Source organism: Mucilaginibacter pocheonensis (assembly GCF_031456535.1).
Taxonomy (GTDB): domain Bacteria; phylum Bacteroidota; class Bacteroidia; order Sphingobacteriales; family Sphingobacteriaceae; genus Mucilaginibacter; species Mucilaginibacter pocheonensis.
Genome location: NZ_JAVDUU010000001.1, coordinates 229,854 through 460,539 on the forward strand (window position 1 = coordinate 229,854; position 230,686 = coordinate 460,539).

Genomic DNA, 230,686 nt, shown 5'->3' on the forward strand with positions numbered 1-230,686 from the left:
TACTTAACCTGAGCTTTGATAAGTTAGAGGGCAAAGGTTTTTTTACCAAAGAATTAGAAGAAGAATTATTGGCCGGTACCATTGATATTGCGGTACACTCGCATAAAGACCTGCCAACTGAAAACCCTCCGGGACTCATCATCGCAGCAGTTTCAGAAAGGGAAGACCCCTCTGAACTGTTGTTGATCTTGAAAGATTGTGTTGATGTGCGCCAAAAGCTTTCTGTAAAATATGGGGCTATTGTAGGTACATCGTCAAACAGGCGTAAAGCACAGCTATTGGCCTACCGGCCCGATCTTGAGATAGAAGACCTTCGCGGCAATGTACCTACCCGTATAGGCAAACTGCGCGATGAAAAATATGACGCCATTATGCTGGCCAAGGCCGGTGTAAGCCGTTTAGGCCTTGACCTGAGCGAATTTCATGTAGAGGAGTTAACCCCAGCCGAACTGATACCTGCACCTGCGCAAGGTGCGCTGGCTATTCAGATCCGCGAAAATAACCAGGAAGTTTTTAATATCCTGCAATCACTGCACCATCCGGATGTGGCCGAAGAACTTGCTGTTGAAAGAACCGTGCTAAAGCTTTTTGGCGGCGGCTGCCACCTGCCATTGGGTTGTTATTGCCGCCGCGACGATGGTGTTTTCCAGGTATTTACCTCCAAGGCCGAAACCGGTGAAGACTTTCCGGACAGGCTGTTTTTGGAAGCGGAAACTACGCAAGGGCTGGCCGAAAAAGTGGTGGCTAAATTTACTAAAGGTCGTAAGTTCCCTTCAAAAGTATTTATATCCAGGGAGTTGTCTGATCAAAGTTATTTCCGCAAAGCATTAGAGCATCATGGCATTGAAATAGAGGCCCGCTCGCTCATACGTACTGTGCCGGTAATTACCAGGTTTGACTCTTATATATTAAAGAATATCGACTGGGTGTTTTTCTCCAGCAAAAACGCGGTGGAGTATTTTTTTCAGCTGAACCCTTTATTCCCTAAAAAAGTAAAGTTTGGGGTAATGGGCAGCGGATCTGAAGAAATGCTGCGCCGTAAAGGTTACTTTACCGATTATGTAGGTGAAGGCACCGATACCGCCGAAGTAGCCGAAGAGTTTGCAAAGCTGGCCAACGGCAAGATCATATTGTTCCCCGGTGCCGAGAGCCCGATGAGAAGTATACAGCAAGGACTGTCGGCCGATACCAAGATCATTGATCTGCCGGTATATGAAACTGTACTGGAAGAAGATGTTGAAGCCAGCGGGGCCGATGTGTTGGTGTTTACCAGTCCGTCAAACGTAGAGGCTTACTTTGTTGATAACCTGCTCGATCCTTACCAAAAGGTAGTGGCCATAGGTAAATCAACAGGAAAGAAATTTGATGAAATGGGCGTAAAGTATGCCCTGCCTTATTCTCCTGACGAAGTTGGGCTGGCCGAGGCTGTGTTTGGACTTTAGTCTTAACGCCCTGAAGGGGAATTTATAACGGGTTGCTAATATTATAAAATAAAGAAATTAAAAATTTTCCCTTTTGGGGGATGGGGGGCTTATGTTACAAAGACCACGTAGAAACCGGAAAAGTGAAGTGATACGCCAAATGGTGCAGGAAACCCATGTTAGTGCTGCTAACCTGATATTCCCGCTGTTTATAGTAGATGGTACGTTTCAAAAAACAGAAGTGGCCTCCATGCCGGGTATTTATCGTTATTCGATTGATAACTTGCTGCGCGAAATAGAAAGTTGCCTTAAACTTGGTTTAAACTCGTTTGACCTGTTCCCGAATGTTGATGAATCATTAAAAGATCAGTTTGCTACCGAGAGTTACCGTGAACAGAGCTTATATCTGCGGGCTATCCGCGAGGTAAAAAAGAACTTTCCGGAGGCTTGCGTAGTTACTGATGTAGCGATGGACCCATACAGCAGCGATGGCCATGACGGTATAGTTAAAGATGGCGTTATATTGAATGATGAAACGCTGGAAATATTAGGGAAGATGGCCCTGGCTCATGCGCAATGTGGTGCAGACATCATCGCCCCGTCTGACATGATGGACGGTCGGGTTGGATATATTCGCGGGGTACTGGACGAAAACGGTTTTACAAACGTTTCTATCATGTCATACTCGGCTAAGTATGCCAGCGCGTTTTATGGCCCGTTCAGGGACGCTTTAAATTCGGCGCCTAAATTTGGCGATAAAAAAACTTACCAGATGAATCCGGCCAACCAGCGCGAAGCACTTATTGAAGCCAATCTTGACGAACAGGAGGGGGCCGATTTTTTAATGGTAAAGCCGGCGTTGCCTTACCTGGATGTAATTAAATTGATAAAAGATAATACCGAACTGCCTGTTGCAGCCTATAACGTAAGCGGTGAATATGCCATGATCAAAGCGGCCATTCAAAAAGGCTGGCTTAATGAACAGCGTGCCATTACCGAAGTGCTTACCAGTATCAAACGAGCCGGCGCTACCGCTATATTAACTTATCACGCTAAAGAAGTGCTGGAGAATAAATGGCTTTAGGATAAGCCAAAATAAAAAGTGAAAATTGAAAACAACAATTGAGTTTTCTTTTTTACAAATAAAACAATTCTGGTTCAGAAGTATTTTGACTTTTGGGTTTTGAGTTTTGAATTAAAAGCATGTTAGATTCAATAAAAAAAATATTTTCGGGTGAGGCCAATGAGCCTGTAAATACAACAGGAAAGCCTGATATCAGCAGGGAAAAATCGGCTGAGTTGTATGCTAAAGCAAAAACTTATTTTCCCGGGGGTGTTAATTCACCGGTAAGGGCGTTCAAGTCTGTATATGGTACGCCATTGTTTATACAAAAAGGCGATGGCAGCCATATATGGGATGCCGATGGCAATGAGTTTATTGATTTTTGCTGCTCATGGGGACCGCTTATTTTGGGCCATAACAATACTAAAGTACGCGAGAAAGTGACCGAGGTAATGCAAAACGGAATGTCGTTTGGCGCACCAACCGCTTTGGAAAATGAACTGGCCGAGCTGATCCTGAAAAACAACAAACTTATTGAAAAGCTACGTTTTGTAAGCTCCGGCACCGAAGCTGTAATGTCGGCCATCAGGCTGGCGAGGGGTTACACCAAACGCGATAAAATATTAAAATTTGAAGGTTGTTACCACGGGCATGTGGATGCCTTGCTGGTTAAAGCCGGGTCTGGCCTGGTAACTTTTGGCGAAACCTCGTCGGCCGGTGTGCCCAAGTCATTTGCTGACGAAACCATAGTGGTATCCTTAAATGATAAGGATGCATTAACAAAAGCTTTCGAAGAGTTTAAAGACCAGATAGCCGCTATCATTATTGAACCAATCCCGGCCAATAACGGTTTGTTGCTGCAAGAAAAAGAGTACCTGCAGTTTTTACGCGATATTTGTACCCAAAACGGTACCCTGCTTATATTTGATGAAGTAATATCAGGCTTCCGGATAGGTTTTGAGGGTGCATCAGGTTACTATGGTATAAAACCGGATATTATTACCTATGGCAAGATCATAGGCGGAGGTATGCCGGTTGGAGCTTACGGCGCATCGGCTGCTATTATGGGCAACATATCACCCGATGGTGCGGTTTATCAGGCCGGTACACTGTCAGGCAACCCGGTAGCAATGGCTGCAGGCATTGCCCAGTTAAGTGAGCTGCTGCGAATGAGTTTTTATAAAGACCTGAATAACAAAACGGAGGAGTTCAGAGATGCGGTACAGCGCTTTGCAACCGCTCGTAATTATAAATTTAAAGTTTTCGGCATAGGCTCTATATTCTGGTTTGCTTTTACAGATAAAGAGTATATTCGTAAAGCGGAAGATATTGATGCCTCCAGCATGGAGAAATTCAAGAAATTTCACCGCGAATTAATAAATCGGGGTATTTACCTGGGTCCTTCTGGTTACGAGGTGGGTTTTATATCATCGGCACATACTAAAACAGACCTGGAAAAAGCCAAGCGGGCAATATTTGATAGTCTTGACCTTGTATTTAACGGAAAATAAAATGTAACCTAAACGCTCTGTTAAGAGAGGGTTTTGTATTAGGGATATTAAAAAAATAAAATAAACACCTCCTTATCGGGGAGATCTACAGGAGATAAAAAAATGAAAAAGCCATTTATTATTTTTTATGCGCTGATCATATATGCCGTTTCCGAATTGGTTTGGTGGGGCTATATGCTCATAAAATTGCAGCCCGAACGCATTGGGATGATCCTGGGCGAAGGCTCGATGTTTGCGTTGATACTTGTTGTGGGAGCTTATAGCTTGCACGCCTCTATTAATAAAGAACGCAAGCTGCAGGAGCAGAAAAAGAATTTTTTACTTTCGGTAACACATGAGTTAAAATCTCCGCTGGCATCAATCAAAATATTGTTGCAAACCATTCAAAAGCGTAACCTTACCCGCGAGCAACTGCTTGATTTTGTGAGCAAATCATTGCTGGATGTGGAGCGTTTGGATGATATGGTTGAAAATATGCTGCTGGCCTCAAAAATTGATAACCGCTCATATTCTTTCCCTAAAGCAAGCTTTAATCTTTCGGTATTGGTTGATAGTATTGTTAACCGTTTGCAGATCACTAAATGCGACTGTAACCAACAGATAATCGATGCGGAGATTGAACCAAAGATAGAGATCACCGGTGATAAGTTTGCCTTAACATCTGTGGTTACCAATCTTATTGAAAATGCCGTTAAATACTCCAGCCCATGTTCTGCTGTAGGGGTGAAACTGTTTTCAAAAGATGATAAAGTATACCTGGAAGTGGCCGACCAGGGAATTGGCATAGCCGATAATGAAAAAACACGTATTTTCGATAAATTTTACCGTGTTGGCAGCGAGGATACCCGTAATACCAAAGGTACCGGACTGGGGCTTTATATTGTAAAAGAAGTGCTTGATAAACACCATGCCAGCATCCGCGTTAGAGATAACCGGCCTGAGGGCAGTGTTTTTGAAGTTGTATTTGGATTAACCTAAATTAAAAAGTAAAATGCCAAACAAAAAAAGGATCTTATTAGCTGAAGACGAAGAACATTTGTTAGAAGCTATCAAACTTAACCTTGAGCTGGAGGGTTATAAAGTTTCTACAGCTAAAAATGGAAAAAAGGCTTTACAATTATTTAAGGAAGAGCGTTTTAACCTGGTGATATTAGATGTAATGATGCCCGAAATAGATGGCTTTGTAGTTGCTGAAACTATCAGGCTTGAAAATACCGAAGTGCCTATTATGTTTTTAACTGCTAAAAACACCAATGAGGACAAAATTTCGGGTTTAAAAAAAGGTGCCGATGATTACCTGACCAAGCCTTTTAACCTGGAAGAGTTGATACTAAGGGTGAATAACCTGATAAAGCGCAGCTTAAAAGGGGAAGAGTTGAAGGAATTTAACAGCTATAAAATTGGTGAGAAAACTATTCACTTTAACTCATTTGAGCTGGTGAATGAGGATGAGTCAATTACCCCGCTCACCAAAAAGGAGACTATGCTGCTTAAGCTGCTTATTGAACGCAGAAACGATGCCGTATCCCGCGAGCAGATCCTGGAAACGGTTTGGAATTATGACGTATATCCTTCAACCCGTACTATTGATAACTTTATCCTAACCTTCCGTAAGTATTTTGAACCAGATCCTAAAAACCCGGTTTATTTTCACTCTATCCGTGGTGTAGGTTATAAATTTACCGATAATCAGCATTAATGTTCAGTAACAGGGTACGCATATTTATCGCATTTGTTTTCCTGTTGTCATTCGGTTTGCTGTGCTATCTGCACATTTATGAACTGGCGGCAGTAGCGGCAATGATGATCTTATTGCTCATTTGGGATTACTTTAAACAAGGTACCCTTATTGTAGCTGCCAAGTATTTTCATGCCAAGAACTATGATAAAGCCGAAGCCGCGTTAAAAGAGATTACAAGGCCCGAATGGCTTAGTAAAAAGCGCAGAGGTTTTTATGAGTATATATCGGGTGGTATTTGTATCCAAAAACAAAATTTTGAGGAAGCAGAAAAGCATTATGAGCTGGCGGCGCAATACCCTCTGCATACGGTTAATGACCACGTAGCGGCGTTAGTTACGGTTGCAAATATCAATATCAGGTTTGGCAATTATGATAAAGCCAAAGCCTATTTACAACTGACTGAAAAACATGCTGATAAAATTTCGGCTAAGATGAAGGAAGTAATAGGCCGCCTGCATCAGGAACTAAAGAAACACTAATAATCAGAGGCGCATGTAATGCGTCTTTACAAATAAACTATAGAGACAGATTACATCTGTCTCTTATACAATATGAGAGATTCGTTATTAATAAAAGCAGCTTTTTCCGAAAAAACAGAACGTCCGCCGGTATGGATGATGCGCCAGGCTGGTCGTTTCATGAAAGAATATTGGGATATCAAAAACAAATATTCTTTTCTGGAAATGTGCAAAACACCGGAACTTGCCGCTGATGTTACCATGCTGCCGGTAAACTTATTGGGTATTGACGGTGCCATCCTGTTTTCTGACATACTGGTTACCGGCGAGGCGATGGGAGGCGATCTGAGCTTTCAAAACGGTGTTGGTCCTAAATTTGCCAACCCCGTACGTACACAGGCCGATATTGATAACCTGCAGACCGATGTAGTACACAAGCTGCAATATGTAGCCGACGCCATAAAAGTGATACAACAGCGCCTTAACGGCAGTATTCCGCTTATTGGGTTTGCAGGGGCTCCATTTACGGTAATGAGCTACCTGGTGGAGGGCGGATCGTCAAAAGATTTTAAGCTTACCAAGCTCATGCTGCATAATGAGCCGGAAATGGCCCATCAACTGTTGTCAAAAATTGCCAGCGTTACCGCCGACTATTTGAACATGCAAATTGCGGCCGGCGTAAATGCTGTGCAGATATTTGACAGCTGGGCACAGGCCCTGGCATGGGATGATTATAAGGAGTTTAGCCATCGTTATATTAATGAGATCATTAGCAAGCTTAACCGCAAGGATATTCCGGTAATATCTTTCTGTAAAGGGAGCTCGGTATTTGCGCCTTTAATGGCCGAGGCTAAGCCTGACGTGATCTCTATTGACTGGAATGTTGACCTGCTTGATATTAAGAAACGTTTACCTGCAGGCGTAGCCGTACAGGGTAACCTTGACCCGCATATTTTATATGCTGATAAAAAAGTAATTAAAGAACGCATATACCGCCTGTTCGACCGGATGAAGGACGAAAAAGGCTTCATCTTTAACCTGGGTCACGGCATTATGCCTGATATCCCTTTTGACAATGTGAAGTACGCGGTTGAGGTAATAAAAGAGTATACCCCTTTTAGGGGATAGGGCTGTATGTATCAATATGTTTTAGCTATACACATTATTTTTGTAGTTTGCTGGATGGCGGGCCTGTTTTACAGCGTAAGGTTATTTATTTATCATACCGAAGCGCAGGATAAGCCCGAACCAGACCGCAAGATACTATCTGAGCAGTTTACCATTATGGAGCGTAAACTGTGGAATATCATTACCATCCCTTCCATGATCCTAACCGTGGCGGCGGGTATTACCATGCTGATATTACGCCCTGTATGGCTTCAGTTTGGCTGGATGCATATTAAACTCACTTTCGTTGTCATCTTAGGCATCTATCATCATATGTGCCAGAACAAGATCAAGCAAATGGCCAATGGGGTATTTAAATGGACATCAATCCAGCTACGCCTCTGGAATGAGCTGGCCACCATATTGCTGTTCGCTATAGTTTTCCTCGTAGTACTTAAAAGTTCCCTTAACTGGATATTTGGCGTTACCGGCCTTGTTGCCTTGGCGGTGATATTGATGATAGCGGTAAAAATATACAAGCGGTACAGAACCAAAAAATAGGAAATTATTCTTTAAGAAAGTTTTACCGGCTGTATGAACGCGGCCGGTTTTTTATGCTTATATCTGCCGTAATTCAAATATATTTTTGCGGCCGTGCAACCATTTGATAAGGCCTTACATCTTACTGTTATAAATGATGTTTTTGGAACCACCGTATACTATTCAACAATTGATTGACCGCTGTAAGGCAGGCGAACGCAAAGCACAGGAATTGCTGTATAAACAATTTGCTGCAAAAATGCTGGCGGTTTGTATGCGTTATGCCACAGATAGGATGGAAGCTGAGGATATGCTGCAGAACGGTTTTATAAAAGTGTTCCAAAAAATTAATGATTACCGGGGCGAGGGCGCTTTTGAAGGCTGGGTAAGGCGTATAGTAGTTCATAGCTCCATTGAATATTACCGCAAACATCATAAAATGCTGCAGGTAATTGATGTTGTTGAAATGGCAAATGAACCATCTGTTAACCCGGTTGCGGCCTCAAACCTTGATGCGCAGATACTAATTAACCTGATACAGCAATTGCCGCCTGGTTATCGTATCGTATTTAATCTTTACGCTTTGGAGGGTTATTCGCATAAAGAAATTGCCGATATGGTTGGCATTAGTGAAGGAGCCTCAAAATCGCAGTTATCAAGGGCCCGGAATGTATTAAAAGAACAAATTGCAAAAATGGAGGGTAAAAGCTATGGATATGCAGGATAACGAGTTGGATAAGCTGTTCCGATCTGCACTTGATGATTTGGAAATAGAACCGTCTGCCAAGGTTTGGACAGGCATCAACAGTCAGTTAAATGCAGACAAACGCCGGAGGTCGCTCGTGCCTTTTTTAAGCGTAGCAGCGGGTATTATATTATTGATCACTGTAGGGCTATTGTTTATGCCCGAAATAACTAAAGTAAACCAACAACAAACGTCAGCTAATAAAGTAACTGAAAATCAGCCCGTAGCCAAATCGTTAGCTGCTGTTAAAGCAAGTCCAGCTGTAACAACAGCCAACAGTACAAACAAAAAGGTTGCAGCCAAAGTTATAGCATCGGCCGGCAGCTTTGCTGCTGTAAAAGTCAATAATGAGCAGATTCGGCACAAAGCGGCGAAAACTCCGGAACTGAAAGAAATAGTGGCAGGATCAAATGAAGGCTCGGCGCCGGTTTTGGCTTCCCGCGGCAATGATTTGATAAACCCAGCTGCCCCTGACGCCCGCAACGGAATAACAGGCGGACCAGAGGTTGATGATCTCGCATTTAAAGGCAAGCCGCAATTGGCAGCTGCACAACTGCCCGATGTTGACAAATTAAAGCCGGCGCCTGTTAAAAAGCATCGTATCCGTAGTTTGGGCGATGTGTTTAACGTAGTGATTGCAGCTGTTGATAAACGGGAAGATAAGATCATTGAATTTAGCAATACCGACGAGGATGACGCTACTATTACGGGTGTTAACCTGGGGATCATTAAAGTAAAGAAAGAAAAATAATATATTTTAAGCATTATATGAAACGCCTGATTTTTACCATTATCATATGCGTTGGGACAAGCGCGCTGCTTGCTCAAACCACCCCTGCAGATTCAACCCATACTGCAACAGATACCGTACACAAAAAACGACTGAGAATGAAGCTTGGCATGGGCGAAGACGCCACGGTTATATCAAGCGGACCTGATACAGCATACCACGCACGTAAAGCACCCGGCTTTTCATTTGGTGTAACATTCTCCAGGATAGATCTTGGTTTTGCAACGCTGATTGATCATGGCAGCTTTACTTTATCGCCTAATAACCAGTTTTTAAGCTACCGCCAGTGGAAAACCAGCAACTTTGGTTTTGATCTTGTACAGTTTGGCTATCGTTTTAACAGCGCTTTTAAAATATATGTTTCGGGAGGGTTCGACTGGACGCATATCCGCCTGCGCAGGGATATAACCATACAAAGAAATGCCCCGGTCTTAACTTATACCGAAGATGATATTAATTACAGTAAGAACCGTTTTTCGTCAAGTTATCTGCGTATCCCCTTATCCTTTTACTATCGCGGGCCCGAGGATGCCAGTGGTAATCATTTCAGGCTGGTTGCAGGTCCCGAAATTGGAGTGTTGCTTAATGGACGGGTGAAGCAAATAAGTGAAGAGAACGGCAAGCAAAAATTCAATGATGATTATCATTTTACCAAATTGCGCAAAGGGGCCTTTGTACGCGTAGGTTATGGTTTAATGGGCATTTACGCTAAATACTACTTCAGCGATATGTTTGAGAATAGCCCGGCACAGGCTGGCTTAAAGAATTTTTCTTTCGGATTAACATTAGGGTTTTAATACAATATCAGATCGTTGATTGTTGTTAAACTGAAAAAAATCAGTAAAATGAGTCAATCATAAAAATCAACGGTTTATCTTTGCCCTTCATGTCAGATACTCCTTTTTTGCAGGCCATTGCGGTAAGTAAGATATATCCGGGCAAACATCAGGCCGGGGTTAAAAAAACAGATATTGTTATACAACCCGGCAGGATAACCGCTATTATTGGCGAAAGCGGCAGCGGGAAAAGTACTTTATTAAAATTACTGTACGGTTTGCTTTCGCCGGATGAAGGTTTGGTGCAATTTAAGGGTGAACGTATTTGGGGACCCGAAGAAAAATTAATTCCGGGTCATGATGCCATGAAAATGGTTACCCAGCATACAGATGACCTTAACCTTTTTGCCAAAGTATGGGATAACGTTGCTGCTATGCTGCCTGCTACCGATCTGAACGCCAAACAACAGAAAACGGAGCAGGTTTTAAAACAGCTCAATATGGCCGCCATGGCCGATAAACGTGTAGCCGATTTGAGCGGCGGCGAGAAACAACGGGTAGCCATTGCCCGCGCTATTATAACCCGTCCGCAAATTTTATTACTCGATGAACCTTTTAACCAGGTAGATACCTCTTTTAGGGAGGGCCTGCAGCACGATATCAGGCAGATAGTGAAAGAAACAGGCCTTACAGTGATCATGGTATCTCATGACCCGGCCGAAGTGCTATCCATGGCCGATGAACTGATTGTGCTTAAGCAGGGCGAAATTGTAGAACATGGTCACCCCAAAACCTTATACCAATCTCCGCAGAACCTTTATACCGCGCAATTACTCAGCAACTGTAATATACTTACCGCTGCTGAAGCCAAACTTTGCGGTATTAAAATCAATGAAGAACACGCGGTAATATACCCCGAATGGATAAAACTGAAACTAATTACCCAGGCAAGAAACTGGGTAGTAAGGCAAGTATTATTTAAGGGATTTTATGAAGACCTGATACTTGAGCAGAACGGAACGATACTACGTGTAGTAAATGAAGAATCGGGTAAATACCTTGAAGGTGATAAGGTTGCGGTAAGGGTAGGGAAGTGGCTGGAATATTAGCACGAATATTTCTCATGCTGAACGGAGTGAAATATCCTCTGGTAGCTTTTAAAAAAGGTCATTGAACAGGAAGAGGAATGAGGGAGGCGCGAAAGAGAAATCTTCAACACCGTGCAAGTCAGCATGTATAGCGTACAAGATTTCTCTCTGTCGTTCGAAATGACATGCTTTTTATTGCTCAGGGTCCTCTGTGAGAGACCCTGAGGGAACCGAAGTTTATTTCGGAAGATTTTACACCAGGTATTCAACAAGGTACTATCGTTGTTGAGCTCCATACCCAATCGATTTTTCGCTACGTTTAGAACAAAGGATAAAAGGCAGGATCTATATCCAAGTGCAACCGCAAATAACCATTCTCCACTTTTTTCTGATCTTCGGTAAAGTCTTCTGCTATCACTGCGGTAAATTTGGCTTCCAGGTTATAACCACCAGATGTCGCTTTATTAAAGCTAATGATCTCAAACGTAGATCCTTGTTGAAATCCAGGTTTGAGTTTGCTGATGTGGCGCAAATCATGCGTAGGATAAGAAAAAAATGATTTGTCATCAACTCTTAAACTCAGAGCTATGCCATCCTGTAAGTTTTCGCGGCCAAAATCTTCCGCATATGGATGTTTGCCAACAGCATATAATTTGAGCATTTCCTCAAACTTCGGATAGTATAAAAAAGCTATTTTTATATCCTTTTTATTATACTTTTTTATAAATGATATGCTAAGGCCTCCATCAGTGGAGAATATATTAGTTACCCGGTAATACAACACGGAGTCTGGATTCCCAACAATTTCATAATCACTGCCATTTTTAATATTCACAACTTTTTGATCAACCTGCTGATTGCCTGAGATGGGGTTACTAAAAGATTTAGAGTTAACCATATATGTTTTGCCATCCACAGTATACGAAACCGAATCATGCACCGCGGCAATTACCGGAGGTTTGTTTTCAGATGTGTCTGATTTGGTAACATGATCTTTTTGACAGGATGTAAATACGGATAAAAGTAGAAGCGTGTAAATAAGGCAGAGTTTTTTCATAAATAGTTCTAAGTGCAAAAATAACCTAATCTGGCTAATTTTATTTGTATAATATTGATAATATTTATGGTGAGACATTGATTTCATATAAAGGTTTATTGAGATGGATAAATATTATTTTAATCAATAAATAGCAACCTGTTAGCGTGGCGCTTTTGCCTTTTTAGTTCTCTCAGTGTCTCTCGCAGAGGGCCCCGAAGGAACTAAGTAGTTTTTAAAAATGTCATTTCGATAGAGCAGGGAGAGGAATGAGGGAGGCGCGAAAGAGAAATCTTCTACGCCGAGCAAGTCAATAGGTAAAGGTGTACAGGATTTCTCTCTGTGGTTCGAAACGACAAGATGCTTTTTTGTCTTATTTTTAGAAGCGTTTAGGCTATTAAACACGAAACTTACGAAGTTTTTAAAGCTTCGTAAGTTTCGTTGAAAGTATATTTCGAAGATTTTTACACCAGGTACTCAAACAAGGTGCGGTCTTTATTAAGCTCTATTACATTAAAGCGATGTGCTAACATGCGTTTTAATAAGGCAGGATAGTCATCAGCCGATTTCAGTTCGATACCTACCAGGGCAGGGCCATTTTCTTTTTCGTTCTTCTTGATAAACTCGAACCGGGTAATATCATCATGCGGCCCCAGTACATTGTTCACAAACAGTTTTAACGCACCCGGACGCTGTGGGAATCGCACGATAAAGTAATGCTTAAGCCCTTCATATAGCAAAGATTTTTCTTTGATCTCCTGCATACGGGCAATATCATTATTGCCACCACTAATGATGCAAACTACCTTTTTACCCTTTATCTTATCCCTGCAGGCATCCAGAACAGCCACCGATAAAGCGCCCGCGGGCTCAACAACTATGGCGTCCTCGTTATACAGTTTTAATATAGTAGTACAAACTTTGCCCTCGGCTACCAGCAACATATCATCCAGCACCTCACGGCAAATATCATAAGTTAATGCTCCTACACGTTTCACGGCAGCGCCATCAACAAAACGGTCAATTTCGGGCAAAGTAATAGGTTCTCCCTGTTCCAAAGCCTTCAGCATGGATGGAGCCCCTTCGGGTTCAACACCTGCTAAATAAATACCGGGTACATGTTGTTTTAAATAAGTACCAGTTCCGGCCGCTAATCCGCCGCCTCCTATGGGCATAATTACAGCTTCCACATCGGGCAGGTCCTGCAATATTTCCACGCCAACAGTTCCCTGACCTTCAATAATGCGGTAATTATCAAATGGCGGAATAAAAGTCATTTGATGCGCTTCGGTATAAGCTAAGGCCTCGCGCAGGCAATCATCAAAAGTATCGCCGGTTAAAACCAGTTCTACGCTGCCATGGCCGTGCATTTCTGTTTGGGTAACCTTTTGCTTGGGGGTAATCTCAGGCATAAAAATTACGCCTTTGGTACCTAATGCGTTACAGCTGAAGGCAACACCCTGTGCATGGTTGCCGGCACTGGCGCAAACAACGCCTCTGCTAAGTTCTTCGGCAGTTAACTGGCTTATCATATTGTAGGCACCACGCAGTTTGTATGAACGTACTATCTGCAGGTCTTCGCGTTTAAAATATATTTCGCAATCATATTTTGCCGACAGACCGGCATTATATTCCAGCGGGGTACGTTTTACAACGCCTTTTAAACGTTCGTAAGCCGACTCAAAATCAAGCTGGTTTTTAGTATCAGTTTCCATTATTAATTTTTTACCAGCTTATGTGCTACTAAAGCCAGCAGGTCATCGTCGTTGATGTCAAGCTTAGCATCGGCAAGGGTTAAAAAGTTGTTATAAGCTTCGGCCAGTTCTTCTTTATTCAAATTAAAGCCAAGGCGCTCCAGGTGAAATTTGAGCGCATGCCTGCCGCTGCGCGCGGTAAGTACAATACTCGCGCTTGGGAAGCCAACATCTTCGGGCCGTATGATCTCATAATTCTCGCGGTTTTTCAGAAAGCCATCTTGATGTATACCAGAGCTGTGCGCAAATGCATTGGCGCCTACAATAGCTTTATTAGGCTGTACAGGCATGCGCATTTGTGTACTGATCATGCGGCTTAGTTCAAAAAAGTTTTTGGCGTTGATGTTGGTATGCAAACCAAGAGCCTGGTGTGTTTTCAGGATCATCACCACTTCCTCAATAGATGTATTGCCTGCACGTTCGCCAATGCCATTAATGGTGCCTTCTATTTGGCGTGCGCCGTTTTGCAGGCCAGCAACAGAGTTTGCGGTAGCCAGGCCCAGGTCATTGTGGCAATGAACAGAAATAATAGCCTGATCAATATTTTTTACGTTCTCTTTTAAGAATTTGATCTTGCTGCCGTACTGATCAGGCAGGCAATAACCGTTGGTATCCGGAATGTTCACCACGGTGGCGCCTGCTGCAATTACAGCCTCAACCATTTTAGCTAAAAACTCCACATCGGCACGACCAGCGTCTTCAGCATAAAATTCAATATCTTCAACGGCACGTTTAGCATATTTTACAGCTTCAACGGCGCGCTCCAATATTTCTTCGCGGGTACTGTTGAATTTATGTTTGATATGCATATCAGACGAACCTATGCCAGTATGTATACGCGGGCGTTTGGCATATTTTAACGACTCAATAGCGGCGTCAATATCACCTTTGTTGGCACGTGTAAGGGCACAAACCGTGGGCTCTTTTACAGCCTTTGAAATTTCAACAACGCTGTTAAAATCGCCCGGACTTGATATCGGGAAACCCGCTTCAATAATATCCACGCCCAGCAGCTCCAGTTCTTTTGCTATCTCAATCTTTTCGGGGGTTGTTAACTGGCAACCCGGTACCTGCTCGCCATCGCGAAGCGTGGTGTCAAAAACATAAACGCGGTTGGGATCGTGTAACATATCTTTTTTAGATTTTTAGATGTCAGATAGGAGAGTTGAAACCCATATCTTTCATCAGTTAATTATTCTTTTGTTTTTTTTAAGCGGGGATTTAGATCAAGTGTAATCTCAAATCTCACCTCTCATATCTAATTTTATTCTTTAACAGCTACAAACCTTAGCCTTTTATAATCAGCGTACCATTGGCCGCCTTCGTTATAATAGGGTTCAAGCTTGTGGGTTATTTCTGTTAGTATCTGTTGTTTTTCGTCTTCGGGAATAACTTCCAGGTATTGTGCACCAAACATGGTTACCCATTTGGCTACACCCTGATCGCCATCCTGCAATGGCGTTTTACGGTCGTAATGAACGGCATACGTTACTTTAAACCCATGCTCTTCCAGTTTGGTGGCATATTCGCCAATTGACGGGAAATACCAGATTCTGGCATCTGCCTGTTCATGATAACCGTGATTTTGCAATACCATTTGGGTAGCTTCAATTAAGCGGGAAACATTGCCTTTGCCGCCCATTTCGGCTATAAAGCGGCCGCCATGTTTAAGGCTGTTGTACACACTGCGCATCATTCCGTTTTGGTCCTTTACCCAATGCAGGGCCGCGTTTGAAAATACGGCATCGTATGGTGTATCTGTAAAGAAATCAGCGGCATTTTCAACCACAAAATCAATTTCGGGATACTTTTCTTTAGCCTGGGCAATCATATCGGGCGACAGGTCGGCACCCTTTACTTTAGCACCCTTACTTTGTATCTGTTTTGTTAAATGGCCTGTACCGCAACCCAGATCAAGGATATATTCGCCTGCTTTAGCATCCAGCAATTCCAGCACGTCCTCACCGTATTGAAATACAAAGGCGTGTTTTTGATCATATAAATCAGCGTTCCATTTCATATAAGCTTCGTTGTGTTCATGAACCACGGTCAATGGGCCATGAGCTATTTTCTATAAATACTCCAGCACTTTTTGCCCCATGGCTTTTGTGCCTAAAATTTTGGTTTTATCGGTATTGGCGTCGGCAATATCGCCTGTGCGGTAACCTTCTTTTAACGCTTTGTCAATGGCTGAGGTTATCAGCTTAGCTTCTTCTTTCAGTCCGAAACTGATCTCCAGCATTAAAGCCACAGATAATATAGACGCCAGCGGATTGGCTTTGTCCTGCCCTGCAATATCATGTGCCGAACCGTGGATAGGCTCAAAGAAGCCTGTACCATCACCAATTGAAGCCGAGGCAAGCATACCCATTGAGCCGGCAATCTGCGACGCTTCGTCAGTTAAAATATCACCAAAAAGGTTGGCGGTTAATACCACATCAAACTTTTTGGGGTTTTTAACCAGTTGCATAGCGGCGTTGTCAATAAACATATGCTCAGTTTCTACATCGGGATATTGTTTCGCAATCTCCTGAACCACTTCGCGCCATAACCTGGAAGCTTCAAGCACATTTGCTTTATCAACAGAGCACAACCTTTTGCCGCGCACCCTTGCTGCTTCATAAGCTTTTATAGCAATGCGTTCCACTTCATAGCGGGAGTAGATCATCAGATCAGACGCGGTATTGCGGTCTTCGCTGCGCTTTTTCTCGCCAAAATAAACGTCGCCGGTCAGTTCCCTGAAGAAAAGAATATCAGTCCCTTTCAATATCTCGGGTTTCAGGCTCGACGCGTCCAGCAGTTCATCAAATAGCATAATGGGGCGCAGGTTGGCATACAGTCCCAGTTCTTTACGTATTTTTAATAAACCCTGTTCTGGCCGTACTTTGGCCGATGGATCGTTATCATATTTTATATGGCCAATAGCTCCGAACAAAATGGCATCGCTGCTTTTTGCCTTTGCCAAAGTTTCATCAGGCAGCGGGTTACCGGTAGCTTCAATACCCGCGTGACCCATCAGGGCCTCGTCAAAAGTAAATTCATGGCCAAATTTTTGACCAATTGTTTCCAATACAGCTTTACCCCAGGTTGTTACTTCGGGCCCGATACCATCACCGGGTATTACTAATATGTGTTTTTTAATTCCCATTTGTTTTCAATTCGTCATTGCGAGGTACGGAGCAATGACGCGTGGATAATTATTTAGATTCTTCAAACTCCTCAATTAATTCCTTTTTGCTCAGTATATAGTCAATATCATCATAACCGTTGGTCATACAGGCTTTTTTGTAAGGATTAACCTCAAATGTTTCCTGTTCGCCAGTGGCTACAATTTTAATGAACTGGTCAACCAGATCAATTTCAACTACCGCGTTATGGTCTGCATATACCGCGTCAAAAATTTTCTTCAGGAACGCTTCGCTCACCTGCACAGGCAATAAGCCATTATTTAACGCATTGCCTTTAAATATATCGGCAAAAAAGCTGCTTACTACGGCGTCAAAACCATAGTCGGCAATAGCCCAGGCAGCGTGCTCACGGCTGCTGCCGCAACCAAAGTTTTTACCGGCAACCAGTATTTTGCCACTAAAATTTGGATTGTTGAGCACAAAATCTTCTTTGGCATTATCATTCTCATCAAAACGCCAGTCGCGAAACAGATTATTGCCAAAACCTTCGCGGGTAGTAGCTTTCAAAAAACGAGCGGGAATGATCTGGTCCGTATCGATATTTTCGATAGGCAAAGGAACCACGCTGGTTTGTATATGTTTAAATATTTTGGTTGCCATATTTAGATATGAGATATCAGATATGAGATTGGAGACATGCTTTGGGTAGCCTCAAATCCCACATCTATTTAAACTAATTCTTTCTCTTTCAAAAATTCCCTTATATCCGTTACCCTGCCAGTAATTGCCGATGCCGCTGCTGTTAGCGGGCTGGCTAAGAAGGTGCGGGAGTTTGGTCCCTGGCGCCCTTCAAAATTACGGTTGGAGGTGGATACACAATATTTACCCGCAGGTATCTTGTCTTCATTCATGCCCAGGCATGCGCTGCATCCCGGTTCGCGAAGCGGAAATCCGGCTTCGTTAAATATCTTATCAAGGCCTTCGCGGATAGCCTGTTCCTGTACCTGTTTTGATCCGGGAACTACCCACACGGTAACGTTGTCTGCCTTGTGCTTTCCTTTTACAAATTCGGCTACCTGGCGCAGATCTTCAATGCGCGAGTTGGTACAGCTGCCAATGAATACATAATCAATTGGTTTACCCAATAACTGTTCGTCATCATGCAGGCCCATATAATCAAGGGCTTTTTTGTATGATCCCTGTTCTTTTGCTTCAAAGGAAGCAGTTTCAGGAACGTGTTGTGTAACACCAATGCCCATACCCGGATTTGTTCCGTAGGTTATCATTGGCTCAATATCTTCGGCTTTAAAGGATAATACTTCATCAAACTGCGCATCCGCGTCAGAGTATAAAGTTTTCCAGTAAGCTAATGCTTTATCCCACTCTTCGCCTTTTGGGGCAAATTCGCGGCCTTTAACATAATTAAAAGTTGTTTCGTCGGGAGCAATCAAACCGCAGCGAGCACCCATTTCAATGCTCATGTTACAGATGGTCATCCGGCCTTCCATACTTAACGACCGAATGGTATCGCCAGCATATTCTACAGCATAACCTGTACCGCCGGCGGCAGAGATCTTTGAAATAATATAAAGGATAATATCCTTTGCGCCCACGCCTTTTTGCAGGCTGCCGTTAACCTCAATTTTCATTCGCTTGGGGCGCGATTGCAGCAAACATTGAGTAGCCATTACCTGTTCCACCTGTGACGTGCCTATACCAAACGCAATGGCACCAAAGGCGCCGTGTGTTGAAGTATGACTGTCGCCGCAAACATAAGTGCCACCCGGGCGGGTAATGCCCAGCTCGGGCCCTATAACGTGTACTATGCCCTGGAAAGGATGCCCCAGGCCATACAGCTCAATGCCAAATTCAGCACAATTTTTGGTGAGCATATCAACCTGGTAGCGTGAAAGTTCTTCTTTTATGGGAAGGTGCTGATCAATGGTAGGAACGTTATGATCGGCTGTGGCCACTGTTTGTTTGGGCCTGAAAACCGGTAAACCTCTTTTGCGCAAACCATCAAATGCCTGCGGACTGGTTACCTCATGTATGAAATGTGTGTCGATGTATAAAATATCAGGAAAACCCTCGTTGCTGCTGACGACGTGTGCATCCCAAATCTTATCAAATAATGTTTGTCCCATGGTGTTATGTAATTTTTTAAATATGTCATTGCGAGGAACGAAGCAATCGCGAACCCTGCATTGGTTAAGCATAGTTTGCGATTGCCACGCTACGCCCGCAATGACATGTGGCTTGGGGGCTTTCGCCTTACCTTTCGGTTTTCACCTATCCCTTATGCTTCTACAGCCTGGTTTTCAGGGCGTAAGCTGCGTACAGTTTTACCTGCCTGCCATAATTCGCTGTCGCGTAATTCTTTTAATTCCGCATCAAGTTTTTCGCGGTAATCAGGCTGGCTGTTTGAATCAATTGAACGTTGTGATTCTTTACCGGTAGCAACGCTTTCATATAATTCTTCAAATACCGGTTTGGTAGCGTCACGGAATTTTTTCCACCAATCCAATGCACCGCGTTGTGCTGTTGTTGAACAGTTGGCGTACATCCAGTCCATGCCGTTTTCAGCAACCAGTGGCATTAATGATTGGGTTAATTCTTCAACAGTTTCGTTAAAGGCCTCAGAAGGTGAATGACCTTTGCTGCGCAATACATCATACTGAGCTGCAAAAATACCCTGGATACAACCCATAAGTGTACCACGCTCACCGGTTAAATCGCTGTAAACTTCTTTTTTGAAGTTGGTTTCAAACAGGTAACCGCTGCCTACAGCAATACCCAATGAAATTACACGTTCAAATGCCTTACCTGTTGCATCCTGGAAAATAGCGTAGCTTGAATTTAAGCCGCGGCCCTGTAAAAACATACGGCGTAATGAAGTGCCTGATCCTTTAGGAGCAACTAAAAATACATCAACATCAGCAGGGGGCACAATGCCGGTTTGCTCATTAAAAGTGATACCAAAACCATGAGAAAAGTATAATGCTTTGCCCGGGGTTAAGTGTTTTTTAACAGTTGGCCACAATGCAATCTGGGCTGCATCGCTTAATAAGTAGCAAATTACAGTTCCTTTTTCAAGAGCTTCTTCAATTTCAAAAAGTGTTTCGCCAGGTACAAAGCCATCACTTACCGCTTTATCCCAGGTTTTAGTGCCTTTACGCTGACCAACAATTACATTAATGCCATTGTCTTTTTGGTTTAATGCCTGACCCGGACCCTGAACGCCATAGCCAATTACTGCTACAACTTCGTCTTTTAGTACTTCCTGAGCTTTTGATAAAGGGAACTCCTCGCGGGTTACTACATTTTCTTCGGTACCGCCGAAATTTAATTTTGCCATTGTTTTGTTTTTATTTGATGATTACGCCAGTTTTTTAATTTTTACTGGTGTTGTTTTATTTAAAGTTTTATAATTAATTACGCTTAATAGCTAACTTTTAGTGTTTACCTACATTGTAAATACCTTTTGCCCCTGGTTAAGGTATTCGTTCTCTATCACATCCTCGCCAGGTTCAAGCCTTTCAAATTCGCGCAGTTTGCGGTTAAAGCCATCGCTATCTTTAATAATGGCCACACGCGCGCTGCGTACAAATTCTATCAGGCCGTAAGGTTGCAATATGCTGATCAGGTTATCGGTTTCCTCGCGGTGACCGGTGGTTTCAAATACGGTATAGTCCTTGCGCAATACCACCACACGGGCTCCGTTTTCGCGCAGCAGGCGTTCAACACTTACCTTTTCGGCAATAACATCAGTTGATACCTTATATAACGCTAATTCCTGCCATATAACGTCCTCATTTGTATGGTAATATACCTTTAAAACCTCCACCTGCTTTTCTATCTGGCGGGTGAGCTTACGTACAACCTCTTCCGACTCATTGATCACAATATTAAAACGGTGAATGCTCTCTATTTCTGATGGAGAAGTATTCAAACTGTCAATATTGATTTTTCGGCGTGTAAATATAATAGCTATCCGGCTTAATAAACCAATTTGGTTTTCGGTATAAACCGTTATGTTGAATTCCTGTTTCTCTGTATCTTGATTGCTCATGACTGATATTGTTAAATTTGGTGACCTTATTTAAGCCGTATTTCGCTTACACTACATCCTTGCGGAACCATCGGGAACACATTGTTCTCTTTGGTAACCATTACCTCTAAAAGGAATGAACCTTTGCTGTTCAGCAATTCATTTAATGCCGAAGGAAGTTCGGTACGGTTATCAATCCTTTTTCCCGGGATATTGTATGCGGATGCCAATGTTACAAAATCAGGGCTTTGAATATCAACAAATGAGTAACGGCGTTCATTAAATAATTCCTGCCATTGCCTAACCATTCCCAGGAAACGGTTATTCAGGATAATGATCTTTACATCAACGCCGCATTGCATAATGGTACCCAGTTCCTGAAGTGTCATCTGGAAACCGCCGTCGCCAATAATGGCAACAACCGTGCGGTCCTGAGCGCCAAATTTAGCGCCTATGGCAGCAGGCAGGGCAAAACCCATAGTACCTAAACCACCGCTGGTAACGTTGCTGCGTGTATTATTGAATTTGGCATAACGGCAGGCTACCATTTGGTGCTGGCCCACATCGCTCACAATAACAGCTTCGCCTTTGGTAATGTCGTTCAGTTGTTTGATAACCTCGCCCATGGTCATTTCGGGCGTGGTTGGGTTTAATTCGGTATGAATTACGGCTTCAACCTCCTGCCTGGTATAATCATTGAATTTATTGATCCATTCGGTATGCTTCTTTTGCGTTATCGCGTTGGTTAGCAATGGCAGGGTTTCTTTACAGTCGCCCCATACCGGCACGGTTGATTTTACGTTCTTGTCGATCTCGGCCGGGTCAATATCCAGGTGGATCACTTTGGCTTGCTTGGCATATTTATCCAGGCGACCGGTTACACGGTCATCAAAACGCATACCGATAGCAATAAGCACATCACACTCATTAGTTAATACATTGGGGCCGTAATTGCCATGCATGCCCAGCATACCCACATTTTGCGGATGATCTGTTGGGATGGCGCCCGCTCCTAAAATGGTCCAGGCAGCAGGGATGCCGCTTTTTTCAATAAAGGCTTTAAATTCCTGCTCGGCACTGCCCAATATTACACCCTGTCCCCAAATAACAAACGGCTTTTTAGCCTGATCTATCAGTTCGGCAGCTTCCTGTATGTATTGCGTGCGCACTATAGGTTTTGGCCTGTAGCTGCGGATATGATTGCAGGGAGTATATCCCTGATAACTGAATTTTTGTATCTGAGCGTTTTTGGTAATATCAATTAATACCGGACCGGGCCTGCCGCTTTTGGCGATGTAAAAGGCCTTCGCCAGTACTTCAGGGATCTCCGTAGCATCGGTTATTTGGTAGTTCCATTTGGTTACCGGTGTGGTGATATTGATCACGTCGGTTTCCTGGAAAGCGTCAGTTCCTAAAAGATGCGCAAATACCTGCCCGGTAATACATACCAGAGGAGTGCTATCTATCTGTGCGTCGGCCAAACCGGTAACCAGGTTAGTAGCACCTGGGCCGCTGGTTGCGAATACAACACCAACTTTGCCTGATGTGCGTGCGTAACCTTGCCCGGCATGGATACCACCCTGTTCATGACGGACCAGGATGTGGTTCAGTTTATCATTATAATCAAACAAAGCATCATAGATGGGCATGATAGCGCCACCCGGGTAGCCAAAGATGGTATCAACACCTTCAACAATTAATGCCTCCAATAATGCTACTGATCCTGAAACTTCTACCGCTGTTGTTGGAGCGGGTGTAGTTAATGTTTCCTGTGCAACTTCCATAGTGTTGGGTATTATGTTGTATGTTTATTGTGTTACGTAGTACGTTTTACGGTATACGTTTTATTTTATTAATAATTTTAACAGTGTATTGCCTTACGGCATTTCGTCGGTAACGCAGCCTTCGGCGGCCGTAGTTACGGTTTTGGCATAGCGATATAACACACCCTTGGTAACCTTCAGCGCCGGTTGTTGCCATGCGGCACGGCGTGCGGCTATTTCCTCGTTTGACAGCACTACATTTATGGTGTTGGCAACAGCGTCTATCTCAATTACGTCTTCGTCTTTAACAATCGCTATCAACCCGCCATCAAAAGCCTCGGGTGTGATGTGACCGACGACGAAGCCATGCGTACCGCCGCTAAAGCGTCCATCTGTGATCAATGCAACTGAACTACCCAGGCCTGCGCCAAAAATGGCCGAGGTTGGTTTTAGCATCTCGGGCATGCCCGGTGCGCCTTTAGGGCCAACGTTGCGTATTACCACAACATCGCCTTTTTGCACACGGCCGCTCTGGATGCCGTGGATCAGCTCAAACTCGCCGTCAAATACCCGGGCAGGACCGGTAAAGCGTTCACCCTCTTTACCGCTGATCTTGGCAACGCTGCCGCCTTCGGCAAGGTTTCCGTACAGAATCTGTAAGTGACCTGTAGCTTTGATAGGGTTTTCAGTTGGTTTAATGATGTTTTGGGTGTCAAAATTCAGTGATGGTACATCCGCCAGGTTTTCGGCAATGGTTTTGCCCGTAACGGTAAGGCAATCGCCATGCAGCCAGCCTTGCTCCAGGCAGTATTTCATTACAGCCGGAACACCACCAACGTTGTGCAGGTCTTCCATCATGTATTTACCGCTTGGTTTCATATCGGCCAGTACCGGAATGCGGTTACTTATTGCCTGAAAATCATCCTGGGTTAATTTTACATCAACGCTTTTGGCCATTGCAATAAGGTGCAATACCGCGTTGGTTGAACCGCCCAATACCATAATTATTACAATGGCATTTTCAAATGCCTCGCGGGTCATGATGTCTGACGGTTTAATATCTTTCTCTAACAATATCTTTATTGCTTTACCAGCGGCAAGGCACTCCGCTTTTTTATCTTCGCTTAGCGCGGGGTTTGATGATGAGTAAGGCAAGCTCATACCCAATGCCTCGATAGCCGCGGCCATGGTATTAGCAGTATAAACACCACCGCAAGCACCGGCGCTTGGGCATGCGTTTTTAATTACGCCCATAAAATCAACATCATCTATCTGGCCGGCTATTTTTTTACCCAAAGCCTCAAATGCTGATACAATGTTCAGGTCTTCGCCTTTCCAATGACCGGGTTTAATAGTACCGCCGTATACCATAATTGACGGACGGTTTAAACGGCCCATAGCCATAATTGAACCGGGCATATTTTTATCGCAGCCGGGCAGGGTAATTAAACCATCATAATACTGAGCGCCGGTAACAGCTTCAATAGAGTCGGCAATAATATCGCGGCTCACTAATGAGTAGCGCATGCCTTCGGTACCGTTGCTCATGCCATCACTTACACCAATAGTGTGGAATATTAAACCCACCATATCCTCATCCCATATACCTTGTTTAACAAGCTTTGCCAAATCATTCAGGTGCATGTTGCAGGTGTTGCCATCATACCCCATACTTGCCACACCAACCTGAGCTTTGCGCATATCATCGTCGGTTAAACCAATACCATAAAGCATGGCCTGCGCGGCCGGCTGGGTTGGATCCTGGGTGAAAGTTTTGCTATACTTATTCAATTCTATAGCCGCTGTAGTATCTGATGATGAACTCATTTTATTGTATATGATAGACTAATTTGTAAATAATTTTGCTTGTTGATCCTGGTTTATCTGACCTATGCGAATCAGTATCTGTAAGGTAGATATAGCGGCAAAGAATAACAATAGCCGAAATGAAAAACTTGAAAAAAGTATTTTATTTTGATTTTTTCATTTATAACAAATTTAATTCCTATTTATATGTAAATATAGGAATAATAAATTGCATGAAATATACCAAAGTTCAAAACGGTATTCGGTACATATTTTATGCATGCATAGTAAGTTGTCAATTTTCTTCCTGAAACGGCCGAAACTCGCTTAAAAGTTGTTAAAAAAGTCTGCTATGTTCCACCTAACCCGGGGGCTTAAATCTATCGTTTTACTTTATAATATTTCCTTGAAATGGAGCTCCAATTAACTTTAGTTGTAAGCGGGTAAAAAATCGGTTCATTTTGTTCAGTGCTTAAGTAGTTTTACTGCACAGGGTTTCGTTGTAAAATACTCACCGAAAAAAACAGCAAAAAAAAACGCCCGGGGGTTATACCCGGACGTTTCTTATAAATATTGGGTATAAGTTTATTTGTGCTGAATGCCTTCAGCCAGAATAATCACTTTGTTGTCTAAAACCTCAACAACACCGCCTTTAATAAAAAAAACTTCTTCTTTAGCAGCGCTACCGCCACGCACGGTTAGCTTACCATCCTGTAAAGTAGAGATGATAGGGGCGTGGTGGTTTAATATTTCAAATAATCCCAAAGCACCCGGAACGGTTACCGATGTGGCTTCGCCCTCGTATACTTTTTTATCGGGTGTAAGAATTTCTAATGTCATGTTTGATTAGATTTGAGATGTTAGATATGAGATTTGAGACGAAGCGCCTCTGTTCACAGATCTTATCTCTTGTTTTTAGTATGAGATATGAAAATTGAAAGGTGAATCTCAAATTTCATATCTCAAATCTCATATCTATTTAAGCGTTGGCTTCTGCTAACAGCTTTTTGCCTTTTTCAATGGCATCTTCAATGCTTCCAACCAGGTTGAAGGCTGCCTCAGGATACTCATCAACTTCGCCATCCATGATCATGTTGAAACCTTTAATGGTTTCTTTGATGTCAACCAAAACACCTTTTAAACCGGTGAATTGCTCGGCCACGTGGAATGGTTGCGACAAGAAACGCTGAACGCGGCGTGCGCGGGATACAACCAGTTTATCTTCTTCTGATAACTCGTCCATTCCCAGGATCGCGATGATATCCTGCAGTTCTTTATAACGTTGTAAAGTTTCTTTAACACGCTGAGCAGTATTGTAATGCTCGTCGCCCAAAATAGCAGGGCTAAGGATACGTGATGTAGAATCCAGAGGATCCACAGCAGGATAAATACCCAACTCGGCAATTTTACGTGAAAGTACGGTAGTAGCATCTAAGTGGGCAAATGTTGTTGCCGGTGCAGGGTCAGTTAAGTCATCCGCAGGCACGTAAACCGCTTGTACGGAAGTAATTGAACCGCGTTTTGTTGAAGTGATACGCTCTTGCATGGTACCCATTTCTGTTGCCAGCGTTGGCTGGTAACCTACTGCCGATGGCATACGGCCCAATAACGCTGATACTTCAGAACCAGCTTGTGTAAAGCGGAAAATGTTATCAATAAAGAAAAGGATATCACGGCCTTTACCATCTTCTTCGCCATCACGGAAATACTCAGCAATGGTTAGTCCTGATAAAGCCACACGTGCACGCGCACCTGGAGGCTCGTTCATCTGACCGAACACGAAAGTTGCCTTGGAGTCTTTTAAAGCTTCGTTATCCACTTTTGACAGATCCCATCCGCCTTCTTCCATAGAATGCATAAATGCATCGCCATATTTTATAATGCCTGATTCAAGCATCTCACGTAAAAGGTCATTACCCTCACGTGTACGCTCGCCAACACCCGCAAATACCGATAAACCGGCGTAAGCTTTTGCAATGTTGTTGATCAGTTCCTGGATCAATACAGTTTTACCAACACCGGCACCACCAAACAAACCGATTTTACCACCTTTTACATAAGGCTCTAACAGATCGATAACTTTGATACCAGTAAACAATACTTCGGTTTCGGTTGACAGATCTTCAAAACGAGGAGGAGTATTGTGAATAGGACGGCCATTGGCTTTATCTAAATCAGTTATACCGTCAATAGCATCACCTACTACGTTAAATACACGGCCTTTGATATTTTCGCCAACGGGCATTTTAATAGCTGATTCGGTATCCAAAACTTTCATGCCGCGTAGCAATCCGTCAGTTGAATCCATCGCGATCGCGCGTACACGATCTTCGCCTAAATGCTGTTGAACTTCTAAAATGATTTTTTGGCCATTATCTTTCGTGATCTCTAACGCGTCATAAATTTTAGGAAGATGAGCGTCATCAGCGAAACTTACGTCAACTACCGGACCAATGATCCGTGATATTTTTCCAATGTTTGGCATATATAACCTGGTGTTTTAAAGAATTTTTCCTGAAATAGTTGTAACTAATAAACTATAAGATGCTATTTCAGAGGCGCAAAGTTAAGATTTCTATCCAAATATTTAAATACCAAAGTCAACATTTTTATATGATATTTTCTGCACGCTTATTTTACCCTTTTTAATGCTCAAAACTGAGTATAATTTTGCCAATATGCGCGCTGCTTTCCATTAGCTCATGGGCTTTGGCAGCTTCTTCGGCTTTAAAAATGGTGTGTATCACAGGCTTTATAACACCTGATGCCAACAACGGCCAAATGGTTTTTTGTAAATTTTGAGCGATATTCCCTTTAAACGCGGTATCTCTTGCACGTAAAGTTGAGCCGGTAATAACCAACCTTTTCATCATGACCAATCCCAGGTCAACCTGTACGTCTTTACCTTTCATTGTATTGATCATCACCAGCCTGCCCTCAGGGGCAAGTGCCCGCAGATTTCCGGGCGTATAGTCGCCGCCTATCATATCCAATATCACATTAACGCCTTTGCCCCCGGTTAGCTGCTCAATAACGGTGCTGAAGTTTTCTGTTTTATAGTTAATGGCCCTCGCAGCGCCCAATTGTTCGCAAAAGCGGCATTTTTCGTCAGACCCGGCGGTAACATACACGGTATGCCCCAATGCTTTTGCCATTTGAATAGCCGTTACCCCTATACCGCTTGAGCCGCCGTGAACAAGCAGCGCCTCCTTATCCTTTAAATTACCGCGATCAAACACATTGCTCCAAACGGTAAAAAATGTTTCGGGCAGGGAGGCGGCTTCTATAAATGAAAGTCCGGGTGGTATGGGCAGGCATTGGGCCGCGGGCGCGCTGCAGTATTCGGCGTAACCGCCGCCGGCCACCAGGGCGCAAATATTATCGCCTGTTTTCCAGTTGGTTACGCTGGTTCCGGTTTCTACAATAGTGCCGGCAATTTCCAACCCGGGGATATCCTGTACCACACCCGCAGGTGGCGGATATTTACCTTCGCGCTGTTTTATATCGGGCCGGTTCACACCCGCCGCCATCACCTTGATCAATACCTCGTTCGCGGCACAATTTGGCCTGGGCCTTTCGGCTATTTGCAGAACGGAGGGAGCGCCGGGTTGAGTTATAACAACTGCTTTCATGGTTGTAAACTTAAAACTTTTTAAAGTTCGAATTTTAACATACATGAGCCCGAAATGTTATTAAAAAACTGTTAAAAAGCCGGTAAAAAGTATTCAAATAAATCAATTTTAACACTTTTTTAATCGCTTTTTATGGGTTTTAAAAGTGATGTTTTAATAACAGTATTTTTGGGTCTGTTATTCATTTTTTAAACTATCAACCGGGTTAGCCATTGCCGCTTTCACCGACTGAAAACTTATCGTAATAAAAGCAATAATTACTGTTGCCAAAGCTGTAACTACAAATACCCACCATTGAACATTTTGCCGGTAGGCAAATTCCTGCAGCCATTTATTCATGAGCAGCCAGGCCAATGGCGCGGCGATTAAAAATGAAACAAGTACCAGTTTTATAAAATCTTTAGAAAGCATGGCCACAATGGCGGATACACTTGCACCCAATACCTTGCGGATGCCTATTTCCTTATTGCGCTGCTCGGCAGCATAAGCAGCCAGGCTAAATAAACCTAAACAGGCAATTATTACTGCCAGCGTGGTAAATATTAAAAATAAGGTGCCTGTGCGCTGTTCTGTGCGGTAGGCTGCGTCAAAGTCGGCATCCATAAAGGAGTATTCAAAATGCTCATTGGGGTTCAGGTTTTTCCACATTTGTTTTATCTGTGGCACAAACGACTGGAAATTGGCGGTGTTCACCCTGATGCTTAACGCGCCGTTATCGGGTGCAAGAAACATGACCACCGGCGTAATGTTTTCGCGCAGGGAATTAAAATTGAAATCTTTTACAATGCCTAATACGCGGTATTCCTGCGAACCCTTTGGCGTTGGGCGGTAAACTTTTTTTGTTAAAGGATCATTATAGTAGCCCAGCATTTTTGCTGCGGCCTCATTAATAAGTACGCCTGATGAATCTGTACCGAAAGCCTTCGAAAAATTACGGCCTTTTATTACTTTCATGCCCATGGTGCTTAAATAATCCTCATCAACGTTCCATATCTCGGTAAACAGCGCGCTTTTGGGATCAGCGGCCTGGCTTGAAAATACGGCATCGGGCGCCCGGTTGCTTTTGGTAGGTAAAAAGCCGCTTAACGTGGCATTTAATACCCCCGGCAATTGTTTAACCTGCTGCTGTAAAATTTTGGCCTGCTTGCCTAAAACCTGCGCGTTTTTTACAATGAGCACCTGGTTGCGGTTAAAACCCATATCCCGGCTTTGTATATAATGCAACTGGTTGTAAATTACCACCGTGCCAACAATCAGGAATATGGATATAGAGAATTGAAATACGACCAGGAAGTTACGCAGTTTGCTGCCTTTGAACCCGGCTGACAATTTACCTTTCAAAACATCGGCCGGCTGAAACGCCGAAAGAAAAAAGGCGGGATATGACCCGGCAAGTATGCCTATTGCCAAAACAATAATTATCAGCACAGGCAACAGCCACATGGCTATTTGCGGGGTAATGGATAGGTTTTTATTGGCTACCTCATTAAACAAAGGAAGCAATGCCCATGCAGCCAGCACCGCTGCTATTGTTGCTATTAACGTTACCAGTACCGACTCGGTAAGAAATTGTTTGATCAGGCTTGCGCGGGATGAGCCCATTACTTTGCGTACGCCAACCTCACGAGCGCGGTTTGCCGACCGCGCGGTAGATATATTCATGAAATTAATGCAGGCCAGCAATAATATAAATAAGGCTACCGCGCTAAATATATAAATATATTGTATGCTGCTGTTGGCGCCCAGCTCGTACTGCCTGTTGCTTCGCAGATGGATATCAGTAAGCGGTGTTAAGTTCATGCGTACATAATCACCATGCTTTTCCATTACATCCAGGTTATTAGCGGCATTATTGGCCATGCCGTTAAAAGTGCGTTTAACCATGGCTGGCAGACGGGCTGTTAAAGTTTGAGGGCTTGCATTGGGTTTAAGCAATATATAAGTGCTTACCACATAGTTTAGCCAGTTTTGGCTTTTGTCTTCGGCCTTGGAGGCCATGGATAAAAAGAAATCGAAATTAAAATGTGATGCCGAAGGAATGTCTTTTATTACACCGGTTATTTTATAATTATTGGTGTTGTTTATTACCAATGTTTTGCCAATTACCTGTGTGCTGTTAAAATACCTTTTGGCGGTCGATTCGGTAATTACGGCCGTATTTGGCGCCTTGAGGGCGGTTTTAGGGTCGCCAGCCATCATAGGCAAGGTAAAAATGCTAAAGATACCCGGGTCACTGTATGCTACCCTGTCTTCCTGTATGTTTTCGCTGCCCTTTTTTATGCGCACGCCAACATCGTGCAAAAGCCTGGTCGCGCTTTCAACTTCCGGAAAATCATTAACCAGAGTAGCCGCCAGCGGCGGCGGGGTAATGGCGTATGATGAGGCATTGCCTCCAAATTTAATATCCGTATTTACCCGGTATATACGGCGGACATTGGTGTTGTAATGGTCATAGCTTAATTCATCGGTTACGTAAAATACAATGAGCATGGAAACGGCCAGCCCCATGGCCAGGCCCAGAATGTTAACGGCGGTAACACCTTTGTTTTTTAAAAGGCTTTTAAAGGCGAGTTTGATGAAGCTTTTAATCATGGCAGGAGGTTTTTTTGACGGGTTGTAAACTATTGATAAGCAGGATGTTTATAGTTACGAATTTAAGCGTTTACCCTGTTCGCAGATGTTAAATAAAGTTAAACAGGAATTGCTTAACCACGAAGATATTCTTCGCCCTGCTGAGCGCTGACTTTTCTATTGAAAAAGATCTTCACTCCGTTCAGTATGAAAAAGCGGGGATAAATATGAAAGTCTTGTCATTCTGAGCGATAGCCAAGAATCTTCTTAGCCGTGCCCGTGCCGACTTGCTATTGAAGAAGATACTTCACTCCGTGCAGCATGACAAAGTGTGGATAAACATAAAAGCCTTGTCATTCTGAGCGATAGCGAAGAATCTTCTTCGCCCTGTCAAGAGCAGGCTTTTCTATTGAAGAAGATGCTTCACTCCGTTCAGCATGACAAAACGGGGATAAATATAATAGCCTTGTCATCATGAGCGATAGCGAAGAATCTTCTTCGCCCAGCCCGTGCCGACTTTCTATTGAAGAAGGTGCTTCATTCCGTTCAGCATGACAAAGTGGGGATAAATATAAAAGTCTTGTCATCCTGAGCGATAGCGAAGGATCTTCTTCGCCAGGCTAAACGCTGGATACCCATAGAGGGCCGGCCTGTCACCCTGAGCTTGTCGAAGGGCGCGCGCAGAGGCCTTTCCCCGCTATCCTTCGACAAGCTCAGGACGACAGCCCTTTTTTGTGTCATTCCACTTTCAAAGTCCGCGGATTTTAAAACTCAGGATGACAAATACGTTTCTAACGCGACATGGGTATCTATAGCGAAGGATGATTAAGCAGGACCCAATCCGGAGTTAGTTATTTTCCGGTTACCACCTTTATGGTGTGGTCAAACATCAGCGTATCGCCCTGCCAGCCCTGATGACCGGGGATAACGTATTTGATGTCTCTGAACTTATTTTTTAACCGATCAACTGATAATGGCCATTCGGCTATGTTGGCATCGCCTATGAAGCCGCGCGAATCTGTATCCATGCTTTTGATAAAGCAGCCGCCAAACAATACCTTGCTTTTTGGCAGCCATACCACTATGTTATCCCTGGTATGGCCCTCGCCGGGGAAATAGGTTTGTACCGTTTCGCCGCCGACTTTAAAAACGGTGTCTTTGGCGAAGGTGAATTGCGGTTGTTTCTGGCGGTTTTGTTTGGCCAGCTGTTTGGTTAATACGCTGGTATAAGTTTTAATACCGTTCTTTTTCAGCAGGTCAAGACCTGCGGTACGGTCGCTGTGAAAATGGGTTGAAATGCAAAGGGCAATATTTTGATGATAACGTTGCTTTAAAGTGTCAATCAATTGTTGCGTTTGGTTTTCATCCCAGGGGGTATCTATCAATACAATACCGGCAGGTGTTACCACATACAGGCCATTAGCCGGGAAAGGCGTTTTATCATCGGGCAAGCCATAAGAAATATATACATAAACGTTACCTGTTAAATGCCGGGTACTGAGGCGGAAGGGCTTGGTTTGGCCCCGGGTATAAGCGGATAAAAGCATTAAAGCAGCAAACAGTATATATTTCATGCCTCAAAATTATTAAAACATGTTTATCAATTGAATATTTCGAATAATGAATTAACGGGTAAAAGCATTCTTCATTTTATTGAAACGCGGTAAAAAATTATGGCTGGAATAACAATTAATTACCTGCCGATTACCATTTACAAGCGGTATTTATTTTTATTTGCAGCAAAGAAATAAACTATGTCATTACAACCAGGCCAAAAGGCACCCGAATTTATATTAGTATCATCATCCTTAAAAAGCGTATCGCTGGCCGATTTTAAAGGCCGTAAAGTAGTTTTACATTTTTTTCCTTTAGCATTTACAGGCGTTTGTACCACGCAGTTGTGTGCCATGCGCGATAATTTTGGTTATTACGATGGCTTAAACGCTACTATTTTAGGTATATCTGTTGATTCGCCTTTTACACTTGCAAAGTTTAAGGAAGAGAACAATTATCAGTTTGATCTGCTGTCTGATTTTAACAAACAGGTATCGGCCGCCTTCGGTGCGTTGTATGATGAGTTTGTTTTAGGCCTAAAAGGGGTATCAAAGCGGGCCGCGTTTGTGATTGACGAGAACCAGGAAATTATTTATGCCGAAGTATTGGAAGATGCCGGCCAGTTGCCTGATTTTGCGGCTATCGCCGAAATTGTAAAGTAGGGCGTGGGTTGATGAGGCGTGCAAGTGATTAAACAGGAGTCGCTTAGTAATCACCAGATCAACCATTTGGCGGTTTATAAAAATTAAATCAGAAAGATATTTGAAAAAAGTTTGCAACGGATGGGTAAAAATTCTATTTTTGCAGTCCGTTTCAAAAAGCACTCGTAGCTCAATTGGATAGAGCATCTGACTACGGATCAGAAGGTTAGGGGTTCGACTCCCTTCGAGTGCACCAAACGTTAAGCCTTTCTGTGTTGTACCGAAAGGCTTTTAATTTATTAAGAGCATGCTAAATCTGGTATTGTTTGGTCCTCCCGGAGCGGGAAAAGGGACTCAGTCGCAAAAGCTTATTGAAAAACACGGTTTGATACACCTTTCAACAGGCGACCTTTTACGCGGCGAAATTGCACAGGGAACAAAGCTTGGTTTAGAAGCAAAGAAACTGATGGATGAGGGGATGCTGGTTCCGGATGAGGTAGTTATAGGCATGATCAGCAATAAGCTGGATGCCAATAAAGATGCCCAGGGGTTCATATTTGACGGCTTTCCGCGGACTGTTGCACAGGCCGAAGCACTGGATAATTTACTGAAAAGCAAAAGTTCGGCCATATCAGGTATGATTGCGCTTGAGGTTGATGATGATGAGCTGGAGAGACGTTTGTTGCACCGTGGTAAAGAATCGGGCAGGCCTGATGATGCCAACCCTGAGGTGATCCGTAAGCGTATCAAAGAATACAATGATAAAACGGCCCCCGTTGCCGGTTTTTATAAAAAACAGGAAAAGTTTAAAAGTATAAACGGTATAGGCTCAATTGACCAGATATATGGTGCTATTGATGCTGTTATTGAAACATACTAACTATTGGAGGGTTTCGGATTTCGGATGTTCGATTCCGGAATTAAAACTTTGGATTTTGAGTATCCCGAACTAAAAATCCAAAATCGAACATCCGAAGTCTGAAATCAAAAATTATGTCGCAGGGTTCCAATTTTGTTGATTATGTGAAGATCTGTTGCCGCTCTGGCCACGGAGGGGCGGGCTCTACCCATTTGCACCGCGATAAATTTACGGCCAAAGGCGGTCCTGACGGCGGCGATGGCGGCAGGGGCGGGCATGTTATTGTAAAAGGTAACGCGCAACTGTGGACACTGTTACACCTTAAATTCCGTAAACATGTAATTGCCGGCGACGGAGAGTCGGGCGGCAGCTCGCTCAGAAGCGGTAAAACCGGGCGTGATGAGATATTGGAAGTGCCGCTGGGCACTATTGCCAAAAATGCGGAAACAGGTGAGGTGCTGTTTGAAATAACCAACGACGGCGAAACAAAAATATTAACCGATGGTGGTCGCGGCGGGCTGGGAAACTGGCATTTTAAAACGCCAACGCTGCAAACCCCTCGTTTTTCGCAGCCGGGCGAAGAAGGTAAAGAAGAGTGGAATGTACTGGAACTAAAGATACTGGCCGATGTGGGTTTGGTAGGTTTCCCCAATGCGGGTAAATCAACTTTGCTGTCAGTAGTATCGGCGGCCAAGCCAGAAATAGCTGATTATGCTTTTACTACCATTGTACCCAACCTGGGTATCGTGTCATATCGCAATAACCGTTCGTTTGTAATGGCCGATATTCCGGGCATTATTGAAGGGGCCTCACAGGGAAAAGGATTAGGGTTTAGGTTTTTAAGGCATATTGAGCGCAACTCGGTATTGCTGTTCATGGTGCCTGCCGATACCACCCGCACGATAAAAGAAGAATATGATATATTGCTGAACGAATTAAAGCAATACAATCCCGAACTGGCTCATAAACCGCGCGTTTTGGCCGTTACCAAATCAGATATGCTGGATGATGAACTGCAGGCCGAAATGAAAAAAGAACTGCCGGCTGGTATTCCATCGGTATTTATATCGTCAGTAGCGCAAAAAAATATTGATGCTTTAAAGGACCTGCTTTGGACCGAGATCAATAAGTAACCTCACTTAGCCGAATACAGCACATAATCATTACTTAGCATTTCCATCTTGAACCCGGTGTAATCCGGAAAGCATTTTCGTATAATGTTTGATTTTGGGCCCATATAGCTCGCAGGAAGTAAAATAAATATTGGCCCTGCGTGGCCATGATGTACATAGCTGTCGTAATCAATGGCAATGTCGTCATCAATAGGGTCCAACGTAACAATACGGTTGTGGTTTATCTCCAGGCCCAGGTCGGGGCTTACAAATACAAAAATAGCGTTGTTGGTTTTCCGGTCAAGGTCGGTAATATAGTTTAGCGATGCCTGGTCAATAAATATTTGCGCCAGGCCCGAGCTGCCTCTTGCAGTAATTTTATTTTGCTGAAAGCCCAGCACAAAATAAGTAAAGCTTAAAAAAGCGGTTGCCAGGCAAATAAAGCTAAAAGCCGCTCTCATGGTAAGGTTACTTTTGCTTGCCAGGTACACAACGCCGGGAGTTATCAACAGGCCTATAAGGCGCAGGTGCCTTGCTTCGTATGATATATTGGCCTGGCGTAAAAAGTTATAGCTAAAAAATGCTACCGAAACCGAATAAAAAACAATAACCGTCAAAGTATAATTCTTCGCGGGTATTCTGCGTACAATATTGATAACCAGTAAAATACTCAGTATTGCCGATAGCTGCAGGGTGATTATGGACCAGAACCGGTTAATCATAACGGCATCATCATGATATATTAAACCGTTTACTATATCATCAACAGAAAAGCCTGCCAGCACGGGCGAGGCCAGCGGAAAGCTAAAAGTTTCCCATGTTAACTTTATGCCAAGGCCCTCTGATGCCGGGTTTTGACCTTTTGACAGGTAAAAAACATATATCGTAGCCAATGATAATATGGCTGGTATACCTATCCAGAATCCCTTTTTTATCCAGCCCCAAATATCGGGCTGCCCCATTGATAATTTGAGCCATAAATAAATGCAGCCCGCGCCGAACATCCATAAAAAAGATGATTTACAAAAAAAACCAAAGCAGCCCGAAAGCAGCAGGAATACGACAAGTTTCCACCCGGTTTTGTCAATAGCTGCACAGCCATACAGGAACCATCCCGCAAAACCAAAAATTAAAACCTCGCCGCCGTTGTAAAAAATATAGGGAACAACAAAGGCTTGCTGGCAGGCAATAACCGCTACGCTCACAGCGGCGATGACGGGGGTAAAGCCCGCTTTGCGGAAAAAGGAATAAAAACCGGCTATCCCCAGCAGGGTAAAAAAGGTTGAAGTAACCGCCGACGACTGACCAATATTAATACCGAAAAGCGACTGGAAGAAATAAGGAACCAGGTATTGCCCCGGCGACCACCATGATAAAAACTCGGTATAATTTTTAGCGATATCAGACGGATCGGGCTTTACGGCCATGTTGAAACCTCCGCCCATCTGCATTTTGCGCAATACCTGAAAACCCCAGCACGAGTCAGGAAAAATGGATGCAGGATATATAAAGATCATTACACCCAGTATTATTACTATTGTAGCTAAAACGGCAAGTATAATTTGATGGGTACCGGGTTTTTTAAATGGCATATATCTAATTAATCGAAATTTTTTAAACTAACGTGTTTGCGGTCGAATGGTTTAACGCTGATCGGAAAAAAACTTGTTGTTGCCCAGAAACCGCTCACCCTCATCTGCATAACACATTTTTTCTCTCCGCTAAACACATTAAACTATTACGTCGATGTTGCGTTCACGAACCTTTATGGCCGGGTTACCCTGGTAAACACTATAAGGTTCAAGGTCGCGTGTGGCTACCGATCCGCTGGTAAGCACCGCGTGGCTTGCCGCGGTTATCCCGGGGGTTACAATAGCGCCCGCGCCTATCCATACTCCATCCTCCAAAGTTAGCTCTTTAGTTATCAGGTTAAAAGCGGTGCTTTTATAGTTATGACTGCCGGTAAGCAGCACCGCTCCCTGCGACAGGCATACGTGCGCGCCTATGTGTATGTTAACCAGGCTGTCTATCCATACATTTTCGCCAACCCAGGTTTGATCGCCAATGCTTAAAAACCAGGGGTATTTTATATTTACACATGGTTTTATGGTTACGTTTTTACCGATTTTTGCGCCGAATGAACGCAATAAAAATACTTTGAACCTGCTGGATGGGATGGTGCTGGTTTTTAAAAAGATGGCATTTAAATAATACCATAAAAATCTTTTCAAGGCGTTTCCTCCCGGATGGAATGGATAATTGTTATAGGTGGACAGGTCGGTTTTATGCATGTTTATTAGTGGCCCGGTCTTTATGTTTAACCCAAAAGTAAAGGCTTATCATGATCAGTATGTAAAGAACGATGTTGAAGATGGTATGATGATCAACTATTTTACCGGCCTTTTTGTTCCAAAACAATACCAATAAAATAAACCGTAGAATGTTTAAAACTTCAATGGTAACAATACCTCCCAGTATAAAAGCGATCCTGGCTTTTAATGATGCCGGGTAAGCTATAACAAAAGCCGCGAAAAAACTGATGAGCCCAAAACCCAGGCAGGAATAAACCAGGCGGATAGCGCCCCGGCCGGCAACAAGCAAGTCATTTTGATTTGTAATGGCTGTAAACCCCATTAAATTAAGCAATTGTTTGCAGCAACTAAGCAGAAGTGAGCGGAGCGCCTGTATGTAGTTTAAATGGTTGGCTAAAAACGCATTATAATGATTGCCGGGACTGGTGAGCCCAAAAAATAAAATGTTGAAATAATAAAAGGCAAGAAACAACAGCAAGAACCTCAAAACAAATTTAACCGCCGAATTTTGATGCGCCCCAGTTTGTGCCTGCAGCTGTTTACTTTTTATGATCTCGTCAATTTTTACATCTACTATCAGCCTGAACCAAAAGGCCTGTAAAAAATGAAAAATTATGCCTGTACGGCCGTCAAGCACCCCAAGCTGGAACACCATACGGTATATAAAGTAAAAAAAAGGGCGTATATACCGTGGCAATTGCCACCACAATTGTTTAAGCCAGGCCGTACGTTCATCGGGCGAACCCAGCAGGTTAGGTTTAAGCGTTTGCTGCCGTAGGTTTTGCATCCGCTCAACCTCTTCGCGCGCCAGCAGATCGCTGTAACGGTTATGCTTGTCTATCCAGAAGGAGATATTATTCTCCTTTAAATTTTCTTCAATAATATGACCTTGTTTCCAAATCACGGTTTTACCGGGAACGATAAACCTGTGATCCATGTTTTCATTCAGGTCTGAATACCCGGCATTATACCTGAACATTTTAAGCAGATAAAAAGGATAATACCCGCCATGCTTTATCCACCTGCCTTTAAAGAAGTTTTTCCGGTTAAAGTAAATGCCATTAACATGCTGATGGTCTTCGTCCTTAAAATTTGTAAGCAGTTGTTTAAGTTCAGGTGTAACCACCTGGTCGGCATCAAGGCAAATAACCCAGGGTGTTTGGATATCAAAATTCCGCAGCGCGAAATCCCATTGTTTGGGGTGATTTTCAAAAGTGTGCTGCAGGAGGGTAGCGCCGGCTTGTTGAGCAATGCTGACCGTATGATCTGTACTGCCGGAATCAAGTATAAAAACCGGGGCGTTTAACCCCGTAATTGATGCCAGTAAACGCGGCAAATGATGCTCTTCGTTATAAGTAAGTATAATGAAAGAATAGGTCGCGCTCAATTTAAGGTTGATTTAATGATCATTGATTTCCAGCAATAAGGAATATTTCCGCAGCCTTTAAAACCTACAACGCTAAAACCTGCTTTAGTTAAAGCGCCGGTAAGTGTTTTTCTGGACCATAGTTTAATGTGCCCTCCCGTCCAGAGTGGATCCATATGGGTATCCCATTTGTTAAAAATGCTTAGTAAAAGATTTTTTAAATATCCGTGGTATGGTGTAGTTATAATTAACTGTCCGCCGGGTTTTAGCTGTTGCCTGCAAAAGGTAATAAATGTTTCGGGGTTATATAAATGCTCAATAACCTCTGTTGATATGATGGTATCAAACGGAACACCCTGCAATTGTGGCGGCAAAGCATCTGATGAAAGATCCTGAACAAAAAAACGACCCGGATTGGTTCTGCCGGCAATAGCTATACCTTTTTCAGATGCATCGGTACCGTATGCGTTATATCCCTGTTCAATTAAATAGTTTGCCAGATAACCGTTGCCGCAGCCTAAATCAAGTATATAACGGTTATCTGTTTGGTTAAGCATGGAAAGCAGCGGCTGCAGTGTGTATTTAAACGCATGGCAGGCATTGTTATCAGTATATCCATAATCCTGGTATGCACTCATATTGATATAATTTGCTGATACATGTCAAGGTATTGTTTGGTAAGACCGTCTTCATCAAAATCACAGCGTATGGCTGTGGGGGTTGTGCTCCTTATCTGTTGCAGACGGTTTTGTTCATGCTGCGCTATATTTTCAATAGCATCGCTTATTGATTGCGGATCATGCTGGCATACCCAACCAAAATTATTTTTTCTGATATAACCGGCTAAGCCAACACCTTCGCTTACCAATACCGCGGTACCAACGCTCAGGCTTTCTATTACCGCATTGCCGAAGTTTTCGTCGTATGATGGCAGTACAAAAAGATGATGCTGGCGCAGGAGCTCAAATTTGGTTTCGTTTACAAAACCGGCCCAGGTTATTTTATGCTGAATGTTATAGGTTATAGCTAATAATTTTAAGTGGTCAATATAGTCCTCATTGCCGGTACCTGCAATAGTAAGGTGAAATGAAACTTTAACCGTGCTGAGCGCACGAAACAGGATATCCAATCCTTTTTTTTCTTCTATCCGCGAAAAAAAGATCAGTTTGAAAGTTTCCGATACGGGTTTCTCCGTTGATTGACGAGGGGCCGGTAGCTTTACAAAATTTGGTATATTGATAATACTTTTAGCGCCAAACGTATTAACCGCTTCGCTTTCCCTGTTTGATGTTACATGAAAATGGCATCTTTTTAACAATGGTTTCCCCAATATACTATGAATGACAGACTTGATGCCCCTGTTTTTATTGTTAAAGGAATAGGGGCTTAAAGTGCCCCTTGCCGAAACTATTACAGGTACCTTATGCCATAAGGCTATAAGACATGAAAAAACGGAAACCAGGTTCCACCAGGCATGGATATGAACGGCATCATATTCTTTAGCGGTTTTCCATACTGTTTTTAGCAGGGCTGGCGAAAAGTGCGTATGGTCTTTAGTAATGCGTTTGAAATAGGTTACCGTTACGCCATCAATATTAACAGGTTCATCGGCCAATATATCAAGTTCATTTACGCCGTTGGCGGTAGTTGTGTATACATGAACAGGGCAGCCGGTTTTTACCAATTGTTCGCAAAGCATGGCAACTGACATTGTTGGCCCCCCGTATATGTAGGCAGGTTTATATGCTGCCGAAACCTGTAATACTTTCAAACCTCTTTTAAAATATTTGCCGATGTTAATATTTTGTGGACGGCCAGCATGGTAAAATAACTCCAGAAAATGGAATTGATCAAAAACTCGAAACTGAGCCCCCGCCAAAATACCTGAAATAACCCGCTGAAAATAAGCGCGGTACCCAAAATATACCCTCCGAAAAGTGTTTCTGCTTTTTGGGCTATTAGCTGGGCAATGGCGCCGTAAGCAAACAAGCATAAAAATATGCCCACAGCACCGCCCGAAAGGTAGGCGTCTACCACAAAAGCGGGTTTTGCCGAAACGTTTGACAGCCGGTTAATTACACCTGCATCATAGACCCGTTCCATGATCAGATCTTCGGTGCTGGGTTTTCCCGGCCAGAATACGCGCGGGATAATAGCCATTCCTGATTGCTTAAATAAGGTAAAACCATAGTAGCCCACCTGCTGCGGAGTTGATTGTACAAACTTGGTAAACATATCAATTTCGCTTAACCGGTTAACTAAAAAGCCCCAGTTTGAATCGTCATCTTCATTGTTATTATTTAATGTGGCCTCTAACGCCAGCTGGCCGGCCTCATCGGCATTAGTATCGCCAGACCAGGCATTTTGTCTGAAAACCCTGTTGTAGGTGGGCAAAAGTATAAACAACAGGAGCAGCATGGGGACAAAAGTAAAGGCAATTAGTTTTTTATAGCTGGGATACAAAAAAACGCCAAGCACCAGCACGCTGATAATTATAGGCTCCTTAAACCCTGAAATGAGCGACTGATAAAAGTTAAACATATAAAACCCAAGACATATCAATGTGTTGCCCGGCTTTTTTAACGGGATGGCAAATGCCAGTGCCAATGTGCCCGCTATAAAACTAAGCGAATTTAACTGGTAGTAAAATTGTGATAAACCGGGGATCTTTAAAAACAGGATAGAAACCGGAAAACTGATCACTGCAAATACCAACAACAGGTTGGCCAGTTTCTCAATCTCGGTATAATACCGCTTTTTAACCGGATAATCCATAAAAACCAGGATGCCTAAAGCAAGGGCCGCGTGGGCTAAGCAATAATAACGCTGGCACTGCGCGGTGAGCTGCAGCTTTTCCTGATCAACAAGCGTGTAACTTGTTTTTACAAAGTCTTCATAGCCCATTACATCCATAAAGTAAAATATGGATGTACAAGCCATATACCCGGCAAAAATTATCTGCACCAAAAAAATTGGCCGCATTAATTGCTCGGCTACGCCTCTGTCTGCAGGAATGGGTTTAACCCACCCGCTCAAGGTTAAAACAAATATAAGGAACGAACCCAACCAGGCTATAAAATAGGAAAGCACCGGGTCGCCACTCAATAGAAGGGAAAGTGCCCAGGGTAAAAATAGTACTATAAAACGCTCTAAAGGAGGCTGGTCAGTTTGCATTGATGGTCTTTAGTCTGTTTATTATAGCAGCAACTTGCACGTCAAAGTTCCAGCAGGCTATTTGTTTTTTTGCATTAATGCCTAAGGTTTTTAATTGGGGCCTGTCATTGATAAGCACCCTTAGTTTTTTGGTAATATCCGATAAATTTTCTGAATCAAAAACATCACCGGTAAAACCAGGTATTACCAGATCGACAGCACAGCCCACCTTGTTTGATACCAATACAGGCCTTCCCGCCGCCATAGCCTCATTTACGGCAAGCCCCCATGTTTCACCCGGCCCTTTTGAGGGCAAACAAAATAAATCACAAGCCTGATAAATTGCAGGCATTGCTAACTGATTTTGAAAACTCATGAAATGGATGTTTTTCCCGGCACTGGCCTGGGTCTTTAACGGAGTTTCCAGGATGCCATCGCCAACAAACAATAAATGTATGCCGGGCTCGCTTAAGGTTAAAAACGCATTCAGCAGTATCATCGGCGATTTTTTCTCTTCAAACTTACCGGCAAATAGCACCAGGACATCACCGTCCGCAATGCCTAAGCTTTGTCTTAATTTTAAAGCTTCATCGTTATTTTTGGCGGCAAAGCGGTTGTTATCAACGGCATGCGGCGCAAAGGTTAGGTGCTCATCCGCCAGTCCGTGTTTTTTGAAATAGGCTTTATTATTGGTGCCAACATAAAAAGCATAGTCAATGTGGCGATAAACCCATCTCAACAAAACAGATCGTAAAAATGATTTGATCCCATTTGGTACATCAAGCAGGGTTGAATCGCCCCTGAAATAAACCGGCAGCTTGTTTTTATAATAACGCATCACCTTAAAATGGCTTTGAAAAGCCCACCCAAAAACAAGCAGGGCATTGGGTTGCCAAAGGTTAATGCAATCAATTAGTTCGGGATTAACAACCCCACTGAAATGATGCGTACCCGGATCAGCAGACGTATTTTTTACCCATTCATAATCGTACCCCTGTAGCAATGGAACATCCCAGTTGATATTTTTTCCAAAACCGGGATCAAACTTGTCTTTAGCTTTTTCGCCCCAGGTATAAAATACCCTGATACTGACACCCGGCTGTTCATTTAACAGCTTAAAAACCGGCGCGTAATATTGTATAGGATGCGTGGTTATAATGGCTAAGCGCATAAAAAAAGTAAATGGCCCATCATTTAACTACCTGGTTAAAAAGCTCGCATTGATTCACGGTCATTTGTTGTGCCGAGTACTTATGGATTGCCGCTGTGTTATATGTTTGCGGTTTAAGCTGAGCGCTATTTAATTCCGAAAAAAAGTTGTTAACAGCTGCTTCCGTTATTTTTTCATAATCATACACGTGCTTTACGCCATACTCTTTTAATATGGCAATTGCCGAACTGTCTTTGTTAAAAATAGCCAGCATAGGCTTCTGAATTAGCAGGTAAGTATAAATCTTTGATGCGGTATACTTAGGGTCGTCAGAACCGGGTATAAAAAAGGCGTCGGCTTGCTGTAAAGTGAGCAGGGTATGGTAATAGCTTATACGGTCGGTAATTTCAATAACATGCCCTGCCACACCATATTGTTCGGCAAGCGGACGTATGGTGGGCTTGCCTAAACCCGCGGGGGCATAACTGGTACCAATAAAGTAAAACTTTAACCGTTCAATAGCATAGCTGTTATCAACCAACCCCTGTTTAAGTGTTTTAAAAAGCGGGATAATTGCCTTGCTCATATCTGCCCCGCCGCGGCCTACATAAACTATATTGGTGAAATTAGGGTTGAGCAAGCCCTCAAAATTTTGACTGTTGCTGGCGGCAATCTGTAAATCGGGTTCAAACGAGCTAAAGGTAACCGTAGCGGCAGGGATATTTTTAATTGCCGGGTACCTGGTTTTGAGATCATGAATATAGTCAGCAGAAACGCTGATAAGGCCATCCGCGCTTTTCATGGCGATGGGTTCCAGGTATTTATTTAAGCGATAGGAGAACCAATATTTAGGCGGTTGCTCAGCACGGGGTTTATCCTGATAATAGTTGGAATGCCAGGGATCCTGCATATCGATCACGTAGGGGATACCAAACCGTTTTTTCCAATACGCGCCTAAAATACAAACCGGGAATTGCGTGGTTGAAAAGTAAATCAAATCAAATTTGCCGCTTTTTAATAACTGGTTAACCTTTTTACGATAAAACCAAAGTGACCGCAGCGCAATACTGCCAAGACCAAATTTTGAGGTCCATTGTTTTTTAAACGCCTTAACCCGATGTATTTTCACAGCTGCCGGAATGCTCTGCAGCAGTAAAGCATCTGTGTTCATATCGGTATATTGTTCATCCACGGTCACTATTTCGGCATTCCATCCATAGTCGGTAAAATAGGGCAGGCTCATGCGTACCCGCTGCATATCGGCAGCATTTACAGGTGGGAAGTAAGGCGATATGATCAGGACATTTTTCAATAGTTATTTAAAAAGAGTTTTCCACCAACGGTTGGCGGCGATTTTTTCCCGGGCTTCTGTCCAGTCGCAAACTTCGTCTATAATATCATAAAACCCTTGTTGAGCTACCGGCAAATCATTAGTTTCCACCTGTTTTATCAACTCCGGCAGCTTTTTATAAAATCCTGTGGTACGATAGGGCGGGTGCAATGACCAAAGACCGGTAGCTGTGCCTAAAAAATCGATCCTTTTAAAATGATGTTTCTTCATGAACGACAGGATGAGGTGTTCGGGCAGATCAGCATTGGGGTTTCCCTGAACCATTGCTTTGAGCTGACTGCGTGCGGCTGGTTTAACAAACGTTAATTTATGATCCTTAAAAAGCGCTTTATTTATCATAAAAACGCGCGTGCTCATGCCATCAAGCTGGTAAGTGTGGTTGTTCAATTTATTTATAACCAGTTGATCAATGAGTTTACCATCAGGCTGCGGCGGACCGGGAAGCGGGGAAATAATGAGGCATGACGGATCATTTTGGAAAAAGTCGCAGGCTTCCTGCACCCAGGTTTTACTGCCGCCGCCTAAAAACATATCCGAGTCGAGGTGAAATACCAGGTTGTGAGTAGCCGAAAATAACCCAAAAAAGTAGGCGTAAAAGGGCCCGCCCCTGAAATCCTTTTCGGGCATGTGATCAGTGCCGAAGAAATAGCGGGCAATTTTGGTTCGTACAGTAGCTGAATAATCAACCGGAATGATTTTAACGTTAAAAGATGGCTCAATTTCTTGATGCAGGTACTCGTTTAAAAGTGCTGCATACTTATTCCATCCTTCCGAGAACCTGCCTTTGCCGGGCCTTGTATCCAATGTTAAAATAACTTCATCAACCTGGCCGGTTAATGTTTTAAGCTGATGGGGCAGAATATGCCGGGCATGCGGATAATCACCGGGGGCAAGGTTTATTTGTAAGCTAACCTTATTGTTCAAGCGCGTTATGTATGAGTTGCACTAATTTTTTTGATTCGATTTCCCAGGAATATTTTAATTGGTAAGCTTTTACAACCTCAGTTCTCAGTTGATTCAGTTCATTCCGGGCAAATTTGCCGCCTAAGTTGTTTAATATATCAACCAGGGCCCGTTCATCGTTTTGTTTATACAGGAAAATGATCTCTGGGTTTTCAAGACCTATCTCTGCCTGGCCCTCGGTATAAGAGGCAATTACCGGCAAACCCGCAGCCATACAATGAAAGAGTTTGTTTGATATGGTGAGGTTTTTATTAGGCGGATCATTGGGCTCAAGAGCAAGACCGATGTCATAATAGGGAATGCCTTCTATCAGTTCCGTATTGTTTTGCATTGGCAATAAAACCAGTTGGTTTTTAGGCGACATCAGTTTGTTCAGATGTTCGCTATACGTTTCAGAAATGTCACCCCGCAGGTTAAGCTCCCAGCTGCAATCGCTTTTTGAAAGGCAATTTATAAAAAACTCCAGGCCCCGGCCCTCACCGATAGTTTGTGAAAACCAATATAAACGTGGGCGGTCGTGATGCTGAACAGACCCATCAGTATTTTTAATGAGATCAAATGAGTTATAAATAACTGCCGGTTCATTACCTGTTTTATAGTATGTTTTTAAACCTTTTGCCATTGCCTTTGAGGTGGTATAGCAGCATGCGCTTTTTTCAATGGCTGTTTTTTCGGCTTGTTTTAATAGCTTAGCAGGCCTTGCTTTGCGGGCACCGGGTAAAAGATCTTCAGAATACCAGTCCTCCAAATCAAAGGCAACCTTGTACTTTTCGGTCATTTGGCTGCCAATAACGGTAGCCAGCTCCTGGTGCATGATATACAGGTGGGCCCGGTGGTTTTTAATATGTTTTTTTAAGCCGATGGCGTTATATCCCAGGCTGTGCCTGCTTTCCATATTTAATTTGGTTTTTAACAAAACCGATAACTTTCTGATAAGCCTGGACATAAATGAATTGAAGCCGCCTTTGCTTAAATCGCTATAAAAATGAAGCCGGATAGTGGTATGGTTCAACAGTTCCAGGTCTTCCTGCAATAATTTATCTGAATATATGGCTGTTAATATGGTTATGCTGTAACCGGCCTTTGAAAGTGCAATGGCTTCTTTTAAAACCCTGGGGTTTCGGCAAAGATGTGATTGGGTAACTATGCAAATGGTTTTACTCATTCATGAACCAAGCCCGAGCGGCCGGGACGTTTACGATAAAGTATTTGAACGGCTTTGGCGGTTTTCCAACCAAACAGGTTGGCAATATGATTAATAAGCCGGCCACCCATTACAGGTTTGTAATTGTATTTTGGCAAAGTGCCCAGCTCATATTGGAGTAACTTATATAATTCGGGTTCCTGTAAATAGCACTTTATACTCAGGTCGGTTAGTTGAAGGTATGCTGCTTTTTTGGCAGCCTGGCTTGTGCTGCTTTTTAAAAGGTACTTTTTTTTTAGTAAAGCAGATGTTACGGCGCTTTCCAAAGCCCGCCTGTTTTTTTGCGACGACAGGTTTTTAAAAGTGGTGAACTTTCTGTAAAAGTTTATGCCTTCGGTTTTTACAATTCTTTTTGCGGCCAGTATTACCCTGGCAAAAAACTCGCCATCGTCATCAAGGGTTAAGTTTTCATTCCAGGGACCTGCAGCATCTATTAGTTTTTTAGGAATTAGCCAGGCATTGGTTTGTACCATTGAAGCCTTAAAGTCATAACCACCATACAGGCGGATCAAAAAATCAACCGGATCATTTGTTGTATTAATGAACCCCTCCTCATAAGATGAGGGGGCAGATGCGGTATGTGGTTCGCCATCGAAAAAATGAGTTGTGCTGCATACTGCTATGCTATTTAAATCATTTTTTAAAGCGTGCAACTGTTTTTCAATTTTATCATGGCTTAGCAGGTCGTCGGCATCTAAAAATTGTATATAGTCACCTTTGGCCAGGTGCAAGCCAAAATTTCTGGCTGCGCTTGCACCTTTGTTTTCACAGGAAAAAACGCTCACTGCATCACTTGCAAAACCTTTTGCAACCTTTAGCGACTGATCGGTTGAACCATCGTCAACTACGATGATCTCTTTATTTGGCCACGTTTGGCTTACCGCAGATGTAATACTACCGGCCAGGTATTTTTCCGTATTATATACCGGGATGATAATGGATACCAATGGTTGCTTATCCATTAAATGAGGCTTTCCCATGCCGTTTTGTAATATCCTTCTTTTGACAAATCAACATAGTGGTGTAAAATGCCGTTTTTCTGTTTTATTGTTGTTTTATCCGGGGCAACAATATATTGGCTGCTATCTAATTCTACGGTGTTTGCATCGCCTATCAGCATGGCTGTGATAGCCTGTTCTAGGTAATAAGAAGTACCCTCTTTTTCTTCTAACAATTTAACCCAGTGCTGAATGTTGTGCCAGTTTATATGGTTGCTGTTTAATCCTATGGCGCCAACATTAACCAGTGGTTTTACTGCTGTGCAGCATAAACTCTCCATCAATGGAATTGAATAGCCATAGGATTGCTCACAGTCCACCATATGCAGGGGGGTATCCGGATCCATCAACCAGTTAATGATCTTTGTGGGTTCATTCCAAAATAACATATCAGAATCAAGTACCAGCTTCCAGGGATCTTCGGTTATGGTATGTATATCGGTTAGTTTTTTAATATGCGGATAGACGGCCCTTTTTTGATGCAGTTGTTTAAAAGTCGCTTTAGGCAGTTTTTCTTCGAGGTTCTTGTTTATAGTCGAGGTATCGATCACTTTTACGCCGGGCAATAGCCGGTTTATATGTTCAATTAATTTAACGTCAAAGGTGCCATCATCCACTAAAACAAAACGGAATGGTTTTGAAGTAGCTTTAGTTAATGACTGGATGCAAAATAGTGTTTGGTGCAGATATTTTTTACCTGTTAAAAAATAAATGGGTAAGCCCTGAGGATGCGAGATCACCGGTTTAAGTTTCAGGGACGAGCTTTTCATTTGTTTTTGCCCTTTCATCATCAGGTAATAATTAAAGAGGCCGCCAAAACGACGAAGTTTTTTGACCTGTGCTTTAGGATACCGGTAAAGAAGATTTATAATGGATTGTAACAATTATAAGCTATCGGCTAATCCTTCAAACGTTCCGCAGGCTCCTTGCCAGCGAATAAAATTTACCTTGTTCTTCCACGCTTTATAAGTAAACCAGGCCTTTATTTTTCTTAGAGGAACCGTCCAGCGCGCGATTTTATTCCAGGGATTGATGCCGTGACTATCCAGCACCTGTACCCATGATCTATTGGTGTTATTTACCAATTGTGCCATATATCCGGTTTCCATACGTTTGGCAGGTATAACATGCTGTAATGTAAGCGCCGGATGATAAGCAACCAGCCATCCTGCTTTTAACACCTCTATCACCATATCGTTATCACCGCCGGAGCTTAATGAGAGGGCTGTGCGGTCGGTGGTTTTAACTTTGCCCACCAATGCTTTATCCATGTAAGTTTTAAGCGCTGTTTTCCGCAGGGCCATCCCAGCACCTATGGGGGCGCTTTGGGGATATTTATTTGACCAGCCCTCCATTATAACTTCATCGCCTAAATCGCGCAAGGCCAAATTGCTGTAAAAAGTGCTTAACCATTCAGGCGGCGCGGTTTCAAAAAGTGGTATTGACTTGCCTCCCACCGCACCCAATTTGGACTCCTTATTAAAAATATGCAATACCTGTTCAAGGTAATCAGCGGCTAAAATATTATCATCATCAACAATGACAATGATTGCTCCCCGGGCTTCTGCAAAGCCTTTTAAACGGGCAAAGGTTAGGCCTTGTTTGGGTTCATGAACAATATTACTGTTAGGTTGCCAGGCAATATCCACCTGAGAAGAAAAGCCCGACGATGAATTGTTGTCAACAACAATAAGCTCCCAGTGGTTAAAGCTTAAGGTTTGCTCTTTTAACCCATTCAATGTTTTATTAAACCTTTCGGCATCGGGGTTATATGTTGGAATGATCACTGAAAGGCTAATCATTATACAATATATCAACGGTTAGCGGTTTATATGTTAATCCCAGTTGCCTTAAAACAGCATTTTCTGCCATATCTGCTGTTATAAGCCGCATGCACTTTTTGTCATGATCGCATTTGTTGTGCAGCCAGCACGGCGAGCATTCAACTGCCGAGTACAGATTTTCGAAACACGTGTAACCAGATTGCTCCGGCTTTTCGCGGCCTCCGTAAATTATAACCGAGCGGCAATCAACGGCCCTTGCCAGGTGCATCATGAACCCAACATGCGATATCATCAGCGCGGAATTACTTAGTATTGCCGCGCTCTCCCTTAATGATGTTTTTCCGCGCATATCCATTACACCCTCAAGCGGCGCGTCGGCGGCTGAACCTAATTGAATAAAGGTGTACGCATTGCCGAATGTATTAACTATCTGCTGATATTTTTCAATAGCCCATTCTTTGTTAGTCATGGGGAATTGCGCCCCGGTACTTGAGGTGGAAATAACTATTTGATTTTTTGCCAGTTTACCTTTTAGTTTTTCATGTTCATTCAGTTTAATAACCGGCTTATTGGCTATAGCGCCCTTTAAGTTTACCGCATCGGCCATTTTTAACATGATATGTTTGTTGGGTATCTCATCACCGTCAGTTTCCTGATGATAAACGGTATAACGGGGATATGCTGTTTGTACTTTAAAAGCATTTAAAATAGTGCCTGATAATAAAGTTTGATAAGGCATAACGAGCTTTACATAAGGGTTATGTTCAAACAGCGCATGCCGGTCGCATTTTATCCAGATATTTTTATGTCCTTTTTCATAAAGTTCTTTGGCTAAAACAGTAAGCAACAGGTTGTCGCCCAATGAATCACCAAAAGATAAAATGTAAGCCGGAACGCCATATTTATAGATCTTATAAAGCGTAGCGGTTATTGTTTTGATAAAAGTGATCAATGGATTTATAGGGTTACTTTGGTCAACTGCGCCTTTGATTTAACCTCTAATTTTTTAATCAGTCGTTTGCCCATGTTTTGAAAAGGTACTTCGATCAACGTATAGGTAACCCATGATATGCAAACGCTTATTGAAAGGATGATCATGAACCTGATAAGCACCTCTGCCGATGCATTGGCGCTGTAATGGTTTAAATGGTATTTAACCAGTAAATGCGATATTATTAAATGGGTTAGATAAATACTATAGCTCAGTTTACCTATCCAAACGGTAAATTTATTCACCAGAACAGGAGATGGGTATCCGGATAAACCATAAGCCAGCAAACCAAAAGCTATGGCAAACAGGTAATGATCCTTTAATATGTTGCCGCCTGCCAAATGGAAGATCACTAAAAGCCCCACAAGGCAATAGCTTTTATACAACGCGGGCTGCTCGTTTTCGCTCTGTTTATGTTTGGAAAAAAGATACAGGCATATGCCTGTTAAAAATACAGGCAGCTGCGATACTATGTTCTCATAGGTGAAAACGCCCCATAAAATGCCGTCAGCAATAGGAGGGTTTTTAAACATCAGGCTGGTTACCACTTTGGCTATAAGCATAAACAATAGCGTAACATTTATGGCTTTAGGCACAGATTGTATCCTGAAGAACATGAATGGAAATACCAGGTAAAAAAGTACCTCGATACCAACCGACCATCCCCCGGGTACAGTTGAGTTGATCCAGTTTGGGCTTAACCCGTGTATAAAAAGTACATTGGCTGTTATTGAATTAAGCGACGGAGAGTTTATGCGGACAAGCAATATCAGTATAATGGTGAAGTAATAAAGCGGTACTATCCGGAAGACCCGGCGTAAAAAATAATTGCGTACCGGGCTAATTTCGGTTTCCTTTTTCCTGTCAAGCGAAAGACAAAGCGTATAAGCACTCATTAAAAAAAATAGTGTTACCCCTTTATCGCCATTTTGTAGAATGAAATCAAAAAAAGCCGGCAACTTAAAATTATTTATACCTGCAAAATATGGGTGCGAATGGTGCAATACCACCAGCATAATGGCTATCCCTCGTAACGCGTCAATGTATTTTATTCTTTGCAATTAAATTTGATGGTTGAATGATATTTATGCAGATGGTTTTAAGCCCCAATACACCATCCTTAAAAAGGTTTTTATCCTGAATTTTAAGCTCAGGCCGTTTGATGCTGTAATGTAAAACAGGAGATTACGCCAGGCAAAGCCCAGATCTTTTTTTTGCCGGGCCAGGTAAAGGCAGCAGTAAATTGATGTATCCAAGCATTTTTGTTTGTTGTCAATTTTATCTATCCCGTTGTTCATGACCAAAAATTTATAGTGATAGCTAAAAAACTTATAGTCATATGTAGTTGAACTTAAGCCGGTTTCGCCATAGTGGGCAATATCGATATCGGTATATTTTGTTTTAAAGCTATTGTTAAAAAATACTTTAAGGGTAAAATGATAATCAGCGGCTACTTTAAATCCGATGTCGTATTTGCCAATAGTGTTGAATAGTTGCTTTTTATAAAACACACTTTGGTGGTGAATGCCCTGCGATAGTACTTTATCAATGGTATCATAAACATACCTGGTGTGCGAATCAACCCCTTCTACATTGCCATATACAAGGTCGACAGACTCATTTTCAATATCGGTTGAAACCTGGTTTAAAACATCAGGAGAATAAAAACTATCATCGCTTCCCATAAAATAAAGCCAATCACCTTTGGCCAGATCTATCCCCTTGTTCATGGCCTCGTAAATGCCGCCGTCGGGTTCTGAAAGCAGCTGGATGCTCATATCATTGTGCAGGCTCCTGAAGTTATTAATGAGCTGCAGGGTATTGTCTGATGAGGCACCGTCAATTAAAACAAGCTCATAGTTTTTATACGTTTGGCTAATTATGCTGTCAAGGCAAGTGATAAGCGTATTGCCGCTGTTATATAATGGTATGATGATGGAAAAAAAAGGCGTCAATTTAAATTCGCTTTTAAAACCTTATTGGTTTCATTAACCCATATTTCAAACCCGAGTGTATTCCAGTGGGCATCACTACGCGAGTACAAATTTCTTTTATCTGCTTTAAAAATGTTGTAAACTGATATTACCGGTAAACTGGTTTTTGTTTCAACACGCTCCAACAAATGGTTGTAAGTTGCCCGTTTACTATCATAAACAGAAACAGCGTTGGGAATAAGCGAAAGGAACACCTTTTTAAATCCCATTGAAAGATAACGTTCCTGATCTGCAGCGAGGTCATGAGTTAACTCATTAACCGCGGTATCAGACCATGGCCTGAAAACAGATTGAGGAGAATTGATATCAACAGTTGTATTTAATAACAGCCGGTTTTTATCTGTACTTACAGCTACTTCTTTAGGCAGCCGCATTAAAAAATTATAATTAACCCATGCCTTAAACTCTTTTACTGGCGTGAAAATTTTATCATCGAAAAGCAACAGCTCGATATTCCTGCTTAGTTCTTTATTGAAGATGATATTACCCAGCCGGCTAAAAAGCGATACCGGTTTAACAGTAGCAGTAGCTACGCCAGCGGATAATATTTCGGTGGAGTTTTTTGAGGAATAGGCGCTGACATTTAATTCTGAAAATTCCATTATCAGGAAATTTTCTTTTGTGGTATCCAATTGGATAGGGCCAAACGGAAACCGGCGATCGAGAAATATCACTTTATCAAAACCTGTAAATGCCTGGTTGAGTAATTTATCCGCTGTAAAGCTATCGCCAATAATATATAACACGCGGTTAGTTGTGCTCGCCGCGCTATCGGATCTGTCATTGTACGTCCTGAACGGGATCAGCTTGAGCCTGTATTGTGGTAAATAACATATACCATACAGGTCACCGTAACCCCACCGGTCTGACCGGATAAAGATCTGCTGATATGATGATTGTGAAGAAGCATCTTGTGGTGTTAAATGTTCAAAATAGCGATCCTGCTTAACTTTATTTATAAAGCCCTGGTTCATGGCAGTTAATAAAACCAACGAGCTTATAATAATGATGAGTATGGCCAGTATTTTACGCATTAAAACTGAAAATAAATAAACTGAGCTTCATTAAACACGCCTAAAAAGTAGCATAATATGAATAGAGTAACGGATGCGAGCACTTTTTTACCAATGGTCATATCGGCAATTTTATACAACTGTCTTTCGCCAGCCATGAGTATAATTATGATGCAGATGCAGTAATAAATTTCTTTAACATTCATTAGCCGCCCCGCGGTGTACATGAGGTTATTTAAGGCAGATATTTTAGTAATGATAAAGAAAGCGTCATGGATTGAGTGTGCCCTGAAAAATATCCATGAAAAAAGCAGGTATAAAAAAGTAAAAATAACACTGAGCCGATTGTATATAGCAGCTGGGATTTTTTTTGAAATTTTGCTGCGGAATTTTTTAGTATATAACTCATACGATATGGCCAGGGCATGTAAAAGCCCCCAGATCACAAATGTCCAGCCGGCGCCATGCCAAAGGCCGCTTACAAAAAAAGTTACAAAAAGGGCAAAGTAAACAGCACCTTTTCCCCAGTCTCTTTTACTGATCAGTATGGGGGTAAATAAATAGTCATTAAGCCAGGTAGATAAAGAAATATGCCATCGTCGCCAGTATTCAGATATGGAGGTACTGCTGAATGGGAAATTGAAATTTTTCATCAGTTCAATACCTAATGTAAGGGCGGCGCCGACAGCGATATCGGAGTAGCCGCTAAAATCGCAATAGATCTGAAACGCGAAGAAGAATATGCCGAGAATAAGGTCTAAGGCTGAATGCGCGTGAGGATTTGCAAATAAAGGGTCGACATACAGGCCCAAACGATCGGCAATCACTACTTTTTTAAACAGCCCTATGCTTATTAAAAATATACCGGTTACCAGGTTTTTGTTGCTATATAAATTGATGCGGTGCAATTGGGGGAGTATATGTTGCGGGCGTTCAATAGGCCCGGCTACCATTTGCGGATAAAACATTACATACAATGAATATAGGCCAAAATGTTTTTCGGCCTTTTGGTTACCCCGGTATACCTCAATGGTATAGCTCATAGCCTGAAACGTGTGAAATGACAGACCAATGGGTAAAATAAAATTTAACAGCGGAAGCTCCGGTGCCCTAAATGATGAAGTAAAAAAGTTGACGTTTTGCGCCAGAAAATTAAAGTATTTAAAAAACGCCAGTACTCCAATATTAGCCACCAAGCTTAGCACCAGATACAGCTTCCTGCGCCGGCCCTGCGAGCGTTCAATAAGGATGCCTGCGCAATAATCAACAATAATGGTAAAAAAGATGATCAGGATGTACTCGGGCTTAAAGTACATATAGAAGTAACAGCTTGCCGCCAAAAGCCAGGCCCACCGAATTTTGGGCGGCATTAAATAATAGGCAGGGGTAACTATCAGGAAAAAGAGTAAAAAAAGAAGCGAATTAAACAGCATTAAATGGGTTTAGGATTAGGGTGGTTACAGTTGTGTTTTAGACGCTATCATATTACACATGTCGCCGATGTTTTTCCATTTATAAATTTCGCTTGTAGTGAAGCGTACCTTAAAGTGTTTTTCAATAGCTACAATTAATTGAATATGGTTCAATGAATCCCATTCATCAACATCATTGGCTGTGGTACCTTCCGTTAGTTTGATATCATCATTGTCAAGCACATCCTTAAAAATATCGTTTACTTGCTGTATTATTTCGTCGGTATCCATATTATCGTTTCTGCTGAATAAAATTTTCTTTTTCAATAAGCCCGTCAACCTGCAATTCCCAGGTTTCGCCAACGGGTGTAAAGCCCAGGTTTTTATAGTGGTCTTTCACGAGTCCGTTCTTGGCCGTAGGGATATACTCGCCCATGATTTTTGCAAAACCGGATGAGCGCGCAATTTTTATGATATGATTGAGCGTAAAGTTTTCCATACCTCTTTTTAGTACCCTGCAACTCATGATCCAGGTATCAATAAACAGGGTTGATATGTCTTGTTTTTTTAGGATGACCACAGCTATTAAGCCATGGTCGCCAAGTTTATCCTCCAGGGTAAAATGAAGCGTAAAATACTCGTCAGAACTACTTATGGCAGCGATAGCAGTTTCAGTATAGCGGATGGTCCTTAAATTAAACTGATTAGAACGAAGTGTTAACTGGGCAACACGCGGGATGCTAAACTTATCAAAACTATCAACCTTTGACAGCATGTTAAGGCTTTTTAAATAATCCTGTTCGTTGTTAAACGACTTTTGTAAAATGCTACGTTTGGCCTCCTGCTGGTATTGTGTTGTACGGTGTTTATCATCTTCGGTATAAGATGCCGTATCGAATAAATTTAATGAACGCAGAAACAGGAGATAGTCGGCCGGATCGGCGGGCAGTTCTGGTACGGTTAAATCTGGGATCGCAAACCTGAGCATTTCTCTTTCAAATGGATTATCATCTAAAAAAACCATCGCGTCAAACCCTATATTTAATATTTGCTGAATGTACCTGATGTTATCAACCTTGTTTTCCCAATTGGCCACAAAAACAGTGATATCATCTAAAGTAAGTATCATATCGGGGTGATCAGCAAACGGCTCTTTTGCTATATGTTCGGTGTTTTTACTGCAAACTGCTAATATTATTCCCCTGTTTTTTAATTCTCTGCACCACAGCTGCAGTTGAGTGAAGGCTTTGCCAATGCCTAAATTACCAATCTGTATGCCTTCCATACCATCATCGCCAATTATCCCCCCCCAAACAGTGTTATCAAGGTCAAGGATCAAACATTTTTTTGAATTTCCGAGTGTTGAGCCGATTATCTGAATAATGTTTTGAGCAATAAGCGGAAGGAAATCAATGCTGAAAACCATGTCGGCACTGATATACATTTTGGGATCAAAGGTGTGGTCATAACCTTTAACGGATGACAGGGATGCGAGATCAGTGATATGGAGATCTTTATTTTCGCGGGAGATATCCATCAGCCCGATATTTATTTTTCTGAGCTGGTATAAAAATGAAGTAGTTGTTTTTGAAGCATAGCTACCAAACACCTGGTCATTAATTTCGACATAGGTGTTGATTACCACCTTGGCCGATAATTTTTCGGTTAGGTGTTGGTATATATTTCCCGTTTCCGATAAAATATTGTTGTAAAAGCCTGGCCTGTCGTCTTGTTTATAAAATTTGTTAAGCAGATGCTCTGTTGAGCGGATAATAATAACATAAGCAGGTGCAAAAGCATACAAATCAGATGCAGGGTCATACACCTGCTGTTCTATCTGGTCATAATCAGCTTCATAAATATTCAGATCTAAACCTAATTCAATTCCATAGCCTTTTATTGCTGTGTGGATGAATTGAGAGGCAGTATCGGCTAATAAAGCAATTTTAAGATGTTTTAAACCGGTGGTCTCTTTTTTTAAATTCTTTTTCAGATCTGAAAATGATAACATGGACGTCAGGTTTTTCGCTATATGTTTTTATTACCAATGGTAACCCTGGTCTTGAATAAATGGCTTCCAAAAATCAAAGTTATATTTCCACCATGCGTGGCAACCCATAGGTAAATTATTTTTATTGATCTTAAAAAGCCGGTCGGGATTTACTTCAAATGAAAATTTTATGGCTTCATCAATTGGTGCAATATGTAAAGGGAATTGTTTTGCAACGTCCACACAAAATAACCTGTCTTCAGAACATCCATCATAATTGTACTGTAAAGTGTAATTCTCGTGCCAAAGCATGTTCATTAACTTGCGATAGGGGTATTTTATAATAGCTATAATTTTATTTCTGTTCCCTGTATTGTATTCCTTCGGATTTTTGTAATAAAAAGTTTTTAATACCTTTTGCATGGTCTTTGTTTTCCTGAGTGAAAATCCCGAATTTCCTACGCCGGTTATTTTATTTTCACTATGTGGCTTATCAAATCCTTCAAACCAGGGAGCACCTATGTAGTCATAGTTTTTATTGCACCATTCATTTAGCCGATCAAAAAAAACAAATGCATCAAGCTCATAAGTTAAAATGAAATCATATTGATTAAAGAGGTTGTAAAAATACCTGCTGTATTTTAATTTATTATAAGTTTTTAAACTGGCGAGCCAGGAAGGAGAGATAAAAATGACCTCAAAATCGGGAACTGCTTTTTTGTACTCCGTAATATCTAAATGACGAGGAGCAATAACTTTAATGGGATGATTCCCTAATATTTTAAAGCATTGCCTAAAGGAAATTATTTCATAAGCAGATGGTTTTGAGCTATGAATGGGTATAACAACAATGCATTGATCTTTAGTCATGGCCGGTTATTAAAACCTTGACAGATCGTTTGACCCTTGAAAAAACCTTAAGTATCAATGACCTTTTTGCAACGGGTTTTGAATCAGTTAACCCGTTTAAGCCGGGATAATAATAAACGGCAGACTTACTGATAACTTCGATATTGTTTTTTTTTAACAAGCTGTAATATAGGTTGAACAAAGGGAGCAAATCGGGCCTTGAAGTAAAACTATACCTTGTAAGGTAGGAGCATATTATATGGGGTTTGTAATAATTATAACTGCTGAAGTGGAAAAACCTTAGCGGATATTCATTATTTATCATAAACGTTTGATCAATACTTTTTGAAAGCTGGCGCTCGTGCAGATTCCAGTTAGCAACGTTATAACCCGGGTGTTTTAGTATATGGAAGTTATCATAAAAACAGGGCACAAAATTTATCCATAACTGGTCATAAAACATACTTCTTCCAAAATCTGAAAACCCATATTTTATTACCCGTTGATGCCACCAATCTAAAAAGTCTTTAACTTTTGAATAATTACTTAGAGCGATAAAACCCAGGTTGAAAACTCCGCCCCTTAAGGTATGGTAATCTGTAGGAGCATAATCATCATCAATTGGTGACAAAATATGAGGGGTTATGACAATGTTTTTTGATTCGAGGATATCTGATACTTCAGTGAGTGAACTTTGAATAAGTATATCAGGATCAATATAAAGTAGTTTTTGAGGGCTGTATTTTTTGAATATATAATGGAAGTAGCTGGGTTTTACCGCCGTATTTAGTTCAGTGATATTGTATTTTAAATTCAATGAATCAAACTCCGGAATGTTTAAGCTGTCGACAGGGATAAGTTCAAAGTCAGAAAACAACGAATTGTCTAATTGAGCGTTAAATTTATCAACTAATCCAATTATAAATTTTGAACCCGGATGATACTGTAAAAATGAATCGCCTAATGTTTTTGCGTGGGCTAAATAGTTATTTGAACAAATAGTGAAGGCTATCATTCTTATTTCACTTTTTAAAAAGGTTTTTTAACATAGAAAGCGGTTTTAGCATGAAATTTCCAACCTTGTATGATCTGGAATTTAATATACTATCCACCTTTTGCTCCAGGTGACTTACGCGAAGTACGTTTTGTAACGGTGTGTTGAACTGCTGCTGATATTTTTCTTTGTTATTGAAAACCAGGCGCCACTCCAGTTCGTCATGAAGCCGGTTTGTGATGCTTTTTAGCATCGATTCGTTTTTAATCCTGTAATAAAAAAACACTTCCGGAATCTGATAAACTAATGATGTGGGGTTCAGTATCTTAATCCACAGATCCCAATCTTCCCAGCTTGTTAATAATTCGTCATAACCGCCAGCCAATTCCCAGTCACGCTTTCTGTAAACGGCCGAACAGAAGATGCAGTTTTTAAGCAGTAAATTTTGAAAGGAATAGTCTGATAGGTTCCATGGGCCTTCTTCTACTCCAAATTTTTCCGCTTTGCAATAAACCAAGCTTAAAGCAGGATTATCCAAAAACGCCTTTAGTGCGGTTTCAATATATTTTTCATGTATCAGATCGTCAGCATCTAAGGGTAGTATAAATTCTGATTTAGCTAATTCTATACCGCGGTTTCTTGCGCTTGACAGCCCACCATTTTTTTTGTGTAAATATTTGATCCGATTATCCCTTTTTAAATATACCGAAGCAATTTGCGCTGTATCATCAGGCGAACCATCGTTAACAATAATACATTCCCAGTTAATATACGTTTGTGCTAAGACGCTATCAAGTGCTTCGGCTAAATATATTGCCTGGTTATAGCAGGGCATTATTATTGAAATTGCCGGGGTGTCGATCATACTTTTTGTGCCAGCCACAACTGGTATATTTCAATTGGTGGTGCGTTTTTTACAGGAGGTATTGAAAAACGCTTAAGGGAAAGGGTTTTAAATGACGCTGCCACCAATAACTCTTCAAGCGATTTTTCTGTTAGCCAATCTTCTACCGGCTGGTTGGGGTCACTGTATTTTTTCCACTCGGGTTCCGCGTCTTTTCTTGGAGTAGTTATGATCAAAAAACCTTTCCGTTTTATAGCAGCATTTATTTTATTAATAAAATGAACTTTATTGTTGTCAGGGATGTGCTCAACAACCTCTGAACAAACAACAAGGTCATAATACTCTGTTTTACCCTCAGCTATAATATCTTCTATTGTCCCTTTTTTAATTGTCAACTGTTGAAAAAGCTTGTTGGCATACTCTACTACAGATTGTACAGGCTCAATCCCTGTTACATTTCCATAATTTGATAACAGGTTACTAAGCCAGCCGCGGCCACATCCTAAATCCAGGATTTCCATTATGGAATTATCATTTGATAGGGCGCGGAGATCTTTTATTTGTAAAATGAACGATTCAATAGTTGCCCATCTGAGCCTTTCTTCTTCATTTGGAGCAGCGCTATTCCATGCGGCGTTATGAATAAACAGGTCGGTATAAAATTCATCGTCGCTGACCTTATGTTTCAGAATTTTTTTGATGGCGGTTTTTATCCGGCTTATCATATTGGTTTAGTTAACTGTTGGTGTTTTTATAAATGAAGTAATTTATAAAGCTTTTGCCTTATCCGGTTTAAAAAAATAATTCTCTTCCATTCATGTACAGTTCCGTGAGCTTCAGTCGACCAGATCTTTAAATGATCTTCATGCCATTTTTGCTTCATTTTTGGGTCGGAGGTTTTGGCGTCATCATGTACGTGCGCAACTGATAGTGTTTTTTTTACTAAACGCCGGCTGCGTCCCTTAACTAACCGCAGCCACAGCTCAAAATCAAGGGCGCAATGTAGCTCCTCCCAAATAGGTTGGTGGATGCCGGCACTCCAGAATGCAGAAGGTTGTATAATGCCCGGGATCTTTATAAAGTAATCCCGCACTGGTAAAATCTTCACTAATTCTAACTCGTTCTTAACGGTATTAAGGTTGTACCCATACCCATAAACAAAGTCAGTTTGTGAACTTAAAAACGCACTTGCAACAGTAAATAGACTATCTTTTGTATAATAATCATCACTATTGATCCAGGCATAATGATTGCCTGATGCCAGGCTAAAACCAAGGTTTATGGCATGTCCCTGACCTTCATCCTTTTCACTCTGCCAGTAGCTAATCCACCTAGAATATTTTTCAAGTATCTGTTTAGAATCATCAGTACTGCCACCATCAATAATGATATATTCCAGGTTTGGATAATTCTGTAAAAGTACTGATCTGATCGTTTGCTCAAGAAACTTGTCCTGATTGAAAGATGGACTTACAATAGTCAACTTTGGCCAGCTGCCCCTTATACTATAAACTTTAGGATCGGTCTCCTGCGTCCATGGCCAGCCAGTTTGGTTTAAATTAGGCTTCGGCAATGCATTCAACAAACCTTTTTGCTCAAATGGAACTGATGGTAACGGCAGGGATATGCCCTTTTTTTCAAACGTTGAACGGTACTGTTTTAAATCAGGGAGCTGCAAATCAGGAAATATATTTATGAATTTTTAACACGTTTTCTATTGCAGTATACACATCTTTCGGCAAAACAGTGTTTATGCTATGCTTAGACCATTCCGCATAATGAACATCATTAGCCTTCAGATCATTAGGGTAAATACAGGTGATATTGTTTGCTACGTGACCTGGATATGGAATAAACCTGCCGTAAAGATCGCCTTTTGAAATGCAAATTGCTGGTACACACAAAGCTGCGGCGATATGAATAGCTACCGTATCGGCCGAAATAAGAAGTTTTGCACTGCCGATTAATTCGCACAATTGTACCAGGTTTAACGTGCCAATTTTATTAAAAAAATTGTCGTGTGCAGCAAGCCCGTCCTCAATTTTGAACCCATCTTGGACTTCATCTTTGCCGCCTGCCAGTATAACACGACTATCCAGATTTGAAAGTATCATTTTGCAAAGCACATTAAAGTTCTTATTGTCCCACTTTCTGCTGCTATCACTGGCTCCGGTAAAAATTACGATATTATTGTCCGGGGTGAGGTTTAAACGGCTTTTATCTATGTAAGGCCTTGTAAGACTGCATTTTTCGCCTGTAATTATTTCAAATAACTGTTTGTTCCTTTCAAACTCATGTACCGGATTAGGAGGCATTTTGATCAGTTGCGTGTAGTACTTATCGGTTTTTTGTTTCAGGTTTGCAGCTTGATTAACAAGGTCGCCATCTACGCCGGTTTTGTGTTTGGCATTAATGTTTTTTACTATCCAGTCAACAGCATATTTCCGGGAATAATTGGTGTAAATTATGCTGTTTAATTGCAAAAGTTGAAGGTTTAACAGCAATTTTAACAATTTCCATTGCAAAAAATAACCATCAGCGTACCAAAAAAAATCATCGACGGTGTCTGAGTCAAAATGCTCTGCCAGATCTTTACTTGTTGCATTGGCGAGCACATAAATTTTATAGTGCTTATGTTTTTGCGACTGCTTTAAAAAGGATAGATAGTTCCTGAATAAAATATAATCGCCAATGCCATCAGTTTTGATGATCAAAAGGGTATCCTTTTTTCGCGGCAGAAAACCAAATACAATATTGATCAACCGCGGCGCAGCAACCCGGATGATCAAAAATTTAAACTTATCTATCAGCCGCCTAATCATTTATTCATGATGTGTTGTAGCGCCCTGGCTTTGGCAATGGCCACATCGTTTTGGGTAAGGCTTATTACGCCGGATTTTGCGGAAGGGCTCAAAATATGGATCAGCTTATTCCTGATTTTGTCAACTAACGAGGTCCTTTGTTTTAAAGGATCGTCATTGAGTTTTTTGGGGGTAAACAAATGAAGGCCTTGCCCGTCGGAATACAAGTTCATACCATATTTTTCGGCTATCAACGCCAGTGATCTCATGGTATAAAAAGTAATATGCTGCCCGGTTTCCGGCGCAAAATACCACCAGTCGGCCGCCGAAGTAATACTTTGGTTTTCGGGTATAATAACTGTTGAAACCAGGATATTTGAAGAATAGCTTAACAGTTCTTCAAATAACTTAAAGGGGTCGGCCACGTGTTCAAAAACTTCAAAGCAGGAAACCAGTTCAAACCGGCGCTCATTTTCTTTTAGATCAGATATGTCATGATTGACAGCGAATATGTTTTGACAATAAATATCCTGACGATAGAAGTCAAGCCCTTTATCGCGCAGTAATCTAACGAGTACGCCGTAGCCCCCGCCAAAATCAAGGAACTTTTTACTGCTGTCAAATGTTTTTGTTATCAGGTTAAAAACCTTAGTGCTCAGATCTATATTTCTGGAAAGCAAGCCGATATCAGTTGCGGTAATGGCGTTTTCATAAGCCTCGGACAGCCAGTAAGGCTTTTCTGTTTGTATTGTACCGCATACCGGGCATTTATAGTAGCTGATATTATAGCTGAACATTACCTGGGCCTCAAATAATGCCGATAATTTATTGGTACATATCACACAATTTATATCCTCTGTGGTCATTGTGCTTTTTTGCCGATTGTTTTTAAGTAAACGCGTTTAATGAGCGGTATTTTTTTACCTATTTTAAATTTGATCCTGTCAAAGCCGGTAGTTCCGCGTCCAAAAAGTTTTTTAAAAGTATAAGCATCCGCTTTGGTATTAATTTTTATCACCTCTGGGTGTTTAATCTCATTTATGGAATTAAGCGGTATGGCTGTGACGTTTGGATCAAACGAATGAGTATGCGTGGCTTCGGGTCCAAAACCAATGTTTGATATCAGGTTTAAGGCCGGTGTAATACCTATGCCGTTGTTTTTATAAACACTATATGACCATTGTATGTCCCAGGTATCAATAGCTTGACCGGCCATTGCGGTGAAGCTTTTTGTCCAAAAATCAAACTCCGCGGTTTTTGGAAATTTTTTTTTCAGTATACCGGTAAATGATTGGTCAAAATGATGCGGAATGGCAAAATCATATAATTCCCACGCGCGTTTCCAGGTGGCCCATCCCCATATATGTATGTAGTTGCTAAAATAATAGCTGTGCTTAATGTTTAAGTTTTTGTTTTGAAAGTTAGCGCCACCGATGTGCATCACCTCATTGTTATGTCTGTATCTTTCTAACAGGTTTTCACAGAAACAGAAAAAAGTGTTATCAGGCAGGCAGTCGTCCTCTAAAATTATACCCTCTTCCACATGATCAAAAAACCAGGTAATAGCCTCCCACACTGCTTTGCCACACCCGAGGTTTTTATCCCTGAATAAGGTTTTAACTTCGCAGGGCCAGTCAATATTATTTAAAACCATCTGCCGGGTCAATGTGCAATTCTCTTCTTCGCCGGGATAATTGGCCCTGGGGCCATCAGCCGCTATAAATAATTGGGCGGGTTGCAGCTTTCTTATTTCATTAAATACGCGTCCGGTAATATCAGGCCGGTTAAAAATTAAGAAAAGTACAGGGGTTTTAAATGACATTACCGATAATCACTTATTATTTTGCGACTCCGTTATTTGAATTAGACAAAGGATGTTGCATTGCTGTTAGTTGGCCGTGTTTGAAGTATTTGTTTGATAAGCTGGTGGTGTTTGATCACTTTTTCCCTGTTTTTTAAAAGCGACCAAAATGTTCCGCGCATGGAATTAAGCGTAATTATTTGTTCGACAGTGGCCTTCTTACGTTTGATGAATCTTTGAACGATCAGAAATATCCTGAATTTGATAAGTGTTTGGGTTGCCGAGCGGAGCCATTGTGCATTTACCTGCTTAACCGGTCTTGCATCATTATTTAAAATGGTAAAATAGCTGTTTAGCAACACCGTTACGTAGCTGTGCCAGTAATGCAGGCTTAAAACGTAATTGATGTTTTGCCTTTTCATGGGTACAAAATGCTTAAACTTTAAACTATCGCTGGCTATAATTTTATAACCCATTAAGTAGGTCATAAAACAGATCTCCACATCATCTCCCGAGAGCATTTTTTTGCCGGTACGCCCAGTAGTTATCTGTTGCCAGCCTTTTTGTTTCAGCGCAGTAAGAACAGATTTTTTGTAAACAGAACCCGCGCCATATACCCAATGGTCGGTTTCGGCCCATGTTTGCGCGCCGTTCACGTAAGCGGTTTTAAATTTCTCCGCATCGGCCCATACCGGTTCTTCGGGCTCAAAAATTCCGCAGCCGCCTAAAACACCTATCCCGCTATCGGCGTTCATCAGGGTAAAAGCGGTAAAAACATAGTTGTCAAAAAGCCAGTTATCATCATCGCAAAATAAAAGATACTCGTAACCGGCTGTTTCAATTCCCTTATTGCGCGCATGGCTAAGGCCCGCAAGGGGTTCATTAACAATTTTAAATTCAACCCCGGTCAGTTGATATTTAACCCATTCGGTTTTTGCTTTTGCCCGGGTATCGTCCGTCGAAGCATTGTCAACAACGATCACTTCCCAGGGAATATCCGGAGGTACCTTTTGCAAAGCCAGATGTTTGATGGTTTCGGCAAGGCGCTCCGCGCTGTTAAAGCAGCAAACAATAACCGATACGCCTAATTCCATCCTATAGGTTCCATGTATTTAAAAACGTGGGTTTTCATATTCTTTGGCCGGGCAGCATCATGGATAACAAATTGTCCTTTTCACTAAGGTCAAGGCAAAACCTGTTGATCATCTTTTGGTTAGCCTCCATAATTTCGGCATCCACGGCGGTTTTATTGTTATCGATCTTTTTTATCAGCCCGATGAGCTCATTAAGATTAGCGCATGAATTGATCAACCCCGAAGATTCCCCTTCAAGGCTTGGATCGGCATTATACAATATGGTTTTATAACCGTTCTTAATGCTTTCCAGGGCAGAGTAGCCTACAAAATTCCCAATGGTAAAATTTATAAAATACCCTTGCTGCACCTCTTCGCTTAATTCGCTAATAGGGATTGACCTTTTGGTAAACGCGATATTTGGCAAAACGTGTAAACGGGTAGCCTCCTCAATAATGTTTTCGTAAACCGCCATGCTATATATACTGCCTATAAACAAAATATGCACCTGCGTAATACCTTGTTTGTTCAACTCATGAAGTGCAAATATCAGATCAGGGAATGAATTTTTATCTGCAGCAATACGCGCAACCACATTGAGTTTAATCATTTATAAATAACCTGAACAGTTTAATTTTACATTTCAGCACTTCCGGCGCGTACGAGCTTTTCAACTCATCAACCTGGTAAGTATTTACACAAACTACGGTATCCTGCTTGTCGTCAAAATAGCCTTCAGGGAAATTATAAGTACCGCCTTCATTCTGTATGGCATTGGTTACGTGCCAAAGGTGCCTGTGTTTATGCCGAATGCTATTTTTTACGCGGTATATGTTGTACAAACCTATCACGTGAACACTTTCATATAATTTGTTTGCAAAAAACCTGAGCTTGACCGACCAATACAGCGATTTAAACATTTTTAAAGGTGCCCTCAAATGTTTAATACTTTGCAGCCGCGTCCTGATCACCCTGACGTTGTTCTGTTTCAATATCTGGTCGTAATATTGCTGCTCATAACTGTCCAGGATCAATACTTCGGGTACAATATTGTTTTTTTGGGCAAATGCAGTCAGTTCATAGATCAGCTTTTCAGCTCCTCCCATGGTTAGCGAGCCATTAATGATCAATATTTTAGGCATAAAAGGCACGTACCTGTTTAACAATGTAGCTGGTTTCTTCCTCCGTCATACCGGGGTTAAGCGGTATGCTTAAACTTGTTGCTGCCAGATCTTCGGCAATGGGGAAATCGCCTTTTTTAAACCCCAGCTGCCGGTAGGCTTTTTGCAGGTGCGGCGGTATTGGGTAATGGATGGCCGTACCTATGCCGTTTTTATTTAAATGCTGTTGCAGTTCATCCCGTTGTGGCGTGCGTATTACATATAAGTGATATACATGTCCGGCATTTAAGGCTGTGGCAGGCAAATGCAACCCGGCTATTCCTGCAAGCCCCTGGTTATAAATAGCGGCTATGGCTTTTCTTTCGTTGGTCCACGTTTCAAGATATTTTAATTTTACAGACAGGAACGCCGCCTGCAGCTCATCAAGCCTGGAATTAAAACCAATCACCTCATTATAGTACTTCGTTTCGGACCCATAATTGCGCAATACCGATGCCTTAGCGGCAAGCGCGGGGTTATTGGTAGTCAGGGCGCCGGCATCGCCAAAGGCGCCCAGGTTTTTGGTTGGATAAAAGCTGGTTGCATTAATATGGCCAAAGCTGCCTGTGAGCTGGCCGTTATAGCTTGCGGCCTGCGCCTGGGCGTTATCTTCAACCACATATAAATTGTGCTTTTGAGCAATGTGCATAATAGCATCCATTTCACAAGCCTGGCCGTAAAGATGCACGGGCATAATGGCTTTTGTTTTTGAGGTAATGGCGGCTTCTATTTTCTGTGGGTCTAAATTGTAAGTTGCGGCGCTGGGCTCAACCGGTACTATGGCTGCGCCGGTGTGTGAAACTGCAAGCCAGGTAGCTATATAAGTGTTTGAGGGTACTATCACCTCGTCGCCCGCGGTAATGTCAAGTGCTCGTAAGGCAATGTGCAGGGCATCAAGGCCGTTGGCTACACCAATGCAATGGTTTACCTGGTTAAATGCGGCGTAGCTTTTCTCGAACGCCGTAAGTTCGTTGCCAAGTATGTACCACTTATTTTGAAAAACCCGCTCAAACGCGGTCCTTATTTCATTTTCAATCAACTGGTTCTGACTGTCGAAAGATAGAAATGGGATGTTCGTGATCTGCAAATTAATTAAATGTTATAACAGTGCCGCCCCAGGAGTAACCTACACCAAAGCCCGCTAACAGCCATTTATCGCCGGATGTTAGGTTTTTTTCTTTTAGGGCCTCATACAGCGCAATAGGGATGCTTGATGATACGGTGTTGCCTACCCGCGCCATGTAAATATAAAAGCGTTCGGGCTCAATGCCCATCTTTTTACGCAGGTGCTCCAGCATATATTGATTGGCCTGGTGCAAAATAAACTGTCCAATATCATCCCTGGTTAAGTTGTTTTTTTCAAGCGTATCCGTTATCAACGCCGGGACCTCACGCGAAGTAAAGGCAAATATCTCCAGCCCATCCATATACAAATTCCCGGGTGACTGCTCATTGCCGTACCCATCATTCAGTGTATCGTTATTTTTTTGTGGATAGCGAACAGCCCCTTGTTTTACTATCAGGTTTTCGGCGCCTTTGCCATCGGTACCCAGCTCAAACCCGCCTATGGCGGCAAGGCCGCTGGTGCTGATTAAGGTAGCCGCCGCCGCATCCCCAAAAATGGTGCGGTTGCCTTTATCTTTTGGATGGATGAATTTTGAATAGGTTTCTGACGTGAGCAGTAAAATATTTTTGGCTATGCCGCCTGCTATTAAGCCTTTAGCCAAAGCCAGCCCATAAATGTAACCCGAACAGCCGAGGTTAAAATCAAGCGCGCCGGCTTTTACCGGTATGTTGAGCTTTTCCTGAATGATGCAGGCTGTTGATGGTAAAAAATAATCTGGGCTTTGGGTACAGTACAGTACAAAATCAATATCGCCCGGTTTTATATTATGTTCTGTGAACAGCTTTTGGCCCGCGGCTATGGCCATATCAGATGCAAATTCATCATCGGCCGCGATGTGCCTGGTATTGATGCCAATCTTATTTGCTATTTTTTCAACAGCCCATTCCGGGAATAAGGCAGACAGTTCTGTATTGCTCAGTTCTTTTTCAGGAAGATAATAGGAAATCGCCTTTATATAAGCTGTCATATTATTGGGCGGTAAAGCCCCCGTCAATTACCAGGGTGCTCCCGGTTGTCCAACTGCTTGCTGACGATAACAGGAACAAACAGGCCGAAGCTACATCTGTAGTTGTACCGTACCGCGCCAGTGGATAGTTTTTTTTATCCTCTTCAATACTTTCGGCGGTAACTTGTTCGCCAATTCTTTCAACTCCTTCTGTTTCAACCATACCGGGGGCCACACAATTGATCCTGATGTTGTTTTTTGCGAGCTCAAGCGCCGCCGATTTGCAAAAGGCCTGTAAACCGCCTTTTGTTGCCCCGTATATGGAATTGGCGCGGCAACCTATAACAGCCCCGGTGATTGATGACAGCAAAACAATTGACGACGAGGGATTGAGTTTTTTTAGTTTAGCCAGCGTAGTGGTAAACAGTATTGGTGCTCTTAAGTTGATCGAAAAAATATCGTCAATAATTTCGGCGGTTATAAATTTTAAGGGTATGAGCCTCATCAAACCAGCCGACTGTACAACGCCATCAAGCGGCGGCAACTGTTTGCAGGTATCAACAATAAAGTCTTCATTCCGTATATCACCGCAAAATATCTGGTGCCCGTTACCTTGCATCATATTTAAGGTTGCGTGCAGCCGCCCTATATCGCGCCCCAGCAGATAAACAGTAGCACCTGCCATGGCACATTGAATGCTTATTTGTTTGCCGATACCTGATGATGCGCCGGTAACCAATATTGTTTTACCCTGAAAGTTGAACGAATTATCCATGGTATATCAAATGGGGGATGATGAGGTTTTTTGTTGAGCATTTTACACTGCCCCATGACAGCCCAACTCCAAACCCACAGGCTATTATTTGCTTGTCGCCATTTTTTAATTCAGCCGCGCTTTGTGTAACCATGGTTAAGGGAATACTCGCGCTGCTGGTGTTGCCAAAGTCTTTTAAAGAGTAAGGTACTTTTTCTTCAGGGAGCTGAAGTTTTTTTCTGATCCGCTCATTCATCATCTGATTAGCCTGGTGAAAGAAAAAATAATCAATGCTATCCTTATTTATGTCGAATTTACTGATGAGTGAATTTACAGTTTCCGGAGCTTTAGAGATACCGAACGAGAATACATCCATGCCATCAAGTGTAAGCTGTAAATTATTCCTGCTGATGCCGTCTCCGATATGCTGCATTTCTAACGAGGCATTATTGTATGGGTTACGATAGCTGCCGTCATTAATAATGATGGATTTATAACCGCCGCCATCGCTGCCCAGATGAAACAAGAAACCTTCATCATCATCACTATATTCAAGCGCTGTGGCAGTGCCGGCATCGCCAAACAGGGGATAAGTAATTTTATCATCAGCCGAGCACACTTTTGTGGAGGTATCGCCTACCAAAAGCAGGGCTTTTTTGATGCCCCCCGTTTGCATATAGCCCGCCAAAGTACTTAGTCCGTAAATATACCCCGAACATCCCAATGAGATATCGAGGGTAAAACAATCATGCGGCAACCCAAGACGGTTCTGAAGCAGGGGCGACGTAGCCGGTAAAATGTAATCAGGTGTTTGTGAAACAAATACTAAACCTTCAATATCATTTTTGTCCCAATTTAACTCTTCAATAAGTTTTTGGGCGGCCTCAAAGCAAAGGTCAGATGTGCAGGTTTCTGGTTTAGCCATATGCCGGCGTTCAACTCCTATAGTTTTTATCAATTTTTCGAGGTCAGGGATATTGGTAATGCCCGCATTCTCCTCAATTTTTGACGGTACACAAGCGGCGACACCTCTAATACTTACATTTTTGATGTGCAGAAAAGCCATGCTTAAGCGGTTACCCTTGACGCAACAATGTCATAAATGTCCTGTATGGTTGATGATTTGCGAATATCATCGCCGGTTAGCCTAACCGAGTAGCTGTCATCAACCAGGGCAATTACCGACAGGGCAGTCATTGAGCTCCATTCATCATTTTCCTTAAATTTGGTATCGATGCTGAAATCGTCGGTTGGTATTTCATCAAATTGCTCAGCAAACTGGCGGACAAATTGTTCAATATTCATAAGCGTTATATTTCTGGTTCAATTATACTGGTGAGGTATTTATACTTGCGTTCATAAGCCTTTTTGTCCATTATCAAATATAAATTATTTTCATCTTCGCTTAGTAACGTGGCAAACATTTTATGAAAGCGCACCACCTTTTTATTGGCTTTTCGTACCTCAAATAAGCATTGCTCAAAGCCAAGCTCATTTATAGCGAATGACGAAATGAACAGATCGGATTTAATGGCTGTAAAATCATCGCTGCCTGGTTTTACCAGCCAGCTGCCGCTGTTGTAGGTTTTGTTGATAAAATTATACAGGCGTACTACGCCTTGGGGTTCATGGTCTTCGTTTTCGAACAAAAAATAATATTCAAGGCCCTGTGTTTCTCTTTCTTTATAAGCGCAGATCCAGGCCTGTTGTTTGGCCAGGTCATCGTCGGTTGGTGATAAATGCCGCGAAAGTTTTGGATCAGTTCTTAACCCTAAGATAAATGCCGCATCGCTTACCTCTACCATTCTGAATGTCAGGCCGTATTTTTTTATGGGTAATGTGATCATAGCCCTCTGAAGGTCTTAAATTCAGAATAGTCTCTCAAATACCCGTCCTCATCATACAGCATTGATGCTAACACCAAACAAATGGCGCCAGATGAAAAGTTGGATATATTGCACCATATGGCCGGTTTAATATGCAGGCCAAAATAGGGACGGTTTAGCTGCACGGTTTTTTTGTTGATGCCATCGTCAATGGTAATATCAAAACTACCGCCGGCTGCTACAATAAATTGCTCCAGTTCCTTATGCCCGTGCGCCGCCCTGGATTCGCCGCCAGGTATATCGTATAAATAAAACACCCGCTTAACATCAAAGGGTACATGGATATTATTTTCAACGGGGGTAATATTGCCTGCCCGGTTATGGATGCGGCGCAGGTGAATGATATTGCAATCAAAAACGGTTGAGTTTTTATCCTGCATGTTTTTTGCTTTTAAATTCTTCAAAATCCCTGATGTAGGCAGTTTCGTCATATGGGCTGTCGGCCAGTATCAGTGCCAGAGAATTGGTTGAAAAGTTTTCAATTTCGCGCCACATCATCGGCGGAATGTACAGGCCGTAATAGGAGCGGTTTAAGTTGAAGCGCATTTCTTTTTCGCCATCGTGCAGTACCACGTCAAAGCTGCCGCTGAGGGCCACAATAAATTCATGCAGATTGTTGTAAGCATGGCCGCCTCTTCTTTCACCGCCGGGTACATCATAAATCCAATAAGTTCTTTGAATTTTAAACGGGATATGGCGGTTCTCTTCAATAAATGACAGATTGCCCCGGTCATCTAAAAATTTGGGCAGCTGGATGATGGAGGGAGTTTGCATTTGCTTAATTCGCCTGGTAGTTAATGGTATATGCTAAAGCCGGACTAATTACACCCGGCGCAAGGTAACTGTTGGTACCTCTGGATTCGTTCTCCACTTCAAAACTTATAAAATCATCAATGCCATATAACAGGTAACGTTGGTTTTCGCCGAATATAAGTTTAAAAGTATAATGGCCCGCGTTGAGCAAATGCGCGGGTAGAATTCCTTTTACGGTGTAAATGCCGGTTTTTGAATCATTATTGGTTGAAATTAATGCACCATGATGGAAAACAGGTATTTCATCGCTGTTTTTTAACTCAAAAGTTGAATCAAGGTTGATGCCTGCTTTTTTATTGAAGAAGGTGAGCTCAAAACTCAATCCGGTTGATATGGATATGCTATCGCCTTTAAGCGATTTGATTTTGAAACCTAAAACGCGTATGTTTTCATTGCCGGGCGCCGCTTCCAGATCGCCGGTATGTTCAAACTGCGATTGGGTGGTATTGTTAAGCTGGTAAAAACTTACTGCTTCCAGCTGCTTATTGTTAAATACCAAACTACCATTTGCCAGCACAATGCCCCTGGTGCACAGGGTTTTTACCGCCGCCATGTTATGGCTCACAAATAAAACCGTACGGCCCTCGCCTTTGCTTACAGCACCCATTTTGCCGAGGCACTTTTTTTGAAACTCAGCATCGCCAACGGCTAAAACCTCGTCTACTATTAAAATTTCCGATTCCAGGTGGGCGGCCACTGCAAAGGCAAGGCGTACATACATGCCCGATGAATATCTTTTTACCGGCGTATCTATATACCTTTCAACGCCAGAAAAATCCACGATCTCATCAAACTTTCTTTTGATTTCGGCTTTACGCATGCCCAGTATAGCGCCATTAAGGAAGATATTTTCCCTGCCACTAAGTTCGGGATGAAAGCCTGTGCCAACTTCCAGTAAGCTTGCTATGCGGCCCTTAACTTTAACCGAACCGGTTGTAGGGGAGGTAACACGGCTTAATATTTTAAGCAGAGTGCTTTTGCCGGCACCGTTACGGCCAATTATGCCCACGGCGTCACCCTGTTCAACGTCAAAGTCCAGGTCTTTTAGGCTCCAAACTATGTTGCTCTTACTTTTGGTTGTACGGTCATTTGTTTCGCCTATCTTTAAAAAGGGATCCTCTTTGCCTCTCAGCCTGGCCCAGTAGCGTTCCAGGTCGCGTGATATGGTACCTGTGCCAAAATCGCCCAACTGATAGGCTTTTGAAAGATTTTCGACCTTAATTACTTTTGCCATTTATACGGTATCTACAAATGTTTTTTCAACCTGATTGAATATGACCGTACCGGTCAGTAAAATTAAAACTGTAGTTATGAGGCTATAACCTATCAGTTCCCAGCTGAAGCTGCCTCTGCCCAACAGGCCATACCTGAAGGTTTCAATAACAGCAGTTATAGGATTGAACTTTACCAGCCAGCTATAGGCCGGGTACCTGGCTTCGGCAACTGACAATGGAAAGATAACGGTTGTTGTATACATTAATAACGGCACGCCAAAAGAAACAACGAAAGAAAGGTCACGATACTTTGTGGTTACAGCCGACACGATCATGCCCATGCCCAGCCCTAAAGCCGCTATCATCAAAATAAGTAATGGCAGCAGTAACAGAACAGCATTGGGCAACAGCGCGAATCCTTTGAACAGATAAATAAAATATAACACCACAAAGAGTAAAAATTGTACCCCAAACCTAATGAGGTTTGATAAAACAATACTTAAGGGCATTATAAGGCGCGGAAAATAAACTTTGCCCAGTATAGCCGCGCTATCCCTGAAAACGGTTGAAGTTTTTGTGAGGCAGTCTGAAAAATAATTCCAGATAATGGTGCCTGCCAGGTAAAATAACGGTTTGGGCAAGCCATCAACAGGTATGCCAGCCAGGTTACCGAACACCAGGGTGTAAAAAAGGATGGTTATTGCCGGTTGAACAAAAAACCAAACCGGCCCCAGGATCGTCTGCTTGTAAAATGAAACAAAATCGCGCCTTACCAATAACAAAAGCAGATCGCGGTATTGCCAAAGATCTTTAAGTTTTAAGTCAAAAACGTTGTTTTTAGGGTTTATTTCAACGTCCCATTCTTCCTCTTTTGATATGCTCATTCGGTTAACAGCAATTGCAGTTTATTTATATAATCGGTTTCGTTAAAATGCATTATGCAGCGGTCCTGCAGCTCTTTCCGTTTTAAAGCAGTTAACGGGGTGGCCAGGCAGGCAACTATACAGTTAAACAGCTCGTCGGCATCATCGGCGTTAACTCCTTTACCCAGTTCTCCATTGCGTATGGCATCAATACTACCATCGGCATTACCGCAAATAACAGGCAGGCCAAGGGCCAGCGCTTCAATAAACACAATGCCGAAGCCTTCCTTTTTGCTTGGCAAAACAAACAGATCGGCCATTAAAAAATGGTCAGCAAGTTCAGTTTCTTTTATAAAGCCTGTCAGTATCACCTGTTCTGTCAAATCATAATCGACCAGCAGTTTGCTAATCCGGGCTTGTTCCAGTTGGTCATACTGACCTGATAGCACATATTTTATACGAGGGAATGTGCTTTTTAACCTACTTACGGCATTAATTACCTGCTCATAACCTTTATATTTTTCGGTAGAGGCCATGCGGGTTAATGTAAAAATAATTGGATAATTATTGTTGAGCTGGTAACGGTCAATAAGGTGTTGTGGCTTAGTGAAGCATTCAGGCAGCTTCATAAACGGATCAATAGCGTTATTGAGTACCTGGCAAACGCTTTTATCTACTTTATGCCACTTTATCATTTGCTGTTGGGTATAATTGCTTACACAAATTATTTTATCGCAACGCTTCAGAAATTGTTTTTTTGTAGATGACAGTGGTCGCCAAACTTCAATACCATGAGCAATAAGCCAAACCTTGCAGCCCGGATTAAGCAGCTTAATGATCATGCCAACACTTGCCAAATTGATATGACTTAATATGATCACGTTGAACTTTAAAGAACTGCGTATGGCTTTTAATGCAAATGCAAGCTTATTTGTACCAAAGCCTTTAAAGTTTTTAGCAGGCAGGTACTCGGGCATGAGTGTTCCGGGACTGTCATAAGCCGACCATAGTTCAAAGTCCCAGTTATTTGTTTGTGCCACCTTATGTAAAGCGTGCCCAAGTGTACGGGTCATTTTTTGAATGCCCCCTGTTGTGCTAAAAGTTTGTAAAGTAAATAAAACCACTTTTTTATACATGGGCCTGTATCTGGTAAAGCGCAAAAGCCTTTGACCAATGCATGGTTTTATTTTTAAACTTTTTAATGGTGCTTTGAGCCAGTTTGCCTTTATATAACTGGCTATTGCTTATTTCTTTATGCGCTGTCATCCATTGCTGCAGCGGAAAGGTAAAGCCCATTTTTGGCCTGTTCCAAACAGCGTTTGGCAATAGTTTATTGAAGCTGTCTATCAGTAGTTTTTTAGGCCGGCTGCTGTTAAACCGTATTGCCGCGCTAATGCTGATAACGGCATTGGTAAAATCCTCATCCAAAAACGGTACCCTTACTTCCAGCCCGTGCGCCATGCTCATAACGTCGGTATCGCGAAGCAGCTGATTCTGCATATAAAGGTTAGTTTCGAGCCAGGAGGCATGTTCCTTGTTGTATGTGTTCATCTCTGGCAATGGATCAATGTCAAAAAGAATATTTTGAACATTTTTACTGTCGGTATCAAGCAATTGAGCAATATCCCCGGGCGAAAATAACCCTCGCAATAAAAGATGATCAGCCAGGTAATGGTCGTTGGCCAAATAGGAAAGCTTTTTATAATGATCAGGTAAGATACCGGTAACTGCCGAAAATACGGAAGGCTTAATTTTGCGTAAATGTTTCAAATAATTTATCCGGCTAAATGATGGGTACCCCCCAAAATACTCGTCGGCGCCAACACCAGATAATACTGCCTTTAAACCATCATCATGCGCATATTTACTAATAAACCAGCTATTGATGCCGTCGGTAGTAGGCATATCCATAGCGTTGATGATCTGCGGCAAAAATGTTTCAAAATCATGCTGTTGCACCAGGTGTAAAAAACTTTCGCCCTCAATTTTATCTAAAACTATGCGTTGGTATGCCTGCTCGTCATAGTTCTTCTCGTTAAAAAAGATAGATACAGTTTTAAGCTGTTCCTTTTTTTGCCGCGAGGCCAGTAAGGCGATCAGGCTTGAATCAATACCCCCGCTTAAAAATACGCCTATCGGGGCATCAGCTATCAATTGCCGGTTAACAGCTTTTGTTAATGATTCCTGCACGAGCTGCAGGACACCATCAATATTTGTGATCTGATCTTTTGCCGGTATAGTGGCATAAGCATTTAGGGTATAGGTTGACGATGTGTTGTCCCAGCGTAAAAAATGTCCTTTTGGTAAACAGCGAACATTTTTTAAAGTGGTGTATGGTTCGGGGATATGGCCAAACGCTAAAAACCTTACAGGCCAGTCGGGGTCTTTTTCTGTTATGATACCCGCGGCCGTAAATGCCCTGATCTCGGAGGCAAAGGTCAGCACCGCGTTTTGTGCAAAGTAAAACATTGGCTTTATGCCTGCGGTATCGCGTACCAGGTAGGTAAGCGCATTAACGCTGTCATATAAAGCGAAAGCGAACATGCCCCTTAATTTTGAAAAGGCGGCGGTGCCCCATTGCAGATAAGATAACAAAATAACTTCGGTATCGGTAGCCGACCTGAACTGAGCGCCCAACTTTAGCAACTCATCCTTCAAGTCCTGATAATTGTAAATTTCGCCGTTAAAGGTTATCCAAACTTTTTGGGCGGCATCGGCCATAGGCTGGTGCCCCTGCCTGCTAAGATCAATGATGGAGAGCCGCCGGTGTCCAAATACGGTGTGAGCGTTATCCTCTGAAAATATACCTTCATCATCTGGGCCGCCATGCTGCTGTGCTGCGCACATAGTCTTTACTTTTGCCCTGATATCCTCTGGCAGCAGTTGTTTGCTAACTATCCCTGCTATCCTGCACATTGTTCATTACTTTTCACAGCTTCGCCCCGTAAGTCACGTTTTTGTTTTGTAACTTATTAATTAACAGTAATTTATGAGTGTTCTAAAAAAATTACTGTTGGGTTTTACAGCTTATAACAAGCTGTCATTTCCGGTGCGCCAATAACAATTTGATTAAAAGCGTTTAATGTATGAAGCTGCCACATGTACTATGATGGAGCAGCCAATACTTTCGAGCCTTAATATCAATTGTTTTTGCGACCGGTATGATATTACCTCACCGGTCATTCCTTTTAATGGCCCTGCCTTTATCAGCACTTTTTCGCCTGGTTCCAGATGTTCTTCTGTAATTTCCAGTTCAACCGAACTCGCCATTAATAATTTTAACTCATTTATCTGGCGGTCGGGCATAGCAGCAGGCTTACCCGAAAAGTATAAAAAGCGGGCTACTCCTTTGGTCATTAATACCTCGGCCTGCTCATGCTCGGCAATGTTTACAAATATGTAAGATTTAATAAAAGGTTCTTCAACCCATTTTTTCCGGTCGCTCCATTGCTTAAGCTGGCGGTGCAGCGGAAGATAGGTTAAAATTCCTTTATTTGTTAGCGCCTCGTAAGCTTTTTTTTCGGCACGTGCATTAGTATAAACGGGGTACCAATTCATTTTTTAAAGCACTGTTATTTAAACCATCGTCTAATATCCCACCATTTGATCTTATTATCATCGAGATAATAACCTGAACCTTCGTATCCGCTATAATCAGAGTAATAATAATAGCGCGCGCCAGAACTGTCGCCGGTAAACTTGGTTGTATAATACCTGGAATGCAGCAGTTCTTCTTCATACGCGTTGAGCACTATTACTGTATTATCAAGATTATACTCCTGGGCTATACGCTGAGGTACAGAGGCCGAATAAAATTTTGACCGACCCGACCGTATTACAAAAACATTGATATCACTCATCCTGATGAGCGGTATAGCATCAGATACCAGGCCTATGGGGGCGGTATCAATCATCACAATATCATACTTTAATTTTAATTGCGCTATTAAAGTGATCATCCGCTCGCTATGCAAAAGTTCGGACGGGTTGGGAGGAACCGGTCCTGAAATTATAAAATCAAGATTTTCATATTGAGAGTGAAGAATGATCTCTTCATGCTCAATTTGATGGGCCAGGTAATTGCTTAAGCCAATATCATTTGATACCCGGAAGGTTTTGTGCAACCTGGAACGCCGTAAATCGGCACCGATAAGGATAACCCGTTTATCAATAAGTGAAAGGGTGCTTGATAAGTTGACCGCCACAAATGATTTTCCTTCGCCGGCTACTTCTGATGTTATACAAATAACCTTGTTTTGTTTCTCAGATGATAGGAAACTTAAGTTGGTGCGCACAGATCGTACCGATTCTGCAAATATTGACTTTGGCCTGAGGAGCGCTAAAATTTGACTGTTGCTTTCGTCAACCGGTTCAGGAAATTTCCTGATAACCCCAAGTATAGGTATCGATGTAAGGCTTTCAATGGTTTCCTTATCATAAATATAGGGGTTTAATATGCGCACAACAATGATAAGGCCCAGGCCTATGGCCAGGCCTAAAATTATGGCTGTACGATGTATATTATGCTCATCGGGCGATACCGCATTTAAATTTGGCTGAGCGGGTTCAATAAGCGTAGCGCCAGGCAATATACCGGCCCTGCTTATTTGAGCTTCTAATTTTTTTTCAGATAAAAAAGAGTAAACTTTATCATTGATCTCAAAATCACGCTGAAGGCTCACCATGTCGCGCTGGGCTGCGGGGAGCGCCATAATTGCCTGGTTAACCTGCGCAAGCTGACCGTCAAGAAAGGTCATTTTTTTTTCAATGCCCTGTCTTACAACTTTAATATTATTTAACGCGGTTAATTTGATTTGTAATATCTGCTGATTAATGTCGCGTATGGGCTGTGCATCATTATTGTATGTTTTTAGCAGGCTGTTTCTTTCCTGTATCAGGTTATCCAGTTTAATAACCATTGTTTGTAATGTGGTGTTGTCTGCCCCGCCGGTAGTAAAATTTAGGTTAACGTTATCTTTTTCCTTTGTGATCTGATCTTTCAGCTGGTCAAGAGCTATCAGCTGTAGTTTTAGCTCTGATTTATTTGTTTCTAACTGCGCGGCCTTAGAAACAGATGCGCTTGAAGCGGTACTGATATCAAATATTTTTGATTTTTGGCGATATTTTTCAAGTGAATTTTCCGAGCCTTTTACCTCGGTTGATAAAAATGACAGCTGGCTATCAATAAAATCGATCATTTGTGAAGCAGACTGTGCTTTTTGATTACGGTCAAAAATTACATACTCCCTCATAATACTGTTTAATATATCGGCCGCGAATTGCGGGTTGGAGTCTGTTTCCTGCAGCGCTATAATATTTGAGTTTTTTGCTGTTTCGCCTGCCTGCAGGCCGCCCCTTACCCGGCCCACAAAATCTTCGGGGATATTGAACTTAAATAAATAAACAGTGTTTTTACCCAACGGGCCCGGATATTTTATGGTAAAGCTTGTTGGCCCTATAGTTACAGGTTCATTATAATTAAAAGTGTTTTGAACCTCCTTGTTCCCAATTTTATAGGAGAGCTCAAATGAACGGCGGTTAACCGGCGTAAACCCTATCTGATCATGATAAAAATTTAAGCTGTCAAACCTGATGAGTTCAATATTGAGGGGTTTTGACGGGTAAATTTCAGTGGTGCGTACCCGTCCCATAATGTAAAAGCTTATACTATAATCAAGGTCCTTTATGGCGCTTAGTATAAGGTTGCGGCTTTGCAGTACCGTAGTGATGCTTTGTATTTTTGATGGTCCGCGATCCGGAACGCTGATCACGGAAATAATATCAGATATCTCCGATTTTTTTTCTTCAATTTTTAATGTGCCCGATGACGAATAAGTTTTTGGCGTATACCATAAGTAGGAATAGGAAATAATTACAGCTAAACCTACCGACAGGGCTATCCAATACCAGCGGCTTAGTAATATTTTGCAGATCTTGAAATAATCTATTTCCTGTTTAGGTAGTTTCCGCTGAATTTTTTCTGTTTCTTCCATTAGCGATGCGAAAGCGTGAAAATAATTAAAGCAGTATTGAGCAACAGCAGCACAGGCTGGGTAATAACCGACAAGTTTTGTAAGTTATCATTACGTACAGCGCGTTTGTTTTGAGCTATATAAACAATATCGCCATTTTGAAGAATAGCACGCGGGTCATTTATGGATTGAATATTCCTGAGATTAATTACCGTTACCTGCGGATTTGCCTGATCACCCCGTATAATTTCAATGTTTCTTTCATTTGCCTTGTCTGTAAGGCCGCCAGCTTCACCAATCATTTCAACTAAAGTAGTCCTGTCTTTTGTTAAAGGGTAATTTCCCTGGCCTTTAATTTCGCCAAGCAACGTTACCTTCAGATTTATAATTTTTAATTCAATTATTGGGTCTTTTAAAAGGCTTTTACGGTAAAGGTCCTCAATATGTTTTGCCGCTTCGGCGCGTGTAAGGCCTGTTACGGTTACATGACCTATAACAGGTAATGCTACTGTGCCATCATCTTCAACCTGGAAGGTTTGGCCGCTCGATACATTACCACCCGATGTATTGGTGACAGTTGCAGGAGTTTCATCAACTATGTATTTAACATTTTGCAAATTCCTGATCTGTAAAACATCCTGGGGTTTTATGCGGTAGCTGGTTGTACTTAATGATGATTTTTGAATCAGACTATCTGCAACGTTGTTTTTTTGTTCAAAAAGCAGCTGGTATTGTTTGTTGGAGCATGAGGTTAAAACAAAAAGTATCCCGAAAAATAAAAGAGTAAAAAATAAAAGACGCATATGAACAGAACGGTGCTAAATGATTTTAATAATTAGGCATTCATTTCAAAAATACATAATTTGGGGGGACATAAATTGTTTTCTTTTTCAACTTGTACGGTTTGAAGCTATCCCTGGTTACAATAGTTTATAATGCTCAGGACACAATTGGGCAATGCATTGAGTCTGTTATCAGCCAAAATTATCCTGATCTGGAGTATATCATTATTGACGGAGGATCAACTGACAATACCGTTGAGGTAATAAAAAAATACCAGCCTTCCATTAATATTTTAGTTTCTGAGCCTGATAACGGCATTTATGATGCCATGAATAAAGGTATTAAACTGGCCACCGGTCAAATTGTAGGGATGCTAAATGCCGATGACCGGTTTGCCGATCATGAAGTTTTACAAACGGTAGCCAAAGCGTTTGAGCAGCAGGGAACCGATGCTATATATGGCGATCTGGATATTATTGATGAACATGACAGGATCATTAGGAAATGGCGTTCAGGGCAATGGCGGGGCGGCTCCTTCAACCTGGGGTTTATGCCACCGCACCCAACGTTTTATTGCAGGCGGCAATTATTTGAAAAATTCGGTTTCTATAGTCTTGAATTTGGTTCAGCTGCCGATTATGAGTTGATGCTGAGATTTATGCACGGGCACAAGATCAATAGCATCTATCTTAAAAAGGTGATGGTAAAAATGCAGACAGGGGGAGTTAGCAGCAAAAATTTAACGAACCGGATAAAGGCCTGGCAATATGATTTAAAGGCCATGCGAAAAAATAAAATCAGGTTACCATTGGTAACGCTAATGCTAAAACCTTTTAGAAAAATATTTCAATTTATTTAACCTCAAGTTAAACTAATTTTTTTTTAACCCGTATAAAAGCCATATATAAACTGTTTTAAAAAGCCTCAGCTAAAGTAACAACAGCACATTGTATGGTTGAACTTTTAGGATCTTCTCACTTAATTTATAACGTTTTAATAGTTGTAATATCAGCGTTTATAACATTGTTAGCAATCCCTTCCATTTTGCATGTTGCCCGGGCAAGGCACTTGTATGACGATGTTGGGCATTTCAGAAAACAGCATGATCATGGCATACCACGTTTGGGTGGCGTTGCCATATTTGTGAGCTTTATAATTACCACGCTTCTGTTTAACATTATTGATAAGGCGCTTCCAATTAGTTACCTGCTCATTTCATGCATTATTATGTTTACGGTAGGATTAAAGGATGATCTTTCGGGTGTAAATTCAAGTACAAAATTCCTGATACAATTTATTGCCGCAGCTATTTTGGTAATACTGGGCGGTATACGCATAACCAGCCTGTATGGTGTTTTTGATATTTATAACCTGCCTTATGTGCCAAGCGCTATATTTTCAACGCTGTTAATTATGCTTGTTATCAATTCATTTAATTTGATTGATGGTATTGATGGTTTGGCCGCTATGACCGGCATTATTGTTAATGGTACTTTTAGTTTGCTTTTTATACAGTTAAAGCAGTACGAGCTGGCTGCCGGTTGTTTGGCCGCGGTTGGTGCGGTTGCCGGCTTTTTACGTTATAATGTTACACCCGCCAAAATATTTATGGGCGATACAGGCGCATTGCTTATCGGTCTTATATCGGCCGTGATGGCCATAAAATATACCGAGATCAGTAAGGTTACGGGCATAGAAATCCCTCATGTTTATGCGGCGCCTGCATTAACGGTTGCTATATTGATAGGGCCGGTTTTTGATACATTAAGAGTATTTGTCATAAGGATATTTAACAGGCAATCGCCATTTGAGGCCGATCGTAACCACATGCACCACCGCATGTTAAAACTGGGGTTTAGCCATTTGCAGGCAACACTGTGTTTATCGGCACTTAATTTAACTGCGATAGGCATGGTGTTACTATTCCGGAACCTGAGTAATTCCCTGCTAATAGCCCTGATCATTTTAATCCCGGTGATCTTTAATTGGTTCATTACTTTTTGCATCAGGTCAAAGGAGCGCGAAAATGTGGCTTTACGCAACCTGTTCGCTTAGCTTTATAAGCACTTGTTTGTAATGTTTGCGTAGTATTAAGCATAGTAAATAATCTGTATCATAATTTAGCCATCCATCTTCGTTAACTTTGAATGTTTTTAATGACAAACAATGAAGATTGCTATAAATGGATTTGGCCGCATAGGCCGCATTTTTTTAAGGAATATTTTAGATAGGCCGGGCATACAGGTTGTAGCCATAAATGATCTTACCGATACACAAACCCTTGCTCATTTATTTAAGTATGATTCTGTTCACCGCGGTTTTAAAGGTACTGTGCATTTTGACGCCGATAACCTTTATATAAATGACCGGCAAATAAAAGTACTTGCAGAGCGCAATCCGCAGGCTTTACCGTGGGCAGCGCTGGATATTGACCTGGTGATCGAGTCGACAGGAAAATTCACATCCGGGGAAGGGGCGGGGCTGCATTTGGCTGCGGGTGCCAAACAGGTAATTATTTCGGCACCATCAACAGATAAAAGCGTACCAACTGTGGTGCTGGCCGTTAATGACAATTTGGTCGATCTGAGTTCACCTATATTATCAAATGCATCATGCACTACCAATAATGTAGCAGCCATGGTAAAAATACTTGATGAAAACTGGGGCATAGTTGATGGATATATTACCACCGTACACTCCATGACCGGCGATCAAAGCCTGCACGATGCGCCGCATAAGGATTTGCGCCGCGCAAGGGCCGCCTCGGCTTCTATTATCCCAACAACCACCGGCGCGGCAAAGGCCATAACAGCAATATTCCCGCATTTGGATGGCAGGTTGGGCGGCGCTGGTATCCGTGTACCGGTACTTAACGGCTCGTTAACTGATTTTACCTGCAGCCTTAAAAAACAGCCCACCATTAACGAGATTAATATTGCTTTTAAACAAGCGGCGGATGGCCCGATGAAAAATGTGCTGGAATATACCGAAGATCCTATAGTGTCAACTGATATATTGGATAACCCACACAGTTGTATTTTTGATGCCCAGCTTACCTCTATAGTAGGTGGCCTGGTTAAAGTTGTGGGCTGGTATGATAATGAAATGGGCTACAGCAGCCGGCTGGCAGACCTTGTTCAAAAGATAGCTGAAATTAAAAAGCAGCCGGCCTAAAGCCGGCTGCTTTTTAATTATTTTTTGTAAACGACGGTAGCTGTTGTTACCGAGGTATCAGAGTTTTTGCCATTGATGTAGCAATATGACGAAAAGCTGATTGACTCATTTGTCTGCTTCATTATGTTGTTTTGTGCTTCAACAGCAAGTCCCGCCTGTTTATAGGCCTTAGAGAATACCAGTAATCTTCCCAATACCAGACTGGTGAAATTTTTGCCATCAATAGTTATGGTTGAGGCTGATTTAATAACCACATTGTTAAGGTTTTCTTCAAGATAATTGGTGACTAACTTACCGTCCTTATTAATAGTGGTAAAGCTAAAGTTAGCAAGGCTTGATTTTGAAAAATCTTCTTTAAAATGTACAGCAGATGATTTTTCATAAACTTTAGGGTCGAGGATCAGACTTACGGTTTCAGTATAACTTAAATAAAGAGTATCATTACTTACTTTAGTAATAACTTCCTGGGTAGGTATATCAAGCTTTACGTTTATTGACGATGAAGCAGGATCACTGTCTCCATCTGGCGAATTTGGTTTTATTTCCGTTAGTTGTTTTTTACAGCTAAAAAGGGTAGTAGCAATGAGGATGCAGGTAAGGAACTTTTTCATGTTAATTATCAGGATTTTACAGGCTGTTTTGCAACAACTATGCCTTACTCGCTTTTTGTGAGGTAATAATTAATAGGAAAATTTTATTTAACTGACAGATTGGGTGTTTAACCAATGCATTTAATGTTTAACTAAACGATAAAAATTGATGTTACTATATTTTGATTCTGTTGGGATAAAATTCCCCAATCGGGAATTTTTGCCATTTTTGTCTTATGATCAGGTTTATAAATGTTGAAGAGTTATTGTCCATCCGTAATGAAGTATTACGCGAAGGCAAGCTTACGTTGGATGAATGCCGTTTTCCTACCGATCATATAGAAGGGGCTTTCCATTTAGGGTATTATCAAAACGATGAGCTTGCTTGCATAGTATCATTCCACCCACAAGGCTATGGTGATTTTGAAGGAAAAGCCTACCAGTTACGCGGAATGGCCACTATTGAAAAATATCGCGGGAAAGGACTGGGTAACCAACTGGTTAATTTTGCCCTGGTTTATCTGCGCGGCCAAAAAGCTAATTATGTATGGTGTAATGCACGTAAAAAGGCTGTGCAATTTTATCATAACGCGGGCTTTGAAATCATTTCGCCGGAGTTTGAAGTACCGGGTATTGGGCCACATTTTGTTATGTATGTTAAATTAAAGTGAAATTTGGTGTGATTTTAAACACCTTTTTCACTTTTTCGTTAAGAATTAAGAATAAAATGTTGAATTTGCGCGCCTTATAGTAAATGATACATATAATCATATGAAAACAGTAGATCAAATTAGTTTTGCAGGCAAAAAAGCCCTGATCAGGGTTGATTTTAATGTGCCTTTGGATAAGGATTACAATATTACTGACGATAACCGGATGACGGCTGCTTTGCCAACTATAAAAAAGATCTTAAAAGATGGCGGTAAAGTTATCCTGATGTCGCACCTGGGCAGGCCAAAAGGTGGTCCTGAAGAAGCATATTCTTTAAAACACCTGGTACCACATTTATCTGATCTATTGGGTCAGCAAGTTGAATTTGCTGATGATTGCATTGGCCAGCAGGCCATTGAAAAATCAAAGGAACTTGAAAAAGGCGAAGTGCTTTTATTAGAGAACCTTCGTTTTTACAAAGAAGAAGAAAAAGGTGATGTTGCCTTTGCCGAAAAGCTTTCAAAATTGGGCGATGTTTATGTGAACGACGCCTTTGGTACTGCTCACCGCGCGCATGCTTCAACAGCCGTAATTGCACAGTTTTTCCCAGACGCCAAAGTTTTTGGATACCTGATGGCTGCTGAACTGAACAATGCCGAAAAAATTCTGAATGGTGCAGCAAAACCATTTACGGCTATAATGGGTGGTTCAAAGGTTTCTGATAAAATAGAGCTTATTGAAAAACTATTAGATAAGGTAGATAACCTGATCATTGGCGGCGGTATGGCCTATACCTTTGCCAAAGCTGATGGGGGCAATATTGGCACCTCATTGGTTGAAGCTGACAAGCTTGACCTGGCCATCAGCCTGAAGCAAAAAGCTAAAGACAAAGGCGTAAAGCTTTATTTGCCGGTTGATAACGTGATTGCTGATGCTTTTGCCAATGATGCTAAAACCGGTGTTGCTAAAACCGGCGAAATCCCCGACAACTGGATGGGCCTTGATATTGGTCCAGAAACCGTTGCTTTATTCAGCAAAGTGGTTGAAGAATCAAAAACTATTTTATGGAATGGCCCAATGGGCGTTTTTGAAATGGAAACGTTTTTAGTTGGTACCAAAGCTATTGCCGAAGCTGTAGTTAAAGCAACAGAAAATGGAGCGTTCTCGCTGATAGGTGGTGGTGATTCTGCAGCGGCAGTTGCCAAGTTTAACCTTACTGCCGATGTAAGTTATGTATCAACAGGTGGTGGTGCTTTGCTTGAATATATGGAAGGTAAAGAACTGCCCGGCGTAAAGGCGATCAATGAATAATTACTACTTACAGTTATAAATGCAAAAGCCTCCTGGTTTAAACCGGGAGGCTTTTTTTGAATCTGGATAACCAGAATTTATACGTTTTATTGAATTTTTACAGATGTAACCACATCATTCGCGTTAGGGAACAAAGTGGTGAAGTTGGCTGTATTTGAAGTACGTATCCATGATGTACCGCCAAAATTGTCGTTTTTGTACATGGTTACCTTCCATCCTGTTGGCATTTTTACTGATGATGCCCAGTTATCTATAAAACCATAAGCCTGTAATTGAGCCAGTGTGTAATTACCTTTCGGGATAGATGCTGTTACAGCTCCTCCGTAATTGCTATCCTGGTAAAAAGTAACCCCTGTAGGCGGTGGGGTAGTGCCTCCTGTATAAACGGTTGTTTTACCATAAAGCGCATTGGAAAAACCCGACAGATATGTATGCACATCGGTATTTGGCAGGTTGTAACACAAGTATATCCCATAACCGTTGTTTACCGTTTGTGTAGCTAATGAAGTAGCGGTTGACGAACTGGTGCTTTGAATGTCAATTGCTGCAGGCCCAAGGTTACTTTTAGCCAGCCCGGGAACATTAGGTACCGAATAAGTGCCATAAATAGCATTCCAGCTGTAATCAACTTTTGAGCCAACAGTTACGCCATTGTAACTTAACCTTGACGCTGCCGGGCCATAAAAGTAAAACGAGATGAGCTTGGTAGGCATCAGCTGGCGCAGGGCGGTTACCAGGTAAACAAATGAACTATCATTAGGCTGACCGGTTCCATTGTTACCATAATCGGCATACTCATCGTCAAAGTCAATACCATCAAGACCATAGGTTGTAACCGCGTTGCTTAGCTGCAAGGCAAAATCCTGAGCGGCCGCCTGGCTGGTGAAGTTACTGATACCGGCACCCTGATGATTGCCTAAAATAGATAGCATTACCTTAATACCCTTAGCCTGCAAAGGCTGTATATAGGTTGATGCATTGCTTAATACATTAGTTACCTGTGGGTTAAAATACAACTCGGCTTTTTGCGTGGTAGTATTATAATTTATATTGGCAGCGAATATAATGCCGATATCAAAAAGTTGCTCGCCGGTTGATAGGGTATAATTGCCTACATTACGAATGTCGTTATTGTTTACTTCAACGTAGCACACAGCTTTTGGGCCGGCTACACCGATGGCGTCTGTGCCTAATTTTGATGATGTATTGTTAGGTGCCTCAGGCGCCGGGGCCTCGTTTTTTTTACAGGCTGCAGTAAACATCAGGGCAATGCCTAATATCGCGAAAGATATTTTGTTAAAGTGTGATCTCATAAGTTTTTTTGAATTTGGTTAATAATTTTTCAGTGATTAAATAAGCGTTTGATTTATCCATAGGCGCAATAATTTCAATTTAAAGGGGTAGTCACAAGAGATAAATATCTCATTCAAGAGTATGATCTGTGAAGGTTTATAAGGATGTAATATTGGTTTAAAGGTTTAGACATCTACTTATACGGAAGTAATAATCCTTTAGGTTACAGATTATAAAGTAGTTTAAGAAAAATATCTTCAAACGCAGGCTCTCTTTTTATGCTTATGAATGTGCAGGTTTTAAATTGTTACGGTTGTCGGTTTTATTTTATTAAAGTACATTTAAACCTTTGATTGACTAATAAAATGAAAAGAGCCTTACTCATTAATTTAATATTGATAACTGTTGCAATCGGTGTTTTTGCTCAACCTAAAGCTCCTGATGCCGAATATATAAAAGCCAGTTATCAGAAATATGAATACCAGATACCGATGCGTGACGGTAAAAAATTATTCACCTCGGTATATATACCTAAGGACCGGTCAAAAAAATATCCGATCATGATGGACAGGACACCTTATAGTGTTGCACCATACGGCGGCGATGTTTATAAAGGTAGCCTGGGTCCTTCATCGTTGTTTACCCATGACGGTTTTATTTTTGTTTACCAGGATGTACGCGGCCGGTGGATGAGCGAAGGCGTTTATGAAGAAATGACCCCTGAAAAGGAAGTGCATAAAACCAAAAACGATGTTGATGAAGGTACCGACACTTATGACACCATTAACTGGCTGCTTAAAAACTTGCCCAATAACAATGGTAAAGTGGGCGTATGGGGTATATCATATCCCGGTTTTTATACCACAACGGCATTGCTGAGCCGTCACCCGGCGTTGGTTGCCGCATCGCCGCAGGCTCCTATTGCTGATCTGTACCGTGATGACGCTTTTCACAATGGCGCGTTTATGCTGGTGGCCAACTTTGGTTTTTATCCGTTTTTTACCAACCGCCAGGATGATAAGCCAACGCAGCGCAAGACATCTGGTTTTGAGCCTGGTACCCAGGATGGTTATGATTTTTTTCTGAAAATGGGTTCGGTAAAAAACTCTAACGATAAATATTATAAAGACACTATCCGTTTATGGAACGAGATGCTTGACCATCCCAACTATGACCAGCACTGGAAAGACCGAAATGTATTGTATCATCTGCATGATATTAAAACAGCGGTATTGGTTACGGGTGGCTGGTATGATGCCGAAGATCTGTATGGGGCTATAAACACCTATAAAACGCTGGTTAAGGAAAATCCAAAAACGCCTGTTTATTTTGCTATGGGCCCCTGGGTACACGGCGGCTGGGCGCGCGGCGACGGCGACCATTTGGGCGATATTGATTTTGGCGGCCCAACCGGCCCGTTCTATCGCGAAAAAATTGAGTTTGCTTTTTTTAGTCACTATTTAAAAGGCACCGATTTGAGCCTGGCGCCTATATCGACATTTGAAACAGGCACCAACAACTGGAAAACCTATAACACCTGGCCACCAAAAGAAGCTGCCGAAAAGAATTTATATCTGCTACCAGGCGGTAAACTATCCTTTGATGCACCAGCGCCAGCAGGTGATAGTTTTGATGAGTTTGTATCCGATCCCAATAAGCCGGTACCGTTCATCAACAGTATTGATATCAATATGAAACGTGAATACATGACCGCCGACCAGCGCTTTGCCGCGCAAAGACCCGATGTGCTTGCCTATACTACTGATGTGCTGGATAAAGACGTTACTATTGCCGGTAACATATGGGCCAATTTAAAAGTATCAACCACCGGTACAGATGCCGACTGGGTAGTAAAGGTAATTGACATATATCCTGATTCAGCTCAGAACAATAAATGGACAGGCAAAGAGGTTTACCTGTCGGGCTACCAGCAAATGGTGCGCAGTGAGGCCATGCGCGGCAAGTTTCGCAACGGGTTTGATAAACCGGAGCCCTTTGTACCGGGCCAGGTAACCCCGGTAAATTTTGAACTGCAGGATGTATTGCACACCTTTAAAAAGGGTCACCGCTTAATGGTGCAGGTACAAAGTACCTGGTTCCCGCTGATCGACCGTAACACCCAGCAGTTTCAGGATATTATGAAAGCGAAGGATTCCGATTTTAAGAAAGCAACACACCGGGTTTATACCTCAAAGGATAATAGCAGCTATTTAAAAGTGAGGGTGGTGGAATAATAGCTTCAAGAATGGTGGCTGTTGATGCTGCGCTCTTGCGGGGTGATGTGGTGGATAAGTTATAGAAATGCGTATGAAAGTCATTCTATTAGTAACAATATTGTGCCTGACTATTATAATGCCGGCCAGGGCACAGAAAAAAGCATTTAATAAAGCCCTGGCCGATAGCCTGAATAGTTGGGCGCTTTTGGATCAGGTTGCTGCCAAGGCTCCGGAAGGTAAATACAAAGCTATGGGTTGGGAAAAGTTTGGGCAATTTCAGGATAGCGTATTTGACGCTCACCAACTTTTATTAAGTAAGGTGTTTGATCTGTATGGGTATCCGGGCTATGATCTGGTAGGCAAAAAAGGCTCAAATAACTTTTGGCTAATGGTTCAGCATTGCGATAAACACCTGGCATTTCAACAAAAAGTATTGAACGCCATGAAAGAGGAACTGGCTAAAAACAACGCGGATAGTAAAAATTACGCTTACCTAACCGACAGGGTAAAAATCAATACCAAACAAAAACAAGTTTACGGTACGCAACTCACTTATAATACAGATAGCTGTCAGGCAATTCCAAAGCCGTTGGCAGATAGTTTAAATGTAAATCAAAGGCGTAAGGAGGTAGGGCTTGAACCGATTGAAAAATATTTGAATAGTATGTCCGAACTTCATTTTATGATGAACAAGGCAACATATGAAAAAAAGGGAATTACCAGGCCAAAGCTTTTGACTGTTCCAAAGGAGAATAATAGCGACAAGCCGTAACGCAGGTCGGTGATGTGAGGACTAACTTGTGCTTTGCGTAATCATAGATATGGATGACTTACGTTATTCTCCTGGCTGAATTATTGTAACTTGGTGTAAAACCTGCATTTATGAAAAAGTCATTATTATTTCTCCTATTAATAGCTGTTTGTTCCGCGTGTAGCCAAAAAAGCCGTCAGGCTGCTCCGTGCAATCCGGGTATGTGTACCATGATGTTTACTACCATTGGGATTCATTTTGTTGATAACGCCGGAAAGCCGGTAGCCATAAAAGATTTTAAGGCTGTTAACTTAAGGACAAATAAAGATATCAAAACTGAACCGATAAACGGTTCGGAGGCCAACCGGGGTTTTCATGTCATTGCTACAGATGGTAACATGAAGGAGTTTACTAATCAGGGAGATGACGTAAGAGTTACCGCTACTGATTCGGTTAGCAATCAAACCAAATCTGTTACCGTAAAGTTGGCCGGAGGTTGCGCCTGCCATATATCAAAGGTATCGGGTCCAGATACGCTTGCTTTTGATTAGCGCATCTTTTGTAGCGTTTGCATTCTTCTTGTCGTAATGGTATAAAACCTTGATTATGACCAGAAAAATATTATTGTTGCTGCTTATTACAGCTTGCTTATCGTGTAAAAAAAACCATCAAAAACCAGGTTGTTCCATAGGTAAATGTACACTGGAATTTGCAAGTGTGGGCATCCGTTTTGTTGATAAAGCTGGTGAAGGCGTTATAGTAACAAACTTTAGCGCTAAAAACCTAAGAAGCGATTCATTGATTGTTGCAGGCGCGGTTATAGACCCGGGTTTTTCACCTGCATACAAAACTATTGCGACAGATAATAACCTGAAACAGTTTTCTACCGAGGGCGACAACGTACAGATCACAGCTACGCATCCGGATACCCATCAAATTAAAACAGCCGTTGTTAAAATTGCCGGCGGGTGCGCGTGTCATATCAGCAAAATTTCAGGGCCGAATACGGTAACCTTTGATTAAATCAAACGCCCGATAATACAACAGGTAATGCATTAGGATTGGCCTGGTATAAGGCATAAGTTCCCTTTTCATCAGTTATTGTATTAACCGTTTGCTTTTTACTGCCTTGTACAACAGTCGCTTTTTTCCAGCCGGTAGGCACATAAGTTTTAAGCGTGAGCGGCATGGCATAAAAAGTTTTGTTCAGCGGGTGACTTACTTTTACAGTTATTTTTCCATTGCCCAGGTTGCTTTGCACTTTAGCACTTTGTCTTTCACGCATGTATTTGGTTACATCGCCAAAAGTCGCTACCCAAAGCTTGTCTTCATGATTTTTGATGTAGGTAAAATATTCATCCAGTTCCTGGCGCGGCAAAGCTTCCCAGCCAATTCCGTCAACGCCGTGGTGGGTTAGTACCAGCCAGGTATCTTTTCTGTTCATGGTGGTATCCACCCAGGCTTTCATCAGGGGCAGTGGTGTTTTGGTGGTTGCTCCGCGCTGATATTGTACATACTCTTTACCAGTATTACCTGGCGTGTCCTTGCTTCCGCGATCAATTTCCTTTAGCCAAGGCTCGGGCATCCGGTTGCGCAGGGCAGGGTAGACTTTGGCCAGATAGGTCACCGCGCGTTCGTTTTCCGTTCCGAACGGTCCTTCGGCACTAAATGTATACTGTATTCCTAAATGGTTCAAAATATCCAGGCGGCTCTTTTCCATTTCATACATCATGTTGGGTTCGTCAAGGGCGGCCAGGCGCGGGTGGGTTACCATGTGGCTGGCAAATTCGTGGCCCTGGGCAGCATATTTTTTAATAGTAGCCCAGGTAGTACCGTGCGCGTCCCTGTACTCGTCGTTATGCTGTATACCAGGTTTAAATTCGTTATTACGCACTTTGCGGTAACATTCGTCAATTGCCTTGTAAGCTTCTTCTGTTTTACCAGCATCAATCAATGAGCCGGCTTTGTAATGATAATCAAGCGGACCGATTAAGCCAAGATAACCAGCTGCCGAGGCGCGCTCAAAAAAATTGCTCTTATTGGTAGGGATGGTGGCTGTTTCTTTAATGATGTCTTTTACCGGGCGGCCAATGAATTTACCATGATATTGTGAGCCTGGTATTTGTCCGGTAATGATAAAAAAGGTGGATTTGATACCCAGCTTGTTCAGTATTGGCAAAGCAACCCTGAACTGATTAATAGAGCCGTCGTCCCAGGTAATTGATACCGCCCCGTTGCGGTCATACTGCCATTTGGTAACCTGCGTTTTACCCGGTTGAGCCTTAACCAAAGTAACAAACAGTAAGACGACTATAGAACACAGGAACAGTTTTTTCATAAAATAATTGGTTTATATAGGACTAATATAATGAAGTATGTGCTGGATTAAAGGGTTTTATGCATTTGTAACGAAATAGTTAAGAAGTTAATTAGAATGTTATTTAAACTAATTCTAAATAATGTTTGTGAATTACAATTGTGTTGTTACTTTTGCGCTTAATTAGACTTAGTATAAATAATATGCCAAATATCTTACACAACCCATTCCAAAAGATCTTCTTTATTTTTCTGTTCCTTTTTGCTAATGCCATAAATCTTAAAGCTGACGAAGAAGGCAATGGTGGTAAAATAACAGGTTTTGTTAAAACCATTGATGGCAAGCCGGCCTCATATGTTAATGTTGTAATAAAGGGCTTAAATAAAAGTACTATGACCATTGACGATGGCTCATTTACCATTGCTAATATTAAACCGGGTACTTATACATTAATTACCAGTTATGTTGGTACTAAAAGCGAAGAGCAAACGGTTACCGTTATTGCCAATCAAACCACACGGGTTAATTTCACCCTGCACGAAAGTGCTGCACAGATTGATGAAGTGGTGGTGTCATCCACAAAAACCATTAACCGTAAAAAACTGAACATTGGTAAAATGAATGTAGCGCCGATGGACCTGCCTCAAAGCGTTACGGTAATCGGTCGCGATGTACTTGATCAGCAGCAATCATTGCGTTTAAGCGATGTTACTAAAAATATTAATGGCGTGTACCTGTACAGCGCGCGTGGTAATACACAGGAAACATTTGGCGCCCGTGGTTACAATTTTTCAAGTACAAACATGTTTAAAAATGGCTTCAGGATTAATTCAGGTGTAATGCCTGAGATTAGTTCATTGGAACGTGTTGAGGTTTTAAAAGGAAGCGCGGCCCTGCTTTATGGCAACGTGGCTCCAGGCGGTATACTTAACCTGGTTACTAAAAAACCAAAGTTTGAGCAGGGCGGTCAGGTTTCCATGACCTATGGCAGTTATGACCTCTATAAACCCGCGTTTGATGTTTACGGCCCTATATCATCCAAATTAGCATATCGCTTAAACGGAACCTATGAAAATGCTAAAAGCTATCGCGATAATGTAAAATCAGAAAGAGAGTATATCAACCCGTCGTTTCTGTACAAGATCAGCGATAAAACTAATATTATTGTGGAAGGTGATTACCTGAACTATGATTTTACCCCCGATTTTGGAACCGGGCAAATAAACAATGTAATTGCCAAGGTGCCCCGCAACAGATATTTGGGTGCATTGTGGTCAACCGGTAATACCAAACAAACAACCGCCACAGCTACCGTTAATCACCAGATAAATAGCCTGTGGCAATTGAGCGGAGGCTTTTCATACCAGCACTTTGATCGCCAGTATCAAACAACTGAACGTGTGCTGCCTGACACGCTTACCGGCGATTGGGGGCGTACCTTAAACCGGGCTAAAACACTGGAGGATTATTTTACAGCTCAATTTAATATAACCGGTCAATTCAATACAGGTTCCATCAAACATAATATTTTAGTGGGTGTTGATGCCGATTGGTATAGAAACACCAACTATACGTATGTGACAAATGTAAATAAAGTATCAAGTTACCTTGACCAGAATAACGCGCTTCAAAGTTCGGTTTATGATAAGATCAATATTTTTGACCTTAATAAATACGCCCAGCGTACTGATAAGCCAACCATGAATCCTTTTTATAATGTTTTAACACCAACTAACCGTTTTGGCGCTTATTTTAATGATCTGATCAGCTTGTCAGAGAAGGTAAAAGTGCTGGCAGGTATTCGCTGGTCATACCAATATATATCGCCTACAACGGTTACTACTTATTACAACACCACACCGGCATTGGTAACGCCTTCAGCTGGTAAAGAGGATAAGGCGTTTTCGCCAAGGGTTGGCATTGTTTACAAGCCATTGGCTACCACCGCGTTGTTTGCCAGCTACTCCAACTCGTTTGTGGTAAATACAGGCACTGATATTAACAGCAAGCCGCTTGATCCTTCATTATTAGATCAATATGAGTTTGGTGTTAAAAATGATTTCCTGAATGGTAATCTTTCTGTAAATGTTACCGCATATCGTATCCTTAACAACAACCTGGCCCAAACCGCTCCGTTCCTGGCAGATGGTTCCGCTAATACCAATACAAATATTAAGGAACTTGTTGGCGAAACCAAAAGCGATGGGGTTGAACTGGATATTGCCGGGCATCCGGTTAAAGGACTTGATCTGTTAGCCGGTTATAGTTATACCAATGCTAAATATACCAAAACATCAACAGCAGTAGGGAGCAATATGGCCGGCCAGCCCTTATTGAATGTGCCTAAGCATACCGCTAATACAAGCTTATTCTACACTTTTTACAATGGCGATCTGAAAGGTTTTAAAGTCGGTGCCTCCGTTTATTACCTGGGCGATCGTACTGCCGGCAATGCCAATACCGTTGGACAAACACCAACAGCAACACAACCCAGATCAAGACTGGTTAGCGTTTCGGGCTTTACTACCGTTGATGCATCAGTAGGATATACTTACAAAAAACTATCTATTATTGGTAAAATATCAAATATTGGCAATGTGCTTAATTACAATGTTCATGAAAACTACAGCATTAATCCAATACCTCCAAGACAGTTTTTAACTACACTCACGTATAAATTTTAATTTTTAATCTCCCCAGATAAAGAGCCAGGTATGTTTTTGCATACCTGGCTCTTTCAATTGCTGCTTCATATGAGCTCCGCAACTGGTATGATGATCTTCGCCCGTGCTATAACAGGTACTGTTAGTTTTTTGAAAAGGAGATAAAACATACACCCCCGGGATAGCCCGGTAGGGTTATAGATTATCAGTGAGGAAGGGATAATTTAAAAGCTGTTTTTGAATGCCCGTTAATAATTGCTGTGGCCTGAAAGGCTTTAACAGGCAATCGGCGAAGCCGCTTTCAATAAGGTCGGCCAGCATTTTTTGATCAACAAGGGATGCCGTAAAGGCTATAACAGGTATTTCTGGATATAATTTTTTGACTTCATATATCGCTTCGTAGCCAGTCATTACAGGCATCTCCAAGTCCATTAAAATTATATGATAAGCCTGGTCTTTTTTTAGTTCATCAAGTGCTTCCCTGCCATTATAAACACCGGTTATACCGGCATTAAAGCTTGATAAACATTTTTGAGCAACCATCATATTGATTTGATTGTCCTCAACCAGCAATACCCGTATCCCCGAGAGGGGAGAGTTTGTTTTGCTTTTTTCTTCTCCCGGCTTTTGCTGTGTTGAAAGAGCAAGCTTAAGGTTAAAGCTAAAAGTGCTGCCAACACCTTTCTCGCTCACCAGCATAAGTTTGCTATCCATTAATTTGAGCAACCTCACACATATATTGAGTCCTAACCCGGTTCCGTGCAACTGCCTGATATTTTGATCATAAACCTGCCAGAAACTTTCAAATATTTTTACCTGGTCTACCTCATTAATTCCTATCCCCGTATCCTGAACGCTAAAGCCAACCTCCATAAATTGTTCAGTTTTGGATATGCAAACAGCTTTTAGTTTAATGTACCCGTGGCTGGTGAATTTTAAAGCATTGCTTAACAGGTTATTAAAAACCTGGATAAGGCGCAAGTCATCGGCAAGTACCAGTTCATCAAGTTCAGGGGCTATTTCAATTTTTAGTTCCAGGCCTTTTTCTTTAAAAACCGCGGTAAAAGGCGTGCCTGCGTTTAACAGGAGTTGCTTCAAATTCAGTTCGGCGAGGTGTATCTCCAGTTTATCAGCCTCTATCTTATTAAAATCAAGGATGTTATTTACCTGTTGCAGCATATGGTCTGAGCAGTACTTGAGCGTTTGCATATACTCTTTGTATTGAGCAGGTGTATGCGGGTGCTTAAGTAAATTTACTGTACCAATAATTCCGTTTAAAGGTGTGCGCAACTCGTGGCCCATGGTAGCCAAAAACTGGGTCCGGGTATCAATAACACGTTGGTTTTGCTCCATTAACTCGTTGATATACCTTTTTTCAAAAAATATATAGGCCACAGCAAATACTATAGTCGAAAAAATGGCAATTATCCGGTTAATAAATGCCAATTTATTTATTTGAGAGGGTGTAAAATCCTGAAGCGGGGTTACATAGCGGCCTATCAAAATACAAATGCCGAATGACACTATAATTATTGAAATATATATAAACGATTGGCGATACTGCGTTTGTTTAAGATCAACAATAATAGGAACTGAAACAAGCAGGGGAAAAAAATAAAGGAACTGCTCAGACTGCAAGCCTTCAAGCGCTGCAGCCATCATCAACATACTACAAATAAGCGAGATAATAGAAATAGTTAGGTTTTTAATGTCGCCATTATATTTCAAAAGGATAAACATTAAAATAGCAAAGCAAAAACAGGCTACTAAAAAAGAGGAGACATACAGGCCTATAAATGAATCGTAAATGGAAAGGCCTATACCGGTAAACAATGATGCCAGGCCAAGCTGATATGATCTTTTATGAACATTTTTCATGTCAAAAAGAGGATTCATAAGCCTGTGATCATTATTGATCAACTTGTGATATTTATCAGTAATGTTGCCCATTCTGCCTGTTCACAATGCTCTTTTGCATTGGGAAATTAACTTACAAAGTTACGCTAATAAATAACTCAGCGTTAATAAAATGAACAATTGACGATGTTGAGCTATACTTTAATTCAATTAAAACGGTATATAAATATTTTAACTTGAACAGCTGTAAGGCGAATTTTTTTAATTAATATATAATGAACCGGCTTCAACAAATTATTTCATGCATATGCATAACTGTTGAAACCAGTTCATAATCATACGCAGAGCACCTTATTTTACCAGATATTGATAGGTTATGGTATAATTACCTTCATTTGAAGCTACCTGCGCGCTAACCGGAAAACCAACAGCGTTATATTTATAAAGATAAAGCCTGATTATATTGTCATGGCTCATTGCTATAACGTTATTTACAAGAGTTTGAGGTTCCTGCTCGGCCAGGTACATTAAATGAATATTTTTAGCACCAATCATTGATAAGGGATGTTTACTGGTATCGTACAAATAAGAATATTGCGGTCCGCCAATGGTTTGAAAATCTGTAACGTTTGATTTGCTATCGTACAAATATTTTATAGAGGGATCACAAGACAGAGAAGTAACCTGGTTTTTTGCGTTGAGTATAAGTGAGCAGGAGCCGGCACTTGTACTGTCTGCCCTGAAATTATTAACCGTTATCGCGTTGGTAGAATAAGTAAAAGTTTGAAAGCCATACAAAGTAGTGCCGTCCAGGCGATATTTATATGCAGACACTAAATTATCGTTGTCATCATAGTTATATCTGTATACAACGGCGGAGCGTTGCAAAAAAACGTAGGTCAGCCGGTTCTTATCGTCATAGTGATATCCATTATTGGCAATTTTACCGCCAATTAAATATGTGGCTTTGTTCAATAAATAAATGGGTGACGTAACAGCGGGCGACGTTTGAGCTGTATTTGTCGACGATGTTTGATTAATAGTTGAAAGCTCTTTTTTACAGCCGGCAAATAATAGTATGCAGCCAATAATAGTAAGTGATAATGTTTTCATATTTAGGTTTTTACCTTAAAGCTAATTAAAAATATTTAATATCCAGCAAATAAATATTTAGTAAGTTATATCTAAGCGTATACAGGACGCCGTAAACCAGCGAAATAGACAATATTTAGGGAAACTATTATTAAATATGATATGAAATTGCCATCTGAGATAGCGGTACAATATACTTTGTAGATAACGGGAAGCATAAGGAAATATAGAGCTTTGTTTTGACTTCATGCTCTTTTGTGGCTTATCAGCTTTACCTCATGTAAGAAATTGTTTAAGGTACTGAGCAATATTTACCACAATTTGTTTGAACTGATCCAATTCCCTCAACCCGGCACCAGCCGGGTTTTTGTTTTTACTGGCATAGTAAAATACCCTCCAAAAATGTTGAAAACTTTTTGGTGGTAAAAAGTGGTAGAAAGTGGTAAAAGAAATTTACTTTTACCTATTAAATTATGCCATAGTCTCGAAATGTCTCATTTAACCGGTGAATTTGAATGTAAGCTGGATCCTAAATCAAGGATGATGATACCTGCTGGGCTCAAGAAAAAGCTTCCCGAAGCTGAAACTGAGGGCCTTGTGATCAATCGCGGATTCAAAAACTACCTGGTTATTTACACTAAATCTGAATGGGACAAAAGACTTGATGAACTGAGCAAACTTAATGAATACGAACAAGATAATATAGATTTTATCAGATATTTTACCCGTGGGGCCACCGAGCTTTCACTTGATGCCGCGGGCCGGGTGCTGTTGCCAAAGTTTTTACTGGAGTATGCCGGTATTAAATCAGATGTGGTGCTCACCTGCCAGTTAAATAAAATTGAAGTTTGGGATGCGGCCGCTCATAAGGCCGCGTTTGATAATGAGCCTGAGAACTTTAGCGCGCTGGCGCAAAGGGTAATGGGCAATAAAGCAAGGAGGGGAGATGAGTGAGTATCATATACCGGTAATGCTCAATGAGTGTATGGAAGGCCTTAACATTAAAAAGGACGGCACTTATGTGGATGTAACTTTTGGTGGGGGCGGGCATTCGCGCGAAATATTGAAACGCCTGGGCAAGGGTGGCACTTTGCTGGCCTTTGATCAGGATGCCGATGCGCAGCAAAATTTGATTGATGATGAACGTTTTGTTTTTGTAGATCAGAACTTCAGGTATCTTAAAAATTTTAGTCGCCTTCATGGTGTTATCCCCGTTGATGGTATACTGGCTGATCTGGGGGTTTCATCGTACCAGTTTGACCAGGCCGACCGTGGTTTTTCCATCCGTTTTGATGCCGAGCTGGACATGAGGATGAACCAGTTGGGCGAGCTTACGGCAAAAGATGTGGTAAATAATTACACCGCTGCCGAGCTGCATCGCATTTTTGGCGTTTACGGCGAAATACAAAATGCCAGATCATTGGCCGAAACTATCGTTACCGCGCGTTTAAACGCGCCGATAGTAACCATTGCCGATCTGAAGAACGCCATCAGCAACCGCATCCCCCGTGGCAAGGAAAATAAGTACCTGGCGCAGGTGTTCCAGGCCCTGCGCATTGAGGTTAACCAGGAACTGGAGGCCTTAAAAGAATTTTTGATCCAGAGCGCCGAGGTATTAGCCGTTGGCGGCAGGCTGGTCGTAATGTCATATCATTCGCTTGAAGACAGGCTGGTAAAAAACTTTATTGCCAAGGGCAAGTTCAGCGGTGAGGTTGAAAAGGATCTTTATGGTAATGATAATAAACCCTTTGATGCGGTAAGCCGGGGGGCTATAACGGCATCAGATGAGGAGATAAAAAATAATAACAGGGCACGGAGCGCTAAATTAAGGATAGCTGTAAAAAAATGACCAATCGTTTACGTACAGAAATTCAGGAAGAAGAAGGGGATGAAAATCTTATTGTTGAGGAAAAACCTGTAAGGGAAATTCCGGATAATTTTTTTACCCAGTTTTTTACCAAAGGCTTTATCACTACAGAGCGAGCTACTAACGCCCTGCCTTTTATATTGTATCTGGCCCTGTTGGGTATGTTATATATAGGTAACATGCACCTGGCCGAGAAAACGATACGCGACATTGACGATTTAAATAAAGAGGTAAAAGAGCGGGGTTGGGATTATAAAACAGCCAAAGCCGATATGGCTTTTAAAAGTACGTTAACGGAGGTGGCCAAACGGGCAGATACCCTGGGGGTTAGGCAATCAGTTGAGCCGCCGCAAAAAATAACAGTAAAGGAGGAGCAGGATGGGAATTAGGACCAACATTCTGATGCGGGTGTATATCGCCTTCGGGTTGATAGTGTTATTTGCGTTTGCCGTAGTGGTGCAATTGTGTAGGGTGCAATTTGTACAAGGTAAAAAATGGAAGGCCATGGCTGTAAGCATGTCGGCGCAGTACAGAGATGTGGAGGCGGCCAGAGGAAACATATTTTCTGTTGATGGCAGCCTGCTGGCTACATCAGTGCCCGAATATGAATTGCACATGGATATGCTGGCCGGCGGTATTGCAGACGACAGCGTTTTTAATGATAATATTGATGTGCTGGCCGCTAACCTGTCAAAAATGTATGGCGACAGGAGCGCCCGCGAATATTCAAGGATCTTGCGCGAAGCCCGAAGGGAGGGTTCGCGCTACCAGCTGTTAAGGCGCAGGGTAAGCTATCAGGAATTAAAGAAGATACGTGAGTTCCCGATATTTAAGAAAAGAAAAACCAGGAATTGCCTGATCGTGCTGCAGCAGAATAAACGCATATTGCCGTTTCATTCATTGGCGGCCCGTACCATCGGCTATAAAAATGATAATGTTAAAAATCCGGTTGGCCTTGAAGGGGCCTATTCGTCTTATATCAACGGCGAAAATGGCAGGCGTTTAATGCAGCGTATCCCCGGCGGTACATGGATGCCGGTTAATAATGACCAGGACGAAATTGCTGCTAAAGACGGTGCGGATATTATATCAACCATCAATGTGAATTTTCAGGATGTGGCGCAAGACGCCCTGAAAAAGCAACTCATAAAAAGTGAGGCCGATCATGGTTGCGTGGTATTAATGGAGGTAGCAACCGGCGAGGTTAGGGCTATTGCCAACTTTACCCGCTCAAAGGATGGTGAATACCAGGAAAAAATGAATTACGCTATCAGTAACGCTATTGATCCGGGCTCAACCTTTAAGCTGGCATCATACATGACCCTGCTTGATCAGCATAAGCTGGATACCAATACTATAGTGAATGCCGAGGGCGGTAAATACAAATTCCCCAAAGGCCCAACTATTACAGATACGGAGCATGATAATTATGAGATGACGGTAAAGCATGCTTTTGAAGAGTCGTCAAATGTGGCCGCCGCTAAATTGGTTACTAAATTTTACAAGGACAACCCATGGCAGTATATCAATAAATTATACAGCTATCATTTAAATGAAAAACTGGGTCTGCAGATTCGCGGCGAAGGCAGGCCGGTAATTAAAAATCCGTCAAACCGCAGCTGGAACAAAAATTATACGCTGCCCGAAATGGCTTATGGTTATGAAATGAACCTTACTCCGCTGCAAATGCTGGCTTACTATAATTCGGTAGCCAATAACGGTAAAATGATAGCTCCCATATTTGTGCGCGAGATACGCCGTTTGGGCAACCCTATTGAGCAGTTCCAGGCACGGGTTATTAATGAAAAAATATGTTCAGATGCTACCCTGGGCAAGGTAAAAAGCATGCTGGAAGGTGTAGTGCTTAATGGTACCGGCAAAAACGTGATCAAGAACAAACTGTACAGCGTAGCCGGTAAAACCGGTACGGCACAGGTTGCCAACGGTACGCTGGGATATAAAAATAAAAAGTACCAGGCCTCATTTTGCGGGTATTTTCCGGCAAATAATCCAAAGTACTCCATGATAGTGGTTATCAATAACCCTACCAAGGGCAATTACCTTGCAGCTCTGGTTGCAGGGCCGGTTTTCAGGGAAGTGGCAGACAGGGTTTATGCTAATGATATGGAAATAAACCAAACCCCGGCCACTCATTTGGTAGGTAACACAAGTTTGCCAAAAGTAAAGCAGGGCAATTTAAAAGCATTAAAAAAGGTTTATGCCAAACTGGGTGTAAAACCATTGTATGCATCGGCCAATGCCGAAGGCAATGGGGTTGATACCAGTAACGGAATCCCTTTTGAGGAAGTAAAATATAAGAATGGTACGGTTCCGGCCGTAACCGGGATGGGTCTTAGCGATGCCTTGTATGTACTGGGTAACGCGGGTTATAAAGTAACGGTACGCGGCAGCGGCATGGTAACTACACAATCGGTTACCGGCGGCAGTCTTATACCAAAGGGTTCACGCATAACTATTGAACTGCAATGAAGTATTTAAGTGATATATTGGAAGGGCTGGCCTTTACCGAACTACAGGGGAGTGCCGATGTTGAGATTACTTCGGTAACTTTTGATTCGCGCATGGTGCAGCCAGGGGCATTATTTGTTGCTGTTAAAGGTACACAGGTTGATGGCCATGATTATATAGACCAAGCCGTAAAAAAGGGTGCTATAGCCGTTATTTGCGAAGAGCTCCCGGCCCGTACAGCGGCCGAGGTTGATTTTTTAATGGTTGCCGACTCTGGCAAGGCATTAAGTATTGTTGCGGCTAATTTTTACGATAACCCATCGGCGCAGTTAAAACTTGTAGGGGTAACCGGAACCAACGGAAAAACTACCGTAGCCACATTACTATACCAGTTGTTTCGCGATATGGGATATAAATGCGGGCTATTGTCAACTGTCGAAAATCAGATCAACGGGCAGGTGATCCCGGCAACTCATACCACGCCCGATCCTATTGAGCTTAACCGCTTGCTTGATGATATGGTGACACAAGGCTGCGATTACTGTTTTATGGAGGTAAGCTCACATGCGGTTGCGCAGCACCGTATTGCCAACCTGCATTTTTCCGGAGGCATATTCACTAACCTTACGCATGACCATTTAGATTATCATAAAACCTTTGACAGTTATCTGAAAGCCAAAAAAACGTTTTTCGACGGCTTGTCAAAAAACGCGTTCGCGCTTACCAATACCGATGATAAGAACGGCAATGTAATGCTGCAGAACACAGCGGCCCATAAAAAATCATACGGACTAAAAACTATGGCCGATTATAAGGCCCGCATACTTGAAAATCAGTTTGGCGGCCTGCTGCTGTATATTGATAACGAGGAAGTATGGTTTAAAATGGTGGGCACTTTTAATGCCTACAATTTGCTGGCGGTGTATGCTGCCGCGATGTTGCTTGATCAGGATAAAGCCAAAGTATTGACCAGCCTGAGCAAGCTAACCGGTGCCGAAGGACGGTTTGAATATATAGTAGCGCCTAATAAGGTAATTGGTATTGTTGACTACGCCCACACACCAGACGCCGTGCAGAACGTGCTGAGCACCATTCATGATATACGAAAGGGCAACGAAAAGGTAATAACCGTAATTGGTTGCGGCGGCGACAGGGATAAAGCCAAGCGCCCTGTAATGGCCAAGGTGGCTTGTGAGTGGAGTGATAAAGTGATACTTACTGCTGATAATCCCCGCTCGGAAGACCCTGCCCAGATCATTAAGGATATGGAGGAAGGGGTTGATCCGGCTTTTAAACGGCATACCGTAAGTATAGTTGACAGGCGCGAAGCCATCAAAACTGCCTGTATGCTTGCTCAGCCTGGTGATATCATTTTAGTTGCCGGCAAAGGCCATGAAAAATACCAGGAGATAAATGGCGTGAAAAATCACTTTGACGACATGGAAGAACTGGAAGAACAATTTAAGCAAATGCTATAAACACGCATTTCAAAGTGTGAATGGGGAGAGCAGGAGGTTAAACAGGAAACGCCTGATGATAAGTTTTAAGAAAGACAATTCATTAACCAATTAATATAAATAACGAAAGATAATTAAACATAAACAGCAAGGCTGCATATTTTAAATCTGCAAATCAATGATCTGCTCATCTGAAATCTGCACATCTGCACATAGTGAAGCCGATGTTATATTATTTATTTACATATCTAAGTAAAAACTACAGTATTCCGGGAGCGGGGGTATTTCAGTATATCACGTTCCGTACGGCTTTGGCTGTAATAACATCATTGCTGATCACCACTGTTTATGGTCGTCGGTTAATCGATTACCTGCGTTTTAAACAGGTTGGTGAAACCGTTAGAAACCTGGGGCTTGAAGGTCAGATGCAAAAGTCAGGCACGCCTACCATGGGGGGGATTATCATTTTACTGGGTATACTGGTGCCAACCTTGCTGTTTGCCAAGCTGAGTAATATTTATATTATCCTCATGCTGATCACTACCGTGTGGCTGGGAGCTATTGGGTTTTTAGATGATTATATTAAAGTATTCAGAAAAAACAAAGAAGGGTTAGCCGGTAGGTTCAAGATCATTGGCCAGGTGGGGCTTTCGCTCATCATCGGCTGGACCATGTATTTCAGCACAGATATCGTAATAAGGCAGGAAGTGAAATTGCCGGTAAAAGTTGATGCCCCGGTGGAGTTTCATATGAAAAAAAACGTCCCTGTTTACACACAGGATGTACGTTCTACAAAAACCACCATGCCTTTTTATAAAAACAATGAGTTTGATTATGCCAAGGTGCTTAAATTTTTAGGTCCTGGCTATGAGCAATACGCGTTGGTGGTGTTCCTGTTTTTTGCTATTGTGATCATCACCTTTATATCTAACGGGGCAAATATTACCGATGGTATTGATGGTTTAGCAACAGGCACATCGGCAATTATAGGTATTACGCTGGCAATACTTGCTTATGTATCGGGTAACATAGCCATGGCTGATTATCTGAACATTATGTTTTTACCAAACTCGGGCGAGCTGGTAATTTTTGCCGGAGCGTTTGTTGGGGCATGTGTAGGCTTTTTATGGTATAACTCCTATCCGGCCCAGGTATTCATGGGCGATACAGGCAGTTTGGCCATTGGTGGTATCATCGCGGTTTTCGCTATTGTGATACGCAAGGAGTTATTGCTGCCTGTATTATGCGGTGTGTTCCTGATTGAGAATGTATCGGTTATTATGCAGGTATCATGGTTTAAATATACCAAGAAGCGCCTGGGCGAGGGCAAGCGTATATTCTTAATGGCCCCATTGCATCACCATTATCAAAAAAAGGGTTTCCACGAAGCCAAGATAGTAACACGCTTTTGGATCATCGGCATTTTGCTGGCCATTATAACAATAATAACATTGAAACTGAGGTAAACACCCGCCCCAAAGGCAGGGAGGGAAAGAAACAAGAAATTAGAATCAAGATTAAGGAATAAGAGTAATAACGCAATGAACCAACAGGAACAAGCAACACGTAACACACAACACGCAAATCAGCGGTTAGCCATACTTGGTGCCGGCGAAAGCGGTGTAGGAGCGGCGTACCTTGCCCAACAGCAGGGATATGATGTTTTTGTTTCGGATTTTGGTGCCATTGCCGGCAATTATAAAAAACAACTGCAGGATTGGGGTATCCGGTTTGAGGAAAATCAGCACACCGAAGCCGAGATATTAAGTGCTATGGAAGTTATTAAAAGTCCGGGGATACCTGACAAGGCGCCTATTATTAAAAAGTTACATGAAAAAGCTATTCCTGTTATATCAGAAATTGAGTTTGCGGGCAGGTACTGCACTTCAAAAATTATAGGTATAACCGGTTCAAATGGTAAAACAACTACCACCAGTTTAACCTACCATATTCTTAAAAACGCGGGTTTAAATGTGGGCTTGGCCGGTAACATCGGCAAAAGTTTTGCCTATCAGGTAGCTACTGAAAAATTTGAATACTATGTGTTGGAGTTAAGCAGCTTTATGTTGGATGATATGTACCGGTTTAAGGTTGACATTGCTGTTTTGCTCAATATTACACCTGACCATTTAGACAGGTATGATTATAAGCTGGAAAACTACGCGGCATCAAAATTCCGCATTACGCAAAACCAAACCGCGGCCGATTATTTTATTTATTGCGCCGATGACCCCGAGACTGTAAAGGGTATGACCACGCGCCGCTTTGAAGCACAGCAACTGCCATTTTCAATTGAAAAAAAAATTACACCGGGAGCATATCTCGAAAACGACAATATTGTCATAAACATACAACAAGAACATTTTCAAATGTCAATTAAAGAATTAGCCCTGCAGGGTAAGCACAACATTTACAACTCCATGGCATCGGGTATTGTAGCAAAGGTGCTCGAATTGCGCAACGAATCGATGAGAGAGAGCATGGGCAACTTTAAAAATATTGAGCACAGGCTGGAGTCGGTTGGTAAAATATCGGGCATTAGTTTCATTAATGATTCAAAGGCCACCAACGTTAACTCAACCTGGTACGCTTTAGAGAGCATGACCACCGATGTGGTACTGATCCTGGGCGGCGTTGATAAAGGCAATGATTACAGTATGCTTAAAGAATTGGTGAAGCAAAAAGTAAAAGCCATTGTTTGTTTAGGTAAAGACAATAAACGTATTCACGATGCTTTTGAAGAGGATGTGGAAGTGATAGTAAACACCGGCTCGGCGCAGGAAGCCGTACAGGTTGCATTTCACCTGGCCGAAAAAGGCGATACCGTATTATTGTCGCCCGCTTGTGCCAGTTTTGATCTGTTTAAAAATTACGAAGACCGCGGCAATCAGTTCAAAGCGGCAGTAAGGGAATTATAAAACCCACACAATCCGCTCCGGTAGAGAGGGATTAAAGGGGTTTAATAAATAAAGAAAACAAAAAACAAAAGTCCTCCCTGCGGGGAGATGATTTAGGAGGGTTTATGCACAGGATACTCAGTAATACAAAAGGCGACCGCTGGATATGGCTCATAGTCATATTGCTTTCTGTTATATCCTTATTAGCGGTATATAGCTCAACAGGTACGCTGGCCTATAAAAGAGGCGTTGGGGTCGAGTCGATCCTGATGAAACATTTGGCCATGGTTGTGGGGGGGATTGCACTGATGTACATTTCGCACAAGCTCGACTATCGTTATTATGCTGGTATTTCCAAGATCATGATGATAGTTACCATACCCCTGCTGTTATATACCCTGGTATTTGGCAGTAACATCAATAACGCCAGCAGGTGGATCAATATCCCGGTAATAGGTCTCAGTTTCCAAACATCGGATCTGGCCAAACTGGCGCTGATCACTTACCTGGCACGTACATTATCGCGTAAGCAGGAAAATATAAAGGATGTAAAAGAATCATTTTTGCCCATTATGGGTTCGGTTTGCCTGGTGTTCATTTTGATAGCGCTGGCCAATTTGTCAACCGCGCTGATGTTATTTGGTGTAAGTATTTTACTGCTCATCATAGGGCGCATCAGCATTAAGCAAATAGCGGTGGTTTGCGGCGCCGGATTTTTACTGCTGATGGGAGTTTTATTCCTGGGGCCGCGCAGGCACATGTATGCAACCCGGGTAAGCACGTTTTTGCACCCCGACCAGGCCAAGCCCGATAAGTCGTTCCAGTCTGACCATGCCAAGATAGCCATAGCCAGTGGCGGCCTGTTTGGTAAGGGCCCTGGTAACAGTACCGAAAGAAATTACCTGCCGGAATCATACTCCGACGAGATATACGCCATTATTATTGAGGAGTATGGACTGGTAGGAGGTTTTGCTTTAATAGGCATTTACCTGTTTTTACTATACAGGTGTATAAAAATTGTGACGAAAGCGCCAAAGGCGTTTGGGGCTTTATTGGCCTGCGGTTTAAGTTTTAGTTTATCCATACAGGCATTTGCAAATATGGCTGTAGCAGTAGGTTTGGGTCCGGTAACGGGCGTACCACTGCCATTTGTAAGTATGGGTGGTACATCAATTTTGTTTACAAGCGTGGCTTTTGGCATCATATTGTCGGTAAGCCGCGATATTGAGGAGCCCAGAAAGGTAGTGGTAGGCGAGATCAGGACGGCATAAATACCCCTGGGGGGAACTAATATAAAGAGTAGCAAACAGTATATATTAAATGAAAAAGGAAAGCAATAGTATGAGTAACACCAATCAACAGTTACCCCTTCAGGGAACTGGCGGGCGGCCGCCTCGTATCATCATAAGTGGGGGTGGAACAGGGGGGCATATCTTCCCGGCCATTGCTATTGCCAATGCTTTAAAAAATATTGATCCTAATACCGAAATACTGTTTGTGGGTGCCAACGGCCGGATGGAAATGGAGAAAGTACCTGCCGCCGGTTATAAGATCATTGGCCTCGATATTCAGGGTATACAGCGTAACTCTGTCTGGAAAAACGTAATGTTCCCGGTTAAGCTGATAAACAGTGTGCGCAGGGCGCTCAATATTATCAGGGATTTTAAGCCGGATGCGGCCGTAGGTGTGGGCGGTTATGCCTCAGGGCCGCTTTTGTATGCTGCGTCATTAAAAAACGTACCATACCTTATACAGGAGCAAAACTCCTATGCGGGTATTACCAATAAATGGCTGGGTAAAAATGCCCGTAAAATATGCGTGGCTTTTGATAATATGGATCGGTTTTTTCCCGCCGAAAAGATCATTAAAACCGGTAACCCCATCAGGCGCGACGCGGTGAATATAGCAGGCAAGCACATGCAGGCACTGGAGCTGTTCAAGCTATCGGCATTTAAGAAAACCGTCCTAATAACCGGCGGAAGCCTGGGTGCCCGCACACTGAACAACAGTATAGCAGCCGGGTTAGATAAACTGATTGCTGCCGATGTGCAGGTAATATGGCAAACCGGCAAGTTTTACTATAAACAGATCATTGAAAAGCTGGGCGAAGAATACCATCCCGATATAAAAATAAGGGAGTTTTTAACCCGCATGGACCTGGCCTATGCCGCTGCCGATATTATTATATCAAGAGCGGGCGCGGGCACCATTGCCGAACTTTGCATGATCAAGAAACCGGTGATACTGGTGCCATCGCCAAATGTGGCCGAAGACCACCAGACAAAAAACGCGCTGGCGCTGGTACAGGAAGATGCCGCGGCATTTTTGGCCGACAGGGACGCCGAAGCAAAACTGGTTGACAGGGCGCTTGAACTTTTAAACGACAGGGAATTGCAAAAGAAACTGGGTAATAATATTGGTAAAATGGCTATGCCGAGTGCCGATGAAACTATTGCCCGGGAACTATTAAAGATAATAAACAACAATTAAAATTAAGGTCCTCCTTCTCCCCAAAGGGGAGGGCCTATTTTTTAAAACGCAACAAAATGGAACTACGCAACATACAAAGGGTTTACCTGGTTGGTATAGGCGGCATCGGGATGAGCGGTCTGGCCCGTTATTTCCATCATTTAGGTTGTATTGTTTGCGGGTACGATAAAACTTCGACGGATCTGACAAATGATCTGCATAACGAAGGCATACAAATTATTTTTGACGACAGGATCGATTGGATACCCATGAGCTTTCAAAAGCCATGTGATGATACGCTTATAATTTACACTCCGGCCGTTCCTAAAGACTCGGCTATTTTAAACTATTTTAAAAATAAGGGTTTTGAGTTGTTTAAACGGTCGCAGGTTTTAGGTTTGATCAGTAAAAGCTCATTTACCATTGCCGTTGCGGGTACGCATGGCAAAACCACCACCTCAACCATGGTGGCGCATTTACTGAAAGATTCCGGCAATGATTGTTCGGCGTTTTTGGGTGGCATATCATCCAATTACCAAAGCAATGTATTGTATGGCAAAAGCAATGTAATGGTTGTTGAGGCCGATGAGTATGACCGCTCGTTCCTCACCCTGTATCCTGATGTGGCCATCATTACTTCAATGGACGCTGACCACCTGGACATTTACGGCGATCATGAACATTTAACAGAATCATTTAAACTATTTGCATCGCAGATAAAAAGCGGGGGCACACTGGTACATAAAAAGAACCTGCCGTTAGATACCGGTTACACTTATGCTCTTGAAGATACCACTGCCGATGCCCATGCCGCGAATGTGCGCATTGAAAACGGCAGTTTTTATTTTGATTTTGTAAATGCTGATGTAACCATCCCGAACATCCTGATGGGTATTGCCGGTACACATAACGTTGAGAACGCGGTTGCCGCCATTGAAGCTGTATTGCGGCTCAATGTAAGCACCGATGCTATTAAAAGCGCGCTGGCGTCATTCAGGGGGGTTAAACGCAGATTTGAGTATATTGTAAAAACATCCGAACATATTTATATTGATGATTATGCGCATCACCCCGAAGAACTGCGGGCTTGCATATCATCGGTAAAAAAATTATATCCCGGTAAAAAGCTAACCACCATTTTTCAGCCGCACCTGTACACCCGCACCCGTGATTTTGCCGATGGCTTTGCCGAAGTGCTTGATATGGTTGACGAATTGATTATGCTGGATATTTACCCGGCGCGCGAACTGCCTATTGAAGGGGTTGATTCAGAGATGCTGCTGAACCGGATGCAGTTGCAAAACAAACGGAAACTGAGCAAACAGGAAGCACTGGACGCGGTAAAGGCTGAAAAGCCCGAATTGCTGCTCACAGTAGGCGCAGGAGATATCGACACATTGGTTCACCCATTAAAAGAAATATTGAATAATGAATAAAAAACTCATCTGGAAGCGCCTGCTGGTTGGCTTTGCCTGGGTATTTTGCCTGGGTGGCCTCATTGCGCTTATGAGTTTTATTGAAGCAAAAAAGGCCGCGGTTTTGTGTACCGCGGTAAAAGTGAACATACCGGGCAGTCAGTACTTTATTGATAAGCAAGAGGTTGACCAGATATTGCAAACCAGCAGCCATACCCTGATAGGCCGCAAACTTGAAAATATCAACATCCAGGACCTTGAAAATAAATTGCGGGCAAATCCATTTATTGAGTTTGCAAAGGTTTACACCGAGATGAATGGCGTTTTGCGCGTGGAGGTAAGTCAGCGGCAGCCTATACTGCGCATCATGAACCATTACGATATGGATTTTTATGTTGACCAGCATGGTTTAAAGATCCCGCTGTCATCAAACTTTACCGCGAGGGTACTGGTAGCCAATGGTTTTATTGAAGAGCTGTTTACCAACCATGTCGACTCGTTGCATACCAAAGTGGCCAAGGACCTGTTCCTCACAGCTGACTTTATACGCAAGGACTCGTTATGGGACGCGCAGATTGCCCAGTTATATGTGAACAAAGACCGTGAAATTGAACTGATACCCCGTGTAGGGAACCAAAGGATACTGATAGGCAATGCCGATTCGCTAAGCGTAAAGTTTACAAACCTGCTGGCATTTTATAAAAAAGTGCTGCCACAGGCCGGCTGGAACAAATACAGCATGATCAATGTAAAGTACTCCGGCCAGGTGGTTGGTATAAAAAATGAAAATATGAAGGCAGATTCAATTAAGGCGAGTAAAGCTACAAACCTTAAGCCTGATTCTGCTAAAATGACAAACGACACATCTCAAATTAATTAGGAATATGGACAAAAGCTCAACCCAGGAAAAAAGTTCGCCAATTGTAGTAGGATTGGATATCGGAACTACTAAAATATGCGCCATTGTTGGTCGCAGGAGCAAGAATGGAAAGATTGAGGTATTAGGAATTGGCAAGGCCGAATCTGCGGGCGTTACCCGCGGAATGGTATCAAATATTGATAAAACAGTGCAGGGTATTACCCAGGCGGTTGATGTGGCCGGGGCACAATCAAATGTTGACATTAAGGTGGTGTTTGTAGGTATAGCCGGTCAGCATATTAAAAGCCTGCAGCATAGGGGGCTGATAACCCGCCGCGACCTGCAATCAGAGATTGGCCGTAAAGACATTGATAAGCTGATCGAAGACATGTATAACCTGGTAATGCCTCCCGGCGAGGAGATCATCCACGTGCTGCCCCAGGAGTTTACGGTTGATAACGAGCCGGGCATAAAAGACCCTATAGGTATGGCAGGTGTAAGGTTAGAGGCCAATTTTCATATCATATCGGGCCAGGTTACGGCTATTAAAAATATTGTGAAATGTGTAAACAAAGCCAGCCTTGATAGCCAGGACCTTATACTGGAGCCATTGGCTTCTTCCGAGTCGGTATTGAGCGAAGAGGAGAAAGAAGCCGGTGTGGTATTGGTTGATATTGGTGGCGGTACAACAGATGTGGCCATATTTCATGAAGGTATTATACGCCATACCGCGGTGATTCCGTTTGGTGGTAACAGCGTAACTGAAGACATACGCGAAGGCTGTTCAGTAATGCGCAACATTGCAGAGCAACTGAAAGTGCGTTTTGGATCGGCCCTGGCTGATGAAAACAAGGAGAATGAGATTGTTTGTGTACCTGGCCTGCGCGGGCGCGAACCCAAGGAGATCTCGGTTAAAAACCTGGCTTATGTAATTCAGGCCCGTATGGAAGAGATCGTGGAACATGTGTACTATGAGATCAAATCATCAGGTTATGAGAAAAAACTGATAGCAGGTATAGTTATTACAGGCGGCGGCGCGCAGTTAAAACACCTGCGCCAGCTGGTTGAGTTTGTTACCGGGCTTGATTGCCGGGTAGGTTACCCAACAGAACACCTGGCCAAAAACGAGGTGCTGCCAAAAAACATATACGAGGAGCTGCAAAGCCCAACCTTTGCCACAGGCATAGGCCTGCTGATAAAGGGTATCCAAAAAACGGAATACATGAACGCGGCGAGTACTTCGGATGTTAAAACGGAGAAACCCAGGTACGAGCCTAAAACAAAAGAAGGTGGTTTATTTGACAGGTTGCTGAAAAAGAGCATCACCTTTATAAAGGACGATATTAATGATGAGGACTTTTTGAAATAGTGATGTGTAGTATTAGGTAGTTTTATATCAAAATCACGACAATCAAAGTCTTTTAAATGGCTTTCAAAAATCGCGATACATGATACAAACCACTTGATACAAAAAAGCAGAAAATTATTCACACAAAACTAACTTTTCCACATTATAGACATTTGTGGAAAACCTTTGTGGAAAAAGCCCTATTATTACGATGGTAAAATCTAAATATTGGTTGAATCACATATAGCTGAAAACGAAGATTATGCAGTTTGAGATGTTAAAAGAAAAATCGTCTATCATCAAAGTAATTGGTGTTGGCGGTGGCGGCGGTAACGCGGTAAACCATATGTACAGGCAGGGGATTACCGGTGTTGATTTTATAATTTGCAACACTGATGCCCAGGCATTGGAGCTAAGTCCTATACCTAACAAGGTACAACTGGGCGCCAGTCTTACTGAAGGAATGGGTGCCGGTTCAATACCCGAAGTGGGCAAAAACTCAGCTATTGAGAATATCGACGATATTAAGCAGATGTTGGGTGTTAATACCAAAATGCTGTTCATTACGGCAGGTATGGGTGGCGGTACCGGTACAGGTGCTAGTCCTATAATAGCCAAAGCGGCCCGCGAAATGGATATATTGACCGTGGGTATTATTACCACACCGTTTTCATTTGAAGGTAAACGCCGTAAAATGCAGGCTGATTCCGGCTTGGAAGAATTGAAAAAATATGTTGATTCTTTCCTGGTGATATCAAATGACAGGCTTCGCCAGATATTTGGGAACCTCACCATGAGCTCCGCCTTTGCGCAGGCCGATGATATATTAACAACTGCTGCCAAAGGTATAGCCGAGATCATAACCTTACCGGGTTATATCAACGTTGACTTTAAGGATGTGCGCACTGTAATGAAAGACAGCGGCGTATCAATCATGGGCAGCTGTACTGCCGAAGGCGAAAATCGCGCCTTAAAAGCCGTGGAAGGTGCATTGGCATCACCATTGTTAAAAGATAACGAAATTGAAGGTGCAAGGTATATCCTGTTAAACATCAGCTCGGGCCTTAAAGAGGTAACCATGGATGAAGTAAGCATTATTACCGATTATATACAGGAAGAAGCCGGATTGGCCGCCGACCTGATATGGGGTAACTGCGTAGACGATAACCTGGGCGATCAATTGTCAGTTACTATTATTGCTACCGGTTTCCAAACCAAGGACGAACGCGAAAAAGAGAACAGCAATAAAAAGATCATATCTATGCTGGAGCCTGAGGCCAAACCTTTGGTGAAGCCTGTGAACGAGTTTATTAACCCGGTAAAGGCCAACGCCGCAGCCGAGCCTTATATTAAGCACAAAGACGAGCCTAAGCAAACCGGCTTGTTTGATATGTTTGCCCGCCCTGAAGAAAAAGAAGAGGTGGTGATGAGGTATAACCTTGACGAAGAGGAAGCCGAAGAAGAGAATGAAGCAGATACCGCGGGTTTCACCTTTAAAATGGGCGAGCCTGAATCATACGCGCCAGTTAGGGAAGAAAGAATGCCTGAGCCGCCGCCGGCACCTGCTCCTGAGCCTGAGCCTGTAATTGGGGCCGATGATCATAAAACCAATGAATCAATAGAGGAGCAGCTTAAAAAATCGCGTGAGCGTATTATGCGCCTTAAAGACCTGAGCATGAAACTGCGCAGCGGGAACATACAGGAGCTTGAAAATGTGCCTGCTTACAAGCGCAAGGAAATAGCCCTGCAGGAAACCCCGCAGTCTGACGAAAGCCAGATCTCGAGGTTTAGCCTGATACCTGATAATGAAGGTAATACTGAGATCCGTAAAAATAACTCGTTCCTGCATGATAATGCGGATTGAGCGAAGGTAGGGACTATGGGACTTTGGGAACAATAGGACAAAAACCACAACAATAAGAAACCCGGAAGCCCATAAAGCTTCCGGGTTTTCTGTTAATCAGGGATGACTTAAAAGCCTTTGTGAAGTGACGAATGCTTTATTCACAGTTCGGTCTCAAAGTAACAAAGTCCTGTCATTTCATAGTCTTAAAGTATATCAGGTTATAACCTATTCTAAAAAGTTATAGCTATTGGTACAAGCCGTTAAAACGGCTATATTTGTATTTTTTAGTAATTATCTACAAAAGCATACTATTTTGGATTTATTTGATAAAATAACAAAAAGTTTGGGAGGGCCTATCGGGCAGCACCAGAAATGGTCGCACGGTTATTTTTCATTCCCGAAGCTGGAAGGGGAGATTGGGCCGCATATGCAGTTCAATGGCAAGGAACATCTGATCTGGAGCCTTAATAATTACCTCGGTTTGGCCAACCATCCCGAAATAAGGGAAGCAGATGCCCAGGCAGCTGCCGATTATGGAATGGCTTACCCTATGGGCGCCCGCATGATGTCAGGTAACTCCATACATCATGAAGAACTGGAAAACAACCTGGCCGCTTTTGTAGGCAAGCAAGCCGCTTTTTTACTAAACTACGGTTACCAGGGCATGGTGTCTATCATTGATTCGCTGGTTGACAGGAACGATGTTATTGTTTACGATGCCGAATCACACGCTTGTATCATTGATGGTGTGCGCCTGCATATGGGAAAACGCTTTGTTTACCAACATAATGATATTGAAAGCTGCGAAAAACAGCTTGAACGCGCTACCCGTTTAACAGAGCAAACCGGCGGTGGCATATTGCTGATCACCGAAGGGGTGTTTGGAATGTCGGGCGTACAGGGCAAGCTGAAAGAGATCGTGGAACTTAAAAAGAAATTCGACTTCCGTTTACTGGTTGATGACGCGCATGGTTTTGGTACCATGGGTAAAACCGGCGCCGGCACCCACGAGGCGCAGGATTGTGTGGACGGAGTTGATGTATATTTTGGAACTTTTGCCAAATCAATGGCGGGCATCGGCGCGTTTGTGGCTGCCGATGAACAGATAGTCCATTTTTTACGTTATAACATGCGCTCGCAAACTTTTGCCAAAGCGTTGCCTATGCCTATGGTAATTGGGCTAAAAAAGCGCTTTGAATTGTTAAAATCGAAGCCTGAACTGCGCGAAAAACTATGGTTGATAGCAAATACGCTGCAAAAAGGCCTTAAAGAACGCGGTTTTGACCTTGGACAAAGCAACAGTATGGTTACCCCTGTGTTTTTAAAAGGCGACCTGTATGAGGCCACCAGTCTTACCCGCGACCTGCGCGAAAACTATGGCATATTTTGCTCTATTGTGATATATCCTGTTATCCCTAAGGGACTGATCGTATTGCGGTTAATTCCAACAGCAGCCCATTCACTGGAGGATGTACAGCGCACGCTTGATGCCTATACTGAAATGAGCGAAAAACTAAAATCGGGCTATTACAAAGAAAATCGACTCGAAATAGCTTAACTGCTAACTGCTAAAAATATAACTAAGAGGCCCCGGTAATACGGGGCTTTTTGTTTATGCCTTGTTTCGTTTGGGCCACCAACGCCCGTTTCTACACTTTATACTTAACTTTTACTCGGAGGTACTAACATGTTCATGTCAGCGTTCATGGGCGTTCATGGTGTTCACGAACAGGTTCTTAAGGGTTCAGCGTGTTAGGCATTTCCCAACATTATATTAACGCGGCAAACCTGCCCTTTACCTAAAAGAATATTTTATTGTTCAATTGTGCTCACACTTTTTATTACCATATTTGTTATCAAACAGGTTTTAACAGTTTATCTAAATAATATCATACATATGCAAGAATTAGACCCCTCCGTTCTACAAAAAGTAAACACATGGCTTCAGGGAAATTATGACGCTGACATTAAACAGCAGATCCAGAAACTACTTGATGATAAAGCCTATACAGAACTAACCGATTCGTTTTATAAGGATCTTGAATTTGGGACAGGTGGCCTTCGCGGTATCATGGGTCCGGGGTCAAACCGGATGAATAAATACACGCTTGGCGCCGCAACCCAGGGATTGGCAAACTATCTGAAAAAGACCTACCCGGGCGAAAAGATCAAGGTAGCTATAGCCCATGACAGCCGTAACAACGCCGATTTTTTTGCTACAACTACCGCCGAGGTCTTTTCTGCAAATGGCATACATGTATATTATTTTGAAGCATTACGACCAACGCCTGAGCTTTCATTCGCAGTGCGCCACCTGGGCTGCAAAAGTGGGGTGATGCTTACCGCGTCGCACAATCCCAAGGAGTATAATGGTTATAAAGCATACGGCGACGATGGCGGCCAGTTGGTTGCCCCGCATGATAAAGCAGTAATGGATGAAGTGGCGGCTATTACCAGCGTCGATGATATAAAGTTTAACCGGGTTGATGAAAATATTGAGGTGATAGGCACTGATATTGACGATCTGTACCTGGCAGAAATTGTTAAGCTTTCTGTATCTCCCGAAGCTATTAAAAGGCAGAAAGACCTTAAAATTGTATACTCGCCAATTCACGGCACTGGCATTACCCTGGTGCCAAAAGCGTTGGAGTTGTTCGGCTTTGAAAATGTGATTCTGGTTGATGAACAAACCAAACCCGATGGTAATTTCCCAACAGTAGTATATCCAAATCCGGAGGAGAAGGAAGCCTTAACGCTGGCCCTGAAAAAAGCGCAGGAAACTGACGCCGACCTCGTACTGGCTACAGATCCGGACGCCGACCGTGTAGGCATCGCGGTTAAAAACACCGGGAATGAATTTATACTGCTTAACGGTAATCAAACAGGAAGCCTGCTGATCAATTACCTGCTTACTGCTTGGCAGGAGAAAGGTAAACTTACCGGCAAAGAATACATTGTTAAAACTATTGTTACCACAAACCTTATTGAGGCGATAGCCAAAGCCAAAAACGTTACCTGCTACAATACCCTCACAGGCTTTAAATATATTGGTGAGCTGATGACTCAGCTACAGGGCAAGCAAACCTTTATAGGCGGAGGTGAAGAAAGCTACGGTTACTTGATAGGTGAATTGGTGCGGGATAAAGATGCGGTAGTTTCAAGTGCTTTTATAGCTGAAATGACTGCCTATTATAAAGATAAAGGCAGCAGCTTGTTTGAGGCGCTTATTGATACCTATGTAACATATGGTTTTTATAAAGAGAAACTTATCTCGATCACCAAAAAAGGGAAAACCGGCGCCGAAGAGATCGTCGCTATGATGGATAAATTCAGGACAAACCCGCCAACCACGCTGGGTGGTTCAAAGGTTACTACATTAAAGGACTATGAGAAAAGTGTAGAAACCGATCTGAATACAAATACCACCAAACCTATCGATTTGCCTAAATCAGACGTTTTGCAATTTATAACTGCCGATGGGAGCATTATTTCTGCCCGGCCATCAGGTACTGAGCCAAAGATCAAGTTTTACTGTAGTGTGAACGGGAAACTTGCAAACAAAGAGGCTTACAAAGAGACCGACGAACAACTGGAAGCAAAAATTGATTCCATCATGAAGGATCTGGGAGTTTAACTCTTTTTTAATAAACAGGAAAGGCACCCCAAAAGGGTGCCTTTCCTGTTTATTTGATGCCCTCAGCTTGTTATATATGTTTTGATTTTAAACCGAAAAGTCATTGAATAGGCATGTTATCCTCCTTAAGGGTTTCGCGATTTTATTATAAAAGATGATAATTTAATGCCTTGCTAAAACCTTTTAAAATAAAATTTTAATATATTTCAGATAACCAAAGGCTTTTATATTTTTACAGTTACCATTAAAAAATCTTTATGCTTACCAGAAGACACTTTATAAAACTAAACGGGATTGCTACTGCAAGCCTGAGTCTTGGTGTTACACCATCTTTGTTTGCCAGTAGCTTGCCGGCTTTTGAAAGCCAGAGACCAAAACTGGCCAATCGTAAATTTACCAGTAAGGCGGTTGAAGCCATTATACAGAAAGTTAAAAAGGATATTAAAGATCCTGAACTGGCATGGCTGTTTGAAAACTGCTATCCAAATACACTGGATACTACAGTGAACTATTCAGAAGCAGGGGGCAAACCCGATACTTTTGTAATTACAGGTGATATTAACGCCATGTGGATGCGCGATTCTTCGGCGCAGGTTTGGCCTTACCTGCCGCTTATAAAAAATGACCCGGCGCTTAAAAAGCTTATTCAGGGTGTACTAAGCCGGCAGGCCAGGTGCGTGCTGATTGATCCGTACGCCAACGCCTTTAATGAGGGGCCTACAGGCAGCGAATGGGATACAGACCGTACCGACATGAAACCCGAGCTGCATGAGCGTAAATGGGAAATAGACTCTTTATGCTACCCGGTAAGACTTGCCTATAATTACTGGAAGATTAGTGGTGATACCAGTTTTTTTGATAATAACTGGCAAAAAGCCGGTAAGGTAATTTTGAACACTTTTAAGGAGCAGCAACGTAAAGAGGGTAAAGGCCCTTATCATTTTCAACGCAAAACAGAGACTGCCAGTGATACCGCGCCTAACAAAGGCTATGGCAACCCGGTAAAGCCGGTAGGCTTGATCTGTTCCATCTTCCGTCCGTCAGACGATGCTACGATCTATCCTTTCCTCATACCTTCAAATTACTTCGCGGTTACCAGTTTAAACCAAATGGCCGAAATGTATGCTACCATTGGTAATGACAGCGAAACTTCAGCAGCCTGCAAAACACTTGCGGCCGAAGTTGACGCCGCGCTTAAAAAGTATGCGGTAGCTCAGCACCCCGAGTATGGTAAAATATTGGCATTTGAAGTTGATGGCTATGGTAACCAGCTTTTCATGGACGACTCCAACGTGCCAAGCTTGCTGGCGTTGCCTTATCTTGATTCGTTGCCGGTAAATGACCCCTTATATCAAAGCACCCGCAAGTTTGTATTGAGCGAAAGCAATCCATATTTCTTTAAGGGTAAGGTTGCTGAAGGTATTGGCGGACCACATGTTGGCATTGGATATATATGGCCCATGGCAATTATTATGCGCGGGTTAACATCGAACAATAAGGACGAGATAACGGAGTGTCTCAGGTTATTAAAAACTACCCACGCAGGTACAGGTTTTATGCATGAATCTTTTAATAAAGACAATGCTGCTGATTTTACACGTAAATGGTTTGCCTGGGCTAATACTTTATTTGGGGAACTGATCATAAAAATACATCAGCATTACCCGGATATATTGCAAAAAAGCATTTAATATATAAATATTATTGAAATATTCTTTTATTTATTCAATATGATATAAAAATATTATCTTATTATATATTTAATGAGTATTGAAATTATTAAGCCGGTATTATATGATGTATTTTTGAGATTTTTATTTTTAATATAATATTATATGTAGTAAATATTGTTAAAAGCGATAAAATGTGGAAAAAAAGCGCTTTTAAGGAAGTATTTTTTTGCTTCAAAAATTTTTAATTAAAAAAAAACATTATAGATTAGCTTTAATTAAAACAATAAACCTCAATAATTTAAAAGGAGTAATTAAATGAAAAAATTTACTGAAGTAAAAGAGCTCGTAGCATCTTTGGAAGCTGACGCCGACAAATTCTACAACAAAGGAAACAGCGCTGCCGGAACCCGGGTGCGTAAAGGCATGCAAGATCTTAAAAACCTGGCTCAGGCTATCCGTCTGGAAGTACAGGAAGCGAAAAATAAAGAAGCTAAGTAAGGTTTTTCTTATTCCAATAAAAAACCCGGTTAGCTGATAACCGGGTTTTTTATTTAAGCGAATTTTTGTGTTTCTTGTTTAATGGATGTGGCTGTGTTACTGCTTACCGGCACAAGGGGTAGCCGTACGTTATCACCACAAACACCTAAGTATTTGAGGGCGCTTTTTGCACCTGCGGGATTGCCTTCAACAAACATCAGCCGTGTAAATTCAATTAAGCTAAAATGTACTTTTTGTGCTGCTTTAAAATCGTTTTTAAGCAACAGTTGTACCATTGCTGACAGTTGCTTTGGCAAGGCATTACCAATAACTGATATTACACCAACAGCACCCAGAGCCATCATAGGCAGGGTAACAGGGTCATCACCTGAAATTACCAAAAACTCTTCGGGTTTATCACGCATTAATTGATTAAACAGATCAAAATTACCCGATGCCTCTTTTATACCAATAATGTTTTTAAAATCGCGGGCCAGGCGTACAGTTGTTTCAGCAGCTATAGTGCTGCCTGTACGGCTTGGTACGTTGTACAATATTACCGGCAACGGTGCAACCTGCGCTATTGCTTTATAATGCTGATAAATACCTTCCTGTGTAGGTTTATTATAATGTGGGCTTGATGATAGTATAGCATCATAGCCATTTGTATCAAAATCTTTTATTTGTTCAACCACTTCATGGGTATTGTTACCGCCTATGCCAGCAACCAGAGGTACACGCTTATTTACAACCTTTACAGTAAATGCCCATACCTGCTTTCGCTCATCGGCATTCAATGTGGCGCTTTCGCCGGTTGTACCTAATGATACCAGGTATTGCACCCCGCCATCAATCAAATGTTCAATAAGGTTCTCTAAACCTTCATAGTCAATTTGCCCATCCGCCTGAAAAGGGGTCACCATGGCTACCCCTGTTCCGTAAAATTTATTCATGATTAAAATTAAAAGGATGCTAATATAGCGATTGAGTTTTGAGTTTGAAGTATTCAGTATTGAGTTTGGAAGGGCGGGTTTGCGGTTTAATGTTCGGCGTGATGTGCTATAAAAGAAAAATTCAGTGTTTGTGTTTTGATTATCAGGGATTTGAGATTAACTCCTGATACAATCATTAATTGGTCATTTAAACCCCTTTACGGCCTGTTGTTAGCTAATAGGGAATTGTATAATGGGCATTTTGCTTTCAAAACGCAGATCAATTTACAAGCTTTAAGAACTCAGGATGCTTTTTGAGGATTTGCAGTATTGCCGAGTGGGGGATGTGTTTTGTTTTTTAAATTCCAGTCATCAATATTAATTAGTCCCGGCTTGGTTTTATAATGAGATTTATGTTGTGGACAACGTACAGAAAATGTACCCTTTACCTGTTCAATTACCGGCCTTGAGCCGCATTCTTTGCAAGGTTCGCAAAAAATATTTTCCTGTATTGCAATAGTCCGTGCCATTTAGCTTGGGTTAAATAGGTGGAAAAGAGAAGCCTTACAATTGGTATGGGTAATTACGCAATTCATATTTACCCGGTTTTATTGGTAATAAAGTAAATGTACATATTTTTTGTAAACGCATATCATTATTATTTATTCCAGAAAAAGTTACCCGATCATCGCCAATAGTTCGCCGTCGGTAATAATTGGAATATTAAGCTTCTGAGCTTTCTCTAACTTGGCAGGCCCCATATTATCGCCTGCAACCAGATAATTAAGCTTAGCCGATATACTGCTCAATATTTTGCCTCCGTTTTGTTCAATTAACTCCTTAAGTTCATCGCGCGAAAAGTTTTCGAACACCCCCGATATAATAAAGCTTTGCCCGGCTAATTTTTCGCTGGCCAGTTTAACTTCTTTTTCTTCGGCAACAAACTGTAAACCCAGCTCTTTTAACTCTTCAATTTCCTGGCGGTGCTTTTCGTCAGCAAAATAATCAATGATGCTTTGGGCTATGCGTTCACCTATTTCTTCGGCTGCAACCAGTTCTTCAAGCGAGGCAGCCATGAGGTTATCAACAGACTTGAAATGCATGGCCAATTTCCTCGCAACGGTTTCGCCAATATAACGTATGCCCAGGCCAAACAATACTTTTTCAAACGGCATTTGCTTTGATCTTTCAATGCCATCAAGCATGTTGCTGATGGATTTATCGCCAAAACGTTCCATTTGTTTTAACTCTTCGGCATGGTTATGCAATTTATAAATATCACTGATGTGCCTGATATAGCCCCGGGAATACAAGGTTTCAATGGTTTCATCGCCAAGGCCATCAATGTCCATAGCTTTACGACCAATAAAGTGCTGCATTTTGCCAACTATTTGCGGTGGGCAGCCTTCGTCATTAGGGCAATAAAACGCGGCCTCGCCCTCTTTACGCTCAAGTGGGGTATCACAGGCAGGGCAGGTGGTCCGGTACACTACCGGGATTGCATTGACAGCTCTTTTTTTCGGATTTACACTAATGATCTTGGGGATGATTTCGCCGCCTTTTTCAACAAACACGGTATCACCCTCATGGAGGTCAAGCCTGATGATCTCGTTGGCATTATGCAGGGTAGCCCGTTTTACGGTAGTGCCTGCTAATAATACGGGTTTTAAATTAGCAACCGGCGTAACGGCGCCCGTACGCCCCACCTGGTAACTTACGCTCAGCAGTTCGGTTTCAACCCGCTCAGCTTTAAATTTGTAGGATATGGCCCAACGGGGCGATTTTGCTGTAAAACCCAGTTCCTGCTGTTGCGAATAGTTGTTTACTTTTATAACTATGCCATCAATATCATAACTCAGGTCAAACCTGTCTTTATCCCACTTTGCTATAAATTGCAACACTTCATCAATATTACTGCAAAGGATGCTGTGTGCATTAACGTGAAATCCCCAGCTTTTAACGGCCTGCAGGCTTTCCCAATGGGTTTTAAATAAAGTTTTCTCGGTATTTAAAGAGTATAGGAAACAATCAAGCGGGCGCCTGGCAACCTCGGCCGAGTCCTGCATTTTTATAGTGCCTGAGGCAAAATTACGCGGATTGGCGTAAGCAACCTCACCGTTCTCTATACGTTCGTTATTAAGACGGTCAAACGCCTTACGGTGCATAAAAACCTCACCACGTATTTCAAAATGATCGGGATAGCTGCCATCATGCAAACGTTTAGGTATGGTATTAATAGTGCGTACATTGGTAGTAACATCGTCGCCCTGTACGCCATCGCCGCGGGTAACGGCCCTCACCAGCTTGCCCTGCTCATAAGTTAAGCTCATAGAGAGGCCATCAAATTTGAGTTCACATACGTATTCAAAATTATCGCCTATGGCTTTACGGATGCGCTGGTCAAAATCAATCAGTTCCTGTTCATTATAAGTGTTGCCTAATGACAGCATTGGCCAGCGGTGTCTTACAGTTACAAACTCCCTGGTTATATCACCGCCTACTTTTTGTGTAGGCGAATCAGGATCGGCAAACTCAGGATATGCCTTTTCGAGTTCATTTAATTCTTTCAGTTTTTGGTCAAAATCAAAATCTGAAATGGTAGGCATCGCCAGCACATAATAGTTGTAGTTGTGCTGTTTTAATTCGGTTGTTAAGGCCTGGATCTGTTTTTTGGCTTCAGCTGGTGACATATTTGCGAAGTTAAGAAATTACTTTATTTCATTTCTTAGTCATTGATGCATTAAAAAGTTTGTCTCTCCATCTCAGATTTACTGAATGCAAAGGTTTAAAATATTGCTTAAAAATAAATTTTGAATTTCCTTTGGAGAAATGTTTGGCAGGTATTACTTTTATCGAACTTAAATCAAATGAAAGCAATAAGAACCCTGCTACTGGCAGTGCTGCTCATGCCTTTCCTGGCGAATGCCCAAAAGCAGCAATCAAAAAACCACCATCACACTAATGGTTCACTAAAACATCATGCAAACAACGCCCTTGTAAGGGGAGTTAGCTATGCGGATTTTAAAAGTTCGGTAGCTGACTTTGCCGACAGTACCAAAAAATTTCTTGCTGATACAGCCTGGAAACTTTGGAAAGAAGAAAAATGGAACGCTCTGGAGCAGTTTTTTACCACTAACAATTTAAATGGCAGCTGGCCCCCAAACCGCGGCGCGGTGAATTTAAAGATAGTTGTATTGCAAGCCGGGTTGGAGATAGATCGTTACGGAGGTTATTATGATGCCGATAGTGTATTTCAGGACAAGGGTACATTTGTATCATTAAAATCTGTACCCTTTCCGCAAAGGGCTTTGCCTGACAAAACATTGAACTCGCCTTACAGGGTTTACAAAGTTGTAAAGCCTATTCCAAATGTAAGGGAAGGGAAAATCATCCCCTGGTTTGGTAAACCAGGTTTGGGTATCCAGGATGAATTGCCTTATACGATCAATGATCTGAAAAAAGAGGGCTATATTGCGGAAGAAAAGCTGAAATAACTTATCTATGATCACAAAACATGTTAGGGTAAAATCGTTGATCTTTGACGGGACCGAAAGCGAAATTTTAGAGAGGCCCATCAATCCTGATACAGAGATAAGTATAGGAGGAGCCATAAGATTTGCTGACTTTGCCAATAACAATTTTGAAGATCTGCGCATGATACTGAGTGGCGACGACTTTGAATCCATCGTAAAAACAGGAAAGTTTGCCTCGGATGGCGGATTCCTGAACTTGTACAGAGGCAGTGATAATTTAAGATTATATTTCTGTAAAAGAGGGAATGCGATTGTTGTTTTTGCTTATGGAGAATACCAGCCTACCCGCTACAAACTTTACCTGGAAGGTATTTGGCTGAGTAATCATTAAAGGATTAATCAACAGCTAAGCACGAAAAGACCTTTGTTAGGTAAACACCAGCAAAGGTCTTTTTTTGTACTGTTATTTATCCGTAGTGACAGATGCATTGATCACGCTCATTGGGAAAGTAACCCCTCCCGGTATTTTAGGGTTATCTTTTATTTCAACCGTTCCGCTTATCGTTTGCTTCGTTTTTGATTCGCTTATCCAGCCGGTAATTTTATCGGCTATAATATCAGCTGTCATAGTTCCGGTCATGTTGTATTTCATGGGCATATCATTTACCCGTTTAAAATCGTCATTTGCATTGGTGGCAATGTTGGCATCACCATGAATAATAAAGCTTGTAGGAGTTATATCAGTCAATTGATAAACAGTAGTTACTTTGGCGGTCATGGCGCTTTCAAGCGTTGTATTTATGGTCCACTTATCGTTTTTTGATACCGGGGTCTCCGGGAAAACAGCAGTAGCCAGTTCAATACTTCCTTTTATAGCTTTTGCGCCAAAAGATTGAATAAACTGAGCTTTGATCTGATCTTTTTGAGGCCCCTGTACCTGTGGAAACCCATCAAGCACCGACGAGATCATGTTTTCGATGTTCTCGACCGACTTTATCTTGCCGCTTTTGGTAAATATGGCTGTAAATGGTTTGTTAACCAACGCCCCTAATATAGACGACATAATATCGGAAGGGTCATTCTTTTGAGAATTGATATTAACCGGCCCATTAGGCAGTTGCATTTTCATACTCAGGCTTTTGTAATTAACCTCCATGTAATAAAGCGAGTCATCAGCATTAAGAACCTTGAAAGAGGTATTACCTGTTATATTCAATTCAATATTGTTAACCTGACCGTTAATAGTTTGTTTTATGGTAGATGTAGCATTGGTGATCATATTATAAGTATTATCCTTGGTTAAATGCAAGGCGAGTTTTAGCTTTTGCGCCTGGCATGTAACGCCTATGATCAGTAATATAAAAAGGTTAAAAAGATGTTTCATAATATAGTTTTTGCATGCTAAAGGTATTATAATATTTGCATCCAAAAAATGCCATAAAAAATAGCAATTATTTAAAAGTTATTTCGTTAACTTTATAGTAACCAGGACTCTTCATATTTATTGATATACTTTAAGGACGGAAAAGGGGGTTTTTATGTTACAGCAAATAGCATTTATACCACAGCACCAGTTTCATGTGTTGATCAATTTTAAGGATGACGAACGCATTTTGGCCATTTTACCCAGCGAAGCAGGAAGGTTCCGCGTAGTTGATCAGGGTAAGGTTATTGCCGAAGTTGGTTTTAAAGAACATAGTTTTATTTGCTGTCAGGGTAAGCTGGATAATAACATAATGACCCAGCTCGAACATCAGATAAAAAATCATTACGCATAGTAAAAAAGACTTTGATAGTTCATGGGTAATGGCTTATGGTTCATAGTCCATAAGAATTTATTACTCATGGGCTATCTCTTTTTTATAGCGTTTATAAAATTAATTTGTGCTTGCAGGCGGTTTCGCCAGCATGGCATCCCTAATAAATTTAACAGGAGCGCTGCCATAACTTAAAAACCGCTCATTAAATTCCTTTAGCTTATACTTGTCGCCCATTTTAATTTTATAGGCATCGCGCAGGTCTATAATTTCTTTGTAGCCAGTGTAGTAACTGGTAAGTTGTACACTGCTAACCGTTACCCTTTTCCATTTTCCTTCGGCTTCGGCCTGCTGCTGAAAGGCTTCGATTGTCAGCATTTTAATAGCCTGTTCTTTGGTCATGCTGCCAGTGTGTACGCTGTAATCCAATATGGTATTACAAACCGAACGCAGGTGCCATTTATACCACATCAGCCTCATTTCGGGCTCGTTGTTACCATAGCCGCTATCAAGCATCATTTCCTCGGCATATACTGCCCAACCCTCGTTCATGGCGCCATTGCCAAATACAGATTTGATGATGCTTGGTGCCTTATTAGCATATACACCCTGTACATAATGCCCCGGAACTGCCTCGTGAATGCTCAATATTTGTATAATATATTGATTATACTCGCGCAAGTAACTTTCGGCCTTTTCAGGGCTCCAGCCAGTCAAGCTACCTACGTTATAGTAGGAATTTCCACCTTTATCATAAGGGCCCGGCCCACTCATAGATGCTCCTGCCACACCGGCCATGTAACCAGGCTCTTTGCGGATGATCAATGGTTTGGTAGGATCGAGCGTAACCAGGTCTTTAGCCTTTACAAAATCTTTAAGTTTGGGAATAAGCTGCACAATAGCCGATTGAAACGCATCGGGTTTAACATGCTTTGATGACAGGGTATCAATCATGGCGCTGATAAGGCCGAGCGTATCAGCCGGCATAGTTTTGTTGCCAAAGTATTTTGGCCACAACTGGCGGCTTAATTTCGCCATTTGACCATGCAAGTATTTCTTACGCTTAACAGCGGCATTAAACACCTGCTGGCCGGTATTAGCAGCCACTATCTCATACTTAAATTTATCCTCATACAAATCTTTTCCTAACCTAAAACTGCGCGGGTGATCGTTTTTCAAAGCCTTCAGCCAGTCGGCATAACCTTTAATGGCCTGTGCGCAAAGGGCTGCCCTGTCGGTCATTTGTTTTTGCTCTGCTTTCGGGATATTCGTTTTTTTAAGCGAGTCGGCAAAATCTTTTTCAATCACATCAAGTCCGCCCAGGTTTTGCTCAATAGCAAGGCTGGTAAGCTCGGCAACCGGGTTTTTTATTTGTTTTTCGGCTTCCTTATAATAAAGGGGCACATTAAGCATCCGCTGATAAAAGTTACGCAAGCGTTTGGTAAGCGGGGCGTAATGCTCATTAAGTATATAAGCAAAAGTTCCTATTACATTGTATGACGAGGGATCCCATTCATAGGCTTTTAACTGCTGAATTTGCCATTGGGCATACTCCAGCTGATTTTGCATTATCTTATAATCTATCTTATTAGCTTCGTTAAGGGTGTTTACCTCAAAGCGGCTTAATGAATCGATCTGAACTTTAGCGAAATCCATCATCTTTTGCCGGTTCTGTTCATTAGGAATATACAGCAAGCTATCATATTTATGATAACCAACTGAGGTGGCCCAATCAGGGTTCAGTTTCCACAGCGCATCCAAAAATGAGTTTTCATAAATAGTAAAAGCTGCGTCGTCTTTACCCAGTAACGGCCCGCTGCCACTGCCATTGTCTTTTTTACAACCGGTTAAAGCAACCATATAGATTATGACGGCGAGCGCCAGCTTTACGAATATGTTTTTTATCACGTGATTATGAAGTTTAATAATGCCCGGATAAACTTAAAACATTTAAGGCATATAAATCAAACCGTTGATTAATTTGTTACTTTAACCAATATGAAAACAACAAACAGTGAACATAAGATATTGATTGACGAGCTGCTCCACCTGTTAAACGGGGGTAATGCCCATGCCGACTTAACAAAAGCGTTATCTGGTTTGCCTGCCGGCCTCAGAGGTGTTAAGCCTGACAAGTTACCTTACAGTATTTGGCAACTGGTTGAACATATACGCATTGCTCAATGGGATATGCTGGAGTTTTGCAAAAATGGTAGCCATGAGTCGCCAAACTGGCCGGATGATTACTGGCCAAAAGAAAATAGCCCTAAAAGCGATGAAGAATGGAACAATGCCGTTAAGCAAATAGCGGCCGACCGTGATGAACTGGCAGCACTGGTAAGAAATGAAGATCTTTTTGAAAAAATACCACATGGCGATGGTCAAAATATTTTGCGCGAAGCGTTACAGGCCGCTGATCATACCGCTTATCATGTTGCCGAAATTATTATAATAAGAAGGTTGTTGGATGCCTGGTAATTCCTCTTGTCGGGCTATGTATCCTTACTTTATCTTACTTAAAAAACTGATCATTGCTTTTACAAACTCAGGCTTAAGGGGCAGATCAGGCTTTTCATAAGTGGCTATATTGGAGGCCTTATCAGCCGGGGCCTCTTTTAAAACATGGTTCATGCCCGGAATTATGGAAAGCACAGCATCAGATTTCGCCTTCTTTAGTTTTTCGGCGTCAGCTACAGTTACCTGCAGATCGGTGGTACCCTGTACAATCAGGATAGGGATCTTTATTTTTTTGATCTCGCGGGTAGGGTTATACCTGAACCATGACATCAGATATTTTTGCACGCTTGGCCGTGCAACTGAATAAAGTGCCGGGTCAATATTGTCAGTGGTTTTGCCTCTTTTTAAACTATCAAGCATGCGGTTAAATCCATCGGCAATCCATTGAGGCTGCGATTTCATTTGTTCTGTCATGATCTTATCGGCGGAGTCGCCTGCGCCGGCTACAGATATAAATGCTTTTACCGGCTGCTCAAATGCAGCCATCATACCCACCAGTGAACCTTCACTATGGCCTAATATAATGATCTTCGAAAAACGCTGGTCATCATTCAGCATGTTGATCAAGCCTACCGCATCTTCAATATAATCCTCAAACCGCAGTTCAGATTCTTTAGTAGAACTTATACTTTGACCAACAAGCCGCTTATCATATCGTAGGGAAGCATAGCCGTTTTTACCAAGCTCATTAGCGATCATTTTATAAGTGTTGGCCGTTAGACCGCCTTTAGTATTATTACCATCACGGTCAGTTGGGCCCGAGCCGGCTATAATAAGCACTACAGGTATTTTGTCCGCAGCATTTTTAGGCATGGCCAAAGTGCCGGATATAGAACCTGAAAGGGTTTTTAACGATACAGGCGATTCTGTTATGGATGGATCAGTAGGAATAGTTGGTACAGATGGAGCAGCCGAAGTATTTGCAGCCGGCTGATAAGGTTTTAGTAGCAAACCCGTAAACTGGGTTTGCGAGTTTACAGACAGGTTTAATAAAAAGGTACCTTTTTGAAAAATAGCTTTATAATAAGCCAGCGGCGCTTCATATTTTACAAAATCGGTTTGTAAAAGTTTACCAAGCTGCGACTTTAATTGCAGGGTGGTACTTTTAAAATTATCCAATGGCAAGGCTGCCTTCATTTCAGGACTAAACATGTTAAAGATGCTATCGGGCTGATTGTTATTATACAACTGTTTAAACTTGTTCAGGGCAACCACATAATTAGCTGGTTCTGATTGCGCGGACAGGCTTGTTGCAAAACAAATGATCAGGATAAAAAGACCTACTTTTTTCATGCTTATGGTTTATCAAATTGTTCAATGATGCGTTGGGTCGAAATTAAATAAAAATCAGGTTGCTTTTATCTAATTTAAATGTTCCTGTTTCGTGTCAAAAACAGGTGTTATATTAAGAGCTATGAAATAATTATTATATATGTTAATTGTGGGTGGGCGTTTATTTGTTTTAACATATTGTTACTATATTGCAATACATTTTTCAAATCTGAAAAATAATACGAATCTACACTGTTATTAATGAAGGTTTTATTTGCGAGTTTGTTTTCTGCGTTTCTGATGGGAATGTGTTGTTTTTCTTTTGCACAAACAAAACCTTCGGCAATACAAGGCAAAGTATTGATGGAAAATAACGAGGCTGCTGAGGCCGCCACCGTTGTACTTCTCAAATATGCCGACTCCTCTATAGTACAATCAAGCCTGGCCGATAGAGCCGGCGCTTTTGTGTTTAACAATATCAGTGCTAATACTTATTTGCTTTTAGCTACCAGTATAGGGAGTAATAAAGTTTATTCGGGGCCTTATAATGTTTTAGCCGGTCAAAGTATAACAATTCCTAACCTGGTTTTAAAACTGCAGAATAATCAGTTAAAGGAGATCAAAATTGTAGCCCGAAGACCTTATATTGAGGTAAAACCAGGAAAAATAGTACTTAACGTACAGAACAGTGTAGTAGCCGAGGGTAATTCGGCGTATGATGTGCTCAGGCAATCGCCGGGAGTACACGTAAACAGCGGTAACGAAAGCTTGAGTATCAGCGGCAGGCAGCCCGCTTTAATAACTATTGACGGTAAGCCTACAAACTTAACCGGCGATGACCTGGTAAACCTGCTACGCGGCATGCAAAGCAGTAATATTGATCAAATTGAAATGATCACCAGCGCTTCGGCAAAGTATGATGCATCGGGGGGCGGCATCATAAATATAATACAAAAAAAAGGTACTAATATTGGTACTAACGGATCGGTTACAGCTGGCTTCGGATATGGCAAATATTATAAAAGCAGGGCTGGCATAGTTTTTAACAACCGTACCGCTAAGCTTAATATATTCGGTAACTACTCGCTGGACGCTAATAAAACCAGTCGTTACATAAATACCGACAGGGATATTTTTTTTGATAACATTTTGAGTAATTACAATGTCGATTACAATAATATTCAAAAATTATACAACCATAACTTCAAAGTGGGTGCTGATTATTCCATATCATCTAATCAAACCATCGGGCTGCTGGTAAGCGGGATTGTTCATACCGATGATTTTTCAAAGGATAACCGCTTAAAAATATCCAACCAAAACCAGCTTGATTCAGTGATCATTGCTACATCGGCACTTGACCGCGGCACCAGCTTTTTAAATTATAATATTAACTACAACGGGGTATTGGATAAAAGTGGCAGAAGTTTGTCGGCCGATTTAAATTATTCTACTTATAGCCGCCATTCAAACGAGTACATCACCAATAATTTTTATACACCAGCCGGGATCAAATATCGTGACGCCTTACAGCTGGAAAATCTTTCGCCCTCAAACATACATATCTGGACGTCAAAAATAGATTATGTGAACCCGTTCTCAAAAAACACAAGAGTTGAAGCCGGGCTAAAATATAATCATATACAAAGTGATAATAATTTAATATTTGGGCCGCTTGTTAATGAAATTTACGAGGCCGACCCTGACTATACCAATCGTTTTTTATATACTGAAATTGTGACCGCGGGTTACCTGAACTATGTGAGCAAAATAGGAAAACTTGATATAACCGCAGGCCTTCGGGCCGAAAACACAAGCTCGATGGGGCGTTCCACAGGAATAGGTAAGGCCAAATTGGCAACCAATAAAAATAAGTATTTCAATATCTTTCCGCAACTGCAGTTAAACTATCAGGCCAATAAAAAAAATGTATTTAACTTGAGTTACAGCCGAGGTATTCATCGCCCTGATTATCAAGACATCAACCCTTTTTTATATTATACCGATTTGTATGATTATGTTTCGGGTAACCCTAACTTAAAGCCCGAATACACCAACTCTTTACAATTATCGCACACATATAACCAAACCTTTATAACTACACTGTATTATAATATTACCAATGATGCTTATGACTTTCCTGTTTACGAGCAGGATGACTCAACAAAGGTAAATGTAACCATCCGCAAAAATTTTGGCAGGATATTCGTTTATGGCGCTACTTTTTACGCACCGGTGCAGTTTAATCATTGGTGGAACGCCAGCTTTAACCTTGATGCTTCGTACCTGCGTTACACGGCTTATGCCATAAACGGGAATTTTAATAGAGCTTCACAGGATATTATTTTTAACAGCACGCAAAATTTTACGCTAAGCAGCAGTGTTTTGGCGGAGATATCCAGTAGGTATGAGTCGCCAACGTTATATGGAGTTAACCAGCTTAAACAAAGTTATACCGTAAATGCGGGTATAAGCAAACTTGTGTTTGGCAACCGGGGCAACATAAAACTTAACATTATTGATATTTTTAACAGCGATAGGGAACGGTATCGTATTATGTACCAAAACATTAACCTTAGTGGGATAAATAAAAGGGAAACGCGCAGAGTGCTCCTTAATTTTACCTATCGTTTTGGTAAAACATCCATTAAATCGGCAATCAGGCATAATACCGGTAATGACGATGAACTACGAAGAACAGGCAATTAAAAACATTTATCTACCTGATACGCAGTTCAGGGTACTTACCTTTAATTTTAGTAACAAAATAATTGCCTAATGATTCGGAGTTAATAAATTTTTTATACGCTGTTGTAGTAAAGCCAAAGTACTGCCATATCCCGCCGCTGTCTCTAAACTCCACTTCTAAAATTCTGGCAGAAGGATCGTAACCTAAACTATTTAGCGCAGATGAATTAACAACACGTCTTTGCATAATATATTATAATATATGCAAGGCAAAAAAAGTTTTAATAATTGTTATTTTGAAAAAAAATTAACCAGCGTGGCCGCTGAGCATACTTGCCAAAATAATAAATAAAACCAATAGGGTTATGCCCGTGTACAGGTAATCTTTTTCAAGCACGAAGCCTACTGCCGAAAATACCACCCGTATTATCGGAGTAGCTATTAATAAAACTATACCCGCCTGTATAATAGCCCTGCCCCGTAAAGTGAAAATACCGTTAATTAATGCTGGTGCGGTTGTTACAAAGTCAGGAACACCTTTAAAAGTATGGTAATCAGCCGGTATGTGCCCGTGCCGGTACAGGTATATAACACCGCCGATAAAAATGACGCTCATTGATAGCAGCACACCAATGCGCAGTATCCAGCCAATAACGGCCTGCATATCATTATCTTTAAAATTACTCATCCTTTATTTAACCAATAAATTTACTGATTTATAATTACCGTGTTTATCATAATAAAGTGCCAATAAATGGCCTCAATATTTATTAGCGGTTTAAATTATATTTTTCCCATAAATCCGTTATATATCATTTGCGATGCCAAAAAGGTTACCACAACAGCAAATACCCAGCGCAGCCACCCCGATGAAGTAGTATGCACCAATATCTTTGATCCGCTTAATGCCCCCACAAGAACACCTATGGCTACCGGCATTGATAAGCCGGGATCAATATATCCCCGTTGTAAATAAACCACAGCGCTGGCCGCGGCAGTAACACCTATCATGAAATTGCTGGTAGTGGTTGATACCTTGAAAGGTATACGCATAACGGTATCCATAGCCAGCACTTTCAGGGCGCCGGAGCCAATACCAAGCAGGCCTGATATAACACCCGCAAAAAGCATCATAAAAAAACCGCCTCCAACATTTTTTACGCTGTAAGCTACTGTTCCGCTGGCGGTGGGGTAACTGCTGTTGAGCTTTAATTTTTCGGCCAGTTCATTTTTTTCCTGGTTTATCTGCTCTGCCTTTTTACGTAATGACATTATAGCCGATGTAATAAGGATCACCCCGAATAAAACCGCTATAAAGTTGGTAGGGATATAAACAGCTACAAGAGCGCCAACCATAGCGCCTGTGGTAGTGGCAATTTCAAGGAACATACCTAACCTGATGTTGGTGATACCCTCCCTTACATACGCCGCCGCAGAACCTGAGGATGTGGCTATTACTGATACCAGCGACGCGCCTATTGCATAATGAATATCTACGTGCAATACCAATGTAAGCAGTGGAATAATAACAAAACCACCGCCCAGGCCAGTTAACGAGCCCAATAAACCCGCAAAGTACGAGCCGATAAATATGATAAGCGTAAATACTATTACCGACATCATTTGCAGCCAAGTTGAATTGCGAAAGTAAGAACTTTTTTATTAGGTCATTGTGTTGTTGGTCATTGTTTTGATAACCATAAATGAATTGTAAAATTTATTAACCATTTATTGACTAAATGACCGAATGACTTAATATTATTACTTTCGTGCATGGGTTATAAAAGTTTACAGGCCTGTATTGCCGATCTCGAAAAAAATGGTCATTTAATTCGTATTAAGGAGGAAGTTGATCCATACCTGCAAATGGCAGCTATTCATCTTCGTGTATTTGAGAACCAGGGGCCTGCTATACTTTTTGAAAATGTGAAGGGAAGTAAATTTCCTGCGGTATCAAACCTTTTTGGCACGCTTGATCGGTCGAAATTTATTTTCAGGGACACGCTTGACAAGATCAAAACGCTGGTTGAACTCAAAAACGATCCTATAAAAGCTATCAAACATCCGTTTAAATACGCTGATATGGGGCTCACGGCATTGTCGGCCCTGCCCATGAAAAAGCCTGCCGGTACACTTCGTAATTTTAGCCGTTGCCACATCAGCGATATTCCGCAAATAGTAAACTGGCCCATGGATGGTGGCCCCTTTATAACCATGCCGCAGGTATACACCGAAGATGCTGATAAACCAGGTATCATGAATGCCAACCTGGGTATGTACCGCATACAGCTTGCCGGCAACGATTATATTTTAAACCAGGAGATAGGTTTACATTATCAGATACACCGTGGCATAGGTGTACACCAAACCAAGGCAAACGCCAAAGGGCAGCCCCTAAAAGTAAGTATATTTGTTGGCGGTCCGCCCGCACACCCCGTAGCCGCGGTAATGCCATTGCCCGAAGGATTATCAGAAATGACCTTTGCCGGAGCTTTAGGTAACCGCCGTTTTCGTTATTTTTATGATAACGAGGGTTTCTGTATTTCGGCAGATGCTGATTTTGTGATCACCGGAACAGTAATGCCTCATGACAATAAACCTGAAGGGCCGTTTGGCGATCACCTGGGTTATTATAGCCTGGTGCATCCTTTCCCGCTGCTAAAGGTACACAATGTGTACCATCGTAAAGATGCCGTATGGTCATTTACTGTGGTTGGCAGGCCACCACAGGAGGATACCAGCTTTGGGGCACTTATCCATGAAATAAGCGGCGCGGCAATACCTAAGGAGATCCCGGGTTTGCATGCCGTTAATGCGGTTGATGCCGCAGGTGTTCACCCTTTGTTATTCGCCATCGGCAGCGAGCGTTATACACCTTATATAAAAGAACGTAAACCGCAGGAAATACTAACCATTGCCAATCATATACTGGGTAAAAGTCAGCTTAGTTTGGCCAAATACCTGTTTATCGCGGCTAAAGAAGATGACCCCGGTTTGGATATAAATAACATCGCTGCGTTTTTAAACCACATACTGCAGCGGATTGATCTTACCCGCGATCTGCACTTCTATACCCGTACCACCATTGATACCCTTGATTACAGCGGCAGCGGACTAAATGCCGGCAGCAAAGTGGCTATTACTGTTGCAGGTGACATCAAACGTAAACTTTGGACAGAACTGCCATCCTGGTTCGATCTGCCACGGCCGGTTGGCAATTATAAAATGGCCCTGCCGGGTGTGCTGATGGTAGAAGTACCCGCGCACGTAAACCATAAAGATATTGATAACATCATCAGCATTATAGAATACAGATTAAAAGAGGAAGAAGATGATCTGGATGGCCTTGTGCTCATGGTGCTTTGTGATGATGCCGCGTTTGCTGCCGAAAATGTAAATAATTTTGTTTGGGTAACCTTTACCCGCAGTAACCCGTCGCATGATATATATGGCATAGGCAGCTATACCGAGCACAAGCACTGGGGATGTACCGGTCCGTTCATTATTGATGCCCGTATTAAACCACACCATGCTCCTGTACTGGAAAAGAATCCTGAGGTTGAAAAACAGGTTGACAAAATGGGCGAGAAGGGCGGGGCATTATACGGGATCATTTAGGCAGCTGAAAAGTAACGATCGAATTTAATTTTGTGGGGTAATATCTTCGTGAGGTAATATTTTTTATATTTATCCCATAAAACTGAACCCTTGCCTTACACTATTACTGCTTCTTTTAAAAGGGCGCTATTCTTTTTTGTTATTTTCTTTTTAACGGTTGTTAAAGGCTATAGCCAGCAATTTTATATAGCGGCTTCTAAAAACGGATCCAAGATACCTCTGCAGCGCGTCACCTTAACTCCTAATGGCCCTGTATCAGTACGTGTTGGCGGTTGCGGAGCCAATGATTTTTTTTCCATAGCCATATTGGGCAATAAATTATATTACAGTAGTGGTTCTTCGATGTTTGTTGGTGATATAACGGGTGGTAATTCACCTACCATTACCAATTGTGTTTTTTTGGGAGCAGCTAATTTTGGCAATGCGCTTACTATTGACAAGAAAGGTATATTATATTATGCAGCCGCTAACAGGTTATATTCATTTAACCCGGGCACTAAAAGGGCGATTTTTTTAGGAACCATGCCTTATAATGCAGCTGGAGATCTGGCGTTTTATAACAATGAATTATATATGGTATCGGGTAGGGGCATAATCAAGGTCAATTTAGCAAATGCTGCCCTAAGCACATTGTATATACCTATTCCCAATGAAGTCATTTATAGTTTAACAGCTGCATCAATAAATGGTGTTACTAAAATGTACGCTATTAGTGACTATCCGGTACATCGTATTTATGAGCTAAATATGCAAAGCCGGCGCATTAAAGCTGTTGTTGGCGCCCTGCCATATGACACGCTGGACGCGGCAAGTGATGGCGAAGCAGGTGATGTGAAATATATCCAAATCGATCATATAAGTATCAAGCAGGAGTGTGATATATTTAATAAAGGACATGCAGAGATTGTAACCAAGCCGCATACAAGTCAATACACTTATACTTTAAATACGGGCCAAACCAATAAAACAGGTATTTTTAGCAATCTTAGCCCCGGTAATTATGTTGTAACTATTACGTCAGATGGTACAGAACCTCCAAATCCTGTTAATTTGACTGTGCCGGATTATACAATTGGCAATCCTATTATAAGTGTCACAAAAGACAATCCGGTTTGCTCAAAAAAGGGCAGTATTAAACTTGATGCAGGAGCTGAAAATTCGACACATAGTATTAGGTTTAACAATCAGATATACAGTTTTGATCATGTTTTTAGCGATCTATCGGCCGGTGATTATCATTTTACTATATTAAACCAAAATGGCTGTATTACCGACGAAAAAAATTATACACTAACACTGGGGAATTGCCCGCCAATAGCTATTACGGATGTAGCTATCCAGCCTGAATGTGATATTTTTAACCGCGGTAATGTGAAAATATCTACAGCAACCCATACGGCTAATTACACTTATATTTTAAACGGAACAACTAATGTAACCGGGGTTTTTAACAATCTGTTGCCGGGTAATTATACATTAACTATTGTATCGGATGGCGTTGAACAGCCCGTCAATCAAGCTGTTGTAGTACCTAATTATTCAAAAAACGGCCCTGCTATAACCTTTATTGATACCAAGCCACGGTGCGAAGTTAAAGGCAGCATTAAACTTAGCGCAGGGACGGCCAATGCACTATACAAAATAAGGTACAATGGTCAGGTTTTTGACTTCGATCACACATTTACAGGATTAGATGCCGGCAATTATCATTTTACTATTTTAAATCAAAACGGATGTATAGTTGATGAAAAGGATTACACATTACAGCAGGATAATTGCCCGCCAATAGCTATTACGGATGTAGCTATCCAGCCTGAATGTGATATTTTTAACCGCGGTAATGTGAAAATATCTACAGCAACCCATACGGCTAATTACACTTATATTTTAAACGGAACAACTAATGTAACCGGGGTTTTTAACAATCTGTTGCCGGGTAATTATACATTAACTATAGTATCAGATGGCGTTGAACAGCCCGTCAATCAAGCTGTTGTAGTGCCTGATTATTCAAAAAACGGTCGCGCTATAACCTTTATTGATACCAAGCCATTATGCGATGCTAAAGGCAGTATTAAACTTAGCGCAGGGACGGCCAATGCACTATACAAAATAAGGTACAATGGTCAGGTTTTTGACTTCGACCACACATTTACAGGATTAGATGCCGGCAATTATCATTTTACAATTTTAAAAGCAAACGGATGCATAGCTGACGAAAAGGACCATACGCTACAGCAGGATAATTGCCCGCCCATAGTAATAAATGAAGTGCAAGTGCAGGCCGAATGTAACGCCTATGGCCAGGCCAGTGTAAAAGTAATCACACAGGTGCACCCTGATACTTATACTTATATCCTGAACAATGAGAGTAATACCACGGGGGTATTTGATTTTCTAACACCTGGTACTTACACATTAGTAGTCAATTCATCGGGAGGCGACCATAAAGAACGGGAGGTAATAGTACCTGATTTTACGTTGAATAAGCCCGCGATAACTTACAAAGTTAAAAGTGCCGTATGTACTTTGCTTGGCGAAATAAAATTCACCATTAATGGCGATGCCAGGGGAGCTGTTAAGGTAAAAAACGGCATTAATATTTATAATATTGACGAAACCATTAAAGGTTTAACTCCCGGTCCAAATCACTTTACTATACTTAACCAGCAGGATTGTATTTTAGACGAACTTGATGTTAATGTACTGCAGGATAAATGCGAGCCTGTGGTATTCCCCAATACCTTTACACCTAATGGCGATGGGATAAATGATTTTTTTGGAGCAAACCAGGAAAGCAATCCCCTTAGTTTTAAACTGGTAATATATAATCGCTGGGGTAGCCAGGTGTTTCAGTCGCAAAGTATTTTTAACAGATGGGATGGAACCAGCAAGGGCACTTCGGCACCTTTTGGGGTATATTATTGGATTGCCACTTACCAAATGCCCGATGGGAAAAGCAACCATCAAAAAGGATATGTAACACTCATCAGGTAACGATTTCTTAAAAGACCAAAATATGGCGGTAAATAATTAGCTGGCAAATCAAGCTGGGGTCAAAAATCAATAGGATAGGCGCAATCATCAAAATCAACGGTTATCTTTGCTGCATATGAAAAATTTTCTGTTTTGTTTAATATTGGTGCTGGTGGCTTTTGGCTGTACAAAAAAGAAAGTGCCTCATTACACCATATCAAGGTTGGTTAAAAGTGATACAGCCAGTAAGCTTACCGTAAATATCAATGGTCGTTTAAACCAGGATGACCTGTTGAGTATCGCTTCGAAAATTAAATCAGACAGTTCGGCATTAACTAACCTGCAGCTTTGTTATATGCTACCCGGCCATAACGATAAAAATACAAGCACGAATAATTTTTATGCTATAGCCAAATATCCCAATACGGAAGTAGTTACCATGCAGGATACGCTTAAAGATGCCGAAGGAAATGTGGTGCGGTTAAAAATTACAGGCTTATCTGATAAAGCGGCAAAGCAACTGCTTGGTTTAAACCCTAAAGAAATACAAGGCAAAAATATACTGGGCCGTTTTGTTGACGATAATAATCAAACCGTTATTATTCCCTTTACAGAACCTAATGACCCTAAGCACGAAATTTATATCATTGAGCTGGATGCCGCAGGCAAGGTGGTGTCGGCAACGGTACCGATGCGCGATAACAGGGATGGTGTTGAAAAGTTGATTGTTACTCACCGCGGCGACTATTGTACATTAAAGGATAGTGTGCTCACCCAATACTCTGTTGATGATCTTGGAGTACCTTACAATAGCATCAAATCGGGTATTTAATATGGCCGCTGTGGTATAAAAACAGCATTTAATAAATAAAATGTGCGAAAATCACTTTACCCCCGGATTTTAGTTTAAAAGCATGGCTTAATTCATGTAAAACCTTCACGTTTTATAGAATATAAGGATATATTTATAGTGTTTAAAATATTATAACTATATGACCCGAAATCTTACCAAAATTTTAGCACTAAGTGTTGCAGGGGTATTTAGCTTTTGCTGTGCAATAGCACAACCCCGATTGCCGGAAGGGTACTTCTGGAAAAAGCTTTCAAACGGATTGGAAGTTGTGGTTATTGAAAACAGCAAAGTGCCGCTGGCCACTATTGAAATTGCTGTAAAGAACGGCGCCTATACAGAAGGCCCCGAGTACAGCGGGTTATCCCACCTGTTTGAGCACATGTTTTTTAAAGCCAACAAGGATTATCCTAATCAGGAAGTATTTTTAAAACGTACACAGGAGCTGGGCGCCATTTGGAATGGAACCACGGATGTGGAGCGTGTTAATTACTTTTTTACATTTGACAGGGACAGCCTTAAAGCCGGTTTAAAATTTATGAATGCCGCTATCCGGTTCCCGATATACCGCGAAGAGGATATGAAAAAGGAACGTCCGGTGGTTGACGGCGAGTTTCAGCGCGCCGAGAGCGACCCTGGTTTCCAGCTTTGGTATGGCATACAACAAAAGCTTTGGGGCGATCTTATCACCCGTAAAAATCCTATCGGGATACATGAAGTGATCAACACGGCTACGCCCGAAAAAATGATGATCATTAAAGACAAGTATTATTTCCCCAATAACAGCCTGCTTACCATTTGCGGCGATGTAAAACATGATGCGGCTTTTGCCCTGGCCGAAAGTATATTTGGCGACTGGGCCAGCAGCGGATTTAACCCGCATGAAAAATATCCGATCCCTCCGTTTAAACCACTTACCAAAAGCGAGTATTTTATAAAGGAAAGCACTATTGCTCAAACACCTTATATGCAGTTTTCATGGCAGGGGCCATCTTATTTAACTGATTCTGCCTCAACTGTAGCAGCAGATGTGTTTTCAACCATTCTTGGTCTTAACTCGTCAAAACTTCAGCAGGCCCTGGTTGATAAAGGGTTGGCCAGTGGTGTGTATGTGAGTTACTCTACAAGCCGTTATGTTGGTCCGGTTGATATCACCGTGGTACCCAACCCCAATAAATTAAAGGAATGCTATGACGAATTGATGAACCAGCTAAGCCAGTGGTCAAGTGCTGATTATTTTACTGATGAACAGCTAAAGGATGCCAAAGCTATTTTACTGCGCAACAGCATCCATCAAAAGGAGAAACCCTCACGTTTAGCAAGCCAGATGAGTTATCAGTGGTGCAGCACATCGCTTGAATATTATACTGATCTGGATAGCAATTACCAGAAAGTGACCCGAGCCGATATACAGAAATACCTGAGCACCTATATTATAGGCAAACCATATGCGGCAGGGATAATCATAGCGCCTGCGTTAAGTAAACAACAAAATGTAGCTTCGTTTTTTGTAGCTAAGTAAAATTTAAATCTTATCAATGATGAAGAAATATATATTCACCCTGCTGATTGCAGCGGCGATAGGAAATATAAAGACCGTACAGGCACAAAATAAAGCTTATGAAACTACGGTTGACGGTGTAAAAGTAATTGTGCAGCCAAGCGGTAATGATATTGTAGAGATACAAACCATTATAAAAGGTGGTGTACAAAATTACAGCGCCGCTAAAATGGGCATCGAGTCAATGGCTATTAACGCGCTTACAGAGTGCGGAACATTAAAGCATGATAAAAACAGCTTTAAAGACCAGTTGGACAAAGTGAGCGCTACCGTTGCGGGCAGCAGCAACAAAAATTTTTCTGTTTTAAGAATGAATTGCATCAAAGGCGATTTTGATGTGGTTTGGCCATTATACGTTGAAGCATTAACACAGCCTAAATTTGATGCTAAAGAGTTTACCCGCATAAAACAGGATGCCATAAACAATATCAAACAGGAGGACTCGCAGCCTGATAACGCCATTGACAAATATGCCGATAAGGTAGCTTTTGCCAACCGTGATTATGCTAAGGACCCCAGGGGTACCGTTGACATTATTACCAAATTAACACCTGAAGAAACTAAAGCCTACTATCAGTCGATATTAACCAGGTCTCGTTTAGTGATCGTGGTAGTGGCTGATCTGGACAAGGCGTTGATTGAAGCAAAAGTAAAGGCCATGCTGAGCGGTATTAAGCAAGGCGCGCCTTTTGAATTAAAAAAATCCTTTTTCAGAGCATATAAAAATTCGTTCAATGCCGAATCAAGGGATCTGGCTACAAATTACGTAGAGGGCATTACCAGCGGTCCGCAACCCGGCACTGCCGATTTTGATGCCTTTAACGTGGCAATGCGCATATTTGCCAACCGTCATTTTTTAGATGTGCGTACCAATAACGGGTTATCATACGCGCCGCAAGCCTGGTTTAGCGTTGGGCAAACATCTGTTGCCAAGTTTTCGGTATCAACCACCCAGCCTGATAAATACATTGCTGTATTTGATAAGCTGGTTGACAAAATAAAATCAGAAGGATTTAAGGCAGATGAAGTTGCCAACATGAAGATCACCTACCTTACCGGTTTTTATTATAAGAACGAAACCAATAGTGCACAGGCTTCATCAATTGCATCAAATGAAGTACTGTTCAACAACTGGAAACGCTCGTTAACATTGGTTGACGATGTTAAAAAGCTAACGCTTGAAGAAGTGAGCGACGCTTTCCGTAAGTATATCAATAATATTATTTGGGTTTACCAGGGCGATCCTAAAAAGGTAAACCAGCTACTTTATATCAACGGAACCTTAAATAAAGGCGACAACCCGGTGAGTCATTAACATTAGTTAAGGCAACTACTAAAAATATAGGCGCACGTCTATGGCGGATGATTTTATAAAGAAATCTTTTGCAGCCTTATTACCAAATTTAAAGCCAGGCAATATATTGCCTGGCTTTTTTATGAGTAAATATGTGCACTTATCTTACGTCGCTTTTTACTTTGTTCATGGTTCCCTGCCCTGGCAGGTAGATCTGGAAGCCAAAGTTTAGGGTAAGACTATGCTGATAAGCCGAACTGCCGAAACCAACTACTCCATTGTACTTCAACAGGGTTTCTAAACCAATGCTTGGGGTAACAAAGTAGGCAAACCCCGGGCCAAAGCCCAATTCTAAGCCATTTGTTGAGCCGCCGGGTCCGCGCAGGTTTTGACCTCCCAGGCCAACATTTGCTTCGCCAAATATGCGGCCGTGTTTTAGTACCTCAACGTCCGAGCCGGTGTAATAACGGCCCAACGCACCTATGCCATATCTAACATCTGATCCGGTACCTTTTTCGGTAGAGATACCAAACCGACCATATGCACCCAAGGCAACATTGTCTTTTACAAACCAGGCGGCTTTGGGCGTAATATCAGCTGTAAATGTACTGGGACTATTAAGGCCCAGCGACAGGTTACCAATATCGCCCCCCATCAAAACATTCCCTTTCTGAATTTGCGCGGTCGCGCTATAACTAATTCCGATAAATGCCAATATGGCCAATAATGTAAACTTTTTCATAGCGTTGTTCTTTAAATTTTTAACCCTTGGTAAATTTTAATAAGTAATTATTAACAATAGGTGTGCCATTGAAAATATTCATACTTAATAATGGTTTTGTTAATTTAAAATTGGCTGGTAATAAGTGGGTTATAATGGTAGCAAAGCCTTTAAAGATCACGCGGTTTTAGCATAATATGTATATTAATACGTATAGCATGTGTATTAATAGGTATAAGAAATAATTACCATAGATATATAGGCTTTTAAGTAATCGTTAAACGTTAGTAAGCTATTTGGGTGGTGGTAGTACTGCTTTTTTCCTGCGCCCCCATATTTCGCCTTTGTATCGGGTTGGCATGGTATCGCCAAGCAGTTTGCCCCATGGTTTAAGGCCATCAATACGATCAAAAATAATTTTTAATACCGCTATGAAAGGGATAGACAGGAACATGCCCGATAATCCCCACAGCAAATTACCCAGCAGTACCACAACTATAGAAATAAGTGCATTGATTTGCACTTTTGACGATACGATGCGGGGCACCAGTATGTTATTATCAATAAACTGGATAACCAGATAAGCAATTATTACACCTAACTGGGTGGCGTAACCGTCTTTAGTAACCGTAGCCATAAGTACCGGTAACGCGATAGCTATGATACCGCCAATATACGGGAGCAGGTTCAGTATGGCTCCTATAACACCTATCAGGATGCCGTATTTTACCCCAAGCAGCATCAATGCCGTCGAATTGAGTATGGCAACGATAATCATTTCTATCAGTAAACCCTGTAAATAACTTTGTATGGCCATTTTGGTTTCTTTTAAAACTTCGGCCACCTGTTTGGAGTTTTCTTCTGAAAATACTTCAAAAAGGAAATTAAGAATGAGAGTTTTATAGAACAGGGTTAAAAAAACATATACAGGTATTACAAATATCAAACCGAATACTCCCAACACTGATCCAAGTGTCCGGCCAACCAGTGCCTGACTGTTGTTCATCGCGTCCTTGATCATTTGGTCCTGCTTTTGAACAGTAATATTAAATGTTGCTGCAACCCATCCTTTAAGGGTAACAAACAACCCGGAAAATTTTTGTTTGAGCATAGGCAGCGAATCGCCAAACTGGACGATTTGACTGGAAAGGAAATAGAACAAGCCGGCTAATAAAATAGCGCCCATCAGCATGGCGATAAGAATAGCGAATATCTTAGGTATTTTTTTGCCTTGCAGCCAATTGCATACCGGGTTAAGCAATATGGCAATAAAAGCCGCGAATGCCAGCGGAATCATCACATCGGCCAGTTGCGAAAAAACGTAAACCAATAAAATAAGCCCGAACAGGATCACGGTACTTTTAAGGTAGAAAGGGTATTCTTTTACAGCAGGCATATTAGCAGGAGTTTAGATAAACAATTAAGGAGCAGGCGCCGAAATTGTTTTGTATAGCGAATGATTCGGGTACGCGGCACCCGTTCAGGCAGGCTAGCCCGCATAAGGTGAATGCAACAAAAAAGGCCTGCTGATTCAGCAGGCCTTTTTTGTTTTAAGCTAAAAATTTTGACTGGTTAACTCAACAGATTCCTCCAGCTAACCAGGTCGCCGATGATCTTATCCAGCTGATCGGCCGGTACCCGTTCCTGCTCCATGCTGTCGCGGTGGCGAATGGTAACAGTATTGTCTTCCAGTGTCTGATGATCAACAGTGATACAAAACGGCGTACCAATGGCATCCTGGCGGCGGTAGCGTTTCCCAATAGCATCTTTTTCTTCATATTGGATGTTGAAATCAACCTTCAATTTATCCATGATCTCGCGCGCTTTTTCGGGCAGACCGTCTTTTTTGGTAAGCGGGAAAATAGCGGCTTTAACAGGGGCCAGGCAGGGGTGCAGGTGCAGCACGGTGCGGCTGTCCTGTTTTTCGTCGGTGCTCAGGTCTTCTTCCTCATAAGCGTTGATCATGGTAAGCAGGAACATCCTGTCTAAACCTATCGAGGTTTCAATTACATAAGGTACATAATTGCCAAAAGGTTTGCCCGTTTCAGGGTTAACTTCAGGGTCAAAATATTGCAGCTTTTTGCCCGAGAATTTTTCATGTTGGCTTAAATCAAAATCGGTGCGGCTGTGTATGCCCTCCACTTCTTTAAAGCCAAACGGAAATTCAAATTCAATATCAAAAGCGGCATCGGCATAGTGGGCCAGTTTTACGTGCTCATGATAGCGATATTTTTCGGCAGGTGTGCCCAGGGCCAGATGCCATTTAAGGCGGGTTTCTTTCCATTGGTTAAACCATTCCTTTTGTGTGCCGGGGCGAACAAAGAACTGCATTTCCATTTGCTCAAACTCGCGCATGCGGATAATGAACTGGCGGGCAATAACCTCGTTACGAAAAGCTTTACCTATTTGGGCAATACCAAAAGGGATCTTCATCCTGCCCGATTTTTGCACGTTCAGGTAGTTTACAAATATGCCCTGTGCCGTTTCCGGGCGAAGGTAAATCTGGTCGGCATCATCAGCTACGGCCCCCATCTGCGTGCTAAACATCAGGTTAAACTGGCGTACATCGGTCCAATTGCGGGTGCCGCTTACCGGGCAAGCAATTTCATGCTCAATAATGAGTTCTTTCAGGCGCGGCAGATCCTCGTTTTTAAGGGCCTCGTCCATGTCATGTTGTAACTGTTCGGCTTTATCGGTTTTGCCATCCTTATCATAACGCTCAATTTTGTCTTCCAGCAATTGATCGGCACGGTAGCGTTTTTTTGAATCTTTATTGTCGATCATCGGGTCGCTGAAACCATCAACGTGCCCGCTGGCCTTCCATATTTTAGGGTGCATAAATATGGCCGAATCAATGCCGACAATGTTATCATTCATTTGCACCATGGCTTTCCACCAGTAGGTTTTAATGTTGTTCTTTAATTCGGCGCCAAATTGCCCGTAATCATAAACAGCGCTTAAACCATCATATATTTCACTTGAAGGAAAAACAAAGCCATATTCTTTGGCGTGTGATATAACATTTTTAAAAAGTTCGTCGGTTGATTTGCTCATAATAGCTGCAAAGATACAATTTAGGCAGAAAGCAGAAAATGGAAAGGAAAAAGCTGATAATAAACCTTATTTGATTATTTGGATTTGAATTATAGCCCATTAAAACATGGGTTTTTAATAAAAAAATTCAGTAAAAAAGCTTATTTTTCGCTGAATTTTCACCTTATCATATTTCTGATCAGAACAACAATGCATCCGCGGCTTTCTATTTTACGCGTCACAGCGTTGCTGCTTGTTTCTATAAACTTTTTTACCGGAAACTTATTTGCGCAGGCACCCGTTATTAAATATACAACCCCTCATAGATACATCATCAATACACCAATAACCTCATTAGCACCTACTAATACCGGCGGTGCGGTGCCAGCAACTATTTACGGACAGGTAAGCACCATTGCAGGCAATACCGGCATTTCAGGCTCAGCTAACGGCCCTGCACAAACAGCTACATTCAAACAACCACTTGATGTGGCAATTGATGCTTCCGGAAATATTTATGTTGTAGATTTTAGTATGATCAGAAAAATCACCCCATTTGGTACCGTAGAGCCTTTTGTGGGAAGTGAGACCGTAGGATTTGAAGACGGTACAGGTGCTGATGCAAGGTTTTCAGAAGGTATATTTTCATTGGCTATAGACAAGGCTGGCAACATATATGCTGCTGATACCTATGCTATCCGAAAAATTACCCCTTCAGGGATTGTAAGTACATTAGCCGGCAGTAACTATCCTGGCTTTTTGGACGAAACAGGGACCGCTGCAAGGTTTACCGAGATCCGCGGAATTACATTGGATGATGCGGGAAATATATATGCTTGTGATTTTCATAATAATTGCATCAGAAAAATTACTCCTGCTGGTGTGGTCACCACGGTAACGGGCAATGGCGCTTTTGTGTCAGCATACGATGTAGTTATTGATGCGGTCGGAAACATGTTTGTTTGTGACGGAGCGGTTAATAAGATAAAAAAGATCACACCGGCCGGAGTTGTAAGTACTTTTGCAGGCAGCGGCGCGGCTGACTATGTAGACGGATCCGGAACCAGTGCGGCTTTTAGCGCACCCTCAGCGTTAGCAATAGACAAGGCTGGCAACATATATGTTTGCGATGCTATACTCAATCAACGTATCAGAAAAATTACTCCTGATGGTCAAGTAACTACGTTTGCCGGTAACGGCAATATCGGATTTGAGGATGGTATTAGTACCAATGCCAGCTTTAGAGACCCTTACGGTATTGGTATTGACAAAGAAGGTTCTTTATTTATTGCTGATACTCACAACTATGCTATAAGAAAAATAAATACATCGGGTTATGCCATTGATAAAGCTTTACCCGCAGGCTTAACTTTTGACCAAAAAACGGGTGCAATTACAGGTACCCCTGCGATTTTATCACCTCCGATAGATTACACAATAACCGCTTATAATGGCAATGGCAGCGGCAGTGCCATAGTTAATATAGCGGTTATATTTGATATAGTAAAACAACCATCCATTATAACTTTCCCGCCGCAAACAGTTGGTAATATTGATGCTGATAATATTTTACATCCGGATGCTACCAGCACTAATAAGGAAACCCCCATTACTTACACCAGCAGTAACCCGGAAGTTGCTTATATAGGTGCCGATGGGAATATCCATGTCATAGCACCGGGTGTAACCACAATTACAGCTCACCAAAATGGCAATGAAAACTATACCGATGCCACACCGGTAGCCAGGATTTTTACCATTATGCAAGACCAGGTGATCACTTTTCCGCCCTTTGCTGTTAAAAGCACCTGCGATGCTGATTTCCAAACCGGAGCCAGCACCTCAAACTCAACTATTCCACTCACCTATTTTAGCAGCAACACTGCTGTTGCTACCGTTTCGACAACCGGAAAAGTGCATATTGTTGGGTCGGGCAATACCATTATTACAGTTTCGCAAAGCGGTAATAACCTATACAATGCCGCTTTGCCGCAATCGCAACCTTTAACAGTAACTGCTTTGGTTACCCCCTCAGTAAGTATAACGCCTGATTTTTACTCCAGTTGCGAGGGTTTAAGCGTTAGCTATGAAGCAAAAGCGATTAACGCAGGGGCTCACCCAACTTACCAATGGTTTTTGAATGGTCAAAGCAGTGGCAATAATAGTGATACCTATATCAGCAGTTCCCTAAAAACAGGTGATGTTATTACTTGTATGGTAACCAATAATGACGGGTGTATTCCGGTCGTCTCGGCCCTATCCAACCCTGCTACCTTAAAATCCGACCCCTACGTTACACTTGCATTAACCATCACTTCATCGGCCAGTGGGGCGGTGTTAATAGGTACACCTATTACCTTTAAGGCAAACCTATCAGCCAACCTGCAGGATAACCCAGTTTATCAATGGCTGGTTAACGGGCAAAATGCCGGCACCAACAGCCCCAATTTTACTACCAGAACTTTATTAAATGGCGATGTGGTAACCTGTAACATGATTGCCGGTGGTGCCTGTATTATAAATCCGTCGGTGTTTTCAAATACCATCACAGTTGCGATAACGATCCCCGAAAAAATCATCGTTCCAAATACTTTTACGCCAAATGCCGATGGCTATAATGATACCTGGGAAATAGCCGCTTTACTAACTAATACAAATTGCACGATAAATATCTATAACCGTTACGGCGCAATTGTTTACAGATCGGTTGGTTATCAGCAGCCCTGGAATGGGGATGCGGCTGGTAAACCCTTGCCAATGGGCACTTATTATTACATTATTGACCCTAAGAATGGAAGCCCGAGATTATCAGGACCTGTTACCATAATAAGATAATTGGCAGCTTTCGGTAAAACCGATATGTGGTCTTATAGCATTATTAAAAAATTAAGCTTAACTTAATACTTAAGGTTGTTATTATTTCAAAACCAAATACCTGATAATTTTATTATTATAAAACCAAATTAATCGCCTTAGCCATGGAACAGATTGTCAGAATATTAGATATTCATAACGTTACCCATAACGTAAAACAATTTATTATTGAAAAGCCCGATGGTTTTACATTCACACCGGGGCAGGCAACGGAGCTATCTATCAATGAAAAGGAGTGGGAAGATAAAAAGAACCCCTTTACCTTTACCAGCCTTACTGATGATCATTACCTGCAGTTTACTATAAAAATATATCCCGACCATAAAGGTGTTACCAATCACTTGGGCGAACTAAAGGTAGGGGATGAACTGATTTTAAGGGAACCCTGGGGCGCTATTGAATACAAAGGGCCGGGCTATTTTATTGCAGGCGGTGCAGGCATTACACCTTTTATAGCCATTTTTAGACATCTTAACCGCGAAGATGCCCTGGCAGGTAATACATTGTTTTTCTCTAATAAAACAGATCAGGACATTATTTTGGCCGACGAGCTGAAAAGTATGCTGGGCGAAAATGCTCATTTCATTATAAGCGATCAAAAAGACAGTGTGCATGACCAGCGACGTATTAACGAAGATTTTTTGAAAGCCGAAGTAAGTGACTTCAGTAAGCACTTTTATGTTTGCGGTCCGGACCCCATGGTTGCAGAAATAACTGAAACTTTAACCAGACTGGGCGCAAATGCCGATGCTGTTATTTTTGAAAAGTAAAACCTTTCATAACTTGTATTATTGAAACCGTCTGAATTTTATCAATAATGTATGTATCGAAAATCATCCCCGCGATAGGTGGGGCTAACAACTGCTCCAGGCTACGGTAAGGTTTTCAAAATATTTATCTACACCCTGATAAATATTTTTCGCTTATACATCCAGTAAAGAATGAGCCACATGAAGAACAAAGTGAGGGTTCCGTTGACAATAGTGGCGTAAGCCATTCCAAATAACTGATCATAATGCTGTCCCAGATGCACATGCAGGTTATCACTGATGTATTGCCTTAAACCTCCGTCTGACATGACATAGGCAGCGATAGAATTGGTGCCGATTACTGTGAGGAAGAAAAACGGCTTTTTGTAATGTTTCAGGTCAACCAGCCAATAAAAGAAAGCCAAAAAGCTAAAACATATTCCGCCGCTAAAAATCACCCACGCGGGTGTCCAGATCCTTTTTACAATGGGGTTGATATTGGTTAATTGTAACACTAATCCCAATACCATCAGGATTACCGCGGCAATGATAAAGTATTTCAATTTTTCTTTTGCTGTTTGGGTATTTTTCAAAACCTCACCTGCCAAAAGTCCCAATATCATGGTACCTAAGGTGGGTATAAAGCTCAGGGTAGAGTAACCACCCTCATTAAACAGGAAGGGCGTTGCGCGCGGAAATAAATTCAGGAACCACCTGTCTGCTGCCCAGGCCAGGTTTGTATTTTTATTCCAATGAGCTGCAAACCCGTGCAGGTTATGTTCCCAGTTTGGGGCTACGCCTGTTGTTGCATAATCAAAGCCAGCTTTAGGCAGGGGATAAAGGGCAAATGCCAACCAGTATCCTACCAAAATGATCACCAATATGCTAAGCTGCACTTTTGGCCGGCAAAATCCTATCATCACCAGAAAGGTATAGCCCATACCAATCTGCGTAAGGGTGTCTTCAAAAGTAAAAACAGTACTATTTGCACCCAATGACCTTAAAAAGAAGCCGAGGAAAATCAGTATTATCGACCGGCGCAGGGTATGGCCCAGGAGCGTACCGAAGGTGGCGCCCTTATTTTTTCTGGCAGCGATGGAAAACGGAAGTACCACACCAACCAAAAATGTAAAAGAGGGCTGAATCATGTCGTGGAGGCTCAGCGACGTCCAGGACACATGCGACTGATTAAAGGCTAAAACTTGCCATATTTTGCTGTTAGGAAGCGCTGTTGCTACACGCTGGAAAGACAATATTTCTGCCATCATCAGCAGCATAACAAAGCCCCGGTAAACATCCACCGAGGCAATTCTGGCGGCAGGCATTTTGGGATTCACGGCTGCTTCTGATATAGGCGATGCAATGGTATCTTTTTCCATGTTTAAAATTTTATGAAGTAACACGGCTTTAAAATAATGACCGTCGACCGGACATTAGTCTCAATTATAAATGACCGGGCCGATATCTTGAAGGCATTCAACGATCCAGCTTTTTAACAGATGAAAAACGCCTTTAAAATAGTATTTTTTACTTGTAATGTAGTATGGTTGAATTAGTTTTGAACCTTAGGATATTTTCTTATCCCAAATCTCACATCTAAAATCTATTTTTACCGCATGAGTATCCGGGTACAGGCATTAACAAAACTTTACGGTCAGCAAAAGGCGGTTGATGGCATCAGCTTTAGTGCCGGGCCCGGTGTGCTGGGGTTCCTTGGGCCTAATGGCGCTGGAAAATCTACCACTATGAAAATACTCACCTGCTTTATTCCTCAAACGGCGGGTACGGCGTCGGTTTGCGGATTTGATGTAATAGCCAATCCGCTTGATGTGAGGCGCCATATAGGCTATCTGCCCGAAAGCAACCCGCTTTATTTAGATATGTATGTAAAAGAGTCGCTTGGGTTTATTGCAGGCATTCATAAAATACATGAGCCCGAAAAACGGATAGCCACCATTATTGAACAAACAGGCCTTGGCCCCGAGCAGCATAAAAAGATAGGACAGTTATCAAAAGGCTACCGCCAAAGGGTAGGACTTGCCCAGGCCATATTGCATAACCCTGATGTGCTGATCCTTGATGAACCAACCTCTGGCCTTGACCCTAACCAACTGATCGGCATCCGGCAGCTGATATTAGAGCTTGGTAAAACAAAAACCATTATCCTGTCAACCCATATTATGCAGGAGGTTGAAGCAGTGTGCAATAACGTGATCATCATTAACCAGGGCAAAATTGTGGCTGATGATACCTTGCAGGGTTTGCGCAATAAAAATATTAACAGCACACTCGAACAAATATTTATATCTCTTACCAGTAATTAGCATTTTTCATATTATAATACTGTAGGGAATATGCTTTAACAGTATCATAGATATATGCTTCTTTTGGCCGTGAGGTCATTCCTGGCGCTTATTCCTAATGTATATCATAAAAAGACGGTCGTTCTGTTATTTATTGTTTACAAATATTTTCAAATATTTGTAACGTTTTGCAACAATATGCGTCTATTAAACTTAAACCGCAGTTAAGCATCCATTGCAGCGCTGTATTAAATAATCACTACAATCTAAAAATTATGAAAAAAATTCTATTAGCCCTGGCCATTTTAGGCGGCACCGCATTTACAAGCTTTGCACAAACTAAATCTGAGGATAGCGGCAAATTCAGTATCGGTGTTGAAGCTGGCTTGCCCTTAGGTGATGCTAAAAACAATTCGTCTGCAATATTTGGAGGTTCTCTTAAATATGAACTTCCTATTGCACCAAGTACCTGGTTTACTATTTCTGCAGGGTATAACTATTTTCCATACAAAAGCGAAATTAAGGATGATCTTAAAGCTTTAGGTATTGATAAGTCTGGTGAAGGGTTTATTCCTGTAAAAGCGGGTATTAAATATTACATCGAAAATGGTTTCTTTGCCGAAGGCCAGTTAGGTGCGGCATTTGGCACAAGTAGCGGCAGCGGTACAGCGTTTGCTTACTCGCCAGGTATCGGTTATACTTTTGATGGCGGCTTTGAGGCAGGTGTTCGTTATGAAGGATGGTCAAAAAACGGTACTATCAGTCAGGTTGGTCTGCGCTTAGCTTACAGGTTCTAATAATTAACTATTAAAAATAATAAAGCAGCCCGGGAATAGTTGTCCCCGGGCTTTTTGTTTTTACAAAAATGTGAAATGCTTATTCCTGCCTTGTAATTACCAGATTTTTTCCATCGGAGCCCTTTAATTCCATCCTTAAGGGTTTTGATCCTTTGATAAATTTGCCGCTATAGGTTACTTTACTTACATCAAAGGTGAACTGTACATTATAGTTCTCAAAATTGCCGGTTAGCTGGGCTACGTTACCATCCTGGTCTTGTTCGTTGCCTGTAAAGTTCGATTTGTTGACCCCCTCCGTTTCTGCTAAGAAGAAAAAGTTTGAGTTTCTGTTGCTTGCCCACTGGTTTGATAAGTTCGGAATAAACACATCATTAACGGGATTTGGATCATTACTATCTGAGCATGAAAATAACATCAACAGCAGGAACAATCCGCTTAATAATTTTTTAGTTTTCATATGCTTTGAGATTTAATTATTAGTGACATCATTGCTTTTACGGTCATTATCATATAACCTTGAGTTTATACTCGTTATCCTCTCTCCAAGTCCGGTAAGCTTGCGCGACATGGCCGCCGATAGTTCCTGCATGTCCTTTGCTAAATCCTGCTGCAAACGGGCTCTCTTCTTTTTATTGGTTTCATTCACTGCCGCATATATCCGGTTGATATAGGTGTAGTTAATTTCTAAAATGTAAATTTTATGAAAATCCTCAATGGCGTAATCTATCACGTTACTATATTTTAGGGCCAGCTCCTGGCTTTTCCAATAGGTTGCTATTGCCTGTTCATAGGTGCTTTTATTTTTATTGAGCAGATCAAATATGTCGTTATAGCGGTAAATGGCATCGCTCAGCTGGTTGTATGCCGGTTTGGTATTTAACGCCGAGCTTAAAGCTAAAAACGCGTCATTGAAGTTTCTTGCTTCGTTAAGATAGTTGAGTAAGGTTGATGAAATGAGCGGATAAAATTCAAGCTGGCCGCGCATAATGGTAGTATCATTAAAATTGCTGGAGTTTATGAGGGCTAAAATTTTATCATAGCCCGCTTTTGTTTCCTGTATGTTTTTTTGAATGTATGCCCTTAAGGCCGATTGTGATTTATCAATCTTGCCCTCCAGGAGCTTCAGCTGGTCAGGCGTTGGTTTTGATACATAAACATCAATAGTAATGCCGGGGTCTTTTGGCAAACTAATGGTTTCGGTTAAATTGTTATTGATAATATATGATTTAAGATCGGCCGACCTTACGTTTACTTGTGTAACGTTTTGAGGCAGTTTCAGCAGGATGATGCCCTGGGGGTCGGTGTCAAGGCGTTGGTCGGCTACCAGGAAGCTGGTGTTTATTACCGGGGTTTTATCGCTGTTCCTGAACCTGAGCTTATAGGTTATTAATTGTGCGCCGGCCTCAAAAAAGACCAAATTCAGCATAACCAAAATGAGCAGGCGAAGTTTCATTTTATTCCGATGTTTAAAAATTGGTCATCCGTAACAAATCTTAAAGAGTTATAAATTTCCTTGTTTTTATCCAGTACAATAAACCTAACCTCGGTTCCCGGCTTTACCGGTACAACAGCCGAAAAACCTCCTGTTGAATCGGTTGTGACCAACGAGTCAAGGGTTTCTATCTGGATGCTCAATTGGGGTATGCCCTCCCTGGTGTTTCCGGATTTGTTTAGCCTCGTTACCCTTCCTCTTATTTTAGTGAAATAGGCATCTTTCTTTAAATAGACCGTAACATTGGTATTGCTGCCCGTTTTATTGAGCCGGTAAGTGCTGTCAACAACCGCCGAATAACCCTGTACGTCAACGGTCATATCTTCAATGACCTGCCCTTTATGGTTTGCGCTTATTGCTGTAAACAAGGCCTTGCCGTTATTATCAATCTGCCTGGTTTCATTGTATTCGCCAATGGTTATGTTTACGGTACCGCCGGTAACAACTTTTTTGCTTTTTCCGGCTTCCCTAAATAAAATGGTAAGGTTGGCAGGATCAGCATCGGGCGTTGGCCTGTACACGTACCCCAGATATATGATGATAAAGAAAATTACGGCCGGACCCGAAACATAAAGTGATTTTGAGGGCGATGTTTGATTATATCGCGCTACGGACCTCATGGCACCGGCCAAAATTGCAGTAGCGGCCAGGGCTATAATTACAATTAAAAAAAAGTATACGGGCGGCGATATGGTTATATCTTTCCCGGCAATAATTAAAACGTAAAAGAAAACCACGAACAGCAGGAACCCGGCAAAGGAAACTATTATCCAAAGGATTGAATTCGGGGCTTTCAACTTTTTAAATTTGAGTTAACTGAAGGTCGGCACGGACATGTATATCAAATATAAACACTTATATAACAGTATATTGTATTTGAGAAAATAATTTTCTTATAAATTTAATAAATAATTAGTCATAAGCAATCTTTTGATCAAAAAAAGTAACTGGCCGCTGTCAGCTAACTTAAAAAGTTGGTAAACCGGCATTTTGGTATTACCCATTAGCGGTTTAAATGATCCCGGTTACCCAATTGATAAGGCGCTGTCGGCATGTTTGCTTATGTAAGGTTTAAAAGCATTATCCCCTTTGCTTTAGTACAATAATATTGTAATTTCGGCGCTTAACATCCAATCCAAAAGTGCTTAGCATCCTTAAAAAAGAAATTACCTCCTACTTAAGTTCGCTGGTGGCCTATGTTACCATCGGCGTGTTTTTATTAGTGCTGGGACTGTTTTTGTGGGTATTTCCTGATTCGAGCATTTTAGATTATGGCTATGCAGGCCTGGAAAGCCTGTTCAGTACGGCACCCTATCTGTTCATGTTCCTGATACCGGCTATCACCATGCGCGCGTTGGCCGAAGAACGCAAAGAAGGTACCTTTGAACTCCTGTTTACCCGTCCCCTTACCGACTGGCAAATAGTACTTGGTAAATACTTTGCAGGTGTGTTGTTGGTGCTTTTTGCCTTGCTGCCAACTTTGGTTTACTATTACTCGGTAAGTACGCTGGGCACGCCACAAGGCAATATTGATACCGGGGCGGTCATAGGTTCATACATCGGCTTGTTTTTGTTGGGCGCGGCGTTTGTTGCCATAGGTCTTTTTGCTTCATCCGTTACCAAAAATCAGATCATTGCCTTTACCATAGCAGTATTCCTTTGTTTCTTTTTTTACAGTGGGTTTGATTCTTTAAGCCAGCTGTTATCACTCCAGGATCTGGGCTTACAAAACCTGGGGATAACCGAGCACTATGAGTCGGTAAGCCGCGGTGTGCTGGATACCCGCGACCTGGCTTATTTTATTGTTATAACAGGGTTGTTCATATGGCTTACTTTGTTCGTCATTATCCGTCAGCGTAAAAAGAAACTGCTTACTGCTGCCATGATGGGATATGCAGTCGGTTTGGTGGTCATCGCGCTGGTTTCTAATATCGCTTTTACCCGCTTTGATTTTACTACCGAAAAACGATATACCATATCATCAATAAGCAGGCAGATCATGAACAACCTGCAGCAGCCTGTAAGGGTTACGGTTTATTTACAGGGCGGCAGCCTGCCCGGTGGGTTTAAGCGGTTGCAAGGTGCTACACGCGATATGTTAAGCGATTTGCAGGCTTATAGCCACGGTAAATTGCAGTTTGAATTTGTTGATCCGTTAAAAAACCTTGCAGGCGACCAGCAAAACCAGGTAATACAGAACCTGGAAGCGAAAGGTGTTGAACCTACCAACCTGAGTGTAAAAACAGATGATGGGGTATCGCAAAAGTTGATATTCCCGGTCGCGCTTGTATTGGCAAACGGCAGGGAGATAGCAGTGAAACTATTACTGAGCAGGGTAGGCCTCTCGCCCGATGAAGTGCTCAACAACTCCATCGAAAACCTGGAATACGCTTTTGCATCGGCTATTAAAAAGGCAACCAGTGGGGGCAAACCGCAAATTGGTTTTACCGAAGGGCATAACGAATTAACCGACCTGCAATTGAACGATGCCATGAAATCCCTTTCGGATGGCTATGAGGTTGGCAGGGTAGATCTGGCAACCATTCCTACTGCCGGCTTGCAAAAAATAAAACTGCTGGTGATCCCCAAACCGGATAAAAAGTTCACGGAGCTTGAAAAATTTAAGCTCGACCAGTATATTATGCATGGCGGCCGCGTGCTGTGGACCATTGACCAGGTAAATGCCGAACTGGACAGCCTGCGCGGGCACGGCGGCGAACAACTGGCCTTTGCCAAGCAGCTGAACCTGGACGACCAACTTTTTAGATACGGCATTCGCATCAATTATGATTTGATAGCCGATATGAACTGCTCGCAAATACCGGTAAGTACCGGCAATGTGGGCGGGCAGGCGCAAATACAAATGCTGCCCTGGCTGTTTTATCCGGTGTTTATTCCCATGTCCAAACATCCGGTAGTGAAAAATCTGGATGGCATCAGCAGCGAATTTGCCAGTACAATTGATCTGCTGGATACCCGCGATATTAAAAAAACGGTATTGCTTACCTCATCACCCTATAATAAAAAGATGAGCGCCCCGCATATCCTGTCGTTACAAGCACTTGAACAGGAGCCAGATCCAAAGGATTTTCAAAGCATACCCAAAACTGTTGGCGTATTGCTGGAAGGTAAATTTATTTCCGACTGGCGCAACAGGCCGCTGCCGGAGGGCTTACAGGAACGGGTTGCCATACAACCCGAAAGTGTACCTACTAAAATGATCGTGATCAGTGATGGCGATATCCTGAAAAACCAGGTGGGGAGCGATGGCTCTCCCTATCCGTTGGGTTATGACCATTACACGCGGCAAACCTACGGCAATAAGAACCTTTTGCTTAATATTGCCGATTACATGACCGACGACTCAGGCCTGATTGCCTTGCGTACCAAAGAGATAAAGATACGCCTGCTTAACCGAGCACGCATCCGCAACGAAAAAATGTACTGGCAGCTGGTAAATACCGCCGGGCCGTTATTATTAGTGTTAATATGTGCTATTTTTCAACATTATATTCGTAAGCGAAAGTATGCCCATTAAATTTTATATTTTTGATAACCATTTAGCCTCACCCCGCCCTCTCCGGAGGAAAGGGTTCAAAAAGTAAGGAGTTAAAGTCCTTTCCTTTGGAGAGGATTTAGGTGAGGCTTAATTTTATATTTTTGATTGTTAAATACACCCATATGAGATTTATTGTTTCTACATCAACATTACTCAAACAATTGCAGGCAGTAAGCGGCGCTTTAAGCAACAGTACCGTATTGCCTATACTGGAAAACTTTTTGTTCGAGATAAAGGATGGAAACTTAACCATTTCTGCAACCGACCTGCAAACCAGTATGACTACTTCATTAGCTGTTGAGGCTAAAGAGAACGGACGTATTGCCATACCATCGCGTATATTGCTTGAAACCTTAAAATCGTTACCGGAGCAGCCTGTAGCTTTTGCTGTAGATGATAACACATTTGCTATTGAAATTAACGCGGGCGACGGAAAGTATAAACTGAGCGGCGAAAATGGTGAAGATTTCCCAAAAATACCGGTTGTTGAAAACGCGTCGTCAGTAAATTTACCAGCCTCGGTTTTAGCCGAAGCCATAAACAAAACCATTTTTGCGGTAAGTAATGATGAGTTGCGCCCGGCCATGACCGGTGTTTATTGCCAGTTAAGCCCGCAGCACCTTACATTTGTTGCTACTGACGCGCACAAACTGGTACGCTACCGCCGTAAAGATGCCAAAGCGGAAAGCGCTACATCATTCATATTGCCCAAAAAAGCGCTAACGCTGCTTAAATCATCATTACCAACTGACGATGTGAACGTATCGGTAGAATATAACTCTACCAGCGCATTCTTTAAATTTGGCAATATTAACCTGGTTTGCCGCTTAATTGATGAACGTTATCCCGACTATGAAGCGGTTATACCACAAACTAATCCCAATAAATTAAGTATTGACCGGCTTACCTTTCTGGGCTCCTTGAACCGTGTTGCTATTTACGCCAACAAAACCACCCACCAGGTAAGGCTTAAAATAAATGGCAGCGAATTGAACATATCATCAGAAGATATTGATTTTGCCAATGAGGCCCATGAGCGTTTAAGCTGCCAGTACGAAGGCGATGACATGGAAATTGGCTTCAACGCGCGTTTTTTAATAGAAATGCTGAAGAATTTAAATTGCGAAGAAGTGTCTTTGGAGATGTCGACACCTAACCGTGCCGGGTTATTGTTGCCGCAGGGTGGTGATGAAAATGAAGATGTGCTGATGCTGGTTATGCCGGTAATGCTCAATAGCTATGCTTAAGTGTAAACTTAAATTATAAATCCAAAACTAAGTCCGGCTTTAAAAAACCGGACTTTTTTGTTCGGCGGGATAACAAAAATTACAGCAGGCAGTTATATAGCTTATAATTATATATGAACACCAGGGTTAAAGTTTTATTTTTTATTGGCATTGTAGCCGGTTTATTATCCTGCAAAAAAAATAATGACGCGCCGGATGTTACGCTAACTACCGATCTTAATGTGGTTAACGCATCAAACAATACCATAAATTTTTACCAGAATGGCACCCGGCTCAATAATACAGGGAGCTATTTGCCAGGCGGAACGCTTGGTTATTTAACAGTAAAGGCCGGCCTTCAGAATTACCAGGTGAAAATAGACGGTACAAGTGACCCTTTATTTACGTTACCCCTTACGCTCGACAGTACTAAAATATACTCCTTATATATAAGCGGAAAAACCGCCGAAAACGCATTTTATACCACCGATGTACTTAAGGCTGATACCAACGGTTGGGCAAAACTCCGGTTTGTTAATGCATCGCCTGACGCGGGCCCGCTGGTAGTTGCCTTTGAAGGTACCGGTGCAAATAATGTAATTTTGGATACTGTAAAATTCAAAGACGTAAGTTATAAAACCACAACCGATTTTATAACCATTACAGCAGGCATACGTTATCTGAGTGTTTACAGGGCATCGTCGCCATTAAACCCCAGGCGAGACACCATAACCCTTAACCATGGCAATATTTATACTGTTTATAGTTACGGGGAAACAAGCTCGGCGGGCAACCAGGGGCTTGGTACCGGCTTAATAGTTAATCAATAAAACAATAATGACTACTAAAAATAAAAGCGGCTTACTGGTTTCATTATTTATGGTCACCGTGGCTATTTTGTTGCTTCCGTTTATATCATCGTGCGGCAAAGGGGCAAATGCCAATGCTTCGGGATTAAATACCCAATTGCAGATCGTGAACCTAAGTCCGGACGTTCAACCTTTGTATTTATATCTTAATTTTATTAGGGAAAATGCCAGTACCTATGCTTACCCTTCCAACTCCGGTTATTTTTTCCTGTCCACATTACAACCGCCTATGCAGTTACGTACAGTTACAGCTTCGCCTCAAAACATACTTACAATTGACAGTACATTAAAACCCAATGCTAAATATACCTTGTTTATTACCGGTTACCGATTTGGCACCGATACCTCGGCCAGTATAAATCATTCTATTTTATCACTTGATACGGTAAAGCTGCCGAGCAACGGGCACGGCAAAATACGGTTTGCACATACATCGCCGTCATCGCCCAATCTTGATTTAAGCGCGAATGGCACCCTCGCTTTCGGTAATCAGGCTTTTAATAAAATATCCAAGTATATTGAATTGCCGGTTGGCAATTATAATTTTACCATAAGCATGCACAAAACGCCTGCAGTAGTTGAATATACGCTTCCAAATATCACCATACAGGACGGCCGCGCTTACACTATTTATACCCAGGGTATTGTGGGCCGTACAGATACGGTTGCTTTTGGGGCAGGGGTGCTTACCAATAATTTACTTCTTAAAGCCACACAATAGCGGCTATTATTTTTATATTCCTATTTTTGGCCAAAATTAAAAGCTGTGGAAATAATTAAGACCATTATCGATTTTATATTGCATATTGATGTTCATCTGAGTCAGATAACAAGAGATTACCAGGGTTGGACCTATCTTATACTGTTTGCTATAATTTTTGCCGAAACCGGTTTTGTTGTAACTCCGTTTTTACCCGGCGATTCGTTGTTATTTGCTGCAGGCGCCCTCATAGCTACCGGACAAACCGGGCTTGATATTACCTTGATTGCCATAATACTGGTAATAGCCGCTTTTACAGGCAATACCGTTAACTATTTGCTGGGCAGTTATTTAGGACCTAAAGTTTTTAAAGAAAATAATAAGATATTAAAATTAGAGTACTACCTGAGCACCAAGGCTTTTTTTGATAAGCATGGTGGCAAGGCGGTTATATTCAGCCGGTTTTTACCAATTATCAGAACAATTGCTCCTTTTGTAGCGGGCGTAGGGCGTATGCCATTTTTACGCTATAGCCTATATAATATTGCAGGTGGGGCCGCCTGGGTGCTTAGCTTTTTGTTTATCGGGTTCTTTTTCGGGAACATCCCCATTATAAAACAAAATTTCACACTGGTGGTAATGGCCATTATACTGGTATCTATTGTTCCGCCTATTTACGCGGCCATTAAAGGCAAAAGAACCAAAAAAGCAGAGGTTAAGTAATATCACATACGCCTTTAGCGATCGAGAAATGCACCAATCGTGTTATTTCAATGAGTAAGCATAACGTATTATAAATACTCAAATTTAAAGCGGCGGCTGAGCTATTTATGGGGTTGCTCCGTAGGTGCACTTTCCTGTTTTGTATAAAGCCTCCTCCCGTTGTAAATTTTTCTTTTCATCGGGACTCATCTGCCGTTCTGTTAATTTATCCAGATCGGGTTGTCCGGCATCTACCCAGGCCGAGTACCAAAAACTTCCAACCGAGAGGATCGAAGCCCGCAGTTGCCGCTCAACCATTCTTTTCAGCATTTTTTGATAGGCATTACTATACGCAACCGAATAATCGCTGATCTTCCTTTTATTGCGTACAATGGTACTGTACTTTTTATCGGCCGGAAAGGTTTTATCGAGGGCGCGTTCAAACCGCAAAACCGTATCGACACTTTTGAATGAGGCCCTGCAAATTTTAAAAGCCTCGTTCAAAGGGTTTTCAATATACCGGGCCTTCCCAACAAAGTAATTATAGCGATTGCCGAACAATTCAGGTATACGGCTTTCCCACAAGGCATGTATGCCGGTTTGACCGGTAAGTTGCCCGTCATAATTTACGCTAAGATGCAGGGGCACATGCGCGTCGGCAACGTAATGGCCCAGGTTGGCTGATGCTGTGAGTATGGTTGTAGTGTCATGCGCCTTAAATGCCCTTACCAGTTTGTAGTATTGGTATTGGATGGTCCAGGGCAGCGTGCCATATTTGTCTAATGTATCGGCCGAATATTTGGCTGCGGCATCCTTCCACTTTTGGGGCATTGCCGCAAAAGGTTTTTTACCATAATGATCAGCGTCAAAAAAGTGCCTGGGTATCTCTGTGGAATCAACGTATCGGCGTTTATCGGCACTAACAGCGTGGCGGGTTATAAAATCAATATTGCTTTTATAAAAACCGGCCATTGCTTTGGGTAATGTAAACACAGCCAGCCGGTTAATGCGGTAATGTGCAAAGAAACCCCACGATGAGCATAGCATAATTAAACAAAAGCCCGCCAAGGTGAAAATAATACGCCCCTTCATAAAGGTAAATATGGCTTTAAGTTTTGAGATTTTTGATGACCTTAACTTATTAATACTTACTTCAACCTGCCAACGTAAACCTTGGTATCATAATTAATGGTGATCATGTTATGCTCCTGATACCGGCCAAAAAGTATCTCCAGGTCTTTGATCATAGGCCCATACCCGGGTTGATCTTTAGCCGGCATATATGATGAGGAAAGCAGGCGGCCTGCCAGTCCTTCAAAGTCAAACACCTGCTTGTTTTCAAATGTCTTTAAATCAAACGGTTCCGGATCAAAAAATGCCCCGATATGTGCGGAATCAATATTCCGGTGATCAACTTTTACATAGTCTATGGCATGTTTAATTATCAACTGATCATATTCCTTTTCAAAAGTCGAAGTGGTTTTTCTTTCGTTCCATATCAGCGCGACTATGCCTCCGGGTTTTAATATTCTATTAAATTCTGTCCTGGTATCTCTGGCATTAAACCAATGAAAGGCTTGCCCGGCAATAATAGCGTCAATGTTGCTGGTTTCCAGCCCGGTATTTTCAGCTGTGCCATCGGTAGCGGTAAAGGCAGGGTAATGGCTGAGTAACGCTATGGCCTTTTCCCGCATTTCGGCATTGGGTTCAACAGCAATAACCCGGTAACCTGCCTTCAGGAAAAGTTCGGTTGATATGCCGGTACCTGCTCCAACATCGGCCAGCAGTTTGTTGGTTGTGAGGTCAAAATTATTCTGCAAAAAGTCAATAATTTGGGCGGGGTAGTGCGGCCTGTATTTTACATAATCTTCTACCCGGTTGTTGAATCTTTTTGTGCTGTCCATTACTTTTATGAGCAAAAATGTGTTAAAAACGTGCATTTTTAATGCGTTTTATGAAGTAAAATTGCTCATTTTCATTTAAAAATTGATTGTTTTAACACAAAACATATCATTAATTTGGCCGGTGCATCCGGCTGATCGCTATTCAATAAAAGGGGTTTAAAGCAATTTAAAACTTTAGTGAAAAACTACTTGCATAATTAAATTTATCAACCTATATTTGCAGTCCTTAAAATAAATAGAAAAGAATAACAAAGCTATACAATGGCAAATCATAAATCGTCTTTAAAAAGAATCAGGTCAAACGCTGCGAAGCGTCTGCGTAACAGGTACCAGGCTAAAACAACCAGGAACGCTATTAAAAAATTAAGAAACACTACTACCAAAGCTGATGCTGCTGCATTGTTAGGTAAAGTGATCTCAATGTTAGACCGTTTGGCTAAAAAGAACGTTATTCACAAAAATAAAGCTTCGAACAATAAATCAAAGCTTACTAAATTTGTTAATGGTTTAAGCTAATATTTAGCTATACAAGATAAATAAGAAGGGATTGTGCGCAGGCATGATCCCTTTTTTTGTTTGCCCTTTTTGTATCTTTAATACCGTGGAAAATTACAAAGACAAGATCAGTATAAAATCATGGGCCGAAGAGGACCGCCCGCGTGAAAAACTGAGTATCCAGGGCCGCAGGGCATTAACCGATGCCGAATTGATAGCCATATTGATAGGCTCGGGAAGCCGTAGCGAAACGGCCGTTGAACTGAGCAAGCGCATACTGCACCATTATGAAAATGACCTGAACAAGCTGGGCAAGGCCTCTATCAGTGAGCTCTCCAAATTCAGAGGGATAGGGGAGGCCAAGGCCATATCTATCATAGCGGCCCTTGAAATTGGTCGCCGCCGTAATGATACCGAGGTAAAAGCTATTGAATACATTACCAGCAGCCGTGATGCCTATAACATTATGCGCCGCCACCTGATGGACCTTAATCATGAGGAGTTTTGGATCATACTGGTTGGCCGTTCGCAAAAAGTGCTAAGTAAAGAACTGGTAAGCAAAGGCGGTCTGTCGGCCACCGTGGCCGACCCAAAGATCATTTTTTATATGGCGCTGCAACAGCAGGCAAGCGGCATTATCCTGGTGCACAACCATCCGTCGGGCAATCTTAAACCCAGTCATCAGGATGTTGACCTCACCAGGAAAATAAGCGCCGCCGGCCGTATGCTGGAGATCAATGTGCTTGATCATTTAATTATTACTGATCTGGGCTATTATAGCTTTGGCGATGAGGGGATTATTTAATTCTTGATCTCAGGTATATTGCTTTGTTTTCAGAAAGATATATTTTATATTTAGTTGGTCAACTAAAGGGAATATTACAACAATAAGCTGGTTTATTTAAATCGATGAAATCATTTGTTTACGTGCTGCTTTGCACATTTTTGGTGTTACTGGGCTGTTCTAAAATGATTGATGATCCTAAACCTAAAATTATTGCCTGGGGCGATAGCTTAACAAAAGGACAAGGCGAGGTAAAATCTACCTATCCAGGGATTTTGCAGCAGCTATCATCGGCTCGGATAGTTAACGAAGGGGTAAACGGCCAAACCAGCACGGAGATATCCGCCCGGATGGCGGATGCTAAGGATCTTTATAAATATCCTGTTATTATATGGGCTGGCAGAAACAACTACAAAAGACCCGAACAAGTAAAGGCCGATATTAGTGACATGGTTAGCAAATTAGGGCATACCCATTATTTAATACTTGGTATTTTAAATGGCGACAAATTAAGCGAACGGAAAGGGGAAACAGGTTACAATACGATAACTAAGCTAAATGCCGATCTGGCAATTATTTATGGTGAGCATTTTATTGATATACGGCCATACCTCGTATCGCAATATAACCCACAAAGTGATGCCGATTTAAAAAACTTTAACGATGATGTGCCTCCGGTTAGTCTCAGAAATGATGATCTTCATTTAAATTCTGGTGGCAATAAGTGGGTAGCAGAAAAGATAAATGGGAAAATAGGGCTGCTCATTAATTAACTTGTAACTAAATAAATCCCAAATCCCAAATCCGACTTCCGAAATCTTTATATCTTTGCCGATTATCATTTCTGAATAATGAAGATATCGTATAACTGGCTTAAAGAATTTATTGATACAGATAAAACTCCGCAGGAAATTTCAATTATCTTAACCGGCACCGGTTTGGAAGTGGAGAGCCTGGAAAAGGTACAAGCTGTTCCTGGTGGGCTGGAAGGCCTGGTAATTGGCTATGTTAAAGAATGTACCGACCACGCCAACTCAGATCACCTGCATGTAACTAAAGTTGACGTAGGAGGCCCTGAGGATCTGCAGATCGTTTGCGGCGCTGCTAATGTGGCTGCGGGGCAAAAGGTGGTAGTGGCTACTGTAGGCACCACCGTATACCCTGTTTCAGGTGAGCCATTTACAATCAAAAAATCAAAAATACGTGGTGAAGCATCCGAAGGGATGATCTGCGCTGAGGATGAGATAGGATTAGGCACCAGTCACGATGGTATCATGGTGCTTGATGCCAGCGCCCCAGTGGGCGTTTTAGCCAAAGACTATTTTAAGCTGAACGACGACTATATGTACGAGATAGGCTTAACCCCTAACAGGGCCGATGCCGCTTCGCACTTGGGTACCGCGCGTGATATTGCCGCGTTTTTAAAGATCGGTATTACCCGGCCGGATGTTAGCGCGTTCAAAATTGCAAACACCAGTAAAACAGTTGAGGTTATTGTTGAGAACGAGCAGGCAAGCCCACGCTATTCGGGTTTAACTATCAGCGGTATCGAAGTAAAGGAGTCGCCGCAGTGGTTAAAGGAAAGGCTGGCCGTAATTGGTATCCGTTCTATCAACAACATTGTTGACGTAACCAACTATGTGCTGCATGAATTGGGGCAGCCGTTGCATGCCTTTGACGCCGATGAAATAAAAGGTAATAAGGTACTGGTTAAAAACTATCCGGAAGGAACGGTTTTCAGGACGCTGGACGAGGTTGACCGCAAGTTATCAGCTAACGATCTCATGATAGGCAATGCCGAAGAACCGATGTGTATTGCAGGGGTTTTTGGCGGCGTTACCTCGGGTGTTAAAGCATCAACCAAAAGCATCTTTTTAGAGAGCGCGTATTTTAACGCGGTATCGGTTCGTAAAACAGCTAAAAGACACGGCCTTAAAACCGACGCGTCGTTCAGGTTTGAGCGCGGTACCGACCCTGATATGACGATTTTTGCCTTAAAGCGTGCTGCACTACTGATACAACAGGTTGCCGGTGGCGAGGTATCATCTCAAATTTTTGACCACTATCCAGTGCCTGTTGAACCTTTCGCCTTTGATGTAAGCTATAAAAATATCGACAGGCTGATAGGCAAAGCTATCCCGCACGACGAGATCAAAGGTATTATTAAGGCATTGGATATTAAGATTGTTAATGAAACCGGCGAAACCCTTTCGCTGCAGGTGCCTCCATATCGTGTTGACGTAACCCGCGAGGTTGATGTGGTTGAGGAGATATTGCGTATTTATGGTTATAATAACATTGAGATACCAACCCAGATTAGGGCATCGCTCAATAACTCGCAAAGGCCCGAAAAGGATACTGTTCAAAACCAGTTGTCAGATATGCTTACTGCCAATGGCTTTAATGAGATCCTGGCAAACTCGTTAACCAAATCGGCTTATTCTGATAATCTGGATACTGCCGTGAAAATCCTGAACCCGTTAAGCAGCGATCTGGATGTGATGCGCCAAACCTTGCTTTATTCGGGACTGGAAGCCATTGCCTATAACCAGAACCGCCGCGCGGCCGATCTTAAATTTTATGAATTTGGTAAGGTTTACAGCGTAGCGGATGAGAAATACAGCGAGGTACAACGTTTTTCGATATTCCTGACTGGTGCAAGCACTGCCGAGCAATGGAACCAGAAGGCTAAACCGGTAACATTTTATAACCTGAAAGCTATTGTTGACGGTATTTTGCAGCGGCTGAACATCACCACGCATGTTGCAGAGGATGCTACCTGCAAAAAACTGGCATTTGGCCTGCAATATATGCTTAACGGCAAACAGTTGGTTAAATTTGGCCCGGTGGCTGCAACGGCCTTAAAAAAGGCCGATGTGGATAAGGAGGTGTTTTACGCCGATTTTAATTTCGACCTGGTATTGTTTGCAGTACGCAAAAACAAGATCGTTTTTGAAGAGGTTTCCAAGTTCCCGGCGGTAAGGCGCGACCTGTCAATGCTGATTGATAAAAGCGTTTCGTTTGGCCAGTTAAAACAAATAGCCCAAAGAACAGAACGTAAGCTGCTGAAGGAAGTTAGTGTATTTGACGTGTATGAAGGTGATAAACTGCCTGCGGGAAAAAAATCATACGCGTTGAGCTTTATCATACAGGATATTGAAAAAACCCTAACCGATAAAGCCATTGATTCCGTTATGCAAAAATTAATTTATAACTTAGGTAAAGAAGCAGGGGCCGAGATCAGAAAATAGTTTTGATTTAAGATTCCCGAATTTTAGATTAGAATTAACGGTTAGAAAATAGATTTAGGTTTTAACGATATTCAGTAAATCAATAATTCAGTTATTCAATAATTAATTAAAAATGCCTTCTGTAGCAGAACAATTAAATAAGATTGTAGATAAAACCGAGCGGTTAATTGAGCTTTGTGCTGCCTTACAGGAGGAAAATGATCTGTTAAAACTGGAAAGTGAGGCCCTAACGGTTGCCCTTGATGCAAGCAAAGCAAAGACAAAAGAGCTTGAAGAAAAGCTTCGTGTATTGAAACTTGCCAAGTCGTTTTCAGAAACAAATGAAAAAAGTCTTGACATAAAGCAAAAAATTAACGACTTTGTGCAGGAAATAGATAAGTGTATTGTATTATTAAAGAAATAATACAAAAAGTGAAAAGCTCAATGGGAGAAATCTCAATAAAAATAAATATTGCTGACAGAGTTTACCCTTTAAAGGTAAACATGGAGGAGGAAGAAATAATACGCAGGGCGGCTAAGCTGATTAATGACCGGATAAAGGAGTATCAGGAAAATTACGCGGTAAGGGATAAACAGGATCTGCTTTCGATGTGCGTGTTGCATTATGCAACATCATCATTAAAAGCCGAGAAGAAAGTTACCGTTGAAGATACCGATATAGCCGAAAAGGTTTATCAGCTTGATCATTTGCTGTCTGAATTTTTCTCGAAGTAATTAACGTTCTTTACATATACAGAGCACATTAAGATTTAGCCGCAGTTAAATTTTAGGTTTCACTATTAAAAACTTAACGCTTCAATATTAAGCGGATCAAAGAGGCATGCGTTACTCGTGTATTAACGTAACCCATGATTCCAATATCCGAAATGAAGTTTTTAAATACATGATACTTAAGAATTAGTTGCGGTTTTTTTTATTATATACATTATAACCTTACACCCTAAAAGAAGATGGACATATTACTATACATTATTATCGGGCTGCTGGCCGGTGCCATTATTGGTATCGTCATTGGCCGCTTCCTGTTAAGGAAGCTTTTTAAAGACCAGGAAGCATCGGCGCAAAATAAAGTGAAAAAGATACTGAAGGATGCTGAAAATAACGCCGAGATACTGAAGAAAAATAAATTACTTGAGGCTAAAGAGAAGTTTTTACAAATGAAAGCTGAGCATGAGCAGGAAGTAAATAATAAGAACAATGCTATAAATCAGCGCGAGAACGGCGTTAAACAAAAAGAGCAATCATTAAACCAGCGCCTGGAGAACATGAACCGCAAGGAAAGTGAGCTTGATAACGTGCGTAAAAACCTGGAAAAGCAAACAGAAATAGTTGTTAAAAAGCAGGAAGAAGTTGAAGCGTTAAAAAACTCACATGTGCAGCAACTGGAAACCATAGCCGGCCTGTCGGCCGACGATGCCCGTAACCAACTGGTTGATACTTTGCGCGAGGAAGCCCGCACTAAAGCCATGATCCAGATAAAGGATATTGTGGACGAAGCTAAGCTTACAGCTACCAAAGAGGCCAAAAAGATAGTTATACAAACTATACAGCGTACCGCTACCGAAAGTGCTATTGAAAACACTGTATCAATTTTCAACATCGAGAATGATGAGATCAAGGGCCGCATTATTGGCCGCGAGGGCAGAAACATCCGTGCGCTTGAGGCTGCAACCGGTATTGAAATTATTGTTGATGATACGCCTGAGGCTATTATCTTGTCGGGCTTTGACCCGGTAAGGCGCGAAATTGCGCGGCTTGCTATGCACCGCCTGGTAACCGATGGCCGTATACACCCTGCCCGTATTGAGGAAGTTGTTGCCAAAACCAAAAAACAAATAGAAGAGGAAATAGTAGAAATAGGTGAGCGCACGGTTATTGACCTGGGTATTCATGGTTTGCACCCCGAGTTGATCCGGATGGTTGGCCGTATGCGTTACCGCTCGTCATACGGGCAAAACCTGCTGCAGCACTCGCGCGAGGTAGCCAACTTTTGTGCTACCATGGCTGCAGAGCTTGGCTTAAATGTAAAAATGGCCAAACGTGCAGGTCTGTTGCATGATATTGGCAAAGTGCCTGATGACAATCCAGAACTGCCTCACGCTATTTTGGGTATGCAGCTGGCCGAAAAGTATAAAGAGCATCCTGAAGTTTGCAACGCAATTGGAGCCCACCACGACGAAATTGAGATGACCTCTATGTTGTCGCCAATTATACAGGCCTGTGATGCTATTTCGGGCGCGCGTCCGGGTGCACGCCGTGAGGTTGTTGAAAGCTACATTAAACGTTTAAAAGAGTTAGAGGAGCTTGCCCTTTCTTACCCTGGGGTAGAAAAAACATTTGCTATACAAGCCGGCCGCGAGCTGCGCGTAGTGGTTGAAAGCGAAAAGATAACCGATGCGCAATCAGAAGTGTTGGCTGCGGATATTTCTAACCGGATACAGACTGAAATGACCTATCCGGGCCAGATCAAGGTTACCGTGATAAGGGAAACCAGATCGGTAGCATTTGCCAAGTAAGCATATAACCAATAAATAACAAACCCTTTCTGCCTGAAAAACAGAAAGGGTTTTTATATTTACATTAAAATGGCTTCAAATAAATTACCCGATACTTCAAAAGGCGGCGTACCGCCAAAAGCCGATAGTGTTCGTGCGGTTGATATTTATTTTGCAAAATATGCCGAGAGCCATCAGAACAAAACCAACGAGGCTATTCATTTTATCTGCATCCCGCTTATTGTGTTCAGTTTATTGGGTTTGGTTTGGTCAATTCCGTTCCCGTACCTCAAGTTTCTGGGCACTTATAATGGTGTGTTTAACTGGGCTTCCTTTTTAATTGCCTTCAGCATTTACTATTATCTTAAACTTTCGCCGGTATTGTCATACATCATGTTGCTTGTATTGTTTGGCTTTAGCTATGGCATTATACAACTGGAGCAATGGCATAAAGCGGGCGGTCCCGCCCTGTGGCAGGTTTCATTGATCATATTCCTTATATCGTGGGTTGGCCAGTTTATCGGGCATAAAATTGAAGGCAAAAAGCCTTCGTTTTTAGATGATATTAAGTTTTTGCTCATAGGGCCCATATACCTGCTTCATCTTATACTTAAAAAAATATCTGTCCGGTACTGATCTGTGGAGTTTTACTTAATGTTAACACTTGAGGGTAAATATAATCTTGTGTTAACATGCTGTTAATATTGTAGCTGAACCTTTGTGCTTTAAATAAACACAAATGAAAAAGCTTTACTTTATCCTTTTATCAGTGCTGATTATAGGGGTTGCAGATGTTGCCAGGGCGCAAATCACAACCTCGTTAATAAGCGGAAAAGTTACCGACCAGAAAGGCGTTACCCTGCCAGGTGTAACCGTAACTGTACTTAATACAGGCACCGGAACACGTTATGGTGCGCAAACCAACGCCGATGGGCGTTATACAATAGCCAACGTTAACCCCGGGGGCCCTTATACCATCTCAGCCTCTTTTGTGGGGTTTAAAAAAGACGAAAGAACCAATATTAGTCTAAGTTTGGGCAGCACTACTTTTAACTTTGCGCTTGCTGACGAAACAACAACTTTAAAAGAGGTAAAGGTTAGAGCAAATGCAGGCGGTACAAAAACCGGCGCAAGTACCCGTATCAATCAAAACCAGATCCGTACTGCGCCATCTATTAACCGCAGCTTGCAGGACCTCACCAGGAACACTCCTCAAAGTAACAACAACTCATTTCAGGGAACTAACTACCGTTACAATAACGTAACCCTTGATGGTGCCATTAATAACGACGCGATTGGTTTTAGCCCGTCATTAGGCGGCCAGAACAATGCATCGGGCCAGGTAGGCAGCAGTACCCGCACAAGCCCTGTATCATTAGATGCTATTCAGGATATTCAGGTATTGGTTGCTCCTTATGATATCAAGATCGGTAACGTATTGGGTGGTAGTATCAACGCGGTAACCCGCAGCGGTACCAATGATTTTACCGGTTCGGTTTACGGATTTGGCAGGGGCGCATTTTTAGTAGGTCCAAATAATGCTTCAAAAGCAGCTGGCGGCGATGGATCAAAATTACCAGACAGCTTTCATGATTTTCAAACCGGTATCCGTTTAGGTTTCCCTATCATTAAAAATAAATTATTCTTCTTTACCAACGAAGAAATTGCCCGCAGGAAAGATCCTGTGATCCGCGGTGCGGATGGTACCGGCTCAACCCAGATATTAAGCAAAACAGATGCTGACAATCTGGTTAACGCGTTTACTAAGTATTATGGGGTGAGTCCGGGCACTTACCAAAACACAAGTATATTTTCAAACTCCAATAAATTCTTTAACCGTTTGGACTGGAATATTGATGATCATAATCAATTAACGCTTCGTAATAATACCATTACTTCAACAGCTACCAACCTGGAGCGCGATCAGCAGAATTTCCGTTTCGGTGGAATTGATTATACTTCACATAACAATTCAACTTCGACTGTTGCCGAGTTAAAATCGAGGTTTTCAAACAACCTGAGCAATAGCCTGGTTTTAGGTTATTCAAACGTGCATGATTACCGTGATCCTAATTCAAACCCTTCATTACCGCAGATCGAGATCACCGGCCGTACTCCCGGTACCACCATATTTATGGGTACCGACCGTGAGGCCGCGATATTTGATATGCACCAGAAAACCGCTGAGTTTACCGATAACCTAACCTGGTCAAAAGGAAATAACACCTTTACTTTTGGTACACACAACGAGTTTTATAATATCACTTATAACTTTGTGAACTCATGGAACGGTCGTACAGCTTACAGCAGTATTGATAACTTTATTGCTGCACAACCGCAACCAAGCCGCGTGCGTTACAATGGTAATTATACTAACAATACCCGCGATTATATCTTAGCTAATCCGTCAGCTAAATTTAAGGTTAACTTGTTGAGCTTATACGGACAGGATGAGATACAGGTGAACGATAATTTCAAACTGACCTTAGCTTTACGTTTGGATTATGCCGATGTGCCTAACAAGCAACCGTTGAGTGATAAAACCACCAACGCGCCTGCTGATCCTAATTATGGTACAACATTTACTTATACCAAACCGAGGGACATCAAACAAAACTACCTGAACAATATTGAGTTTAATCCGCGCGCTTCATTTAATTACGATATTAATGGCGACCAGAGCGTTGTTTTGCGTGGTGGTAGCGGATTCTTTACAGGTAGGGTTCCGTTTGCATGGTTTGGTTATGCGTTTTATAACAATGGTAATACTTATGGTGCTTATGATAACAAATCACCTGCTGCCGGCGTACCAACAACACCCGCTTTCGATCCTAAAGGGTCAACTCAGGTAGATATGATAGACAATAACTTTAAAATGCCACAGGTATGGAGAAGCAGTTTAGCCGTTGATTATACCACTGATGATCAATGGAAATTTACTGCCGAAGGTATCTACACCAAAGTTATTCACGATTTAAAATTCCAGCAGGTAAATACTAAGGATAGTGTTACTTACTACCCTTATGATACCCAACACCAACAGCCTATATTTATAAACAAAGGTGTTAACCCTTCATATACTAACGCTTACCTGTTATCAAACACCAGCCAGGGCTACCGTTACAGTGCAACCGTGCAGGTAGGTAAGTTTACACAATTTGACGCAAACAACGCTTTGAATTTTTCAGTCGCCTATACCTACGGTCATTCTAAAGATGTTACCAACGGTATCCGTAACTCAATGGAGTCAAACTGGCAGTTAAATCAGGCTTTAAATCCAAACAACCCAGGTTTAGCTAACTCAAACTTTGATATCCGTAACCGCATTGTGTCAAACGTCAATTTTAAACATGACTGGGATGCGGCTAAAAACTATACCGCTAATTTTACTTTCTTCTTTAGCGCACAAAGTGGTAACCCTTATACTTATGATATCTACCCAAGTTCTATTGATGGAACCGGCCAGCAGCTTAGCTTAGCCTACATACCTAAAAAAGGCGAAACTGCTAACTTCCTTGTTGATCAAGTAAAAAACGGTGTTGTTGTTCAAACTGCCGCTCAACAGGTTGCTGCCTTTGACGCGTTTATTGATAATGACAAGTACCTGAGCGCACACCGTGGCCAGTTTACAGAACGTAACGCTGCATTTACGCCATGGAATAATCAACTTGATTTCCGTTTTACTCAGGACTTTAAGTTTGGCGGCAAGCACAAACAGATGATCACGTTTACTTATGATATCATCAACTTAACTAACCTGTTGAACAAAAAATGGGGCCAGTATTATTTCTCGGCCAATACATTTAATTCTTCAGCAAGTATTGGTTTAACTCCTGTAAGCAAACTGCCCGGCGCAGCTGGCGGCCCTGCTTTTGTTAAAGATGGTAACGTTGCGGCTTACCCAACTTACAATTTCTCAAACCCAGGCTTGCCATACTCTGTTGATTTATTTGCTTCAAGATGGCAAATGCAATTCGGTGTACGTTATAGCTGGTAATACCAACAAATTTAACTAAAACTGATAAAAACGCCCTGCCGGTTAAACGGCAGGGCGTTTGTTGTTATATCCTTTTTTAAAATAAACGTAAAAAGGAGCCCCGCTTAAAATAAGCAGCAAGCCAATTACCGACGCCTGTGTTTGGGTTATGGCGGTATTGATTACCAATGCGATGCAAAATAATATAATGATAATGGGAATTACAGGGTAACCAATTACTTTTGATTTGATGACCCCCTTCATTTTCATCCGCACCAATCCCCAGGTAGCCAGCGCAAAAAAAGCATAGGAAGCAAAAATAACCAGGTTGGTTATCTGGTCAAAAGTACCGCTGCATACCAGTATAATGCTCCATACAGCGGAGTAAAACAACGCTATGTGTGGGGTACGGAAAGATTGATGCACGTTTGCCGCTTTTTTAAAGAAAACGTTTTCCTGTGCCATACGGAAATAAACCCGCGGATAAGAGATAATACAGCCGTTAAGCGCGCCAAAAGTACACACCATAATCAGGACCGCAATAATTACCGATCCGGTTTTACCCATTAAAATACCGGCAATTTCGGCAGCCGCTATTTTATTATTACCAAGCAATGCCAGTTGCGATACTGGTAAAACTTTCATATAGGTATAGTTAAGCATCACATATAAGGTCATGGCTATGCCCACGCCACCAATAATTGCCAGCGGAATATTCCGTTTGGGGTTTTTAATTTCGCCGGTTACAAAAGTAATATTGGCCCACCCGTCATAAGCCCACAACGCGCTGAGCATTGCGCCAAATAAACCGCTCAATAAAGCAGTACCATTGCCAGGAGGCACCGGAGGCTTTGCTACTGTGTTTGCAACAGGATGCCCGGCATATAACAGCCCCGCGACAATCAGCAGTAAAATACCCAGGATCTTAGCGGTGGTTACAATGTTGTTTAAAACCCCCGCTTTATTTATACCCCGGTAATTTATCCAGGTTAGTAACATTATGGTAATTACTGCCAGTATTTTGATCCCAGAATCGGCAAAGGGAAAAACAGAACCGCTGATATTTATATCTTTAAAAGCGTATAAAGGATCGGGCAACGGGATCAGTGTATTTACCGACTGTGCAAATACAAACGATAACGCAGCTACAGCACCGCTGCCAACTATGGTAAAAATGGTCCATCCAAATAAAAAGGCAATAAAATCGCCGTATATCAATCGCAGATATTCATACACGCCACCTGTTTGGGTGGTCATGGTGGCCAGTCCGGCATAGGTAAAAGCGCCAAACATGGTAATCACGCCGGCTATGATCCATGCTGCAAGGATATAGGTTTCATTGTTCAGTGTTTGCGACATCGGAACAATTTTTTTAAACACACCTGAGCCTATCATGATACCTGCTACCAATAAGATGCCCGTGGGCAAACCCAGTACCTGTTTAAGATGGGCGGCCGTATTTGAGGTATTAGGTTTGTTTTTTTCCATTGACCATCCGGATTATTGGTATTGTTCACCGCAATATAATTTATTTCAAACAAAAAGCCCTGCCGGGTAACCGGCAAGGCTTTGTTTTATATCGATCAGATGATCTGTATATCCTTAAATCAAGGTCAATTACAAGTTTTTGCCCAGCTTCTCCAATATATCCTGAGGTACTTTTTCAAGGTCAAGCACCAGGAAACCATCCAGGCAGTCGGCAAATTTAGGGTCGATGTTAAAGCTGATGATCTTGGCATTAAGGGCTATATATTGGCGCAGCAGTACAGGTACTTTCATATTACGCGTTTCTACCTCCGATATCAGATTATCCAGGCCTTTAAATGTATCCTCGCCGGCCATCAGCAGGTCTGTATCAATCTTGGCAAAATCAACCTTGAACTTTTTGCGCGGTTTAACATACTGCGCCATTTCATGATCAAAGTGGTTACGGTTGATATAATCAACAATAAGCGATTTGGAAAACCTGGAAAACGAATTGCTGATACTCACCGGACCTATCAAATACCTGTAACGCGGATTATCGATCAGGAACTTTAAAATACCCTTCCACAATAAAAACAGCGGCAGCGGTTTGGTTTGGTATTCTTTACGTATCCATGAGCGGCCAAGCTCAAGGCTGCGGCGCAATACCGGGGTAAACTGTGTTTTAAGTTTAAAAAGCTCGGTAATGTAAAACCCTTTTTTACCAACGCTGTAAAATATCTCATCGCCTAAACCTATGCGGTAGGCACCTACTATCATTTTTGCTTCAAAATCCCAGATGAACAGGTGATGATAGTAAATATCATACTCATCAAGGTCAATGGCCTTGTTAGTGCCTTCCCCAACCTCCCTGAAGGTTACTTCGCGCAGACGGCCAATCTCGCGTATTACATTTGGTATAACCGATGTAGGTGCTATAAATACCTCATAGTTCTTTTCGGTCCATATCTTATAATTATCACGCAGGGGGGCTATCTCTTTTTCAAGCACAGCCGAATCAATTTCGTGAGCCACGGCCTCGGGCAGCCGTTTTATTTTAAACAGATTACGCGGACTGAATAATTTTTTTTCCTCTTCAAGGCCGGTTCCCAGGGCATAAGTACGGGCACGTAAAAAGTTGAGCAGCTTGGCGCTGTTGTTATGATCAGGAATATCCTCAATATTTATAGGCTTGCCAATACGTAGTTTAATGGTATGCCCGTGCTTGTTAAACAATTCAGAAGGTAGTTTGGCGGTACGCAGGGCAGGGTGTATAAGGCTCAGCAAGTTAAATAGCAGGCCATTGTTGCCGTGAAAATAAATAGGCACAACAGGCACTTTTGCCTTAGCTATAATTTTACCCACCACAGGGTGCCAAAGGCGGTCTGTTACCTGTTTTTGCTCAACCTTAAAGGTTGATACTTCGCCAGCAGGGAAAATACCTATAGGTGTACCATTATTTAAAAGCTCCAGCGTGTTTTTTAAGCCGCTGATGCTTGATGAGTGTTCAACATTTTCAAATGGGTTAACGGCTATAAAATAGTCGCTTAGGTTTGGGATCTTTTTAAGGATAAAATTAGCCATCAGCTTGGCATCCGGCCTTGCCATCAACAACATTTTCAACAGCACCATGCCTTCAATACCTCCGTAGGGGTGATTGGCAATAGCAACAAAGCTGCCTGTTTTAGGTATGTTCCTTAGCTCCCGTTCGTCAAATTCAATATCAATACCACAACCTTCCAAAATAGCGTCAATAAACTCAATACCCTGTTTTGGCTGTGCCTGGGCAAAAAGATCATTAACCTGGTTAATTTTCATTAGCTCCATCAATAAAGCGGCCAGGCCCGGCATCTTCAACTTATCCAGTTTGGTGGCTTTGGCAAACTCTTCGGTGGTTATTACTTTCATTTTTTACAAAAGGGGTGTTTTAATTAACTTATAAATATCCTGAAATTTTCTTTATTTTAACAATTGATAAATGCTTAAATGAAGGCACCCATAAAAAGCTACTTGTCTGTAACCAAAAAAGAATGGAACGGAATGGTAGTGTTTATTATTTTAATAGCATTAGTTTTAGCAGCGCCTTACGTTTATCAAACGTTTTGCAAAGATAATATAATAAATTTTAAAGAGTTTGATAAAGCCGTAGCCCTGCTCGGCAGGGGTAAAAAGCAAACTCGGGGTAGCAATTCTTTGCCCGGCAGTAAGAAGGCGGCGAATGCTGTATTGTTTACTTTTGATCCGAATAATTTAACCGATGAAGGCTGGCAAAAGCTCGGGCTGAACGAGAGGCAGGTAAAGGTTATAAATAACTACAAGGCAAAAGGAGGCAAATTTTATACTAAGGCTGATGTAAAGAAGATGTACTCGGTTACCGACGCAGATTATCAGCGCCTGGAACCTTACATCAATATCCCTAACACCTACCATCATAGTGAAAAAGCGGCCCCCGGAGAGGTTATTGAAATAAATACTGCCGACTCAGCAAAGCTAACCCGTATCAGAGGGATAGGCCCTGCATTTGCCATGCGTATCATCAGGTATCGTGAGCGTGTTGGTGGTTTTTATAAAAAAGAACAGCTAAAAGAGGTGTTTGGCATTGATGAAACAAAATATGCCGAAATAGAGAACGGTATATCTGTAAATGGCAGGCGTATTACTAAGCTTAATGTGAATACGGCAACTTTTAATCAGTTACAACGTTTTCCGTACCTGAGCTATAAGCAGATGAACGCTATTTTGGAGTACCACGCGCAACATGGCGATTATGAGTCAATAGATGACATGAAAAATATTGCCATACTTAATGAAGGAATTTTGCGTAAAATTGAGCCATATTTAGTTTTTAAATGATAACCCAGCAAATAAAGAACGCCATTCGTGATATTCCTGATTTTCCAAAACCCGGAATTGTTTTTAAAGATATTACTCCCATATTAAAAGACCCTGTTTTATGCGATAACATTGTTAACGCTTTTGTGGAGCAATTAAAAGGCACGCGTATTGATGTAATAGCTGGTATTGAAAGCCGCGGGTTTTTGTTCGGCCTTACGCTTGCCACCAAATTAGGTGTTCCTTTTGTGCCGATACGCAAAGCGGGTAAATTGCCTTTTACTATTAAACAAAAGGCTTACAAGCTGGAGTATGGCACAGCAATTATTGAATGCCATACCGATGCCTTTGAGCCCGGGCAGCATATCCTGATTCATGATGACCTGCTGGCAACCGGCGGCACGGTAACTGCGGCAAGCGAGCTGATCAATGAAATGGGAGGGGTGGTAGCCGGGTTTTCGTTTGTGGTGGAACTTGGCTTTTTAAATGGCCGCGAGCGGATAGCACCTATCAGCGATACACTGGTGGTGCTGGCAAAATATTAAAAGATATTTAATCTGCGCCTGTTGCAATATCTGCACAAATTAATTTGATAAGCCGGGTTTATTAATTCCTGAATGATATAACAAACATTGTCCCTTCATTTACTTTACTTTCAATGGTTATTTGCCCGCCTAAGCTGGTAACGTGGTTATGCACCAAGTACAAACCAATACCTTTGCTATCAGTATGCCCGTGAAACTTTTGGTTAAGGCCAAAAATCCTGTCTTTTACTTTGTCTATATCAAAACCAAGCCCCTCATCCTTGAATATGAGTTGATTGACGCCGTTAACCTCTCTCGAATATATGGTGATAACAGGGTTACATTCAGTTTTAACATATTTAATGGAATTGGTGATCAGGTTGAGCAATATACTTTCGAAATAGCCCCTGTTAAATTTGATCTTCTTAACTTCAGAAAAATCAGTGTCAATAGTTGTTCTTGAATTTAATATTAAAGTATTTAACGATTGCTTAACCACATGAAAGCAGCTTTGCAGATCCAGTTCTTCTGTTTGAATAGTTAAAACGTCTTTTTGACTTAGCTCATCAACATACTTATTTAGCGTATCTTTTAGGTTTTCGGTGGCAGCTTTTAGCATTCCTATGAATTCAAGGGTTTCGTCATCCTGAATTTTGGAGGTATCCAACAATTGAAATACCGATATCAAATTACTTACCGGCGATCTAAGATCGTGCGACGTAGTATAGGTAAGCTGCTTAAGATCATGATTTATCCTGGTTAAATTTTCAATCAAAGTATTCCTGTCTTCCTCAATTTTCTTTTTATGTGTTATGTTTTTTGCTATGGCGAACACCACCTGTTCACTTTCAACAGGTATCGATGTCCACGAAAGCCAAACTATCTCGCCATCTTTTGTTACATAGCGGTTCTCAAAGTTTAACAGGGGAATGTTTTTTAAAAGGTTTGAGCGGTTGCCGGCCGTAATATTCCTGTCTTCGGGGTGAATAAATGAACTAACCGGCCTTGAATATAACTCTTCGTTGGAATAACCCAGGGTTTTGGAAACAATAGGGTTTATCTTTTTAAAATAGCCATCATATCCGGTTATACACAACAGATCTGCCGACAGATCAAAAAAAAGTTCTAAATTAAAAGTGTCACTCGTATTCAAACCGCAGCTTCTTTTGAATGTCCATACATAAAGTTATTCTTTTTAATTAAATAAAAGATAGTTGACAGAATATATTTCACCGGCAAAACAGGGAGTTTTTTAAAATCTAAACCGTTAAAACTAACATTATACTTTAGTGCTTCAAAATGTCCAGCCGGTTAAGGCTCCGGGGTTTGTGACTTGTTTAAACAACAAGTGCCACAAACGTGACGAGCGTCACTTTTTAGTCTGGATTATTCTTTTACTTTTAAAAGGCTTTAGTGGAACAAACCGGTTAATGGAAATAAAAGCCATATAAAATAATTAAGAATGCTGTTTAACTCCATCAACTTTGCACTTTTTTTACCGGTGGTGTTCCTGCTGTACTGGTTTGTTATCAACCGTAGCTTAAAAGCTCAAAACATCCTGCTTCTTGCATCAAGCTACTTTTTTTATGCCAGCTGGGATTACAGGTTCCTGTTTCTACTGATATTTTCAACCATGCTTGATTATTTTACAGGGATAAAAATAGCCGGTGCCAAAAATATTGCATACAAAAAAACATGGCTTTGGATCAGCATAGGCGTAAATCTGGGCTTTCTTGCTTTTTTTAAGTATTATAATTTCTTTTCTGTTTCGTTTTCAGAGGCCGTAGCTCATTTAGGTTTCCGGGTTGACCCCTGGACCATCAAAGTGATTTTGCCGATAGGAATATCCTTTTATACCTTTCATGGATTATCTTATGTAATTGATATTTATAAAGAGCGCATCAGGCCCGAAAAGAGCTTTATTAATTACGCCGTATTTGTTAGTTTTTTTCCGTTACTGGTAGCCGGCCCCATTGAACGGGCCACGCATCTTTTACCTCAAATTAAAAAAAAGCGGTTATTTGACCATGCCAGGGCTATTGATGGCTTGCGGCAAATTTTATGGGGACTGTTTAAAAAAGTTGTTATTGCCGATCAATGTTCGCAATATGTAAACGTGATCTTTAATGGTTCTGCGTCCTTCTCGGGCAGCGAGCATATTGTGGGGGCCGTTTTGTTCACGTTTCAAATTTACTGCGATTTTTCCGGTTACTCAGATATTGCTTTGGGTGTGGCAAGGCTGTTTGGTATTGAATTATTGAGAAATTTTGCCTTCCCATATTTTTCGAGGGATATTGCCGAGTTCTGGCGGCGCTGGCACATCTCGCTTTCGTCCTGGTTTAAAGATTATCTGTACATACCGTTGGGGGGGAGCAAAGGGGGACTGTGGATGAAGATCAGGAACACCTTTATCATATTCCTGGTGAGCGGTTTCTGGCATGGCGCCAACTGGACATTTATTATCTGGGGCGGCTTAAATGCAATTTACTTTTTGCCCCTGCTTATATTGAATAAGAACCGCGCCAACCTTGAAATTGTAGCGAAGGGAAAGCTACTGCCAACTGCTTGGGAATTTGCAGGTATGGTGTTTACTTTTAGCATAACCGTTTTTGCCTGGATATTTTTCAGGGCGGCCAGCGTGGGCGGCGCTGTTAAATACATTGCTGAAATATTTACCGCTCCGTTCTTTACTTATCCTATCCGTTTAAATATCCCTTTTACGCTGCTCATTTGCTTCTTTTTAATAGTGGAATGGTTTGGGCGTGAGTATCAATATGCTTTGGGTAAACCTGATATCGCTTTCCCAAAGATTGCAAGATGGTCGTTTTATTATGTCCTTGTATTGAGCATATGGTATTTTGCCGGTGCCGAGCAGCAATTCATTTATTTTCAATTTTGATCCATGAAAAGGTTTATCATACAAGTATTGCTGTTTTTATCGCCCGTTATTGTATTGGCTGTGTTAATGGAAGCGCTGCTCAGAAATATACCCAATGATTACCAATACAAATGCGACTACCTCAATAGAAATTCAAATAAGATAGATGTGCTTATTTTAGGCTCGTCACATGCCTACTATGGCATTAACCCGCAGTTGATGACGCATAAAAGCTTTAACGCGGCCTATGTTGCCCAGTCGTTATTTTACGATTGGCAAATAATAAAAAAGTATGATAAAAACTGGCATCACCTAAAGTTCATTATACTGCCTGTTGATTATTTTTCTTTATATGGAAGGCTTGAAAACGGAATAGAAAGCTGGCGGGTTAAAGATTACAATATTTATTATGGGATAAGCAGCAGTCACTATACAGATAACAGTGAATTGTTAAGTAATAAATTAAGGTTAAATGTCGCCCGGATAAAATCAGTGTACTTTAACCATGAATCAGATTTACTGTGCTCAAAGTTTGGCTGGGGAACCGAATATCTGTCGCAAAAAAGGAAAGACCTGCCGAGTACCGGGGCGCTTGCTGCAAAAAGGCACTTTGTTATTAATGAAGGCTATTTCAACGAAAATGTTGCAGTTTTAACATCTATCATTAAATACGCGGCTAAAAACCATATTAAAGTGTTGTTATATACTTCGCCTGCATATAAAACCTACGTGCAAAATTTAAACCGGCGGCAGCTTAACAGCACTATCGGCATGCTTTATGTGCTAAGTAAGAAATATGATAACGTTTTTTACTGGAACTTACTTAACAACCATTCCTTCAACGCGGTTGATTTTTATGATGCCGACCATTTAGATAACCTGGGTGCAGGGAAACTCACCCACAAAATGGATAGTTTAATTTCGATGATGGAAAAAGGACCGAACAACCGTTTTTCGTCGCTTTTGGTGTCGGGGCATTAATCTGGCAAAATATTACAAAAAAAAATTAAAACTGTATTCTTTTCAAATTATCAGGTTTAAATTAACTAAACATCATAATTATACCATATACCAATTTGTACTTCTTTTTAACAGTTATTAGCCTAAAACTAAGCTGATAATTAATCCGTTACTTTGCTGATAACCAATTAAAATAACATGGATTCTTTATTCACTGACAGCCCGACAGGGTACGATTTTTCGATTAATGATAATCAGCAGATGGTAGGGCAAATGGCCAGGGATTTTGCCGAAAGAAATATAAGACCCTACGTAATGGAGTGGGACGAAGCACAGCATTTTCCTGCTGATTTGTTTAAAAAACTGGGTGAGCTGGGTATGATGGGCGTAGTAGTGCCCGAACAATATGGTGGCTCAGGCTTCGGTTATGCCGAATATGTAACTGTAATTTCTGAAATAGCGAAGGTTTGCGGCTCTATAGGTTTATCACTGGCGGCGCATAACTCTTTATGTACCGGTCATATACTGGCTTTTGGTAATGAAGAGCAGAAGCACAAATGGTTGCCCAAACTCGCTACTGCCGAATGGCTGGGGGCCTGGGGACTTACAGAATCTGGCACTGGGTCTGATGCGCTGAACATGGGTACTACAGCTGTATTAGAGGGCGACCATTATATAGTGAACGGCTCAAAGAACTTTATAACGCATGGCAAATCCGGCGATGTTGCGGTAGTAATGGTGCGAAGCGGGCAGAAGGGGGATTCGCGCGGTATATCTGCCCTGGTTATTGAAAAGGGGACCCCGGGTTTTACCCACGGGAAAAAGGAGAACAAGATGGGTATGCGTGCCTCAGAAACTACTGAGCTGGTGTTTGACAATTGCCGTGTACCCAAAGAAAACCTGCTCGGTAACGAAGGAGAAGGCTTTAAGCAAGCGATGACAGTACTGGATGGCGGCCGTATCTCAATTGCAGCGTTATCATTAGGTATTGCTAAAGGCGCATTTGAAGCCGCCGTAGCCTACTCAAAAGAGCGCAAGCAATTTGGGCAACCTATTAGTAATTTTCAGGGGATATCATTTAAATTGGCTGAGATGGCAACTGAAATTGAAGCCGCCGAATTGCTGGTGATGCAGGCCGCTGATCTGAAAACAAGGCACCTGCCGGTAACCAAACAATCGGCCATGGCTAAGTATTATGCATCAGAAGTGGCCGTACGTGTTGCAAACGAAGCCGTACAAATTTTTGGCGGGTATGGTTACACCAAAGATTTCCCTGTCGAAAAATATTACCGGGACGCCAAACTTTGCACCATTGGCGAGGGGACATCCGAAATACAAAAGATAGTGATAAGCCGGGAAGTACTGCGTGGATGAGTTTTAATATCGGACGCCGGATGCTGAATATCGAATTTTGAAATGATCTTATTACTATTAGTTCCCTGATATTAAATTATTGAAATTTCTATTTGAAAATCAAATATTTGTGTTTACCTTTGACCCTCCTTGAAAGGAGGTATTTAGGAATTATGATCATTATTAACGTAAAAGAAGGCGAATCATTAGACAAAGCATTGAAGCGCTTCAAAAAGAAATTCGAGAAAACAGGTGTATTAAGAGAACTTCGCAGCCGTCAGGCGTTCGAAAAAAAATCTGTAACTCGTCGTCATGTTGTTAAACATGCCATCTACAAGCAAAATATGAACTTAGAAACTGTCTAAATCCCTTAAAAGATTTTTTCAAATTTCTTAACACTATATTAAAACTATTTGTACATTCATTGTCTGGATGTTCAAATAGTTTTTATGTTTTTAGAGCGTTTTATCCAATATATTAAATTCGAAAAGCGATACTCCCCGCATACCGTATCTGCTTATGAATCAGATCTGGATCAGTTCATGCTCTTCCTCAATAACCCTGATAAGGCCGGTGTTGCGCCCGGGCAGGTTATTATACATCCCAATCAGATAAGCTATCATGACATCCGCGACTGGATGGTTGAGCTAATGGGCCAAAAGCTCACTGCCCGGTCAGTAAACCGTAAAATGGCCACCCTGCGTAAGTATTTTAAATTTTTACTGCAGGAAGGGCTTATTACAGAAAATCCGTCCTCAAAAATCCGCTCACAAAAAATACCGAAAACCCTTCCTGTTGTGGTTGAGGACGCCCGCCTTACCCAAATGCTTGATGATAATAAAATATTTGCTGATGATTTTACAGGTCAGCGCGATAAGCTGATCATTGAAATGTTGTTTGGTACAGGTATTCGCCTGGCCGAGCTGCTTGGCATTAAGGATCAGGATATTAACGACTATGAAGGCACCCTGAAGGTTTTGGGAAAACGGAATAAGGAGCGCATCATACCTATAAATACCGAGTTGCGCATATTATTGGGCAAGTACCTGGAGTTAAAGAAAAATCAAAATTTTCATAACAATTCCGCAACATTGATCGTTACAAGTAAAGGAGCCGATGCTTACCCGAAACTAATATATTTAATAGTGCAGAAATACCTCTCCAATATATCGACCCAAAATAAAAGAAGCCCTCACGTACTCAGGCACACGTTTGCAACAAGTTTGTTAAACAGTGGCGCCGATCTAAATTCGATCAAAGAACTTTTGGGGCACGCCAATCTGAGCGCTACCCAAATTTATACACACAATTCAGTTGAACGATTAAAGTCTATTTACAAACAAGCCCATCCAAAGGCGTAATCAAGGAGGAAACATGAAAATTACAGTGCAATCAATTCATTTTACCGCAGACAGGAAATTATTAGATTTTATTCAGAAAAAAGCTGACAAACTTGATACTTTTTATGACCAGATAATTAGCGGAGAAGTTTACTTAAAGCTTGAGAATGTGGAAGATGAAGCAAATAAAATAACGGAGATAAAATTGTTACTTCCAGGAAACAGGATTTTTGCCAAAGAGCAATGCAAGACATTTGAAGAAGCTACAGATTTGGCAATTGAAAGCTTACGTAAGCAGATTGAAAAGCATAAACAGAAAAAAACCATTGCTGACGCTGCAGCTAAAAAAGCTATACTGATGGCAGCGGCAGAAGATTTATAGCGTAAAAAGGCCCTTTTTAGGTAAAAATCGACGGGTTTTAAGCCCGTCGATTTTTTTTGATAAAAAATTTTGTAAGGGTTTAAATTTTTGTAGATTTGCAATCCCTTTCAGAGAGGTGCTGACTACAGCAAATTTTTGTGAAGATTGTTCTTTAAAATATAAAAAAGCTTATTAGTTTTGCCGCTCTAATTTTAAAAGCCTGTAAAGGTTTATAAAACAAGAAAAGGTAATTAAATATAAGCCTCCTTAGCTCAGCTGGTAGAGCGACTGACTTGTAATCAGTAGGTCATTGGTTCGATCCCGATAGGAGGCTCTGTTTTTTTCGGAAGTGTGATGTTTAGCTTCAACTTTGGACATCGCAAATCCGAAATCAACAACTGGGGGGATACCAGAGCGGTCAAATGGGACGGACTGTAAATCCGTTGCTTCGGCTACGAAGGTTCGAATCCTTCTCCCCCCACTGGAAATTCCAGGAGAGCTAAATTCTAAATTCTAAAAAAAATATTTTAGAGTTTAGAGTTTAGTTTTTGGAATTTAAAAAAAGCGGAAGTAGCTCAGTTGGTAGAGCGATAGCCTTCCAAGCTATAGGTCGCGAGTTCGAACCTCGTCTTCCGCTCGGTTGGTTCATCAGGGAGTTAGTTCATTAGTACTAAGTTGTACAAGATTAATGAACGATTGAACAGATGAACCAATGAACAAAGAACAATAAGCCGACGTAGCTCAGGGGTAGAGCACTTCCTTGGTAAGGAAGAGGTCATGGGTTCAAATCCCATTGTTGGCTCAATAGAATAAAAAAGAATACATTTTAAGTATAAAATTAACCTACAAATAATAATAAATCATGGCAAAAGAAAAGTTTGACCGCAGTAAACCGCACTTAAACATCGGTACAATCGGTCACGTTGACCACGGCAAGACAACTTTAACAGCAGCTATTACAAAAGTACTGGCTGATAAAGGTTTCTCAGAAGCTCGTTCATTTGATTCAATTGACTCAGCTCCTGAAGAAAAAGAGCGTGGTATTACTATTAATACAGCACACGTTGAGTATTCAACAGCTAACCGTCACTATGCACACGTTGACTGTCCAGGTCACGCGGATTATGTGAAAAACATGGTTACTGGTGCGGCTCAGATGGATGGTGCAATCATTGTTGTTGCTGCTACTGATGGTCCGATGCCACAAACCCGCGAACACATCCTGTTGGCACGTCAGGTAGGTGTACCTGCACTTGTTGTATTTATGAACAAGGTTGACATGGTTGATGATCCGGAATTATTAGAATTAGTAGAAATGGAAATTCGTGAATTATTATCATTCTACGAATATCCAGGTGATGATATTCCAGTTATCCAGGGTTCAGCTCTTGGTGGCTTAAATAACGATCCTAAATGGGTTGATAAAATTATGGAATTGATGGATGCTGTTGATAACTTCATTCCAATTCCTCCACGTTTAACTGAGCTTCCTTTCTTGATGCCGGTTGAAGACGTGTTCTCAATCACTGGTCGTGGTACTGTTGCAACAGGCCGTATCGAGCGTGGTGTAATCAACTCTGGTGAGCCAGTTGATATCCTGGGTATGGGTGCTGAAAACTTAAAATCAACTGTAACAGGTGTTGAGATGTTCCGCAAGATCCTTGACCGTGGTGAAGCTGGTGACAACGTAGGTTTATTGTTACGTGGTATTGAAAAAACTGATATCCGTCGTGGTATGGTTATTTGCAAACCAGGTTCAGTAACCCCGCATACCGACTTCAAAGCAGAAGTTTACGTATTATCAAAAGCAGAAGGTGGCCGTCACACTCCATTCTTCAATAAATACCGCCCGCAATTCTATTTCCGTACAACTGACGTAACTGGTGAAATTTCATTAGCCGAAGGTGTAGAAATGGTTATGCCAGGTGATAACGTTACCATCACTGTAAAATTGATCAACGCTATCGCTATGGAAAAAGGCTTACGTTTCGCTATCCGTGAAGGTGGCAGAACAGTAGGTGCTGGCCAGGTAACTGAAATTTTGAAATAAGAATTTCGAAAAGGTTAATTGGAAACATAAGTTTGACTGTAAAAAGCAAACTTATGTTTTCTTATTATTAAATACACGGGAATAGTTCAACGGTAGAATAGAGGTCTCCAAAACCTTTGATCAGGGTTCGAATCCTTGTTCCCGTGCATAAGCAAAACAATAAAATGGCAGGCGTAGCTGAATATATTAAAGAATCATACATTGAGTTAACTCAAAAAGTAACCTGGCCAACCTGGCGCGAATTGCAAAGCAGCGCTGTATTGGTACTTGTTGCCGCAATTATTATAGCTATGGTTATTTTAGGTATGGACCAGATTATAGCTTATTTGCTTAAAGTATTTTATAGTTCACTAACATAATATATTGGAGACAACGATGAGTGATCAACTGAAATGGTATGTAGTGAGAGCCATAAGTGGTAAAGAAAAGAAGGTAAAACAATACATTGATGCCGAAATTAGTCGTTTGGGCATTACGCATTTAGTGCCGCAGGTATTGATACCTACTGAAAAATATTACCAGATGCGCGATGGAAAGAAGATAGCTAAAGAGCGTAACTATTTTCCAGGCTATGTATTAATGGAGGCGGTGCTTGATGGCGAAACTGAACACATCATTAAAAATATAAATAGTGTAATAGGTTTTTTGGGCGATAAAGCCGGGAATGCTATTCCATTACGCCAGGCCGAAGTTAACCGTATTTTAGGTAAGGTTGATGAAATGAGCGCCCAGGGCGAAACCATGAACGTGCCTTATTATATTGGCGAGAACGTGAAAGTGATGGACGGTCCTTTCAACGGATTTAGCGGTGTGATAGAAGAGGTTAACGAAGAAAAGAAAAAACTAAAAGTAATGGTAAAGATATTTGGGCGCCGTACGCCGCTTGAATTGAATTACATGCAGGTAGAAAAAGAATAGATTTGAGATATAGGATTTTAGATGTAATACATTGAAAAGTCAAATTGATCAAAACTAACAATAATATAAAAACATACAGGTTTGTAAATAGGGTAAGAGTCTCAAATCTCCTATCTAACATCTCAAATCTAAAAACCTTAAATGTTACTTAGCTTCCACTTACTAACATTGAGTTATAATTAAAGTAAATTAAAATGGCAAAAGAAATCGGTGCGATGGTAAAGCTGCAGGTAAAAGGCGGCGCTGCAAACCCATCACCGCCAATTGGACCAGCATTGGGTGCAAAAGGTGTGAATATCATGGAGTTTTGCAAGCAGTTTAATGCACGTACCCAGGATAAACCTGGTAAAGTGTTGCCTGTTTTAATTACTGTTTATGTTGACAAATCTTTCGATTTTATCATCAAAACCCCTCCGGTTGCAATCCAGTTATTGGAAGCAACAGGTTTAAAAAGCGGTTCAGCAGAGCCCAACCGTAAAAAAGTAGCCAATGTAAATTGGTCACAGGTTGAAACTATTGCTAAAGATAAGATGGTGGATCTGAATGCATTCACAGTAGAATCGGCCATGAAAATGGTGGCAGGTACTGCCCGTAGTATGGGAATAACCGTATCAGGTACGGCTCCCTGGAATAATTAATTTATATTAAAATCAGTTTAAGACAGTGGCTAGATTAACAAAAAATCAAAAAGTGGCACTCTCCAAAATTGAGGCAAATAAATCGTATTCATTAGAAGCTGCATCAGCTTTGGTAAAGGAATTAACCCTTACTAAGTTTGATTCATCAGTTGATATAGATGTTCGTTTAGGTGTTGACCCGCGTAAAGCCAATCAAATGGTGCGTGGTATTGCAACATTGCCTCATGGAACCGGTAAAACTGTACGTGTTTTAGTACTTTGTACTCCTGACAAAGAGCAGGAAGCAAAAGACGCGGGTGCAGATTACGTAGGTTTGGATGATTATATTGCCAAGATTGAAGGCGGATGGACTGATGTTGATATTATCATCACTATGCCAAGCGTTATGGCTAAGGTAGGTCGTTTAGGTCGTATATTAGGCCCTCGTAACCTTATGCCAAACCCTAAATCAGGAACAGTAACCCCAGAAGTTGGAAAAGCTGTAACTGAGGTAAAAGGCGGTAAAATCGACTTCAAAGTTGATAAAACAGGTATCATCCATACCTCAATAGGAAAAGCATCTTTCCCTGCAGATAAAATTTATGAGAATGCATTAGAAGTATTGCAAACTATCTCAAAATTAAAACCATCAGCAGCAAAAGGAACATATTTCAAGAGCATTCATTTATCTTCAACTATGTCGCCTGGAATTGAAATTGAAACCAAAACAGTAGCGGGGATTTAATCATGAATAAAGAAGAAAAACACGATCTTGTTCTTGCCCTTACTGAGCAGATGAAAGAATTTGGTAATTTTTATATTACTGATACTTCAGATCTGACGGTTGCTAAGATCAATGACATCCGTCGTAAATGTTTCGATAGCGAAATTACGATGAAGGTAGCAAAAAATAGCTTGATCAAAAAAGCTATGGAAGCTGCAGGCGGTGATTATGCTCCAATATATGATGTATTAAAAGGTTCATCATCAATCCTTTTTTCAAAATCAGCAACTGCTCCGGCAAAGCTGATCAAACAATTGAGAAAAGCGGGTGACAAACCGGTTTTAAAAGCAGCTTATATTGATTCATCGATATTTATTGGTGATAACCAGATCGATACTTTGATCAAACTAAAATCAAAGGAACAATTGATCGGCGAGATAATCGGATTACTGCAATCACCTGCCAAAAACGTTGTTTCTGCATTACAATCAGGCGGAAGCATCATTGCAGGTGTTGTGAAAACATTACAGGAAAGAGGTTAACGAACACCTTATTAAAGTTCGATATTAAAAAACAAAAAGCATTAAAAGTAAAATTTAAATAAAATGGCGGATTTAAAAGCGTTTGCTGAACAGTTGGTAAACTTAACAGTAAAAGAAGTAAACGAATTAGCTCAAATCTTAAAAGATGAGTATGGTATTGAGCCTGCTGCTGCAGCTGTTGCTGTTGCTGCTGCTCCTGCTGGTGGCGATGACGCCCCTGCTGCTGCTGCAGAACAAACTGCATTTGACGTTATCCTGAAAGAAGCAGGTGGCCAAAAATTAGCAGTTGTTAAATTAGTAAAAGACTTAACCGGTCTTGGTTTGAAAGAAGCTAAAGATCTTGTTGACGGCGCACCTAAAGAAGTAAAAACTGGTGTATCTAAAGAAGAAGCTGAATCTCTGAAAAAACAATTAGAAGAAGCCGGAGCAGTAGTTGAGGTTAAATAATTTAACCCACTCAAATATAGCATCAGACTCCGACCTGTTTTGGTCGGGGTCTATTGCTGTTTATAATAGTTTAGATATCAGATAGTAGATTTGAGATATGAGACTTTTAACCTGTTTATTTTGAACGGGTATTTGATTTCTGTTTTTTTCTTGTCTTACATCTCACATCTCAATTCTTACATCTACAAAAGTTTATTAATAAACTAAAATTATAATACCTTGGCAAACAACAATAATCAAAGAGTAAACTTTGCAACCAGTAGAAAGGTACTTGATTACCCTGATTTTCTGGATGTGCAGTTGCAATCTTTCCAGGAATTTTTTCAATTGGAAACCACCTCAGACAACCGTTATAAAGAAGGTTTGTTTAAAGTGTTTGCTGAAAATTTTCCTATATCGGATTCAAGAAACATCTTTGTTTTAGAGTTTCTTGATTACTTTATTGATCCGCCACGTTACGATATACAAGAGTGTATTGAGCGCGGATTAACTTACAGTGTGCCTTTAAAAGCCAAGCTTCGCCTGTCATGTAATGACGAGGAACACGAAGATTTTGAAACAATTGTACAGGACGTGTACCTGGGAACCATCCCTTACATGACCCCTAAAGGTACGTTTGTTATTAATGGTGCCGAGCGTGTAATTGTATCACAGTTACACCGTTCGCCAGGTGTGTTCTTTGGCCAGAGCCGCCATACCAACGGTACAAAACTATACTCGGCCCGTGTTATTCCATTTAAGGGTTCATGGATTGAGTTTGCTACAGACGTTAACAACGTAATGTATGCTTACATTGACCGTAAAAAGAAATTCCCGGTTACTACGCTGCTTCGTGCCATTGGTTATGACTCTGATAAAGATATATTGGAGCTGTTTGAACTGGCCGACGAGGTAAAGGTGAGCAAATCAGGCCTTAAGAAATTTATTGGCCGTAAGCTTGCTGCAAGAGTGCTTAAAAAATGGGTTGAAGACTTTGTTGATGAGGATACCGGTGAGGTAGTGTCTATTGACCGTAACGAGATCATTCTTGAGCGCGAAACTGTATTGGAAGATGACCATATTGATATGATCATTGACGCCGGTGTTAAAACCATTATCCTTAATAAGGAAGATGCTGCCACCAGCGGTGATTATACTATTATATATAACACCTTACAAAAAGATACCTCCAACTCAGAGAAAGAAGCGGTTGAACACATCTACCGTCAATTACGTAACGCTGAACCACCTGATGAAGAAACAGCTCGTGGTATCATTGACCGTTTGTTCTTTTCTGATAAAAGATATGACCTGGGCGATGTGGGTCGTTACCGCATCAACCGTAAATTAAAACTGAACACCTCTGATGAAACAAAGGTGTTAACCAAACAGGATATTATTGCCATTGTTAAGTATTTGATCAAACTGATCAACTCTAAAGCTGAGGTGGATGATATCGATCACTTGTCAAACCGTCGCGTTCGTACAGTGGGTGAGCAGTTATATGCTCAGTTTGGTGTTGGTTTGGCACGTATGGCACGTACTATACGTGAGCGTATGAACATCCGCGATAACGAGGTGTTTACGCCAACTGACCTGATCAACGCACGTACATTATCATCTGTTATCAACTCGTTCTTTGGAACAAACCAGTTGTCACAGTTCATGGACCAAACCAATCCACTGGCAGAGATCACGCACAAGCGTCGTCTGTCAGCCTTAGGGCCGGGTGGTTTATCACGTGAGCGTGCTGGTTTTGAGGTTCGTGACGTACACTACACCCACTACGGTAGGTTATGTACCATTGAAACTCCGGAAGGACCGAACATTGGTTTGATCTCATCTCTTTGCGTACACGCCAAGATCAATAACTTAGGCTTTATTGAAACCCCGTACAAACGTGTGGTTGAAGGTAAAGTTCAGGTTGATGAGCCGGTTATTTACTTATCGGCCGAGGATGAGGATGGTAAAACCATTGGTCAGGCAAACGCTCATTATGATGATAACGGCGTATTTGCTACTCCGCGTGTTAAAGCACGTTTTGAGGGCGACTTCCCGATCATTGAGCCTGAAAGACTTGATTTGATGGATATTGCTCCAAACCAGATTACTTCAATTGCGGCTTCGTTAATTCCGTTCCTTGAACATGATGACGCTAACCGTGCATTGATGGGATCGAACATGCAGCGCCAGGCAGTGCCTTTATTGCGTCCTGAATCGCCAATTGTTGGAACCGGGCTGGAAGGTCGTGTTGCAAAAGATTCACGTACACTGATCAACGCCGAAGGCGATGGTGTGGTTGAATACGTAGATGCAAACGAGATCCGTATTAAATATGATCGTAACGAGCTTGACCGCCTGATATCTTTTGATGGCGATTCAAAAAGCTACCGTTTAACCAAGTTCAAGAAAACCAACCAAAGTACAACCATGAACCTTAAGCCGATTGTTAAAAAAGGCCAAAGGGTATCAAAAGGCGAAGTGCTTTGCGAAGGTTATGCTACACAAGCAGGTGAACTTGCCCTTGGCCGTAACCTTAAAGTGGCATTCATGCCTTGGCAAGGTTACAACTTTGAGGATGCGATAGTAATATCTGAGCGCGTGGTATCACAGGATATATTCACTTCACTTCACGTTGAAGAATTTGAGCTGGAAGTGCGTGATACCAAACGTGGTGAGGAAGAATTGACACCAGATATCCCTAACGTATCAGAAGAAGCTACCAAAGACCTTGACGAAGACGGAATTATCCGTGTAGGCGCCGAGGTTAAAGAAGGCGACATCCTGATTGGTAAGATCACTCCAAAAGGCGAATCTGACCCATCACCGGAAGAAAAACTGTTACGCGCGATATTTGGCGATAAAGCAGGTGATGTTAAAGATGCATCACTGAAAACTCCGCCATCTATTGCAGGTGTGGTTATCGATACCAAGCTATTCAGCCGTGCTAAAAAGACTTCAAAAGCCGAAGAAAAAGCACAGTTGGAAAAACTGGATATCAAACATGAAAAAGCGGTAAAAGATCTTAAAAATACTTTGATCGAAAAGTTATTTGAGATCGTGAACGGTAAAACATCACAAGGTGTTTACAACGTTTACAAAGAACTGCATGTACCAAAAGGCGTTAAATTCACCCAGAAAATATTAGTTGAGCTTAATTACGAAAATATTAACCCAACTAAATGGACCACAGATGATGACAAGAACGATCAGATCAAGATCCTTCTTCATAACTATAACATTAAAGTTAATGAGGAATTAGGAGCTTACCGTCGTGATAAATTCGCCATCAGTGTGGGTGATGAGCTGCCTTCAGGTATTGTTCAAATGGCTAAAGTTTACATCGCTAAAAAGCGTAAGCTTAAAGTGGGTGATAAAATGGCCGGTCGCCACGGTAATAAAGGTATTGTTGCGCGTATTGTACGTGACGAAGATATGCCTTTCCTGGAAGACGGAACACCGGTTGATATTGTGTTGAACCCGCTGGGTGTACCTTCACGTATGAACTTGGGGCAGATATATGAAACGGTATTAGGCTGGGCCGGTAAAGAGCTTGGTATTAAATTCGCTACTCCAATTTTTGATGGTGCAAGCCACGAAGAAGTGGAAGAGTGGGTTAAAAAGGCAAACCTGCCAGAATCAGGCCGTACCTATTTATACAATGGTTTAACAGGCGATCGTTTTGACCAGCAAACAACGGTAGGTATTATCTACATGTTAAAACTGGGCCACATGGTTGATGATAAGATGCACGCGCGTTCAATTGGGCCATACTCATTAATTACACAACAGCCATTGGGTGGTAAAGCCCAGTTTGGTGGTCAGCGTTTTGGTGAGATGGAGGTTTGGGCACTCGAAGCATTTGGTGCATCAAACATACTGCAGGAAATATTAACCGTTAAATCGGATGATGTTATAGGCCGTGCCAAAACTTACGAGGCTATCGTTAAAGGTGAAAACCTGCCAACTCCGTCTGTTCCTGAATCATTCAACGTATTGGTTCATGAATTAAGAGGTTTAGGTTTAGATATCACGTTAGAATAATTATTGAGTTATTGAGGGATTGAATTATTGATTAATTCGGTCCTTCAGTAATTTTCGAATTCTATAATTCAATAATTCATCCTTCAATAATTAAAAACAAAGGAGACTATGTCTTACAAAAAGGATAATAAAATCAAAAGTAATTTCACCACAATTACGATCAGCCTGGCCTCGCCTGAGTCCATCCTTGAACGTTCAAGCGGTGAGGTTTTAAAACCAGAAACCATCAACTACAGGACGTATAAACCTGAGCGCGATGGTTTGTTCTGCGAACGTATTTTTGGTCCGGTTAAAGATTATGAGTGCCATTGCGGTAAATACAAACGTATCCGTTATAAAGGTATTGTTTGTGACCGTTGCGGTGTTGAAGTAACCGAAAAGAAAGTTCGCCGTGAGCGTATGGGCCATATTAACCTTGTGGTTCCGGTTGCGCACATCTGGTATTTCCGCTCATTACCAAACAAAATTGGTTACCTGTTAGGTTTGCCTACTAAAAGGCTTGACCTGATCATTTACTATGAAAGATATGTAGTTATACAGCCTGGTATTAAAGAAGCTGACGGGATCAACAAAATGGATTTCCTGACTGAAGAAGAATACCTTGACGTATTAGATACCCTTCCAAAAGAAAACCAGTACCTTGACGACAAAGATCCTCAGAAATTTGTAGCCAAAATGGGTGCCGAGGCTTTGGAAGAGCTGCTAAAACGCCTTGATCTGGATGAATTGTCATTCAGCCTACGTCACCAGGCCGCAAACGAAACCTCACAGCAACGTAAAAACGAAGCTTTAAAACGCTTACAGGTTGTTGAGGCTTTCCGTGATGCAAAAACCAGGATTGAGAATAACCCTGAGTGGATGATCGTTAAGATTGTTCCGGTTATCCCGCCTGAGCTGCGTCCGTTGGTGCCTTTGGAAGGTGGCCGTTTTGCCACTTCAGATTTGAACGATCTTTACCGTCGTGTAATTATCCGTAACAACCGTTTAAAACGCTTGATCGAGATCAAAGCGCCTGAAGTTATTTTACGTAACGAAAAACGTATGCTGCAGGAAGCGGTGGATTCGTTATTTGATAACTCACGTAAAGTAAACGCTGTTAAAACTGAAGGTAACCGTGCCCTGAAATCACTTTCAGACATCCTGAAAGGTAAGCAAGGCCGTTTCCGTCAAAACTTATTAGGTAAACGTGTGGATTACTCTGCCCGTTCGGTAATTGTTGTAGGGCCAAACCTTAAATTACACGAATGCGGTTTACCAAAAGATATGGCTGCCGAGCTGTTTAAACCGTTTATCATCCGCAAAATGATTGAGCGTGGTGTGGTTAAAACAGTAAAATCTGCCAAAAAGATAGTTGACCGTAAAGACCCATTAGTTTGGGACATTCTGGAAAACGTATTGAAAGGACACCCTGTATTACTAAACCGTGCGCCTACGCTGCACAGGTTAGGTATCCAGTCATTCCAGCCAAAACTGGTTGAAGGTAAAGCGATCCAATTGCACCCTTTAACCTGTACAGCCTTCAACGCGGATTTTGACGGTGACCAGATGGCTGTTCACGTACCACTTGGTAACGCAGCAATTTTGGAAGCCCAGATCCTGATGCTTGCATCGCACAACATCCTTAACCCTGCAAACGGAACGCCTATTACTGTACCGTCGCAAGACATGGTACTTGGTTTGTACTACATAACCAAAGGCCGTAAAACTGACGCATCACGTGTTGTAAAAGGCGAAGGCTTAACTTTTTACTCGGCAGAGGAAGTAATTATTGCTTATAACGAGAAAAAACTCGACCTGCATGCTTTTATTAAAGTTAAGGCTCTTGCTAAAGAAAAAGATGGCCGTATTGTAAGCAAAATTATTGATACCACTGTAGGTCGTGTGTTGTTTAATCAGCATGTACCGGTTGAAGTTGGTTATATTAATGAGTTGCTGACCAAAAAATCACTGCGTGATATTATTGGTGAGGTTGTGAAAATTACCGGTATGGCACGTGCGGCACAATTCCTTGATGATATTAAGGAATTAGGCTTCAAGATGGCATTCCAGGGTGGTTTATCATTTAACCTTAAGGACATCAATATCCCAGCAGAAAAAGTTGCACTTATTGAACAGGCTTCTAAGCAAGTTGATGAGGTAATGGGTAACTACAATATGGGTTTCATTACCAATAACGAGCGTTATAACCAGATCATCGATATTTGGACACGTATCAACAATCGCTTAACCGCGAATGTAATGGATATCTTGAGTACCGATAATCAGGGTTTCAACTCTGTATACATGATGCTTGATTCAGGTGCACGTGGTTCAAAAGAGCAGATCCGTCAACTTGCAGGTATGCGTGGTTTGATGGCTAAACCTCAAAAATCAGGTTCAGGCGGCGAGATCATTGAAAACCCGATCCTGTCAAACTTTAAAGAAGGTTTATCGGTATTGGAATACTTCATTTCAACTCACGGTGCCCGTAAAGGTTTGGCGGATACAGCGTTGAAAACTGCCGATGCAGGTTACTTAACCCGTAGGTTGCATGACGTTGCCCAGGATATGATTGTAGGCGAAGTTGATTGTGGTACTTTAAGAGGTATTTACACAACAGCGCTGAAAGACAATGAAGATATTGTTGAACCATTATATGACCGTATTTTAGGCCGTACTACTTTACATGACGTACATGACCCTATTACCAATGAATTATTGGCGACAGCCGGTCAGGACATTACTGAAGAAGTTGCCAAGAAAATAGAGAACTCTCCGCTTGAAGGTGTTGAAATCCGTTCGGTATTAACATGCGAAAGCAAGCGTGGTGTGTGCGCATTATGCTATGGCCGTAACCTTGCCAGCGGTAAACGTGTGCAAAAAGGCGAGGCTGTAGGTGTTATTGCAGCACAATCAATTGGTGAGCCGGGTACACAGTTAACCCTGCGTACGTTCCACGTGGGTGGTACCGCCTCAAACATTGCTGCTGAATCACAGATCAATGCAAGGTTTGATGGTATCATTGAATTTGAAAACGTTCGTACGGTTGAATATACTACCGAAGAAGGTAAAGTTGATGTGGTGTTAGGCCGTTCAGGTGAGTTCCGTATCGTTGAAGAAGGAAGCAATAAAGTAATTGTTACCAATAACATCCCTTACGGTTCATACCTTTACATTAAAGATGGCAGCAAAGTAACCAAAGGCGACCGTATTTGTTCATGGGATCCATACAATGCTGTTATTATATCTGAATTTGCAGGTTTAACCCAATTTGAAGCCGTATTAGAAGGAATCACTTTCCGTGAAGAATCTGACGAGCAAACTGGTCACCGCGAAAAAGTAATTATAGATACCAGGGATAAAACTAAAAACCCTGTTATCCAGATCACTGATACAAAAGGTAACATTATAAAAGGGTATAACATTCCGGTAGGAGCACACATTGCCGTTGAAGAAGGCGAGAAACTACAAACCGGACAGGTTATTGCTAAGATCCCTCGTTCAACCGGTAAAACCCGCGATATTACAGGTGGTTTACCACGTGTAACCGAGTTGTTTGAAGCGCGTAACCCATCAAACCCTGCTGTTGTAACCGAAATTGACGGTGTGGTAACTTTAGGTGGTGTTAAACGTGGTAACCGTGAGATCACCATTGAATCAAAAGACGGTCAGGTTAAAAAATACCTTGTTCCATTGTCAAAACACATCCTTGTACAGGATAACGACTTTGTGAAAGCTGGTATGCCATTATCTGATGGTTCAATATCACCTGCTGATATCCTGGCTATTAAAGGCCCGGCCGCAGTACAGGAATACCTGGTAAATGGTATACAAGAGGTTTACCGTTTGCAAGGTGTGAAGATCAATGACAAACACTTTGAGGTTATTGTACACCAGATGATGCAGAAAGTATCAATTGAGGATGCAGGTGACACCCGTTTCCTTGAGCGTGAAGCTGTTGACAGCTGGGATTTCATGACTGAGAATGATGAAATATTTGATAAAAAGGTTGTTGTTGAGCCTGGTGATTCGCCTACATTGAAAGCCGGGCAGATTGTATCTTTGAGAAGGTTACGTGACGAAAACTCAATACTTAAACGTAAAGATTTAAGATTGGTTGAAGTGCGTGATGCTATTGCGGCAACTTCAAGCCCGATACTGCAAGGTATCACCCGGGCATCATTAGGTACTAAATCATTTATCTCAGCCGCGTCATTCCAGGAAACTACCAAAGTACTGAATGAGGCTGCAATTGCAGGTAAAAAAGATTTGATGCTTGGTCTTAAAGAAAACGTAATTGTAGGTCACCTGATCCCTTCAGGTACAGGTTTACGCGAATATGAAAATATCCGTGTAGGCTCACAAGAAGAGTTTGACCGCTTAATGGCTTCAAAAGCTGAAGAGGTAGAAGCTTAAGCTATTCAAAACTAATAAAGAGGAATCCGTCTCATATTAATTTATGAGACGGATTTTCTTTTTATATACCTTAAATGTTAACACTGTGTTAACGTTTGGTTTCCATAAAAAGCGGGCTGTTAAAAACTTTCGTTATCGATTAGTTTTTTATGAAAATGGCAATGTTTGCTCATTTGTTTTTGTATTTTAGCAACACTTATGAATAAAAATATAGTAGTTGCAATTGATGGTTATTCATCCTGCGGCAAAAGTACACTGGCCAAAGCCCTGGCCAAAAAGCTTCATTTTATTTATGTAGATAGTGGCGCCATGTACCGGGCCGTTGCTTTGTACTTTTTGCGCAACAATATTGATGTACACAATCACGAGCAAATTGTGGAGGCTTTAAAGAACATCCATCTCAATTTTCATTCGCGCGATTACCAGACCCATATTACCCTAAACGATGAAGAAGTATCGGATGAGATCCGTTTGATGCCCGTATCTGATAAGGTAAGCGAAATAGCTGCCATACACGAGGTACGCAAAGAGATGGTGAAACAGCAACAACGCATGGGCCATTCCAAAAACATTGTGATGGATGGGCGCGACATTGGCACAACTGTTTTCCCCAATGCTACGGTAAAAATATTTATGACTGCCGACCCAAAGGTGCGCGCTGAAAGACGTTACAAAGAAATTGTTGGCAAGAACCCTGAAATTACGTTAGAGGATGTGTTTGAAAACCTGGCCCATCGTGATTATCAGGACACCACCCGCGAGGAAAGCCCGTTGGTGAGGGCCGATGACGCTATTATATTGGACAATACCGAGCTCACTCCTGCAGAGCAACTGGAATTTGCCCTTGATAAGGTAAGGCCTTTTGCTTTATAGATTTTAAACTATCTTGTTAAGATATCCCTACGAAACTATTTAAAGAATTTTAGCGTATCATCTCAATTGTAAAGATAATAACGTTTAATCTGTTTAGGATACATCCGCACCTTTTTACATACCATTTAAATATGATATTTAGAATGTACCAGTTGTTCATCTGAATGAAAAACATATCTCTTGATGTCAATTTAGTTAATGACCCTGATATAATTTAAAAGATTTGAAATTAGCGGTTTAGGAAATTAATTAAAAAAAATTAAAACATTATTTAAGATTTGCTGTTTAAGAGGCTGGCAATTGCAAATGGGTATAAATTATTGTAATAAAGGTATTTTTACTATAAGGAGGACTTATTAATTAAAATAATATGGAAGAGCAAAACGAAAACCAACTTAATATTGAACTCTCTGAAGAGATTGCAGAAGGCATATATGCAAACCTGGCCATAATCACTCATTCCAGTTCAGAGTTCGTGCTTGATTTTATCAGGGTTATGCCTGGTGTGCCAAAGGCAAAAGTAAAATCAAGGATCATATTAACGCCAGAGCATGCCAAACGCCTTTTATCTGCATTGGAAGACAATATTGAAAAGTTTGAAACCCTAAATGGACGTATTAAAATACAACAAGATCCATCAGGTTTTCCGATGAATTTCGGTGGTACAATGGGACAAGCTTAATTTTAAATGTTACATTAAAATGCACTTTTAATTAAGGAAAAGTTATAGTTATGGCACTTTTATAAAAAAAATAATAATTATTTAGTCGTTTTTTAGAAAAAAGTGTATATATTGCGACGTTTTAAAACACATCTATAAGATTTGAAATCTTAACTTTATGAGAAATATCTGCTTAAGAAATTTGTGCTTATTATTGCCGATTTTTATTGTCAGTGTTGGGTTATTTTCATGCTCAGCACCCAAAAATGTTAAGTACTTCCAAGATATTCCCGATTCAGGGCAGCTTAAGACAATTGCCAAGGCGGAGTTTATTGAGCCAACAATTCAGGTTGATGACATTTTAACAATACTGGTTCAAACGGTAGATCCTCAGGCCACCGTATCTATCAATTCAGGCAATTTACCTATTCAAAATTCTATCTCACCTGTTGGTTCCGGTAGTCAGGGCGGACAAATTTCCTCTGGTTATTTGGTTAACAAGGAGGGGTTTGTTGATGTGCCAATTCTTGGGCACATTAAATTAGTAGGCCTTACCACCAGTCAGGCAAAGGAAGTTATTGCTAAAGAAGCAAATAAAAACTATAAGGACGCAACGGTAATAGTACGGTTTGCCAACTTTAAGTTTAGTGTTACCGGAGAAGTAGCCAAGCCCGGTGTATATGTATCAGCAAATGAAAGGACCAGTATATTAGATGCTATATCACTGGCCGGTGATTTAACCATTTTCGGCAAAAGGGAAAATGTGTTATTAGTAAGAGAAAATTTAGATGGTACCAAAACCCCGGTTCGTCTTAACCTCAATAAGAGCGAAATAATGACATCTCCCTATTACTATTTAAGGCAGAATGATCTGATTTATATAGAACCTAATAAATCAAAGGTTGCTTCAACAGATGCCTCAAAAGCAAGATCGTATACAATTATAGCAGCTGCCTTGTCAGTTATAATTGTTTTAATAAGCAGGATAAGATAAAAAATAAAAAAAATGGATAAGGAGTTTATGTCTACCAATAATACAATAAACGATACCGATGAAACTATTGATTTTAAGTTTTGGTTATCAAAGTTTATAAATAATTGGGCGTTTTTTGTGTTAAGCGTAATTGTTTGTTTAGTCCTTTCATTCGCCTATTTAAGGTATTCTACCCCCAGTTTTAATATCTCAAGCAAATTGATGGTTGAAGACCAAAAAGGAGGAGGTGCTTCTTCCGGTAGTGGTGCCGTGGGAATTGATTTCTCCAGTATTTTTGGTTTACCTAACAATGCTCAAAATGAATTGGAAATATTGAAGTCAAAAAGCCTGATCAATAGTGTTATTGACCAGATGCAGCTTAATGTTACCATATATAGAAAAGGTTTTATAAACAGCGTAGAGTTATATGATGAGGCACCATTCGCGGTAACTGTTAATTACAAAATTAATGTTGATTCCGTACTCATCCGAAATTACGATATTGAACTGTTGGGGAATGATTCTTTTTCTCTTAAGAACGGAAAGGACGATATTGACATTAAAGGAAAGTTTGGAAGTGTTATCAAACTTGGCATGTACGATATCATATTAAATAAAAAAGTTAACTATTCACCATCTGTTCTGGGTCAATACATTGTTTCTATACAATCAACAGATGCAAAAGTTGACGAGTTATCACAGAAATGCGATGTTCAGTTATCTGATAAGCAAAGTACTACATTAGATCTGTCGCTGCTATACTCGCATCCCCGAAAAGGCGAGGCTATACTGCAAACATTAATGAACTTATATATCAAGCAGAACTTAGATAATAAAGTTCAAATAGCAGATAGTACTATTAAGTTCATAAATAGCCGTTTAAAAATAGTTAGTTCAGAATTATCTGGTGTTGAGGATAAATTACAAAGCTTTCAACAAGAGAATAAATTGGCGGATGTTGTTGAGCAATCAAAAGCGCTTGTACAAGGTTCCAGTGAATATTTAAATAAGCTGAATGATGTTGATGTACAACTTGCAATAGTTAAGGACCTGGAGAAATACATTAAAAATTCAGTTAATAAAACTATTATTCCTAATACCTTATCCGTTCAGGACCCTGCATTCGGTACAGCAATAGAGAAATATAATGATTTGCTTGTAGAAAAAGGCAAATTGGAATTATCTTATAAAACAGATAATCCGGTAGTTAAGAATGTTGATGATCAAATTGAAGGTACAAGACAGAACCTGGAGAAAAGTTTCGATATATACAAAAAAGGGTTAGAAGCAACTAAAGCAGAGTTATCTCAAAAAAATGGATTGATTAATCAAAAAATCCAATCTGCACCTAAAGCGCAAAGGATATTCCTTGATTATTCGCGCGAGCAAAACTTGCGTCAAACACTGTATTTGTTCCTTCTTCAAAAAAGAGAAGAGACAGCGATTTCGAAAACGTCGACCATGTCTGATTCAAGGATAATTGACCCTGCAAAAAGTGATTATAAGCAATCAAGCCCAAAAGCCTCAATTGTATATTTAGGCGGATTGATTTTCGGATTGATATTCCCTATCGGCTTCCTGACACTTAAAGAATCGTTCAATATAAAGATTATTACCAAGCAAGATGTTGAAAAGGAAACCAGTATACCGGTTGTTGGTGAAATAGGTAATAATGAAGACAAAGAGAATTTAGTGGTGTTGCCCGGCTCCCGGTCAATTATATCCGAACAATTTAGGTCCTTGCGGACAAATTTGAGCTATCTCGGGGCGTCTACCAATGCGCAGGTTATATTGGTTACATCAAGTATGAGCGGCGAGGGTAAATCATTTGTGAGTTTAAATTTGGGTAGTACTTTAGCCTTGAGTGGTAAAAAGGTTGTTTTCTTAGAACTGGATTTGCGGAAACCCAAAATGTCAACTCAAATTGGCGCCGACCACAGTTTCGGATTTACCAATTACGCTGTTTCTGAAACAATGAAGGTTGATGAAATACTTAAACCCACATTTTTTCATGAAAACTGTTACCTTGTATCGTCAGGCGCTATTCCTCCAAACCCTGCGGAGCTGCTGTTAAGTGATCGTTTAGAGAAGATGATCACTGAATTAAAAGCAAAGTTTGATTACATTATTATAGATACCGCACCCGTTGGGCTTGTTGCCGACGCGCTAAGTATCGAAAAATTCACAGATGTAGTACTTTATGTTGTACGTCAGCGGTATACCTATAAATCTCAGTTAGGTATCTTAAATAAGCTGGTTAGCGACAGAAAGTTAAAGAAAGCTTATTTAATTATTAATGATATTGAATCTGTTAAAGGTGGATATTACGGCTATGGTTACGGTTATGGCTACGGTTATGGCTACGGCTATGGTTATGGTTATAGCCATGATGCAAAAGAGAAAAAAGGTTTTTTTGCTAAACTATTTAAGAGTTAATAAATGAAGTCAATAGCAATAATACCGTTAAGAAAAGGCTCGATAGGAATTCCGGGAAAAAACAAGAAGAAATTGCTGGGGCGCCCTTTGTATCAGTGGGTTTTGGGTGAGGCTATAGAAAGTAATTTAGATGAGATTTATATTTTTACCGACGACGAAAGTATAATTGAGCGTATTCAGTTAGACTATAAATGGACAGATAAGGTAAAGGTTTTTGAACGCAGCCCTGAGTCCGCAACCAATACAGCTTCAACTGAATTCGGTATGCTTGAACTGGCCCAGAGTCTTGATTTTGATTTTGATATATATTGCCTGTTACAGGCTACATCGCCGTTAACATCAAAAGACGATATAAATAAAACGCTTGATAAAGTTGTAAACGGGGGATGCGATTCCGCACTAACGGTTGTTGAATCAAAAAGGTTTTTATGGACCAAAGAAGGAACAAGCATAAATTACAATTACCTCGCCAGGCCCAGGAGGCAGGACTTTGAAGGACTGCTTATTGAAAATGGCGCCGTTTACGCCATAAAGAAAGATGCTTATAAGGAACAGCATAACAGATTGGGCGGAAAGATAGGGGTTGTTGAGATGGTTGAGGAATCATTAATTGAGATTGATGAACCAGCTGACTGGCACATTGTGGAACAGTTGTTAGCTAACCGACTTAGCCTTCATAAACAGGCGGCTTCAAAAATAAAGGCGCTTGTGCTGGACGTTGACGGTGTTTTTACCGAAGGAAAGGTTTGGGTAAGCGGTGATGGTGAACTGGCCAAGGCTTTTAGTTTAAGAGATGGGATGGGGCTTGAAATTGCGCGGGAAAGCGGTATAGAAATAGTTGTAATGACCTCGGAAAATAGTCCGATAGTTGACCAGCGGATGAGAAAGCTGCAAATTAACCACTATTATAAAGGTGTAAAAGATAAGTTTTCGCTATTAAATAAAGTATGCGCCAAGTTGAATGTCGATCGTCATGAATTGGCATATATAGGGGATGATGTTAATGATCTGGCTAACATTTTAAGTGTTGGCTGGGGATTTACACCGGTTGACGCGGTTAGTGAGCTTAAACAAATGGCCGATGTTGTTTTGCACAGCTACGGCGGTGACAAAGCTATCAGGGAAGGAATTGAAACGATTATTAAATTAAATAAAAGATCAAAAAAATGAAACAACCAAAAGTTATCGCGGAGATAGGCTGTAATCACAAAGGTGATATGACTATCGCAAAAGAACTTATTAAGATCGCTAAGATTTTTTGTGATGCTGATGTCGTAAAATTTCAAAAGAGAAATAATAAGGAATTATTAACAGAAGAACAATACAATACTCCACACCCTAATCCGGCTAATGCTTACGGAGATACTTACGGTGCTCACAGGGAGTTTTTGGAATTTAACGCTGCACAGCATGCTGAGTTAAAAGAATTTTGTGATGACCTGGGTATAATTTACTCAACATCTGTTTGGGATTTAACATCAGCTAAAGAAATTGCTCCGTTAAACCCTCAGCTAATCAAAATACCATCGGCTTGTAATAACAATTACGAAATGCTGGGTTGGTTATGTGATAATTATCAAGGTGAGATACACGTATCTACAGGTATGACAACCAAAGATGAAATTGATGACCTTGTTGAGTTTTTTGTTACCAAAGGAAGAAACAAAGATCTGGTAGTTTATAACTGTACATCAGGATATCCGGTTCCATTTAAGGACGTTTGTTTGTTAGATATTCTGACATTAAAAGAGAAGTACGAAGATAAAGTTAAAGCAATAGGTTTTTCAGGACACCATTTAGGTATAGCCGTTGATATTGCCGCTCATACTTTAGGTGCTGAATGGATTGAAAGACACTACACCTTAGACAGGACCTGGAAAGGAACAGACCATGCCGCTTCATTGGAACCAGATGGTTTGAGAAAACTTATCAGGGATTTAAAAGCAGTAACTCAAACGCTTACTTACAAAAGCAAAGACGTTCTTGATATTGAAGAAGTTCAGAGAGAAAAGCTAAAATACAGAAAAGTAGCTAAATAATTAAGTTTCAATTTTTTGCGGATGAACAAAGTAATAGTTATAGGTACCGGAAATATTGGTAAAAGGCACATTCAGGCTTTATATAAAAGTGAATTGGATTTTAAGATCATTGCTTATGATTTTATAAAGGATTCCCTGCTATCAGTCAATCAATTTTGTATAAGCAATAATCTTGACCTCGGCAGAATCAGTTTAATAGAAGACCTTGACCTGTTGACAGAGCAGATTGATAGCACATCAGTAGTTATCGTCGCTACCACGGCTTCGGGAAGAGTGGAACTTTTAGAGCCTGTGTTAAACCGCCTTCCGGCTGCTGTTATTATTGAGAAACCAGTAGTTCAAAGCGAATCAGATTACTTAAGCATCCAGGCATTAGCTGCTAAATTGGGCGTTCCTATTTATGTAAACTTTATTGCTCATGCTCAGCATTTTTATAGAGAGATCTATGAAAATGTTAAAGATAGTAAAGACTATACTTTTTATACCAATATGCCAAATTGGGGAATGTCTACCGTAGGCATACACCAGTTTGAGTTGTACTTTTGGCTGTTTGGTGTAAAGGAATATGATGTTGTTTTTTCTGAAGTTAGCTCGGTATATGAGCAAAAAAGGCCAGGTTTCTTTGATTTAGCCGGAACAATAGGGCTGAGCGATAAAAAAGGAAATATTGCCGTATTCAGGAATCAGGCAGTCAATTCTGTGGCGTCAATACAAATTGTAACAGAAAACCACCTTTATACAATTCACGAAACCCAAAATACACTTATTAAAATTGGCCCCGATAAAAAAGTTGAGATCAAGGACCTAAATGTACGTTTTGTAAGCACATACATACATGAGGTCGTTGATCTTATTTTTAACGGGAAGTATAATGAAGTTTACCTTCCAACTATTGAACAAAGTTATCTGGCTCACAAAGTTTTGTTTGACTATGTTTCAACTCATGTTTCTTCTCCCCTAAATATAACATAAGTATGAATAAAATTATTTTTATAGGTTGTGGTCAAATAGCACATTTTCACGCAGATGTTTTAATAAACTTAGGGTGCAAAATAGTAGGTGTTGCCGCAAAGGAAGATAACGAGAGGTTAAATTCATTTAAGGATAAATATCAGGTTACCAGTGCATTTTTGTCATGGAACGAAATGGTTGAAGAGTGCGACTTTGACGCCATTTGGGTAGTAGCAAGCTGGCCCGAAATTGACAAAATGATATTGGACCTTATAAAATTAGGCAAACCCATTTTTGTAGAAAAACCGGTAGCCCTATCCCCATCTAAAATCAGGGAAGCTATTGAATTACAAAAGATATATGGCACAAAAGTGCAAATAGGGTACAACCGCAGGTTTTATAAATTTGTACCGGCTTTGCGTGAAAGGCTGGTTAAATCAAAAATTCGGTCGGTAATTGTTGAAGTTCCTGAAACCACCAAGGGAAAAGATGATTTTTTATTGAAAAACCTGTGGCTTCAAAACTCTTCGCACGTAATTGATTTATTGTATCATTTAATAGGTGAGTTTGATGTTATACACTCTTCGGTGCAATCTAAGTGGACTCACTTGCATGATACCTTTAACTCATTATTTGAGCAATCAGGCGACGATTATAACTTTCAAATACATTTAATTTCTGTATGGGATTCTCCATCGAATTTCTCGATAAAGATATTCATGGATCATGAGCTTATTGAATTAAAGCCCCTGGAAGTGCTGAGATTATATAAAGGCTTTGATATAAGAGACCCAACACCAGAGTTACCTATCCGCCAGTATATCCCTAAAATTGTTGAGGAACAATATTGCGGCGATACCGAGGATAAATTTAAACCAGGCTTTTACGATCAGGCAAGACATTTTTTAGGTAAAATTGATAGTGACCTATATTCGGCCTCAACTTTACAGGACGCTTTGTATGTTACCGAGACAATTTTCTCCTTCTTAAACTTTAATGGCAAATCAGCAGTTTCTCAAATTGACTAATTTAAGTAATGGCCAAAGTTTTAATAGTTGCAGATTCAAATGGAATGCCCCGTAATGAAATTTCATATGAAGATACCTGGGTTTATAAATTGATCAAAGCTTTTCCTGAAATCAACTTTATAGACAGATGTAAACGGGCATCTACTGTTTTACGGTTAGTTTCGGAGGGCGGAGATGTCACTAATGTAAAAAAAGGTGCTGATCTGTTAGAATACTATAATCCTGATATAGTGATCTTGCAATTGGGGATTGTTGATTGTTCCCCAAGATATGTTAATAAGAGAAATCTTTTTGTTAAGATTTTATACAAGCTGCCTGGAAAAATTCAATCGGTAATTTTTTCTGCTATAAAAAAGTATGGTGCCCGCAATCCTAAATACGCATTTGTTACCTCCAGTGCATTCAGGAATAGTGTAGATAGTTATTTATCACGGGCGCTTGAAACGGGTACCAAGGTGATGGCCATATCAATAGCGCCCGTTACTGAAGAGTTTGTGCGTAAAAGCCCTCATATTATTAACAGCATTAATGAATATAATGGCATTTACAGAGAACTCAGAAATAAATATCCCAACTTTTTTGTAGTTGATCCTTTTGGTGCCGGGGTAGATATAAACAGGATAGCGCTTGACGAGTTTCATGTAAATTCCGAAGGGCATTCCATTGTGTTTGAAAATGTTAAAATCAGTTTAGAGAAATTGCTCCACGGATAGATTTTTTTGAACGTCATCATTCCTGGGGATATAATTAAAAAGTTAGCTTATCACACAATGGCGTAAATAATGAATGTTACATGGTTGTTTTTTAGCCATAAAGACAATTTGATGAAAACGCCTTTTTATAAAGTGCTATCGGTTGTTAATTATTAAATTTTAGTTTGTCTCATTTAAATAAATGGCTTCGCTTTTAAAAAATACCGCTATATATGGGTTGGGTACAATGGCACAAAAAGGCGTAAGTTTTTTTCTGGTATTTTTATTCACACATTACCTTAGTCCGGCTGATATTGGCATAATCAACACATTGCAGGTGTTTTCGGTCATTTATGTGTTTTTTCTTTCGTTTGGCTTAGAAAGATCCTTATACAGACTGTATCATGATTATAAAGATGAAGAAAGTAAAAGGAACTTTTTAGGGACCATCAATATTGGTATAGTTGTAATATCATCAATTGTTGTACTGCTAACATTTGCTTTTAAAGGCGCGGTATCCTCAATACTCACCGGTATTCCCTTTTACCCCCTGATAATTTTGGGCATGTGCGATGCTCTTTTTACAGCCTTAACAATAGTGCCCAGAACGCTTTATCAGGTTGAAGGCAAGCCGGCTAAATTTTTGTTTCTTACTATAGGGCAGGTGATCGTGAATGTGATATGTGTATGTGTTGCGTTATTTATTGGCTACAGATCGGCTGTTTCAGTATACATGGCCACCATAATAGCTTATTTTATATTCTTCCCCATTAACGTTATAGCTATAGTGAAGAGTATGAATTTTAAGTTTGACAAAGCTGTTATCACAACTACGCTTAAATATTCATTGCCATTATTGCCATCACTTTTGTCTAACTGGGTAATTAACATGAGCGACAGGTTTTTTATAAACCATTTTTATAACCTGTCTCAGGTGGGTTTATATTCTGTTGTTTATAAAATGGGGCAGTTTGTACAGTTGTTCGCTACCGCTATTTTAATGTCATATAACCCTATGTTTTTTGCCATGGCAAATGCCAAGGAGCCGGATAAGAACAGGATAATAAAACTCCATAATGACAACATTATAGCGTTGCTGGTGGTATGTTTTATAGTTGCCTTTATAAGCAACGATTTTATAAAGCTTTTTCTTACCGCGCCGTATTTAAACGTTGCATACATTGTTCCCATAGTAGCATTCGGGTACTTTTTTATCCAGATGAATAGTTTGCAAAACCTGGCATTTCACCAAAGTAAAAACACGATCCCCCTAATGGTCATAAGCGTTTTGGCAGCGGTTATAAACATAGTTTTCAATTATTTTTTAATTAAAAATTATGGTATTAAAGGTGCAGCCTACTCTACGGTGATTACCCAGGTCATATACTTCATTATCATTTACAAGGTTTCATTGAATTATTATTTCCTGACCATAAATTTTAAAGTAGTTACTCTTTATTTCTTGATCCTGAGCATTATTGTTTTTGGCTTTTTTAAATATGTAGAGCCGGGTTGGTTAAGTTTGATCATGAAGTGTATGATTATACTGGTTATCATATTAATGACCTATTTCAAAAAAATTAAACAGCTTTATCTGAAAGTAGTATGATCTATGTATTTTGTCTTTCTTATTTATCCATTCCTGTTGTTCTTACAATAACACACGGGCAGGAAGAATTTAAAATCATAACGGATCAAAAGCCTATAGCCGATTTTTTTAAAACAATTTTCTCCGAAGAAAAGGTGATGCTTATTGATCGCCCGCCTGAAGCAGGCGGAATTGGTAAATTATTATTGCCATTAAAACTCAATAAGTATAAACAAGAGTTATTGGAAAAATTGGGCAGGCCTAAAAACGCTGTTATATACTTTTTTTATAATGCGTTTGGTTACCATGTTAGCTGGTGGCTAAACCAGGTGGCTGATGACAACACCATTTATTACAAACCCGATATTGATATGTCAATGTGGGAAACAAGATATACCTTAAAATCCATTGCCAAACAGTTTTGGATCAGGGCAAATTTTTCTGCATTAACAATTCCTGTGTGGGGCGGGTCTAAGTTCTTTTATAAGGTAAGTGATTCGTACATAAAAAAGAATAAAATTAATCTGTTAGCAGATATTCCGGTTGAAGTAGATTTTATTAAAGCCCTGCTTGACGAAAAGTTCCATATCGGCAATAAAAAATATATGTTGCTGGTAGGTAACACGGTTTCTGATAATATGGTTTCGGAAGAGGAGTACACTAAAAAGAACGATGAACTGATAAGTTTGCTGAAGCCCGAAAACGTGGCTATAAAAATGCATCCAAGGTTTAATTTTCTTTATTCGCTCGAAAAGGAGTGCCATATAATTCCAAGCATTGTTCCTGCCAATATCATTTTCGGAAACTTTGAAGTTATAATAGGTTACTCGTCTGCCGCGTTATTTGAGGCAGCCAATAGCGGAAAAAAGGCTATTTCTTTAGTGAATATTTTTAACGCGATATCTGAGGATACAAAAGTTAATTATATAAATTATTTAAAGGGCAATTTGTTAACAGGTGCCACTATTTTTTTCCCTGCAACAGTTGAAGAAGTAAAGGAGATTTTAGGTTGAATAAAGTTGCGGGCCATATAATTATAATTGATTTTAAACTAATTGGTAATTAGAAAATTAGTATGATGAAATTTCTGGAACAAAATCTATTATATAATTATCTGAAACAACTTTATTTCAGGGCTAGGAAATGCTATGGAAAAAATGTGACCTTGCAACGTAATGTGGAACTTGATAGTAAAGTGTATTTTGAAGGCAATAATGCTATTTTCAGAAACACCAAGCTCAAAGGCGCTTATATTGGGTACGGCACCTATATTGCAAATAACTCGACTATTGCACGGGCAAAGATTGGACGCTATTGTGCTATAGGCGACAATGTTACAATTTCTTTGGGGCTACATCCGTCCAAAGAATTCGTTTCTATTCATCCGGCTTTTTTTTCGCTGAATAAGCAAGCCGGATTTACTTACGTTAATGAGCAATTGTTTAAAGAGCACATATATATTGATAATAGCCCGTACTGCGTAGAAATTGGCAATGATGTTTGGATTGGAAATAATGTACAGATATTTGATGGGGTAAAGATTGGTAATGGTGCTATAATTGGCGCCGGCGCCATTGTTACAAAAGATGTTGATGATTACAGCATTACATTGGGTGTGCCCGCAAAACACGTAAAATACAGATTTACCGAAGATGAGATCAAGCTGCTTATGGATATTAAATGGTGGGATAAGGATCACGACTGGATAAAGAAAAATTCATCTTCATTTAAAAGTATCGGAACCTTTCTGTTAAATAATGACTTGTAGAATAAAAAATGAAAGATCATATATATATTATCATAGCTGTTTTTAAAAGGTTAGAAATTACCAGGAAGTGCCTGGAATCTCTGAAAAACCAAACTTTTAAAAATTTTACGGTTATTCTGGTTGATCATTGCACAGGTGATGACAGCTATAAAAGTTTAATTGAAAATGAATTTCCCGAGGTTGTCTTGCTTAAAGGCGATGATTCAATGTGGTGGACAGCTGCAACCAATTTTGGTATAAATTATGTGTTAAATTTAAAAGATACTGCAGAAAGCTTTATACTAACATTAAATAATGACCTGATAGCTGGCGATGACTACCTTGAACAGTTGATGATAACTTATAACAAGTATAAGCCTTGTTTGGTGGGATCTGTTTCGGTAGACTTTGATGATATTAATAATGTAGATTTTGCCGGCTGCCATTGGAATATTTACACCACCAGAATGAAGGATAACTTTGGCAAAACCGGCGATATTTATAAAAAGATAGAGAAACTGGATTTTATAGAGTCTGACCTGTTGCCAGGGCGCGGTATGCTCATTCCTATGGAAGTTTTTGCCAAGATCGGGTTATTTGATAATGATCTTTTCCCGCATTATGCGTCAGACTTTGATTTTTCGCATATGGCCCGTAAGGCAGGTTATAAACTGATCATATCGCCAAAGGCAATTGTGCGCAGTATGGTAAAGGAAACAGGATTAAGGTTTGATAAACTTTCAACATCCAAACCTTCCTTTAAATTTCTATATCTTACACAAACTTCAATTAAATCGCCATTAAATATAAAAACAAGGTTTAATTGGGCAAAAAAACACACCATAATAAGTCCTGCTTATTTCTTAATAGACACTACCAGGATTTTATTAAGTTATTTCAGATATACACTTAAATACTACATAAATAAGTAAAGTGAATTTATGTATTATATAATACAGCATGTATAAAAAAAGATTATTTTATGGACTTCTTATTGTAGTTTTCCTTGTTGGGGGGCTTATTCAAACCATTGGGCTTGTTAGTAATACCATGTGTACGCTCGGATTATCGATCGTGCTATTGCTCGTTAATTTAATTTCCAAACGAACCACAAAAGTAAATAAGTACCCGTTTGTTCTCTTAAGCGCAGTTATTATAGTGTCTGGGTTAGTTAACTCATGTGCACCAATATTAATATTTTTATACGTTTTTGCGTTTGCCGTGGTTCCTTATACCATATACTATTTTATAAAGAACAATTTATTCAGGTTTGATTTTACCAAACTGCTTAAGTTCTTCCTTTTTGTTGGTACTATACAATTACCGATACTGTTAGCGCAGAAAAAGCTGGGTACATTGATAGTTGCCATGAGTGCCCGGGGGATAAATTTAGAGGACGTAGGCTATGGCACATTCTTTTTTGCGAATGACCACGGCCTGTGCTTTTTTCTTTTATCACTCATAATTTTTCTTTTATTTCAAAAAACACACCTCAAACAATCAAGTAAAATATTCTATATTATTTGGTTTTCGATAACAGTTTTGCTGGCCGGGTCAAATGTATCTTCATTGTTATGGTTATTAACCATAGGCTTTTACTTTTTAATTAAGCTCAATATTAAAACATTTTTCTTATTGGTGTCTTCGGCAACATTGCTGGTGGTAACCATTTATGTTACACCTTTAAATGATTTCGTTGTAGAAAGGTATGAGTTTTTTCACCACAAGATATTTGATAAACAGTTGTCGTTTTTTGATGCCGAAGGTGCTGTAGACCAGGGCGTACCGGAAAGAGCCGACATTGTTGTTTATTTAAGCCATCAAGAACTGAAGGTAATTGGCGACGGGCCCTACAAATATTTTGACCCGATAAAGAAGGTTTTCCCCAAGTTTAAAAATTACAGCCAGTACTTGTGGTTTTATAATGACCTGGGAGTTATAGGTGTGCTCTGTGTAGTGATCATTTTTGGCGCCCTTTATTTGAATAACAGTAAGTTTTTCAGTTTCAAACTCATTTATCTGATACTGATCTTAGTTTATTCCTTTTTCTCTAACACATTAAGCGATCTGTCATTCATGATCGTTTTCTCAATATTTATAACAAAAGGGTCAATCCCAATCCTAAAAACAAAAAAGTTTAAGCAATATGAACATACTATGTATTCCATACCACGACTGGCGGAAAATTGAGGATGAGGGATCAAGAACCAGAGATTCGCACGTAATACAGCACCTTGTATCGAACACTTCGGTTGATAATGTTATTGTTTTAAACCGGCCGATAACTTATTCGGAAATATTCTTTAAAAGAAAACGTTTAAAACTAACAGGAGAAGTTATATATCAGGATAAAGAAGCTAAAATATATAAAGTAAGTAATAAACTATACGTTTTTGACTACCTATCACATGACCTGCTTGGTCCCATTTTAGAAAAGAAAGGATGGTTTTTTGAAGGCTTCGCTAATGATGAGTTTATAAATAGCTTTAACAAGGCTTTAGCATTTCTGAATTTAAAAATTGATATTTTATTTTCTCAGAATGTTTTTTCTGCAGGCTTTGCCGCTAAGTACGCAAGTCCGACGGTTTTTGACGGCTGGGATAACTTTTTGTTGTTTCCAGAAAATAAATCAATAGCCGGAAAATTAACAAATGCCTATCAGACATTTGCAGACTGCGCTGATGTTTGGGTTACTAATTCCCTAAAAAACATAGCGTATTATGAGCAACACTTTAATTTAAAGGAATGTATTCTCATTAAGAATGGAGCGGATTTTGAAAAATTTAAGAAAAAGTATGAGGTTCCTAATGATTTGAAGCAAATTAAAGGACCGATAATTGGTTTTGGGGGGAAAATAACGCACCTGTTCAACTACGAGTATTTTAACTATTGCGTTGAGAACAACAGAGACAAAAGCTTTGTAATACTTGGGCAAATTTTAGATAAAAATGTTTTCAAACAAATTAAAATAGGTAAAAACGTTCATTATCTGGGCGATAAGCATTATAAGGAGTATCCGGCCTATGTTACAAACTTTAATGTGGGCATTATTCCTTATGTAAATGATCATCTGGAGCATGGTGCTGATACCATAAAAGTGTATGAGTACCTGGCAGCCGGTCTGGGAGTTGTAGGAACCCAGGGCGCCGGAATGAATGAATTATCGGATTTTATATATGTGGCAAATAGCAAGGAAGAATTTTCATCGCTGATTGCTAAAGCGCTTGTTAATAAAAAAGAAGTTGATTTACCAAAAGAATATACATGGGAATATAAAACAAATAGCCTGTTAGATATTTTTAACGGCTTAATTATCAGTAATGCTAAAATCACTTAACATGTTCAGGAAAATCTTTTTAATGGTTATAACTATAACAGCTATTAGCCATTTTACATGTTGTTCACAAAATTCAACCTATAATGCCAATATAGATTTGTCAAGCACCACCCAGTTTGGGATGGCATTGGGGGGAAATATAGCGCACAGCGGCGAAAATTTTGGAGTTTACCCGGGTAGTACTTTTGATCCTATTAAAAAAATTGGCATCAAGACCTTAAGGATCCATGATTCTAAAAGTTTTGATTGGGATGTAATATTCCCAAATTGGAATGCCGACCCCAACTCGCCGGATAGCTATGATTTTAAGTCATCAGACAGGATTTTGCAGTCAATGTTTGACAATGGTTTCCAACCCTTTATCCGCTTGGGAGCCAGTGTAGGCGCAGTTACCAACCTTGCCAGAATGGGTACCAACCCTCCTGATGTAAATAAATGGTGTACAATAGCTAATAATATTATTGGCCATTATGTAAATGGATGGGGTAACGGCCATCGTTATGCTTTAAAATATGTTGAAATTTGGAACGAACCTGATATTGGCTTTTGGAAAGGGGATCAAACTAAATTCAATCAATTGAGCCGCCAGATCATCCTGCTTTTAAAGAAAAATTACCCCCAGTTAAAAGTTGGGTTATGTGGGATATCAAATGTGATCAAGCATAAGGCATTTGCCGATAATTTGCTCGCTTATCTTTCAGACCCTAATGGTAACGGATCCTCAGGTGACAGGGTTCCGATCGACTTTTTTTCGTGGCACGTTTATGAGCAGGGACGGGGCCTGTCGGGCTTTAAACCTTCGGCTTTGGCCGTTAACCGGTTATTGGCTAAATATGGTTACAGTTCCACTAAAAGTATTTGCACTGAGTATAATGCATTTCTTCCATCGCCATATTTAAAATCAGTTAACGCAGCTGTTGATGTTGTTTCTACCCTGATATGGGCAGAAAAGAATGGAATTGATGGAATTTACTTTTACCCAATCGCCGACAATTGGGGCTTGTTTGATATTAAAAGAAATGCTTCAAAGCAATTGAATTTTGTTAAAACAAATATTGCCAATAGCTACGTGCTTTATAATGAATTAACCGATGGAATGACCAGCCGCGTGAAAATTCCTGATGGCCCGGACGATGACAATCTGGAAGTGATTGCGGCCCGCTCGTCAGATAACAAGACTATAAAAATTCTGGCCGCGTGTAGTGGCTGGTTTGGCAAAAAGTTAAACCTTGTTTTAAGCAACAATAGCAATGCCAGCAATGTGGTTTGCGAGGTTAAGGAACTGTCGGGTAATGGCTTATCCACATTAAATGATCAAAATGTGATATCAGTAAGGTCTAATCAGATCATTTTAAATGATAATATAAAGGCTCCTACTTGCAGGCTTTACACGATACACTTACAATAACTAAAACTAAGAGAACTAAATTTAACGCTTATATGAGGATTGCAATTATTGGTACACGGGGTATACCAAACCATTATGGAGGTTTTGAACAATGTGCCGAATATCTGGCACTGGGCTTGGTTCAAAAAGGAATGGAGGTAATTGTTTACAATTCTCATAATCATCCGTATACAGAAAGTACCTGGAAAGGGGTTGAAATTGTTCACTGTTATGATCCGGAGTACAAATGGGGAACTGCCGGCCAGTTTATTTATGACCTGAATTGTATCCTGGATGTACGCAAAAGAAATTGTGATGTTATTTTACAATTAGGCTATACCAGTAGTTCGGTATGGGGTGCTTTATTGCCTTCAAAAAAGTCGGTTATTACAACCAATATGGACGGCCTTGAATGGAAAAGAACAAAGTACTCAAGTAAGGTGAAAAAGTTTTTACTCTACGCGGAAAAATTGGGTGTAAAATATAGCCATCATTTAATAGCCGACTCTATAGGGATACAAAAGTATTTATCAGAAAAATATAAGAAAGATTCGGTTTTTATACCTTACGGCGCACATATATTTGAAGATAGTAACCCTGCTGTTCTTAAAGATTATAACTTAAAGCCCGGGCAATACAATATGCTCATTGCCCGCTTGGAGCCTGAGAATAGCATAGAGATTATTTTGAATGGTGTTGCCAGGGCCAGCTCAAAACTTGATTTTTTAGTTATCGGCAAACACGAAACGGTTTATGGAAATTATTTGAAAGATAAATTTTCATCGCATCCCCATATTAAGTTCATAGGAGGCATTTACGATATCGAGATACTGAATAATCTTAGGTATTATTCAAATATTTATTTCCATGGCCACACCGTAGGCGGAACCAACCCTTCGCTGCTTGAGGCTATGGCCTCAAACAGCCTGATCTGTGCAAATAAAAACCCCTTTAATGAGTATATTTTAGGTACAGATGCTTTTTACTTTACCAATGATGATGATGTATTAACTTTTATTGATTCTGTAAACAAAACAACGGATGATAATCAACTAAAGTTAGACAATAACAAATTGAAAATTGAACAGGTATATCGTTGGGATATAATTATTGATCAATATTACAGCCACATATTAGATATAGCCAAGGCGCCAAGTGATACTCAAACTTTAACACACACATTTAAGATATGAAAAAGAAAGCTTTAATAACGGGAATTACCGGTCAGGACGGGGCCTATTTAACAGAGTTGCTTTTAAGCAAGGGTTATGAGGTACATGGTATAAAACGCAGAAGTTCATTGTTCAATACCGATAGGATTGATCATTTATATCAGGATCCGCATGAAACTGAAATTAAATTAACACTTCACTACGGCGACTTGAGCGATTCAACCAACCTGATACGTATCATTCAACAGGTACAGCCCGATGAAATTTACAATTTGGGTGCAATGTCTCATGTTAAGGTTAGTTTTGATACGCCCGAATACACTGCAAATGCCGATGGTATAGGAACCCTGCGTTTATTAGAAGCCATCCGTATTTTAGGATTAGAAAAAAAGACCAAAATATATCAGGCGTCAACATCTGAGCTTTATGGTTTGGTTCAGGCAGTTCCACAATCAGAAACTACACCGTTTTATCCCCGTTCACCATATGCTGTAGCCAAAATGTATGCTTATTGGATTACGGTGAACTATCGCGAAGCATATGGCATTTACGCCTGCAATGGAATTTTATTTAACCATGAAAGCCCGTTACGGGGCGAAACATTTGTTACCCGTAAAATAACCCGCGCTACCGCCAAAATAGCTATGGGTTTGCAGGACAAATTATTTTTGGGAAATCTGGACGCGCAACGTGATTGGGGACATGCCAAAGATTATGTAGAGGCAATGTACCTTATATTGCAGCAGGAAAAGCCCGAAGATTATGTAATAGCTACCGGAGTTACCACCCGTGTAAGGGAATTTGTAAGAATGTCATTTGCAGAAGTTGGTATCACTGTTGAGTTCAAAGGCGAAGGAGTTAATGAAAAAGGATATGTGGTAAGCTGCAGTGATCCTGAATTTCAGATTGAAACAGGTAAAGAAGTTGTTGCGGTTGATGAAAAATACTTCCGCCCAACAGAAGTTGACCTGCTGATAGGCGATCCTACAAAATCAAAGACCAAATTGGGATGGGAACCTAAATATGATCTGCAAGGCCTGGTAAAAGAGATGGTTGCAGCAGATGTTGATCTGTTTAAAAGAGAGAAACTATTAAAAGACTCAGGTTACGCTATAAAAAACCAGTTTGAATAGCATCAATGGAAAAACACGATAAAATTTATATTGCCGGGCACCAGGGAATGGTAGGTTCGGCAATATACCGAAAGCTTAAAAAAGAAGGATTTACAAATTTTGTAACCCGTACCTCAAAAGACCTTGATCTTAGAGATCAACAGCAGGTAAAAGATTTTTTTGCATCAGAAAAACCAGATCATGTATTTTTGGCTGCGGCAAAAGTAGGTGGCATTATTGCTAATAATACCTATCGTGCAGATTTTTTATACGATAACTTACAGATACAAAATAATGTCATTCATCAATCATACCTTAATAATGTTAAGAAGTTGATGTTTTTAGGGTCAAGCTGTATATATCCCAAAATGGCCCCGCAGCCATTAAAGGAGGAGTATTTGCTTACCGGTTTGCTTGAAGAAACAAATGAGCCTTATGCCATTGCCAAAATTGCTGGTATAAAAATGTGCGATGCTTACCGCTCACAATACGGCTGTAATTATATATCTGTAATGCCTACAAATTTGTATGGCTACAATGATAACTATCATCCTCAAAACTCACATGTTTTACCAGCGCTTATCCGCCGTTTTCACGAGGCCAAGGAACAGGGATTACCTGAGGTAACTATCTGGGGAACAGGATCACCAAAAAGGGAATTTTTGTTTGCCGATGATCTTGCCGAGGCTTGTTATTATCTAATGCAGAATTATAACGAACCTGGTTTGGTTAACATTGGTACCGGCGAGGATATTTCAATAAAGGATCTTGCACTGCTTATCAAAAGTATTATAAACTATGAAGGTCAAATCAAATTTGATACTTCAAAACCAGACGGCACCCCAAGGAAGCTAATGGATGTAAGTAAACTTCACAGTAAAGGATGGAAACACACTATTGAACTTACTGAGGGAATTAAAGCAGCTTATCAGGATTTTTTAAGTAAATTGAAAGCAAACTGAATTAACGATATTGGTATCGAGTAACAAATAAAAATAATACTCCATTCTATGAAAGGAATTATACTTGCGGGCGGTTCAGGAACCCGATTATACCCTATTACAAAAGCCATCAGCAAACAACTGATGCCCATTTACGACAAACCAATGATTTACTATCCTTTGTCGGTTTTAATGCTGGCAGGGATAAATGAAATCCTGATCATTACCACACCCGATGACCAGGCTGGTTTTATACGTTTACTGGGCGATGGAAGTGAACTTGGCTGCAGCTTTAAGTTTGCGGTACAGGAAGTGCCAAACGGGCTTGCACAGGCTTTTGTGATAGGTGCCGACTTTATTGGGGATGACAAGGTAGCACTGGTACTTGGCGATAATATATTTTATGGATCAGGTTTTAGTGCGTTAATGCAAAGCTTTGTTGACGTAAAAGGCGCTGCTATTTTCGCTTACCCTGTTGCCGACCCTGAGCGTTATGGAGTTGTTGAGTTTGATAAGGAATTTAAAGCGGTTTCTATTGAAGAAAAACCTGCCGAACCAAAATCAAACTACGCCGTTCCCGGACTTTATTTTTACGATAACCAGGTAGTTGAAATTGCAAAAAACATCCCTGCATCGCCACGGGGCGAATTTGAAATTACCGATGTAAATAAGGTATACCTTGAAAAAGGCGAGCTTCATGTTGGCGTTATGGATAGAGGTACAGCATGGCTTGATACCGGTACTTTTGATTCGCTTAGTGATGCATCAGAATTTGTGCGCGTGATAGAGAAAAGACAGGATACCAAAATTGGCTGTATTGAAGAAATTGCTTACCGAATGGGCTTTATAAGCTATGAAGCACTACAGGAATTAGCAATAAAGTACATAAAAAGCGGTTACGGAAAATATATACAAAGTATTAAGCCATAAACGCATTTAATTTTATTGAAATAAGCAATTATAATTGATATTTTCGCTATTATTTAGTTCACCTGAAGTTTATCACAAATACGTTATAAGAAATATGACCAAAATCACCAAAATTTGCTGCATAGGGGCCGGTTACGTTGGCGGACCAACTATGGCCATGATCGCAAAAAAATGTCCACATATTAAAGTAACAGTAGTCGATCTTAATGAACAGCGTATAGCTGCGTGGAATGATGCCGATGTTGAAAACATACCTGTTTATGAACCCGGTTTAAGCGCTGTTGTGGCCGAAGCCAGGAATCGTAACCTGTTTTTTTCTACTGATGTGGAAGGGGCTATTGATGAGGCCGAGATGATATTTATATCGGTAAACACGCCAACTAAAACTTATGGCGCTGGTAAAGGCCAGGCTGCAGATTTAAAGTGGATTGAACTTTGTGCCAGGCAAATTGCGCGTGTAGCAAAAAATAATAAAATTATTGTTGAAAAATCAACCTTGCCGGTTAGAACCGCAAGTGCTATCAAAGATATTTTAACGCATACCGGTAATGGTTCGCAGTTCCAGATCCTTTCAAACCCTGAGTTCCTTGCAGAAGGTACAGCGGTAGAGGATCTTGATGCGCCCGACCGTGTTTTAATTGGTGGTGATACTACCCCTGAAGGTCGGGCGGCTGTTCAGGCTTTGGTTGATGTTTATGCCAACTGGATCCCTAAAGAACGGATACTAACAACCAACGTTTGGTCGTCTGAGTTATCGAAATTAACCGCCAATGCTTTTCTTGCACAGCGCGTATCATCCATCAATTCGCTTACCGAACTTTGCGAAAAAACCGAGGCCGACATTAAAGAAGTTGCCCGGGCTATTGGAACAGATAGCCGTATTGGCCCTAAATTTTTAAAGGCATCTGTTGGATTTGGCGGCTCATGCTTTCAAAAAGATATTTTAAACCTTGTTTATATTGCAAGGAGCTATGGTTTACAGGAAGTGGCCGATTATTGGGAGCAGGTTATTATTATGAATGATCATCAGAAAAAACGTTTTGCAAACCAGATGATCAGGGAATTATATAATACAGTTAACGGTAAAAAAATTAGTTTCCTGGGTTGGGCCTTTAAAAAAGATACCAATGATACCCGCGAATCTGCTGCAATTTACGTAGCTGATCATCTGTTACATGAGCAGGCCCATATCATAGTTTATGATCCTAAGGTTTTAGAAGGCCAGATATATTTTGACCTTGATTACCTGGCTACCAGAACACCCGAAGAAAATAAAAAGGGAGTTAACGTGGTAACTGATCCGTACGAGGCTTGTAAAGGTGCTCATGCCATTGCTGTATTAACAGAGTGGGATGAATTTAAGGATTATGACTGGCAAAGAATTTATGATAGCATGTTAAAACCTGCTAAAATATTTGACGGACGTAATTTGCTTGATGCTGAAAAATTACGGGCAATAGGATTTCAAGTAAAAGCAATCGGTACTAATATTTAATTTACCGGTTTGCATTAATAAACTTCAATAGTCTTATGGCTTAGCTGCTTTAGCCATAGGACTATTTTGAATTACTTACATATGAAAAAAATTCTTATTACCGGCGGTGCCGGCTTTATCGGCTCTCATGTTGTAAGGCGTTTTGTAAATACTTATCCTGATTATAAGATAGTTAATTTGGATAAATTAACATACGCCGGAAATTTGGCGAATCTTACAGATCTGGAAAATAAATCAAACTATCAGTTTGTAAAAGGCGACATTGTTGATGCTGCTTTTATAAACAGCCTGTTTGAACAAGAACAGTTTGACGCGGTAATTCACCTTGCGGCAGAAAGCCATGTAGACCGTTCAATCACTAATCCGCTTGATTTTGTGATGACCAACGTTGTTGGCACCGTAAATTTGCTAAACGCCGCACGCCATTTATGGAAAAACAACTATAGCGATAAGCGTTTTTACCATGTTTCGACTGACGAAGTTTATGGTACATTAGGAGAAGATGGTTTGTTTACCGAAACAACCGCTTATGATCCGCATAGCCCATATTCGGCATCTAAAGCAAGTTCAGATCATTTTGTGAGAGCCTATGCCGATACTTATGGTATGAATGCCGTGATATCCAATTGTTCAAATAACTATGGATCTTTTCACTTCCCTGAAAAGCTTATTCCACTTGCCATTAACAATATAAAAAGCAGCAAACCCGTGCCTGTATATGGTAAAGGCGAAAATATACGCGATTGGCTTTGGGTTGAAGACCATGCAAGGGCTATTGATTTAATATTCCATAAGGCTAAGCCGGGGGATACTTATAATATTGGCGGGCATAATGAATGGAAAAACATAGATCTGATCCGGTTGCTTTGCAGTATAATGGACAAAAAATTGGGTAGGGCCGAAGGTGAATCGGCTAAACTGATAACCTTTGTAACCGACCGGGCCGGGCATGATTTGCGCTACGCGATTGACTCTACCAAGTTACAACGTGAACTGGGATGGACCCCAAGCCTGCAGTTTGAAGAAGGGCTTGAAAAAACGGTAGACTGGTATTTGAGCAATGAAGCGTGGCTGGAAAATGTTACCTCGGGTAATTACCAGTCATATTATGAAGATCAATACGCGGACCGTTAATTTACGGATTACAGTTTTTTAAAGGGCCAGATTTAAAGAATCAGTATAATAAAGTATAAAGCACCTTTAATATAATCTCAAAACGCAGAAGTCTGAATGTTATCTAAAGAGATAGCATTCAGACTTTTGCATTTTAAACCAAATTTGCCTGTTATTATAGATTGACAAGATAGATGCCGACGATGTAACCAGGTGTATAGTTACTGCAAAACAACTATATGTTTGAACACCGTTACAATATTATTTATTTATGAAGCTGGTCATCACTGCCTTATTTCCGCGTAATAAATAACTCCTCAAGCCTGCCGCGTGGCGCGGTAAAAGCTTCAAAAATTACCCATTTTTTCGGATAGCGCTCTAAATAGTTTCTTGCCGTACAATTACGCAGATAAATTCTTTAATATTAATTATAGTAATTTAATTAATAGTTATGGATAGGCAACTAAAATTAAGTATAGATTTTGCCTATGTGTCTGTTTATTAAGTTATTGTGATTTTGTTTAGATCTGGTGTTTGGAGATAAATTAAATTATAAATAAAATAACGAAAGTTTATTAATTTATATTCTGTTTTTGTCGTTTTAATGATAACTTTGAATTAAAATGGATGTTTTAATATGAAATTTTTAATTTAACATTAAAATAATTATTAATCTTATTTAATAAGTATGAGGAGACTGCTGCTTTTTACGACAATAACGTTCTTTTACACAGTGGCAAAAGCCCAAACAAATACCTTTCACATTAACTTAGAAGCCCAGGGAATAGCAACATCTTCAAACGCGGTTCCTTTTTGGTTAAGATCAAATCAATTTGGCAGTGTGCCTCTTAAAGGTGGGTCGGGTAGCCTTATTGGCCAAATCAGTAAAGATTACGACACAACCCGGCGAACCAAGCTATTTGACTGGGCTGGCAGTTTTGAAGGCAGGGGTAACATAGGCAATTACTCCAAATTTATTTTGGTAGAGGGTTATTTGAAAGGCCGTGCCGGTGTTTTTGAATTAAAAGCCGGGCGTTCAAAAGATATCGTTGGCCTTACTGACTCTACCTTATCATCAGGCTCATTTTCCATCTCGGGTAATGCTTTAGGCATACCAAAGATCAGTTTAGGCATACCCCAATATTATAGTATTCCCATATTAGGGAAATTATTTGCTGTCAAGGGCAACATTGCAACCGGATACTTAGGTAATATTGATATAGATTATGCCCGTGCTAAGGTTAATAAATCAAAGTCATATTATTGGGAAAATACGTTCTACACAAAAATAGGTATGCCCGACTGGAGATTTAAAATAGAGGCAGGCTATAATCATGAAGCGCTATGGGGTGACGAAAAGGATATTTTAAGGCCATTTAATTTGTCGGGGTCAGAAACATTCTGGTACGTAGTATTGGGAAAAACCTATACCTATTCAAAAGTTGGCAACCATTTGGGATCATTGGATATTGGGGCCGAATATAAATTCGACGCATTCACCGTATCCCTATATCGTCAATCATTTTATGATAAAGGAGGCTTAGCTCATTTGGCTAATATTGCTGACGGCTTAAACGGGTTGAAATTTGTAAATAATAAGGCTGGTCAGGGCAATTTTTATTGGAAGAAAATTTTATTCGAAATTTTAAATACAACCAATCAGGGTGGATATATATCTTCAAAACCAACCGCGTCAGGAGCCGAAAATTATTACAACAACTATGAGTATGTTGAGGGGTGGTCATACAAAGGAATGGGATTGGGAACACCGTTTGTAACTACCGAAGCCGACGCCAGGGAAGGGTTACCTTCATCGCCCCGAAATTATTTTATTAACAACAGGGTTCTGGCCTTCCATACCGCCGCTGAATTCTCTGTTTTTAAATGGCTGTATACCGGAAAATTATCATATTCTATAAACCGGGGCACCTACGAAACGGGCAGCGGGCCGTTCCAGGGCCCTGCCAATCAAATTATGATCCCGACTATAGGGCCGTTTAAAAAAGTTCATCAAACTTCCGTGTATCTTGAAGGCATCAGGCCATTAAAAAATAATTACACCGTTGGATATGATGTTGGTTTTGACCGGGGCGGATTATTAAATAATTCTTTTGGGTTAATATTAAAAGTTTCTAAATCATTTTTATAAACTTATTAATGTATAATAAGTAGTTTTGGCCCGTTTAAAGCCGGGTAAAGGCAAAAATATGGTGGAAGATTTATGTGCTGATGGGGAATGCCTGAAACCTGTTTGTAACTTCTATCGTTTACCTGTTCACAATTGTTATACATTCAAATATGAGATTTCAGAATATTGACTTGTTAAAAGGTTCGCTTATAATTTTGGTTATAATCGGTCATGTTTTGCAGGGTAAGGGTTCAGATAATATAGTAAGATATATTATTTACAGCTTTCACATGCCAATTTTTATAGGAGTAAGCGGTTTTCTGTTCAACAGAGAAAAAATTAGCTTAATTACTTTTAAAGAACTTGTTTCCAAGTATTTTTTCCGGGTCATGATCCCCTGGGCTATTGCCGTTATCGGGTACACAATAGTGAGCAATTTATTGGAGCATAAATCTCTTTTCAGCATAAGCGCGCTTTTAAAATCATTTATATTTCCTTACTACCATCTATGGTTTATTCCGGCATTCTTAAGCTGGGTGTTCATGACATGGGGCTCCAAAAAATTAAATATTTCAATCACTGCGTTACTGGTTATCAGCGGTATAATTTCTGTTAGCTTCTTTGTTTTATACAATTACCAGGACACGTACAAAACCAGTTCGGCCATTTTTAAAGGCTTAATTTATATTTTAAAAACATTCAGGCCTTACTTTTATGTATTCTTTGTTTTCGGAATTTATCTGCGAAATCAACCCGAACAAAAATTAACACTCAGTATTATAACAGCTACTGTTAGCTTTATAGCAAATATTTTATTGTTTTTCTATCCTAACACAGTGGCCACTATTGTGTTTTTCTTCCTGTTTAACTTATCATTTTTGAATGTACTGCTAATAAAAGCGAAAGCAGGCGCCTTCCCCAATTCTAATGCTGTACAATGGTTGGGTACAAATTCACTGGGTGTTTACTTATGGCATGTAGTGCCAATATTATTGGTGACCAGTTTTGTTGGCACACAAAACCTGCCGCTGTTTTATGGCGTAACACTTGTAGCCGAGATCATATTTATCCTGATCATGGCTCAGCTAACAAAAGTGAAGAGCATCAATAAATACCTTTTCGGTATGTCGTAGAACAGACGGGATGTTTTCTGTACGGGAGAAGCGAGGGCGGTGGGAAACCCCGAACAAAAATATGATTAAACAAAAAAGGAGGGGTTACCTCCTTTTCTGTTTAATCACGCTTTACTGCGCTTTAAGTTTTTCCAAACAAACGGTCAGGCTATCGCGCCAGTAAGGAATTTCAATATTAAAAGTAGTTTTGATCTTTGCTTTATCCATTACAGAAAAGGCAGGCCGTGTGGCTCTGGTTGGGTATTCGTTGGTACGTATGGGCAAAGCTTTTACTTTGCTGCCCGCAATATCAAATATGGCTTTGGCAAAATCATACCAGGAGGTTACCCCTTCATTGCTATAATGGTAAATGCCAAAATTTTCGCCGCCTGAAGTTATGATATCAAGTATGGCAGCAGCCAGATCAATAGCATAAGTAGGCGTACCCACCTGGTCGGCAATAATTTTTAGCTCATCGCGCTCGGCGCCTAATTTAAGCATGGTTTTAGCAAAGTTATTGCCGTATTCTGAATATAGCCAGCTGGTACGTATAATGTAATGTTGCGGCAATATGCGGGCAATATCCTGCTCGCCTTCTAATTTGGTAAGTCCGTATATGCTTATAGGCTCAGCAATATCAGTTTCCACAAGTGGGTGAGGCGTATCGCCTTTAAAAATGAAATCGGTTGATACATGAACAAGCACAGCGCCATGTTCTTTACATTGCATGGCCAGGTTGGCGGCGCCGGTACGGTTTATTTTACGCGCAAGGTCAACATCATCCTCGGCCTTGTCAACGGCGGTATAGGCAGCGCAGTTAATTACATAAGCCGGTTTATATTGTTCAAATAGGTTTGATAACACATCAGTATCAAGAATATTTGCTTCATTCTCCGGAGGAAAAATAATATTGTTTATTTGCTTTGCGTCGGCAACGTTCTTTAAGCAATGCCCTAATTGCCCCGAAGCTCCGAAAACTACGATGTTTTGCATATTCGTATATGTTAAAATATGTTGGTTATTTATTAAAAGCCCAGGTCGCTTATATCTTTCAGAAAAGGCAATTCTTTGTCTTTATCAGATACGTTAAGGGCATCTGCGCTCAGCTGCCAGTTTATGTTCAAAGCCGGATCTGCATAATGCAACCCGCCTTCGGCTGATTTGTTATAATAATTATCGCATTTGTATTGAAAAATCGCAGTATCGCTCAGTACAATAAATCCGTGGGCAAATCCGCGGGGGATAAAAAACTGTTGGTTGTTATCTGCCGACAACAGCACGCTTTGATACTGCCCGTAAGTGGCCGATCCTTTACGCAGGTCAACAGCAACATCCAATACCTCACCTTGTGTTACCCTTACCAGTTTAGCCTGGGCATGTTCGCCTTTTTGCAGGTGCAGTCCGCGCAATACGCCTTTTGTGGAGAAGGATTGATTATCCTGTACAAACTGAACCTCATAACCAACTGCATCATTAAAGGATGCCTCGTTAAATGATTCAAAAAAATGTCCCCGGTCGTCGTTAAAAATACGTGGAGTTAAAATAATAAGTCCCTCAATAGAGGTTGGAGTAATGGTCATATACTTATTTTATTTAATTACTTTAAATGTCTTCGTTTCCTCTCGGCCGGTGCCTAAATATATTT

201 protein-coding genes and 6 tRNA genes (2 of these 207 only partly in view) are annotated in these 230,686 nt (G+C 41.2%); 117 read left to right on the forward strand and 90 right to left on the reverse strand.

Annotated features, from left to right (window positions below; genetic code table 11):
- The 12 genes from hemC to J2W55_RS01005 form a co-directional block, all read left to right on the forward strand.
- On the forward strand, positions 1-1,442 hold the 3' portion of the coding sequence (hemC, locus tag J2W55_RS00950) for a hydroxymethylbilane synthase (RefSeq protein WP_310090933.1). It extends 133 nt beyond the left edge of the window; only the last 1,442 of its 1,575 coding nucleotides appear in the window; its start codon lies beyond the left edge, outside the window; it ends in the stop codon at positions 1,440-1,442.
- Between the two features lie 91 nt (positions 1,443-1,533).
- Entirely contained in the window at positions 1,534-2,505 is a 972-nt protein-coding gene (gene hemB / locus J2W55_RS00955) for a porphobilinogen synthase (RefSeq protein ID WP_310090935.1), read from the forward strand.
- Between the two features lie 119 nt (positions 2,506-2,624).
- Positions 2,625-3,995 (forward strand): glutamate-1-semialdehyde 2,1-aminomutase, encoded by a 1,371-nt coding sequence (gene hemL / locus J2W55_RS00960; RefSeq protein ID WP_310090937.1) that lies wholly within the window; start codon positions 2,625-2,627, stop codon positions 3,993-3,995.
- A 102-nt stretch (positions 3,996-4,097) separates the two neighbouring features.
- On the forward strand, positions 4,098-4,973 hold the full coding sequence (locus J2W55_RS00965) for a sensor histidine kinase (RefSeq protein ID WP_310090941.1): 876 nt from the start codon (positions 4,098-4,100) through the stop codon (positions 4,971-4,973).
- Between the two features lie 13 nt (positions 4,974-4,986).
- Positions 4,987-5,694, forward strand: coding sequence for a response regulator transcription factor (locus tag J2W55_RS00970; RefSeq protein WP_310090943.1), 708 nt, complete (start codon positions 4,987-4,989; stop codon positions 5,692-5,694).
- Positions 5,694-6,215, forward strand: a complete 522-nt coding sequence (locus J2W55_RS00975) for a tetratricopeptide repeat protein (protein ID WP_310090944.1) — start codon at positions 5,694-5,696, stop codon at positions 6,213-6,215. The genes J2W55_RS00970 and J2W55_RS00975 overlap by 1 nt, the downstream gene beginning before the upstream one ends.
- Positions 6,216-6,287: 72 nt before the next feature.
- Positions 6,288-7,322, forward strand: coding sequence for a uroporphyrinogen decarboxylase (hemE, locus tag J2W55_RS00980; protein WP_310090946.1), 1,035 nt, complete (start codon positions 6,288-6,290; stop codon positions 7,320-7,322).
- 6 nt (positions 7,323-7,328) lie between these two features.
- The gene (gene hemJ / locus J2W55_RS00985; RefSeq protein WP_310090948.1) at positions 7,329-7,862 is read left to right on the forward strand and encodes a protoporphyrinogen oxidase HemJ; all 534 of its coding nucleotides are present in this window, start codon (positions 7,329-7,331) and stop codon (positions 7,860-7,862) included.
- Positions 7,863-7,998: 136 nt separating this feature from the next.
- On the forward strand, positions 7,999-8,568 hold the full coding sequence (locus J2W55_RS00990; RefSeq protein WP_374726359.1) for an RNA polymerase sigma factor: 570 nt from the start codon (positions 7,999-8,001) through the stop codon (positions 8,566-8,568).
- Complete coding sequence (locus J2W55_RS00995) at positions 8,552-9,337, forward strand: hypothetical protein (protein WP_310090952.1); 786 nt, start codon at positions 8,552-8,554, stop codon at positions 9,335-9,337. The genes J2W55_RS00990 and J2W55_RS00995 overlap by 17 nt, the downstream gene beginning before the upstream one ends.
- A gap of 17 nt (positions 9,338-9,354) precedes the next feature.
- Positions 9,355-10,173 carry an outer membrane beta-barrel protein gene (locus J2W55_RS01000; RefSeq protein ID WP_310090954.1) on the forward strand — a complete coding sequence of 273 codons (819 nt, stop codon included), beginning with the start codon at positions 9,355-9,357 and terminating at the stop codon, positions 10,171-10,173.
- Positions 10,174-10,262: 89 nt separating this feature from the next.
- Positions 10,263-11,261 carry an ABC transporter ATP-binding protein gene (locus J2W55_RS01005; protein WP_310090957.1) on the forward strand — a complete coding sequence of 333 codons (999 nt, stop codon included), beginning with the start codon at positions 10,263-10,265 and terminating at the stop codon, positions 11,259-11,261.
- A 298-nt stretch (positions 11,262-11,559) separates the two neighbouring features.
- Here J2W55_RS01005 and J2W55_RS01010 read toward each other — a convergent pair whose 3' ends face one another.
- From J2W55_RS01010 to bla, 16 genes are all read right to left on the reverse strand, one after another.
- On the reverse strand, positions 11,560-12,297 hold the full coding sequence (locus tag J2W55_RS01010) for a hypothetical protein (RefSeq protein WP_310090959.1): 738 nt from the start codon (positions 12,295-12,297) through the stop codon (positions 11,560-11,562).
- A gap of 443 nt (positions 12,298-12,740) precedes the next feature.
- Entirely contained in the window at positions 12,741-13,991 is a 1,251-nt protein-coding gene (gene ilvA, locus J2W55_RS01015; RefSeq protein ID WP_310090960.1) for a threonine ammonia-lyase IlvA, read from the reverse strand.
- Between the two features lie 2 nt (positions 13,992-13,993).
- Positions 13,994-15,160, reverse strand: coding sequence for a 2-isopropylmalate synthase (locus J2W55_RS01020; protein ID WP_310090962.1), 1,167 nt, complete (start codon positions 15,158-15,160; stop codon positions 13,994-13,996).
- A 134-nt stretch (positions 15,161-15,294) separates the two neighbouring features.
- Complete coding sequence (locus J2W55_RS01025) at positions 15,295-16,050, reverse strand: class I SAM-dependent methyltransferase (protein WP_310090964.1); 756 nt, start codon at positions 16,048-16,050, stop codon at positions 15,295-15,297.
- Between the two features lie 51 nt (positions 16,051-16,101).
- The gene (gene leuB, locus J2W55_RS01030; protein WP_310093454.1) at positions 16,102-17,172 is read right to left on the reverse strand and encodes a 3-isopropylmalate dehydrogenase; all 1,071 of its coding nucleotides are present in this window, start codon (positions 17,170-17,172) and stop codon (positions 16,102-16,104) included.
- A gap of 55 nt (positions 17,173-17,227) precedes the next feature.
- Positions 17,228-17,818, reverse strand: a complete 591-nt coding sequence (gene leuD / locus J2W55_RS01035) for a 3-isopropylmalate dehydratase small subunit (RefSeq protein ID WP_310090966.1) — start codon at positions 17,816-17,818, stop codon at positions 17,228-17,230.
- A 68-nt stretch (positions 17,819-17,886) separates the two neighbouring features.
- Positions 17,887-19,302, reverse strand: a complete 1,416-nt coding sequence (gene leuC / locus J2W55_RS01040; protein WP_310090968.1) for a 3-isopropylmalate dehydratase large subunit — start codon at positions 19,300-19,302, stop codon at positions 17,887-17,889.
- A 152-nt stretch (positions 19,303-19,454) separates the two neighbouring features.
- Positions 19,455-20,513 (reverse strand): ketol-acid reductoisomerase, encoded by a 1,059-nt coding sequence (gene ilvC, locus J2W55_RS01045; RefSeq protein ID WP_310090970.1) that lies wholly within the window; start codon positions 20,511-20,513, stop codon positions 19,455-19,457.
- 108 nt (positions 20,514-20,621) lie between these two features.
- Positions 20,622-21,227 (reverse strand): acetolactate synthase small subunit, encoded by a 606-nt coding sequence (gene ilvN, locus J2W55_RS01050; protein ID WP_310090972.1) that lies wholly within the window; start codon positions 21,225-21,227, stop codon positions 20,622-20,624.
- A 26-nt stretch (positions 21,228-21,253) separates the two neighbouring features.
- The gene (gene ilvB, locus J2W55_RS01055) at positions 21,254-22,990 is read right to left on the reverse strand and encodes a biosynthetic-type acetolactate synthase large subunit (protein WP_310090974.1); all 1,737 of its coding nucleotides are present in this window, start codon (positions 22,988-22,990) and stop codon (positions 21,254-21,256) included.
- A gap of 93 nt (positions 22,991-23,083) precedes the next feature.
- Entirely contained in the window at positions 23,084-24,796 is a 1,713-nt protein-coding gene (ilvD, locus tag J2W55_RS01060) for a dihydroxy-acid dehydratase (RefSeq protein WP_310090976.1), read from the reverse strand.
- Between the two features lie 564 nt (positions 24,797-25,360).
- Complete coding sequence (gene atpC / locus J2W55_RS01065; RefSeq protein WP_310090979.1) at positions 25,361-25,615, reverse strand: ATP synthase F1 subunit epsilon; 255 nt, start codon at positions 25,613-25,615, stop codon at positions 25,361-25,363.
- A gap of 139 nt (positions 25,616-25,754) precedes the next feature.
- Complete coding sequence (gene atpD, locus J2W55_RS01070) at positions 25,755-27,260, reverse strand: F0F1 ATP synthase subunit beta (protein ID WP_310090981.1); 1,506 nt, start codon at positions 27,258-27,260, stop codon at positions 25,755-25,757.
- A gap of 160 nt (positions 27,261-27,420) precedes the next feature.
- Positions 27,421-28,407: an NAD(P)H-quinone oxidoreductase gene (locus J2W55_RS01075; protein ID WP_310090983.1), complete on the reverse strand. Its 987-nt coding sequence runs from the start codon at positions 28,405-28,407 to the stop codon at positions 27,421-27,423.
- A 177-nt stretch (positions 28,408-28,584) separates the two neighbouring features.
- Positions 28,585-30,999 (reverse strand): ABC transporter permease, encoded by a 2,415-nt coding sequence (locus J2W55_RS01080; protein WP_310090985.1) that lies wholly within the window; start codon positions 30,997-30,999, stop codon positions 28,585-28,587.
- Positions 31,000-31,829: 830 nt separating this feature from the next.
- Positions 31,830-32,552 (reverse strand): subclass B1 metallo-beta-lactamase, encoded by a 723-nt coding sequence (gene bla, locus J2W55_RS01085; RefSeq protein ID WP_310090987.1) that lies wholly within the window; start codon positions 32,550-32,552, stop codon positions 31,830-31,832.
- Between the two features lie 180 nt (positions 32,553-32,732).
- On the opposite strand from bla, the gene J2W55_RS01090 reads away from it, so the two are divergent.
- The 4 genes from J2W55_RS01090 to obgE all read left to right on the forward strand — a co-directional run bounded on the left by J2W55_RS01090 (position 32,733) and on the right by obgE (position 35,165).
- Positions 32,733-33,194, forward strand: a complete 462-nt coding sequence (locus J2W55_RS01090) for a redoxin domain-containing protein (RefSeq protein WP_310090989.1) — start codon at positions 32,733-32,735, stop codon at positions 33,192-33,194.
- Positions 33,195-33,352: 158 nt separating this feature from the next.
- Positions 33,353-33,429 (forward strand) — tRNA-Arg (locus J2W55_RS01095).
- 51 nt (positions 33,430-33,480) lie between these two features.
- Positions 33,481-34,053 (forward strand): adenylate kinase, encoded by a 573-nt coding sequence (locus tag J2W55_RS01100; protein ID WP_310090991.1) that lies wholly within the window; start codon positions 33,481-33,483, stop codon positions 34,051-34,053.
- 113 nt (positions 34,054-34,166) lie between these two features.
- Positions 34,167-35,165: a GTPase ObgE gene (gene obgE / locus J2W55_RS01105; RefSeq protein WP_310090993.1), complete on the forward strand. Its 999-nt coding sequence runs from the start codon at positions 34,167-34,169 to the stop codon at positions 35,163-35,165.
- Positions 35,166-35,167: 2 nt separating this feature from the next.
- Here obgE and J2W55_RS01110 read toward each other — a convergent pair whose 3' ends face one another.
- The 46 genes from J2W55_RS01110 to J2W55_RS01335 all read right to left on the reverse strand — a co-directional run bounded on the left by J2W55_RS01110 (position 35,168) and on the right by J2W55_RS01335 (position 80,724).
- Entirely contained in the window at positions 35,168-36,736 is a 1,569-nt protein-coding gene (locus tag J2W55_RS01110; protein WP_310090995.1) for a hypothetical protein, read from the reverse strand.
- Between the two features lie 138 nt (positions 36,737-36,874).
- Positions 36,875-37,435, reverse strand: coding sequence for a WcaF family extracellular polysaccharide biosynthesis acetyltransferase (locus tag J2W55_RS01115; RefSeq protein ID WP_310090997.1), 561 nt, complete (start codon positions 37,433-37,435; stop codon positions 36,875-36,877).
- Positions 37,428-38,843: an exosortase Y gene (xrtY, locus tag J2W55_RS01120; protein ID WP_310091000.1), complete on the reverse strand. Its 1,416-nt coding sequence runs from the start codon at positions 38,841-38,843 to the stop codon at positions 37,428-37,430. The genes J2W55_RS01115 and xrtY overlap by 8 nt, the downstream gene beginning before the upstream one ends.
- Positions 38,840-39,460, reverse strand: coding sequence for a class I SAM-dependent methyltransferase (locus J2W55_RS01125; RefSeq protein WP_310091003.1), 621 nt, complete (start codon positions 39,458-39,460; stop codon positions 38,840-38,842). Before J2W55_RS01125 ends, xrtY begins: the two co-directional genes overlap by 4 nt.
- Positions 39,457-40,593 carry an XrtY-associated glycosyltransferase XYAG1 gene (locus J2W55_RS01130; protein ID WP_310091005.1) on the reverse strand — a complete coding sequence of 379 codons (1,137 nt, stop codon included), beginning with the start codon at positions 40,591-40,593 and terminating at the stop codon, positions 39,457-39,459. The genes J2W55_RS01125 and J2W55_RS01130 overlap by 4 nt, the downstream gene beginning before the upstream one ends.
- On the reverse strand, positions 40,590-41,996 hold the full coding sequence (locus J2W55_RS01135; RefSeq protein ID WP_310091007.1) for an exosortase Y-associated Wzy-like protein: 1,407 nt from the start codon (positions 41,994-41,996) through the stop codon (positions 40,590-40,592). The genes J2W55_RS01130 and J2W55_RS01135 overlap by 4 nt, the downstream gene beginning before the upstream one ends.
- The gene (locus J2W55_RS01140) at positions 41,986-43,146 is read right to left on the reverse strand and encodes a glycosyltransferase family 4 protein (protein ID WP_310091010.1); all 1,161 of its coding nucleotides are present in this window, start codon (positions 43,144-43,146) and stop codon (positions 41,986-41,988) included. Before J2W55_RS01140 ends, J2W55_RS01135 begins: the two co-directional genes overlap by 11 nt.
- 19 nt (positions 43,147-43,165) lie before the next feature.
- Complete coding sequence (locus J2W55_RS01145) at positions 43,166-44,437, reverse strand: glycosyltransferase (RefSeq protein WP_310091012.1); 1,272 nt, start codon at positions 44,435-44,437, stop codon at positions 43,166-43,168.
- Positions 44,438-44,440: 3 nt separating this feature from the next.
- Positions 44,441-45,400, reverse strand: a complete 960-nt coding sequence (locus J2W55_RS01150; RefSeq protein WP_310091016.1) for a hypothetical protein — start codon at positions 45,398-45,400, stop codon at positions 44,441-44,443.
- Positions 45,390-46,604 carry a glycosyltransferase family protein gene (locus tag J2W55_RS01155; RefSeq protein ID WP_310091019.1) on the reverse strand — a complete coding sequence of 405 codons (1,215 nt, stop codon included), beginning with the start codon at positions 46,602-46,604 and terminating at the stop codon, positions 45,390-45,392. Before J2W55_RS01155 ends, J2W55_RS01150 begins: the two co-directional genes overlap by 11 nt.
- On the reverse strand, positions 46,601-47,623 hold the full coding sequence (locus J2W55_RS01160; protein WP_310091021.1) for a glycosyltransferase family 2 protein: 1,023 nt from the start codon (positions 47,621-47,623) through the stop codon (positions 46,601-46,603). Before J2W55_RS01160 ends, J2W55_RS01155 begins: the two co-directional genes overlap by 4 nt.
- Entirely contained in the window at positions 47,605-48,525 is a 921-nt protein-coding gene (locus J2W55_RS01165; RefSeq protein WP_310091023.1) for a hypothetical protein, read from the reverse strand. The genes J2W55_RS01160 and J2W55_RS01165 overlap by 19 nt, the downstream gene beginning before the upstream one ends.
- The gene (locus J2W55_RS01170) at positions 48,526-49,443 is read right to left on the reverse strand and encodes a glycosyltransferase (protein ID WP_310091025.1); all 918 of its coding nucleotides are present in this window, start codon (positions 49,441-49,443) and stop codon (positions 48,526-48,528) included.
- The gene (locus J2W55_RS01175; RefSeq protein WP_310091027.1) at positions 49,436-50,377 is read right to left on the reverse strand and encodes a glycosyltransferase family 9 protein; all 942 of its coding nucleotides are present in this window, start codon (positions 50,375-50,377) and stop codon (positions 49,436-49,438) included. Before J2W55_RS01175 ends, J2W55_RS01170 begins: the two co-directional genes overlap by 8 nt.
- 5 nt (positions 50,378-50,382) lie before the next feature.
- Positions 50,383-51,477, reverse strand: a complete 1,095-nt coding sequence (locus J2W55_RS01180; RefSeq protein WP_310091028.1) for an acyltransferase family protein — start codon at positions 51,475-51,477, stop codon at positions 50,383-50,385.
- A 24-nt stretch (positions 51,478-51,501) separates the two neighbouring features.
- Positions 51,502-52,371: a glycosyltransferase family 2 protein gene (locus J2W55_RS01185; protein WP_310091031.1), complete on the reverse strand. Its 870-nt coding sequence runs from the start codon at positions 52,369-52,371 to the stop codon at positions 51,502-51,504.
- Positions 52,368-53,444 carry a hypothetical protein gene (locus J2W55_RS01190; RefSeq protein WP_310091033.1) on the reverse strand — a complete coding sequence of 359 codons (1,077 nt, stop codon included), beginning with the start codon at positions 53,442-53,444 and terminating at the stop codon, positions 52,368-52,370. The genes J2W55_RS01185 and J2W55_RS01190 overlap by 4 nt, the downstream gene beginning before the upstream one ends.
- Complete coding sequence (locus J2W55_RS01195; RefSeq protein ID WP_310091034.1) at positions 53,444-54,856, reverse strand: MBOAT family O-acyltransferase; 1,413 nt, start codon at positions 54,854-54,856, stop codon at positions 53,444-53,446. Before J2W55_RS01195 ends, J2W55_RS01190 begins: the two co-directional genes overlap by 1 nt.
- A gap of 24 nt (positions 54,857-54,880) precedes the next feature.
- Entirely contained in the window at positions 54,881-55,126 is a 246-nt protein-coding gene (locus tag J2W55_RS01200; protein WP_310091037.1) for an acyl carrier protein, read from the reverse strand.
- Position 55,127: 1 nt separating this feature from the next.
- Positions 55,128-56,846, reverse strand: coding sequence for an HAD-IIIC family phosphatase (locus J2W55_RS01205; protein ID WP_310091041.1), 1,719 nt, complete (start codon positions 56,844-56,846; stop codon positions 55,128-55,130).
- Positions 56,847-56,876: 30 nt separating this feature from the next.
- Positions 56,877-57,695 (reverse strand): DUF5672 family protein, encoded by an 819-nt coding sequence (locus J2W55_RS01210; protein ID WP_310091043.1) that lies wholly within the window; start codon positions 57,693-57,695, stop codon positions 56,877-56,879.
- Positions 57,688-58,689: a hypothetical protein gene (locus tag J2W55_RS01215; RefSeq protein WP_310091046.1), complete on the reverse strand. Its 1,002-nt coding sequence runs from the start codon at positions 58,687-58,689 to the stop codon at positions 57,688-57,690. Before J2W55_RS01215 ends, J2W55_RS01210 begins: the two co-directional genes overlap by 8 nt.
- Positions 58,690-58,696: 7 nt before the next feature.
- Positions 58,697-59,533, reverse strand: a complete 837-nt coding sequence (locus tag J2W55_RS01220) for a glycosyltransferase family 2 protein (protein WP_310091048.1) — start codon at positions 59,531-59,533, stop codon at positions 58,697-58,699.
- Positions 59,530-60,237, reverse strand: coding sequence for a class I SAM-dependent methyltransferase (locus tag J2W55_RS01225; RefSeq protein WP_310091051.1), 708 nt, complete (start codon positions 60,235-60,237; stop codon positions 59,530-59,532). The genes J2W55_RS01220 and J2W55_RS01225 overlap by 4 nt, the downstream gene beginning before the upstream one ends.
- Positions 60,238-60,263: 26 nt before the next feature.
- On the reverse strand, positions 60,264-61,190 hold the full coding sequence (locus tag J2W55_RS01230; protein WP_310091053.1) for a glycosyltransferase family 2 protein: 927 nt from the start codon (positions 61,188-61,190) through the stop codon (positions 60,264-60,266).
- 1 nt (position 61,191) lies between these two features.
- Complete coding sequence (locus J2W55_RS01235; protein WP_310091055.1) at positions 61,192-62,301, reverse strand: glycosyltransferase family 9 protein; 1,110 nt, start codon at positions 62,299-62,301, stop codon at positions 61,192-61,194.
- Positions 62,302-62,330: 29 nt separating this feature from the next.
- Positions 62,331-63,179, reverse strand: coding sequence for a class I SAM-dependent methyltransferase (locus tag J2W55_RS01240; RefSeq protein ID WP_310091057.1), 849 nt, complete (start codon positions 63,177-63,179; stop codon positions 62,331-62,333).
- A complete protein-coding gene (locus J2W55_RS01245; protein ID WP_310091059.1) occupies positions 63,176-64,135 on the reverse strand; it encodes a nucleotide-diphospho-sugar transferase in 960 nt (319 codons plus the stop codon). Before J2W55_RS01245 ends, J2W55_RS01240 begins: the two co-directional genes overlap by 4 nt.
- Positions 64,136-64,176: 41 nt before the next feature.
- The gene (locus J2W55_RS01250) at positions 64,177-65,208 is read right to left on the reverse strand and encodes a glycosyltransferase family A protein (RefSeq protein WP_310091061.1); all 1,032 of its coding nucleotides are present in this window, start codon (positions 65,206-65,208) and stop codon (positions 64,177-64,179) included.
- Between the two features lie 34 nt (positions 65,209-65,242).
- Positions 65,243-65,797, reverse strand: a complete 555-nt coding sequence (locus J2W55_RS01255; RefSeq protein ID WP_310091064.1) for a hypothetical protein — start codon at positions 65,795-65,797, stop codon at positions 65,243-65,245.
- Positions 65,790-66,329, reverse strand: a complete 540-nt coding sequence (locus tag J2W55_RS01260) for a glycosyltransferase family protein (RefSeq protein WP_310091066.1) — start codon at positions 66,327-66,329, stop codon at positions 65,790-65,792. Before J2W55_RS01260 ends, J2W55_RS01255 begins: the two co-directional genes overlap by 8 nt.
- On the reverse strand, positions 66,322-67,434 hold the full coding sequence (locus J2W55_RS01265; RefSeq protein ID WP_310091067.1) for a DegT/DnrJ/EryC1/StrS family aminotransferase: 1,113 nt from the start codon (positions 67,432-67,434) through the stop codon (positions 66,322-66,324). The genes J2W55_RS01260 and J2W55_RS01265 overlap by 8 nt, the downstream gene beginning before the upstream one ends.
- A gap of 1 nt (position 67,435) precedes the next feature.
- Positions 67,436-68,440 carry a ketoacyl-ACP synthase III gene (locus tag J2W55_RS01270; protein ID WP_310091069.1) on the reverse strand — a complete coding sequence of 335 codons (1,005 nt, stop codon included), beginning with the start codon at positions 68,438-68,440 and terminating at the stop codon, positions 67,436-67,438.
- 1 nt (position 68,441) lies between these two features.
- Positions 68,442-69,194 (reverse strand): SDR family NAD(P)-dependent oxidoreductase, encoded by a 753-nt coding sequence (locus tag J2W55_RS01275; protein ID WP_310091071.1) that lies wholly within the window; start codon positions 69,192-69,194, stop codon positions 68,442-68,444.
- Entirely contained in the window at positions 69,187-70,239 is a 1,053-nt protein-coding gene (locus tag J2W55_RS01280) for a ketoacyl-ACP synthase III (protein ID WP_310091073.1), read from the reverse strand. Before J2W55_RS01280 ends, J2W55_RS01275 begins: the two co-directional genes overlap by 8 nt.
- Positions 70,240-70,241: 2 nt before the next feature.
- Positions 70,242-70,478 (reverse strand): acyl carrier protein, encoded by a 237-nt coding sequence (locus tag J2W55_RS01285; RefSeq protein ID WP_310091077.1) that lies wholly within the window; start codon positions 70,476-70,478, stop codon positions 70,242-70,244.
- A 5-nt stretch (positions 70,479-70,483) separates the two neighbouring features.
- Entirely contained in the window at positions 70,484-71,020 is a 537-nt protein-coding gene (locus J2W55_RS01290; RefSeq protein ID WP_310091079.1) for a GNAT family N-acetyltransferase, read from the reverse strand.
- On the reverse strand, positions 71,017-71,439 hold the full coding sequence (locus J2W55_RS01295; RefSeq protein WP_310091080.1) for a sugar 3,4-ketoisomerase: 423 nt from the start codon (positions 71,437-71,439) through the stop codon (positions 71,017-71,019). The genes J2W55_RS01290 and J2W55_RS01295 overlap by 4 nt, the downstream gene beginning before the upstream one ends.
- Positions 71,429-71,833 carry a sugar 3,4-ketoisomerase gene (locus J2W55_RS01300; RefSeq protein WP_310091082.1) on the reverse strand — a complete coding sequence of 135 codons (405 nt, stop codon included), beginning with the start codon at positions 71,831-71,833 and terminating at the stop codon, positions 71,429-71,431. The genes J2W55_RS01295 and J2W55_RS01300 overlap by 11 nt, the downstream gene beginning before the upstream one ends.
- A 4-nt stretch (positions 71,834-71,837) precedes the next feature.
- The gene (locus J2W55_RS01305; protein WP_310091083.1) at positions 71,838-73,106 is read right to left on the reverse strand and encodes an ABC transporter ATP-binding protein; all 1,269 of its coding nucleotides are present in this window, start codon (positions 73,104-73,106) and stop codon (positions 71,838-71,840) included.
- Positions 73,107-73,970 carry an ABC transporter permease gene (locus tag J2W55_RS01310; RefSeq protein ID WP_310091085.1) on the reverse strand — a complete coding sequence of 288 codons (864 nt, stop codon included), beginning with the start codon at positions 73,968-73,970 and terminating at the stop codon, positions 73,107-73,109. It abuts the gene before it with no gap.
- Positions 73,967-75,085 carry a glycosyltransferase family 4 protein gene (locus tag J2W55_RS01315; protein ID WP_374726350.1) on the reverse strand — a complete coding sequence of 373 codons (1,119 nt, stop codon included), beginning with the start codon at positions 75,083-75,085 and terminating at the stop codon, positions 73,967-73,969. The genes J2W55_RS01310 and J2W55_RS01315 overlap by 4 nt, the downstream gene beginning before the upstream one ends.
- Complete coding sequence (gene asnB / locus J2W55_RS01320; RefSeq protein WP_310091090.1) at positions 75,078-76,865, reverse strand: asparagine synthase (glutamine-hydrolyzing); 1,788 nt, start codon at positions 76,863-76,865, stop codon at positions 75,078-75,080. Before asnB ends, J2W55_RS01315 begins: the two co-directional genes overlap by 8 nt.
- Before the next feature lie 153 nt (positions 76,866-77,018).
- Positions 77,019-77,507 carry a UpxY family transcription antiterminator gene (locus tag J2W55_RS01325; RefSeq protein ID WP_310091091.1) on the reverse strand — a complete coding sequence of 163 codons (489 nt, stop codon included), beginning with the start codon at positions 77,505-77,507 and terminating at the stop codon, positions 77,019-77,021.
- A 14-nt stretch (positions 77,508-77,521) separates the two neighbouring features.
- A complete protein-coding gene (locus J2W55_RS01330) occupies positions 77,522-79,942 on the reverse strand; it encodes a GumC family protein (RefSeq protein ID WP_310091093.1) in 2,421 nt (806 codons plus the stop codon).
- Positions 79,942-80,724 carry a polysaccharide biosynthesis/export family protein gene (locus J2W55_RS01335; RefSeq protein WP_310091095.1) on the reverse strand — a complete coding sequence of 261 codons (783 nt, stop codon included), beginning with the start codon at positions 80,722-80,724 and terminating at the stop codon, positions 79,942-79,944. Before J2W55_RS01335 ends, J2W55_RS01330 begins: the two co-directional genes overlap by 1 nt.
- A 101-nt stretch (positions 80,725-80,825) precedes the next feature.
- Here J2W55_RS01335 and J2W55_RS01340 point away from each other — a divergent pair, with 101 nt between their 5' ends.
- The 3 genes from J2W55_RS01340 to gap all read left to right on the forward strand — a co-directional run bounded on the left by J2W55_RS01340 (position 80,826) and on the right by gap (position 83,878).
- Complete coding sequence (locus J2W55_RS01340; protein ID WP_310091097.1) at positions 80,826-81,563, forward strand: glycosyltransferase family 2 protein; 738 nt, start codon at positions 80,826-80,828, stop codon at positions 81,561-81,563.
- A 164-nt stretch (positions 81,564-81,727) separates the two neighbouring features.
- Positions 81,728-82,759, forward strand: coding sequence for an MraY family glycosyltransferase (locus tag J2W55_RS01345; protein ID WP_310091100.1), 1,032 nt, complete (start codon positions 81,728-81,730; stop codon positions 82,757-82,759).
- A gap of 111 nt (positions 82,760-82,870) precedes the next feature.
- Complete coding sequence (gap, locus tag J2W55_RS01350) at positions 82,871-83,878, forward strand: type I glyceraldehyde-3-phosphate dehydrogenase (protein ID WP_310091103.1); 1,008 nt, start codon at positions 82,871-82,873, stop codon at positions 83,876-83,878.
- Between the two features lie 17 nt (positions 83,879-83,895).
- On the opposite strand, the gene J2W55_RS01355 is transcribed toward gap, so the two are convergent.
- A complete protein-coding gene (locus J2W55_RS01355) occupies positions 83,896-84,489 on the reverse strand; it encodes a hypothetical protein (protein ID WP_310091105.1) in 594 nt (197 codons plus the stop codon).
- A gap of 215 nt (positions 84,490-84,704) precedes the next feature.
- On the opposite strand from J2W55_RS01355, the gene J2W55_RS01360 reads away from it, so the two are divergent.
- Together J2W55_RS01360 and J2W55_RS01365 are read left to right on the forward strand one after the other, a co-directional pair.
- Positions 84,705-85,139, forward strand: a complete 435-nt coding sequence (locus J2W55_RS01360) for a GNAT family N-acetyltransferase (protein ID WP_310091106.1) — start codon at positions 84,705-84,707, stop codon at positions 85,137-85,139.
- Between the two features lie 100 nt (positions 85,140-85,239).
- A complete protein-coding gene (locus J2W55_RS01365; protein WP_310091107.1) occupies positions 85,240-86,430 on the forward strand; it encodes a phosphoglycerate kinase in 1,191 nt (396 codons plus the stop codon).
- Between the two features lie 86 nt (positions 86,431-86,516).
- Here the strand turns inward: J2W55_RS01365 and J2W55_RS01370 are convergent, their stop codons facing one another.
- Positions 86,517-87,743, reverse strand: coding sequence for an endo-beta-N-acetylglucosaminidase H (locus tag J2W55_RS01370; protein WP_310091109.1), 1,227 nt, complete (start codon positions 87,741-87,743; stop codon positions 86,517-86,519).
- Positions 87,744-88,088: 345 nt separating this feature from the next.
- On the opposite strand from J2W55_RS01370, the gene J2W55_RS01375 reads away from it, so the two are divergent.
- From J2W55_RS01375 to J2W55_RS01390, 4 genes are all read left to right on the forward strand, one after another.
- Entirely contained in the window at positions 88,089-89,957 is a 1,869-nt protein-coding gene (locus J2W55_RS01375; RefSeq protein ID WP_310091111.1) for a CocE/NonD family hydrolase, read from the forward strand.
- A gap of 73 nt (positions 89,958-90,030) precedes the next feature.
- Positions 90,031-90,711 (forward strand): DUF6624 domain-containing protein, encoded by a 681-nt coding sequence (locus J2W55_RS01380; protein ID WP_310091113.1) that lies wholly within the window; start codon positions 90,031-90,033, stop codon positions 90,709-90,711.
- 110 nt (positions 90,712-90,821) lie between these two features.
- The gene (locus J2W55_RS01385; RefSeq protein WP_310091115.1) at positions 90,822-91,241 is read left to right on the forward strand and encodes a hypothetical protein; all 420 of its coding nucleotides are present in this window, start codon (positions 90,822-90,824) and stop codon (positions 91,239-91,241) included.
- A gap of 55 nt (positions 91,242-91,296) precedes the next feature.
- On the forward strand, positions 91,297-91,713 hold the full coding sequence (locus J2W55_RS01390) for a hypothetical protein (protein ID WP_310091117.1): 417 nt from the start codon (positions 91,297-91,299) through the stop codon (positions 91,711-91,713).
- 1 nt (position 91,714) lies between these two features.
- Here J2W55_RS01390 and J2W55_RS01395 read toward each other — a convergent pair whose 3' ends face one another.
- Positions 91,715-93,028, reverse strand: a complete 1,314-nt coding sequence (locus tag J2W55_RS01395) for a polysaccharide deacetylase family protein (RefSeq protein WP_310091121.1) — start codon at positions 93,026-93,028, stop codon at positions 91,715-91,717.
- Between the two features lie 182 nt (positions 93,029-93,210).
- On the opposite strand from J2W55_RS01395, the gene J2W55_RS01400 reads away from it, so the two are divergent.
- On the forward strand, positions 93,211-95,691 hold the full coding sequence (locus J2W55_RS01400) for a TonB-dependent siderophore receptor (protein ID WP_310091122.1): 2,481 nt from the start codon (positions 93,211-93,213) through the stop codon (positions 95,689-95,691).
- A 174-nt stretch (positions 95,692-95,865) separates the two neighbouring features.
- On the opposite strand, the gene J2W55_RS01405 is transcribed toward J2W55_RS01400, so the two are convergent.
- Together J2W55_RS01405 and J2W55_RS01410 are read right to left on the reverse strand one after the other, a co-directional pair.
- Complete coding sequence (locus J2W55_RS01405; RefSeq protein ID WP_310091124.1) at positions 95,866-97,566, reverse strand: ATP-binding response regulator; 1,701 nt, start codon at positions 97,564-97,566, stop codon at positions 95,866-95,868.
- Positions 97,567-97,878: 312 nt separating this feature from the next.
- Entirely contained in the window at positions 97,879-98,640 is a 762-nt protein-coding gene (locus tag J2W55_RS01410; RefSeq protein ID WP_310091126.1) for an RHS repeat domain-containing protein, read from the reverse strand.
- Between the two features lie 468 nt (positions 98,641-99,108).
- On the opposite strand from J2W55_RS01410, the gene mraZ reads away from it, so the two are divergent.
- The 17 genes from mraZ (at position 99,109) to J2W55_RS01495 (ending at position 121,051) form a co-directional block, all read left to right on the forward strand.
- Entirely contained in the window at positions 99,109-99,573 is a 465-nt protein-coding gene (gene mraZ, locus J2W55_RS01415) for a division/cell wall cluster transcriptional repressor MraZ (protein WP_310091128.1), read from the forward strand.
- Positions 99,566-100,468 carry a 16S rRNA (cytosine(1402)-N(4))-methyltransferase RsmH gene (gene rsmH / locus J2W55_RS01420; RefSeq protein ID WP_310091130.1) on the forward strand — a complete coding sequence of 301 codons (903 nt, stop codon included), beginning with the start codon at positions 99,566-99,568 and terminating at the stop codon, positions 100,466-100,468. The genes mraZ and rsmH overlap by 8 nt, the downstream gene beginning before the upstream one ends.
- A complete protein-coding gene (locus tag J2W55_RS01425) occupies positions 100,465-100,875 on the forward strand; it encodes an FtsL-like putative cell division protein (protein ID WP_310091132.1) in 411 nt (136 codons plus the stop codon). Before rsmH ends, J2W55_RS01425 begins: the two co-directional genes overlap by 4 nt.
- Positions 100,865-102,976 carry a PASTA domain-containing penicillin-binding protein gene (locus J2W55_RS01430; RefSeq protein WP_310091134.1) on the forward strand — a complete coding sequence of 704 codons (2,112 nt, stop codon included), beginning with the start codon at positions 100,865-100,867 and terminating at the stop codon, positions 102,974-102,976. Before J2W55_RS01425 ends, J2W55_RS01430 begins: the two co-directional genes overlap by 11 nt.
- On the forward strand, positions 102,973-104,433 hold the full coding sequence (locus tag J2W55_RS01435; RefSeq protein WP_310091136.1) for a UDP-N-acetylmuramoyl-L-alanyl-D-glutamate--2,6-diaminopimelate ligase: 1,461 nt from the start codon (positions 102,973-102,975) through the stop codon (positions 104,431-104,433). Before J2W55_RS01430 ends, J2W55_RS01435 begins: the two co-directional genes overlap by 4 nt.
- Positions 104,434-104,636: 203 nt before the next feature.
- Positions 104,637-105,878, forward strand: coding sequence for a phospho-N-acetylmuramoyl-pentapeptide-transferase (gene mraY / locus J2W55_RS01440; protein WP_310091138.1), 1,242 nt, complete (start codon positions 104,637-104,639; stop codon positions 105,876-105,878).
- A gap of 75 nt (positions 105,879-105,953) precedes the next feature.
- Positions 105,954-107,330 carry a UDP-N-acetylmuramoyl-L-alanine--D-glutamate ligase gene (murD, locus tag J2W55_RS01445; protein ID WP_310091140.1) on the forward strand — a complete coding sequence of 459 codons (1,377 nt, stop codon included), beginning with the start codon at positions 105,954-105,956 and terminating at the stop codon, positions 107,328-107,330.
- Between the two features lie 104 nt (positions 107,331-107,434).
- The gene (locus J2W55_RS01450; RefSeq protein ID WP_310091142.1) at positions 107,435-108,580 is read left to right on the forward strand and encodes an FtsW/RodA/SpoVE family cell cycle protein; all 1,146 of its coding nucleotides are present in this window, start codon (positions 107,435-107,437) and stop codon (positions 108,578-108,580) included.
- 70 nt (positions 108,581-108,650) lie between these two features.
- Positions 108,651-109,799: an undecaprenyldiphospho-muramoylpentapeptide beta-N-acetylglucosaminyltransferase gene (gene murG / locus J2W55_RS01455; RefSeq protein ID WP_310093456.1), complete on the forward strand. Its 1,149-nt coding sequence runs from the start codon at positions 108,651-108,653 to the stop codon at positions 109,797-109,799.
- A gap of 56 nt (positions 109,800-109,855) precedes the next feature.
- Positions 109,856-111,214, forward strand: coding sequence for a UDP-N-acetylmuramate--L-alanine ligase (murC, locus tag J2W55_RS01460; RefSeq protein ID WP_310091145.1), 1,359 nt, complete (start codon positions 109,856-109,858; stop codon positions 111,212-111,214).
- Positions 111,207-112,073 carry a cell division protein FtsQ/DivIB gene (locus J2W55_RS01465; protein WP_310091147.1) on the forward strand — a complete coding sequence of 289 codons (867 nt, stop codon included), beginning with the start codon at positions 111,207-111,209 and terminating at the stop codon, positions 112,071-112,073. The genes murC and J2W55_RS01465 overlap by 8 nt, the downstream gene beginning before the upstream one ends.
- A 4-nt stretch (positions 112,074-112,077) precedes the next feature.
- The gene (gene ftsA, locus J2W55_RS01470) at positions 112,078-113,421 is read left to right on the forward strand and encodes a cell division protein FtsA (protein ID WP_310091149.1); all 1,344 of its coding nucleotides are present in this window, start codon (positions 112,078-112,080) and stop codon (positions 113,419-113,421) included.
- A 241-nt stretch (positions 113,422-113,662) separates the two neighbouring features.
- On the forward strand, positions 113,663-115,264 hold the full coding sequence (gene ftsZ, locus J2W55_RS01475) for a cell division protein FtsZ (RefSeq protein ID WP_310091151.1): 1,602 nt from the start codon (positions 113,663-113,665) through the stop codon (positions 115,262-115,264).
- A gap of 295 nt (positions 115,265-115,559) precedes the next feature.
- Positions 115,560-116,804 carry an aminotransferase class I/II-fold pyridoxal phosphate-dependent enzyme gene (locus tag J2W55_RS01480; RefSeq protein WP_310091153.1) on the forward strand — a complete coding sequence of 415 codons (1,245 nt, stop codon included), beginning with the start codon at positions 115,560-115,562 and terminating at the stop codon, positions 116,802-116,804.
- Between the two features lie 339 nt (positions 116,805-117,143).
- A complete protein-coding gene (locus tag J2W55_RS01485) occupies positions 117,144-118,880 on the forward strand; it encodes a phospho-sugar mutase (protein WP_310091155.1) in 1,737 nt (578 codons plus the stop codon).
- 257 nt (positions 118,881-119,137) lie between these two features.
- On the forward strand, positions 119,138-120,571 hold the full coding sequence (locus tag J2W55_RS01490; protein ID WP_310091157.1) for a glycoside hydrolase family 125 protein: 1,434 nt from the start codon (positions 119,138-119,140) through the stop codon (positions 120,569-120,571).
- 297 nt (positions 120,572-120,868) lie between these two features.
- The gene (locus tag J2W55_RS01495) at positions 120,869-121,051 is read left to right on the forward strand and encodes a BF3379 family histone-like protein (RefSeq protein WP_172336490.1); all 183 of its coding nucleotides are present in this window, start codon (positions 120,869-120,871) and stop codon (positions 121,049-121,051) included.
- A 53-nt stretch (positions 121,052-121,104) separates the two neighbouring features.
- On the opposite strand, the gene dapA is transcribed toward J2W55_RS01495, so the two are convergent.
- Both dapA and ligA read right to left on the reverse strand, forming a co-directional pair.
- Entirely contained in the window at positions 121,105-121,983 is an 879-nt protein-coding gene (gene dapA / locus J2W55_RS01500; protein ID WP_310091160.1) for a 4-hydroxy-tetrahydrodipicolinate synthase, read from the reverse strand.
- 656 nt (positions 121,984-122,639) lie between these two features.
- A complete protein-coding gene (gene ligA / locus J2W55_RS01505; RefSeq protein ID WP_310091162.1) occupies positions 122,640-124,652 on the reverse strand; it encodes an NAD-dependent DNA ligase LigA in 2,013 nt (670 codons plus the stop codon).
- 177 nt (positions 124,653-124,829) lie between these two features.
- Here ligA and J2W55_RS01510 point away from each other — a divergent pair, with 177 nt between their 5' ends.
- Both J2W55_RS01510 and J2W55_RS01515 read left to right on the forward strand, forming a co-directional pair.
- Complete coding sequence (locus J2W55_RS01510; protein WP_310091164.1) at positions 124,830-125,456, forward strand: TNT domain-containing protein; 627 nt, start codon at positions 124,830-124,832, stop codon at positions 125,454-125,456.
- Between the two features lie 7 nt (positions 125,457-125,463).
- Positions 125,464-125,826 carry a hypothetical protein gene (locus tag J2W55_RS01515; protein ID WP_310091166.1) on the forward strand — a complete coding sequence of 121 codons (363 nt, stop codon included), beginning with the start codon at positions 125,464-125,466 and terminating at the stop codon, positions 125,824-125,826.
- Positions 125,827-125,898: 72 nt separating this feature from the next.
- Here J2W55_RS01515 and J2W55_RS01520 read toward each other — a convergent pair whose 3' ends face one another.
- Positions 125,899-126,819 carry a DUF6263 family protein gene (locus J2W55_RS01520; RefSeq protein ID WP_310091168.1) on the reverse strand — a complete coding sequence of 307 codons (921 nt, stop codon included), beginning with the start codon at positions 126,817-126,819 and terminating at the stop codon, positions 125,899-125,901.
- Positions 126,820-126,973: 154 nt separating this feature from the next.
- Between J2W55_RS01520 and J2W55_RS01525 the strand changes: the two genes are divergently transcribed.
- On the forward strand, positions 126,974-127,213 hold the full coding sequence (locus J2W55_RS01525) for a hypothetical protein (RefSeq protein ID WP_310091171.1): 240 nt from the start codon (positions 126,974-126,976) through the stop codon (positions 127,211-127,213).
- Positions 127,214-127,312: 99 nt separating this feature from the next.
- Here the strand turns inward: J2W55_RS01525 and J2W55_RS01530 are convergent, their stop codons facing one another.
- The gene (locus J2W55_RS01530; RefSeq protein WP_310091172.1) at positions 127,313-129,100 is read right to left on the reverse strand and encodes a DUF885 domain-containing protein; all 1,788 of its coding nucleotides are present in this window, start codon (positions 129,098-129,100) and stop codon (positions 127,313-127,315) included.
- Positions 129,101-129,190: 90 nt separating this feature from the next.
- Here J2W55_RS01530 and J2W55_RS01535 point away from each other — a divergent pair, with 90 nt between their 5' ends.
- Positions 129,191-129,670, forward strand: coding sequence for a DinB family protein (locus J2W55_RS01535; protein WP_310091173.1), 480 nt, complete (start codon positions 129,191-129,193; stop codon positions 129,668-129,670).
- Between the two features lie 24 nt (positions 129,671-129,694).
- Here J2W55_RS01535 and J2W55_RS01540 read toward each other — a convergent pair whose 3' ends face one another.
- Positions 129,695-131,002: an alpha/beta fold hydrolase gene (locus J2W55_RS01540; RefSeq protein WP_310091175.1), complete on the reverse strand. Its 1,308-nt coding sequence runs from the start codon at positions 131,000-131,002 to the stop codon at positions 129,695-129,697.
- Between the two features lie 240 nt (positions 131,003-131,242).
- On the opposite strand from J2W55_RS01540, the gene J2W55_RS01545 reads away from it, so the two are divergent.
- On the forward strand, positions 131,243-133,690 hold the full coding sequence (locus J2W55_RS01545; protein ID WP_310091179.1) for a TonB-dependent receptor domain-containing protein: 2,448 nt from the start codon (positions 131,243-131,245) through the stop codon (positions 133,688-133,690).
- 10 nt (positions 133,691-133,700) lie between these two features.
- Here the strand turns inward: J2W55_RS01545 and J2W55_RS01550 are convergent, their stop codons facing one another.
- The 3 genes from J2W55_RS01550 to J2W55_RS01560 all read right to left on the reverse strand — a co-directional run bounded on the left by J2W55_RS01550 (position 133,701) and on the right by J2W55_RS01560 (position 135,289).
- Entirely contained in the window at positions 133,701-133,916 is a 216-nt protein-coding gene (locus J2W55_RS01550; RefSeq protein WP_310091181.1) for a KTSC domain-containing protein, read from the reverse strand.
- A 60-nt stretch (positions 133,917-133,976) separates the two neighbouring features.
- On the reverse strand, positions 133,977-134,357 hold the full coding sequence (locus J2W55_RS01555) for a DUF1634 domain-containing protein (protein ID WP_310091183.1): 381 nt from the start codon (positions 134,355-134,357) through the stop codon (positions 133,977-133,979).
- Between the two features lie 95 nt (positions 134,358-134,452).
- A complete protein-coding gene (locus J2W55_RS01560) occupies positions 134,453-135,289 on the reverse strand; it encodes a sulfite exporter TauE/SafE family protein (protein ID WP_310093458.1) in 837 nt (278 codons plus the stop codon).
- Positions 135,290-135,442: 153 nt separating this feature from the next.
- Between J2W55_RS01560 and J2W55_RS01565 the strand changes: the two genes are divergently transcribed.
- The 5 genes from J2W55_RS01565 to J2W55_RS01585 all read left to right on the forward strand — a co-directional run bounded on the left by J2W55_RS01565 (position 135,443) and on the right by J2W55_RS01585 (position 143,989).
- Positions 135,443-137,287 carry a UbiD family decarboxylase gene (locus J2W55_RS01565; protein WP_310091185.1) on the forward strand — a complete coding sequence of 615 codons (1,845 nt, stop codon included), beginning with the start codon at positions 135,443-135,445 and terminating at the stop codon, positions 137,285-137,287.
- 90 nt (positions 137,288-137,377) lie between these two features.
- Positions 137,378-140,284 carry a T9SS type B sorting domain-containing protein gene (locus tag J2W55_RS01570; RefSeq protein WP_310091187.1) on the forward strand — a complete coding sequence of 969 codons (2,907 nt, stop codon included), beginning with the start codon at positions 137,378-137,380 and terminating at the stop codon, positions 140,282-140,284.
- Between the two features lie 115 nt (positions 140,285-140,399).
- Positions 140,400-141,095, forward strand: coding sequence for a hypothetical protein (locus tag J2W55_RS01575; protein ID WP_310091190.1), 696 nt, complete (start codon positions 140,400-140,402; stop codon positions 141,093-141,095).
- Positions 141,096-141,255: 160 nt separating this feature from the next.
- On the forward strand, positions 141,256-142,635 hold the full coding sequence (locus J2W55_RS01580) for a M16 family metallopeptidase (RefSeq protein ID WP_310091192.1): 1,380 nt from the start codon (positions 141,256-141,258) through the stop codon (positions 142,633-142,635).
- A 16-nt stretch (positions 142,636-142,651) separates the two neighbouring features.
- Positions 142,652-143,989, forward strand: a complete 1,338-nt coding sequence (locus J2W55_RS01585; RefSeq protein ID WP_310091194.1) for a M16 family metallopeptidase — start codon at positions 142,652-142,654, stop codon at positions 143,987-143,989.
- Between the two features lie 139 nt (positions 143,990-144,128).
- On the opposite strand, the gene J2W55_RS01590 is transcribed toward J2W55_RS01585, so the two are convergent.
- From J2W55_RS01590 to J2W55_RS01600, 3 genes are all read right to left on the reverse strand, one after another.
- Positions 144,129-144,710, reverse strand: coding sequence for a hypothetical protein (locus J2W55_RS01590; RefSeq protein WP_310091197.1), 582 nt, complete (start codon positions 144,708-144,710; stop codon positions 144,129-144,131).
- A 271-nt stretch (positions 144,711-144,981) separates the two neighbouring features.
- Positions 144,982-146,085, reverse strand: a complete 1,104-nt coding sequence (locus J2W55_RS01595) for an AI-2E family transporter (protein WP_310091199.1) — start codon at positions 146,083-146,085, stop codon at positions 144,982-144,984.
- 176 nt (positions 146,086-146,261) lie between these two features.
- Positions 146,262-147,743 carry a glycine--tRNA ligase gene (locus J2W55_RS01600; protein ID WP_310091201.1) on the reverse strand — a complete coding sequence of 494 codons (1,482 nt, stop codon included), beginning with the start codon at positions 147,741-147,743 and terminating at the stop codon, positions 146,262-146,264.
- Positions 147,744-147,932: 189 nt separating this feature from the next.
- On the opposite strand from J2W55_RS01600, the gene J2W55_RS01605 reads away from it, so the two are divergent.
- Entirely contained in the window at positions 147,933-150,557 is a 2,625-nt protein-coding gene (locus tag J2W55_RS01605) for a T9SS type B sorting domain-containing protein (protein ID WP_310091202.1), read from the forward strand.
- A 143-nt stretch (positions 150,558-150,700) separates the two neighbouring features.
- On the forward strand, positions 150,701-151,366 hold the full coding sequence (locus J2W55_RS01610; RefSeq protein ID WP_310091204.1) for an FAD-binding oxidoreductase: 666 nt from the start codon (positions 150,701-150,703) through the stop codon (positions 151,364-151,366).
- A 128-nt stretch (positions 151,367-151,494) separates the two neighbouring features.
- Here the strand turns inward: J2W55_RS01610 and J2W55_RS01615 are convergent, their stop codons facing one another.
- A complete protein-coding gene (locus J2W55_RS01615; RefSeq protein ID WP_310091206.1) occupies positions 151,495-152,724 on the reverse strand; it encodes an acyltransferase family protein in 1,230 nt (409 codons plus the stop codon).
- Between the two features lie 237 nt (positions 152,725-152,961).
- Here J2W55_RS01615 and J2W55_RS01620 point away from each other — a divergent pair, with 237 nt between their 5' ends.
- Together J2W55_RS01620 and J2W55_RS01625 are read left to right on the forward strand one after the other, a co-directional pair.
- Positions 152,962-153,669: an ATP-binding cassette domain-containing protein gene (locus J2W55_RS01620; RefSeq protein WP_310091208.1), complete on the forward strand. Its 708-nt coding sequence runs from the start codon at positions 152,962-152,964 to the stop codon at positions 153,667-153,669.
- A 254-nt stretch (positions 153,670-153,923) separates the two neighbouring features.
- Positions 153,924-154,445, forward strand: coding sequence for an outer membrane beta-barrel protein (locus J2W55_RS01625; protein WP_310091210.1), 522 nt, complete (start codon positions 153,924-153,926; stop codon positions 154,443-154,445).
- A 79-nt stretch (positions 154,446-154,524) separates the two neighbouring features.
- On the opposite strand, the gene J2W55_RS01630 is transcribed toward J2W55_RS01625, so the two are convergent.
- Genes J2W55_RS01630 through J2W55_RS01640 form a run of 3 tightly spaced genes read right to left on the reverse strand, consistent with a single transcriptional unit; the run spans position 154,525 to position 156,734 of the window.
- A complete protein-coding gene (locus J2W55_RS01630; protein WP_310091212.1) occupies positions 154,525-154,902 on the reverse strand; it encodes a hypothetical protein in 378 nt (125 codons plus the stop codon).
- 12 nt (positions 154,903-154,914) lie between these two features.
- Positions 154,915-155,898, reverse strand: a complete 984-nt coding sequence (locus tag J2W55_RS01635) for a hypothetical protein (RefSeq protein ID WP_310091214.1) — start codon at positions 155,896-155,898, stop codon at positions 154,915-154,917.
- A complete protein-coding gene (locus J2W55_RS01640; protein WP_310091216.1) occupies positions 155,895-156,734 on the reverse strand; it encodes a hypothetical protein in 840 nt (279 codons plus the stop codon). The genes J2W55_RS01635 and J2W55_RS01640 overlap by 4 nt, the downstream gene beginning before the upstream one ends.
- A 344-nt stretch (positions 156,735-157,078) precedes the next feature.
- Between J2W55_RS01640 and gldG the strand changes: the two genes are divergently transcribed.
- The 5 genes from gldG (at position 157,079) to J2W55_RS01665 (ending at position 163,014) form a co-directional block, all read left to right on the forward strand.
- Positions 157,079-159,475: a gliding motility-associated ABC transporter substrate-binding protein GldG gene (gene gldG / locus J2W55_RS01645; RefSeq protein WP_310091217.1), complete on the forward strand. Its 2,397-nt coding sequence runs from the start codon at positions 157,079-157,081 to the stop codon at positions 159,473-159,475.
- Between the two features lie 143 nt (positions 159,476-159,618).
- On the forward strand, positions 159,619-160,743 hold the full coding sequence (gene dnaN, locus J2W55_RS01650; RefSeq protein ID WP_310091219.1) for a DNA polymerase III subunit beta: 1,125 nt from the start codon (positions 159,619-159,621) through the stop codon (positions 160,741-160,743).
- Between the two features lie 113 nt (positions 160,744-160,856).
- The gene (locus J2W55_RS01655; protein ID WP_310091222.1) at positions 160,857-161,552 is read left to right on the forward strand and encodes a DUF4397 domain-containing protein; all 696 of its coding nucleotides are present in this window, start codon (positions 160,857-160,859) and stop codon (positions 161,550-161,552) included.
- 7 nt (positions 161,553-161,559) lie between these two features.
- On the forward strand, positions 161,560-162,312 hold the full coding sequence (locus J2W55_RS01660; RefSeq protein ID WP_310091224.1) for a DUF4397 domain-containing protein: 753 nt from the start codon (positions 161,560-161,562) through the stop codon (positions 162,310-162,312).
- 45 nt (positions 162,313-162,357) lie between these two features.
- On the forward strand, positions 162,358-163,014 hold the full coding sequence (locus J2W55_RS01665; RefSeq protein ID WP_310091226.1) for a DedA family protein: 657 nt from the start codon (positions 162,358-162,360) through the stop codon (positions 163,012-163,014).
- A gap of 105 nt (positions 163,015-163,119) precedes the next feature.
- Here J2W55_RS01665 and J2W55_RS01670 read toward each other — a convergent pair whose 3' ends face one another.
- Both J2W55_RS01670 and J2W55_RS01675 read right to left on the reverse strand, forming a co-directional pair.
- Positions 163,120-164,040 (reverse strand): zinc dependent phospholipase C family protein, encoded by a 921-nt coding sequence (locus J2W55_RS01670; RefSeq protein ID WP_310091228.1) that lies wholly within the window; start codon positions 164,038-164,040, stop codon positions 163,120-163,122.
- Between the two features lie 101 nt (positions 164,041-164,141).
- On the reverse strand, positions 164,142-164,933 hold the full coding sequence (locus tag J2W55_RS01675; protein WP_310091230.1) for a class I SAM-dependent methyltransferase: 792 nt from the start codon (positions 164,931-164,933) through the stop codon (positions 164,142-164,144).
- A gap of 225 nt (positions 164,934-165,158) precedes the next feature.
- Here J2W55_RS01675 and rpsT point away from each other — a divergent pair, with 225 nt between their 5' ends.
- The 9 genes from rpsT to J2W55_RS01720 all read left to right on the forward strand — a co-directional run bounded on the left by rpsT (position 165,159) and on the right by J2W55_RS01720 (position 175,919).
- The gene (gene rpsT / locus J2W55_RS01680; protein ID WP_090642860.1) at positions 165,159-165,413 is read left to right on the forward strand and encodes a 30S ribosomal protein S20; all 255 of its coding nucleotides are present in this window, start codon (positions 165,159-165,161) and stop codon (positions 165,411-165,413) included.
- A gap of 85 nt (positions 165,414-165,498) precedes the next feature.
- Positions 165,499-166,197, forward strand: a complete 699-nt coding sequence (gene radC, locus J2W55_RS01685) for a RadC family protein (RefSeq protein WP_310091233.1) — start codon at positions 165,499-165,501, stop codon at positions 166,195-166,197.
- A 104-nt stretch (positions 166,198-166,301) separates the two neighbouring features.
- A complete protein-coding gene (locus J2W55_RS01690) occupies positions 166,302-166,949 on the forward strand; it encodes an SGNH/GDSL hydrolase family protein (protein WP_310091236.1) in 648 nt (215 codons plus the stop codon).
- 78 nt (positions 166,950-167,027) lie between these two features.
- On the forward strand, positions 167,028-169,427 hold the full coding sequence (pheT, locus tag J2W55_RS01695; RefSeq protein ID WP_310091238.1) for a phenylalanine--tRNA ligase subunit beta: 2,400 nt from the start codon (positions 167,028-167,030) through the stop codon (positions 169,425-169,427).
- A 112-nt stretch (positions 169,428-169,539) separates the two neighbouring features.
- Complete coding sequence (locus J2W55_RS01700; RefSeq protein WP_310091240.1) at positions 169,540-169,830, forward strand: hypothetical protein; 291 nt, start codon at positions 169,540-169,542, stop codon at positions 169,828-169,830.
- A gap of 20 nt (positions 169,831-169,850) precedes the next feature.
- Positions 169,851-170,141 carry a cell division protein ZapA gene (locus tag J2W55_RS01705; RefSeq protein WP_310091242.1) on the forward strand — a complete coding sequence of 97 codons (291 nt, stop codon included), beginning with the start codon at positions 169,851-169,853 and terminating at the stop codon, positions 170,139-170,141.
- A gap of 236 nt (positions 170,142-170,377) precedes the next feature.
- The gene (gene rny, locus J2W55_RS01710) at positions 170,378-171,943 is read left to right on the forward strand and encodes a ribonuclease Y (protein WP_310091244.1); all 1,566 of its coding nucleotides are present in this window, start codon (positions 170,378-170,380) and stop codon (positions 171,941-171,943) included.
- Between the two features lie 69 nt (positions 171,944-172,012).
- Positions 172,013-172,558, forward strand: a complete 546-nt coding sequence (locus tag J2W55_RS01715; protein ID WP_310091246.1) for an Mpo1 family 2-hydroxy fatty acid dioxygenase — start codon at positions 172,013-172,015, stop codon at positions 172,556-172,558.
- Between the two features lie 103 nt (positions 172,559-172,661).
- A complete protein-coding gene (locus tag J2W55_RS01720; protein WP_310091248.1) occupies positions 172,662-175,919 on the forward strand; it encodes a TonB-dependent receptor in 3,258 nt (1,085 codons plus the stop codon).
- Between the two features lie 42 nt (positions 175,920-175,961).
- Here the strand turns inward: J2W55_RS01720 and J2W55_RS01725 are convergent, their stop codons facing one another.
- Together J2W55_RS01725 and J2W55_RS01730 are read right to left on the reverse strand one after the other, a co-directional pair.
- Positions 175,962-177,386, reverse strand: coding sequence for an APC family permease (locus tag J2W55_RS01725; RefSeq protein ID WP_310091250.1), 1,425 nt, complete (start codon positions 177,384-177,386; stop codon positions 175,962-175,964).
- A gap of 129 nt (positions 177,387-177,515) precedes the next feature.
- A complete protein-coding gene (locus J2W55_RS01730; protein WP_310091253.1) occupies positions 177,516-179,270 on the reverse strand; it encodes a bifunctional lysophospholipid acyltransferase family protein/GNAT family N-acetyltransferase in 1,755 nt (584 codons plus the stop codon).
- A gap of 78 nt (positions 179,271-179,348) precedes the next feature.
- On the opposite strand from J2W55_RS01730, the gene J2W55_RS01735 reads away from it, so the two are divergent.
- Together J2W55_RS01735 and J2W55_RS01740 are read left to right on the forward strand one after the other, a co-directional pair.
- Entirely contained in the window at positions 179,349-180,215 is an 867-nt protein-coding gene (locus tag J2W55_RS01735) for a helix-hairpin-helix domain-containing protein (RefSeq protein WP_310091255.1), read from the forward strand.
- Complete coding sequence (locus J2W55_RS01740) at positions 180,212-180,739, forward strand: adenine phosphoribosyltransferase (RefSeq protein ID WP_310091258.1); 528 nt, start codon at positions 180,212-180,214, stop codon at positions 180,737-180,739. Before J2W55_RS01735 ends, J2W55_RS01740 begins: the two co-directional genes overlap by 4 nt.
- Positions 180,740-180,800: 61 nt before the next feature.
- On the opposite strand, the gene J2W55_RS01745 is transcribed toward J2W55_RS01740, so the two are convergent.
- On the reverse strand, positions 180,801-181,871 hold the full coding sequence (locus tag J2W55_RS01745) for a PAS domain-containing sensor histidine kinase (RefSeq protein ID WP_310091260.1): 1,071 nt from the start codon (positions 181,869-181,871) through the stop codon (positions 180,801-180,803).
- Positions 181,872-182,180: 309 nt separating this feature from the next.
- On the opposite strand from J2W55_RS01745, the gene J2W55_RS01750 reads away from it, so the two are divergent.
- The 44 genes from J2W55_RS01750 (at position 182,181) to J2W55_RS01965 (ending at position 229,062) form a co-directional block, all read left to right on the forward strand.
- Complete coding sequence (locus J2W55_RS01750) at positions 182,181-183,617, forward strand: MBOAT family O-acyltransferase (protein ID WP_310091262.1); 1,437 nt, start codon at positions 182,181-182,183, stop codon at positions 183,615-183,617.
- 3 nt (positions 183,618-183,620) lie between these two features.
- Entirely contained in the window at positions 183,621-184,577 is a 957-nt protein-coding gene (locus tag J2W55_RS01755) for a hypothetical protein (RefSeq protein ID WP_310091264.1), read from the forward strand.
- 177 nt (positions 184,578-184,754) lie between these two features.
- The gene (locus tag J2W55_RS01760; protein WP_310091266.1) at positions 184,755-185,930 is read left to right on the forward strand and encodes an acyl-CoA dehydrogenase; all 1,176 of its coding nucleotides are present in this window, start codon (positions 184,755-184,757) and stop codon (positions 185,928-185,930) included.
- A gap of 152 nt (positions 185,931-186,082) precedes the next feature.
- On the forward strand, positions 186,083-186,274 hold the full coding sequence (gene rpsU / locus J2W55_RS01765) for a 30S ribosomal protein S21 (RefSeq protein ID WP_183568293.1): 192 nt from the start codon (positions 186,083-186,085) through the stop codon (positions 186,272-186,274).
- Positions 186,275-186,358: 84 nt separating this feature from the next.
- Positions 186,359-187,270: a tyrosine-type recombinase/integrase gene (locus J2W55_RS01770; RefSeq protein WP_310091268.1), complete on the forward strand. Its 912-nt coding sequence runs from the start codon at positions 186,359-186,361 to the stop codon at positions 187,268-187,270.
- Positions 187,271-187,283: 13 nt separating this feature from the next.
- The gene (gene hpf / locus J2W55_RS01775) at positions 187,284-187,631 is read left to right on the forward strand and encodes a ribosome hibernation-promoting factor, HPF/YfiA family (RefSeq protein WP_310091271.1); all 348 of its coding nucleotides are present in this window, start codon (positions 187,284-187,286) and stop codon (positions 187,629-187,631) included.
- 240 nt (positions 187,632-187,871) lie between these two features.
- A tRNA-Thr gene (locus J2W55_RS01780) sits at positions 187,872-187,944 on the forward strand.
- A 66-nt stretch (positions 187,945-188,010) separates the two neighbouring features.
- A tRNA-Tyr gene (locus tag J2W55_RS01785) sits at positions 188,011-188,091 on the forward strand.
- A gap of 83 nt (positions 188,092-188,174) precedes the next feature.
- A tRNA-Gly gene (locus J2W55_RS01790) sits at positions 188,175-188,247 on the forward strand.
- 93 nt (positions 188,248-188,340) lie between these two features.
- A tRNA-Thr gene (locus J2W55_RS01795) sits at positions 188,341-188,412 on the forward strand.
- 60 nt (positions 188,413-188,472) lie between these two features.
- Positions 188,473-189,660: an elongation factor Tu gene (gene tuf, locus J2W55_RS01800; protein ID WP_310091273.1), complete on the forward strand. Its 1,188-nt coding sequence runs from the start codon at positions 188,473-188,475 to the stop codon at positions 189,658-189,660.
- A gap of 75 nt (positions 189,661-189,735) precedes the next feature.
- Positions 189,736-189,806: transfer RNA gene (locus tag J2W55_RS01805), tRNA-Trp, on the forward strand.
- A gap of 18 nt (positions 189,807-189,824) precedes the next feature.
- A complete protein-coding gene (gene secE / locus J2W55_RS01810) occupies positions 189,825-190,019 on the forward strand; it encodes a preprotein translocase subunit SecE (RefSeq protein WP_310091275.1) in 195 nt (64 codons plus the stop codon).
- A gap of 16 nt (positions 190,020-190,035) precedes the next feature.
- Positions 190,036-190,578 carry a transcription termination/antitermination protein NusG gene (gene nusG, locus J2W55_RS01815; protein ID WP_076374894.1) on the forward strand — a complete coding sequence of 181 codons (543 nt, stop codon included), beginning with the start codon at positions 190,036-190,038 and terminating at the stop codon, positions 190,576-190,578.
- Between the two features lie 194 nt (positions 190,579-190,772).
- Positions 190,773-191,216 (forward strand): 50S ribosomal protein L11, encoded by a 444-nt coding sequence (rplK, locus tag J2W55_RS01820; protein WP_310091281.1) that lies wholly within the window; start codon positions 190,773-190,775, stop codon positions 191,214-191,216.
- Positions 191,217-191,241: 25 nt separating this feature from the next.
- Complete coding sequence (gene rplA, locus J2W55_RS01825; RefSeq protein ID WP_310091284.1) at positions 191,242-191,940, forward strand: 50S ribosomal protein L1; 699 nt, start codon at positions 191,242-191,244, stop codon at positions 191,938-191,940.
- 2 nt (positions 191,941-191,942) lie between these two features.
- A complete protein-coding gene (gene rplJ / locus J2W55_RS01830; protein WP_310091289.1) occupies positions 191,943-192,461 on the forward strand; it encodes a 50S ribosomal protein L10 in 519 nt (172 codons plus the stop codon).
- Positions 192,462-192,524: 63 nt separating this feature from the next.
- Positions 192,525-192,908, forward strand: coding sequence for a 50S ribosomal protein L7/L12 (gene rplL / locus J2W55_RS01835; RefSeq protein ID WP_310091291.1), 384 nt, complete (start codon positions 192,525-192,527; stop codon positions 192,906-192,908).
- Positions 192,909-193,127: 219 nt separating this feature from the next.
- Positions 193,128-196,931, forward strand: coding sequence for a DNA-directed RNA polymerase subunit beta (gene rpoB, locus J2W55_RS01840; protein WP_310091293.1), 3,804 nt, complete (start codon positions 193,128-193,130; stop codon positions 196,929-196,931).
- A gap of 108 nt (positions 196,932-197,039) precedes the next feature.
- Complete coding sequence (rpoC, locus tag J2W55_RS01845) at positions 197,040-201,326, forward strand: DNA-directed RNA polymerase subunit beta' (RefSeq protein WP_310091295.1); 4,287 nt, start codon at positions 197,040-197,042, stop codon at positions 201,324-201,326.
- Between the two features lie 198 nt (positions 201,327-201,524).
- On the forward strand, positions 201,525-202,199 hold the full coding sequence (gene cmk, locus J2W55_RS01850) for a (d)CMP kinase (RefSeq protein ID WP_310091297.1): 675 nt from the start codon (positions 201,525-201,527) through the stop codon (positions 202,197-202,199).
- A gap of 370 nt (positions 202,200-202,569) precedes the next feature.
- A complete protein-coding gene (locus J2W55_RS01855; RefSeq protein WP_310091299.1) occupies positions 202,570-202,881 on the forward strand; it encodes a DUF3467 domain-containing protein in 312 nt (103 codons plus the stop codon).
- Positions 202,882-203,038: 157 nt separating this feature from the next.
- Positions 203,039-203,854 carry a polysaccharide biosynthesis/export family protein gene (locus J2W55_RS01860; RefSeq protein ID WP_310091301.1) on the forward strand — a complete coding sequence of 272 codons (816 nt, stop codon included), beginning with the start codon at positions 203,039-203,041 and terminating at the stop codon, positions 203,852-203,854.
- Between the two features lie 12 nt (positions 203,855-203,866).
- Positions 203,867-206,269, forward strand: a complete 2,403-nt coding sequence (locus J2W55_RS01865) for a GumC family protein (RefSeq protein WP_310091303.1) — start codon at positions 203,867-203,869, stop codon at positions 206,267-206,269.
- A gap of 3 nt (positions 206,270-206,272) precedes the next feature.
- Positions 206,273-207,439 carry a cytidylyltransferase domain-containing protein gene (locus J2W55_RS01870; RefSeq protein ID WP_310091305.1) on the forward strand — a complete coding sequence of 389 codons (1,167 nt, stop codon included), beginning with the start codon at positions 206,273-206,275 and terminating at the stop codon, positions 207,437-207,439.
- Positions 207,436-208,308, forward strand: coding sequence for an N-acetylneuraminate synthase family protein (locus tag J2W55_RS01875; RefSeq protein WP_310091307.1), 873 nt, complete (start codon positions 207,436-207,438; stop codon positions 208,306-208,308). The genes J2W55_RS01870 and J2W55_RS01875 overlap by 4 nt, the downstream gene beginning before the upstream one ends.
- Before the next feature lie 21 nt (positions 208,309-208,329).
- Positions 208,330-209,280, forward strand: a complete 951-nt coding sequence (locus tag J2W55_RS01880) for a Gfo/Idh/MocA family oxidoreductase (protein WP_310091308.1) — start codon at positions 208,330-208,332, stop codon at positions 209,278-209,280.
- A 2-nt stretch (positions 209,281-209,282) separates the two neighbouring features.
- Entirely contained in the window at positions 209,283-210,287 is a 1,005-nt protein-coding gene (locus tag J2W55_RS01885) for a Gfo/Idh/MocA family protein (protein ID WP_310091310.1), read from the forward strand.
- An 8-nt stretch (positions 210,288-210,295) separates the two neighbouring features.
- Positions 210,296-211,000: an SGNH/GDSL hydrolase family protein gene (locus J2W55_RS01890; protein WP_310091313.1), complete on the forward strand. Its 705-nt coding sequence runs from the start codon at positions 210,296-210,298 to the stop codon at positions 210,998-211,000.
- 181 nt (positions 211,001-211,181) lie between these two features.
- Entirely contained in the window at positions 211,182-212,588 is a 1,407-nt protein-coding gene (locus J2W55_RS01895; RefSeq protein ID WP_310091315.1) for a lipopolysaccharide biosynthesis protein, read from the forward strand.
- Positions 212,585-213,580: a hypothetical protein gene (locus tag J2W55_RS01900; RefSeq protein WP_310091317.1), complete on the forward strand. Its 996-nt coding sequence runs from the start codon at positions 212,585-212,587 to the stop codon at positions 213,578-213,580. Before J2W55_RS01895 ends, J2W55_RS01900 begins: the two co-directional genes overlap by 4 nt.
- A gap of 146 nt (positions 213,581-213,726) precedes the next feature.
- Positions 213,727-214,335: a CatB-related O-acetyltransferase gene (locus J2W55_RS01905; RefSeq protein WP_310091319.1), complete on the forward strand. Its 609-nt coding sequence runs from the start codon at positions 213,727-213,729 to the stop codon at positions 214,333-214,335.
- Between the two features lie 8 nt (positions 214,336-214,343).
- A complete protein-coding gene (locus tag J2W55_RS01910) occupies positions 214,344-215,246 on the forward strand; it encodes a glycosyltransferase family 2 protein (RefSeq protein ID WP_310091321.1) in 903 nt (300 codons plus the stop codon).
- A 226-nt stretch (positions 215,247-215,472) separates the two neighbouring features.
- Entirely contained in the window at positions 215,473-216,504 is a 1,032-nt protein-coding gene (locus J2W55_RS01915; protein WP_310091323.1) for a hypothetical protein, read from the forward strand.
- Positions 216,461-217,651, forward strand: a complete 1,191-nt coding sequence (locus J2W55_RS01920) for a glycosyltransferase family protein (protein ID WP_310091325.1) — start codon at positions 216,461-216,463, stop codon at positions 217,649-217,651. The genes J2W55_RS01915 and J2W55_RS01920 overlap by 44 nt, the downstream gene beginning before the upstream one ends.
- 1 nt (position 217,652) lies before the next feature.
- Positions 217,653-219,059, forward strand: a complete 1,407-nt coding sequence (locus J2W55_RS01925; RefSeq protein ID WP_310091327.1) for a GH39 family glycosyl hydrolase — start codon at positions 217,653-217,655, stop codon at positions 219,057-219,059.
- Between the two features lie 32 nt (positions 219,060-219,091).
- The gene (locus tag J2W55_RS01930; RefSeq protein ID WP_310091329.1) at positions 219,092-220,231 is read left to right on the forward strand and encodes a DUF1972 domain-containing protein; all 1,140 of its coding nucleotides are present in this window, start codon (positions 219,092-219,094) and stop codon (positions 220,229-220,231) included.
- On the forward strand, positions 220,228-221,343 hold the full coding sequence (gene gmd, locus J2W55_RS01935; protein WP_310091331.1) for a GDP-mannose 4,6-dehydratase: 1,116 nt from the start codon (positions 220,228-220,230) through the stop codon (positions 221,341-221,343). The genes J2W55_RS01930 and gmd overlap by 4 nt, the downstream gene beginning before the upstream one ends.
- 5 nt (positions 221,344-221,348) lie before the next feature.
- Positions 221,349-222,284 carry a GDP-L-fucose synthase gene (fcl, locus tag J2W55_RS01940; RefSeq protein WP_310091333.1) on the forward strand — a complete coding sequence of 312 codons (936 nt, stop codon included), beginning with the start codon at positions 221,349-221,351 and terminating at the stop codon, positions 222,282-222,284.
- Between the two features lie 48 nt (positions 222,285-222,332).
- Positions 222,333-223,193, forward strand: a complete 861-nt coding sequence (gene rfbA, locus J2W55_RS01945) for a glucose-1-phosphate thymidylyltransferase RfbA (protein ID WP_310091337.1) — start codon at positions 222,333-222,335, stop codon at positions 223,191-223,193.
- Between the two features lie 94 nt (positions 223,194-223,287).
- Entirely contained in the window at positions 223,288-224,688 is a 1,401-nt protein-coding gene (locus J2W55_RS01950) for a UDP-glucose 6-dehydrogenase (protein ID WP_310091339.1), read from the forward strand.
- An 81-nt stretch (positions 224,689-224,769) separates the two neighbouring features.
- Positions 224,770-225,822 carry a dTDP-glucose 4,6-dehydratase gene (gene rfbB / locus J2W55_RS01955; protein ID WP_310091341.1) on the forward strand — a complete coding sequence of 351 codons (1,053 nt, stop codon included), beginning with the start codon at positions 224,770-224,772 and terminating at the stop codon, positions 225,820-225,822.
- 667 nt (positions 225,823-226,489) lie between these two features.
- Entirely contained in the window at positions 226,490-227,950 is a 1,461-nt protein-coding gene (locus J2W55_RS01960; protein WP_310091343.1) for a capsule assembly Wzi family protein, read from the forward strand.
- A 149-nt stretch (positions 227,951-228,099) separates the two neighbouring features.
- The gene (locus J2W55_RS01965) at positions 228,100-229,062 is read left to right on the forward strand and encodes an acyltransferase family protein (protein ID WP_310091346.1); all 963 of its coding nucleotides are present in this window, start codon (positions 228,100-228,102) and stop codon (positions 229,060-229,062) included.
- Between the two features lie 111 nt (positions 229,063-229,173).
- Here J2W55_RS01965 and rfbD read toward each other — a convergent pair whose 3' ends face one another.
- The 3 genes in view from rfbD to J2W55_RS01980 are tightly spaced (at most 53 nt apart) and all read right to left on the reverse strand, a layout consistent with a single transcriptional unit that may run on beyond the window.
- Entirely contained in the window at positions 229,174-230,034 is an 861-nt protein-coding gene (gene rfbD / locus J2W55_RS01970; protein ID WP_310091349.1) for a dTDP-4-dehydrorhamnose reductase, read from the reverse strand.
- Between the two features lie 32 nt (positions 230,035-230,066).
- Positions 230,067-230,621, reverse strand: a complete 555-nt coding sequence (rfbC, locus tag J2W55_RS01975) for a dTDP-4-dehydrorhamnose 3,5-epimerase (protein ID WP_310091350.1) — start codon at positions 230,619-230,621, stop codon at positions 230,067-230,069.
- 53 nt (positions 230,622-230,674) lie between these two features.
- A protein-coding gene (locus J2W55_RS01980) for a mannose-1-phosphate guanylyltransferase (RefSeq protein WP_310091352.1) crosses the window boundary here: on the reverse strand, positions 230,675-230,686 show its 3' portion. 1,074 nt of this gene lie beyond the right edge of the window; the window shows 12 of its 1,086 coding nt (coding positions 1,075-1,086); its start codon lies beyond the right edge, outside the window; it ends in the stop codon at positions 230,675-230,677.

What these genes read in the sequence shown, in the direction of transcription:
- hemB (WP_310090935.1), top strand. Translation starts at nt 1,534, where the DNA reads ATGTTACAAAGACCACGTAGAAACCGGAAAAGTGAAGTGATACGCCAA.
- hemL (WP_310090937.1), top strand. Translation starts at nt 2,625, where the DNA reads ATGTTAGATTCAATAAAAAAAATATTTTCGGGTGAGGCCAATGAGCCT.
- J2W55_RS00965 (WP_310090941.1), top strand. Translation starts at nt 4,098, where the DNA reads ATGAAAAAGCCATTTATTATTTTTTATGCGCTGATCATATATGCCGTT.
- J2W55_RS00970 (WP_310090943.1), top strand. Translation starts at nt 4,987, where the DNA reads ATGCCAAACAAAAAAAGGATCTTATTAGCTGAAGACGAAGAACATTTG.
- J2W55_RS00975 (WP_310090944.1), top strand. Translation starts at nt 5,694, where the DNA reads ATGTTCAGTAACAGGGTACGCATATTTATCGCATTTGTTTTCCTGTTG.
- hemE (WP_310090946.1), top strand. Translation starts at nt 6,288, where the DNA reads ATGAGAGATTCGTTATTAATAAAAGCAGCTTTTTCCGAAAAAACAGAA.
- hemJ (WP_310090948.1), top strand. Translation starts at nt 7,329, where the DNA reads ATGTATCAATATGTTTTAGCTATACACATTATTTTTGTAGTTTGCTGG.
- J2W55_RS00990 (WP_374726359.1), top strand. Translation starts at nt 7,999, where the DNA reads ATGTTTTTGGAACCACCGTATACTATTCAACAATTGATTGACCGCTGT.
- J2W55_RS00995 (WP_310090952.1), top strand. Translation starts at nt 8,552, where the DNA reads ATGGATATGCAGGATAACGAGTTGGATAAGCTGTTCCGATCTGCACTT.
- J2W55_RS01000 (WP_310090954.1), top strand. Translation starts at nt 9,355, where the DNA reads ATGAAACGCCTGATTTTTACCATTATCATATGCGTTGGGACAAGCGCG.
- J2W55_RS01005 (WP_310090957.1), top strand. Translation starts at nt 10,263, where the DNA reads ATGTCAGATACTCCTTTTTTGCAGGCCATTGCGGTAAGTAAGATATAT.
- J2W55_RS01010 (WP_310090959.1), bottom strand. Translation starts at nt 12,297, where the DNA reads ATGAAAAAACTCTGCCTTATTTACACGCTTCTACTTTTATCCGTATTT.
- ilvA (WP_310090960.1), bottom strand. Translation starts at nt 13,991, where the DNA reads ATGGAAACTGATACTAAAAACCAGCTTGATTTTGAGTCGGCTTACGAA.
- J2W55_RS01020 (WP_310090962.1), bottom strand. Translation starts at nt 15,160, where the DNA reads ATGTTACACGATCCCAACCGCGTTTATGTTTTTGACACCACGCTTCGC.
- J2W55_RS01025 (WP_310090964.1), bottom strand. Translation starts at nt 16,050, where the DNA reads ATGAAATGGAACGCTGATTTATATGATCAAAAACACGCCTTTGTATTT.
- leuD (WP_310090966.1), bottom strand. Translation starts at nt 17,818, where the DNA reads ATGGCAACCAAAATATTTAAACATATACAAACCAGCGTGGTTCCTTTG.
- leuC (WP_310090968.1), bottom strand. Translation starts at nt 19,302, where the DNA reads ATGGGACAAACATTATTTGATAAGATTTGGGATGCACACGTCGTCAGC.
- ilvC (WP_310090970.1), bottom strand. Translation starts at nt 20,513, where the DNA reads ATGGCAAAATTAAATTTCGGCGGTACCGAAGAAAATGTAGTAACCCGC.
- ilvN (WP_310090972.1), bottom strand. Translation starts at nt 21,227, where the DNA reads ATGAGCAATCAAGATACAGAGAAACAGGAATTCAACATAACGGTTTAT.
- ilvB (WP_310090974.1), bottom strand. Translation starts at nt 22,990, where the DNA reads ATGGAAGTTGCACAGGAAACATTAACTACACCCGCTCCAACAACAGCG.
- ilvD (WP_310090976.1), bottom strand. Translation starts at nt 24,796, where the DNA reads ATGAGTTCATCATCAGATACTACAGCGGCTATAGAATTGAATAAGTAT.
- atpC (WP_310090979.1), bottom strand. Translation starts at nt 25,615, where the DNA reads ATGACATTAGAAATTCTTACACCCGATAAAAAAGTATACGAGGGCGAA.
- atpD (WP_310090981.1), bottom strand. Translation starts at nt 27,260, where the DNA reads ATGCCAAACATTGGAAAAATATCACGGATCATTGGTCCGGTAGTTGAC.
- J2W55_RS01075 (WP_310090983.1), bottom strand. Translation starts at nt 28,407, where the DNA reads ATGAAAGCAGTTGTTATAACTCAACCCGGCGCTCCCTCCGTTCTGCAA.
- J2W55_RS01080 (WP_310090985.1), bottom strand. Translation starts at nt 30,999, where the DNA reads ATGATTAAAAGCTTCATCAAACTCGCCTTTAAAAGCCTTTTAAAAAAC.
- bla (WP_310090987.1), bottom strand. Translation starts at nt 32,552, where the DNA reads ATGAAATATATACTGTTTGCTGCTTTAATGCTTTTATCCGCTTATACC.
- J2W55_RS01090 (WP_310090989.1), top strand. Translation starts at nt 32,733, where the DNA reads ATGTCATTACAACCAGGCCAAAAGGCACCCGAATTTATATTAGTATCA.
- J2W55_RS01100 (WP_310090991.1), top strand. Translation starts at nt 33,481, where the DNA reads ATGCTAAATCTGGTATTGTTTGGTCCTCCCGGAGCGGGAAAAGGGACT.
- obgE (WP_310090993.1), top strand. Translation starts at nt 34,167, where the DNA reads ATGTCGCAGGGTTCCAATTTTGTTGATTATGTGAAGATCTGTTGCCGC.
- J2W55_RS01110 (WP_310090995.1), bottom strand. Translation starts at nt 36,736, where the DNA reads ATGCCATTTAAAAAACCCGGTACCCATCAAATTATACTTGCCGTTTTA.
- J2W55_RS01115 (WP_310090997.1), bottom strand. Translation starts at nt 37,435, where the DNA reads ATGCATAAAACCGACCTGTCCACCTATAACAATTATCCATTCCATCCG.
- J2W55_RS01125 (WP_310091003.1), bottom strand. Translation starts at nt 39,460, where the DNA reads ATGAGTGCATACCAGGATTATGGATATACTGATAACAATGCCTGCCAT.
- J2W55_RS01135 (WP_310091007.1), bottom strand. Translation starts at nt 41,996, where the DNA reads ATGCAAACTGACCAGCCTCCTTTAGAGCGTTTTATAGTACTATTTTTA.
- J2W55_RS01140 (WP_310091010.1), bottom strand. Translation starts at nt 43,146, where the DNA reads ATGCGCTTAGCCATTATAACCACGCATCCTATACAATATTACGCGCCG.
- J2W55_RS01155 (WP_310091019.1), bottom strand. Translation starts at nt 46,604, where the DNA reads ATGAGTAAAACCATTTGCATAGTTACCCAATCACATCTTTGCCGAAAC.
- J2W55_RS01160 (WP_310091021.1), bottom strand. Translation starts at nt 47,623, where the DNA reads ATGGGAAAGCCTCATTTAATGGATAAGCAACCATTGGTATCCATTATC.
- J2W55_RS01170 (WP_310091025.1), bottom strand. Translation starts at nt 49,443, where the DNA reads ATGATTAGCCTTTCAGTGATCATTCCAACATATAACCCCGATGCCGAA.
- J2W55_RS01190 (WP_310091033.1), bottom strand. Translation starts at nt 53,444, where the DNA reads ATGCGTAAAATACTGGCCATACTCATCATTATTATAAGCTCGTTGGTT.
- J2W55_RS01195 (WP_310091034.1), bottom strand. Translation starts at nt 54,856, where the DNA reads ATGCTGTTTAATTCGCTTCTTTTTTTACTCTTTTTCCTGATAGTTACC.
- J2W55_RS01200 (WP_310091037.1), bottom strand. Translation starts at nt 55,126, where the DNA reads ATGGATACCGACGAAATAATACAGCAAGTAAACGATATTTTTAAGGAT.
- J2W55_RS01205 (WP_310091041.1), bottom strand. Translation starts at nt 56,846, where the DNA reads ATGTTATCATTTTCAGATCTGAAAAAGAATTTAAAAAAAGAGACCACC.
- J2W55_RS01210 (WP_310091043.1), bottom strand. Translation starts at nt 57,695, where the DNA reads ATGACTAAAGATCAATGCATTGTTGTTATACCCATTCATAGCTCAAAA.
- J2W55_RS01215 (WP_310091046.1), bottom strand. Translation starts at nt 58,689, where the DNA reads ATGATAGCCTTCACTATTTGTTCAAATAACTATTTAGCCCACGCAAAA.
- J2W55_RS01220 (WP_310091048.1), bottom strand. Translation starts at nt 59,533, where the DNA reads ATGATCGACACCCCGGCAATTTCAATAATAATGCCCTGCTATAACCAG.
- J2W55_RS01225 (WP_310091051.1), bottom strand. Translation starts at nt 60,237, where the DNA reads ATGATAAGCCGGATAAAAACCGCCATCAAAAAAATTCTGAAACATAAG.
- J2W55_RS01240 (WP_310091057.1), bottom strand. Translation starts at nt 63,179, where the DNA reads ATGACCACAGAGGATATAAATTGTGTGATATGTACCAATAAATTATCG.
- J2W55_RS01245 (WP_310091059.1), bottom strand. Translation starts at nt 64,135, where the DNA reads ATGTCATTTAAAACCCCTGTACTTTTCTTAATTTTTAACCGGCCTGAT.
- J2W55_RS01250 (WP_310091061.1), bottom strand. Translation starts at nt 65,208, where the DNA reads ATGGAATTAGGCGTATCGGTTATTGTTTGCTGCTTTAACAGCGCGGAG.
- J2W55_RS01255 (WP_310091064.1), bottom strand. Translation starts at nt 65,797, where the DNA reads ATGATTAAACTCAATGTGGTTGCGCGTATTGCTGCAGATAAAAATTCA.
- J2W55_RS01260 (WP_310091066.1), bottom strand. Translation starts at nt 66,329, where the DNA reads ATGCCTAAAATATTGATCATTAATGGCTCGCTAACCATGGGAGGAGCT.
- J2W55_RS01270 (WP_310091069.1), bottom strand. Translation starts at nt 68,440, where the DNA reads ATGACAGCTTATATAAAGGCGATTTCCTATTATCTTCCTGAAAAAGAA.
- J2W55_RS01275 (WP_310091071.1), bottom strand. Translation starts at nt 69,194, where the DNA reads ATGGATAATTCGTTCAACTTTCAGGGTAAAACAATATTGGTTACCGGC.
- J2W55_RS01280 (WP_310091073.1), bottom strand. Translation starts at nt 70,239, where the DNA reads ATGGCTTTTCTGCACATCAAAAATGTAAGTATTAGAGGTGTCGCCGCT.
- J2W55_RS01285 (WP_310091077.1), bottom strand. Translation starts at nt 70,478, where the DNA reads ATGAATATTGAACAATTTGTCCGCCAGTTTGCTGAGCAATTTGATGAA.
- J2W55_RS01290 (WP_310091079.1), bottom strand. Translation starts at nt 71,020, where the DNA reads ATGATCACATTACCCATAAAAAAATACGGCCTGACATTCAGAATGGTA.
- J2W55_RS01295 (WP_310091080.1), bottom strand. Translation starts at nt 71,439, where the DNA reads ATGCAGGATAAAAACTCAACCGTTTTTGATTGCAATATCATTCACCTG.
- J2W55_RS01300 (WP_310091082.1), bottom strand. Translation starts at nt 71,833, where the DNA reads ATGCAAACTCCCTCCATCATCCAGCTGCCCAAATTTTTAGATGACCGG.
- J2W55_RS01305 (WP_310091083.1), bottom strand. Translation starts at nt 73,106, where the DNA reads ATGGCAAAAGTAATTAAGGTCGAAAATCTTTCAAAAGCCTATCAGTTG.
- J2W55_RS01310 (WP_310091085.1), bottom strand. Translation starts at nt 73,970, where the DNA reads ATGAGCATATCAAAAGAGGAAGAATGGGACGTTGAAATAAACCCTAAA.
- J2W55_RS01315 (WP_374726350.1), bottom strand. Translation starts at nt 75,085, where the DNA reads ATGTATAAAAAAGTGGTTTTATTTACTTTACAAACTTTTAGCACAACA.
- asnB (WP_310091090.1), bottom strand. Translation starts at nt 76,865, where the DNA reads ATGTGCAGGATAGCAGGGATAGTTAGCAAACAACTGCTGCCAGAGGAT.
- J2W55_RS01325 (WP_310091091.1), bottom strand. Translation starts at nt 77,507, where the DNA reads ATGAATTGGTACCCCGTTTATACTAATGCACGTGCCGAAAAAAAAGCT.
- J2W55_RS01330 (WP_310091093.1), bottom strand. Translation starts at nt 79,942, where the DNA reads ATGGAAGAAACAGAAAAAATTCAGCGGAAACTACCTAAACAGGAAATA.
- J2W55_RS01335 (WP_310091095.1), bottom strand. Translation starts at nt 80,724, where the DNA reads ATGCGTCTTTTATTTTTTACTCTTTTATTTTTCGGGATACTTTTTGTT.
- gap (WP_310091103.1), top strand. Translation starts at nt 82,871, where the DNA reads ATGAAGATTGCTATAAATGGATTTGGCCGCATAGGCCGCATTTTTTTA.
- J2W55_RS01355 (WP_310091105.1), bottom strand. Translation starts at nt 84,489, where the DNA reads ATGAAAAAGTTCCTTACCTGCATCCTCATTGCTACTACCCTTTTTAGC.
- J2W55_RS01360 (WP_310091106.1), top strand. Translation starts at nt 84,705, where the DNA reads ATGATCAGGTTTATAAATGTTGAAGAGTTATTGTCCATCCGTAATGAA.
- J2W55_RS01365 (WP_310091107.1), top strand. Translation starts at nt 85,240, where the DNA reads ATGAAAACAGTAGATCAAATTAGTTTTGCAGGCAAAAAAGCCCTGATC.
- J2W55_RS01370 (WP_310091109.1), bottom strand. Translation starts at nt 87,743, where the DNA reads ATGAGATCACACTTTAACAAAATATCTTTCGCGATATTAGGCATTGCC.
- J2W55_RS01375 (WP_310091111.1), top strand. Translation starts at nt 88,089, where the DNA reads ATGAAAAGAGCCTTACTCATTAATTTAATATTGATAACTGTTGCAATC.
- J2W55_RS01380 (WP_310091113.1), top strand. Translation starts at nt 90,031, where the DNA reads ATGAAAGTCATTCTATTAGTAACAATATTGTGCCTGACTATTATAATG.
- J2W55_RS01385 (WP_310091115.1), top strand. Translation starts at nt 90,822, where the DNA reads ATGAAAAAGTCATTATTATTTCTCCTATTAATAGCTGTTTGTTCCGCG.
- J2W55_RS01390 (WP_310091117.1), top strand. Translation starts at nt 91,297, where the DNA reads ATGACCAGAAAAATATTATTGTTGCTGCTTATTACAGCTTGCTTATCG.
- J2W55_RS01395 (WP_310091121.1), bottom strand. Translation starts at nt 93,028, where the DNA reads ATGAAAAAACTGTTCCTGTGTTCTATAGTCGTCTTACTGTTTGTTACT.
- J2W55_RS01400 (WP_310091122.1), top strand. Translation starts at nt 93,211, where the DNA reads ATGCCAAATATCTTACACAACCCATTCCAAAAGATCTTCTTTATTTTT.
- J2W55_RS01405 (WP_310091124.1), bottom strand. Translation starts at nt 97,566, where the DNA reads ATGAATCCTCTTTTTGACATGAAAAATGTTCATAAAAGATCATATCAG.
- J2W55_RS01410 (WP_310091126.1), bottom strand. Translation starts at nt 98,640, where the DNA reads ATGAAAACATTATCACTTACTATTATTGGCTGCATACTATTATTTGCC.
- mraZ (WP_310091128.1), top strand. Translation starts at nt 99,109, where the DNA reads ATGTCTCATTTAACCGGTGAATTTGAATGTAAGCTGGATCCTAAATCA.
- rsmH (WP_310091130.1), top strand. Translation starts at nt 99,566, where the DNA reads ATGAGTGAGTATCATATACCGGTAATGCTCAATGAGTGTATGGAAGGC.
- J2W55_RS01425 (WP_310091132.1), top strand. Translation starts at nt 100,465, where the DNA reads ATGACCAATCGTTTACGTACAGAAATTCAGGAAGAAGAAGGGGATGAA.
- J2W55_RS01430 (WP_310091134.1), top strand. Translation starts at nt 100,865, where the DNA reads ATGGGAATTAGGACCAACATTCTGATGCGGGTGTATATCGCCTTCGGG.
- J2W55_RS01435 (WP_310091136.1), top strand. Translation starts at nt 102,973, where the DNA reads ATGAAGTATTTAAGTGATATATTGGAAGGGCTGGCCTTTACCGAACTA.
- mraY (WP_310091138.1), top strand. Translation starts at nt 104,637, where the DNA reads ATGTTATATTATTTATTTACATATCTAAGTAAAAACTACAGTATTCCG.
- murD (WP_310091140.1), top strand. Translation starts at nt 105,954, where the DNA reads ATGAACCAACAGGAACAAGCAACACGTAACACACAACACGCAAATCAG.
- J2W55_RS01450 (WP_310091142.1), top strand. Translation starts at nt 107,435, where the DNA reads ATGCACAGGATACTCAGTAATACAAAAGGCGACCGCTGGATATGGCTC.
- murG (WP_310093456.1), top strand. Translation starts at nt 108,651, where the DNA reads ATGAGTAACACCAATCAACAGTTACCCCTTCAGGGAACTGGCGGGCGG.
- murC (WP_310091145.1), top strand. Translation starts at nt 109,856, where the DNA reads ATGGAACTACGCAACATACAAAGGGTTTACCTGGTTGGTATAGGCGGC.
- J2W55_RS01465 (WP_310091147.1), top strand. Translation starts at nt 111,207, where the DNA reads ATGAATAAAAAACTCATCTGGAAGCGCCTGCTGGTTGGCTTTGCCTGG.
- ftsA (WP_310091149.1), top strand. Translation starts at nt 112,078, where the DNA reads ATGGACAAAAGCTCAACCCAGGAAAAAAGTTCGCCAATTGTAGTAGGA.
- ftsZ (WP_310091151.1), top strand. Translation starts at nt 113,663, where the DNA reads ATGCAGTTTGAGATGTTAAAAGAAAAATCGTCTATCATCAAAGTAATT.
- J2W55_RS01485 (WP_310091155.1), top strand. Translation starts at nt 117,144, where the DNA reads ATGCAAGAATTAGACCCCTCCGTTCTACAAAAAGTAAACACATGGCTT.
- J2W55_RS01490 (WP_310091157.1), top strand. Translation starts at nt 119,138, where the DNA reads ATGCTTACCAGAAGACACTTTATAAAACTAAACGGGATTGCTACTGCA.
- J2W55_RS01495 (WP_172336490.1), top strand. Translation starts at nt 120,869, where the DNA reads ATGAAAAAATTTACTGAAGTAAAAGAGCTCGTAGCATCTTTGGAAGCT.
- dapA (WP_310091160.1), bottom strand. Translation starts at nt 121,983, where the DNA reads ATGAATAAATTTTACGGAACAGGGGTAGCCATGGTGACCCCTTTTCAG.
- ligA (WP_310091162.1), bottom strand. Translation starts at nt 124,652, where the DNA reads ATGTCACCAGCTGAAGCCAAAAAACAGATCCAGGCCTTAACAACCGAA.
- J2W55_RS01510 (WP_310091164.1), top strand. Translation starts at nt 124,830, where the DNA reads ATGAAAGCAATAAGAACCCTGCTACTGGCAGTGCTGCTCATGCCTTTC.
- J2W55_RS01515 (WP_310091166.1), top strand. Translation starts at nt 125,464, where the DNA reads ATGATCACAAAACATGTTAGGGTAAAATCGTTGATCTTTGACGGGACC.
- J2W55_RS01520 (WP_310091168.1), bottom strand. Translation starts at nt 126,819, where the DNA reads ATGAAACATCTTTTTAACCTTTTTATATTACTGATCATAGGCGTTACA.
- J2W55_RS01525 (WP_310091171.1), top strand. Translation starts at nt 126,974, where the DNA reads ATGTTACAGCAAATAGCATTTATACCACAGCACCAGTTTCATGTGTTG.
- J2W55_RS01535 (WP_310091173.1), top strand. Translation starts at nt 129,191, where the DNA reads ATGAAAACAACAAACAGTGAACATAAGATATTGATTGACGAGCTGCTC.
- J2W55_RS01540 (WP_310091175.1), bottom strand. Translation starts at nt 131,002, where the DNA reads ATGAAAAAAGTAGGTCTTTTTATCCTGATCATTTGTTTTGCAACAAGC.
- J2W55_RS01545 (WP_310091179.1), top strand. Translation starts at nt 131,243, where the DNA reads ATGAAGGTTTTATTTGCGAGTTTGTTTTCTGCGTTTCTGATGGGAATG.
- J2W55_RS01550 (WP_310091181.1), bottom strand. Translation starts at nt 133,916, where the DNA reads ATGCAAAGACGTGTTGTTAATTCATCTGCGCTAAATAGTTTAGGTTAC.
- J2W55_RS01555 (WP_310091183.1), bottom strand. Translation starts at nt 134,357, where the DNA reads ATGAGTAATTTTAAAGATAATGATATGCAGGCCGTTATTGGCTGGATA.
- J2W55_RS01560 (WP_310093458.1), bottom strand. Translation starts at nt 135,289, where the DNA reads ATGTCGGTAATAGTATTTACGCTTATCATATTTATCGGCTCGTACTTT.
- J2W55_RS01565 (WP_310091185.1), top strand. Translation starts at nt 135,443, where the DNA reads ATGGGTTATAAAAGTTTACAGGCCTGTATTGCCGATCTCGAAAAAAAT.
- J2W55_RS01575 (WP_310091190.1), top strand. Translation starts at nt 140,400, where the DNA reads ATGAAAAATTTTCTGTTTTGTTTAATATTGGTGCTGGTGGCTTTTGGC.
- J2W55_RS01580 (WP_310091192.1), top strand. Translation starts at nt 141,256, where the DNA reads ATGACCCGAAATCTTACCAAAATTTTAGCACTAAGTGTTGCAGGGGTA.
- J2W55_RS01585 (WP_310091194.1), top strand. Translation starts at nt 142,652, where the DNA reads ATGATGAAGAAATATATATTCACCCTGCTGATTGCAGCGGCGATAGGA.
- J2W55_RS01590 (WP_310091197.1), bottom strand. Translation starts at nt 144,710, where the DNA reads ATGAAAAAGTTTACATTATTGGCCATATTGGCATTTATCGGAATTAGT.
- J2W55_RS01595 (WP_310091199.1), bottom strand. Translation starts at nt 146,085, where the DNA reads ATGCCTGCTGTAAAAGAATACCCTTTCTACCTTAAAAGTACCGTGATC.
- J2W55_RS01600 (WP_310091201.1), bottom strand. Translation starts at nt 147,743, where the DNA reads ATGAGCAAATCAACCGACGAACTTTTTAAAAATGTTATATCACACGCC.
- J2W55_RS01605 (WP_310091202.1), top strand. Translation starts at nt 147,933, where the DNA reads ATGCATCCGCGGCTTTCTATTTTACGCGTCACAGCGTTGCTGCTTGTT.
- J2W55_RS01610 (WP_310091204.1), top strand. Translation starts at nt 150,701, where the DNA reads ATGGAACAGATTGTCAGAATATTAGATATTCATAACGTTACCCATAAC.
- J2W55_RS01615 (WP_310091206.1), bottom strand. Translation starts at nt 152,724, where the DNA reads ATGGAAAAAGATACCATTGCATCGCCTATATCAGAAGCAGCCGTGAAT.
- J2W55_RS01620 (WP_310091208.1), top strand. Translation starts at nt 152,962, where the DNA reads ATGAGTATCCGGGTACAGGCATTAACAAAACTTTACGGTCAGCAAAAG.
- J2W55_RS01625 (WP_310091210.1), top strand. Translation starts at nt 153,924, where the DNA reads ATGAAAAAAATTCTATTAGCCCTGGCCATTTTAGGCGGCACCGCATTT.
- J2W55_RS01630 (WP_310091212.1), bottom strand. Translation starts at nt 154,902, where the DNA reads ATGAAAACTAAAAAATTATTAAGCGGATTGTTCCTGCTGTTGATGTTA.
- J2W55_RS01635 (WP_310091214.1), bottom strand. Translation starts at nt 155,898, where the DNA reads ATGAAACTTCGCCTGCTCATTTTGGTTATGCTGAATTTGGTCTTTTTT.
- dnaN (WP_310091219.1), top strand. Translation starts at nt 159,619, where the DNA reads ATGAGATTTATTGTTTCTACATCAACATTACTCAAACAATTGCAGGCA.
- J2W55_RS01655 (WP_310091222.1), top strand. Translation starts at nt 160,857, where the DNA reads ATGAACACCAGGGTTAAAGTTTTATTTTTTATTGGCATTGTAGCCGGT.
- J2W55_RS01660 (WP_310091224.1), top strand. Translation starts at nt 161,560, where the DNA reads ATGACTACTAAAAATAAAAGCGGCTTACTGGTTTCATTATTTATGGTC.
- J2W55_RS01670 (WP_310091228.1), bottom strand. Translation starts at nt 164,040, where the DNA reads ATGCTATGCTCATCGTGGGGTTTCTTTGCACATTACCGCATTAACCGG.
- J2W55_RS01675 (WP_310091230.1), bottom strand. Translation starts at nt 164,933, where the DNA reads ATGCACGTTTTTAACACATTTTTGCTCATAAAAGTAATGGACAGCACA.
- rpsT (WP_090642860.1), top strand. Translation starts at nt 165,159, where the DNA reads ATGGCAAATCATAAATCGTCTTTAAAAAGAATCAGGTCAAACGCTGCG.
- J2W55_RS01690 (WP_310091236.1), top strand. Translation starts at nt 166,302, where the DNA reads ATGAAATCATTTGTTTACGTGCTGCTTTGCACATTTTTGGTGTTACTG.
- pheT (WP_310091238.1), top strand. Translation starts at nt 167,028, where the DNA reads ATGAAGATATCGTATAACTGGCTTAAAGAATTTATTGATACAGATAAA.
- J2W55_RS01700 (WP_310091240.1), top strand. Translation starts at nt 169,540, where the DNA reads ATGCCTTCTGTAGCAGAACAATTAAATAAGATTGTAGATAAAACCGAG.
- J2W55_RS01705 (WP_310091242.1), top strand. Translation starts at nt 169,851, where the DNA reads ATGGGAGAAATCTCAATAAAAATAAATATTGCTGACAGAGTTTACCCT.
- rny (WP_310091244.1), top strand. Translation starts at nt 170,378, where the DNA reads ATGGACATATTACTATACATTATTATCGGGCTGCTGGCCGGTGCCATT.
- J2W55_RS01715 (WP_310091246.1), top strand. Translation starts at nt 172,013, where the DNA reads ATGGCTTCAAATAAATTACCCGATACTTCAAAAGGCGGCGTACCGCCA.
- J2W55_RS01720 (WP_310091248.1), top strand. Translation starts at nt 172,662, where the DNA reads ATGAAAAAGCTTTACTTTATCCTTTTATCAGTGCTGATTATAGGGGTT.
- J2W55_RS01725 (WP_310091250.1), bottom strand. Translation starts at nt 177,386, where the DNA reads ATGGAAAAAAACAAACCTAATACCTCAAATACGGCCGCCCATCTTAAA.
- J2W55_RS01730 (WP_310091253.1), bottom strand. Translation starts at nt 179,270, where the DNA reads ATGAAAGTAATAACCACCGAAGAGTTTGCCAAAGCCACCAAACTGGAT.
- J2W55_RS01735 (WP_310091255.1), top strand. Translation starts at nt 179,349, where the DNA reads ATGAAGGCACCCATAAAAAGCTACTTGTCTGTAACCAAAAAAGAATGG.
- J2W55_RS01740 (WP_310091258.1), top strand. Translation starts at nt 180,212, where the DNA reads ATGATAACCCAGCAAATAAAGAACGCCATTCGTGATATTCCTGATTTT.
- J2W55_RS01750 (WP_310091262.1), top strand. Translation starts at nt 182,181, where the DNA reads ATGCTGTTTAACTCCATCAACTTTGCACTTTTTTTACCGGTGGTGTTC.
- J2W55_RS01755 (WP_310091264.1), top strand. Translation starts at nt 183,621, where the DNA reads ATGAAAAGGTTTATCATACAAGTATTGCTGTTTTTATCGCCCGTTATT.
- J2W55_RS01760 (WP_310091266.1), top strand. Translation starts at nt 184,755, where the DNA reads ATGGATTCTTTATTCACTGACAGCCCGACAGGGTACGATTTTTCGATT.
- rpsU (WP_183568293.1), top strand. Translation starts at nt 186,083, where the DNA reads ATGATCATTATTAACGTAAAAGAAGGCGAATCATTAGACAAAGCATTG.
- J2W55_RS01770 (WP_310091268.1), top strand. Translation starts at nt 186,359, where the DNA reads ATGTTTTTAGAGCGTTTTATCCAATATATTAAATTCGAAAAGCGATAC.
- hpf (WP_310091271.1), top strand. Translation starts at nt 187,284, where the DNA reads ATGAAAATTACAGTGCAATCAATTCATTTTACCGCAGACAGGAAATTA.
- tuf (WP_310091273.1), top strand. Translation starts at nt 188,473, where the DNA reads ATGGCAAAAGAAAAGTTTGACCGCAGTAAACCGCACTTAAACATCGGT.
- secE (WP_310091275.1), top strand. Translation starts at nt 189,825, where the DNA reads ATGGCAGGCGTAGCTGAATATATTAAAGAATCATACATTGAGTTAACT.
- nusG (WP_076374894.1), top strand. Translation starts at nt 190,036, where the DNA reads ATGAGTGATCAACTGAAATGGTATGTAGTGAGAGCCATAAGTGGTAAA.
- rplK (WP_310091281.1), top strand. Translation starts at nt 190,773, where the DNA reads ATGGCAAAAGAAATCGGTGCGATGGTAAAGCTGCAGGTAAAAGGCGGC.
- rplJ (WP_310091289.1), top strand. Translation starts at nt 191,943, where the DNA reads ATGAATAAAGAAGAAAAACACGATCTTGTTCTTGCCCTTACTGAGCAG.
- rplL (WP_310091291.1), top strand. Translation starts at nt 192,525, where the DNA reads ATGGCGGATTTAAAAGCGTTTGCTGAACAGTTGGTAAACTTAACAGTA.
- rpoC (WP_310091295.1), top strand. Translation starts at nt 197,040, where the DNA reads ATGTCTTACAAAAAGGATAATAAAATCAAAAGTAATTTCACCACAATT.
- cmk (WP_310091297.1), top strand. Translation starts at nt 201,525, where the DNA reads ATGAATAAAAATATAGTAGTTGCAATTGATGGTTATTCATCCTGCGGC.
- J2W55_RS01855 (WP_310091299.1), top strand. Translation starts at nt 202,570, where the DNA reads ATGGAAGAGCAAAACGAAAACCAACTTAATATTGAACTCTCTGAAGAG.
- J2W55_RS01860 (WP_310091301.1), top strand. Translation starts at nt 203,039, where the DNA reads ATGAGAAATATCTGCTTAAGAAATTTGTGCTTATTATTGCCGATTTTT.
- J2W55_RS01865 (WP_310091303.1), top strand. Translation starts at nt 203,867, where the DNA reads ATGGATAAGGAGTTTATGTCTACCAATAATACAATAAACGATACCGAT.
- J2W55_RS01870 (WP_310091305.1), top strand. Translation starts at nt 206,273, where the DNA reads ATGAAGTCAATAGCAATAATACCGTTAAGAAAAGGCTCGATAGGAATT.
- J2W55_RS01875 (WP_310091307.1), top strand. Translation starts at nt 207,436, where the DNA reads ATGAAACAACCAAAAGTTATCGCGGAGATAGGCTGTAATCACAAAGGT.
- J2W55_RS01880 (WP_310091308.1), top strand. Translation starts at nt 208,330, where the DNA reads ATGAACAAAGTAATAGTTATAGGTACCGGAAATATTGGTAAAAGGCAC.
- J2W55_RS01885 (WP_310091310.1), top strand. Translation starts at nt 209,283, where the DNA reads ATGAATAAAATTATTTTTATAGGTTGTGGTCAAATAGCACATTTTCAC.
- J2W55_RS01890 (WP_310091313.1), top strand. Translation starts at nt 210,296, where the DNA reads ATGGCCAAAGTTTTAATAGTTGCAGATTCAAATGGAATGCCCCGTAAT.
- J2W55_RS01895 (WP_310091315.1), top strand. Translation starts at nt 211,182, where the DNA reads ATGGCTTCGCTTTTAAAAAATACCGCTATATATGGGTTGGGTACAATG.
- J2W55_RS01900 (WP_310091317.1), top strand. Translation starts at nt 212,585, where the DNA reads ATGATCTATGTATTTTGTCTTTCTTATTTATCCATTCCTGTTGTTCTT.
- J2W55_RS01910 (WP_310091321.1), top strand. Translation starts at nt 214,344, where the DNA reads ATGAAAGATCATATATATATTATCATAGCTGTTTTTAAAAGGTTAGAA.
- J2W55_RS01920 (WP_310091325.1), top strand. Translation starts at nt 216,461, where the DNA reads ATGAACATACTATGTATTCCATACCACGACTGGCGGAAAATTGAGGAT.
- J2W55_RS01925 (WP_310091327.1), top strand. Translation starts at nt 217,653, where the DNA reads ATGTTCAGGAAAATCTTTTTAATGGTTATAACTATAACAGCTATTAGC.
- J2W55_RS01930 (WP_310091329.1), top strand. Translation starts at nt 219,092, where the DNA reads ATGAGGATTGCAATTATTGGTACACGGGGTATACCAAACCATTATGGA.
- gmd (WP_310091331.1), top strand. Translation starts at nt 220,228, where the DNA reads ATGAAAAAGAAAGCTTTAATAACGGGAATTACCGGTCAGGACGGGGCC.
- fcl (WP_310091333.1), top strand. Translation starts at nt 221,349, where the DNA reads ATGGAAAAACACGATAAAATTTATATTGCCGGGCACCAGGGAATGGTA.
- rfbA (WP_310091337.1), top strand. Translation starts at nt 222,333, where the DNA reads ATGAAAGGAATTATACTTGCGGGCGGTTCAGGAACCCGATTATACCCT.
- J2W55_RS01950 (WP_310091339.1), top strand. Translation starts at nt 223,288, where the DNA reads ATGACCAAAATCACCAAAATTTGCTGCATAGGGGCCGGTTACGTTGGC.
- rfbB (WP_310091341.1), top strand. Translation starts at nt 224,770, where the DNA reads ATGAAAAAAATTCTTATTACCGGCGGTGCCGGCTTTATCGGCTCTCAT.
- J2W55_RS01960 (WP_310091343.1), top strand. Translation starts at nt 226,490, where the DNA reads ATGAGGAGACTGCTGCTTTTTACGACAATAACGTTCTTTTACACAGTG.
- J2W55_RS01965 (WP_310091346.1), top strand. Translation starts at nt 228,100, where the DNA reads ATGAGATTTCAGAATATTGACTTGTTAAAAGGTTCGCTTATAATTTTG.
- rfbD (WP_310091349.1), bottom strand. Translation starts at nt 230,034, where the DNA reads ATGCAAAACATCGTAGTTTTCGGAGCTTCGGGGCAATTAGGGCATTGC.
- rfbC (WP_310091350.1), bottom strand. Translation starts at nt 230,621, where the DNA reads ATGACCATTACTCCAACCTCTATTGAGGGACTTATTATTTTAACTCCA.